Origin of the sequence: Paraburkholderia sp. BL6665CI2N2 (genome assembly GCF_004366535.1) — a bacterium.
Lineage (GTDB): Bacteria > Pseudomonadota > Gammaproteobacteria > Burkholderiales > Burkholderiaceae > Paraburkholderia.
Map to the genome: position 1 here is coordinate 1,606,910 of NZ_SORC01000001.1, position 230,686 is coordinate 1,837,595.

The 230,686-nt window shown below is 62.0% G+C and carries 201 protein-coding genes and 12 pseudogenes (2 of these 213 cut by a window edge); 128 read left to right on the forward strand and 85 right to left on the reverse strand.

Annotated elements, in window-relative coordinates; translation table 11 throughout:
- Positions 1-276, reverse strand: the 5' portion of a protein-coding gene (locus tag B0G81_RS07205) for a DUF488 domain-containing protein (RefSeq protein ID WP_134134028.1). The gene continues 267 nt to the left of window position 1, outside the view; 276 of the gene's 543 nt are visible here — the first part of the coding sequence; its start codon is at positions 274-276; its stop codon lies off the left edge, out of view.
- A 145-nt stretch (positions 277-421) separates the two neighbouring features.
- On the opposite strand from B0G81_RS07205, the gene B0G81_RS07210 reads away from it, so the two are divergent.
- Positions 422-1,225 carry a hypothetical protein gene (locus B0G81_RS07210; RefSeq protein WP_134134029.1) on the forward strand — a complete coding sequence of 268 codons (804 nt, stop codon included), beginning with the start codon at positions 422-424 and terminating at the stop codon, positions 1,223-1,225.
- Between the two features lie 38 nt (positions 1,226-1,263).
- On the opposite strand, the gene B0G81_RS07215 is transcribed toward B0G81_RS07210, so the two are convergent.
- Positions 1,264-1,842 (reverse strand): TetR/AcrR family transcriptional regulator, encoded by a 579-nt coding sequence (locus B0G81_RS07215; RefSeq protein WP_106277460.1) that lies wholly within the window; start codon positions 1,840-1,842, stop codon positions 1,264-1,266.
- A gap of 121 nt (positions 1,843-1,963) precedes the next feature.
- Between B0G81_RS07215 and B0G81_RS07220 the strand changes: the two genes are divergently transcribed.
- Entirely contained in the window at positions 1,964-2,941 is a 978-nt protein-coding gene (locus B0G81_RS07220; protein WP_134134030.1) for an SDR family NAD(P)-dependent oxidoreductase, read from the forward strand.
- A 266-nt stretch (positions 2,942-3,207) separates the two neighbouring features.
- A complete protein-coding gene (locus tag B0G81_RS07225) occupies positions 3,208-3,609 on the forward strand; it encodes a hypothetical protein (protein ID WP_134143015.1) in 402 nt (133 codons plus the stop codon).
- A gap of 184 nt (positions 3,610-3,793) precedes the next feature.
- On the opposite strand, the gene B0G81_RS07230 is transcribed toward B0G81_RS07225, so the two are convergent.
- Positions 3,794-4,249, reverse strand: a complete 456-nt coding sequence (locus B0G81_RS07230; protein ID WP_116123619.1) for a ribonuclease — start codon at positions 4,247-4,249, stop codon at positions 3,794-3,796.
- Positions 4,250-4,676: 427 nt separating this feature from the next.
- Between B0G81_RS07230 and B0G81_RS07235 the strand changes: the two genes are divergently transcribed.
- From B0G81_RS07235 to B0G81_RS07275, 9 genes are all read left to right on the forward strand, one after another.
- On the forward strand, positions 4,677-6,923 hold the full coding sequence (locus tag B0G81_RS07235; RefSeq protein ID WP_134134031.1) for a polysaccharide biosynthesis tyrosine autokinase: 2,247 nt from the start codon (positions 4,677-4,679) through the stop codon (positions 6,921-6,923).
- A gap of 92 nt (positions 6,924-7,015) precedes the next feature.
- Positions 7,016-8,293, forward strand: coding sequence for a Vi polysaccharide biosynthesis UDP-N-acetylglucosamine C-6 dehydrogenase TviB (gene tviB, locus B0G81_RS07240; protein WP_134134032.1), 1,278 nt, complete (start codon positions 7,016-7,018; stop codon positions 8,291-8,293).
- A 77-nt stretch (positions 8,294-8,370) separates the two neighbouring features.
- Positions 8,371-9,402: an SDR family oxidoreductase gene (locus B0G81_RS07245; RefSeq protein ID WP_134134033.1), complete on the forward strand. Its 1,032-nt coding sequence runs from the start codon at positions 8,371-8,373 to the stop codon at positions 9,400-9,402.
- Positions 9,403-9,487: 85 nt separating this feature from the next.
- Positions 9,488-10,855 (forward strand): lipid II flippase MurJ, encoded by a 1,368-nt coding sequence (locus B0G81_RS07250; RefSeq protein ID WP_134134034.1) that lies wholly within the window; start codon positions 9,488-9,490, stop codon positions 10,853-10,855.
- Entirely contained in the window at positions 10,852-12,012 is a 1,161-nt protein-coding gene (locus B0G81_RS07255) for a glycosyltransferase family 4 protein (protein WP_134134035.1), read from the forward strand. The genes B0G81_RS07250 and B0G81_RS07255 overlap by 4 nt, the downstream gene beginning before the upstream one ends.
- 52 nt (positions 12,013-12,064) lie before the next feature.
- Positions 12,065-13,189 (forward strand): glycosyltransferase family 4 protein, encoded by a 1,125-nt coding sequence (locus B0G81_RS07260; protein ID WP_134134036.1) that lies wholly within the window; start codon positions 12,065-12,067, stop codon positions 13,187-13,189.
- 70 nt (positions 13,190-13,259) lie between these two features.
- Positions 13,260-14,450 carry a glycosyltransferase family 4 protein gene (locus B0G81_RS07265; protein WP_134134037.1) on the forward strand — a complete coding sequence of 397 codons (1,191 nt, stop codon included), beginning with the start codon at positions 13,260-13,262 and terminating at the stop codon, positions 14,448-14,450.
- 38 nt (positions 14,451-14,488) lie between these two features.
- Positions 14,489-15,226, forward strand: coding sequence for a DUF2334 domain-containing protein (locus tag B0G81_RS07270; RefSeq protein WP_243856747.1), 738 nt, complete (start codon positions 14,489-14,491; stop codon positions 15,224-15,226).
- 19 nt (positions 15,227-15,245) lie between these two features.
- Positions 15,246-16,268 carry a hypothetical protein gene (locus B0G81_RS07275; RefSeq protein ID WP_243856375.1) on the forward strand — a complete coding sequence of 341 codons (1,023 nt, stop codon included), beginning with the start codon at positions 15,246-15,248 and terminating at the stop codon, positions 16,266-16,268.
- A 22-nt stretch (positions 16,269-16,290) separates the two neighbouring features.
- Here the strand turns inward: B0G81_RS07275 and B0G81_RS07280 are convergent, their stop codons facing one another.
- Positions 16,291-17,466 carry a glycosyltransferase gene (locus tag B0G81_RS07280; RefSeq protein WP_134134039.1) on the reverse strand — a complete coding sequence of 392 codons (1,176 nt, stop codon included), beginning with the start codon at positions 17,464-17,466 and terminating at the stop codon, positions 16,291-16,293.
- Positions 17,467-17,932: 466 nt separating this feature from the next.
- Here B0G81_RS07280 and B0G81_RS07285 point away from each other — a divergent pair, with 466 nt between their 5' ends.
- The 6 genes from B0G81_RS07285 (at position 17,933) to B0G81_RS43500 (ending at position 26,023) form a co-directional block, all read left to right on the forward strand.
- The gene (locus B0G81_RS07285) at positions 17,933-18,994 is read left to right on the forward strand and encodes an EpsG family protein (RefSeq protein ID WP_166678931.1); all 1,062 of its coding nucleotides are present in this window, start codon (positions 17,933-17,935) and stop codon (positions 18,992-18,994) included.
- Positions 18,995-19,306: 312 nt separating this feature from the next.
- Positions 19,307-20,443: a glycosyltransferase gene (locus B0G81_RS07290; RefSeq protein WP_134134041.1), complete on the forward strand. Its 1,137-nt coding sequence runs from the start codon at positions 19,307-19,309 to the stop codon at positions 20,441-20,443.
- A 181-nt stretch (positions 20,444-20,624) separates the two neighbouring features.
- Complete coding sequence (locus B0G81_RS07295) at positions 20,625-21,323, forward strand: FCD domain-containing protein (RefSeq protein WP_134134042.1); 699 nt, start codon at positions 20,625-20,627, stop codon at positions 21,321-21,323.
- A gap of 177 nt (positions 21,324-21,500) precedes the next feature.
- On the forward strand, positions 21,501-23,318 hold the full coding sequence (glmS, locus tag B0G81_RS07300) for a glutamine--fructose-6-phosphate transaminase (isomerizing) (RefSeq protein ID WP_134134043.1): 1,818 nt from the start codon (positions 21,501-21,503) through the stop codon (positions 23,316-23,318).
- 43 nt (positions 23,319-23,361) lie between these two features.
- Complete coding sequence (locus B0G81_RS07305; protein ID WP_134134044.1) at positions 23,362-25,011, forward strand: hypothetical protein; 1,650 nt, start codon at positions 23,362-23,364, stop codon at positions 25,009-25,011.
- Between the two features lie 844 nt (positions 25,012-25,855).
- On the forward strand, positions 25,856-26,023 hold the full coding sequence (locus B0G81_RS43500; protein WP_158608185.1) for a hypothetical protein: 168 nt from the start codon (positions 25,856-25,858) through the stop codon (positions 26,021-26,023).
- A 40-nt stretch (positions 26,024-26,063) separates the two neighbouring features.
- On the opposite strand, the gene B0G81_RS07310 is transcribed toward B0G81_RS43500, so the two are convergent.
- Positions 26,064-27,287 (reverse strand): GDSL-type esterase/lipase family protein, encoded by a 1,224-nt coding sequence (locus B0G81_RS07310; RefSeq protein ID WP_134134045.1) that lies wholly within the window; start codon positions 27,285-27,287, stop codon positions 26,064-26,066.
- Positions 27,288-27,703: 416 nt separating this feature from the next.
- On the opposite strand from B0G81_RS07310, the gene B0G81_RS07315 reads away from it, so the two are divergent.
- Positions 27,704-30,769: an acetoacetate--CoA ligase gene (locus B0G81_RS07315; protein ID WP_134134046.1), complete on the forward strand. Its 3,066-nt coding sequence runs from the start codon at positions 27,704-27,706 to the stop codon at positions 30,767-30,769.
- Positions 30,770-31,085: 316 nt separating this feature from the next.
- Here B0G81_RS07315 and B0G81_RS07320 read toward each other — a convergent pair whose 3' ends face one another.
- Positions 31,086-31,598, reverse strand: coding sequence for a universal stress protein (locus B0G81_RS07320; protein ID WP_166678932.1), 513 nt, complete (start codon positions 31,596-31,598; stop codon positions 31,086-31,088).
- Between the two features lie 136 nt (positions 31,599-31,734).
- Positions 31,735-31,995: pseudogene (locus tag B0G81_RS07325) on the reverse strand (fatty acid desaturase); the annotation flags it as partial.
- Positions 31,996-32,179: 184 nt separating this feature from the next.
- Here B0G81_RS07325 and B0G81_RS07330 point away from each other — a divergent pair.
- Entirely contained in the window at positions 32,180-32,878 is a 699-nt protein-coding gene (locus B0G81_RS07330; RefSeq protein WP_116123659.1) for an IS6 family transposase, read from the forward strand.
- A 228-nt stretch (positions 32,879-33,106) separates the two neighbouring features.
- Here the strand turns inward: B0G81_RS07330 and B0G81_RS44440 are convergent.
- Positions 33,107-33,325, reverse strand: a pseudogene (locus B0G81_RS44440) (IS701 family transposase); the annotation flags it as partial.
- 684 nt (positions 33,326-34,009) lie between these two features.
- On the opposite strand from B0G81_RS44440, the gene B0G81_RS07340 reads away from it, so the two are divergent.
- The 9 genes from B0G81_RS07340 (at position 34,010) to B0G81_RS07380 (ending at position 47,239) form a co-directional block, all read left to right on the forward strand.
- Positions 34,010-34,360, forward strand: coding sequence for a hypothetical protein (locus tag B0G81_RS07340; RefSeq protein WP_134134048.1), 351 nt, complete (start codon positions 34,010-34,012; stop codon positions 34,358-34,360).
- A gap of 478 nt (positions 34,361-34,838) precedes the next feature.
- Positions 34,839-36,140 carry an ATP-binding protein gene (locus B0G81_RS07345; RefSeq protein ID WP_243856376.1) on the forward strand — a complete coding sequence of 434 codons (1,302 nt, stop codon included), beginning with the start codon at positions 34,839-34,841 and terminating at the stop codon, positions 36,138-36,140.
- 192 nt (positions 36,141-36,332) lie between these two features.
- Entirely contained in the window at positions 36,333-37,400 is a 1,068-nt protein-coding gene (locus tag B0G81_RS07350; protein WP_243856377.1) for an efflux RND transporter periplasmic adaptor subunit, read from the forward strand.
- A gap of 12 nt (positions 37,401-37,412) precedes the next feature.
- Positions 37,413-40,487 carry an efflux RND transporter permease subunit gene (locus tag B0G81_RS07355; protein ID WP_134134049.1) on the forward strand — a complete coding sequence of 1,025 codons (3,075 nt, stop codon included), beginning with the start codon at positions 37,413-37,415 and terminating at the stop codon, positions 40,485-40,487.
- A complete protein-coding gene (locus B0G81_RS07360) occupies positions 40,484-43,636 on the forward strand; it encodes an efflux RND transporter permease subunit (protein ID WP_134134050.1) in 3,153 nt (1,050 codons plus the stop codon). The genes B0G81_RS07355 and B0G81_RS07360 overlap by 4 nt, the downstream gene beginning before the upstream one ends.
- A complete protein-coding gene (locus B0G81_RS07365) occupies positions 43,633-45,066 on the forward strand; it encodes an efflux transporter outer membrane subunit (protein WP_134134051.1) in 1,434 nt (477 codons plus the stop codon). The genes B0G81_RS07360 and B0G81_RS07365 overlap by 4 nt, the downstream gene beginning before the upstream one ends.
- 408 nt (positions 45,067-45,474) lie before the next feature.
- Positions 45,475-46,275 (forward strand): MipA/OmpV family protein, encoded by an 801-nt coding sequence (locus B0G81_RS07370; RefSeq protein WP_166678933.1) that lies wholly within the window; start codon positions 45,475-45,477, stop codon positions 46,273-46,275.
- Between the two features lie 39 nt (positions 46,276-46,314).
- A complete protein-coding gene (locus B0G81_RS07375) occupies positions 46,315-46,869 on the forward strand; it encodes a glycine zipper domain-containing protein (protein WP_243856378.1) in 555 nt (184 codons plus the stop codon).
- Between the two features lie 118 nt (positions 46,870-46,987).
- Complete coding sequence (locus tag B0G81_RS07380) at positions 46,988-47,239, forward strand: EF-hand domain-containing protein (protein ID WP_134134053.1); 252 nt, start codon at positions 46,988-46,990, stop codon at positions 47,237-47,239.
- Between the two features lie 764 nt (positions 47,240-48,003).
- Here the strand turns inward: B0G81_RS07380 and B0G81_RS07385 are convergent.
- The gene (locus B0G81_RS07385) at positions 48,004-48,750 is read right to left on the reverse strand and encodes a response regulator (RefSeq protein WP_134134054.1); all 747 of its coding nucleotides are present in this window, start codon (positions 48,748-48,750) and stop codon (positions 48,004-48,006) included.
- 535 nt (positions 48,751-49,285) lie between these two features.
- Between B0G81_RS07385 and B0G81_RS07390 the strand changes: the two genes are divergently transcribed.
- The 4 genes and pseudogenes from B0G81_RS07390 (at position 49,286) to B0G81_RS07405 (ending at position 52,133) form a co-directional block, all read left to right on the forward strand.
- Complete coding sequence (locus B0G81_RS07390; protein WP_134134055.1) at positions 49,286-50,032, forward strand: response regulator; 747 nt, start codon at positions 49,286-49,288, stop codon at positions 50,030-50,032.
- A gap of 446 nt (positions 50,033-50,478) precedes the next feature.
- Complete coding sequence (locus B0G81_RS07395) at positions 50,479-51,429, forward strand: oxidoreductase (protein ID WP_134134056.1); 951 nt, start codon at positions 50,479-50,481, stop codon at positions 51,427-51,429.
- Between the two features lie 96 nt (positions 51,430-51,525).
- A pseudogene (locus tag B0G81_RS07400) lies at positions 51,526-51,750 on the forward strand (acetamidase); the annotation flags it as partial.
- 81 nt (positions 51,751-51,831) lie between these two features.
- A pseudogene (locus B0G81_RS07405) lies at positions 51,832-52,133 on the forward strand (RidA family protein).
- 47 nt (positions 52,134-52,180) lie between these two features.
- Here the strand turns inward: B0G81_RS07405 and B0G81_RS07410 are convergent.
- Complete coding sequence (locus B0G81_RS07410; protein WP_116120492.1) at positions 52,181-52,945, reverse strand: DeoR/GlpR family DNA-binding transcription regulator; 765 nt, start codon at positions 52,943-52,945, stop codon at positions 52,181-52,183.
- Between the two features lie 201 nt (positions 52,946-53,146).
- Here B0G81_RS07410 and B0G81_RS07415 point away from each other — a divergent pair, with 201 nt between their 5' ends.
- The 7 genes from B0G81_RS07415 (at position 53,147) to B0G81_RS07440 (ending at position 59,051) form a co-directional block, all read left to right on the forward strand.
- Complete coding sequence (locus B0G81_RS07415; RefSeq protein ID WP_134134057.1) at positions 53,147-54,487, forward strand: four-carbon acid sugar kinase family protein; 1,341 nt, start codon at positions 53,147-53,149, stop codon at positions 54,485-54,487.
- Positions 54,484-55,485: a 4-hydroxythreonine-4-phosphate dehydrogenase PdxA gene (gene pdxA / locus B0G81_RS07420; protein WP_134134058.1), complete on the forward strand. Its 1,002-nt coding sequence runs from the start codon at positions 54,484-54,486 to the stop codon at positions 55,483-55,485. Before B0G81_RS07415 ends, pdxA begins: the two co-directional genes overlap by 4 nt.
- A gap of 9 nt (positions 55,486-55,494) precedes the next feature.
- A complete protein-coding gene (locus tag B0G81_RS44450; protein WP_243856379.1) occupies positions 55,495-55,830 on the forward strand; it encodes a helix-turn-helix domain-containing protein in 336 nt (111 codons plus the stop codon).
- On the forward strand, positions 55,782-56,102 hold the full coding sequence (locus B0G81_RS44455; protein WP_243856748.1) for a TetR family transcriptional regulator C-terminal domain-containing protein: 321 nt from the start codon (positions 55,782-55,784) through the stop codon (positions 56,100-56,102). Before B0G81_RS44450 ends, B0G81_RS44455 begins: the two co-directional genes overlap by 49 nt.
- Positions 56,103-56,211: 109 nt before the next feature.
- Entirely contained in the window at positions 56,212-57,366 is a 1,155-nt protein-coding gene (gene yqhD, locus B0G81_RS07430) for an alcohol dehydrogenase (protein WP_134134059.1), read from the forward strand.
- A 41-nt stretch (positions 57,367-57,407) separates the two neighbouring features.
- Positions 57,408-58,313, forward strand: coding sequence for an NAD(P)-dependent oxidoreductase (locus B0G81_RS07435; protein WP_134134060.1), 906 nt, complete (start codon positions 57,408-57,410; stop codon positions 58,311-58,313).
- 258 nt (positions 58,314-58,571) lie between these two features.
- The gene (locus B0G81_RS07440) at positions 58,572-59,051 is read left to right on the forward strand and encodes an NAD(P)H-dependent oxidoreductase (RefSeq protein ID WP_134134061.1); all 480 of its coding nucleotides are present in this window, start codon (positions 58,572-58,574) and stop codon (positions 59,049-59,051) included.
- Between the two features lie 469 nt (positions 59,052-59,520).
- Here the strand turns inward: B0G81_RS07440 and B0G81_RS07445 are convergent.
- The 5 genes and pseudogenes from B0G81_RS07445 to B0G81_RS07465 all read right to left on the reverse strand — a co-directional run.
- Positions 59,521-59,964: pseudogene (locus B0G81_RS07445) on the reverse strand (DUF3772 domain-containing protein); the annotation flags it as partial.
- A gap of 75 nt (positions 59,965-60,039) precedes the next feature.
- Entirely contained in the window at positions 60,040-60,426 is a 387-nt protein-coding gene (locus B0G81_RS07450) for a nuclear transport factor 2 family protein (protein WP_134134062.1), read from the reverse strand.
- A gap of 76 nt (positions 60,427-60,502) precedes the next feature.
- Entirely contained in the window at positions 60,503-61,849 is a 1,347-nt protein-coding gene (locus B0G81_RS07455; protein WP_116120506.1) for an MFS transporter, read from the reverse strand.
- 89 nt (positions 61,850-61,938) lie between these two features.
- Positions 61,939-63,471 (reverse strand): bifunctional 3-(3-hydroxy-phenyl)propionate/3-hydroxycinnamic acid hydroxylase, encoded by a 1,533-nt coding sequence (locus B0G81_RS07460; protein ID WP_134143018.1) that lies wholly within the window; start codon positions 63,469-63,471, stop codon positions 61,939-61,941.
- 56 nt (positions 63,472-63,527) lie between these two features.
- On the reverse strand, positions 63,528-64,379 hold the full coding sequence (locus B0G81_RS07465) for a fumarylacetoacetate hydrolase family protein (protein WP_116120510.1): 852 nt from the start codon (positions 64,377-64,379) through the stop codon (positions 63,528-63,530).
- A 147-nt stretch (positions 64,380-64,526) separates the two neighbouring features.
- Between B0G81_RS07465 and B0G81_RS07470 the strand changes: the two genes are divergently transcribed.
- Both B0G81_RS07470 and B0G81_RS07475 read left to right on the forward strand, forming a co-directional pair.
- The gene (locus tag B0G81_RS07470; protein ID WP_134134063.1) at positions 64,527-65,093 is read left to right on the forward strand and encodes a VOC family protein; all 567 of its coding nucleotides are present in this window, start codon (positions 64,527-64,529) and stop codon (positions 65,091-65,093) included.
- Positions 65,094-65,209: 116 nt separating this feature from the next.
- Positions 65,210-66,022 (forward strand): IclR family transcriptional regulator, encoded by an 813-nt coding sequence (locus tag B0G81_RS07475; RefSeq protein ID WP_116120514.1) that lies wholly within the window; start codon positions 65,210-65,212, stop codon positions 66,020-66,022.
- Between the two features lie 347 nt (positions 66,023-66,369).
- Here the strand turns inward: B0G81_RS07475 and B0G81_RS07480 are convergent, their stop codons facing one another.
- On the reverse strand, positions 66,370-67,392 hold the full coding sequence (locus B0G81_RS07480; RefSeq protein WP_134134064.1) for an IS30 family transposase: 1,023 nt from the start codon (positions 67,390-67,392) through the stop codon (positions 66,370-66,372).
- 182 nt (positions 67,393-67,574) lie between these two features.
- Positions 67,575-68,116: pseudogene (locus tag B0G81_RS07485) on the reverse strand (efflux RND transporter permease subunit); the annotation flags it as partial.
- Between the two features lie 191 nt (positions 68,117-68,307).
- On the opposite strand from B0G81_RS07485, the gene B0G81_RS07490 reads away from it, so the two are divergent.
- Positions 68,308-68,511, forward strand: a complete 204-nt coding sequence (locus tag B0G81_RS07490) for a hypothetical protein (RefSeq protein WP_134134065.1) — start codon at positions 68,308-68,310, stop codon at positions 68,509-68,511.
- On the opposite strand, the gene B0G81_RS07495 is transcribed toward B0G81_RS07490, so the two are convergent.
- On the reverse strand, positions 68,491-68,946 hold the full coding sequence (locus B0G81_RS07495) for a helix-turn-helix domain-containing protein (RefSeq protein WP_134134066.1): 456 nt from the start codon (positions 68,944-68,946) through the stop codon (positions 68,491-68,493). The genes B0G81_RS07490 and B0G81_RS07495 overlap by 21 nt on opposite strands.
- Before the next feature lie 145 nt (positions 68,947-69,091).
- Between B0G81_RS07495 and B0G81_RS07500 the strand changes: the two genes are divergently transcribed.
- The 4 genes from B0G81_RS07500 (at position 69,092) to B0G81_RS07515 (ending at position 73,207) form a co-directional block, all read left to right on the forward strand.
- Complete coding sequence (locus B0G81_RS07500) at positions 69,092-70,090, forward strand: aldo/keto reductase (protein ID WP_116120520.1); 999 nt, start codon at positions 69,092-69,094, stop codon at positions 70,088-70,090.
- Positions 70,091-70,106: 16 nt separating this feature from the next.
- Entirely contained in the window at positions 70,107-70,418 is a 312-nt protein-coding gene (locus B0G81_RS07505; protein WP_116120522.1) for a high-potential iron-sulfur protein, read from the forward strand.
- A gap of 72 nt (positions 70,419-70,490) precedes the next feature.
- Positions 70,491-70,943, forward strand: coding sequence for a (2Fe-2S)-binding protein (locus B0G81_RS07510; protein ID WP_134134067.1), 453 nt, complete (start codon positions 70,491-70,493; stop codon positions 70,941-70,943).
- Positions 70,943-73,207, forward strand: a complete 2,265-nt coding sequence (locus B0G81_RS07515) for a molybdopterin cofactor-binding domain-containing protein (protein WP_134134068.1) — start codon at positions 70,943-70,945, stop codon at positions 73,205-73,207. Before B0G81_RS07510 ends, B0G81_RS07515 begins: the two co-directional genes overlap by 1 nt.
- 165 nt (positions 73,208-73,372) lie before the next feature.
- On the opposite strand, the gene B0G81_RS07520 is transcribed toward B0G81_RS07515, so the two are convergent.
- From B0G81_RS07520 to B0G81_RS07545, 5 genes are all read right to left on the reverse strand, one after another.
- Complete coding sequence (locus tag B0G81_RS07520) at positions 73,373-73,921, reverse strand: EAL domain-containing protein (protein ID WP_134134069.1); 549 nt, start codon at positions 73,919-73,921, stop codon at positions 73,373-73,375.
- A gap of 716 nt (positions 73,922-74,637) precedes the next feature.
- Positions 74,638-75,207: an ankyrin repeat domain-containing protein gene (locus B0G81_RS07530; protein ID WP_134134071.1), complete on the reverse strand. Its 570-nt coding sequence runs from the start codon at positions 75,205-75,207 to the stop codon at positions 74,638-74,640.
- Positions 75,208-75,329: 122 nt separating this feature from the next.
- Positions 75,330-76,784 carry a catalase gene (locus B0G81_RS07535; protein ID WP_208328599.1) on the reverse strand — a complete coding sequence of 485 codons (1,455 nt, stop codon included), beginning with the start codon at positions 76,782-76,784 and terminating at the stop codon, positions 75,330-75,332.
- Between the two features lie 777 nt (positions 76,785-77,561).
- Complete coding sequence (locus B0G81_RS07540) at positions 77,562-79,199, reverse strand: MFS transporter (RefSeq protein WP_243856380.1); 1,638 nt, start codon at positions 79,197-79,199, stop codon at positions 77,562-77,564.
- A gap of 59 nt (positions 79,200-79,258) precedes the next feature.
- Complete coding sequence (locus B0G81_RS07545) at positions 79,259-80,671, reverse strand: DHA2 family efflux MFS transporter permease subunit (protein WP_134134073.1); 1,413 nt, start codon at positions 80,669-80,671, stop codon at positions 79,259-79,261.
- Positions 80,672-81,262: 591 nt separating this feature from the next.
- Between B0G81_RS07545 and B0G81_RS07550 the strand changes: the two genes are divergently transcribed.
- The 14 genes from B0G81_RS07550 to B0G81_RS07615 all read left to right on the forward strand — a co-directional run bounded on the left by B0G81_RS07550 (position 81,263) and on the right by B0G81_RS07615 (position 94,839).
- Positions 81,263-82,135 (forward strand): FAD binding domain-containing protein, encoded by an 873-nt coding sequence (locus tag B0G81_RS07550; RefSeq protein WP_134134074.1) that lies wholly within the window; start codon positions 81,263-81,265, stop codon positions 82,133-82,135.
- Positions 82,136-82,142: 7 nt separating this feature from the next.
- The gene (locus B0G81_RS07555) at positions 82,143-82,631 is read left to right on the forward strand and encodes a (2Fe-2S)-binding protein (RefSeq protein WP_116120535.1); all 489 of its coding nucleotides are present in this window, start codon (positions 82,143-82,145) and stop codon (positions 82,629-82,631) included.
- Positions 82,624-84,978 carry a xanthine dehydrogenase family protein molybdopterin-binding subunit gene (locus tag B0G81_RS07560; protein WP_134134075.1) on the forward strand — a complete coding sequence of 785 codons (2,355 nt, stop codon included), beginning with the start codon at positions 82,624-82,626 and terminating at the stop codon, positions 84,976-84,978. The genes B0G81_RS07555 and B0G81_RS07560 overlap by 8 nt, the downstream gene beginning before the upstream one ends.
- 14 nt (positions 84,979-84,992) lie before the next feature.
- Entirely contained in the window at positions 84,993-85,874 is an 882-nt protein-coding gene (locus tag B0G81_RS07565) for an NAD(P)-dependent oxidoreductase (protein WP_134134076.1), read from the forward strand.
- A gap of 9 nt (positions 85,875-85,883) precedes the next feature.
- Positions 85,884-86,333, forward strand: coding sequence for a carbon monoxide dehydrogenase subunit G (locus B0G81_RS07570; protein ID WP_134134077.1), 450 nt, complete (start codon positions 85,884-85,886; stop codon positions 86,331-86,333).
- 56 nt (positions 86,334-86,389) lie between these two features.
- Positions 86,390-86,743: an NIPSNAP family protein gene (locus B0G81_RS07575; RefSeq protein WP_243856750.1), complete on the forward strand. Its 354-nt coding sequence runs from the start codon at positions 86,390-86,392 to the stop codon at positions 86,741-86,743.
- Positions 86,744-86,840: 97 nt separating this feature from the next.
- On the forward strand, positions 86,841-87,695 hold the full coding sequence (locus tag B0G81_RS07580) for an SDR family NAD(P)-dependent oxidoreductase (protein ID WP_134134078.1): 855 nt from the start codon (positions 86,841-86,843) through the stop codon (positions 87,693-87,695).
- A gap of 37 nt (positions 87,696-87,732) precedes the next feature.
- Complete coding sequence (locus B0G81_RS07585; protein WP_134134079.1) at positions 87,733-88,683, forward strand: SMP-30/gluconolactonase/LRE family protein; 951 nt, start codon at positions 87,733-87,735, stop codon at positions 88,681-88,683.
- Positions 88,684-89,164: 481 nt separating this feature from the next.
- A complete protein-coding gene (locus B0G81_RS07590) occupies positions 89,165-90,256 on the forward strand; it encodes an alpha-D-ribose 1-methylphosphonate 5-triphosphate diphosphatase (RefSeq protein WP_134134080.1) in 1,092 nt (363 codons plus the stop codon).
- A 65-nt stretch (positions 90,257-90,321) separates the two neighbouring features.
- Positions 90,322-91,221 (forward strand): phosphate/phosphite/phosphonate ABC transporter substrate-binding protein, encoded by a 900-nt coding sequence (locus B0G81_RS07595; RefSeq protein WP_134134081.1) that lies wholly within the window; start codon positions 90,322-90,324, stop codon positions 91,219-91,221.
- A 41-nt stretch (positions 91,222-91,262) separates the two neighbouring features.
- Complete coding sequence (locus B0G81_RS07600) at positions 91,263-92,078, forward strand: phosphonate ABC transporter ATP-binding protein (protein ID WP_243856381.1); 816 nt, start codon at positions 91,263-91,265, stop codon at positions 92,076-92,078.
- Positions 92,075-92,875 carry a phosphonate ABC transporter, permease protein PhnE gene (phnE, locus tag B0G81_RS07605; protein ID WP_116120551.1) on the forward strand — a complete coding sequence of 267 codons (801 nt, stop codon included), beginning with the start codon at positions 92,075-92,077 and terminating at the stop codon, positions 92,873-92,875. Before B0G81_RS07600 ends, phnE begins: the two co-directional genes overlap by 4 nt.
- 114 nt (positions 92,876-92,989) lie before the next feature.
- Positions 92,990-93,655, forward strand: a complete 666-nt coding sequence (locus B0G81_RS07610) for an acetyltransferase (RefSeq protein ID WP_134134082.1) — start codon at positions 92,990-92,992, stop codon at positions 93,653-93,655.
- A gap of 167 nt (positions 93,656-93,822) precedes the next feature.
- Positions 93,823-94,839, forward strand: a complete 1,017-nt coding sequence (locus tag B0G81_RS07615; protein ID WP_134134083.1) for an aldo/keto reductase — start codon at positions 93,823-93,825, stop codon at positions 94,837-94,839.
- A gap of 383 nt (positions 94,840-95,222) precedes the next feature.
- Here the strand turns inward: B0G81_RS07615 and B0G81_RS07620 are convergent, their stop codons facing one another.
- The 4 genes from B0G81_RS07620 to B0G81_RS07635 form a co-directional block, all read right to left on the reverse strand.
- On the reverse strand, positions 95,223-96,692 hold the full coding sequence (locus tag B0G81_RS07620; protein ID WP_134134084.1) for an efflux transporter outer membrane subunit: 1,470 nt from the start codon (positions 96,690-96,692) through the stop codon (positions 95,223-95,225).
- Positions 96,685-97,872, reverse strand: coding sequence for an efflux RND transporter periplasmic adaptor subunit (locus tag B0G81_RS07625; protein ID WP_134134085.1), 1,188 nt, complete (start codon positions 97,870-97,872; stop codon positions 96,685-96,687). Before B0G81_RS07625 ends, B0G81_RS07620 begins: the two co-directional genes overlap by 8 nt.
- Positions 97,862-101,053: an efflux RND transporter permease subunit gene (locus B0G81_RS07630; RefSeq protein ID WP_134134086.1), complete on the reverse strand. Its 3,192-nt coding sequence runs from the start codon at positions 101,051-101,053 to the stop codon at positions 97,862-97,864. The genes B0G81_RS07625 and B0G81_RS07630 overlap by 11 nt, the downstream gene beginning before the upstream one ends.
- 707 nt (positions 101,054-101,760) lie before the next feature.
- Positions 101,761-102,081: a DUF4148 domain-containing protein gene (locus B0G81_RS07635; protein ID WP_134134087.1), complete on the reverse strand. Its 321-nt coding sequence runs from the start codon at positions 102,079-102,081 to the stop codon at positions 101,761-101,763.
- A gap of 372 nt (positions 102,082-102,453) precedes the next feature.
- On the opposite strand from B0G81_RS07635, the gene B0G81_RS07640 reads away from it, so the two are divergent.
- From B0G81_RS07640 to B0G81_RS07690, 11 genes are all read left to right on the forward strand, one after another.
- Positions 102,454-102,762: a putative quinol monooxygenase gene (locus B0G81_RS07640; protein ID WP_134134088.1), complete on the forward strand. Its 309-nt coding sequence runs from the start codon at positions 102,454-102,456 to the stop codon at positions 102,760-102,762.
- 278 nt (positions 102,763-103,040) lie between these two features.
- Positions 103,041-103,733 (forward strand): TetR/AcrR family transcriptional regulator, encoded by a 693-nt coding sequence (locus B0G81_RS07645; RefSeq protein ID WP_134134089.1) that lies wholly within the window; start codon positions 103,041-103,043, stop codon positions 103,731-103,733.
- Between the two features lie 425 nt (positions 103,734-104,158).
- Positions 104,159-105,820, forward strand: a complete 1,662-nt coding sequence (locus B0G81_RS07650) for a methyl-accepting chemotaxis protein (protein WP_134134090.1) — start codon at positions 104,159-104,161, stop codon at positions 105,818-105,820.
- An 87-nt stretch (positions 105,821-105,907) separates the two neighbouring features.
- Positions 105,908-106,915, forward strand: coding sequence for a low-specificity L-threonine aldolase (gene ltaE, locus B0G81_RS07655; protein WP_134134091.1), 1,008 nt, complete (start codon positions 105,908-105,910; stop codon positions 106,913-106,915).
- Positions 106,916-107,013: 98 nt separating this feature from the next.
- Positions 107,014-107,760, forward strand: a complete 747-nt coding sequence (locus B0G81_RS07660) for a GntR family transcriptional regulator (RefSeq protein ID WP_243856382.1) — start codon at positions 107,014-107,016, stop codon at positions 107,758-107,760.
- A 123-nt stretch (positions 107,761-107,883) separates the two neighbouring features.
- Positions 107,884-109,494, forward strand: coding sequence for a gamma-glutamyltransferase family protein (locus B0G81_RS07665; RefSeq protein WP_134134092.1), 1,611 nt, complete (start codon positions 107,884-107,886; stop codon positions 109,492-109,494).
- A gap of 110 nt (positions 109,495-109,604) precedes the next feature.
- The gene (gene oxlT, locus B0G81_RS07670; RefSeq protein ID WP_134134093.1) at positions 109,605-110,894 is read left to right on the forward strand and encodes an oxalate/formate MFS antiporter; all 1,290 of its coding nucleotides are present in this window, start codon (positions 109,605-109,607) and stop codon (positions 110,892-110,894) included.
- Positions 110,895-110,948: 54 nt separating this feature from the next.
- Positions 110,949-111,725 carry an ABC transporter ATP-binding protein gene (locus tag B0G81_RS07675; protein WP_116120576.1) on the forward strand — a complete coding sequence of 259 codons (777 nt, stop codon included), beginning with the start codon at positions 110,949-110,951 and terminating at the stop codon, positions 111,723-111,725.
- Positions 111,722-112,576 (forward strand): ABC transporter permease, encoded by an 855-nt coding sequence (locus tag B0G81_RS07680; RefSeq protein ID WP_116120578.1) that lies wholly within the window; start codon positions 111,722-111,724, stop codon positions 112,574-112,576. The genes B0G81_RS07675 and B0G81_RS07680 overlap by 4 nt, the downstream gene beginning before the upstream one ends.
- Positions 112,577-112,655: 79 nt before the next feature.
- Entirely contained in the window at positions 112,656-113,630 is a 975-nt protein-coding gene (locus B0G81_RS07685; protein ID WP_116120580.1) for an ABC transporter substrate-binding protein, read from the forward strand.
- A 20-nt stretch (positions 113,631-113,650) separates the two neighbouring features.
- A complete protein-coding gene (locus B0G81_RS07690; protein WP_134134094.1) occupies positions 113,651-114,982 on the forward strand; it encodes an amidase in 1,332 nt (443 codons plus the stop codon).
- Between the two features lie 171 nt (positions 114,983-115,153).
- Here B0G81_RS07690 and B0G81_RS07695 read toward each other — a convergent pair whose 3' ends face one another.
- Positions 115,154-115,888 carry an IS6 family transposase gene (locus B0G81_RS07695; protein ID WP_134134095.1) on the reverse strand — a complete coding sequence of 245 codons (735 nt, stop codon included), beginning with the start codon at positions 115,886-115,888 and terminating at the stop codon, positions 115,154-115,156.
- Between the two features lie 452 nt (positions 115,889-116,340).
- Between B0G81_RS07695 and B0G81_RS07700 the strand changes: the two are divergent.
- Positions 116,341-116,589, forward strand: a pseudogene (locus B0G81_RS07700) (helix-turn-helix domain-containing protein); the annotation flags it as partial.
- Positions 116,590-116,700: 111 nt separating this feature from the next.
- Here the strand turns inward: B0G81_RS07700 and phaC are convergent.
- The 8 genes and pseudogenes from phaC to B0G81_RS07740 form a co-directional block, all read right to left on the reverse strand.
- Positions 116,701-118,443, reverse strand: coding sequence for a class I poly(R)-hydroxyalkanoic acid synthase (gene phaC / locus B0G81_RS07705; RefSeq protein ID WP_208328514.1), 1,743 nt, complete (start codon positions 118,441-118,443; stop codon positions 116,701-116,703).
- Positions 118,444-118,456: 13 nt separating this feature from the next.
- Entirely contained in the window at positions 118,457-118,927 is a 471-nt protein-coding gene (locus tag B0G81_RS07710; RefSeq protein WP_134134096.1) for a MaoC family dehydratase, read from the reverse strand.
- 84 nt (positions 118,928-119,011) lie between these two features.
- Positions 119,012-119,959, reverse strand: coding sequence for an FAD-binding protein (locus B0G81_RS07715; protein ID WP_134134097.1), 948 nt, complete (start codon positions 119,957-119,959; stop codon positions 119,012-119,014).
- Positions 119,960-119,981: 22 nt separating this feature from the next.
- A complete protein-coding gene (locus tag B0G81_RS07720) occupies positions 119,982-120,731 on the reverse strand; it encodes an electron transfer flavoprotein subunit beta/FixA family protein (protein WP_134134098.1) in 750 nt (249 codons plus the stop codon).
- A gap of 70 nt (positions 120,732-120,801) precedes the next feature.
- The gene (locus B0G81_RS07725; protein ID WP_134134099.1) at positions 120,802-122,604 is read right to left on the reverse strand and encodes an acyl-CoA dehydrogenase; all 1,803 of its coding nucleotides are present in this window, start codon (positions 122,602-122,604) and stop codon (positions 120,802-120,804) included.
- 213 nt (positions 122,605-122,817) lie between these two features.
- Positions 122,818-123,822 (reverse strand): AraC family transcriptional regulator, encoded by a 1,005-nt coding sequence (locus B0G81_RS07730; protein WP_134134100.1) that lies wholly within the window; start codon positions 123,820-123,822, stop codon positions 122,818-122,820.
- Between the two features lie 122 nt (positions 123,823-123,944).
- Positions 123,945-124,295 (reverse strand): annotated as a pseudogene (locus B0G81_RS45560) (hypothetical protein); the annotation flags it as partial.
- A 1,306-nt stretch (positions 124,296-125,601) separates the two neighbouring features.
- Complete coding sequence (locus tag B0G81_RS07740) at positions 125,602-126,825, reverse strand: FAD-dependent monooxygenase (protein WP_134134101.1); 1,224 nt, start codon at positions 126,823-126,825, stop codon at positions 125,602-125,604.
- 171 nt (positions 126,826-126,996) lie between these two features.
- Here B0G81_RS07740 and B0G81_RS07745 point away from each other — a divergent pair, with 171 nt between their 5' ends.
- Entirely contained in the window at positions 126,997-127,944 is a 948-nt protein-coding gene (locus B0G81_RS07745; RefSeq protein ID WP_134134102.1) for a LysR family transcriptional regulator, read from the forward strand.
- A 427-nt stretch (positions 127,945-128,371) separates the two neighbouring features.
- Here the strand turns inward: B0G81_RS07745 and B0G81_RS07750 are convergent, their stop codons facing one another.
- Together B0G81_RS07750 and B0G81_RS07755 are read right to left on the reverse strand one after the other, a co-directional pair.
- Complete coding sequence (locus tag B0G81_RS07750) at positions 128,372-129,049, reverse strand: carbonic anhydrase (RefSeq protein ID WP_134134103.1); 678 nt, start codon at positions 129,047-129,049, stop codon at positions 128,372-128,374.
- Between the two features lie 18 nt (positions 129,050-129,067).
- A complete protein-coding gene (locus tag B0G81_RS07755) occupies positions 129,068-130,381 on the reverse strand; it encodes a DUF2254 domain-containing protein (RefSeq protein WP_134134104.1) in 1,314 nt (437 codons plus the stop codon).
- A gap of 1,532 nt (positions 130,382-131,913) precedes the next feature.
- Here B0G81_RS07755 and B0G81_RS44465 point away from each other — a divergent pair.
- Together B0G81_RS44465 and B0G81_RS07765 are read left to right on the forward strand one after the other, a co-directional pair.
- The gene (locus tag B0G81_RS44465) at positions 131,914-132,090 is read left to right on the forward strand and encodes a hypothetical protein (protein ID WP_243856384.1); all 177 of its coding nucleotides are present in this window, start codon (positions 131,914-131,916) and stop codon (positions 132,088-132,090) included.
- Positions 132,091-132,594: 504 nt separating this feature from the next.
- A pseudogene (locus B0G81_RS07765) lies at positions 132,595-132,732 on the forward strand (IS6 family transposase); the annotation flags it as partial.
- A 106-nt stretch (positions 132,733-132,838) separates the two neighbouring features.
- Here B0G81_RS07765 and B0G81_RS07770 read toward each other — a convergent pair.
- A complete protein-coding gene (locus tag B0G81_RS07770; protein WP_134134106.1) occupies positions 132,839-133,849 on the reverse strand; it encodes an AraC family transcriptional regulator in 1,011 nt (336 codons plus the stop codon).
- A 227-nt stretch (positions 133,850-134,076) separates the two neighbouring features.
- On the opposite strand from B0G81_RS07770, the gene B0G81_RS07775 reads away from it, so the two are divergent.
- From B0G81_RS07775 to B0G81_RS07830, 12 genes and pseudogenes are all read left to right on the forward strand, one after another.
- On the forward strand, positions 134,077-135,132 hold the full coding sequence (locus B0G81_RS07775; RefSeq protein WP_134134107.1) for a 3-keto-5-aminohexanoate cleavage protein: 1,056 nt from the start codon (positions 134,077-134,079) through the stop codon (positions 135,130-135,132).
- A gap of 157 nt (positions 135,133-135,289) precedes the next feature.
- On the forward strand, positions 135,290-136,615 hold the full coding sequence (locus tag B0G81_RS07780; RefSeq protein ID WP_134134108.1) for an MFS transporter: 1,326 nt from the start codon (positions 135,290-135,292) through the stop codon (positions 136,613-136,615).
- Between the two features lie 158 nt (positions 136,616-136,773).
- Positions 136,774-138,771, forward strand: a complete 1,998-nt coding sequence (locus tag B0G81_RS07785; RefSeq protein WP_243856385.1) for an acetoacetate--CoA ligase — start codon at positions 136,774-136,776, stop codon at positions 138,769-138,771.
- 51 nt (positions 138,772-138,822) lie between these two features.
- The gene (locus B0G81_RS07790; protein ID WP_134134114.1) at positions 138,823-139,809 is read left to right on the forward strand and encodes a quinone oxidoreductase; all 987 of its coding nucleotides are present in this window, start codon (positions 138,823-138,825) and stop codon (positions 139,807-139,809) included.
- An 18-nt stretch (positions 139,810-139,827) separates the two neighbouring features.
- Complete coding sequence (locus B0G81_RS07795; protein ID WP_134134119.1) at positions 139,828-140,676, forward strand: TauD/TfdA family dioxygenase; 849 nt, start codon at positions 139,828-139,830, stop codon at positions 140,674-140,676.
- A gap of 19 nt (positions 140,677-140,695) precedes the next feature.
- Positions 140,696-141,256 carry an alpha/beta hydrolase gene (locus tag B0G81_RS07800; RefSeq protein WP_134134125.1) on the forward strand — a complete coding sequence of 187 codons (561 nt, stop codon included), beginning with the start codon at positions 140,696-140,698 and terminating at the stop codon, positions 141,254-141,256.
- On the forward strand, positions 141,243-141,953 hold the full coding sequence (locus B0G81_RS07805) for a DsbA family oxidoreductase (protein WP_243856386.1): 711 nt from the start codon (positions 141,243-141,245) through the stop codon (positions 141,951-141,953). The genes B0G81_RS07800 and B0G81_RS07805 overlap by 14 nt, the downstream gene beginning before the upstream one ends.
- A gap of 11 nt (positions 141,954-141,964) precedes the next feature.
- Positions 141,965-142,273 (forward strand): Rieske 2Fe-2S domain-containing protein, encoded by a 309-nt coding sequence (locus B0G81_RS07810; protein ID WP_134134128.1) that lies wholly within the window; start codon positions 141,965-141,967, stop codon positions 142,271-142,273.
- 91 nt (positions 142,274-142,364) lie between these two features.
- The gene (locus B0G81_RS07815; protein WP_134134130.1) at positions 142,365-144,032 is read left to right on the forward strand and encodes a 3-(methylthio)propionyl-CoA ligase; all 1,668 of its coding nucleotides are present in this window, start codon (positions 142,365-142,367) and stop codon (positions 144,030-144,032) included.
- 45 nt (positions 144,033-144,077) lie between these two features.
- Positions 144,078-145,223, forward strand: a complete 1,146-nt coding sequence (locus tag B0G81_RS07820; RefSeq protein ID WP_134134133.1) for a porin — start codon at positions 144,078-144,080, stop codon at positions 145,221-145,223.
- Between the two features lie 30 nt (positions 145,224-145,253).
- Positions 145,254-145,643, forward strand: coding sequence for a BON domain-containing protein (locus tag B0G81_RS07825; protein WP_134134138.1), 390 nt, complete (start codon positions 145,254-145,256; stop codon positions 145,641-145,643).
- 321 nt (positions 145,644-145,964) lie between these two features.
- Positions 145,965-146,824: pseudogene (locus B0G81_RS07830) on the forward strand (acetyl-CoA C-acyltransferase); the annotation flags it as partial.
- 33 nt (positions 146,825-146,857) lie between these two features.
- Here the strand turns inward: B0G81_RS07830 and B0G81_RS07835 are convergent.
- Positions 146,858-148,246, reverse strand: a complete 1,389-nt coding sequence (locus tag B0G81_RS07835; RefSeq protein WP_347877443.1) for an IS4 family transposase — start codon at positions 148,244-148,246, stop codon at positions 146,858-146,860.
- A 140-nt stretch (positions 148,247-148,386) separates the two neighbouring features.
- Between B0G81_RS07835 and B0G81_RS07840 the strand changes: the two are divergent.
- From B0G81_RS07840 to B0G81_RS07855, 4 genes and pseudogenes are all read left to right on the forward strand, one after another.
- A pseudogene (locus B0G81_RS07840) lies at positions 148,387-149,236 on the forward strand (3-hydroxybutyryl-CoA dehydrogenase).
- Between the two features lie 77 nt (positions 149,237-149,313).
- Positions 149,314-150,063 (forward strand): electron transfer flavoprotein subunit beta/FixA family protein, encoded by a 750-nt coding sequence (locus tag B0G81_RS07845; RefSeq protein WP_134134142.1) that lies wholly within the window; start codon positions 149,314-149,316, stop codon positions 150,061-150,063.
- 14 nt (positions 150,064-150,077) lie between these two features.
- The gene (locus B0G81_RS07850) at positions 150,078-151,013 is read left to right on the forward strand and encodes an FAD-binding protein (protein ID WP_134134146.1); all 936 of its coding nucleotides are present in this window, start codon (positions 150,078-150,080) and stop codon (positions 151,011-151,013) included.
- 70 nt (positions 151,014-151,083) lie between these two features.
- Positions 151,084-151,365: a hypothetical protein gene (locus tag B0G81_RS07855; RefSeq protein ID WP_243856387.1), complete on the forward strand. Its 282-nt coding sequence runs from the start codon at positions 151,084-151,086 to the stop codon at positions 151,363-151,365.
- A 216-nt stretch (positions 151,366-151,581) separates the two neighbouring features.
- On the opposite strand, the gene B0G81_RS07860 is transcribed toward B0G81_RS07855, so the two are convergent.
- From B0G81_RS07860 to B0G81_RS07890, 7 genes are all read right to left on the reverse strand, one after another.
- Positions 151,582-152,811 (reverse strand): tyrosine-type recombinase/integrase, encoded by a 1,230-nt coding sequence (locus B0G81_RS07860; protein WP_134134155.1) that lies wholly within the window; start codon positions 152,809-152,811, stop codon positions 151,582-151,584.
- On the reverse strand, positions 152,756-153,844 hold the full coding sequence (locus B0G81_RS07865) for a fatty acid desaturase (RefSeq protein ID WP_134134158.1): 1,089 nt from the start codon (positions 153,842-153,844) through the stop codon (positions 152,756-152,758). The genes B0G81_RS07860 and B0G81_RS07865 overlap by 56 nt, the downstream gene beginning before the upstream one ends.
- 150 nt (positions 153,845-153,994) lie before the next feature.
- On the reverse strand, positions 153,995-154,771 hold the full coding sequence (locus B0G81_RS07870; protein ID WP_243856388.1) for a CDP-diacylglycerol diphosphatase: 777 nt from the start codon (positions 154,769-154,771) through the stop codon (positions 153,995-153,997).
- Between the two features lie 61 nt (positions 154,772-154,832).
- A complete protein-coding gene (gene iaaH, locus B0G81_RS07875; RefSeq protein ID WP_134134165.1) occupies positions 154,833-156,287 on the reverse strand; it encodes an indoleacetamide hydrolase in 1,455 nt (484 codons plus the stop codon).
- On the reverse strand, positions 156,268-157,260 hold the full coding sequence (locus B0G81_RS07880; RefSeq protein ID WP_134134170.1) for a ferritin-like domain-containing protein: 993 nt from the start codon (positions 157,258-157,260) through the stop codon (positions 156,268-156,270). The genes iaaH and B0G81_RS07880 overlap by 20 nt, the downstream gene beginning before the upstream one ends.
- Positions 157,261-157,353: 93 nt before the next feature.
- A complete protein-coding gene (locus B0G81_RS07885) occupies positions 157,354-157,569 on the reverse strand; it encodes a transcriptional regulator (RefSeq protein WP_106277508.1) in 216 nt (71 codons plus the stop codon).
- A 322-nt stretch (positions 157,570-157,891) separates the two neighbouring features.
- Positions 157,892-158,554, reverse strand: a complete 663-nt coding sequence (locus tag B0G81_RS07890; protein ID WP_116120609.1) for an NAD(P)H-dependent oxidoreductase — start codon at positions 158,552-158,554, stop codon at positions 157,892-157,894.
- Between the two features lie 461 nt (positions 158,555-159,015).
- Here B0G81_RS07890 and B0G81_RS07895 point away from each other — a divergent pair, with 461 nt between their 5' ends.
- The 3 genes from B0G81_RS07895 (at position 159,016) to B0G81_RS07905 (ending at position 160,970) form a co-directional block, all read left to right on the forward strand.
- Entirely contained in the window at positions 159,016-159,693 is a 678-nt protein-coding gene (locus B0G81_RS07895) for a J domain-containing protein (protein ID WP_134134175.1), read from the forward strand.
- A 330-nt stretch (positions 159,694-160,023) separates the two neighbouring features.
- Entirely contained in the window at positions 160,024-160,224 is a 201-nt protein-coding gene (locus B0G81_RS07900) for a hypothetical protein (RefSeq protein WP_134134179.1), read from the forward strand.
- Positions 160,225-160,448: 224 nt separating this feature from the next.
- Positions 160,449-160,970 carry a low molecular weight phosphatase family protein gene (locus B0G81_RS07905; protein WP_106277516.1) on the forward strand — a complete coding sequence of 174 codons (522 nt, stop codon included), beginning with the start codon at positions 160,449-160,451 and terminating at the stop codon, positions 160,968-160,970.
- A gap of 212 nt (positions 160,971-161,182) precedes the next feature.
- Here B0G81_RS07905 and B0G81_RS07910 read toward each other — a convergent pair whose 3' ends face one another.
- Both B0G81_RS07910 and B0G81_RS07915 read right to left on the reverse strand, forming a co-directional pair.
- Entirely contained in the window at positions 161,183-161,509 is a 327-nt protein-coding gene (locus B0G81_RS07910; protein ID WP_106277518.1) for an H-NS family nucleoid-associated regulatory protein, read from the reverse strand.
- Positions 161,510-161,660: 151 nt separating this feature from the next.
- Positions 161,661-161,846, reverse strand: coding sequence for a hypothetical protein (locus B0G81_RS07915; RefSeq protein ID WP_134134183.1), 186 nt, complete (start codon positions 161,844-161,846; stop codon positions 161,661-161,663).
- Positions 161,847-162,283: 437 nt separating this feature from the next.
- On the opposite strand from B0G81_RS07915, the gene B0G81_RS07920 reads away from it, so the two are divergent.
- Complete coding sequence (locus B0G81_RS07920) at positions 162,284-162,601, forward strand: hypothetical protein (protein ID WP_106277520.1); 318 nt, start codon at positions 162,284-162,286, stop codon at positions 162,599-162,601.
- 60 nt (positions 162,602-162,661) lie between these two features.
- On the opposite strand, the gene B0G81_RS07925 is transcribed toward B0G81_RS07920, so the two are convergent.
- Complete coding sequence (locus B0G81_RS07925; protein WP_134134188.1) at positions 162,662-162,934, reverse strand: hypothetical protein; 273 nt, start codon at positions 162,932-162,934, stop codon at positions 162,662-162,664.
- A 380-nt stretch (positions 162,935-163,314) separates the two neighbouring features.
- Here B0G81_RS07925 and B0G81_RS07930 point away from each other — a divergent pair, with 380 nt between their 5' ends.
- From B0G81_RS07930 to lhpH, 5 genes are all read left to right on the forward strand, one after another.
- Complete coding sequence (locus B0G81_RS07930) at positions 163,315-164,562, forward strand: MFS transporter (protein ID WP_134134191.1); 1,248 nt, start codon at positions 163,315-163,317, stop codon at positions 164,560-164,562.
- A gap of 66 nt (positions 164,563-164,628) precedes the next feature.
- A complete protein-coding gene (locus B0G81_RS07935) occupies positions 164,629-165,000 on the forward strand; it encodes a lysozyme inhibitor LprI family protein (protein ID WP_134134195.1) in 372 nt (123 codons plus the stop codon).
- Between the two features lie 191 nt (positions 165,001-165,191).
- The gene (locus B0G81_RS07940; RefSeq protein WP_116120622.1) at positions 165,192-165,902 is read left to right on the forward strand and encodes a lysophospholipid acyltransferase family protein; all 711 of its coding nucleotides are present in this window, start codon (positions 165,192-165,194) and stop codon (positions 165,900-165,902) included.
- A gap of 125 nt (positions 165,903-166,027) precedes the next feature.
- A complete protein-coding gene (locus tag B0G81_RS07945) occupies positions 166,028-167,149 on the forward strand; it encodes a branched-chain amino acid ABC transporter substrate-binding protein (protein WP_116120623.1) in 1,122 nt (373 codons plus the stop codon).
- Positions 167,150-167,187: 38 nt separating this feature from the next.
- Positions 167,188-168,195 carry a trans-3-hydroxy-L-proline dehydratase gene (lhpH, locus tag B0G81_RS07950; RefSeq protein ID WP_134134199.1) on the forward strand — a complete coding sequence of 336 codons (1,008 nt, stop codon included), beginning with the start codon at positions 167,188-167,190 and terminating at the stop codon, positions 168,193-168,195.
- Positions 168,196-168,214: 19 nt separating this feature from the next.
- On the opposite strand, the gene B0G81_RS07955 is transcribed toward lhpH, so the two are convergent.
- Positions 168,215-168,913, reverse strand: a complete 699-nt coding sequence (locus B0G81_RS07955; protein WP_134134204.1) for an SDR family NAD(P)-dependent oxidoreductase — start codon at positions 168,911-168,913, stop codon at positions 168,215-168,217.
- A 116-nt stretch (positions 168,914-169,029) separates the two neighbouring features.
- The gene (locus B0G81_RS07960; protein ID WP_106277534.1) at positions 169,030-169,239 is read right to left on the reverse strand and encodes a hypothetical protein; all 210 of its coding nucleotides are present in this window, start codon (positions 169,237-169,239) and stop codon (positions 169,030-169,032) included.
- Between the two features lie 405 nt (positions 169,240-169,644).
- Between B0G81_RS07960 and B0G81_RS07965 the strand changes: the two genes are divergently transcribed.
- The 4 genes from B0G81_RS07965 to B0G81_RS07980 all read left to right on the forward strand — a co-directional run bounded on the left by B0G81_RS07965 (position 169,645) and on the right by B0G81_RS07980 (position 173,864).
- Positions 169,645-170,397: an SDR family NAD(P)-dependent oxidoreductase gene (locus B0G81_RS07965; RefSeq protein WP_134134208.1), complete on the forward strand. Its 753-nt coding sequence runs from the start codon at positions 169,645-169,647 to the stop codon at positions 170,395-170,397.
- Positions 170,398-170,492: 95 nt separating this feature from the next.
- Entirely contained in the window at positions 170,493-171,821 is a 1,329-nt protein-coding gene (locus tag B0G81_RS07970) for an MFS transporter (RefSeq protein ID WP_134134213.1), read from the forward strand.
- Positions 171,822-171,857: 36 nt separating this feature from the next.
- Positions 171,858-173,036 (forward strand): L-rhamnonate dehydratase, encoded by a 1,179-nt coding sequence (gene rhmD, locus B0G81_RS07975; protein ID WP_134134217.1) that lies wholly within the window; start codon positions 171,858-171,860, stop codon positions 173,034-173,036.
- A 45-nt stretch (positions 173,037-173,081) separates the two neighbouring features.
- Positions 173,082-173,864 (forward strand): SDR family NAD(P)-dependent oxidoreductase, encoded by a 783-nt coding sequence (locus B0G81_RS07980; RefSeq protein ID WP_116145340.1) that lies wholly within the window; start codon positions 173,082-173,084, stop codon positions 173,862-173,864.
- A gap of 16 nt (positions 173,865-173,880) precedes the next feature.
- Here B0G81_RS07980 and B0G81_RS07985 read toward each other — a convergent pair whose 3' ends face one another.
- Positions 173,881-174,882 (reverse strand): LysR family transcriptional regulator, encoded by a 1,002-nt coding sequence (locus B0G81_RS07985; RefSeq protein ID WP_134134220.1) that lies wholly within the window; start codon positions 174,880-174,882, stop codon positions 173,881-173,883.
- A 138-nt stretch (positions 174,883-175,020) separates the two neighbouring features.
- Here B0G81_RS07985 and rhaM point away from each other — a divergent pair, with 138 nt between their 5' ends.
- The 6 genes from rhaM to rhaS all read left to right on the forward strand — a co-directional run bounded on the left by rhaM (position 175,021) and on the right by rhaS (position 181,002).
- Positions 175,021-175,344: an L-rhamnose mutarotase gene (gene rhaM / locus B0G81_RS07990; RefSeq protein ID WP_134134222.1), complete on the forward strand. Its 324-nt coding sequence runs from the start codon at positions 175,021-175,023 to the stop codon at positions 175,342-175,344.
- A gap of 58 nt (positions 175,345-175,402) precedes the next feature.
- A complete protein-coding gene (locus B0G81_RS07995; protein ID WP_134134225.1) occupies positions 175,403-176,296 on the forward strand; it encodes an amidohydrolase family protein in 894 nt (297 codons plus the stop codon).
- Between the two features lie 15 nt (positions 176,297-176,311).
- A complete protein-coding gene (locus tag B0G81_RS08000) occupies positions 176,312-177,841 on the forward strand; it encodes a sugar ABC transporter ATP-binding protein (protein ID WP_134134227.1) in 1,530 nt (509 codons plus the stop codon).
- A complete protein-coding gene (locus B0G81_RS08005) occupies positions 177,838-178,896 on the forward strand; it encodes an ABC transporter permease (protein ID WP_134134229.1) in 1,059 nt (352 codons plus the stop codon). Before B0G81_RS08000 ends, B0G81_RS08005 begins: the two co-directional genes overlap by 4 nt.
- Complete coding sequence (locus tag B0G81_RS08010) at positions 178,889-179,905, forward strand: ABC transporter permease (RefSeq protein ID WP_134134232.1); 1,017 nt, start codon at positions 178,889-178,891, stop codon at positions 179,903-179,905. The genes B0G81_RS08005 and B0G81_RS08010 overlap by 8 nt, the downstream gene beginning before the upstream one ends.
- A gap of 89 nt (positions 179,906-179,994) precedes the next feature.
- Positions 179,995-181,002, forward strand: coding sequence for a rhamnose ABC transporter substrate-binding protein (rhaS, locus tag B0G81_RS08015; RefSeq protein WP_134134234.1), 1,008 nt, complete (start codon positions 179,995-179,997; stop codon positions 181,000-181,002).
- Between the two features lie 102 nt (positions 181,003-181,104).
- Here rhaS and B0G81_RS08020 read toward each other — a convergent pair whose 3' ends face one another.
- From B0G81_RS08020 to B0G81_RS08045, 6 genes are all read right to left on the reverse strand, one after another.
- On the reverse strand, positions 181,105-181,431 hold the full coding sequence (locus tag B0G81_RS08020; protein ID WP_134134236.1) for an STY0301 family protein: 327 nt from the start codon (positions 181,429-181,431) through the stop codon (positions 181,105-181,107).
- On the reverse strand, positions 181,418-181,798 hold the full coding sequence (locus B0G81_RS08025) for a BPSL0067 family protein (RefSeq protein ID WP_134134239.1): 381 nt from the start codon (positions 181,796-181,798) through the stop codon (positions 181,418-181,420). Before B0G81_RS08025 ends, B0G81_RS08020 begins: the two co-directional genes overlap by 14 nt.
- 262 nt (positions 181,799-182,060) lie before the next feature.
- The gene (locus B0G81_RS08030) at positions 182,061-183,140 is read right to left on the reverse strand and encodes a porin (protein ID WP_134134241.1); all 1,080 of its coding nucleotides are present in this window, start codon (positions 183,138-183,140) and stop codon (positions 182,061-182,063) included.
- A 52-nt stretch (positions 183,141-183,192) separates the two neighbouring features.
- Positions 183,193-184,260, reverse strand: coding sequence for an ABC transporter ATP-binding protein (locus B0G81_RS08035; RefSeq protein WP_134134244.1), 1,068 nt, complete (start codon positions 184,258-184,260; stop codon positions 183,193-183,195).
- Positions 184,253-186,022, reverse strand: a complete 1,770-nt coding sequence (locus B0G81_RS08040; RefSeq protein ID WP_134134248.1) for an iron ABC transporter permease — start codon at positions 186,020-186,022, stop codon at positions 184,253-184,255. The genes B0G81_RS08035 and B0G81_RS08040 overlap by 8 nt, the downstream gene beginning before the upstream one ends.
- 99 nt (positions 186,023-186,121) lie before the next feature.
- Positions 186,122-187,210: an ABC transporter substrate-binding protein gene (locus tag B0G81_RS08045; RefSeq protein ID WP_134134254.1), complete on the reverse strand. Its 1,089-nt coding sequence runs from the start codon at positions 187,208-187,210 to the stop codon at positions 186,122-186,124.
- 403 nt (positions 187,211-187,613) lie between these two features.
- Between B0G81_RS08045 and B0G81_RS43505 the strand changes: the two genes are divergently transcribed.
- A complete protein-coding gene (locus tag B0G81_RS43505; protein ID WP_166678934.1) occupies positions 187,614-187,763 on the forward strand; it encodes a hypothetical protein in 150 nt (49 codons plus the stop codon).
- 67 nt (positions 187,764-187,830) lie between these two features.
- Here B0G81_RS43505 and B0G81_RS08050 read toward each other — a convergent pair whose 3' ends face one another.
- The 3 genes from B0G81_RS08050 to B0G81_RS08060 all read right to left on the reverse strand — a co-directional run bounded on the left by B0G81_RS08050 (position 187,831) and on the right by B0G81_RS08060 (position 190,991).
- Positions 187,831-188,982, reverse strand: coding sequence for a CmpA/NrtA family ABC transporter substrate-binding protein (locus B0G81_RS08050; RefSeq protein ID WP_134134259.1), 1,152 nt, complete (start codon positions 188,980-188,982; stop codon positions 187,831-187,833).
- Between the two features lie 10 nt (positions 188,983-188,992).
- Entirely contained in the window at positions 188,993-189,568 is a 576-nt protein-coding gene (locus B0G81_RS08055; protein WP_134134263.1) for an ANTAR domain-containing protein, read from the reverse strand.
- 178 nt (positions 189,569-189,746) lie between these two features.
- A complete protein-coding gene (locus B0G81_RS08060; protein WP_243856389.1) occupies positions 189,747-190,991 on the reverse strand; it encodes a cyanate transporter in 1,245 nt (414 codons plus the stop codon).
- A gap of 390 nt (positions 190,992-191,381) precedes the next feature.
- On the opposite strand from B0G81_RS08060, the gene B0G81_RS08070 reads away from it, so the two are divergent.
- Together B0G81_RS08070 and B0G81_RS08075 are read left to right on the forward strand one after the other, a co-directional pair.
- Complete coding sequence (locus tag B0G81_RS08070; protein ID WP_116120657.1) at positions 191,382-191,744, forward strand: translation initiation factor Sui1; 363 nt, start codon at positions 191,382-191,384, stop codon at positions 191,742-191,744.
- A gap of 118 nt (positions 191,745-191,862) precedes the next feature.
- Positions 191,863-192,606 (forward strand): GntR family transcriptional regulator, encoded by a 744-nt coding sequence (locus tag B0G81_RS08075; protein WP_134134267.1) that lies wholly within the window; start codon positions 191,863-191,865, stop codon positions 192,604-192,606.
- A 240-nt stretch (positions 192,607-192,846) separates the two neighbouring features.
- Here B0G81_RS08075 and infA read toward each other — a convergent pair whose 3' ends face one another.
- The 3 genes from infA to B0G81_RS08090 all read right to left on the reverse strand — a co-directional run bounded on the left by infA (position 192,847) and on the right by B0G81_RS08090 (position 194,319).
- Entirely contained in the window at positions 192,847-193,119 is a 273-nt protein-coding gene (infA, locus tag B0G81_RS08080) for a translation initiation factor IF-1 (RefSeq protein ID WP_012427521.1), read from the reverse strand.
- A 131-nt stretch (positions 193,120-193,250) separates the two neighbouring features.
- A complete protein-coding gene (locus B0G81_RS08085; RefSeq protein WP_106277569.1) occupies positions 193,251-193,532 on the reverse strand; it encodes a hypothetical protein in 282 nt (93 codons plus the stop codon).
- A gap of 568 nt (positions 193,533-194,100) precedes the next feature.
- A complete protein-coding gene (locus B0G81_RS08090) occupies positions 194,101-194,319 on the reverse strand; it encodes a hypothetical protein (protein ID WP_106277571.1) in 219 nt (72 codons plus the stop codon).
- Positions 194,320-194,511: 192 nt separating this feature from the next.
- On the opposite strand from B0G81_RS08090, the gene B0G81_RS08095 reads away from it, so the two are divergent.
- The 4 genes from B0G81_RS08095 to B0G81_RS08110 are packed head-to-tail and all read left to right on the forward strand — an operon-like array spanning position 194,512 to position 196,828.
- The gene (locus B0G81_RS08095; RefSeq protein WP_106304227.1) at positions 194,512-195,156 is read left to right on the forward strand and encodes a PAS domain-containing protein; all 645 of its coding nucleotides are present in this window, start codon (positions 194,512-194,514) and stop codon (positions 195,154-195,156) included.
- Between the two features lie 56 nt (positions 195,157-195,212).
- A complete protein-coding gene (locus tag B0G81_RS08100) occupies positions 195,213-195,407 on the forward strand; it encodes a DUF1653 domain-containing protein (protein ID WP_106277575.1) in 195 nt (64 codons plus the stop codon).
- A gap of 25 nt (positions 195,408-195,432) precedes the next feature.
- The gene (locus tag B0G81_RS08105; RefSeq protein ID WP_106277577.1) at positions 195,433-195,627 is read left to right on the forward strand and encodes a YqaE/Pmp3 family membrane protein; all 195 of its coding nucleotides are present in this window, start codon (positions 195,433-195,435) and stop codon (positions 195,625-195,627) included.
- A 43-nt stretch (positions 195,628-195,670) separates the two neighbouring features.
- The gene (locus B0G81_RS08110; RefSeq protein ID WP_134134272.1) at positions 195,671-196,828 is read left to right on the forward strand and encodes an acyltransferase; all 1,158 of its coding nucleotides are present in this window, start codon (positions 195,671-195,673) and stop codon (positions 196,826-196,828) included.
- Positions 196,829-196,908: 80 nt separating this feature from the next.
- On the opposite strand, the gene B0G81_RS08115 is transcribed toward B0G81_RS08110, so the two are convergent.
- Together B0G81_RS08115 and B0G81_RS08120 are read right to left on the reverse strand one after the other, a co-directional pair.
- A complete protein-coding gene (locus B0G81_RS08115; protein ID WP_134134274.1) occupies positions 196,909-197,208 on the reverse strand; it encodes a 2Fe-2S iron-sulfur cluster-binding protein in 300 nt (99 codons plus the stop codon).
- Positions 197,209-197,278: 70 nt separating this feature from the next.
- Positions 197,279-199,270 (reverse strand): sigma-54-dependent Fis family transcriptional regulator, encoded by a 1,992-nt coding sequence (locus B0G81_RS08120; protein ID WP_134134276.1) that lies wholly within the window; start codon positions 199,268-199,270, stop codon positions 197,279-197,281.
- A gap of 400 nt (positions 199,271-199,670) precedes the next feature.
- Between B0G81_RS08120 and B0G81_RS08125 the strand changes: the two genes are divergently transcribed.
- On the forward strand, positions 199,671-199,961 hold the full coding sequence (locus tag B0G81_RS08125; RefSeq protein ID WP_012427513.1) for a DUF1488 domain-containing protein: 291 nt from the start codon (positions 199,671-199,673) through the stop codon (positions 199,959-199,961).
- Positions 199,962-200,126: 165 nt separating this feature from the next.
- Here the strand turns inward: B0G81_RS08125 and B0G81_RS08130 are convergent, their stop codons facing one another.
- The 7 genes from B0G81_RS08130 to B0G81_RS08160 form a co-directional block, all read right to left on the reverse strand.
- The gene (locus B0G81_RS08130) at positions 200,127-200,657 is read right to left on the reverse strand and encodes a cytochrome b (protein WP_116120668.1); all 531 of its coding nucleotides are present in this window, start codon (positions 200,655-200,657) and stop codon (positions 200,127-200,129) included.
- Between the two features lie 137 nt (positions 200,658-200,794).
- Entirely contained in the window at positions 200,795-202,096 is a 1,302-nt protein-coding gene (locus B0G81_RS08135) for an NCS2 family permease (RefSeq protein ID WP_134134280.1), read from the reverse strand.
- A 209-nt stretch (positions 202,097-202,305) separates the two neighbouring features.
- Positions 202,306-202,749, reverse strand: coding sequence for a YaiI/YqxD family protein (locus tag B0G81_RS08140; RefSeq protein WP_134134284.1), 444 nt, complete (start codon positions 202,747-202,749; stop codon positions 202,306-202,308).
- Between the two features lie 194 nt (positions 202,750-202,943).
- Entirely contained in the window at positions 202,944-203,201 is a 258-nt protein-coding gene (locus B0G81_RS08145; protein WP_106277590.1) for a DUF4148 domain-containing protein, read from the reverse strand.
- 129 nt (positions 203,202-203,330) lie between these two features.
- Complete coding sequence (locus B0G81_RS08150) at positions 203,331-204,104, reverse strand: slipin family protein (RefSeq protein WP_106277592.1); 774 nt, start codon at positions 204,102-204,104, stop codon at positions 203,331-203,333.
- A complete protein-coding gene (locus tag B0G81_RS08155) occupies positions 204,101-205,687 on the reverse strand; it encodes a nodulation protein NfeD (protein WP_134134287.1) in 1,587 nt (528 codons plus the stop codon). Before B0G81_RS08155 ends, B0G81_RS08150 begins: the two co-directional genes overlap by 4 nt.
- A gap of 84 nt (positions 205,688-205,771) precedes the next feature.
- Positions 205,772-206,809 carry an AraC family transcriptional regulator gene (locus B0G81_RS08160; protein ID WP_134134291.1) on the reverse strand — a complete coding sequence of 346 codons (1,038 nt, stop codon included), beginning with the start codon at positions 206,807-206,809 and terminating at the stop codon, positions 205,772-205,774.
- A gap of 270 nt (positions 206,810-207,079) precedes the next feature.
- Between B0G81_RS08160 and B0G81_RS08165 the strand changes: the two genes are divergently transcribed.
- The 8 genes from B0G81_RS08165 (at position 207,080) to B0G81_RS08200 (ending at position 216,376) form a co-directional block, all read left to right on the forward strand.
- Complete coding sequence (locus tag B0G81_RS08165) at positions 207,080-208,213, forward strand: acyl-CoA dehydrogenase (protein ID WP_134134293.1); 1,134 nt, start codon at positions 207,080-207,082, stop codon at positions 208,211-208,213.
- Positions 208,214-208,324: 111 nt separating this feature from the next.
- The gene (locus B0G81_RS08170; protein ID WP_134134295.1) at positions 208,325-210,016 is read left to right on the forward strand and encodes an AMP-binding protein; all 1,692 of its coding nucleotides are present in this window, start codon (positions 208,325-208,327) and stop codon (positions 210,014-210,016) included.
- A 54-nt stretch (positions 210,017-210,070) separates the two neighbouring features.
- Complete coding sequence (locus B0G81_RS08175; protein ID WP_134134298.1) at positions 210,071-211,582, forward strand: CoA-acylating methylmalonate-semialdehyde dehydrogenase; 1,512 nt, start codon at positions 210,071-210,073, stop codon at positions 211,580-211,582.
- Between the two features lie 24 nt (positions 211,583-211,606).
- Positions 211,607-212,521, forward strand: coding sequence for a 3-hydroxyisobutyrate dehydrogenase (gene mmsB / locus B0G81_RS08180; RefSeq protein WP_106277603.1), 915 nt, complete (start codon positions 211,607-211,609; stop codon positions 212,519-212,521).
- The gene (locus tag B0G81_RS08185; protein WP_134134302.1) at positions 212,518-213,336 is read left to right on the forward strand and encodes an enoyl-CoA hydratase; all 819 of its coding nucleotides are present in this window, start codon (positions 212,518-212,520) and stop codon (positions 213,334-213,336) included. The genes mmsB and B0G81_RS08185 overlap by 4 nt, the downstream gene beginning before the upstream one ends.
- Positions 213,333-214,481, forward strand: coding sequence for an enoyl-CoA hydratase/isomerase family protein (locus B0G81_RS08190; RefSeq protein WP_134134306.1), 1,149 nt, complete (start codon positions 213,333-213,335; stop codon positions 214,479-214,481). The genes B0G81_RS08185 and B0G81_RS08190 overlap by 4 nt, the downstream gene beginning before the upstream one ends.
- A 367-nt stretch (positions 214,482-214,848) precedes the next feature.
- On the forward strand, positions 214,849-215,091 hold the full coding sequence (locus B0G81_RS08195) for a CsbD family protein (RefSeq protein WP_116120687.1): 243 nt from the start codon (positions 214,849-214,851) through the stop codon (positions 215,089-215,091).
- A 199-nt stretch (positions 215,092-215,290) separates the two neighbouring features.
- Complete coding sequence (locus tag B0G81_RS08200; protein WP_134134308.1) at positions 215,291-216,376, forward strand: AI-2E family transporter; 1,086 nt, start codon at positions 215,291-215,293, stop codon at positions 216,374-216,376.
- A gap of 51 nt (positions 216,377-216,427) precedes the next feature.
- Here B0G81_RS08200 and B0G81_RS08205 read toward each other — a convergent pair whose 3' ends face one another.
- The 3 genes from B0G81_RS08205 to B0G81_RS08215 all read right to left on the reverse strand — a co-directional run bounded on the left by B0G81_RS08205 (position 216,428) and on the right by B0G81_RS08215 (position 219,574).
- The gene (locus tag B0G81_RS08205) at positions 216,428-217,684 is read right to left on the reverse strand and encodes an MFS transporter (RefSeq protein WP_134134312.1); all 1,257 of its coding nucleotides are present in this window, start codon (positions 217,682-217,684) and stop codon (positions 216,428-216,430) included.
- A 114-nt stretch (positions 217,685-217,798) separates the two neighbouring features.
- The gene (locus B0G81_RS08210; RefSeq protein WP_134134316.1) at positions 217,799-218,650 is read right to left on the reverse strand and encodes a siderophore-interacting protein; all 852 of its coding nucleotides are present in this window, start codon (positions 218,648-218,650) and stop codon (positions 217,799-217,801) included.
- A gap of 96 nt (positions 218,651-218,746) precedes the next feature.
- Complete coding sequence (locus B0G81_RS08215; RefSeq protein WP_134134320.1) at positions 218,747-219,574, reverse strand: PadR family transcriptional regulator; 828 nt, start codon at positions 219,572-219,574, stop codon at positions 218,747-218,749.
- A gap of 299 nt (positions 219,575-219,873) precedes the next feature.
- On the opposite strand from B0G81_RS08215, the pseudogene B0G81_RS08220 reads away from it, so the two are divergent.
- Positions 219,874-220,062, forward strand: a pseudogene (locus tag B0G81_RS08220) (MbcA/ParS/Xre antitoxin family protein); the annotation flags it as partial.
- Positions 220,063-220,492: 430 nt separating this feature from the next.
- Here the strand turns inward: B0G81_RS08220 and B0G81_RS08225 are convergent.
- From B0G81_RS08225 to B0G81_RS08260, 8 genes are all read right to left on the reverse strand, one after another.
- Entirely contained in the window at positions 220,493-220,714 is a 222-nt protein-coding gene (locus B0G81_RS08225; RefSeq protein WP_134134325.1) for a hypothetical protein, read from the reverse strand.
- 481 nt (positions 220,715-221,195) lie between these two features.
- Positions 221,196-221,540: a BON domain-containing protein gene (locus tag B0G81_RS08230; protein WP_134134327.1), complete on the reverse strand. Its 345-nt coding sequence runs from the start codon at positions 221,538-221,540 to the stop codon at positions 221,196-221,198.
- A 517-nt stretch (positions 221,541-222,057) separates the two neighbouring features.
- The gene (locus tag B0G81_RS08235) at positions 222,058-224,757 is read right to left on the reverse strand and encodes a CoA-binding protein (protein WP_134134329.1); all 2,700 of its coding nucleotides are present in this window, start codon (positions 224,755-224,757) and stop codon (positions 222,058-222,060) included.
- 10 nt (positions 224,758-224,767) lie between these two features.
- Positions 224,768-226,066 (reverse strand): ATP-grasp domain-containing protein, encoded by a 1,299-nt coding sequence (locus B0G81_RS08240; protein ID WP_134134330.1) that lies wholly within the window; start codon positions 226,064-226,066, stop codon positions 224,768-224,770.
- 432 nt (positions 226,067-226,498) lie between these two features.
- Positions 226,499-227,815, reverse strand: coding sequence for an MFS transporter (locus B0G81_RS08245; RefSeq protein ID WP_134134332.1), 1,317 nt, complete (start codon positions 227,813-227,815; stop codon positions 226,499-226,501).
- 66 nt (positions 227,816-227,881) lie between these two features.
- Positions 227,882-229,096, reverse strand: a complete 1,215-nt coding sequence (tcuB, locus tag B0G81_RS08250; RefSeq protein ID WP_134134336.1) for a tricarballylate utilization 4Fe-4S protein TcuB — start codon at positions 229,094-229,096, stop codon at positions 227,882-227,884.
- A complete protein-coding gene (gene tcuA / locus B0G81_RS08255; RefSeq protein ID WP_134134341.1) occupies positions 229,083-230,492 on the reverse strand; it encodes an FAD-dependent tricarballylate dehydrogenase TcuA in 1,410 nt (469 codons plus the stop codon). The genes tcuB and tcuA overlap by 14 nt, the downstream gene beginning before the upstream one ends.
- Before the next feature lie 51 nt (positions 230,493-230,543).
- Positions 230,544-230,686: the 3' end of a LysR family transcriptional regulator gene (locus B0G81_RS08260; protein WP_134134343.1), read on the reverse strand. It continues 820 nt past the right edge of the window; the window shows 143 of its 963 coding nt (coding positions 821-963); its start codon lies beyond the right edge, outside the window; the stop codon is at positions 230,544-230,546.

Sequence of the window (230,686 nt, forward strand, 5' to 3'; positions counted from 1 at the left end):
ATTGCGAAACGCCGGATGGGTCCAGTACAGATTCGGCGACGGTGCATCGTCTTTGCGCCGGCTGCGGCGCCCACCCAGTTCGGCAAGATGCGCGTAGTCGACGTGTTCCGGCGCGAGCGCGTCCGGCAGCGTGTCCCGATTGAACTGCGGATTGGTGCGTGAGCGCGGAATACTGCGCACATCGATCAGCGTCGCGACTTCCGCTTCTTTCAGCAGACTCGTGAATTCGGGCAACGGACGGTTGGAGTGACCAATCGTGAAAAAGGGGCGGCTCATCGTGCCTTCCTGAAACGCTTGCGTCCATTCCATGTTGTGTACAGCGTGGGTTGCGAAAGGTCAACGTGCCGACGCTAACGATCGCCCTGTCGCTCCACGGAGTGATCCGCGACTTGGAACTATACTGGGGCACCTGGAGGTTTCGATGGCTGAACAAGACAGACTGCATCCACTACGTCCGCTCCTGAAAAACTGGATTTGGGAGCATGGTCGAGTCGGCACTCGCTATCTGGATTGCGCCGATGGCGCGATCAAATTCGACGAAGGCAAGAAATCGCATTTCGCCGCCGAGAAATATACCTACGTGCCCCTTGGCAAGGACGCTCAAGACAATGCATCCGAGGAGGGGCCCGCGATCCAGGAAGCAGGACTTGCGCGCTTTTTACGGGCCGCGCAGCTGGGCAAGCCAGAGGAAGCCGGTTCCCTGGCGGAGGTTCAGCGCGCGGTGCAGGACTGCGTTGCACTCGGCCTGTTTAGCGCGTATCAACGGGAGGCTCGTGAGGCATTTGCCCGCTACGCGCAGGAACCCATGTTCGACGATGAAATCCGCGCGGCTGTGGTCGACGACATCCGCCGTATTTACGCCGGCATGCCGGAACAACTGGCGCTTTACGATTTCAGTGTGCTTTACGGCTTGCCCACACCGCTGCTGATCAGCGAGACGCCTTTTATCGACTGGCGCGTGAGCGCGAGTCCGGCGCTTCCGTTTGTATCGCTTCCGCTCGGACCTTATTGCCTGCTGGTCGGCGCGCCGTCGGGCAGGCAAAGCCGGGTCGCCCCGGTGGTCTGGAAGGCCGCTGCCGCGCTGGGTCCTTTGAAAGACCACAACCGCCGGATCGCGGAGCGAGCACGTCTGTGGCTGGTGGCGACGACGGATGACCAGCTCGTTGCCGCACAGAGCCGGATTGTTGCGGCGATGGGGGCGAGGCCGGAGGATGGGAAGCGCTGATATCGTTCGAATGGGCGCTCCGCGTCCAGTCGCCAAACCTACTCCGTCGGCTTCGACCCAAGTAACAGTATATCGACCAGCCTCTTCGCACTTTGCTGCCAGTCCGGCGCCGACGCGACATTCGAAACGCCGACGAGCGCACGAAGCAGATCCAGTGGCTCGATATCCGCGCGGATGTCGCCACTCGCCACGGCGTTCGTGACGAGCAAGTGAATCGCGTCCATGATCTGCGCACCGGACGATTCGAATAGCTTGGTCGGCCCTCCGACGATCGAATTCAATGCCGGCGCAATGATCTTCTTCGTTGCGATGTAATCCACGAAGAGCAGCATCCACGATCGCAACGCATCGGGAGGGGGCAGCGAGTCGGACAGTCTGCGCTGCTCCTCGGCAAGCTTCGCCACCTCGGCACGGTAGACACTCTCCAGCAGCGCATCGCGCGTGGGGAAGTGCCGGTACAGCGTGCCTGCGCCGACCCCTGCCTGGCGCGCGACATCCTCGAGGCTGATTTCGCCGCCGGCGCGCGTGAACGCCGTTTTTGCCTCTTCAAGGATGCGCTCGCGGTTACGCAGCGCGTCCGCTCTGGGTTTTCGTTCTTTGGGCGTCGAGTCGGTCATTTACAGTTGGGCTCTTGCAAGCGGAGGGTGTCTCCGTTTAATATCAAAAAAACGGAGGTAAGCTCCGTTTTTATCCCGGGCGGGGAATGACGTCAATCTTCATTGTGCTGGAGCGGCGGAAATGACTGAGAAATTTGGGGCAACTTCGACGACTGACGACGTGCTCGCAGGCGTCGATCTTCATGGCAAGCGAATTCTGGTGACCGGCGTGTCGGCGGGATTGGGCGTAGAGACGGCGCGGGCACTGGCGGCGCGCGGGGCCAACGTGATCGGCGCGGCCAGAGATCTGGGAAAAGCCACGCAGGCGATTGCCGATGCGCGGCGGGAGGCCGACGCGGCGGGCGGCAGCATCGAGCTGATCGCGCTCGATCTGGCGAGCCTCGCGAGCGTCAGGGATTGTGCCGACAAGTTGCGGGCGCAAGGCAAACCGATCGACGTCATCATCGCGAACGCGGGCGTGATGGCGACGCCCTTTGGCAAGACCGCGGATGGCTTCGAGACGCAGTTCGGCACGAACCATCTGGGGCATTTCGTGCTGGTGAACCGGCTGGCGCCGCTGATCCCATCGGGTGGCCGAGTCGTGATGCTCGCGTCGTCGGGACACCGTTTCGCTGACGTGAATCTCGACGACCCGGGCTTCGAGCGAACGCCTTACGACCCGTTCGTTGCCTATGGGCGCGCCAAGACGGCGAATATTCTCTTTGCGGTGGCCTTCGATCAGCGGCATCGAGCGCGCGGCGTTCGCGCCGCCGCGGTTCATCCAGGCGGAATCCACACGGAACTCGCGCGTCACATGGACGAAGGCCAGATGACTGCGTTGCTCGAAGGTATCAACAAGCAGCTCGAGTCGGACGGAAAGGCGCCGTTTCAGTTCAAGACCGTGCCGCAAGGGGCCGCGACTTCCGTGTGGGCGGCGGTGGTGGCGGCAGCTGACGACGTAGGCGGCAGATACTGCGAGAACTGCCATGTCAGCCAAACCGTTGCCGACGATGTTGTCATCACACCCGCCAGCGAAGGCGTTCGACACTATGCGCTTGACGCCGCGAACGCTGACGCGCTCTGGCGCAAGAGTGAAGAAATGGTGGGCGAGTCATTCTGACGCGACGCTGCGGATGCTACCGAGGTGGTCGTCCGCTGCGCTGTATCGATCCTGCTACGCACCTTCCCATCGCTAGCGGGCGTTACCCAACGCGAAACGGCGGCGCTCCAATCGCGGTGTAGTATCCCACCATGTCCACGCTATTGCGCGGCCTCGACGGCACTGATGCGGCGCATCTTGACGAGCCAGTCAAAAGGCCCGCAAAGCGGTCCGACGGCACCTATGCCGGCGTTGGCCGTAACAGTGGCATTGGTGGGATAAACATCATGTCAATCGAGTGGAAGCGCCGCTTCAAGCTGTTTGTCCAGCGTTTCTGGCAGCCCACCAGCGCATGCATGACCTGCATGCCTGGGAGCTGGGGCAACATCATGAGTCTTGCCCATTGGACGATCGCATTCCATACCGGTCTGCTCACCGGACTCCTTGCCGTGCTTTTGACGTTCACGCCCGTTGCCAAACTGTACGGGAATCGATACGGCAATGCGCTGATCGTCGGCTTGCTGACAGCCGTAGGCGACGCCTACGCGCACGCAAGTCACTACCGCATTCCCTATGTCGAGCACATCGTGACGGGTGTTGTTTCAGGTCTCTTGACGCTGGCTGCTTCATATCTGTTTGAAGATCGCGCGCGACGTCTTCGGGTGGCATGGACCAAGGTTTTCGGATGACGCTAACGACATCTCATGGATGTCTGTAGAGAGCGACATTTCGGCTCTGATAATCGGCTTGAGTCATAGTCGCGGTACACCGTACGTTGTACTCAGAATGCTCGACGTGAAAGTGTCCAGCGCGTCGAGCGCTACGAAGTCGGCCTTTACCGCTCGTGCGACACATATCCCGATCAATCCGCCTTTACTCTGCAATGCGCTTGAAACTGACGTAGTAATCGTCGGTGTAATAGCAGTCGCCTGTCTGCTTGCGCGGTCCACCGCATATGATCCGGCGCTGCCCGCGATCCGTCGTCCCAGGCGTGCGAACGGTGTATGTGTGGTAATAGCCGCGTGGATGCTGCGGCAGCAATGCCGCGCTGTTACGGAACACGACGCCGTCCTCCGAAAAGGGGAAAGGGCCGCCCGCTTTGATCAGCCGCAATGTTTCGGCTGCTTCGCCCGGCAACTGTGTTTTGGTGACGGTGCCGAGTGCGCCTGACGCGACGGTTGTACCGCTCGCGCCTTGCGCTGGCTGAGCCGGCGCCGCGCTCGCGGATGCGCCCGACGCCTCGGTGGCGTTTTGCGATCCCCCCTTGCCGCATCCGCCGAGGATCGCGCTCAAGGCGACGATGCAGGAGAAAGCCCACGCTCTTTTCACGAAACGGGTCTCCTCTCGTTGACCGCAATTCGACGACCGGAATAGACGTAAAGGTATCGCTAATGGCGGAGCAAATCAACGCGGATCATGATCCTCAACGAGGCCGGCGATCCGCGCCCGCTGTCGATCGCGCAATCCGGCGTGGCGATCCTCCTTCGCCTTGCGTGAAAACACGAACCCGTCTGGTCGGACATTTTGTGGTTTTCCCTTATTTTAAAAAATGCGTTTCCCGCTTCCCGCCGCCCTCTGCAAGTCGCTTATAGCGAATAAAGTCCGGGATTTTTTGTGTGCACTACCGCGCATACTTGGTTCGGCCTTATGCGTACTGTTGCGTCAGGGAAAGGACCAATACCGTTAATCGCACATTTCCCTCGTTCGAATCCGCTTGCCTGAGCGGTCAAATAAAACCACGTGACGAGACGTGCCCATGAAACTCAAATATCAAGCGTCAGAGGGATTATCCGAACGTAACGACGAATTCGATCCTGGATCGATCATCGATACGTTGATTAATCACCGAAAAATGATCGCCGCTATAACAATGGCATTCATTCTGGTGGGCGCGCTGTACGCGTTTTGTGCTACGCCTATCTATCGAGCCAGTATTTCGATCAGGGTGGAGGACAATTCGCCAACCGCACTGCCGGATTCGAAGGATCTGGTGCGCAATGCGTCGTCGCTGTTCCAGGAGAAGTCTTCGGCCGAAAGCGAAATGCAGATCCTGAGGTCGAAAGCCATCGCCATGCAGACGGTGGATTACCTCAAGCTCTACATCGAAGCCGAGCCGAAGCGCCTGCCGGTGCTCGGCGGCCTGATCGCGCGCCACACCGACTCGCGCATGACGCCCGGCATCTTCGGCTGGGGTGGCTTCGTCTGGGGTGACGAATCGATCAGCGTGTCGACCTTCGAAGTGCCGAGGAAGCAGGAAGGCAACGCGTACACCGTCACCGCACTGACCGGCGGCCAGTACCAGTTGCGCGGGCCGGGACTGGAACAGCCGGTCACCGGACGCGTGGGCGTCGACGAGCAATTCGAAACCAGCCACGGGCCGGTCAATCTGCTCGTGAGCAAGATCGACGGCGAGAGCGGGGCGGAGTTCAAGCTCACGCGCCACTCGCGTCAGCAGGCTCTCGAACAGCTGCAAAAGGGCCTTCAGGTCGACGAACAAGGCAACAAGTCGAATGTGCTGGGCGTCATGCTCGAAGGCCGTGATCCGGTTCTCGTGACCAACATCCTCAACGATATCGGCGCGGTGTATGTGCGCCAGAACGTGAACGAGAAGGGTGCCAACGCCGAGAAATCGCTGAACTACCTCGAGCAGCAGCTGCCGGGCGCGAAGCGCCAGATGGAGCAGGCGGAAGAAGCCTACAACACCTATCGCAACAGTCACGGCCTGCTGGATGCGGACGAGGAAAGCCGGCTCATCCTGCGCCAGGCTACGGAAGCGGACTCGCGCCTCTATGACCTGAAGCGTCAGCGTCAGGACCTCATGGCTCACCTGACCGCCGAGCACCCGAGCGTGGTGGCGATCGATCAGCAGATCGCCAGCACCAACAAGTACGTCGAGAGTCTCGCGGCACGCGTCAAGTCCATGCCGTCGGCGGAGCAAGGTGCGATACGTCTGATGCGCGACATGCGCATGAGCTCCGACATGTACTCGGCGCTGCGCAGCAACATCGACACGCTGCGGCTGGTCAAGGCCGGTCAGTCCGCTTCGGTGCAGTTGCTGGATACCGCGGACGTCCCCGAGCGCCCGGTCAAGCCGGCAAAAACGCTCGTGCTGCTGATTTCGGCAGTGCTGGGGCTGTTCGTCGCTATCGGGCTGGCCTTCCTGCGTGACTATCTGTTCAAGGGCGAGGCCGATCCGGAAGAGCTGGAATCGCGCACCGGCCTGACTGTGTACGCGACGATTCCGGTCAGTGCCCAGCAGGAGCAACTGACGCAGAAAATGGCGATCCGCGGCCCCGAGAAACTGGCTCTCGCTTTCCGCTACCCGATGGACCCGGCTGTCGAAGCACTGCGCACGATGCGGGCAGCACTGCAATTCGCCTTGAACGGCGAGCGCAACAACGTGGTGATGCTCGCGGGGCCGCTGCCGGGTATCGGCAAGTCGTTCCTGTCTGCCAATCTCGGCACCTTGCTCGCCTCGGGCGGCAAGCGTGTGCTGCTGGTGGACGGCGACTTGCGTCGCGGCCATCTGAACCAGTACTTCGGCTTGCAACGCGGCGCGGGCCTGGCCGATCTGATCACGGGCGAACGTTCGCTCGAAGAGACGGTGCACAAGGACGTTCTGCCGAATCTCGACGTCCTGCAGTGCGGCGAGTATCCGCACGACCCGGCCGAACTGCTGTTGAGCGCCAATTTCAGGGCAACCATTCGCGCCGCTTCGGAACAGTACGACATTGTGCTGCTCGACGCGCCCGCCATTCTCGCCGTGTCCGACACGGTGACCATGGCGCCGGTCGCCGATTCGATCTTCATGGTCGCGCGTTTCGCCGATACGCGCGCTGGAGAGATCTCGGAATCGGTCAAGCGTCTGGCGCAAACGGGTTCGAAAGTCGAAGGCATTCTGCTGAACGGATTCAAGGTGAGCCGCGGCAATTACTCTCAGTCGCGCCGGTACGGCGGCTACGCATACGACGCTTACTACTCCGATTCGGCCACGACGAAATAACGCGCGTGGCTCCGGGCACAGATTCAGTGCTGCTGAATCGCGCCCGGGGTTCGGACAAAGACGCGAATCCATAATAAAGGGGAGCAAGAATCATGCATTCGTTAAACGAGCTGAAACTCGCCGTGATCGGTCTGGGCTATGTCGGCTTGCCGCTTGCGGTGGAGTTCAGCAAGCATCGCCCGGTAGTGGGTTTCGACATCAACGGCGCCCGCATTTCGGCGCTGCGTGAAGGACGGGACGTCACACTCGAAGTCTGCAATGAAGAACTGGCCGCTGCCACCGGCATGACGTTCACGTCGGATGCGCAGGAACTGAATGCCTGCAACGTGTACATCGCAACCGTTCCGACGCCGATCGACGATTACAAGCGGCCCGATCTCAGGCCCTTGATCGGCGCCAGCGAAACCATCGGCGGCGTGCTGAAAAAGAACGACGTGGTCATCTACGAATCGACCGTCTATCCGGGTGCGACGGAAGAGGAGTGCGTGCCGGTTCTCGAGCGGGTCTCGGGGCTGAAATTCAACGTGGATTTCTTTGTCGGCTACAGTCCGGAGCGCATCAATCCGGGCGACAAGGCACACCGCGTGACGGATATCCGCAAGGTCACTTCGGGATCGACGCCGGAAACCGCCGAACTCGTCGATCAGCTGTATCGCGAGATCATCGTCGCGGGCACGCACAAGGCGAGCAGCATTCGCGTGGCCGAGGCGGCCAAGGTCATCGAGAACACGCAGCGCGACGTCAACATCGCGCTGATCAACGAACTGTCGATCATCTTCAACAAGATGGGAATCGACACGGAGTCGGTCTTGCTGGCAGCCGGAACCAAATGGAACTTTCTGCCATTCAGGCCGGGTCTGGTGGGCGGCCATTGCATCGGCGTCGATCCGTATTATCTGACGCACAAGGCGCAGGCGATCGGCTATCACCCGGAGATCATCCTCGCCGGCCGGCGTCTGAACGACAGCATGGGCGGGTACGTCGCGTCGCAGCTCGTGAAGGCGTTGACCAAGCGGCAGATCGGCGTCTCCGGGGCTCGCGTGCTGATCATGGGGCTGACCTTCAAGGAAAATTGTCCGGACCTGCGCAACACCAAGGTCGTCGACATTGTTGCCGAGCTGCGCGAGTACGGCGTTGAAGTCGATGTCTACGATCCATGGGTCTCGAAAGAAGACGCCCGTCGCGAACACAACCTCGACCCGATCGAGCATCCCGCCAAAGGTGTCTACGACGCGACGATCCTGGCCGTCGCGCACAGCCGGTTCCTGGAATTGGGCGTGGAAGCCATTCGCGTTTTCGGCAAGCCCGAGCATGTGTTGTACGACCTGAAATACCTGCTGCCTCCCGAGGCCAGCGATCTGCGTCTCTAACCCATGCCAGATGCCGCGCACATCGCACGCAACGCCATCGCGACGTGATGGCTTCCTCATCTGATCCGGAGGCACTGATGCCAGATCGCTACGACACAATACGGCAACAACTTGCCGGACGCCCGCAGCAGTGGCTGATTACCGGCGTGGCCGGTTTCATCGGTTCGAATCTGCTGGAGGCGCTGCTCAAGCTCGATCAGACCGTGGTCGGACTCGACAACTTTTCCACCGGCTACCAGCGCAATCTCGACGAAGTGCGCTCCGTCGTTTCGCCGGAGCAATGGAAGCGCTTCAGGTTCATTGAAGGCGATATCCGCCGGCTGGAAGACTGCGTGAGCGCCGTTCATGGCGTCGATCACGTGCTGCACGAGGCGGCGCTGGGTTCGGTTCCGCGTTCGGTGGCCGACCCGATCGCGACCCACGAGGTGAACATCAGCGGCTTCCTCAATATGCTGGTGGCCGCGCGCGATGCGCAGGTGTCGAGCTTCACGTATGCCGCGTCGAGCTCGACGTATGGCGACCATCCAGGCTTGCCGAAAGTCGAAGACCAGATCGGCCAGCCGCTTTCGCCGTACGCCGTCACCAAGTACGCCAATGAACTGTACGCGTCGGTGTTTGCTCGTGCGTACGGCTTCAAGACGATCGGCCTGCGCTACTTCAATGCATTCGGAAAGCGCCAGGATCCGGACGGCGCGTATGCCGCGGTCATTCCCAAATGGACGGCGGCGCTGATTGCCGGCGACGACGTCCTGATCAATGGCGACGGCGAAACCAGCCGGGACTTCTGCTTCGTCGACAACGTGGTGCAGGCGAACATCCTCGCGGCGATGTCGGACGAGCCGGCCAGGAACGAGGTGTACAACGTTGCCGTCGGCGATCGCACGACCTTGATCCAGCTCTACGACGGCTTGCGGGCCGTGCTCTCCGACAACGGCGTGCGCTGCGACAGGCGTCCGGTGTTCGGCCCGTTTCGCGCCGGCGATGTCAGGCATTCACAGGCCAATGTCGATAAGGCCGAACGGCTTCTGGGCTATGAAAACAAAATCCCCTTCGTCGAAGGCTTGTCCAGAGCGATGCCCTGGTACATCGAATTCGTATCGAAACGGTAATGCCTTCAGTCGCCCAAGCTCACCGGCCCACTCGGCATGACAGGCTCATGCGCGGCGCGCCGATTCTTTTAAGGCGGTAACGTCAATGTCTCAGATCGCAGGTTGGCGAAACCGTCTTGCGCAGATTCATCCTGACCATAGCCGGATCGCACGCAGTGCGGTCTGGGTTTCCATGTTCGCGCTCATCGGCAAATCGGCGGGCGCGCTCAAGGAAATGGCGATCGCGTATCGCTATGGCATCAGCAATGTCGTCGATGCCTATCAGCTCACGCTCACGCTGATCACCTGGCTGCCGGCCACGTTCGTTGCTGTGCTGAGCGTCGTGCTCGTGCCGGCGCTGGTCGAGCTGCGTTCGAGGCCCAAAAAGGAGCAGGCGAAGTTTCTTGGCGAACTCGACGTGATGGCGATAGTCGTCGGCGTGGCGTTCGCGGTCCTTCTCTATTTCTCCTGGCCGTATGCGCTCGACCTGATGGCGCGCAACCTGTCGGAAGAAACCCGCGTGATGTCGCGCAGGATGATGCTCGGCATGGCGCCGGTCGGCATCGTCATGCTGACGATCTGCGTCTATGCGGCCCGCCTGCAGGCGCGCGAAAAGCACGTCAACACGCTGCTGGAGTGCGTACCGGCACTCGTGCTGCTGGGCTTCGTGCTCGTCTGGCACGATGCAAGCTCGCCGGCGCCGTTGATCTGGGGCAGCACGCTCGGCTTCATCCTCCAGGCAGTGCTATTGGGTGTGCTCTCCGGGCGCGCCGATCAGATCCGCGCGCGACTCAGCTTTTCTCTCAGCTCACCGCAGTGGCCGCACATGTATCGCGCGGTCGGCGTGTTCATGATCGGCCAGCTCGTGATGAGTCTGGCCACACCGCTGGATCAGTATTTCGTGGCCGGTCTCGGCGACGGCAACATCGCGACGCTCGGCTATGCGAGCCGCGTGCTCGGCTTGCTGGTCAGCATGGGCGCGGTAGCGATCAGCCGGGCGACCTTGCCGGTTTTATCCGAGCTGTTGAGTGCAGGAGATAACGTTCGTGCCCGAAGCATCGCGCTAAAGTGGTCGCTGTTCATGCTGGCCATCAGCGGCGTGGTGGTGTTGGTGGCGTGGCTTCTCGCCCCGTTCGTCGTGAAGCTGCTATTTCAGCGCGGCGCCTTTAGCGCGGCCGATACGCTGGCGGTGTCCAGTCTGTTTCGCTGGGGATTGATTCAGATTCCTTTCTATTTCTCGGTACTGGTGCTGGTGCAGCTCTTCGCGAGCCAAGGTCGCTTCAAGGCAATGGCGTTGATCGCGGTCGTGAACTTTGCAGTAAAGGCAGTCGCGAATTTTTTCCTGATTCGTTGGCTCGGCATTACGGGGGTGGTCCTTGCAACCGGTGTCATGGGCGCCAGTTCGTTCGTTTGCTATCTGTCTCTCACGCTGTCACACGGATCATTAGAGAATAAAAAGGCAGGTCCGCTATGAAGATTCTGCTGTTCATCCATTCACTGCATTACGGCGGCGCGGAACGCGTGGCCATGAACCTGTCGAGCGAATGGGCGGCACAAGGTCAGGAAGTCTGTGTCGTGACGCTGACCTCTACCGCGAGCGACTTTTATTCGCTGCACGACTCGGGCAAGCGAATAACGCTCGATCTCGCGGGCGCCACTAACGGCCCGGCGAGCGCCGTCGTCGCGAATGCGCGGCGGATGCTGGCATTGCGGCGCGTGCTCAAAGAGGTGCGCCCGGACGTGGTGCTCGGCATCGAGACGAGGCCGTCGATTCTGGCGATCCTGGCCGGCTTGGGCTTGCCGTGCAAGGTCATCGCAACCGAGCACATTCATCCGCCGATGCTGTTCGAAGGCAGATTCTGGGAATGCCTGCGCCGCTGGACTTACCCGTTCGCGGACAAGGTGGTCGCGTTGACGGAGAAAAGCAGGCTATGGCTGCAGGAGCACTGCCATTGCAAAAGGGTCACCGTCATTCCAAATTCGATCTCGCTGCCGATTCCCGTTGTGGAACCGCTCGTCTCGCCGCAGGCGGTCGTGGGCGCACAGCGTCGCGTATTGCTCGCGGCGGGACGGATGGCCGAACAGAAGGGCTTCGATATCCTGATCGATTCCTTCGGCCGGATCGCGAGCGATTTTCCCGCGTGGGATCTCGTCATTCTCGGCGATGGCGATGACCGGCGCGCACTCACTGCACAAGTCGCGGCGGCGGGCTTGGGCGATCGCGTGCTGCTGCCGGGTCAGGTCGGCAATATGCCTGACTGGTACGAGCGTGCGGACCTTTACGTTCTGAGCTCGCGCTTCGAAGGCTTCTCGATGACGATCGTCGAGGCGATGGCAAGCGGCTGCGCGGTGGTGAGCTTCGACTGCGATGCCGGCCCTGGCGACATCATCACGCACGGCCATGACGGCCTGCTGGTTCGTCAGGTCGGCGATCCGCAGGCACTCGCCGATGCCTTGTCGATCCTGATGAAAGACGACGAGACCCGCGCGCTGATGGCGTCGCGCGCGCGTGCTGTCGTCGATCGCTTCTCGGTAGCGAGGGTGTTCTCCATGTGGCGCGACGTGTTCACGCAAACCGGCGCGAAACCTTCGGGACTCGTTGAGCGTCCTTCCGTACGGGCGACGGAATGAGTACTGGGCGCTTTGCCTTCCATCAATCACATGGGCCGAATCCGGACCGTTCATGAATATCGTCTTGTTCATTAGCGCGATGCAGGATGGCGGTGCCGAAAGCGTCGCCGCGACGCTTGTCAACGCATGGGTCGAGCGCGGCGACTCGGTCACGCTCGTCGCCACGTATTCCGGCCGCGGCGCCTGCAACTACCCCGTTTCACCGGCCGTGAAGTTCGTCTACCTGGCTGACCTGGTGAAGCGGCGCGGCCGCGGACCGCTCAACTTTATCCAGCGCATGGCGGCCTTGCGTGCCCTCATGCGCGAAAGCAGGGCGGACGTGATCGTCTCGTTCCTGACGAATGTGAATGTCGCGACGATTCTCGCGTCGCGCGGGCTCGGCATTCCCATCATCGTGAGCGAGCACACGAATCCTCTTGCCGATAACCGTTCGTTGTTATGGCGACTGCTGTGCCGGTTTGTCTATCCGAAGGCCGATCTGCTGACGCTGCTGACGGACGACGTAGTCGCGCCGTTCAGGAAAGTCGTGCCGGGCATGAAGGACATCGCGGTGATGCCCAATCCGCTGCCCGATGGACTGTTCCTCCAGCAACGCCAACCGGCTACGCCACGCAAACGCGTCATTTCGCTCGGACGGCTCAACAGGACGAAGCAGTTCGATTTGCTGATCCGCGCCTTTGCACTGCTCGCCCACGAGTGGCCTGATTGGGACTTGTGGATCTGGGGCGAAGGACCGGAGCGCGAGGCGCTGGAGGCTCAGATCGAGCAACTGTGCATGGGCGAGCGGATTTTCCTGCCGGGCCGCACGCTGACCCCGTGGAGCGAACTGGCCAAGGGACAGGTCTTTGCAATGTCGTCGAGCCATGAAGGTTTGCCCATGGCGCTGATGGAAGGCATGGCGCTTGGACTGCCCGTCGTGTCGTTCGACTGCCCTAGCGGACCGCGGCAATTGACGCGCAACGGCGAGGACGGCCTGCTCATTCCGCCAGGCGACGCGAACTCCATGGCTGCCGCGTTACGCCGGCTGATTTCGGACGACCCGTTGCGCGCCGAACTGGGCAGGAAGGCCGCCGTCTCGGTACGGGAACGCTATTCGTTGAAGGCGGTGTTGCAAATCTGGGACCAGTTGTTCGAACGGGTTGGGGCGCGTGCGAAGGCTGCTGAGTCGGCGCACTGAATAACCCAACGGCATGGTTGCGGTCGTGATCTGCCGTATTTACACACAGCTCAGAGATTCAGGAGCGGACATGAACGGACGTAAAGTAGTTCTCTTTGCCAACACCGACTGGTATCTGTACAACTTCCGGCTCTCGCTGGCGCAGCGACTGCGACAAGACGGATACGAAGTGGTCCTGCTGTCGCCGCCGGGAGAATTCGGACCGAAGCTGCAGGCACTCGGCTTCAGCTGGCACGCCGTGCCGATGAATCGCCGCAGTCTCAATCCGTTGCGCGAAGTCGGTGTGCTCGCATGGATTGTCCGGTTTCTCCGCCGCGAAAAGCCCGACCTCGTCCACGGATTCACGATCAAGAGCGCGGTGTACGGCTCGCTCGCGAGCAAGCTTGCCGGCGTGCCCGCGCGGATCAACGCCGTGGCGGGCATGGGCTACGTCTTCACGAGCCGGGATTTGAAAGCCCGCGTGCTGCGGCCTATCGTGCGCCAACTGATGCGCTCCGCGCTTAACGGCCGGCGCAATGCGCTGATTCTGCAGAATCCCGACGACGTCGCGATTTTCAAACGGGCGAGAATTGTCGACGACCGCTCCATACAGCTGATCAAGGGCTCGGGCGTGAACTGTTCGCGTTTCTCAGCCCGGCCGGAAACTGATGAAGACACGCAGGCTCCGTTGCGGGTCGTGCTCGCTGCTCGCCTGTTGTGGGACAAAGGGATTGCCGAATACGTCGAGGCGGCCCGGGCACTGAGAGATGAAAACCGCTCGGTGCGGTTTCTGCTCGCCGGCTCCCCCGACGATGGCAATCCCGCCTCTGTTCCCCGCGAGCTCGTCGAAGGCTGGGCTAACGACGGACTTCTCACGTGGTTGGGCCATGTCAGCGATATGCCGAAGCTGCTGTCCGAAGTGGACGTCGTGGTGCTGCCGAGTTATCGGGAGGGTTTGCCCAAGACGCTGATCGAAGCGGCCGCGTGCGCGTTGCCGCTGATCACCACCGATGTCCCCGGCTGCCGTGAAGTCGTCAGCGCGACGGGCGAAGACGGCTTGCTCATTCCGGTGCGCGATGCCGTGGCACTGGCCAACGCGATTCGCCTGCTCGACGACGATCGCAAGCTTTGCCGGAAACTCGGCCTCGCGGCTCAAGCCAAGGCGCTGAGTGAATTCGACGAGTCGATCGTGATCAGCAAGACGTTGCGGGTGTATAGCGAATTGCTCGACCCGGCGCCTCGCGAAGTCGTAGTGGCGAGTCAGCGCGAGCGGCAGATTTGACGGTTTCAGCGAAACATCCTGAAGGAGATCGAGTGGCCATGGTCGTTCCGAAATTCATACTGCGCTTCGATGACATTACGCCGGAAATGGCGTGGTCGCGATTCGATCCCTTCGATGAGCTTTCCATGGACCAGGACCTGCCGCTGCTCGTCGGCATCGTGCCGAACTGTCTCGATCAGACGCTCGTCGTCGAGCCGGCGCGAGACGCGTTCTGGGATACGGTCCGCGGTTGGGTCGATCGCGGCTGGAGCATCGCGCAGCACGGCTACACCCACCAGTACGTCACCGAGCACCCTGGGCTGTTGCGTCTCGGCAGTAAATCGGAGCTGGCCGGTCTCTCCTACGAGGAGCAATTCGCCAAGTTGCAGGCGGGAAAGACGATCCTTCAGCAACAGGGCGTCTGGCAACCGGTATTCATGGCGCCTTCCCATTCGTTCGATGAAGCGACGCTCCGCGCACTGGCCGATCTGGACTTCAAATATCTGACGGACGGCTGCGGCGTCTATCCGTACAAATTCGGCGCCCTGACTGCGGTGCCGCAGTTGTTCGCAACGCCGCTGCACTTTGGTTTCGGCGTGTATTCCATCTGCTTGCATGTCAATACGCTCAGCGAAGCCGAGATCGACAGGATTGTCGGATTCGTGAAGAAGAACCGCTCGCGGTTCATTTCCTTTGAAGAGGCCGCGAGCGTCAGAACACCTGTCCCGGGCGTCGCGATGGCGATGCGCTTTTTAACCTCTACCCCGTTGCGCGCCATGCGCCGCTTGAGGGGCTGAACTCTTGATGAGGTGCACGGTGCGCAACAGCCGGAGAGCCGTCAATGCCTTTCTCCTCAGCAGCATGGTGGGTGCGATCACGCGACCTCTCGCTGCGGTGGCCGACGTCGTGACCAACAAGCATGTCGCGCCCGACGAGGTCATCGACCGATCGTTCGGCGTCAAGGCGGACGGCACGACAAACGACCGCGCCGCGCTTCAGAAGGCAGTCGATAATTCCGTCGGCAAGACGCTGGTCATTACGGGCCCATGCAGGATCGACGCCGAAGGACTGCATATGCGCACTAACAGCCGCGTGCGTTTCGCGCCCGGCGCCTCGATCAAACTGCTTCCTCACGACACGCAAAACTACGAGGTCATCCGTGTCTGGGACGTGCGGCACGTGGTGCTGGAAAATCCTCGCCTCGACGGCAGTAAAGAGTTGAACACCGTGAAGGGCGGAGAGTGGGGTATGGGCATTTCCATTGCCGGAAGCACGGATGTGACGATACTGTCGCCCAGTACGATCAACTGCTGGGGAGATGGCATCTATATTGCCAACAGCTTCGGCAACGGGTTGCCCTATTCGAGCGACGTCCGGGTCATGAATCACTACGCGTCCGGTTGCCGTCGGCAAGGTGTGTCGATTATCAGCGGCAAGAATATTCTGTTCGACAGTCCGGTGTGGGAAAACATAGCCGGCACGCTTCCTTCCGCCGGACTGGATATCGAGCCGAACGCAAACACGGACATCGTGGAAAACATCCGGATTGTGAATCCGACCACGCGGCACTGCCAGTTCGGCATTCTGGTCTATCTGGAGGCACTGCCGGGCAGCCGGGAAAAGAACGTCAGCGTCGTGATCAGCGGACACAAGGACGAAGACAGCAGGGAAGCGGCCTTCAGCGTATCCGGATTGAAGATGAAAGGCAGCGTGGTTACCGGCTATATCACGAGCAATTCGCCGACGTGGATTCGCCCGAGGCGAGACGCCTTTGTCAGCGCCGACTACGACCGTGCCGGGCCGAAGATCGATATCACGAATCCCACCATCGTCCGCTAGCCGCTTGCGAGCGGTGCGACGCTCAACGCGTCACACCTTTGGCGCGTAGCAATGTCGTGTACATGTCCCGGTACTGTTGCCAGCACACCGTAATCGAAAAGGACTCGACGATCCGCTCGCGCGCCAGCCGTCCCAGTGTCTTGCGTTGCTCCAGGCTCAACGTCGCCATCTGTTCGAGCGCGTCCGACAAACTGACGGGATCGCGTGGCGGAACAACCAGACCGGTGTCGCCGACCAGTTGGCCGGTATCGCCCACGTCCGTGACCACGCATGGAACGCTGCAGGCCATCGCTTCGCCCACGACCGTGGGCAAGCCTTCCGTTCGGGATGAGAGGCATAGCATGTCGAACGCCGGCATGATTCGATGCAGGTCATTCCGGGCGCCCAGCAAGTGACAGACGCCGCCCAGGCCAAGCTCGTTCATCGTGCGTGCGAGCGCCTTGTTGTTGGTGTCGACGTCCTTGCCGACCATGATGAAATGGCATTCCGGCACACGCTGATGAAGCATCGCGGCCGCGCGCAGAAAGTTATCGTAATCCTTGGCGGGATTGGAGCGTCCTACGATTCCAATCAATATGGAATTCGGCGGCAGGCCGAGCTCATTGAGCAGCGCAGTCCTTGCGGTGGCGTCCGGCACGAACTTGCGGACATCGAAGCCGTTATGTATCACCCGCATCTTCGTGCGCTCGTAGCCGTATTCGACGTGAGTTCTGAACGACGCGTTGGCGCAGCAAATGACCGAATCCGGCAAACGGTTCGAGGTCGCCGCGCCCATTCGTGCAAGCGTATTCAGAACGCGCCCGACTTTGGGCGTGGGCACTTCGGTCCGGTGAATGCCCCACACGAGCACGAAGCGATGGCGCTGCCTGCTGAGGCGGAACATCAGCCGCGCCAGCAACACCGCCACGCCGCCGAAAATATCCGCGTGATACATCCAGGTCTGGACGACATCGGGGCGCGCTTCGACGATCCACCTTGCCAGTCGAATCAGGAGCAGCGGATTCGGAACGCCAGACCGCATTCCCAGAAACCTGACTTCAGCACCCGCCGCACGCAGACGGTCGGCCATCTTGTCGATGGCGGACAGGGAGATGACGACGTGCGTCTCTCCGGCGATGCGGGACTCCGAAACCAGGTTCAGAAGCAACGTTTCGGCACCGCCTACCCCGAGTCCCGAAATAATATGGACAATTTTCATTTTGTTTGCACGGTACGGCATTCGGTGACGTAGAACCGCTGCTATTTCAATCCGGTCCGCCTGTGTCGTGTGTCTTTCACGGATCGATATCCGTCATCACGAAAGGATAATGGAAGGCTAAGTGATCGAGCCGTCGCCATACCGTTCGCCATCCAACACAGCCCGGGACAATTGTCGCTCGCCATTCCCGAATGCGATTTATTGTGCATACGAGTCTATGGACCCGTCCTCCGAGTCGATGCGAGTCTTATGTGCCGTTCCGCTCGTAAGGTCCAACCGAAAGCTGATAGCGTGCAGGGGCACAAGGCAAAGTTAGTTTCAAGAGCATTCAATGGCCAGATAGCAATACCGGTCACTGAGCGCGCTCCGCTGAACGGCGCTTGCCGAAAGCATGAGTGAGCGGCATAAAAATCAACGCACCTCCTCCGGTTTGCGCAGCATTGGCAAGCTGACGGGCAAGAGAGGGATGAAAGTGGCAGAACAACTCAACTCCAAGTTCCAGATCCATCCAATCGGCTACCGGTGGCTGCGGCCTTCCATGCTTGGATTCCTGGCGTTGTCGGCGTTCATTCTCCTGAAGATCGCCCTCGGCGATCGGAGCACGCTGCTCGATCAGGACAATTACGTTGCGTACTTCAGGGACGCCGACCCGCTCTGGATCGTTCATCTGTGGTCCAGCAGCCAGTCGGTGGTATTTTTCATCGTGAAGACGATCACGGATGAACTCGGTTGGCGGCTGTGGGTGTTAGGCCTCGATTCACTGGGCCTCTCACCGGACACCGCGGTGCGCGTGACGGTCGTCGTGCTGAATGTGCTGATGGCGCTTGCTCTTAGCCGGACGCGCCGGCCGCTTCTCGGCCTGCTTTTGTGGGCGCTGATCCCCACCGGCCTGGCGACGGTCGGTCTATTCCAGATCCGTCAGGGTTTCGCCCTGTCGATCGCCATGTACTTCGCGATGTGCCGGCAGCAACCCGTTCGAGGCGCGCTGCTCGCCAGTATCGTTCACACCACCTTTGCGTATCCGGCCTTGTTCCTGATTCTCGCGCACTTTCTCATGAAGCGAAGCAAGGCGCTGGCGATCGTGGGCGTGGTCGGCGCGGCGCTCGCGATGTCGCTGGCGTCGGCGTGGCTGTTCGCCAGGTTCGGCGGCCGCCGGCTCGAGGAATACACGCAGCAGGAAGAATTCACCGTGAACTTCCTGATCTCGCTCGCTCTGTATCTGATCGTACCGATGCTTGTGATCGTGCTGCGTCGAAAGCATATCGAGCATATCGCGCGCGAAATGATCGTTCATGAGATCGCGATCATGCATATCGGGCTGATCATGTTCCTGATCATTTCCTTCTTCGTCTATCCATTCGGGACCCAGCGCATTGTCTACTATGGACCGCTGCTGTTGGCCTTCATGCTGCCGGAGATCCGTATCAAGAATTCGCTGGTCCTGTGGATGGTCGCATTTATCCTGGCTATTTTGACTTACGACATTCACAAGAATTATCTGCTGGACACTTATAAGTACTTTCTCTGAGCGCTTGTCCGCTGGCCGCAAGGTAATGCTTGCCGGTACGAAGCGCGCCTCCTCCCGGAGCGCGTGCAAAAGCGGGCAATGATCATTTCATAGACATATTCCGCTGCGTCGATCAGTTGATTCGGCGTATGCCGTGGCACGTCGTATTTACGCTTATTTGTCGGCTCATAAAATGATCGTGTCCGGGTTGTGTTGGGAATGCCACAGAGGAAAGACTCAAAGTGAGAGACGGTGTGCATCACTAACCTTGTCCTAAATGTGCTTTAAAGCGACAAGAAAATAAAAATTCGTACGTTTATGTTGGAGACCGAGATGTTAAATCTTGCGTTTGGCTTTGTTGTCTCATTCCTGGTTATCTTTTTTATCGTACGAAGTTCGGGCTTGCACGGATCGCTTACGATGGACCACGACTTGCGGGGCATCCAGAAGAACCACGCCTATGCGGTGCCGCGAATCGGCGGAGTCGGCATTGCCTGCGCCGCCACGGTCGTTGCGCTTATCCAGCCGCTGTGGGCGACCGCCCCGGGGACCGGTCAACTGCTGCTCCTGTTGTGCGCTGTGCCCGCCTTCGCAGGCGGCGTGATCGAGGACATGACCAAGCGCGTGAGCCCGCGCGTGCGGCTGCTGTGCGCGCTCGCTTCGGCGCTCGCGGCCTGCCTGCTGATGCACGCCACGCTCACGCGGGTGGACTTGCCGCTTATCGATCAGTGGCTGCGCATTCTGCCGATCGGGATCGGCTTCACCATGCTCGGCGTCGCCGGGCTGACGAATGCGGTCAATATCATCGATGGCTTCAACGGACTCGCCTCGGTCGTCACCATGCTGATCTTCGCCTCGATCGGTTATGTGGCCCACAGCGTCAACGACTGGCTTGTCATGAGCATGGCGCTGACCATGATCGGCGCGATCGGCGGCTTCGTGCTCTGGAACTTTCCGGTGCCTTCCGTTTTCCTCGGTGATGGCGGAGCTTATTTCATCGGTTTCGTCGTGGCGGAGCTGCTGGTCCTGCTGATCGTGCGCAACCCGGGCGTGTCGGCGTGGTACGCGATGGCCGTCGCCATCTATCCGACCTTCGAGACGCTCTTTTCCATCTATCGCCGCAGGATCGTGCGCGGCAGGCCGGCGGGCGCTCCGGACGGACTTCATCTGCATACGCTCGTGTATCGGCGTGTGGTGCGAAAGGGTATCGACGGCGGCAATCTGCGCCGGCGTGCGATGCGCAATTCCTGCACCTCGGTTTATCTGTGGGTGCTGAGCCTCGTCAGCATCGTGCCGGCCACGTTCTTCTGGGACACGCCTATCGCGCTCGCCGGGGCGACTATCGCCTTCGTCACGATCTACGTTCACGTCTATGTATCGATCGTGCGCATCAGGACGCCGCGCTGGCTGGTGATCACGGGACACGCGCCGGTCGTCGCGCCGCGTGGGGCCGAGGAGCCGCGCCACTGACCCGGCGCTGCAATTTCCGTTCATTTACACGGGCAGTGTGTGAGGACGTACGTTGCGGGAGCGGAACCCGATGCACCATATGAACATACAAAGGCATGGGGACAAGCCTTGAAAACCGCGGCCGGGGTCCGGGAAAAGACGGACCTTGCAGGTAACGCCCATAGGACCACGAGAAGACAAAATGAACCACGGATACGAAACATCGCTAGTCAAGCGAGTGGTCAACCAGGTGGTGACCGGTATCATCAACGGGGATTACGACGGCGACATGCTGCCTCCGCAGGTCATCCTGTCGAAGAAGCTCGGCGTGAGCCGCTCGATCATGCGCGAAGCGATCAGCATCCTGATTTCACGCCAGATTCTCGACGTCCGGCCGAAAACGGGTACACGCGTCAAGCCGACGAAAGACTGGCTCATCATCGATCATGAAGTTGCCGAGTGGCGGCTTCGCGCCACGCCCGATCCGGAGTATCTGCACGGGCTGATCGAATTCCGCAAACTCGTCGATCCGCGTGCGGCTGCGTTCGCGGCGACCCGGGCGAGCCGGCATCAGCGCATCGCTATCGCCGCCATGTATCAGAATCTCCAGCAGGCAAGCGGGGATCCCGTCGCGCGCAAGGCCGCCGAAGACGCGTTGCAGGTGGCGATCATCGACGCCAGCGGCGACAGCTTGCTCAGCCAGATGGGCAACATCGTCCGGACGGGGCTGAAGTCCGTGCAACCGGTCTCCCGCATGCAAGCGCTGGCGTACGAGGCGCGGATAGCCGATTACGGCAAAGTCGTGCGCGCGATCGAACTCGGCGACGCGGACGGCGCGAAGGCGGCGATGATGCAACTCATCAGCCATAGCGCGGACCAGCTGCTCGCGGAAACGGTTTGAGCTGGATGGCGGCCGATGTCGGGGTCTGGAGGCGGCCGATTTAATTCGGATGCCTATTTAGAATAAGGATGCGCGAAGCAAAGGGCCGCTGTAGCGCAAGAGAAGACGCTTTATGAAGTCCACGCGATATTCCAACACGGTTGAGTCGCGCAACGGACTAAACCATCGGAGGGGAATATGTGTGGAATCGTGGCTGGGATCGCGGAACGCAACGTCGTTCCGGTATTGCTCGAAGGCTTGCGGCGGCTGGAATACCGCGGCTACGACTCCTGCGGCGTGGCGGTGCTGCGAGACGGCGCGCCACACCGCGTGCGCAGTCTGACGCGCGTTCGTTCTCTGGATCGCGAGGTCCGCGAGATGGGGCTCGAAGGCTGGACGGGCATCGCTCATACCCGCTGGGCGACGCACGGCGCGCCGGCGACCCAGAACGCGCATCCCATCTTCTCGCAGAACGAGATCGCGATCGTTCACAACGGCATCATCGAGAACTTCGAGGCGCTGAAAATCACGCTGAGCGGCGCGGGCTATGAATTCGCGAGCCAGACGGACACGGAAGTGATCGCCCATCTGATCCACAGTCACTACCAGGGCGATCTGGCGGAAGCGGTGCGTCGCGCCGTGAGCGAGCTGCGCGGCGCGTATGCGATCGCAGTCTTCTGCAAGGCCGAGCCGGAGCGCGTGGTGGGGGCGCGCTATGGCTCGCCGCTCGTGATCGGGATAAACGGCAAGGAATCGTTTCTTGCGTCGGATCCGCTGGCGCTTTCCGACGTAACCGACCGGTTCATCTTCCTGCAGGACGGCGACATCGCCGATCTGTCCCACAACGGCACCCGGATCATGAACCGCGACGGCCAGCCGGTCGAGCGCGAGGCGCGCACGTTGCTCCATCCGCCCACCGAGGCGGCGCTCGGGCCGTATCGCCATTTCATGCAGAAGGAAATTTTCGAACAGCCGCTGGCTGTGTCCAAAACATTCCCCCGCAACAGCGCGTTCGACGCCACGCTTTTCGGGGCCACCGACCCGCAGGCGTTCGCGCAGATCGACCGCATCCTGCTGCTCGGCTGCGGCACGAGTCACTATTCCGCGTTGACCGCCAAGGCGTGGTTCGAGTCGATCGCGAAGATTCCGACGCAGGTCGAGATTTCCAGCGAATACCGCTACCGCGAAACGATCCCGGGCAAGAACACGCTCGTGGTGCCGATTTCGCAATCGGGCGAGACCGCGGACACGCTCGGCGCCCTGATGCATGCGCAATCGCTCGGTCAGGACCACACGCTTGCAATCTGCAATGTGGCGACGAGCGCGATCGTGCGGCAGTCGCGCTGGTCGTTCATCACGCAAGCCGGTCCCGAGATCGGTGTCGCATCGACCAAGGCGTTTACCACGCAACTCGTGGCGCTGTTCGTTCTCGCGGTGACGCTCGGCCGCTCACGCGGGTATGTCGATGCGCAGCAGGAAGCGAACTACCGCTCGCAGCTCTCGGGCCTCTCCACGGCGCTGCAGGGCGTGCTGGCGCGCGAACCGCAAATCATCGCGTGGGCGCACGAGATCGCGCGCACGGACAGCGCGATCTTTCTCGGCCGTGGCGCGCACTTTCCGATCGCACTGGAAGGCGCGTTGAAGCTCAAGGAGATTTCGTACATTCACGCCGAAGGCTATCCCGCCGGCGAACTGAAGCACGGACCGCTAGCGCTCGTGACCGATGCGATGCCGGTCGTCGTGACCGCGCCAAATGACGGCTTGCTGGAGAAGCTGAAGTCGAACATTCAGGAGGTTCGCGCCCGCAGGGGCCAGGTGTACGTGTTCGCCGATGCCGATGCGAATCTGTCGAACGAGGAAGGTCTGCGCGTCATTCAGATGCCCGAGTACTACGGGGCGCTGTCGCCGATCCTGCACGTGCTGCCTTTGCAACTGCTCGCGTATCACACGGCGTGCACGCGAGGAACCGACGTCGACAAGCCGCGCAACCTCGCGAAATCGGTGACGGTGGAATGAGGCGCGGGGCACGTTGCATATCGACCCATCAAGACAATCAGCGATGAACACGATCAAGGTTGGGGTTCTCGTCGACGACGTGGCGTTGCCGGCCTGGGTGAATCACATGCTAGGGCTAATTGCCGCCGAGCAGGGAATGGAGATCGTCCTTGTCGTCAAATATGCGTACCAACGGCGGCCGGGGAGGAAAACTGCTTCGCAGGCCGGTCCCTGGCCCTTGTCGCTGTGGATGGCGCTCGACAAACGCCTCGTCAAGGTTGGACACGACGCGTTCAAGACAGAGTCGCTGGCCTCGGCGCTGGCGGAAGTGCCCACCTTGAATGTCGAGGTGGAGAGCAAGGAATGCGGGGATCATTTCGATCCTCGCGACCTCGCGAAAATCGCCACGCATGGCATCACCGTATTTCTGCGGCTCGGCCCGTTGCGGCCGTGCGGCGAAATCTTCGATACAGCTTCGTGCGGAATATGGTCATACCGGCATGGCGATGAAATAGTCGAACGTGACGGACCCGTCGGCGTGTGGGACATTCTTCTGGACCGGACAACGACGGCGTCGGCCTTGCAGTTTCAGACCCGGGCAGGCGAACGCCCGCACACGTTGCAAAAATCATGGTCGATGACCTATCCGGTGTCGATTCACCGGAATCGCAGCCACTGCTACTGGAAGACGCTTTCGTTCGCGCCGCGAAAGTTGCGCGAGCTCAGGGACATCGGCGAAGACAACTTCAGGCGGAAATACACGCAGGCTGATGCGCCACCCGCGTTTTATTCCGGCGAGAAGATCGCCGAGCCGACCAGCGGCGCTTACGGCAAGTTCATTGGTCAGTTGATGGCGAGAACCGTCGCCAAGAAGGCAAGCGGGCTGCGCAAGTTCGAACAGTGGATGTTGCTGTATCACTTCGGCGAGAACGCTCAAATCCCTGAGCGTCTTTTCGAGTTCAAGCAACTGCTGCCGCCCAAGGACCGCTTCTGGGCAGACCCGTTCGTGGTGGAAAGAAATGGCGAGTATGCGGTCTTTATCGAAGAACTCGAATACTCGAAGAACAGGGGGCATCTCTCGGTTATCCGTTTCGATGCAAACGACCAGCCGATCCTGCCTCCCGTAAAGATTCTGGAGCGGCCTTATCACCTGTCCTATCCATTCATGCTGGAGGAGGGCGGCGATCTCTACATGATCCCGGAGACTAACGAGAGCAAGGCCATCGAGCTTTATCGGTGCACGAGGTTCCCGGATCAGTGGGAACACGTCATGAACCTGATGGATGACGTCATGGCCGTGGACACGACGATCTGGCGTCACGACGGCAAATACTGGCTCTTCGCCTGCATGCGCGAAAACGAGCACGCACCGCTGTCCGACGAGTTGTTTCTGTTCTGGTCGGAGACGCTGTTGAGCAAGGACTGGCATCCTCATCCCTGCAACCCGATCGTGTCGGATATCAGAACTGCTCGTCCCGCGGGGAGCATTTTCGAACATCACGGGCAGTGGTATCGGCCCGCGCAGGACTGCAGTGGCAAATACGGGCGCGCGTTGTCGTTTCAACGTATCGACGCTATCGACGAAACCACCTATAAGGAAACGTCGGCAAGCCGGATCGAAGCCAACTGGGACGCAAGCATAGATCGCGTGCACACGTTCAACCGGGCGGGGCGATTGACGCTCATCGACGGGATGAAGAAGCGCGCTAAATAGTCAGCAACTCACCGCGGTATCCGACGCGTGGCGCCGGATCTTCCGTTGATCGTATGGCGCACAGCCCCGCATTACGCCGGGGCTGTTTCAATTGGCGTCCATCCAGATCACGGTGTTCTTTTTCTTCCGGACGGCCCACGAAACTCGGGTGAGTCTGCGTGGCCGTTAGCGGCGTCTCCATAGCGCCGTTCGGACGCGGCTCGCGCCTTCTGCCCATTTGCGGGCGGACTTTCGTATTCTGCGCGCTCTCGTAGAGCACCGTGGCGAACCAGCAGCCAAAGCAGGACTACGACGGTAACCCATACGCAAACGATAAGAATAATTGTGGTTGATGTGAACATGGCGAGCCTGCTTATTGGAATTGATTTATGGGCGTGAACGGCGGTAAAGCGTTCAATCCAGGCGACTCAACCTGGTGCCTCAAATTTACTGATTGCCACCTTGTCCCCCCGCGTTTTGAGTATTTGCTGCCGATGTTGAGGCGAAAGACGAGCCCTTTCTGCGGCGCGGCGCACACAGAAATCAAACTACTCGGGAATGCGCGGACGATAAACAACCCGGCTTATGGGCGTCGATCCGAGAGTTTTGAATGCCGTTATGGGTATACTCTGATGAATGGAATTCACGCGACGGCCCGGCGGATGCCGGCATCCGGTAGGCAGGACAGGAACGCCAGGCCGGCCCCGCGTGTCTTGCTAACAAATTAATGGAGCGTTATACGAGAGTGCAGGGTCGAGCCGGCTGATCGGTTGTGGCGGAGCGTGCAGCGTTGCAATTCGCGGCCACGCCCGTCCGAATGATAAAGTGCGCGTCGATCGGCTTTCCCTCAACTCACGGAGGACATATGGCACTTTTGAGCATCATCGGGACGGCTGTTTTCGTCGCGATTGTCGTGCTCTCGCTATTGGCGGTGATGGATGTCCTGTTCTTTACGCCCGGTAGAAAGAAAATGATGAAGAGCGGCGCCGGAGCGCGAAAACTGGGCGGACATCGAAGATGTTTGCGTAAATAAGTCGTTTCGCCTGCGCAGCAGTGGATCGTCCCACGCGCCATCAGGGCGCCTGGACGGGCGCCCCGGCCGTGAGCGCACCCAGATCCATCGCGTCGGCAATGGCTTGCAAGCCCGCCTCGTTCGGATGGAGGTTGTCGCCGCTGTTATAGGCCGGCAGCAAAACAGCGGGATTGGCGGGGTCGCTGACGGCCTTCGCCTGGTCGAGTACCGCATCGCAACCGCTCGTCGGACTCAGGATGAAGGCGTTAATGTCCTGCCGCGCGGCTTCGAGGGATCCCGTTGCGGCAAACGGCGTGAGCGTAGAGCATATCGCCTTGACGTTGGCACGATGCGCGCGCTCGATGAGTTGTCGCAATGCACCGATCAACCGGCGAGCCGTGGGCGGTGTGTCGGTGTTCAGGTCGTTGATTGCGTCGTCCGAGATGACGACCCATTCCACGCCCGGCTGCTCGAGCACGTCGCGATCAAAGCGCTTGAGACCAGCCTGTCCGGCGTTATTGGTGAAGAAGGTATTGCCGCTGATGCCCTGGTTGAGCACGCCCACGGCCATGCCGGCCTGCTGCAGCCGGATCGCGAGGCGATTGGGCCAGCGCCGGTTGGCGTTGACACTCGACTTGATACCGTCGGTTATGGAAGCGCCGAATGTGACCACCGCCCCGGTCGCCGCGGGGTTCAACACGTCGAGACTCGTCAGGAAATAGTAGGACTGGCCGCCGGGGGAGAACGTGTTTCCGCCGGTAAAGACCGGGTCGGCGGCCACGTCTCCGGCGGCGATATAGATGTCTTGCAGGCCGTCGACGTGGCCGGTCGAACGCGGCGCCGTCTGCACGGGCAGATAGAGGCTGATAGCGACATCGGCGAGCGGCGGAACCTCGAACGCGACCGGGTCGCTCAAGACCGAAGCGCCCACGGGAATCGTCACGTTCGGTTGACCGCCGAACGTGACCGCGCGGTCGCTGCCGACCACCGTTTCCTGACCTCCAGCGCCCCGCGCGATTCGCGCTTCGCCAATCACCAGCGGCTCTGAACCGAACAGGTTCGACAATTGGATTCGCGCCGATCCTCCACCGATGCTGGTGTGCACTATCTGCCGCAACGTCTGGTTATTGAAGCCAGCATCGTCGGTGATGGAGGGCGAAGCGGACCACGTGCCTATCCAGGGCGCGGACGTCTCGACGCCTTGCACGCCCTTGCTGACTATATCGGGCAGCACGATGCAAAGAACCAGGGCCGCTTTAAGAAGCGCCGGAATCCATCGGTTCACGTCCTTTTCCTTGTGGAAGACCGAGCTTCCGCGAGTGCAACGACTGTGGCAGACGCATCGCACAGCGCGAGCCCGATCCTCTTTTTGCGGTTTGATCGCTGTCTGCCGATTTAATCGTTCTTTTGTGTATGCGTTCGGTGCGGTAGATAACACAGCGCCGGGCGGCAAGCGAATTCAATTGCTTGCGCGCAACGAGAGGCCGGTCAAAAGTTCATGCCGCGAGACGTTGCTCGGCGAGGCGTGTAATTTTGTGTGAGGTCGCACATAGCGTCGTTGTCTCGCGCAGTAATCTGTTTGCGAGGGCAGAGTGCTCAAGGCCAGATAAGAGGCACTGTCGGAATGCGACTGCTTACCGGCGCCCGCCGGCAACAGGCAGATAACTACATATAACGCTTTATTCCACTACTGGTGGCGGGATGAATCACGAGAATTTCGTCGGGGCCAGCATGCGCATGTATGCGCGCGAACCCGTATTTCAGAACTTGCCGGAACGCGTCGCCGAATCACGAATATCACGCTTTACCGCGGCGCTGGAAACTTTCACAGGCGAGCGTTTCGCGCACTATCCGGAACTGCACGCTTATTCGACGCGCGAGTTCCGCCGGTTCTGGCAGTGCTTTCTGCAATGGACCGACGGAATGGCATGGGGCGGCGCGGCCGAGCCGGTCTGCGTCGGCGACGATTGCGAGACCGCGCGTTTCTTTCCGAACGTCGAGCTGAATTACGCCCAAAGCGTTCTCGGGCGAAAGATCGCGCCGGACGAGTCGCCGGCACTCACCGCGCGTTATGCCGACGGCCGCCGCGAAACGATGACGCGCGGCGAGTTGCGCGAGCGTGTAGCGCGCCTTGCCTGTTCGCTCAACGAGCTCGGTCTGCGTCCGGGCGACCGTGTGGTCGCGATGATGCGCAACGACGCGCACGCAATCGTCACCGCGCTCGCGGTGACGGCGCTGGGCGCGACGCTCTCCACCGCGGCGGCTGAAACCGGCGTGCAGGCGATCCTCGACCGCTTCGAGCCGCTCGAACCGCGCATGCTGTTCGCACACACGACGCAGCGCTCATTCGATACGGCCGGCTCGCTCGCTTCGCACGTCGCGGCAGTGGCCGCGGCATTGCCGACGCTCACGAACGTTGTCTGCCTGGACGAAACGCCGCTGCCGAGCACGGTGAGCCAGCCTCAGCATTCACTGCGCGATCTCATCGTTCAGGGCGACGCCGCGCGGTTCGAATGGCGGCGCTTTCCGTTCAATCATCCGCTTTTCATCATGTTCTCGTCGGGCACGACAGGAAAGCCCAAGTGCATCGTGCACGGCGCCGGCGGCACCTTGCTCGAACATCTGAAAGAGCATCAGTTGCACAGCGACCTGGGTCCCGGCGACAAGCTCTACTTCCACACGAGTTGCTCGTGGATGATGTGGAACTGGCAGTTGTCGGTGTTGGCGTCGGGCGTCGAGATCGTCACGTACGACGGACCGGTTGCGGAAGTGGACACGCTTTGGCGGCTGGTCGCCGATGAGCGCGTGACCGTGTTCGGCACGAGTCCCGCCTATCTGAAGATGTGCGAGGACGCGGGCCTGAAACCCGGCGAGCAGTTCGGGCTGGACGCGCTGCGCGCGATGATGTCGACTGGTGCCGTGCTCTACGACTCGCAGTTCGAATGGGTGCGCGCCTATGTCAAGCCGCTGCAGCTCCAGTCGATTTCCGGCGGCACGGATATCATCGGTTGCTTCGTGCTCGGCAATCCGAATCTGCCGGTCTACGCGGGCGAAGCGCAGTGCAAGAGTCTCGGCCTCGATGTTCAGGCGTGGAACGAAGGCAAGCCCACCTCCATGACCGGTGAGCTGGTTTGCGTCAATCCGTTTCCGTCACGCCCGCTCGGCTTCTTCGGCGACGCGGACGGCTCGCGCTTTCACGCCGCCTATTTCAAGGCGAATCCTGGCGTGTGGACGCACGGCGACATCATCGAATTTTCGGCGCAGGGGTCGGCGCGCCTGCACGGACGCAGCGACGGCGTGCTGAATGTGCGCGGCATCAACGTCAGCCCCGGCGAGATCTACCGCATTGTCAGCAGTATTGGCGAGATCAATCAGTCGATGGTGGTCGCGCAGACTGCCCATGACGCGAGCGGATCGGGCCAGCGCGTCGTGCTGCTGCTCGTGTTGCGCCGGGGCGCGAAGATGAGCGCCGCACTCGCTTCGCGCGTGCGGCGTGAACTGATGCTGCAGGGTTCGGCGGCGCTCGTGCCGGACGTGATCGCCGAAGTCGAAGCGCTGCCCGTCACGCACAATGGCAAGCCATCGGAGGCGGCCGCGCGCGATGCAGTGAATGGTTTGCCGGTGCGCAACCTGTCGTCGCTGGCGAACCCCGGATGCGTCGAGAAGATCAGCGCGCATCCCGCGCTCGCCCGCACACGTCGCGAGTTGCCGGAGCCCGGTGAATCGGCCGAGCAGGTCGAAGTCTATCTATGCGCGCTCTGGGAGCAGCTTTTCAGTTTCGCGCCGGTCAGTCTGGACGACAACTTCTTTGAACTCGGTGGCCATTCGCTGCTCGCCGCGCAGATGCTCGCCGAAATACGGCTGGCAACGGGCCGAACGCTGCCGCTTGCAACGCTCATCATCGCGCCGACCATTGCGCGGCTCGCCGCCGTTATCACAGGCGAGCGCGCGCAGGACACGCATCCCAACATCGTGCCGATGCGTGCGGGCCGCGGAAGGCCTGTGTTCATGCTTCATAGCATCACGGGTTCAGTGATGGAATGCCTGACGCTGGCCGGCGCACTGGAGAACGAGCGGCCCGTCTACGGTCTGCAGGCGCGCGGACTCGATGGCGACGAGGAGCCGCAGCGAAGCGTCGAGGAGATGGCGATGGTGTATGTCCAGCAGATGCGCGCTGTGCAGCCGAGCGGCCCGTATGCGCTGGTCGGTTATTCGTTTGGCGGCCTGGTCGCGTTCGAGATAGCGCAGCAACTTGTCGCGGCGGGCGAGAAGATCGAGTTGCTGTGTCTGCTGGATACTTACGTGGACGAACGCTATTTGCCGTGGCACGAGTGGTTGTCCTTCCAGTGCGAAGTCATGGCGGAGCGCGTGCGAGCGTTCCGCACGCTTTCCACACGAAGTCGCGTCGCCTATATGAAGGAGCGGGTGTTCGGAGCCGCCGACCGGATTCGCATGCGGCTCGGCAAGATGGCCGCGAGGCCGGCCGCCGATACGCAGGGGCTGCCGCCGGCACTGCGGCAGGTACGCGAGTCGATGCGCGTCGCGATGGCGACGTACCGCCCGCGCCGCTATCTTGGCAGCCCGATCGTCTACGTGCGCGCTTCCGCCAGGGAAGGCGGCCAGGGCGATCCGTTGCCGGCCTGGCAGCGCGTGGCAAGCAGTGGGCTGCTGGTGAAGACTATCGACGGCGCCCATACCGATCTCGTTGTCGAACCGCACCTGGCCACCGTGGCCGATACGCTCGCGCGCAGGCTGGCCGGCACATAGCGAGTCGGAGGGCCCGGCGGCGTCGCTCACGGCAGCAGGTTGCGCAAACTCGGCAGCCGGTTGCCAAGCGACGCGTTGAGCGCGGCGATATCGTCCAGACGCATGGCGGCATTGAACACGCCGACGAAACGCAGCACCACGGCGACCGTGACTTATTCAGGCTCGCCGGTGAGCGGCGCTGCGTTTGCAGAACAGGTCGAGAAGCCGAAGTTCACGTGATCGATCCCGAATGAGCAAACGCGGACAGCTCGTACGCGGCCGTATGTGGATATCGATCAGGCTCTCGTCGATTCACTCGCGAGGGCCCGACGCCGGATCACTTGTTGACGGAAGCCAGGAACGGTATCGACCTGAGCGACTTGTCGAGCGAGGCGGTATAGCGTTCGACGCGCGGCCGTGCCGCGATCTGGACTGGCCTGCCGGAACAGCGCGCGACCTCCGCCGCCACGTCTTCGTTCAACCAGTTCCACCAGGACGTATTCCGTTCACCGAGAAGAATCAGGTCCGCCGCCGTCTCTTCGGCAACAGAAGCGATCGCGCGCCCGATCGTCATTCTCGTTAGCGGCAACGTCATCATGCGGACTTCGACTGAACGCGCCTGACCGTCCAGCACGTCCCTGGCACGTGTGATCACCTGGCGGCCATGCTCCTCCATTGACTCGACGATCAGGTCGACGAAACAGTCGGCGGCGCCAATCAAACAGGGCGTCAGGTCGACTACGTGGAGCGCGACGATTTGCGCGTCGTACTTTCGTGCGGCTTCAATGGCGGATGCGAGGATAGTATCCGCGGGACTTGCACTGATTGCGACGAGTATCTTCGTGAACATTCTGGGTACCTCTTGACTGGTCAGATGAGCTATCTTGACCATGCAGAATGAGCGCTGAATGAGCAGAGGTAGATTCAAAAAAGACAGCGACCCGCTTCGGCCCGGAGGCGGCCACGCGTGGGAGAACGGGACGAATTCAGAATGTGAGGGGACTTCTCCGTTCCGATGCGACGCCGAAGGCGTCGACATCGAAATCGGGCAGCTTGCCATGCGCCGGATGCGCAACCGCAGCGAAAGCGTAAAGTCTCAACCACTCGCTGTAGCCTTGTACGAGAAAGCCTCCTGAGCGTTCTATATATTGCTGGCGGGACGTCTCATAGACCTCCCGAAGCGCAAACCACGGCACATGTGGCAAATCGTGATGCACCAGATGATAGTTATTGTTCACAGCCATTACAAAAGAGCGGGATGCTTTGCTGAGCAAGACGTTTGCCGTCGTTGGTGAATGCGCACCTGACTTTTACCCGCAAATTACCCGCAACGTCCGTCTTCGGGTTTTGTCGCAATAGCGATGCTGCGGTAAAGTGCAAGTTGCCAAAACTTTGCTTGTGCCCACGATGAAGAAGACCGCAACACGACGAATGGCCCTTGCTGCCGGCGTTGCCAAGGTGCTGCAGCGGTTGCACTATCCGCTGGACGTGATGTTGTTGTGCGTGCGGTGGTATGTGGCCTATTCGCTAAGTCTTCGGAATCTTGAGGAGATGATCGCTGAGCGCGCCATTGGCGTGGATCATTCAACAGTGCATCGTTGGGTCATCAAGTTGGTGCCGTTGTTCGAAAAGACCTTTCGCAAGCACAAGCGCCGGGTGGGCAGGAGTTGCCGCATGGATGAAAGTTATGTCAAGGTCAAAGGCTCGTGGAAATATCTTTATCGCGCCGTGGACAATGCGGGCAACACCATCGACTTTCCGTTTAGAGCCAAGCGGGACAAGGCTGCTGCCCAGCGGTTTTTTGAAAAGGCAATCGGTCAGAACGGCTCGCCCGAGACGGTGACCATCGACAAGAGCGGTTCCAATCTGGCAGCACTTCATTTGGTGAATGCCGAGCGCGAGACGCCCGTCAAGATTCGTCAAGTCAAGTATTTGAACAACGTGGTCGAACAGGACCATCTGGCCATCAAACGCATCACTCGGTCGATGCAGGGGTTCAAGGACTTTGACTGCGCTCGCGTTATTCTCAGTGGCATTGAGACCATGCACATGATCAAGAAAGAGCAGATGAAATGCCGGGGTAAAATCCCGCTGTCCGCTGTGCAGCAGTTCTACTCGCTCGTTTCATAAGGCATCCTTTGGATATCGCATTTTCTCGTCCCTCCCGTCTTACTGCGACACAACCCGTATTGAGGTTGGGCCTTACCACCACAGCGGTTCGCTCTTTTTGACCGCCAGCAGAAATGGTTGCGTGCGCGACTCGAGCCATAGCCGCAGGGGACGGTCACCGCCGTACACCTCGTCGCCGGTGATCCAGCCACAGGGCACCCCCGTAAGGACATTGCGAGCCGCGTCGGGATCCCACTGCGCCCGCTCAAGGAGGTGCTGCACGCCATCGGGTGCGGCCTCGCCGATCCGTTCTGCGAGCTGCCAGCCGTTCTTGCGTTCGACTATACCCAGCAGACCCTTTAGACAAACCAGCGAACGCTGCCGCGGCTCGGCGCGCCTGAACAGGCCAGCCAGTCTTTCATGCAACAGATCGATTTCATGTTCCCACGCTTTCGCGATCTCTTTCACGGCCCTATACAAAGTAGTAGTACTATTTTGGTTTAGAAAAAATAACTACGGCTGTAGTGCTAAGTGAGCGGGCTGAATCCTTGCCGGCGAGGATATGAGAAGTCGCGGCAAGTATAAACCCCTAATGCCGGGTAAGGTGGGCCGACACCGACTCTTGTACCGTTTCCGCCCGTAGTCGGTCCGGCATCGACCCGGTCTTCCGCTAAAACCTGTGAACGCTGGGGGCAGCTAGAGGTGCGGGTGGCCCCGTAATCGGCATGTCCGATGTTTGAGCAAGCCGAAACGGGTCGTCCAGCGTCTTCCCTGGACGCTGCCCGACGTGAACGCGGCGGCGCAGTTCGACATTTCGAACAAGCCGCGCCCGATACGACCGATCTCGCGCAGTGGCCCGGCGCAGCCGTTCTGCCGCCGAAAGCTGCAAGGCTTGCGCAGCATCAACCAGGCAGTGACGGTGGCCTGCCGGCCAGTAGCGGCTGTGAAGTTCGAACAAAACCCATATCCTCGTCCCAACAGAAGCGCATCGGTCTCGTAGTGCCAGGCGCGCAATCGTGGATCGTCACTCCCGCGCCGGTGCCAAAGTGACACTTTTTGACATACCTTTTCAACAGATTTTAGGATCCGATCCCTGTACATTTCCCTCTCATCACGTGATACACCTCGTGCTCTCTGTAAGGGAAGATGCTCATGAAGACTCGAACGTTTGCCATGCTGCTGGGTGGGGCTCTGCTCACATTCCTGACTGGTTCCGCATCCGCCGCCGTGGTCGTCGGCTTCGCGGTGCCGCGTCCCGTCGTCGTGGTTCCGGCGGCACCTGTCTATGCGCCGCCGACCGTGGTCGTGCAAGGCGGTTACCCAGTTGCCGCAGCGCCGACGACAGTCACGCCGGTTGTGACGGTTGCGCCAGCGCCCCCACCTTCCACGGCGCTGGTCGTCCTGCCACGTCGTCCTGTGGCGTTTGTAGTTCCGGCGCCGCACCCCTTCTGGGTGCCTGGACACTGGATAGGTGGGGTCTGGGTGGCCGGTCACTGGTTGTGAAATGTCTGCGCCGTACCTGTCTCGCGCGATACATCACCCCCGTCCGTCAAAGCAGCAAAGCAATGTTGCACATCACTTCGGCGCCAGGGCTGCTCGTCGGGGTCTGCGGGTTGCCGACTTTGTGCTACTGGTCGTCCTGGGTGCACTTGCGCTCGGAGGGTACATCAGCCTGAATGAACGTACACCGAAACGATTATCCCCCGCCGTGATACCTTCACGATCGTTCAATAGCCTGGCATCACAGTGCACAGTGCCGTATGCGGCACTGATGGACCTGGCGCAGCTCGCGCGACGCTATGGCAATTCGTCCGCCAACTTTTTGGACGCGCTGTACGGCATGACCGCGCAAGTGGATAAGTGCCTTTCCCAGGCAACGATGCAGAGGACCGGCCGCGGTCCCGGGACCGGTCAATCGAATGCCAAAGGCACCTGACTGTTTTATGTATAACCTGCGTAGCAGGTCAATCGAGAAAGCGAGATGAAAGGAAGCGGCATGTCGGTATGGCGGGGTTCCCTTTTCGCCCGCAACGTATTGCTGTTGATTGTACTGATGCTGACAAGTCAGATCCTGGTCTTTGGCGTCTATCTGAACTTTATCCAGAAGCCGAGAGTTGACGATGGGGCAGCGCTCGTGGCATCGCAGATCCGGATCCTGAACCGGCTGTTGTCGGTCCTGCCGGACGACGAGCGAAACCGGCAACTGCTTGAAATGAATCGAGCGCCCCAGAGTGAACTGCCGCCGCCGCAGGCTCACGACGGGTTGCCTCCCGACTACATGGCGCACCGCTTTTTCGGTCGGCTCGCATCGGAGCTTGCCCCGGACGAACAGTTTCGCTGGGAACGCGACGGGCACCGGATCTGGGTGCGTCTACATGTGCAGGATGTGTGGTACTGGGTGGCGCTGCGTGGAACCTCGGCCATGAGCAGTACGCTGCCCTGGGCGCTGATCGGCCTGTTGTTAGGTGCGGCTACCCTTCCTGCTCTTGGGGCCTATCTGATCCACCGGCCGGTCGAACAGGCGCTGCGCCGGCTGGCGCGCGCTGCCGGCACCATCGAGCGTGGCGTCTGGCCCGAAGCGGTTCCCGTGAGCGGCCCGCGCGAGCTGGCAGCAGTAGAGGAGGCGTTCAACCGGATGGCGTCGACACTCGAAGATCTCGAAGCGACGCGCGCCGAAATGCTTGCGGGCATATCGCATGATATCCGCACGCCGCTGACCAAGCTGCGCATGGCCATCTTCGCACCCGAGTCATTCGAGGCACCGGCCGCCAGCGCGGAACGCTTTGTCGAGGAGATCGACGCGATCGTCCAGCAGTTTATCGATTTCGCCCGTGGGTGGGATAGCGAACCGGCGACGCACGGCGATCTGAACGCGCTGATCGAACAGCTCGCTGCCGACTATGCAGGTCTCGGTCGCACCTTCGAACTGTCGCTCGCGGAATTGCCACCTGTTGCGTTCCGACCGGTTGGCATGCAGCGCCTTCTGATGAACCTGATGCAGAACGCGGTCGTGCACGGTCAGGTCGGACTCGCAGTCAGGACTGCCATCGACGCGCGAACTCTCTCGATTGCGGTTGAGGATCGGGGACCGGGTGTGCCTCAAGCGCTTCTGTCGTTGATAAAGCAACCATTCAGGCGCGGCTCTGAGGCGGATCGAAAGGGCGGAAGCGGCCTCGGTCTCGCGATAGCGGAGCACATCGCACAGCAGCATGGCGGCACGCTCGATCTCTTCCAGAATGCACCGTCCGGACTCAAGGTCGTGGTGCAAATTCCCATTCCTTAACGGGCGCTTGTCAGCGCGATGACTGCACCGTCGTCGTGTCGTAAAGACTACGATTCAATGTGATCCTCGAGCCCCGCCCAAAGGTCCGGCAGGGCAGCGTGAGCATTTGATGAGATGGCCATTTTTTCAGGTCGTATGATGAAGAACCTTACAAGATACTTTGCAATACTAAGTATATTCATGGCCGGCGTCGTGGCTACTAGGTGGTTCCACCAGGCTCACGGTCACCGTCAGACGGCTGTCGCGCCAGATCCGATCCCTGTGAGCGCGGTTGCGGCTTCGGTTACCGATGTTCCTGTCTACATCGATTCGCTCGGCACCGTGACACCGACGCGTACCGTCACGGTCATCACGCAGGTCAACGGGATACTGCGTTCCGTCGATTTCAGCGAGGGGCAGACGGTCAGGAAAAGACAGGTGATTGCACGCATCGATTCGCGGGCGCTCGACGCGCAGTTGCTGCAGGCACAGGGTACGCTGCGCCATGACCAGGCTGTACTCGCAAACGCGAAACTGGACCTGCAACGTTATCAGCAGCTGATCAAAGCGGGTTCGATTACACAGCAGACGCTCGATACGCAAGTTGCTAGCGTCCAGGAGGACGAAGGTACCGTGCTGGCAGACACGGGCAACGTGAACAATCTGCAGGTTCAGGTCGGCTATTGCACCATCACGTCTCCGGTGGACGGCGTGGTGGGTCTGCGCCTGGTCGACCCCGGCAACTACGTGAGCAGCACCAGCACGACCGGTATCGCGGTCATCACGCAGATGCAGCCGGCGACCGTGATCTACTCGGTGCCGGAAGACGACGTGGGACAGATCCGACGGGCGATGTCGCACGGGGAGATTCAGGTGCTGGCCTACGACCGTGACGGCAAATCGTTGCTGGCGAAGGGCTCGCTGCTTGCGGTCGACAACCTCGTCAATACGAGCGCCGGCACGATCAACGTCAAGGCCGTCTTCCCCGATTCCGGCAGCGCGCTGTTCCCAAACGAATTCGTGAATGTCCGGATGCAGGTCGACACGCTGCGCCGGATTCCGGTCGTGCCGACTACGGCAATCCAGCATGGCGCGAACGGCAATTTCGTTTTCGTGATCGGCGGCGCAGGCGCAGTGGTATTGCGCAACGTGAAGACCGGGCCGGTAAAAGGCGACGACACGGCGATTCTCGATGGCGGTGTGAAGGCAGGAGAGCGGGTCGCGACCGACGGTGCAGACAGGCTTGATACCGGCTCGCTCGTGAAAGTCGTGGCGCACTGAGCGGAGCTGACGATGAACGCTTCACGAATCTTTATCGAGCGGCCCATTGCGACCGCGCTGTTGACGATCGCGTTGTTTCTGGCCGGGGTGCTGGGATACATCCTGCTGCCTGTTTCGGCGCTACCGGAAATCGACTATCCGACGATCCAGGTCTACACGCAGTATCCCGGCGCAAGCCCGGATGTGGTCAGTTCGTCGATCACCTCGCCGCTCGAAAGACAGCTCGGCCAGATGTCGGGGCTGAAGGCGATGAACTCGACGAGCTCGAACGGCACGTCGGTGATCACGTTGCAGTTCGATCTGTCGTTTTCGCTCGACGTCGCCGAGCAGGAAGTGCAGGCCGCGATCAATGCGTCATCGAGCTTTCTGCCGGCTAATCTGCCGTATCCGCCTGTTTACAGCAAGGTCAACCCTGCCGACGCCCCGGTGCTCACGCTGTCGCTGACATCCGACGTGCTGCCGCTGACAAAGATCGAGGACCTGGCCGATACCCGGCTTGCGCAGAAGATCTCGCAAATTTCAGGCGTGGGCCTGGTCACGATCAGCGGCGGTCAGCGGCCGGCCGTGCGGGTGCAGACCGATACCGGCGCGCTCAACGCACTCGGCATGTCGATCGACGACGTGCGTACCGCGCTCGGCAGTGCCAACGTCGACCTGGCGAAGGGCAGTCTCGACGGAAAGTACCAGTCGTACTCGATCGGCGCGAACGACCAGCTGCAATCGGCGGCAGACTATCGCGACCTGATCATCGCGTACCGGCAAGGCGCACCGGTTCGGCTGGCGCAGATCGCCAAATCCATCGACAGCGCCGAGAATTTGCAACAGGCGGCGTGGACCAACAGCACGCCGTCTATCGTGCTGAACATCCAGCGGCAGCCGGGCGCCAACGTGATCGATGTGGTCGATAGCGTGCAGAAGCTGTTGCCGCAACTGCGGGCGAGCTTGCCCGCATCGGTGAAGGTCGCCGTGCTGACGGATCGCACAAAGACGATCCGCGCGTCGGTTGCCGACGTCGAAACGGAGTTGGCAATCGCCGTGGCGCTCGTCGTGATGGTGATATTCGTATTCCTGCGCAATGTGCCCGCTACCGTGATTCCCGCAGTCACCGTGCCGCTTTCGCTGGCCGGCACACTCGCGCTCGCGTACGGGCTCGGGTTTTCGCTGAATAACCTCACGTTGATGTCGCTGACCGTCGCGACAGGCTTTGTCGTCGACGACGCGATCGTAATGATCGAGAACATTACGCGCTACATCGAGGCCGGGGAAACGCCCCTGAGGGCCGCGATCAAGGGTGCGAAGGAGATCGGCTTTACGATCATCTCGTTGTCCGTGTCGCTGATTGCGGTCATGATCCCGTTGCTGTTCATGGGCGACGTGGTCGGGCGCCTGTTCCGTGAGTTCGCGCTGACGCTGTCGGCGGCGATCGTCCTGTCGGCGTTGGTGTCGCTGACGCTTACGCCGATGATGTGCTCGCGCATGTTAAAAGCACGGCCACACTCGCATCGGGTCGATTTCTTCGATCGGCTCAACAGCAGGTACATACGCGGTCTCGACTGGGTGTTGTCGCATCGGCGCCTGACGATCGCATCGGTGGTGTTGACGGCCACGCTGACGTTCGTGGCACTGATGCTGATGCCGAAGGGCTTCTTTCCCGAGCAGGACACAGGTCTGATCGAAGGTGTCGTGCAGGCCGCACCGACCATTTCGTTCCAGCGCATGATCGGCCAACAGCAGCAGGTCGTCGACCGGATCGCACGCGATCCGGCAGTCGCAAGTCTCTCGTCGTTTGTCGGCATCGACCAGACGAGACCGACGATCAATCAGGGCACGCTCTTGATCAATCTGAAGGACAAGGGCGAGCGAGCGCGCATCGACGAGGTGATCCGCCGCCTGACCGGTGACACCGCGGACCTCGCGGGCGTGCGCCTGTTTCTGCATCCGGTGCAGGATCTGACGCTCGACGACACCGTCTCGACGACGAGCTACCGTCTCGGCGTACAGTCGACTGATCCGGCGCTGCTTACTCGCTGGACTGGCGAGTTGGTTGGCGCGTTGCGCCGCGATCCGGCGTTTGCCGACGTGCAGAGCGAGGCGATGCAGTCAGGCAATCAGGTGCAACTCACGTTCGACCGCGATACCGCGTCGCGCCTTGGCATCACGCCGCAGGCGATCGACGACGTGCTGTACGACGCGTTTGGTCAGCGCCAGGTGTCGACGATCTACACGCAGCTGAACCAGTATCACGTGGTACTGGTCGCGAGAAACAACGCCGACGACCTTGCGCATCTGCTTTCAGGACTCTATGTCGATACGTCGTCGGGCAGCCTCGCGCCGCTCGCGTCGATGGCGACGATGAAGGTCATGCCCGCGCCGCTGAGGATTGATCGCAAGGGCCAGTTCCCGTATGCGGACGTGTCATTCAATCTCGCTCCCGGATACAGCCTCGGCACTGCGATTGCCCGTCTTGAGAGGGTCAAGGAGCAGATAGGGTTGCCGCAGTCCGTCCAGGTGTCGCTGGAAGGATCGGCCGCGACCTTTCAGTCGTCGCTGGCGAGCGAAGGGTATCTGGTCGCCGCTGCCGTGATCGTGGTCTATTTGATGCTCGGCATCCTGTACGAGAGCTTCATTCATCCCGTCACGATCCTGTCCACGCTCCCCTCGGCGGCGCTTGGCGCGCTGCTGGCGCTGCTGATGGCAGGGACGCAGTTCGACATCATGGGCCTGATCGGTATCGTGCTGCTGATCGGCATCGTGATGAAGAACGCGATCATGATGATCGACTTCGCGCTGGAAGGGCAGCGCCACTACGGCCTGTCCGCACACGATGCGATCCGGCGTGCGGCTGAACAGCGCTTCCGTCCCATTCTGATGACGACGATGGCGTCGCTGTTCGGCGCACTGCCGCTCGCGTTCGGCTCCGGCATGGGCTCCGAGTTGAGGCATCCACTCGGCATCGCGATTATCGGCGGCCTGTGCGTCAGCCAGTTGCTGACCTTGTTCTCGACGCCGGTGATCTATCTGGCAATGCATCGTCTGGAAAGACGCTTTGTTGCGGACGAGCCGATCGCAACGGAGTATGTGCAATGAACCTGTCTGGCCCATTCGTCAGGCGGCCCATCGCGACGACGTTGCTGGCGGTCGCCCTTGCGCTGTTCGGTATCCTGGCATTCAGGCTGCTGCCGGTCGCGCCACTGCCTGAAATCGACTTTCCTACGATCCTGGTGCAGGGGCAACTGCCCGGCGCCGATCCGACGACCGTGGCCACCTCGGTCACGACGCCGCTCGAGCGGCAGTTCGGCCATATTGCGGGCCTGGCCCAGATGACGTCGGTCAGCTCGCGCGGACAAACGCAGATCACGTTGCAGTTCGACCTGAGCCGGAATATCGACGGCGCGGCTCGCGACGTGCAGGCCGCGATCAACGCGGCGAAAACCAACCTGTCGCCGAACATGGACGGCAGCCCGACGTATCGCAAGGTCAATCCCGCGGATTCGCCCATCCTCGTGATCAGTCTGACCTCCGACACGGCCACGCCAGCGCAGCTTTACGACGCGGCGTCGACGGTGCTGCAACAGAAGCTGATGCAGACAACCGGCGTGGGCAACGTGGTGGTGGGCGGCGCTTCGCTGCCGGCGGTGCGGGTTGAACTGAATCCAGAGCGGGTGAGCCACTACGGCATCAGTCTGGAGCAGATCCGCAGCACGATCGGGAACGCGAATGTCGATTTGCCCAAGGGATCGATGTCCGCGAGCGGACAGAACTATTCGATCGGCGCGAACGACATGCTGTATTCGCCGGCCGACTACGGACGGCTGATCGTCAGGCAGAACAACGGCAACATCGTGCGTGTGACGGACCTCGGCTATGTACGTCAGGATGTCGAGCAGTTGGAGAACTACGGCCTGTCGAACGGCAAGCCGGCCGTGTTGCTGGTCCTCTATAAGGAACCGGGCGCGAACGTGATCGACGCCGTCGACAACGTGAAGGCCGAACTGCCGGCGCTCGAAGCGGCGATCCCGTCGACCATCAAGCTGGCGATTTCGGTTGACCGTACGAAGACGATCCGTGGCTCGCTGCTCGACGTCGAAATCACCCTGCTTGTATCCATCGTGCTCGTAACGGCCGTGACGTTCGCGTTCTTCCGCAGCTGGCGCGCGACGCTCATTCCGGCGATCGTCGTACCGCTGTCGCTGCTGGGTACGTTCGGGGTCATGTATTTCCTTGGCTACAGCTTGAACAACCTCTCGCTGATGGCCTTGACCATTTCGACCGGTTTCGTGGTCGACGACGCAATCGTTGTCGTCGAAAACATCATGCGGCATCTGGCGCGCGGCAAGAAGCCCATCGAGGCGGCACTCGCAGGGGCGCAGGAAGTGGGCTTCACGGTGTTTTCGATCAGCGTTTCGCTGATCGCGGTATTCGTCCCGCTGCTGTTCATGGGTGGCCTGATGGGCCGGCTGCTGCGTGAATTCTCGGTATCGCTTTCCGTCGCGATCGTGATGTCGATGCTGATTTCGCTCACCGTCACGCCGATGCTGGCGAGCATTTTCCTGCGCGGAGGACAGCAAGCCGGGAACGGCGACGACCATCACGAGAGCGGATTTTCTCTCCTGTACGGCACGTCGTTGCGCTGGGTCATGCGGCATCCGCTATTGATGGGTGGCGTGACGGTGCTGGTGTTCGTGCTGAACCTCTGGCTGTTCGCCGTGGTTCCGAAAGGCTTCTTCCCGGAGGAAGACACGGGGCTGCTGCTTGGCACGCTGCAGGCGTCGCAAAGCATCTCCTGGCACGAGATGCAGCATCAGTTCCAGATGGTCAACAAGGCGGTGCAGGAGAATCCGAACGTCGCGTTCGTGGGTGGCTTCGTGGGGGGGGCGAACGCGCTCAACAACGCACTGCTGTTCGTCACGCTCAAGCCCCTGGGTGAGCGTCGCACGACGGCTGATCAGGTGATCGCTCAGGTGCGCCGACGGCTTGCCGATATGCCGGGGACACAGCTCTATCTGCAGTCGTTGCAGGACCTCGCGGCCGGTGGCCGACAGAGTGCCGCGCAGTACCAGTACACTCTTACCGCGGACGACCAGGCGACACTCGATCAATGGGTGCCGAAGTTAGTCGCGCAGATGCACAAGATGCCGGCGCTGGCCGACATCAACACCGACCAGCAGGACAAGAGCATGCAGGTCGGCATCGACGTCGACCGCGACTCCGCCGCGCGAATGGGCGTGAAATTCAAAGATATCGACGAGGCGCTTTATGACGCGTTCGGCGAACGGCAGGTCTCGGCCATCTACGAGAGCGCGAATCAATATCACGTCGTGATGGAGGTGGCACCCGAGTACTGGACAAGTCCATCGGTACTGAAGGACATCCATGTTCCGGCGAGCCCGACGCTCGCCACGAGCGGCGCGTCAACGACCGCCGCCGCGGGGGCAACCGGGGCAAGCGCCGCTACGCCGTCGGCCGCGGCCCAGGCGAACGGTTCTGCGCTGGTGCCGCTCGCCGCGATGGCCCGGTTCTCGACCGGCCCCAGCGCCATTTCGATCAATCACCAAGCTACGTTCCTCGCCATTACCGTATCGTTCAACCTGCGCCCCGGCGCATCGATCGGACCCGTGACGCAGCAGATCAGTCAGGCCGTCGCTGCGCTCAGAATGCCGGCCAGTATCTCCGGCGCGTTCGCCGGCACGGCAGCGGCGTTTCGTGAGTCGATGGCGAGCGAGCCGCTGCTGATCCTCGCCGCGCTGTTGTCGGTGTACGTCGTGCTCGGCATGCTGTACGAGAACCTGGTTCATCCTTTGACGATTCTCTCGACGCTGCCTTCCGCGGGCGTCGGCGCTTTGATCGCGCTGCTGCTCACTCACACGGAGCTGTCGATCATCGCGTTGATCGGCGTGCTGATGCTGATCGGCATCGTGAAGAAGAATGCGATCATGATGATCGACTTCGCGATTGCCGAAGGGCGTCAGCATGCACTGCCGCCGGAGGAGGCGATCGTGCGCGCGGGCCTGATCCGTTTCCGTCCGATCATGATGACGACGGTCGCCGCAATTTTCGGCGCGCTGCCGCTCGTGCTGGGCTCGGGCTATGGGTCCGAATTCCGCAAGCCGCTTGGCATCTCGATTATCGGCGGTCTGGTGTTCAGCCAGGTCATCACGCTCTATACCACCCCTGTCATCTATCTCTGGCTCGATCGGGCGTCGCAGCGGTTGCGGCGCCGAAGGAAACATGCATGAAATCGCCCATCGGATACCTGTCGGCCGTGTCGGTCGGCATGCGCTGCTGCGCCTGTGCGCTCGGCGCGACGCTTTGGCTTTCGGGCTGCGCGGTCGGCCCGGACTATCACCAGCCGGCCGTAGCAATTCCAACGCAGTTCAAGGAAGCGGGCACACAGTGGCGACTTGCGGCGCCCAGCCCGCAGGCATCGCTCTCAAGCCGGTGGTGGGACGCCTACGACGATCCCGAGCTGTCCCGGCTCGTCGACGCAGCGCTGCAGTCGAATCAGTCGATTGCAGGCGCGGCGGCCGCCTATCGGCTCGCGCAGGCCACCGTCGCTGCAGACCGGGCGAGCCTGTTTCCGACGCTCGGTGTCGACGCGTCGGCCTCGCACAGTTCAAGCACAACGAACCAATACGCGAAGGCCGAGGCGAGTTGGGAAGTCGATCTGTGGGGCGGTGTGCGCCGGCAGATCGAGTCGGGCAAGGCAAACGCGCAGGGCGCGGATGCGACGCTTGCCGGCGAGCGATTGTCGATTGCCGCGACGCTGGCGACCGACTATTTCGACATTCGCCAGCTTGATATCGACATCGACCTGTTGCGGCAGCAGGAGGCGGTCAACGGGCGCATTCTCGCGATCACGCGCGCAGCGCTGGCACAGGGGACTGCGTCGCAAGTCGATCTGCTGTATGCGCAGGACACGCAGGAGGCGGTTGTCGCGAACCTGCAAATTTCACAGACCTCGCGCGAGCAGGACGAGCACGCAATCGCGGCGCTCACGGGTGTGCCGCCGGCTTCGTTGTCGATTGCACCGCGGCTCGACTATGTGTTTCGCGAGCCCGAGGTGCCATCCGTGCTGCCGTCTGCGTTGCTGGAAAGACGGCCTGACGTGGTCAGCGCGGAACGCACCGCTGCTGCTGCGAACGCGCTCATCGGGGTAGAGAAGGCCGCATTCTTTCCGGACCTCGATCTATCGGCACAGGGTCTCGTGCAACACAACACCTTCGCGACGCTGTTCTCATTGCCGACCCGGATGTGGTCGCTCGGTCCCTCACTTGCCGCCACGCTGTTTGACGGTGGTGCCCGCGTGGCGGCCGTGCACAAGGCGCGGGCGACCTATGACGAAGACGTCGCATCTTATCGCGAAGCCGTGCTCACGGCGTTCCAGAACGTGGAAGACAGCCTATCGTCATTGAACCATCTGCGCCAGCAGGAGCACGCGTTTGCCGACATTTACCAGCGCAACCGGCAGTTGCTGGAGAGTGTCGCCGCGCAACTGACGGCCGGAACCGCGAGCGAGCAGTCCGATTTGAATCAGCAAGTGACGCTACTGACGGCCAGACAGAACCTGAACGACACGCAGGGGGCACTGGCGAAAAGCGACGTTGGGCTGGTGAAGAACCTCGGCGGCGGCTGGACGTCGTCGAAGAGCCAGGCCCCGATCCCATGATGACGGGCGCGCCGTTGTAACGTCGTCTGCTGATCTGCGCGCTCCAGAGTCCGGTCGCGCCCACGACCGTTTTTCAAAGTCCACGTCTCGACCTGCGTGCAAAGGCCCTGTCACGTCCACTTGTGCGGTATCGCTTCCCCGCGACGTGACTTGACATGACATGCAACACATTTCTAACAACATGTAGCGCACAGGTTCTCTACATTGGCGGCTGTGTCATGCGGGGTTCGCCGGTGGAGCGGATCCATCACATGGAGAGTGTGCAGTGAAATTTCAAATCGTTCCCGTGTCTGCTGCCGGTGCGGCAATTTCTATGGCTGTCGGCACGGCGCCTGCGGGGTCCCTGGCGATTGATACAAGCGTGGGCGTTGCGGTTCGCCCGACAACCATCGATGGATGGGCTTGAACATGCATGACCATCGCTCTGTCGCCGCCGTTTTTAAGCGAGGCCGCGCACGACGGTGGCTGGGCGCGCTCGCTGTCACCGCCAGCGCGTACCTGCCAAACTCACCGGCGTTGGCGCAGTCGTCGCCGGGCAACAGCGTGGGCATCAACGTGACCGCATTGCCCGACTATGAAGGCAGTAAGTCCTATCGTGTGCTGCCGTTGCCCACGCTGTCGCTGTCGAAGGGGGCAATCTTCGTGCAGGGGTTTATCGGCGGCATTGCCTACCCGTTGTGGCCCAGTGTTGCGGTGGGCCTGCTGATCGGTGTTCAGCCGGGCCGCAACCAGGACGATGCGGCGGTGCTCAACGGTACCGGAGATATCCCAACGTCCTTCGACTTCGGTGCGTTCGCTCGCTGGCACTATGGTCCAGCGAGCGCCGGTCTCCGCTTCCTTCAGTCCGCGCATGCCGGCTATGGCAATCGTGTCACGCTGAGCGCGTCCTATGCGCTGGTCCAGAAGCCCGTTGACCGGGTGTCCGTGTCCGCCGACGCCGTGTGGTCGAACGGACCTTCGCAGCAGACGTGGTTCGGTATCGACAGCGAGCAGGCTGCGTCCAGCACGGCCGGCCTCTCGGCGTATCACCCCTCAGCTGGCTTTTCGCGAGCCGACCTCAGGATCGATTGGGATCATCGGCTGAACCAGCAGTGGTCACTGCAAAGCGCCTTCGGCGTCGGTTCCTTGCTCGGCGATGCGGCGAACAGTCCGATCGTTGAACGACGCGCGGCTGTATTTGGATCGGTGGGCGCTGCTTACCACTTCTGAGCGCTTACTTCGCGCTGCATCATCGTGAGAGGATTATCAATGAACCAGAATCTGACATCGACTCGTACCGCGCCGCTGCTTGTCTGCCTCGCTGTTGGGTTGGGCATGGCGGGGTGTGCGGTTACGCCGCCGAGTGCTCCTACCGTCATGGCGGTCCCAGCGAACGGCAAGACCCTCAATCAGTTCCAGCAGGACGACTATGGTTGCCGCACGTACGCGACGCAGGTCGTGAATCCGGCGGCGGCCTCGCATCAGGCGGCAACGTCCGGACTTGCTGCTACCGCCGTGGGCACGGCTGGAGGCGCTGCGGCCGGAGCTCTGATCGGCGCCGGGGCGGGCAACGCCGGTGCCGGCGCCGCAATCGGTGCGGGTGCCGGACTGCTGCTCGGCAGCATGACGGGCTCCGCGCAGCACAATCAGACCGAAGCGTCGTTGCAGCAGCAGTACGACAACGCGTACGCCCAATGCATCACGGCAAAGGGAGACACGATCGAAACACCTCGTCCGGCAGCGGTTGTCGTGCCCGTACGCCCCATGCCGCCCCGCGCCCTAATCTATGGCGCCCCGCCACCTTACTACTACGCACCGTACTGATTTCGCTCATGTGGTCGTGGCATGGCTTGGTCTGGAATTCTGCCGGCTGAAAATCCGGGTCGAGCTTCGTCCCCTAGCTATTCCGTGCACGTCATTCATTTTCTTAAAGGAATCTTTGATGAAACGTTTATTCATTCTTCTGGCTGCGATGTTCGTTGTGTCGTCTGCGTTCGCGCAGAACAGCATGCAGCAGATGCTGGAAGCGCGCTTTACTGCCGCGAACGCAACTCATGACGGCAAGCTCACGAAAGAACAGGCGCAGGCAGGTATGCCGCGCGTCGCAGCCCATTTCGATGAAATCGATACTACGCATCAAGGGTATGTGACGCTTGAGCAGATCGAGCAGTTTGTTGCACAGCATCAGCGGTAAGCGCTTGTAAGGCAAGCTTCAATGCCCGCGGCTGGTCTAACTGTGTATATGTCGCAGCGCGTCGCCTCGTCAGGTCGAAAGATGGGCTGCTGCGCGCTCCGGCAACCCCGACGCTAGCAACCCGCCATGCGCAAGCCGATAGCTGGAACTTCTGCGCGCCTGGCGCACTGAAATCAATCCCCGCCTGGTCGTCGCACCCAGCTGTAACGCCTGAACGCATCCCTACTGCCAGTCGCTGAGTCTCAATTGAAAGGAGTTTAAATAATGCTTAATGCGCGTATTCTTCGTCGTTTTGTGCTTCCTGCAGGTTTTTGCATGAGTGCCGCGGTGCTTAGCGGCTGTGTAGTCGTTCCGGTGGGTCATCCAGTAATGGCCCGGCCACTGGTTGTAGTCCCTCGACCGCCACTGGTCGTCGCTCCCGGGTACTATTGACCGGAGTCTATTCGTGTCCGCCCCATGGGTGGGCGGGATACATAGCGGCCGTTTTGCATCCTGTCCGAAGCTCGACGCAGGGACGATGCGCGACTGCGTCCAGTTCGCGGATAGCGACCAGGATATAACGGCCGCTCAAAAATCGCGTATATCTGCACGGGTCAGTTAGCCGGCGCTCGACGTATTTCAATTACCCTTGCCGTGGCGTTCGCGCCCAGCTCGCCACGTGCCCACTGTTACCGCATAGCACTTTTGCGACTGGTCGCGCTCGAAAAGCAATCGGCGCATATTCCGCGAAAGGCGCATCAGCAGCAGGAGGGCAACCAGAGACCTCAGTTATGCGAATGGTGCGCCGCTGTGCCGGCAGCATGCTCTTCGAGGTCCGGCACGAAGACGTATCCGCAGCCGCGAACGGTCTGGATGAATCGTGGTGTCGACGGGTCAGTTTCCACGAGGCGGCGCAGACGCCAGACCTGAACGTCGATGTTGCGATCGGGGGTCTCGGACTCCGGGCCATGAAGTGACTTGAGAAGACGCTCGCGGCTGAGTGTACACATGGGAGAATTAACGAAAATCTGCAGCAGCGCGAACTCACTGGAAGATAGCGTAAGAGACGTCTCTCCCCTGTTCAGCGTGCGCGACTGAAAGTCCAGCGTGAGCGCGCCGAATGCGTAAGGCTGCCTTCGTGGGGGAACGGCCGCATCGGGAACGGCGGCCAGGCGCCGCAGCACCGACTGAATCCGTGCTACCAGCTCACGCGGGTTAAACGGTTTGCCGAGATAGTCATCGGCGCCCAATTCAAGGCCAGCAATGCGGTCATCTTCGTTGGCGCGGGCGGTGAGCATCAGGACGGGAATGTCGTCGCCTGATGCGCGCAACCTGCGCAGTGCCGTCAAGCCATCGACGCCCGGCATCATAAGATCGAGCACTATCAGGTCTGGGCGTTCGTGTTTGAGACGGTATTCGAGCGAACGCGCGTCATATAGCACTGACACGTCGAAACCCCACCTTACCAGGTAGCGGCGAGTCGCATCACACAGTTCGGCGTCGTCGTCGATTAGAAGAATCTGAGCTGACATAGGAAGAGGATAACGTTCACAAACGAGTGATGATCGGGCCGGGACTAACCGCAATGCGAGCGCACCGCAGAAGCTGCAGCAGACGATCGATCGAAGAAATGTAGGCGAATTTCATAACGCCAGGTGTTAGCAAATCGTGTCAAGAAATGTCATCGACGGGGCCTGTTTTTCTGTCCGCAAATGCACGGGTGCACGCGCTTTCTCGCTGACCACGAATGACAGCAGTAATATGAGCAGTCAGGATGGCATGCCTGGTACTTACGGTGACGCCGGGCGGTCGTGGGCTTTCGCCAGTCAGTGTTGTGGCTAGCGCAATCGATGACATCTTTTGACATACCTTTCCAACACATCCAGTGCGGAGATTCTTGTATATTTCGTTACAACCGCAGGCGGGCAGGCCGGCGCAGCCCACTTCGGCGAGATTGTCGCCGCCCACCGTGGTACGCGACGCTGTAGCAGGGCTAAGCGGTTCGCCGCGTAGCATCGGAACCAGGAACTAAAAGACAGGCTTTATTAGAGGTGTCTGCTTAATCATATGTCAGATGATTTGCCACCCGGTCGCATCATCGTGCTTGACGATGATGTTGAAATCCGCAATATGCTGCAACGCTTTCTGACGGCACAAGGTTTCTCGGTGCGCGCGGTGAAGACAGGCATTGAGTTGGACGTATTGATCGAGCGCTACCCGTTCGACCTGTTGATTCTCGATATCATGATGCCAGACGAAGACGGACTGTCCATCTGCCGTCGCTTGCGCGCTCGGAGAGAGACAATCCCCATCCTCATGCTAACAGCGCGTGGCGATCCCGCGGACAAGGTCGTAGGTTTGGAGATCGGCGCCGACGACTATCTCGCCAAACCGTTTCTGCCGAGCGAGCTGATAGCGCGGGTTCGGGCGATGTTACGTCGGCAGCAGTTTCAGGTGCGCCTGCAAAACGTGCGGGGCGAGATGCTGCTTGCAGGCGAGTCGCAATGCTTGCGGTTCGGCGCCTTCAGGCTGGACGTTCGGCGTAGAGAATTGATGTCGGACGAAGCGGGCATTGTCGAGTTCGGCGCAGCTGAAATGCGTCTCCTGTGTGCGCTTGCGGAGACGCCCAACCGTCCCGTAAGCCGCGCAAATCTGATCGAACGCGCGCGCGGGTCGCAATATGAGGCGAGCGCCCGCAGCGTTGACGTGCAAATTCTTCGCTTACGACAGGTGATTGAGACAGAGGCAACCTCGCCACGACATATCCGCACTGTGTGGGGCCTCGGCTACATGCTCGTTGCAACTCCAACCTAAAGCGTCACCTGTTGGACGCTTGAAAGTGACATTCGAAGCCGCTTCCTCGGACTGAACCCGTCAACCTCTCATAAGCGTTTTTACCCTCCATGCCTTCGACTTTTGAAAACAGCTACTCTGCCGTCGAAATGGGAGGCAAATCCGCGCGTTACGGCACAGGTTGGGACGCGACTTCAAGTGATGCTCCGAAATGACTGAAATGTCATCCAGGAGCCATGTCGTGTTCACGATCGAATTCCGATAACGACAACAGGCATCATCCATATTGCCGAGACTTACTGGGTGAGCAAACAGCAATCGATGCAATACTCGAAAGAGCAATTTATGTCGGTGCGAGTCTCATGTTGGGCCGGCTCGCGGCATGATTGTCACCGGATATGTTTTCGGATCACCACCGTGGTAGTCTCGACCTCGCGTATTCAATCTTCACGCCGCCCCGGACCAACATGCACACACGGTGGACCACCGACGACATTGCACCGCAGACCGGCAAGCGAGTGCTCATCACGGGAGCGAATAGCGGAATCGGCTATCACGCCGCATTGGCGCTGGTGCGCAAAGGGGCACAGGTCATCCTGGCGTGCCGCGATGAGCGCCGCGCAGAAAAAGCTCTCGCCCATCTGAAAGCCGATGTTCCCGGAGCACGCGCAGAACTGGCGATTCTCGATCTCGCTTCCGTCGCATCCATCCGCTCGTTCGCGCACAAGGAAATCGCGGAACAACGTCGCATTGATATTCTGGTGAGCAATGCCGGCGTCATGGCGCCGCCGAAACGTCTCGAGACCGCCGATGGCTTCGAGCTGCAGTTCGGCACCAATATGCTTGGCCACTACACACTCACGGCGCTGCTCATGCCCGCTCTCGAACTTGCCGCGGCTGAATCGCCTGAGCGGCCACGCATTGTGACGATAGCTTCCATCGCGCACAAGCAAGGGAGAATAGATTTCGACGATCTGCAGTCCGAGAAGCATTATTCGCCGATGCGGTCGTATCGCCAGTCGAAGCTTGCGAATTTGATGTTTGCTTTCGAGCTCGACCGTCGACTGCGCGCGACGAATTCCCGTGTCATGTCTGTGGCCGCCCATCCGGGGGTCGCGAATACCAATCTGTTTCGTTCCGGCGAGCGATCCGCGCTGTCACGTGCTGCTCGCAGCCTCGCTGGCCGCGTTATCGGCATCGCGCTGAACAGTGACTCCGCCGGCGCGCTGCCGACGCTTTACGCGACGACGTCGCCCCACGTCGATGGCGGCGGCTATTACGGGCCACAAGGTTTCCTCGAGGCACGCGGGCGCAGGATCGGCGAAGCGAGTGTCGCGAGGCAGGCCACGGATGAATTGACCGCCCAGCGTTTGTGGCAGGTATGCGAATCTCTCACGCAGATTCGCTTTCGTCTGTAGTCCGGGCGGACCGCGTGAGTTGGAACCACTATGCCGCCGGATTTTTTGCGAATCGGGCTAATTGAACGACAGGTTGCAACACGATGCGAATACTCATTCGGCACGCACGCGCAGAGCAAAGTCTATGAGAAGTCGACGCTGGATCTCGTGATGCGTGACGCGTTCATCAAGACAAGCCGCTTTCTGACCACGACCAAGGGTCTTACCGAAGACGAAGCAATCTCGTTGATTTCGGTTGCAGTCGACTTTGATGTGACACAGGTCGTCGACGGCAACCGAGGTGTGCACGCGATTATCCGCAAGCCCTTGTTCGCGGAATGATCATCTTGTCGTGCGTGTGCGATCGGTCTGCCGAAGCGGTGCGCGCACGATGTTTTCCTTACTTCCACGGAGTTGTCGCAGATGGATGTATCTACAAAATTCTGGATGGTCCAGGGCGGCCCGACTCCGGTAGGCCCCTTCTCCCATGCAACCAAGCACGACGGCTGGGCGTTTCTCACAGGCCAGATGCCAACGTTGCCGGAGGATGACAACGCACCGCTTCTCGAAGGCGTGGCCGCGCAGACGACGCGAGTGATGGACAATCTATCTATGCAGCTTATTTTCCGACTGGCAGATTGCCGGCGCGGACTTGCATCGGCGTAACCGGATTGGCGCGTGACGCGCTCGTCGAAATTGACTTCATTGCTCGCAGGCCGAGTTGATCAGCGACCCGGTGCAGCCGTTATGCCAGGCAGTCAACGTACTCGTGCTACCGCGCCGTCTCGACGATCACCTCGCCGTGCAACAGGAATGACGCCATCTCGGGTGCGTCGCGACGGGCATCGGTCACGAGCGTCCACTCGCGTTCGAGCGGTGTCCAGTGTTGCTGGCTTGCGCGGTCCAGCTTGTGCGAGGTGACAAGTACAAAGAGTTGAGCAGCCTGCCTGATGACGCATTCCTTCAGGTAGGCCTGCTCCGCCGACGCCTCGCAGAGGCCTCGGTCAGCCACCACGCCGTCCGCGCCGAGAAATGCCTTGTCGACGGACAGGCGGCTCAAGGCAAGCTGCGCAAGCGGCCCGAGTGTGCTCATGCTGGAGGGACGCAGATCGCCGCCGATCAGGATGACGGGCACTTCGCTCGCAGCGAGCGTGTTGACGGCCAACAAATTGTTGGTCACAACGCGAACCTCGCGGCGGCCGGCGAGCAAACGTGCCATTGCCGCGGCGGTGGTGCCGCCGTCGAGAAAGATGGTGTCGCCATCCTGCACATGGCTCACGGCCACGCGCGCGATTGCCTCCTTTTGCTCGCGAAAACTCTCGCGGCGACTATCGAGCGATTCCTCGGGTTCGTGAATACCGAGCGAAGCGGCCGCGCCCCCGTAGGTGCGCACAATGCGCCGTTCGTCGGCGAGCGCGCGCAGGTCGCGACGGACCGTCGCCTCGGACATGCCGAAGTGCTCGCACAACGCGCTGACATCGGTCATGCCGGAGAGGACGGCCTGCAGCATTGCCTCGCGGCGGTTCGTAACTTTCATGGTGATGGTTTGCCTGGATGGTGCGCCGTGCAAAGGCGTCGAATCGCGTAAGTGTAATCAAACCGGCCGGCGGGGCAATGGGGCGGGGCAGGCAGGCGCGCGCCGCGCAGATGTGCCCGTCCGCGCCGGCGGCCTGCTGCGTCAAATTGACTAAATTGATTGAATCGATCAAGCGAGCGGCTCGACCATCGGAGCGACACGTTGAGCGTGACTAAACTTCTGATCGTCGCCGACGACCTGTCGGGCGCCGCGGATTGCGCGATTGCCTTCGCCGCTGCGGGTCTGCGCACGGCGGTGAGCCTCACGGCGGCGCAGGCGATGCCTCACGCCGAAGTGATCGCGGTGGATACCGACACGCGCCGCATGTCGCCCGCTGACGCGGCACGTCGCACGAGTGCGGCGTGGCAGGTGTACGGCGCGTCGGCTTGCCGGTTGTACAAAAAAATCGATTCCACCTTGCGCGGCAACTGGGCCGCCGAAGTCGCCGGCTTGCAGCCGCTCGCGGGGCTCGCCATTGTCGCGCCGGCGTACCCGGCAACCGGGCGTACCGTGTGTGACGGGCGGGTCTTCGTGCGCGGCGTTCCGCTCGAAGAGACTGAAACCTGGCAGCTCGAACACGCTGGGCGTTCTGCCGATCTCACGACGATGCTGGAGTGCGCGGGCCTCGCCACGGCACTGCTGACGGTCGCGGCGCTGCGCGGCGATCGGCAGGCATTGCGCGAGACGCTTGGCGCGGTGATGCGCCGCGGCACGCAGGCGCTAGTCGTCGATGCGCAAGCCGATGCGGACCTCAGGGCGCTCGCCGAGGCCACGGCGTCGCTGGACGGCGCGTTCTTCTGGGTCGGCTCTGGCGGACTGGCTCGCGAGTTGGCTTTGGTGAGCGACCAGTCCACGCCCGCGCCGGACGAAAACGCGGCGCCGTTGCAGATAGACAGGCAGGACGGCGCGGTGCTGATTCTGGTCGGCAGCCTCTCGGCGGTCTCGGAGCGGCAATGCGCGATGCTACGCGAGCGCGCGGGCATCGCCGAGTTCGTGGTGCCGCCCGCCGTGCTGCGAGACGCCGAGCGGCATCCGCAATGGCCGGCCTGGCAGGCCCGGGTGGCCGCGCACCTTGGCGAACGTACCGATCTGCTGCTGCGAATCGGGCGCGACGAGGCGTTCGATCCCGCCGAGGGTGCGCATCTGTCGAAGGTGCTGGCGGCGCTCGTTGCGCCATTGTTTGCGCATCTCAGCGGACTGATCGCCACCGGTGGCGAAACCGCGCGAGCGATGCTGAGCACGGTCGACATCGCCAGTTTGCAATTGCTGTCGGAGATCGAGCCGGGCGTCGCGGTAGCGCGTGCGCATGGCCGCGAGCACCTCGCGATTGTCACCAAGGCCGGCGCATTCGGCAGCGAGCATGCGCTGTACGGCGCATACCTTCATCTGAGGAGCGTGACCTACTCCGCGCGCAGCGGGCCGGAACTCAGTAACCCGGCCGGCACCTCCACACCCTCAACGGCTTGCAAAACGAGCCCACGAAATTCAGCCAAAACATTATGAGCAACTACCTTCCTGTCATCGGCATCACGATGGGGGACGCAGCCGGCGTGGGTCCCGAGATCGTGGTCAAGAGCCTGACGCACGAGTCGGTCTATCAGCAGTGCCGCCCGCTCGTCATCGGCGACGCGGCACGCCTCGAGCGCGCGAATGAGATTCTCGGCGGCAGCGCCACGGTGCGTCGTATCGAGAAGGCGTCGGATGCCCGCTATGAGCGGGGGAGCATCGAGTGTATCGACCTCGCACTGATTCCCGCCGACCTGCCGTTTGGCAAGCTGTCGGCACTCGCGGGCGACGCCGCGTACCGCTACATTGCGCGCGCGGTCGAGCTGGCAAAAGCCGGCGAGATCGACGCGATCTGTACGGCGCCCTTGAACAAGGAAGCGCTGCACGCGGGCGGTCACAAGTATCCCGGACACACTGAGATGCTCGCGCATCTCACCGGCATCGACGAAGTTTCGATGATGCTCGTCGCGCCTAAATTGCGCGTGATTCACGTGACCACGCACATTGGCATCATCGACGCGATTCGCAAGATCGAGCCGGGCCTCGTGCAGCGCACGATCGAACGCGGTCATGCGACGCTCATGAAAGCCGGCATCGCCAATCCGCGTATCGCCGTGTGCGGCATCAATCCGCATGCGGGCGAAAACGGCCTGTTCGGTTATGGCGAGGAAGAAGAAAAGATTGTTCCCGCGGTGCAGCGTCTTCGCGAGCGAGGCTGGGACATTGAAGGTCCGTTGCCTGCCGATACGCTTTTCTTCCGCGCCGGACGCGGCGATTTCGACCTGGTGGTCGCGATGTACCACGATCAGGGCCACGGTCCGGTCAAGGTTCTCGGGCTGGAGGCGGGCGTCAATGTGACGGTCGGTCTGGACGTGATCCGCACCTCGGTCGATCACGGCACGGCGTTCGACATCGCCGGCAAGGGCATTGCCGATGAGCGCAGTCTCCTCGAAGCCTTGCGTCAGGGCGCCGAGCTCGCCACGCGACGAGCCTGAGGCGCGACGATGGGAGCGCCTGTGCGCAGAACCGCGGACTTTCACCAGAAGCTGCTGGAGGCCGGCGTCGCGCTGTTTGCCGAAACCGGTTATCACGGCACCGGCGTGAAGGACATCGTTGCGCGCGCGGGCGTGCCGAAGGGTTCTTTCTACACAACTACTTCGACAGCAAGGAAGCGTTTGGCGCGGCGATCCTGCGTCACTACGCGGACGAGCAGGCGGCAGAGTGGCAGCAGTATTCGATCGAAGCGGATGCGCCTGATCCGCTGCTCGCGCTACGCGGCATCTACGAGCGCATCGCGGCCGACTACGAGGCTTGCGACGATCGTTGCGGATGCCTGTTAGGCAATTTTGCCGGCGAGATCGCGCAGTCGAGCGATCTGTACCGTCGTGCGGCGCGCCAGACGGTTGACGAATGGCGCATGCGTTGTGCCGGGTACCTGCGCCGAGGACAGGAGTTCGGTTCGGTGCGCCGCGATCTTCCGGCTGAAGCAATGGCAGACCTCTTCTGGAACATGTGGGAAGGCAGCCTGTTGCGGATGAAGCTGGAGGACTCGATCGAACCATTGAACGCCTGTATACATTCGATGTTCGATCTGTTTTTCAAGTCCCGGTAGCAACAGTAAGGGACGTCGGCACGCCGGGCGGCGCGCAGTCGCTCTGCGGTGCGGGGTTTGTCCGCAGTTGAGACGACCGGTCATATCAATGCAGGAAAGCAAGGTCCCCATGCAAAACTTCATCTTTCACAACCCCACTCGCATTCTGTTCGGCGAAGGCCAGATCGCCGCACTCGACACCGAGGTCCCGGCCAACGCGCGCGTGCTGATTACCTGTGGCGGCGGCAGCATCAAGAGTAATGGCGTGCTCACGCAGGTGCAGGCAGCGCTGGGCGAGCGTGCCTATTTCGTGTTCGGCGGCATCGAGCCGAATCCCACCTACGAAACCTTGATGCAGGCGGTCGAGTTCGCACGTGAGCGCGACCTCGACTTTCTGCTCGCAGTCGGCGGCGGCTCGGTGATCGACGGCACCAAGTTCATCGCGGCCGCACTGAAGTTCGACGGCGAGCCGTGGGACATCCTCGCGAAACAGGTCGAAGTGCGCGACGCGATGCCGTTCGGCACTGTGTTGGCGTTGCCGGCCACGGGTTCCGAAATGAACAACGGCGGCGTGATCAGCCATCGCGCGAAAGGGGACAAGCTGCCGTTTCGCAGCGAAGCCACCTATCCGCGGTTTTCCGTGCTCGATCCCGTCACGACCTACTCGCTGCCGCCGCGGCAGATCGCCAACGGCGTCGTCGACGCATTCGTTCATGTCGTCGAGCAGTACCTGACCTATCCGGTCGATGCGAAAGTGCAGGACCGCTTCGCCGAAGGGCTGTTGATCGCGCTGACCGAAGTGGGCCCGCAGGCGCTTGCCGAGCCGCACAACTATGCGGTGCGCGCCAACCTCATGTGGACCGCGACGCTCGCGCTCAACGGCCTGATCGGCGCAGGCGTGCCGCAGGACTGGGCGACTCACATGCTCGGCCACGAAATCACCGCGCTGCACGGGCTCGATCATGCGCAGACGCTCGCGATCGTGCTGCCGGCCATGCTGAGCGTGCGGCGGCAACAGAAGCACGCCAAGCTGCTGCAATACGCGGAGCGCGTCTGGAATATTACCGAGGGCAGCGAGGACGAGCGCATCAGCGCGGCGATCACGGCAACCCGAGTGTTCTTCGAGCGCATGTCGCTCGGGACCCGGTTGCGTGACTATCAGATTGGCGGCAGTTCCATCGGCGCGCTGATCAACAAGCTCGAAGAGCACGGGATGACGGCGTTGGGCGAGCACGGCGACGTGACGCTCGAAGTCAGCCGCCAGGTCTATCAACTTGCAGTCTGAGCGATCCCGTGTCCGCTTGACTGTTCTCCTGGATTATCACTATGAAGATTGGATTCGTAGGTCTTGGCTCGATGGGCGCCGCAATTGCGATGAACCTGGTCGAGTCGGGGCATGAGGTGCATGTTTTTAACCGCACGGCCGCGCGGGCGGAGCCCTTGCGCGCCGCCGGCGCACGTGTCGCCACAAGCCCGGCGCACGCCGCGGACTCGGCCGACGTCGTGTTCACGATGGTCGCCGACGATGCCGCGCATGCAGCCGTCACGTTCGGCGAGGCCGGCATTGCTGGCGCGCTGCGGCCGGGTGCAATGCATATCTCGATGAGCACGATTAGCGTCGCGGCCGCGCAGGATCACGCGACGCGCTACCGCGAAGCGGGGCTCGCGTTCGTGTCCGCGCCGGTGTTTGGCCGGCCCGACGCCGCGGCGGCGCGCAAGCTCTTCATCATGGCGGCGGGCGAGGACGCGCATCTCGCCGTCGCGGTCCCGCTTCTCGAGCAACTCGGACAGTCGGTCGGCATCGTCGGCACGGATCCTTCGCAGGCGAACCTCGTGAAGCTGATCGGCAATTTCATGCTGTCCGCGATCATCGAGACGTTGGGCGAGGCCTGTGCGGTGGCCGGTAAGGCGGGCATCGACCCGATGCGCCTCGTCGAATTGCTGACGAGCGCGAACTTCAACGCGCCGCCGTACAAGATTTACGGCCCGTTGATCGCGTCTCAGCAATTCCAGCCACCGGGCTTTTCGTTGCCGCTCGGCCAGAAGGACAACCGTCTGATGCTGGCGGCCGCCGAGGCGCTGGGTGTGCCGATGCCGCTGGCGAGCCTCGTGCGCGACCGCTTCCTGACCTTGCGTTCGCAAGGGATTGGCGCCGCGCACGACTGGTCGGCCGTAGCGTTGTGTGCGTTGTCCGATGCGGGCATGAGCAAGCCGGTTCACTTCCCAATCTAGCCGCCCCGCGGCTGGGTCGACGGTCTTCACGCTGAGCCACGCTATGGCGAGCGCTGCCGTGGCCAGCCGCGGCAGCAGTAAGCCGTTCAACGGCTGCCATCCGAATTCGACTCTCCATCCTCAAGCAAGACAGCCCCTGATTTCCCCTTTCCCCAGATTATCTCCGGGACTACTCAACGGACATTCGTAAAGCGATAGGCAACCGCATCCGATACAGGAATCCAGATTAGTTTTGAGGCGCAATAACGTGTCAATCCGTTGTTGTATGGCTTCATTCATCTGCCGGAAACCTGCGCCTATTCCGCGGCAGTAGGTTCTCGCCCGCAAGAAATTACCCGGCTGTGGGATGCGGTAAGAAGCTGTGACGGGATGATCATAGGTACTCCAGAGTATAACCATGGCATGTCGGATGTTATGAAGAACGCGCTGGACTGGCTTTCGCGGCCTTATCGGAATAGTCCGATCAAGGGCAGGGCAGTCCTGACATTCACGGCTTCTTCCGCATTCACGGGCGGGGTCCGCGCGCAAGCTCAGCTAAATGAAACCATTAGCGCGGTCGAGGCTATTCGTGTTGCCTTTCCTCAAATCGCTGTGGCTTTATCGCACACCAAAATGAGCAACGGAGTCTTCAATGACAAAAAAACGATTGAATTCATGCTTGAAGGAGTCGGCAGCCTCATGGATCTGATTGAAAAAAATTTAGTCACGGCTCGAAAACGTTATTTTTTACCGGCGTAACTTGGCTCATTTGTTACGTCGGTATTCCGATAAAGCAAAAATCCACGGAAGCTTAGCTGTGAAGGTTGATCATCAGGAAGCCCTTGGTTCGAGTATTTGCAGTTACTGCCGCTCTTTTTCTTCCCGTTGCTTCGTTTGCGCAGACGAGTTCTGCGATCGCCCCCGCCGAAATCCGTGCGGAACTGGTCCAAATCGAGAACCCTGGTGATGGGCAGTCGCGCTGTGAGAAATCGCACTGCCCGGAAGATAGTCAGGCTGCTGAAGTGAAGGCGGCGGTGATGAGCTGGTTGTCGCAGTCGGGGCAACCGCGCGACATTCGAATATCGTCATTACTCGCCGCCGATCTACATTCGCCAATAGGCGGGCGAAAACGCGCAGTCCGCCGGGCAAGCGTGAAGAGACATTCGCCGAACGTACCCTGGTCGCGCCTGGTTTCTTAACTTCCGGCTCAATCCTGCTCCGATGAACGCTAGACCAATGAGGTGGTTGTGGTAGAGACGGTGCGAATCTGATCACGCAGATTCCCTACCATAACGGTTTGCGGTCTCGATAGCGGGATATTCGCCGCACATAATCGCTTGAGGATTTCGAACAGCAGATCGCTCTTGATATCCCCCATGATCCGGGGGCTGCGGACATAGCCGGTGACGCTCAGCGTAATGCCGTCGGGCGTCAGTTGACTGAACATGACGGATGGCGCCGGATGGTCGAGAATCGACGGGTGCGCCTGATAGGCACCCAGCAGAAGATCGCGAACCTGTTCGGGGCCGGTGTCCAGTGGACAACTGAGCGTGAGCGTCGTCACACCTTGGGTACGGTCTCCCATCGTCACGTTACGCAGGTTCTGCGAGATCAGATGAGAGTTGGAGACGATGACCGTCGAGCGGTCAGCCAGTTGTATTTCGGTCGCGCGCCACCGAATATGTCGAGGATGGTGGTCAAGAGATCGGTCGGGGTCGTGCCAAAGCCGCCGGTTAGCAACGCAATGTCAATCGGGCAAGCGCCCAGAATGGAGATGCAGCAGTTTCCAGCCGACCTCGCGTTTGACCCATATTTCCGTTACGACCGCGCGAATGTTGAGCTCCGATCCATCGGTCCTGCGCGCCAGGGTTTGCTCGAGATGACCTGTCGTGATCACCATGTCTGGCAGGAACCTGTACGCGAGCGGTTGCGGACGCACGATTTGACGCACCTTGATCTTCTCGGTAAGGAAGGACAGATACTCCGACTTGCCATGAACGTAGCCAGTTGAATGGACGAACGTCAGGTCGTCGTCGAGTAGTGACGCCAGTTTGGGCAGGTCCTCCGCCACCGTGGCGTCGCAGCGCTGTTGTTCCAACGCCTCGACGGCGGCCTGAATGGGCGCATCTTTCATCGTCAATCTCCCGGGCAAACGGCATGGATACTTCTTGTCAGGGACGGTGCCGGGCCGCGTCGTGAGTCGATTCGGCTCAACGCAATAGTTCACCGCTCAGTCCATCTGTCTTCGACGGCGACCCGGCCCCAGACCTTCCCGTCGGCAACCCATAACTGGCAAGCAGCGCAACCGTGCACGCGCCGATGACATACCAGGCTGGCGCTGCGAGGGAGCCGGTTACGCGAATCAGCATGGTCGCCAGCAACGGCGCAAAGCCGCTGAATGCGACGACCGATATGTTATAAGCCAGCGCGATTCCGCTGAATCTGACCTGGACAGGGAATTGGTCGGCGAGCACCGACGCCCATGTCCCGCTTGCCAGTGAAAAAACCAGGCCGGCAAGCACAAACAGCAACACCGGATTGACGGTATGACTCGCCAGCGCTTCATAGAACGGGTAACTCAACGCGATCAACAGTGCCGCCGACGCTCGAAGCAGGTACCGGCGCGGGATCTTGTCGCCAAGCCAGCCCGCGGCCAGGAGACCGAAGGAACTGACAATCAGATAAGCGTTTTGGGCAATTGCCGCGGTCCGCGGCGCATAGTGGAGTTGCTGGACGAGGTAAGCGGGCATATGGCCATAAAGTACGCCATTGATGCCAGCCATCACGGCGATCGACAATGCGCCCGTCGCGACCGCCTTGCCATGACGTCGCAAGGTCTCGCGAAACGGCTGTTTGACGACAGCGCCATGCATTTCCTTGAACTCGGGCGATTCGTCAAGATTGCGACGCATCAGGTAGGAAGCGATCCCGCAAACGCCGCCGAAAAGAAACGCGATCCGCCAGCCATACGCAGCCGCGTCCGTGGCGGACAGGTAGGTCTGGATGCCCAGGTTGACGAACGTGGCGAGCAACACGCCCACGTTCACCGCGCAGATGATAATGCCGGCAGCGAGCCCCGCCCGATGCGGCGCGGCTTCCACTGCATAGGTAATCGCACCGGGCATTTCTCCGCCGACGCAAAATCCCTGAAGCATGCGCAGCAGGATCAGGAGGAGCGATGCGGTCATGCCCCAGCTCTGATAATTGGGCAGCAGACCGAGACAGATCGTAGCGGTCGTGACCACAATGATCGAGCCGAGGAACACCGGACGCCGTCCATACCGGTCGCCCCAGCTACTGAGCACAATTCCGCCGAGCGGTCGGATCACGTACCCGATTGCGAGCACGGAGAAAGTAGCCAGCATGCTGATCAACGACGACGCGCTCGGGAAAAACTGGGCCGCGATGTTATGGGCAAAAAAACCGTAGACGATGAAATCGTAAAACTCCAGCGAGCCGCCAAGGCTTGCGATGAGAATCATTTTCCACTGCGACCGGGACAAGCCGGATGATTGCCGACGGTCGGCGCCGCCGACCGGATTGCGGGATATTCCCATGACTCCTCCAACTGATTGTCGGCTTCTTTGTCCGATGATTTACTGGCGTTGAGCGCGAGACGTCTCGCGTGGCAACGGATTTTGCAGGCTCACACGGCCACAGCACCTTCGGTTTGCAAGCCGGGTACGGCGTGCTGCAGAAGGTGTTGCAACGATTCACCGTCCTGCGCGACGCCGTACACATACCGGTCGGGGCGGACAAGCACCGCTGCCGCGTTGATCGACTCCAGCCACTCGCCAACGGCCGCCCCGTCGCTGGCCACAATTTCGACGCCCGCTTGCGCAGCGCTATTAACGACGTCGCGGCGTTCACGGAGCAGCTCCGGTCGCGCAACCAGCGCAAACCGATAGCCGACCACGTCGTCCACCAGTCGTCCGTCCGGCAGGCGGGGTTGCGGTGCAATATGCCCGGCCACGCCCGATGGCTCATCGATCCACGCGCCCGGACCGAGCCGGGGTTGTGGGGTCACAAAATTGCGAATCGCTGCACTCATCTCTTCATCACGGACATCGGCCAGTTCTGGCCTCGTCGTTTGAATGACGGAGCCGAGTTGTACCGCCGTTTCGATAAATAAGCGCACATGCGGCGAGCGTTCGGATTCGTAGCTGTCGAGCAGGGTATCGAGCGCCTCTCCATGAATGACGGCACCAAGCTTCCATGCAAGATTCGAGGCGTCGCGAATGCCGGCTCCCATGCCTTGGCCCATAAAGGGTGGCGTTTGATGTGCGGCATCGCCTGCAAGAAACAGTCGGCCACGGCGCCAACCGTTCGCCACCACCGAGTGAAATGTATAGATGGCAGAACGTTCGAGGTGCGCGTCGGCGGGCGAAATCCAGCGAGCGAGTTTGTCCCACAGCCATTCGGGGGACGTGAGTTGCGTCACATCATCACCGGGCATCACCATGATTTCCCAGCGGCGACGATTTCCGGGACCACGCGTGTAAGTGGTCGGACGCGCCGGGTCGCAATATTGGACCGAGTGGTCGCCAAGATCGGGCCGCGGCGTGTCGAGCAATACGTCGACCACAACCCAGCGTTCATGCGATTTCAGGTCGGTCAGTTCGGTGCCCATGAAGCGTCGCGCAATCGAGCGCGCGCCGTCGCAGCCGACTACATATCGCGCGGTGGTATGTCCAAGTTTGCCGCAGCTCGTATCCTCGAAGCGCAACTGGATGCCATCGTCCGCCTCGTCAAGCGCGAACACCTCGTGGCGCACCCGAACGTCAACGCTCGATTGCCGCGCGAGGCGCTCGCGTAACGCGTTCTCGAGATCTGGCTGATGGAACTTGTAACTCGCGCTCCATCCCTGCGGTCCGATACAGGTCGGTCGTTGCCAGTCGATCAGCAACTTGCCTTCCCCGTTCACGAATTTCATGCCGGGACCCACGAACAGCCTGGGTAGCAGCTTCTCGGTTAAACCGAGGGTCTGGAACACACGCATGCATTCACCGTCGAAATGCACCGCGCGAGGAAGCGCGAAAATGTCCTTGTCTCTCTCCAGCACCAGCACCCGCAAGCCTTCGATTGCCAGTAGGTTCGCTAACGTCGCTCCGGTGGGCCCGAGGCCGATAACGGCCACGTCGTAGTCGCACGCGTGCGTCGAAATAGTTTTCTCTAACATGTCTTGTTCCGCCTGATAAGACGCCGGGCGCACACGAACGCGCCCGGCTACGACTCTTACGCTTCGTCCGCGATCGGATTGGACAGAACGCCGATCCGGTCAACCTCCACTTCCGCCACGTCGCCGGCCCTCATGAACAGCGGCGGACTGCGCTTCGCGCCGACGCCGCCAGGCGTGCCGGTCACGATCACATCTCCCGGAGAGAGCGGGGTGAACGTCGACAGGTAGGCAATCTGTTTGGCAATGCCGTGGATCAGCATCTGCGTCGTCGCGCGTTGCACTTCCTGCCCATTCAGGCGGGTGATGAGCGTCATCACCGCATTGGGTTCGATCTCGTCGCTCGTCACCATCCACGGTCCGAACGCGCCGGTGCGATAGAAATTTTTGCCCGGGCCCCACTGGCCCGTATGAAGCTGCCAGTCGCGCACGGAACCGTCGTTGTAGCAGGCGTAGCCAGCGATGTGATTCCACGCGTCGGCCTCGGCGATGCGTCGTCCACCGCGCCCGATGATGACGGCAATCTCACCCTCATAGTCGAACTTCTGCGACTCAGGCGGACGCAGCATCGGCTGACCGTGGCCAACCTGCGAAGCCGGCACCCGCATGAAGATGACCGGATGTTCGGTGGTTTCGCGGTTGGTTTCCTTGACATGGTCCGCGTAGTTGAGTCCCACGCAAAAGATTTGTTCGGGGTTCGGAATCACAGGCAGTAGCGTGACTTCCGACAGCGGGTAGTCGCCCTGCGTGCTATCGGCGGCTTGGGCAGCCTCGCCGAAGGCGTCCGCGGCAATCAGTGCCTTCAGATCGGGATAGCGGCCGCCAAGACGCTTGCCAAGGTCGAACACGGTTTCATCGAGAACGATGCCGAACGATGGGCCGAGGTGGGTGGAGAAGCTGGCGAGTTTCATTGATACTCCAGATAGATAAAAAGTCGATAGGATCAACGCCTCGATTCGTAAAAAAACCGTGCATTTATCTTATAGTGAGAATAGACTAAATTTAACAAAGGCCACAACGTGTTTTTTGTTAGGGTTTATCACTACTTGGAGACAAGCATGATCGGTATGAAGAAAGAGAGGGCGGGGCTGTCCCTCAGTCACATGGGCTTCTATGTGAGCGACATGGCGCGGGTGGAGGACTTTTATACGCGGGTGATGGAATTCACCGTGACGGATCGGGGTTCACTGAAGACGCCGCACGGCGCTGTGCAGTTGGTATTCTTGAGCCGCGATCCCGCGGTGCATCACCAGATCGTGCTCGCGAGCGGCCGCCCCGAGCACCTGGCGTTCAACCCGATCAACCAGATTTCGTTCACAGCCGACAGCCTTGCCACCCTGAGGCGGTTTCATCAGCAGTTCGTTGCGGAAGGCCTGCAGGAAATCAACCCCGTCACCCACGGCAATTCGGTTTCGATCTATGCGCGCGATCCCGAGGGCAACCGCCTCGAGCTCTACATCGACACGCCCTGGTACGTCGACCAGCCGATGCGTGTGCCGGTGGATTTCGGCTTGCCCGATGCTGAACTGATGACTGCTGTCGAACACCACGCAAGAACGCTATCGGGATTCAGGCCGCGAAGTGTCTGGCAAGCCGAAATGGCCGAGCGCATGGGGCTTGCGTAAGCGTGGCGCTGCCTGGCTCGCGTGCGACTGTTTGCGCGCGGCGGTCGTCGAACGCGTCAATGGCGATCTTGCCAGTGGATATAATCGGTTCACACATGAGGAGGCGCAGCGCAGAGATGTCGAGCATTACGAGACTCTTATCCATACTCGAGCTGTTTTCGGAGGCGAAGCCGTTCCTGTCCGTCGAAGACGTTGCCGCCGAACTCGATTGCTCGATTCCAACGGCTTACCGCTATGTGCGCGAGCTCCTGGACGCTGGCTTGCTCATCCGGTTTGCAGGAGGAGACTATGGTCTCGGCCCTCGCATCATCAAGCTTGACTACCACCTGCGCATGTCGGATCCGCTGCTTGCGGTCGGGCAGCCGATCATGCGTGAGTTGAGCGAACGCTCCGGCTTCGATGTGGTGATGTCGCGCTGGTACGGTAACGAACTCGTGGACACGCATCGGGAGACTCACGGCGCGGCGCTTGACCTCCGTTACGGCCGGGGTCGTCCTCGTCCCCTGTTTCTCGGTGCCGCTCCAAAAGCGATCTTGTCCACCTTTCCGAAGGCCAAGCTCGCAGTCCTGTTCGATGAGTATGCCGACGAGATCGCGCAAAGCGGCCTTGGGGCGACACTCGACGAGTTTCGCGCGTCGCTGCTCAAAATCCGGCGTGCCGGTTTTTATCTGTCGAGGGGCGAACTGGAAAGCAGCGTTTCCGCACTGGCGTCGCCGCTATTTACGGACGACTCCGGTGAAGCAGTCGGTTCGCTTGCGGTGATCGTGCCGACCCAGCGACTCGAATTTGCCAATCTGGACCGTCTTGTCGAATCGATCCAGGAGGCAGCGGCGCGAATCTCGCAGCGTACGCGTGCGTTGATTGAAAGTCGGGGGGCCGGAGCCATCACGCCGTCGCATACCGTTGCGAGAGCCAAGCGGTCCGCATGATGGCCGTCACGTGAACATCATTCGATCGCGCTCGCGCATTTGAACCTCGGTGGGTTCGGGGGAAGCTTGTCACGCTTGGCTGCGTTGATTGTGTTGTCCTCGAGGGCGTCGGAACGGAAGCGAACGTCGGACGGAGCGTTGATAGCAGCGGGCACTGCGCGCATGGGTACTGTCAGATTTCTTTTGCTTTGTCATCCTATCTAATGATGGTCGGGAGCCATTCTCACGCCCCACGCGAAACTAACCTTTGAGGACCTAAGCGTGTGAGGGCGTACTCTTACGAGCGCCGCCGGCGCACCCTATCGGACCGCTCTGGGCGGTTTCAAGGGTGAAGCGCAACAGCGGGATTAATGTTTAGAGCCTTGAGGTTGAGTTGCTGAAGCAAGGGTCGCGGCGAAGACCTCGAATGGCGAATTGAAGGCGTGAGTCGCGCGGGGCCGGCTATTCAGGCTGTCGGCAATGGCGTCGAGTTCGTCCTGACTGTAGACCGAAAGGTCGGTGCCTTTGGGAAGATACTGTCGCAGCAGCCCGTTGGTGTTTTCGCAAGTGCCCCTTTGCCATGGACTGTGCGGGTCGCAGAAGTACACCTTCACGCCGGTCGCGGTGGTGAGCTCTTTATGGCGCGACATTTCTTTGCCCTGGTCGTAGGTGAAGCTCTGCCGCAATGGCTCGGCAATCCAATTGAGTTTGGCGGAGAAGCCCGCCAGCGCCGAAGCTGCGGTGGCGTCTTCCATCTTTGCGAGCAGCACCAGGCGGCTGGTCCGTTTAACCAGAACGCCTACCGAGGACTGGTTGCCGGCGCCCTTGATGAAGTCACCTTCCCAGTGTCCAGGCAGCAGCCGGTCCTCGATTTCGGGCGGCCGCACATGAATACTGACCATGTCTGGAATCTGTCCGCGCCGGTCTGTGCCCCGTGTACGCGGCATGCGCGTGCTGTGGCCATGGCGCAGGCAGGCAATGAGCTGGCGGCGCAGTTCGCCGCGCGGCTGGGCGTAAATGGCCGTGTAGATGGTTTCGTGCGAAACCTGCTGGGTCGGGTCAGTCGGATACATACGCTTGAGTGTGCCCGATATCTGCTGGGGTGACCATTTCCACTCGAGCAAAGTGAGAACGATACGCCAGCAGACGCTTTGCAGGCAAAGCTTCGTAGGGCGACGACCCGCGCTGCGGCGTGCGGCGCTGAGCGCTTCAGCCGGCACCGATGCGTAACCTGCGGGAGAGGTGTTTCGCGTCAGTTCACGGCTAACGGTGGCCGGCGAGCGCCCGAGTATCCGGGCCATGGCCCGGATACTCGAACCCTGCATATGCAGGCTTGCAATGATGAGGCGCTCTTCCGGTTGAAGTTGCTGGTACTGAGTTCTTTCGTGCATCGCAACACCTTATACGAAACGGTGTTGCACTTCAGATTTGAGACAGCCCTCTGATATCTCGCGCTGATAGGCACGGCCACCAATCGCTCGACCCCGCCATGCCGGTGGACCATCCCATTTCTGCGCAATGTCCGACTCGGCAAGCCTTTGCAAGACATCGAACTGTGCAGTGCATGACGGCAACGGCCGCCGAACGGCAGCGGCACCGACGCGCCTTGCACCGTCGCCAGCTGCATGCGGATCGCGCTGTTGCGGAGGTCGTAGAGTTGCTGTTCGGAGAGCGTGTCGCTGGAGGGGCCGAGTTGCAGGATCGGCACCGTCGAGGCGTTATAGGTAATGATGTGGGCGGCAGCGTGCCGGGCGGCAGCACGTGCAAGATCGATGCGGAGTTCGACGCTGCCTCGGCGATCGCACGATTGATGTCCACGCCCGGATGGGAAAAGATCTTTACCACCGAGACGCCGTTCAGCGATTGCGACTCGATACGCTCGATGTCGTCGACGTCCGAGCTCAGCGCGCGTTCGTAATTCGACGTGATGCGATTGGCCATGTTCTGGGCGGAAAAGCCGTTGTAGGTCCAGACGATGTTGACCACCGGGATATTGATGTTCTGGAAGATACCGGTCGGCGTGCGCAGTATCGCAAGCGGGCCGACGATAAGGATCAGCACGGCGAGGACCAAGAAGGTATAAGGGCGGCGCAGCGCGAGCCGGACGATCCACATGACGGGTTCCTGAAATGAGGCCATGAAGGCATGGCGTTCCTGCGCTGTCAGAGCGCGTGACGCGAGCTTCTCGACTCAGGAGTGTGGTGGTGGAGCCCTTACGGGCCGCGGTCGGCTAGTTTACCGTTCCGTTATCTGGGCGTCGATTCGAGCTTGCGGTGACGTGAGGACTCACGCGCGATCTATCGATCGTGCCCGGCCTCGCGTCCATCGGGGCGGTGCAGGAAGACACCGGCGACCCGACCACCCATGGCAAGCGCGCTGCCAACGCGCCGCGCTTCCAGGCGAATGCGTTCGTCGTTTGCCGCGTTCCGGGCGTTCCTGATGTGGCACGTCTTACCAAGCTCGCGGCCAACCTGACAGTGCGCGTTCGGCTATTCCAGGCGCGTTTCTGAGCCGGACTCCGCGTCCCGGTCCGAAGGCGCGCGATCGGTACGCTTTTCGCCGAGATCGAACTGCCGTCGCGCCGATTCCATTTCCGTCATATGCGCTTCCACCCAGTCCCAGATCCCACAGATCTTGTCGAGCAGACTGCGTCCTAGCGGTGTCAATTGATAGTCGACACGAGGCGGTATCACGGGATGCACATAGCGCGTGACGAGGCCGTCGCGCTCGAGTTGCCGCAAGGTCTTCGTGAGCATCTTCTGACTGACGCTTCCCACCTCATCGCGTAGCCGCGAGAAACGCATCTCGCCATGTGTGCCCAATGCGTCGATCACAAGGATCGTCCACTTGTCGGCGATCTGCTCGATGACGTTGCGCGCGAGGTCATCGGTTTTCTTCTGTGCGTTCTCGGCGGCCTGAGGGCCGTCGTAGCAATTTGTTTCCATGGGGAAAGTATGGAACCTTCAGGTGCCTTCTTGTGATCGCCGGATGCGGCTGAAATAATCGATTCGCCTGCCCGTCCTTTGGGCGCGTCGCATTTTCTCGGACCGCATTCGACATGGATGCGGCGCTTTAACCAGAGAGCATCGCATGACTATTGAAACAATTGAAGTTGAGGGTTTATCGACGCCTGTATCGCGTATCGGCCTGGGCACGTGGGCGATCGGCGGATGGATGTGGGGCGGCACTGATGAGAAGGACTCGATTGCGGTGATCCGCCGGGCGCTCGACAGCGGCGTGAATCTTATCGACACGGCGCCGGCGTATGGCTTCGGCGCATCGGAGGAAATCCTCGGCAAAGCGCTGGCCGATGGATATCGCCACAAGGCAGTCATCGCGACTAAAGTCGCTCTCGAATGGCAGGACGGCAAGGTATTTCGCAATGCTTCGCCGGAGCGCATTCGTCACGAAGTAGAGGATACACTTCGCCGCTTGCGGACAGATTACATCGATCTATACCAGGTTCACTGGCCCGATCCGCTCGTGCCGATCGAAGAGACGGCCGCGGTGCTGAACGACCTACGCAAGGAAGGCAAGGTTCGCGCGCTCGGCGTCAGCAATTTCTCCGGGGTGCAAATGGACGCGTTCCGCCGCGTGGCGCCGCTGTCCACCACGCAGCCGCCTTACAACCTGTTTGAACGCGACATCGACCGCGATGTGCTGCCTTATGTGAAACAGCATGGGCTGGTTGCACTTGCCTATGGCGCACTGTGCCGGGGATTGCTGGCAGGCCGCATCGGCGCCGAGACGCGTTTCGAGGGCGACGATCTGCGTCAACATGACCCGAAGTTCCGTGCGCCGCGTCGTCAGCAATATGTCGACGCTGTGAAAGCACTGGACGTCTTCGCGCGCGATAACTTCGACAAGTCGGTGCTTGCGCTTGCCGTGCGCTGGGTGCTGGACCGCGGCCCGACGATCGCGCTGTGGGGCGCACGCCGTCCGTCGCAACTGGATGGACTCGAAGCCGCCTTCGGCTGGCACCTCGACGACAAGGCCTTCGCGCAAATCGACGCCATCGTCTCGCAATTCGTCAAGGACCCGGTGGGCCCGGAGTTTATGGCGCCGCCGCAACGTGTTCTGGTGTCGTGAAAGGAGTGTATTGAACATGCGAACCAATCGACGAACTTTCATTGTGCATATCGTTGGCGCCGCGGCGCTGGCAATAACCGGCGGCACGGCGTGGGCCGCGCCCACGCAGCTTCAGGAAAGCGATCCGGCCGCGCAGGCGCTCGGCTACCGGACCGACGCATCGCGCGTCGATCACGCGAAATATCCGCGCTTCAGCGCCACCCAGCGCTGCTCGAATTGCCAGTTCTATCAGGGCAAGCCAGCCGACACGAGCGCGCTTTGCGCGCTGTTCGGTGCGAAGCAGGTGAGCGGCGCGGGATGGTGCAACGCCTATCAGGCGAGAGCCTGATAGGCGTTGGGCGGGTAAAGCGATACGGCGCATGACGACTTCGTGCCGTTCGCGTCGACTACGAGGAATCAGTTGATGGAACTCATTGTGAACGGCGTTCATCACAACGTCGATGCGGATGCGAATATGCCGTTACTGTGGGCAGTCCGTGATCTGCTCGGGCTGCACGGTACCAAGTTCGGTTGCGGGGTCGGTGCGTGCGGCGCATGCACGGTTCATCTGGGCGGTGTCGCTGTGCGTTCGTGTGTGACCGCACTGGCGGATGTTCAGGGCAAGCCCGTAACGACCATCGAGGGACTCGGCCAAGGCGGCGATCACCCGGTGCAGCGCGCGTGGAAAGCCGCCAATGTGCCGCAGTGCGGTTACTGCCAGCCGGGGCAGATCATGCAGGCCGCGTCGCTGCTCAAACAGACGCCGAAGCCGAGTGACGAGCAGATCGTCGAAGCGATGTCCGGCAATGTTTGCCGCTGTGGCACCTATCAACGCATCAAGGCCGCTATTAAGGCCGCAGCGTCGGAGGCGTGATGGGAGAAATCGTCAATCTAAGCCGGCGCGGGGTATTGAAAGGAACCTTGGCGGGCGGGGTTGTGCTGGGCTTGCAGATCGGCGGCGCGGGTACCGCGTTCGCGGCGAGCGTGCTGTCATCCGCGAACGGCGCTAAAGGGGCTTTCGCACCGAACGTGTATGTCTCGGTCGCACCGTCCGGCGAGATCATTCTGGTCGTGCATCGTTCGGAGATGGGGACCGGTATCCGTACCAGTCTCGCGATGATTCTTGCCGATGAGCTCGACGCCGACTGGAACGCCGTCAAGATCGTGCAGGCGCAAGGCGATGCGAAGTATGGCGACCAGAATACCGATGGCTCGCGCAGCATCCGCCAGTTCTTCCAGCCGTTGCGTGAAGCAGGTGGCACGGCGCGGCAGATGCTCGTGGCGGCGGCCGCCGTGCAATGGCGCGTGGCGCCGGCGACCTGCCGCACCGAGCCGGGTCATGTCGTGCATGCGGCGAGCGGGCGGCGCGTGGCCTACGGCGCGCTAGCAGCGGCGGCGGCGCGTCAGCCGGTGCCGGGCCGTGACACGCTGCATCTGAAAGACGAGGGTACGTGGCGCTATATCGGCAAGTCGCTGCCGATCGTCGACCTCGACGACATCGTCCACGGCCGGGCGACGTACGGCATCGATGTCGTGTTGCCCCGAATGACCTATGCGTCGATCGAACGTTCGGCGGTCTATGGCGCGACGCTCAAGAGCGTCGATTCGACCGAAACGATGAAAGTGCCCGGCGTGCTGCATGTGGTGCGTATTCCCGCCGCCCCGCTGCCTGCCGGTTTCCAGCCGCTGGGCGGCATCGCGGTGGTGGCGACGAGCACCTGGGCAGCAATGCAAGGGCGGCGGAAATTGAGGCTCGACTGGGACCTTGGGCCGAATGCATCCTATGACAGTCAGGCTTATCGCAAGGCGCTCGAGGACACAGCGCGCCAGCCCGGCAAAATCGTTCGCAACAACGGCGACACAGCGGCTGCGCTTCAGAGCGCCGCACACCATGTCTCGGCGGACTACTACGTGCCGCACCTGGCGCACGCGGCGATGGAGCCGCTCGCCGCCACCGCGTCCTACGCGAACGGTGTGGTTGAAGTATGGACCGCGACGCAGAATCCACAGCAGGCTCGCACGACCGTGGCACAGGTGCTCGGCGTGCAGGAGCCGGCCGTGACGATCAATGTCACGTTACTGGGCGGCGGCTTCGGCCGCAAGTCCAAGCCCGACTATGTGGCCGAGGCGGCGTTCCTGTCACGCGAGGTTGGCGCGCCCGTGAAGCTCACGTGGACTCGCGAGGACGATGTGCGCAACGACTATTTCCATGCGGTGTGCGCGCAGCACATGGAAGGCGGGCTCGATGCGCAAGGCAAGACGGTCGCGTGGTTGCACCGCACGGTGTTCCCGTCGATCAGTTCGACATTCAAGGCTGATGTCCACTACGGGGCGGCGGGTGAACTGGGGCAGGGCGTGACCGACATGCCCTACGACATCGCCAACGTGCGGTGCGAGAACGGCGCCACCTCTGCACACACGCGCATCGGCTGGTATCGATCGGTGTACAACATTCCCCACGGCTTCGCATTAGGGTCGTTCGTCGATGAACTTGCCGCGGCGGCGCGGCAGGACCCGGTGCAGCACCTGCTCACGCTGCTCGGCACTCCGCGGCATGTCGATCTGCATGCACTAGGGGTCGATTATCCGAACTATGGCGCTTCGATCGACGAGTATCCGATCGACACCGCCCGCTATGCGGCAGTGGTTCGCGCGGTCGCCGTGCGCTCCGGGTGGTCGACCGCATTGCCGGCGCGGCATGGCCGCGGGATTGCGGTACATCGCAGCTTCCTGAGTTACGTGGCGGCGGTCGCGCATGTGCACGTGGCCGACGACGGTTCAGTGCGTGTGACACGCGTCGACCTGGCCGTCGACTGCGGGCGCATCGTCAATCCCGATCGGGTTATTGCGCAGTTCGAGGGTGCGGTGGTGATGGCGCTCGGCAACACGTTATACAGCGAACTCTCTTTCCGCAACGGTGCGTCGGAGCAATCGAACTTCACGGACTACCAGGTTGCCCGTATCGACTCCGTTCCCGAGACACACGTGTATATCGTACCGAGCGATGCGCCGCCGGGCGGTGTCGGCGAGCCGGGCGTGCCACCGACTTCAGCGGCTATCTGCAACGCGATCTTCAATGCGACCGGCCAGCGGATTCGTGCGCTGCCGGTGGATACGTCGCTGCTGAAACGGCCGTAGCGGCGAAACCCAACGGAGTTCGAGCGGCTGCCTACCGTGAGAATGAAATCAGCGCTAAGCGACAGAGCTGTCGCGTCAACTGAACGCTGTGCGCGGGCGGCGGTGCTCAGTGCACTTCGGTGCGCGCAAGCCCTTTCGAAATCGTTCTGCGAACCCGCCGTTAGGTCACCTGCCGCCGGGCACTGACCCAACGGCCACCGGCTTGCCGTAAAGCCACCCTTGCGCAAGTTCGATGCCGCAGTTCTGCAATGCGTCGTGCTGGGCTGCCGTTTCGACACCTTCAGCAAGCACCTTGCAGCCGAGCTTACCGAGCTGTTCAGCCGACGCGCGAATAGCGGCTGCAAAGGGCGCACCCTTATCGGCATTGCGGATCACTGTAATGCACAGTTTGACGATTTCTGGCTTCAACAGGCGGACGGTATCGAGGTCTGCGAACCCGCAGCCCGTGTCGTCCAGGGCCAAGCCAATGCCGATGGTACGCAGGCGTTCGACCGCGTCTCGCAAACCCTCGGCTTCGTTGAGCGGCAAGTGCTCGGTGAGTTCGAACATGACTTCCTGCCGGCCTGCTAACAGCAGCTTTTCCGCAGCAAGGGTCAAGGCATCCGGGCCCAGATTGATGGTCAAAAACTTCCCGGGCGGCAGCTTGCCTTTGGTGCTGCTCAAGAGCCAATTCGGCACACAATAGTTCCATCTGCACGGCACAGCCGGCGGCATGGGCTGCGTCGAAGAGCGAGTCCGGGCGCTCAAATGGCGTGCGTTGCGGACCTCTGGAAAGGGCTTCAAAACCCGTCACTGCACCGTCTTTAATGCGCACTATCGGCTGCAACACGGTCTGTATGGAGCGTTCGCGCAGAATTGCTTTCACTCCGGTCGATGAGTTGTCCCGGTCCTTATGTTGATGTTTTGCTTGGGACCTCGATCGATCGTTCGTCCATTGAACCCAACCTGTTTTTTCATTTCCTGAGACTGCTTCGGAAGGCACAACGAACACCGACAGATCGTAGTTGATCCGGCCGCCTGTCCCGCCGCCAAAAATAGCAAGTAGCCGCTCGCGAATCAGATGACGCCCGGCCTTTTCTATGGCCTGCGCCGCTTCGCTGGCATCGCGCGGCAAGTCTCCCGACAGCACACGGAAACACGCAGAGCAATGTCCGTCGACATCAGAACGATATCGGTCAATTATCTCATGCTGAGCCAGCAACCGCTTAGCAAAGCCGTTGCTTCCTCGCCGAACTGAGTGAGGGCCTGTTGGGTCGATTCCGCGCCGAATATGTGGGTCAGACGCGTGATATCCGCGATCCTGACGCTGACTACGGCGGTGATTTCCGTCATTGAAGGCAACCCCGTTGTATTCCTTCTTACGCTGTTCGAAAAATGGTTCTGCCAAACTCGCTCGTGACCTTCCGGAAACCTGATCGCATCCCTCCACGTTACTGTGTAGCGCCGACCTGGCGCAGCGCATCGGCTGCGGCGGTATTGTGTTGCGAGATGGCCATTTGCAGCGCGGTACCTCCGCGTGCGTCGACATGATTGACGTTCGCTCCGTGCGCCACCAGCACCGCAAGCATATCGAGCCGGCCGAACAGCGCAGCAAACGATAGCGCCGTTTCCCCTGCGTTGTTGGTTTGATCGATAGGGCAGCGCGTCCCGAGCAATATCTGCGCAATGTTCGTTTCGCCCTTGAACAGTGCGCCCATCAACGCGGTATTGCCGTGCTTGTCGGCGGCGCATGCGTTGGCGTGTGCGGCAAGAAGCGCCTTTAGCGTGTCCGGGTGATTGTCGTAGGCGCTAAGAATGAGCGCCGTATATCCTTCAGGCGTTGCGGTTTCGACCGGATAGTGCGCGTCGATCAGCAATTGAACGATATCGGTGCGCCCTTCGCGCGCTGCGGCGAACCAGTCATCGGTGTATCCGCGCGTGTCAACCGTGCTGGAATACGTTCCTGGCCGATAAACGTGCTCCGCACAACTCGCAGTCACCAGTGCGGCTATCGCTGCCACGGCTGCGTTTCGAACTACTCGCCGCGCAGTAGAAAAACCTCGCATGACGTTCTCCGTCGGAAATCGTATTCAGGCAACGCGAGGGCCTGCTTGCGCAGGCCCGTGCGCCTTGCTTACTGGCTTCAGTTATCGCTAAGGTGCGACGCCATATCCTGCACGCGTGAGAGATCCGCGTGTGTGGCGCGCGCGAGGCGGGTACCGTAATCGGAGTCAGCCTTGTAGAAGTACGACAGCATCGTGTACTTGTTCGCGTCGTTTGTTACACGGCCCAGATCGCCCGACAATGCCGTGACCAGATCCGTCTTGTTGGCTTCAGACAGCGCCCGGTAATACTCGCCAGCCTGACGGAAGTCGAGCGTCTTGTGGATCGCCATTTGCTGCGTCGTTCCGCTGAGCGGCGTCTGCACGGACTTGTACCTGGCCTGCTGCGAGATCTCCGCGATGCTGGAGGGCTCGTAGTTCACCTCAGCCTTGCGGTCGCCGGAATTCATCAAGCCATCCTGATTATTGTTATACACAGGCACGGCAGGACGGTTGATCGGCAGGTCGTTGTAGTTGGGTCCCAGGCGATACATCTGCGTGTCGGCGTACGCGAACAGACGACCCTGCAGCATCCGGTCCTCGGAAGGCTCGATTCCCGGCACGAGGCGGGACGGCGCGAATGCCGATTCTTCGGTGGACTGGAAGTAGTTATCCGGAACCCGGTTGAGCGTCATCGTCCCGACCTTCTGCTCAGGGATCGACGACGGCCACACCTTCGTGTCGTCAAGCGGATCGAAGTCGAACTTGTTCAGATCCTTCGGCGATAGGATCTGGATGTACAGATCCCATTGCGGATACGAATGCGCCTTGATCGAGTTGTACAGGTCGTCGGTCATCAGATTCCAGTCGGCGCCGATCGAATGAGCAATATCCTGCGGGCGGATTCCCTCAATGCCCTGACGGCTCTTCCAGTGGAACTTCACGTAGTGAACTTCGCCTTTGGCATTGACGAACTTGAACGCGTGCACGCCGAAGCCATCCATGTGACGGTATGAGTCAGGCATTCCCTCGTCGGTGTAGAGGTGCGTCAGCATGTTGGTCGCTTCCGGCGTATGGGCGAAGAAGTCGAAGGCCAGATTCGGATCTTGCACGCCCGTCACGGCGGACGGCTTGTTCGCATGCACGAAGTCTGGGAACTTGATCGCGTCCCGGATGAAGAAGAGCGGCCAGTTGATGCCGACGACGTCCCAGTTGCCTTGCTGCGTATAGAACTTCACCGCGAAGCCGCGCGGGTCGCGCGCCTGCTCAGGCGATCCGCGATAGCCCATGACGGTCGAGAAGCGCACGAAGACGGGAGTCTTCGTACCGGGCGTGAACACTTTGGCGGTGGTCAACGCGCTGATATCAGCGGTAGGCACGAACTCGCCAAAGATACCCGTGCCGCGTGCATGGACGACGCGCTCCGGGATGCGCTCCCGGTCGAAGCGCTGCAGTTTCTCGATCAGATGCGAGTCTTGCAGCAGTACCGGACCTTCAGGACCGGCGGTCTGGGAGTTCTGATTGTCGCCGATCGGCGAGCCACTGTCCTGCGTCATGTCTTCTGCGTACACCGGTTGCGCAGCGGCGATTGCCGAGGCGATGGAGAGAATGCTTGTAGCGATTTGTGTCTTGAGTAATTTCACGTTGCGATCCCAATTCAGGAGGAAACCGAGCACATCCTATGATCGAACTTTTGATATAACCAATCTATTTTCCCTATGCCGGCAATAGGAGGTGCATTTCTTTCAGGGGCTAAATGAAGTTGATAAAAATGAAAGAAATCGCGAAATAAAATTCTGTGGTAGAGCTCAATGTGTTTCGCAAGGACTACTGTAAGCGGCATGACAAAGAGCGCGTTGCGGGCTCTCCAGGAAGGAGGGCTGAGTAAATTCTGAACGCTGCTGCTGCTTCGAAAACAGTCCATAAATAGCTTGCTAGAGTGCGGCGCAAGGTTGCGCAAGGCGAGACCGGCTCATCGCGCTCGCCCGCAAAGCATGCGTCGTAACGAAAAAAATTGAAAAACTGTCTTTTTGAAATTCATGGTCGAGTCGAATGCTATAATTAGTAAGGCCTCTTAAGTTATTTATAGCTGATTAGTCGAAATTCTCCTTGCCGGTTTTTACCAATTGTTATTGAGATTGGAAAATCTATTGACTGAATTGATATGAATGTCAATTCATCGTTGTCGTATTCAAAGTGAATGCGCTGTCAAAGAGTCTGGATATCGGTTCGGTAATGCGCCGGTCCGTATTCGGTCACCTCTCTCATCCCTATCATCAAAGTGCGACGCCGATGTGGTTCCGGAACGTCGGCTCGATGCCGCCGCGCGCGTCTCACCGGTCGGTGACTCCTTCGCCTCCTGAAAGCGCCGGGTTGGCACGGTCCGGGTTCGCGGCAGATGGTGTGCGGCCAAGGAATCCAAGCACCATGATCGCGGAGGCGAGCGTGATGGCCGCCAGCATATGGAGCAGTACCCGGAACGCGCCGTCGTACGCATGCACGAGTAGAGGCTGCCCGAGTGCGGGCAGAAGCGCCGCGGCATGTGTCAGATCACCGGTGGCCACGCGCTGGGCGGCTTCGGTGACGGCATGAGCTGGTGTGCCAGGAGATCCCGCGAGTGCGTCGGATAGTCGCAAGCGTGTGAGCACTGCCAATATCGCGCTAGCCACCGCGAGGGTCATGCCTTCGCCCGCCACGCGCGTCGTACTGAATATGCCCGTCGCCATACCGGCGCGTTCCTTTGGAACAACGCTGACCGACAAGCCGTCCATCAGTCCCCAGGGCAGCCCCGCGCCCACACCGATCACAAACAGCGGAATCGCAATGACAGCGGCTGACGCATCAGGTCCGATACCACTGAACCAGAGCATGCCGATGGCCGCGATGACGAGACCGATCGCTGAAATGACACCGGCCGACATCCAGCGTGTGAGATGCGCAGCGCTGAGCGGTACGATCAGCATCGGCGCCGAAAGCGAAACCATCATCAAGCCCGCGCCGGTCGCAGTATGTCCTTCGATGCCGATGAATCGCGTCGGCAAGACTAGCAGCAACGTGACATAGCAGAATGCGGTCGCAAGCGGGAGTACCTGCACACCGACGAAGCGCGGATAGCGAAACAACGACAGATCGAGCATAGGCCGGGTAACACGACCTTCGATCCAGACGAAGGCGATCGCCATGACCGCGGCACCCACGAACAGTGCAACGATGAGAGGACTACTCCAGCCGCTCTCCGGCCCCTGCAGCAGGCCGAAGGTGAACAATGTAAGCGCCGCAGTAAAGCTGATGGCGCCAGGCCAATCAAGACCATTGGCGTGCGGATCATAGGATTCCCTCAGCTTTGGGACGCCGAGCGCGAAGCCCGTCAAGCCGATTGCCGCATCTGCCAGGAAGAACGATCGCCAGCCGAATGTTTGCGTAAGGAACCCGGCGAGAAGCGGACCCAACGCCAGGCCCACGCCAAAGGTCGTGCCGAGCAAGCTGAACGCGCGAGCGCGTCCATGCCCGTCGAACTCTTGTGCGAGCGCTGCTGATGATCCGGCCAGCACCAACGCGGCCGAAATGCCCTGCAGCGCGCGCAGGAAGTCGACCCACGCAAGGCTCGGCGCGGCGGAAATTCCGAGTGATGTGGCTGCAAAGAGCACTACCCCGACGGCGAACACACGCTTTCGTCCGAGCAGATCCGCGAGCGCACCCGCGACCATCAGACTGCTGCCGAAGCTCAGCATGAATGCGTTCAGGATCCAGTTGATTGCCACCGGACTACCGCCCAGCGCGGTGCCGATAGTCGGCGCGGACACCGCTGCACCGCCGAAATTCAGTGGCAGCACAAGCACCGCGATACAAACGCCCGAGAGGATCAGCGCCTGTTGCGAAGCGCTGCGAGGGTCTTCGCTGCCCCCTCCTGGCGCCGCATGGGGCGACGCGGCTTGTGAAGTCGTCAACGGCGTACCCGGATTATTCTGCACGTACTCTCTCTGTTTAATTTGGACCGGTAGCCACCAATGCGCTCGATACAATTTCCGCACTACTGCGATGCGGCCCGCGTATGGCCGCTAACCTCGCAACCGGCATCGGGTTCGATACCGATAAAGTAGAGCACGGAGATCAGCACCAACACGGCGACTAGCAGAAACGCGACCCGGAAGTCAGCGAGCGAAAGCTGCGCGTGGCCGCCATGTATCAGGACTGCAGCATGCAGCGCGATCGCACCGAATGCGATGCCGAGACCGATGGTCATCTGCTGGACCATGCTGAAAAACGTGCTCGCCGAACTCATCCGCGCCGGCGGCACGTCCGCGAATGCGAGCGTGTTGATGCTGGTGAACTGCATCGATCGGCATAGCCCGCCGATCAGCAGCACCAGCATGATCAGCGTGCGTGGCGTGTCCGGTGAGAGTAGGGCGCACAGGGCGATGCTGGCGGCAGTGAGCAGCCCATTCACGATCATTACCTTGCGAAAACCGAAGCACTTGAGAACGGGCGTGGTGACGGTCTTCATGGCCAGATTGCCGGCCGCGTAAGCGAGCACGAGCAAACCGACGGCGAACGCGTTCAGCCCGAAACCGAGTTGGAAGAACAGCGGCAACAGGAAGGGCGAAACGCTGACCGAGACGACATACAACGAACCTCCTTCGAGGGTCACGCGAAAGGTCGGGATTCGCCACGGCGCAAGATCGATCAGCGGATGTTCGGCACGCCGGAAATGCCGTACCGCGAAGGCCGCGGCGACCACGCCACCCGTCAGGGCGGCGACTGTGATGTGCCAGTCGCCATACGGTTGCCCAACGAGCTCCATGCCATACATGAGGCAGGTTAGCGCGACTCCGCTGAGCACGAATCCGGGCACATCGAACGGCCGGCGACTGGATTCACGGTAGTTCGGAATGAAGGTCGCGGTCAGCACCAGACCCAGCAGACCGATCGGTACGTTCAGCAAAAAGATCCACCGCCAACTGAAATAGGTCGATATAAAGCCGCCCAACGCTGGACCCAGCACCGGTGCGGCCAACCCGGGCCAGGTAATGTAGGCGATCGAGCGCATCAGGTGACGCTTCTCAGTGCCGCGCAGCACCGCGAGCCGGCCTACCGGCACCATCATTGCACCGCCGAGTCCCTGCAGGATCCGCGCGACTGTGAATTCGACGAGACCGTTGCTGAGTCCGCAAAGTATCGAGGCGCCCGTGAACACGACGATGGCGCTACCGAACACAGAGCGTTGCCCAAAGCGATCCGCCACCCAGCCGCTGATGGGGATGAAAACCGCGAGCGCGAGCAGATAGGCGGTCATGCCGATACTCAACCTCACGGGCGTGACGCCGAACGTAGCGGCCATGTGGGGCAGCGCTGTCGCAATCACCGTAGCGTCCAGGTTCTCCATGAAATAGGCACTGGCGACGATCAACGCGATGATGACCGATTGACGGCTTGACAAAGACATGAGCGGAGAACCGATACGGGTTGAGTGGCAGACTCGCAAACGCTCTGGCGCGGGTATTTGCCGACGCCGGCAGTCACAGATGAAGCTCGCTTCGCGATGGCACTGAGATAGTGCATGGCTAGACCGGGAGCATGGCGACACCGGTTCATGCTTGCGGACGATGTACTCTATCAAATCATAAGTCGTCATGTGAAGATGTAATTTAAAAGCACGTTAAACGAGGGAGGGGCATGAAGGCAGGCATGGCGCCGATCAAACGGCCGAGAAAAAACGCCATATCGTGATTTACCTTACAAACAGACAGATACGCCAGCTTGTATGCTGGATCGACGTCGAGCCTGTTCACGGAAAATTAGTCGTCAATTGACGATTTAATTTATCGGCGATATCCTCGTTGCAATGCGATGGCTGAAGCAGTAGCTGTCCCACGGGGTGAACAGCGCCGCGCATGCGGCTGGAGCGAATCATGAGCAGCGTCTACCGAATTGGGAATGGCCGACATCGATTGCCTCGGTTATCGGCGGGCGGGGGCTGTCGCGAGTTGCCGGTCTTCGCCCGGAATTGCGGCCTGAGTCCGCGGGCGCGAGGCATATGAAACCCACCGCGTTTTCGTATTTCCGGCCGCGCACGCTCGACGACGCGCTGTCGCTTCTTGCTCTTCACGGTTTTGACGCCAAGCTGATCGCCGGAGGACAAAGCCTCGCGCCGATGATGAATATGCGCTTCGCCCAACCGGCGCACCTGGTCGATCTGAACGCGCTGCCTCAACTCAAGGGCGTCACGCTTGAACCCGATACGCTAGCGGTCGGCGCAATGACGCGCCATCACGAGCTGGCCACCAGCAACACAGTACGCGCTGCTTGCCCGCTACTGGCTGAAGCGGCGGCGACGATCGGACATTACGCCATCCGACAGCGCGGGACACTCGGCGGCAGTCTCGCGCATGCGGACCCCGCGGCGCAATTACCGCTCATTGCGAGCACGCTAGGCGCACGCATAGAGATTGTCGGGCCGGCCGGCAGCCGGCAGGTGTCGGCGGCACAGTTTCTGATCGCGGTGATGACCACCGATCTGGCGGTTGACGAAATCATTCGCACGGTGCGCTTTCCGACGACGTTGTCCGGCGAGCGGCATGCCTTCGAAGCATTTAGCCGACGGCACGGCGATTTCGCGATCGCGGCTTGCGCTGTCACCGCTGTGCTTGCGGGCGGCAGGTTCGCCTCGTTGCGGATCGGCGTAGGCGGTGTCGCAGATGTGCCACTGGTGTTTGACGACCTCGCTGCGGGATTCGTCGGCGAAACGGCCGATGCGCCGAGCGTCGGCAGGATTGCCGAAACAGTCGCAAACGCCGTCGAGGTGCACGATCAGCCAGGCATTAACGCCGCGTATCGACGCGATCTCGTCAAGGTGCTCATCGCTCGAGCATTGCAGCGGATAACCGCTGGCGTTACGCAACCCGATTAGGCCGTTCATGGAAAAGACAGCAATTTATCTGAGTGTGAACGGTGCGCGCCATGATGTGCATTGCGAGCCTCGCAAGCTATTGTCCGATGTGCTGCGCGAAGATTGCCGGCTGACGGGCACGCATGTCGGATGCGAGCACGGTGTGTGCGGCGCATGCACCGTGTTGATCGATGGCCGTCCGGCACGCTCATGTCTGGCTTACGCCGTGCAGATGGATGAAGCGCAGATCACGACCATCGAGGCGGTAGCGCAAGACGGTCGTCTGTCGCCGCTCCAGCGCGCGCTGCATGAGTGCCATGGTCTGCAGTGCGGTTTCTGCACGCCCGGCATCGTCATGACATTTGAGGCATACCTGCGCGAGAACCCGTGGCCATCCGAGGCGGAGGTGCGCGAGGTGCTGTCGGGCAATCTGTGCCGCTGTACCGGATATCAGAACATCGTGCGGGCGATCCTGCTCGCGGCCGAGCGGATGCGCGCGGAGACGGTCGATGTCTGAGCAGACGTTTCGTTACCTCAACAGAGCGACGCCTCGCACCGAAGACTATCGGCTGCTGACCGGCTGTGGCCGGTATCTCGATGACATCGAGATACCCGGTGCCCTTCACGTGTGCTTCGTTCGCTCGCCGCACGCGCATGCGCGGATCGTCTCCATCGATATTCATGGCGCCGCCGCAATGCCCGGCGTTGTAACCGTCATCACGGGCCTGGAGCTCGCGCAGTGGACTACGCCGTTCCGTGTCGCACCACCCGTCGAAGGACTGAAGCCCGTCGAATTTGCGACGATGCCCGTGGACACAGTGCGTTTTCAGGGCGATCTGGTGGCTTGCGTCGTCGCGACGGACCGGTACCTCGCTGAAGACGCTGCCGAGCAGGTGCTCGTCGAGTTCGAACCGCTGCCCGCGGTGACAGACATGTGGCAGGCGCTAGAGACCAACGCGGCGCAAGTCGACCCGGCCGTGCCAGGCAACCTGGTCTCGCACCAGACCTACGTGCATGGCGACCCTGAACGCGCCAACCGCCGGGCTTTCCGGATAGTCGAAGCGACCTTCCAGCAGCAGCGCCAGACCCATGTGCCGATCGAAACCCGCGGCTGTGCAGCGGTCTGGGACGTTGGACGGCACCACCTGACGTTCCATATTGGAACGCAGGTGCCACATCCTTTGCGCACTCAACTGGCGCAGCGCCTCAAGCTCGACGAGTCTCAGGTGACCGTGATTTCGCCCGATGTCGGTGGAGCGTTCGGACAGAAAATCGCCTTGTACCGCGAAGAGTTGACGGTTGCTGCGCTGGCTCGCCATTTGAAACGGCCCGTGCGCTGGCGTGAGGATCGCCTCGAGAACCTGACGGCCGCCGCCAATTCACGTGAGGACTTCTGCCGCACCCGCTCGGCGGTCGATGAGCGCGGCACGCTGCTCGCTCTCGAACTCGAACTCCGCGAAGACTTTGGCGCCTACTGCTTCTTTCCTGCCAACTATCTGGCGCGCGTCGTTGCCATGATCCTGAGCGGACCGTACCGGCTGCAGGACTACGCGTTCGATGTGAAGGTCGTGCTCAGTCACAAGTGCGGCAATGCACCGATGCGCGCGCCGATGTCCATCACCAGCTGGGTGATGGACGGAACGCTGGATGCAATCGCGCGGGAACTGGCACTTGACCCGGTCGAGGTACGCCGGCGCAACCTGTTGAGTCCGGCAGAGCTGCCGTACCTCACTGCTACCGGCGAACGTCTGGACGACATCACGCCGACCCAGACGTTCGAGGCCTTGCTGTCGGTGCTCGACTACGCGGGGTTTCGCGAGCGCCAGCACGCAGCGCGCGCAGTTGGCCGTTACCTGGGGCTTGGCCTATGCAACGTGGTGGAACCGACCACGTACGGCTCGCGCTTCTATAAGGCCGCGGGGATTCCCGGTTCGGGGCACGAGGCAAGCTGGATCCGTATCGAACCAGGCGGGGTGGTGAACGCGTCGGTCGGTCTCGGGCCCAGCGGCCAGGGCTACGAAAGCGCGATGGCCAACGCGGTGGCGGAGGGCCTGGGCGTGCCGCCGTCGAGCGTGCGCATTCATATGGGCCACACTGATATCGCACCATACGGTATGGGCAGTCGTGGCGCCCGCAGCGGCACGGCAGGCGGCGGCGCGCTTTACCTGTGCGCACTCGACGCACGCCGCAAGGTGCTCGCGATCGCCGCCGGTTGCCTTGGTTTGCCGGACGAGCAGTCGCTACGCCTGATCGACGCGAGAATCGAGCGTCGTCGCGCGCACGAGTGGATCGACACAGGTTTGACGCTCGCCGACGTGGCGCGGCGTGCATATCTGGATCCAACTGCGTTGCCGCAAAGTTTGACGCCGGGCCTTGAATTTCACCTGACTTACGACCCTCCGGCCATGACCTATTCGAATGCGGCTCATGGATGCGAGATCGAGGTGGACGTCTTGACCGGCGCAATCCGTATCGCGCGTTACGTCGTCGCCGAAGACTGCGGCACGCTGCTCAATCCGACCGTGGTGGAAGGGCAGCAGCATGGCGCCGTGGCGATGGGACTGTCGGGGGCGCTGTTCGAGCAGATGCGTTACGACGACTCAGGACAGAACGTGACCGGCTCACTCGCCGACTACCTGATTGCTACTTCAACTGAATTGCCCAACTTCGAGATCATCCCGCTGCATACGCCTGGCAAGTTGACGGCGGCCGGCATTAAGGGGATGGCCGAAGGCGGGGTGATGGGAGCGATCGGCGCATTGACCAACGCGGTCAATGATGCGCTTGCGCCATTTGGCGTCGTTGCCGACCGTCATCCACTCACTCCCATGCTATTGCGCGACTTGCTGCGCGACAAACTCTGAACGGACCAACAATCATGAATCAATCTACAGGCAAACCCGCGATTGGCTTTATCGGCCTTGGCATCATGGGTTTCTCGATGGCCTCGCGGCTCGCCGCCGCCGGCTATCCGCTGCATGTCTATAACCGTACGCGTGCGAAGGCTGAGCCGCTCATCGAGGCCGGCGCGACCTGGCAAGCGACCCCGCGGGCGCTCGCCGAAGTATCGGACGTCGTGTTCACGATTGTCGGCACACCCGCGGACGTCCGCACGCTATATCTGGGCGACGACGGTCTGATCGCGCATGCGCGGCGCGATGCGGTGCTGGTCGACATGACGACGTCGAGTCCAAAACTGGCCGAAGAGTTGGCCGTGCACGCCGCTGAGCGCGGGGTGCACATGCTGGATGCGCCGGTATCGGGTGGCGACATAGGTGCCCGCGAAGGGCGCCTGTCGATCATGGTCGGCGGCGCAAGCGCTGTGCTCGCACGCGTGGAACCGATGTTGCGGTGCCTCGGTACCAACATCGTCCTGCAAGGCGGCCCCGGTGCGGGTCAGCACACGAAGCTGTGCAATCAGATCGTCATTGCATCGACAATGGTGGGCGTGTGCGAAGGGCTCGCCTATGCGCACAGCGCCGGGCTGGACGCCGACACCGTATTGAGCGCGATTGGCGGAGGCGCGGCGGGTGGATTCCAGCTGAACAACCTGGGGCCGCGCATTGCCAAGGGCGATTTTGCACCCGGTTTCTTCATCGAGCATTTCATCAAGGACATGCGGATTGCGCACGAGGAAGCGCGGAGCATGGGACGTGAATTGCCGGGTCTGGAACTGGTGCGCGTCATGTACCAGGAGTTGGCCGAGCGGGGCTGCGCGCGCAACGGCACGCAGGCGCTGTTCAAACTCTACGAGCGCTGAGCGGCGGCGATGAAGCTGACAGATCAAACCATCCTGCCCGTGCCCCCTGAAGCCGCATGGCGTGCATTGAACGATCCCGTCGTACTCGAAGCATGCCTGCCTGGCTGCAAAGCGCTGAACAGGCTCGACGACCTGCATTTCGAATCGACCGTGCAGATTCGCGTCGGCCCGATCGCGGCGACCTTCAAAAGCAACGTCGAATTGTCGGATCTCGATCCGCCCACGGCCTATACGATTGCCGGTATGGGCAGTGCAGGTGCGCTGGGCTTTGCCAAAGTCACTGCGCGCCTGAAACTTGAAGCGCAAGGCAATACGACCGTGCTGGTGTACGACGCTGACGTCGAGATAGGCGGGAAGCTGATGAGCGTGGGGTCGCGCCTGATTCAGTCCGCCGCGAGCAAGAATCTCGACGAGTTCTTCAGCGCGCTAAAGGCGCACGTCGAAAGCCACGCGGTCTGACGGCGGTGTGCTGCGAGAGAGTACCGATCGAAACAGAGGGCATCATGTTGGTAGAAATGCGTACATATCAGATTGCGGCGGGAAAGACAGGCGAGTTCCTGGGCATCTACGAGCGCGAAGGGCTCGGCATCATCAGTCAGTACGCCCGGCTCGAGGGTTGCTGGACGAAGGACTCAGGCACGTTGAACTCGATCGTATTCTGCTGGGGCTACGAGGACTATGCGCATCGGGCAGCGCAGCGCGTGAAACTCGCAGCAGATCCACGCTGGCAAGCTTCACGCCGCGCATTCTGCCGTATCTCGTCCATCAGGAATCGGTGTTCCTGTCGCCGGTGCCGTTTTGCCCGATGGACTGAAGTGAGTGATGAATTTTCCGGCCGCGTTTGGCCACGGGTGCCGCGTACTGGATGAATTTCGTGAAGGCCTTCGGCGTTGCGCGGCGTGGGTGGTGCGCGTGCAGACGTAAGGCAGTCGGGCTGACTTCATAACGTATCAGAAAGGACTATTGATGACACACTTTACTTTCACTCCCGGAGCCGTCGCCGTCGTGACAGGCGGCGCTGCCGGCATTGGACTCGCTGCGGCGAAGCGGTTCGCGCAGCTCGGGCTTCGCGTGTGCATTGCGGATCTGGGTGAGGACCGCCTTGCGCATGCGACGCAGGCGATTGCCAGCGTGGCTGCTGAAGGCGCGAAGGATGTACTGGCCGTCGAGACGGACGTCAGCCGCCTCGAAGACTTGGTCCGCCTCGAAGCAGCGGTTCGGGATCGCTTCGGCGGCACGGATATCCTCATGAACAATGCGGGGATTCAACCGGGTAGCGTCATGTTCGGAGCGGCCGCTAACTGGGAGCGGGTGCTCGACGTCAACCTATGGGGTGTCATTCGTGGCACTCAGACCTTCGTGCCCGCGATGATCGCGCGCGGACGCCCGGGCCTCGTCATTAACACCGGTTCGAAGCAGGGCATCACGACGCCGCCCGGCGACCCGGCTTATAACGTCTCCAAGGCCGGCCTGAAGGCGTTTACCGAAGCACTGCAGCACGAGTTGCGCAATACGCCAGGCTGCCGGATCAGCGCGCATTTGCTGATCCCTGGCTTTGTGTTTACGGAGCTTGCCGCTCGAGGTCGTACCGAGAAACCGGCCGCTGCCTGGACGCCCGAGCAGGCTGTCGATTTCATGATCGAGCGACTGGATGCCGGCGATTTCTACATTCTGTGCCCCGACAACGATGTGCCTCGCTCCCTCGACGAGCGACGCATCCTTTGGGCTGCGGGAGACATTGTAGAGAATCGCCCGGCGCTATCGCGTTGGCATCCGGACTACGAGCAGGCGTTCACAGCGTATATCCAGAAGAACGACTGACTTGCCCGCCCCGCAAATCGTAAGTGGAAGATAGGAGATGGCAGAGATTCCAAGGTGGCGACCGAGCGAAACCTATCCCGATCCGTCGGTGGAGGTCCTCGATCCGCGCTTTCTGAAATACCGCATTACCAATGCCGCCGTGGAGCGCCTTGCGACTGGAATGCGCTTTGGTGAAGGGCCGGTGTGGTTCGGCGACGGCCGCTACCTTCTATGGAGCGATATTCCGAACAACCGCATCATGCGATGGGATGAAGAAACCGGTGCGGTTGCGGTGTTTCGCAGGCCGTCCGGTTTCGCCAACGGCAACACGCGTGACCGCCAGGGGCGGTTGATCACCTGCGAGCATGGCAACCGCCGGGTGACGCGCACCGAGTACAACGGCACCCTGACCATTCTCATGGACCGTTTCGACGGCAAGCGGCTCAACTCTCCCAATGACGTCGTCGTCAAGAGCGACGACAGCATCTGGTTCACTGACCCGACCTTTGGAATTCTGAGTGACTACGGGGGTGTCAGGGGGGAGGCCGAACTGCCAACCCAGGTCTACCGCCTGGAGCCGCGCTCCGGCGAAGCAGAGATCGTCGCTGGCGACATCGCCAATCCGAACGGCCTTTGTTTTTCGCCGGATGAAAGCCGCCTCTACATTGTCGAGTCCGGATCCACGCCAAGACGCATCCGGGCGTACGACGTCGAGGATGGCCGACGCCTCGTCAACGGCCGCATCTTTGTCGACGGCGGCGAGCACGGCGCGCCGGATGGCTTCCGCTGCGACACCGACGGCAACCTGTGGGCCGGCTGGGGTACAGGACCGACGTTGAACGGCGTGATGGTGTTCGCACCGGACGGCGAGGCCATCGGCCGCATCGCGCTGCCTGAACGCTGTGCGAACCTGTGCTTTGGCGGCGCTGCGCACAACCGCCTGTTCATGGCCGCCGGCCAGTCGCTCTACGCGCTTTACGTGGATGCCAAGGCGGCCGTCCCAACATGAGTCAGTGTTGAGGCAGCCAGCTTCAGCGCGGCGACCGCCTTCGATGCTAATCGACGACGAATGGCATCCGCTTGCGATGCCCGTGACCACCTCGTCAATCAAGAATCTGTTCGATCTTCCGCCCTATTACAACGTCTACTCCGCGCTCGATTGAAACGCGCGGTGCTTGTTGTCGGTCGCTGTCATGGTCTTGTCATTCCGGTCAGGTGAAATGAATTCGCAGTCGTGCATGGTAGAGCGCGGGCCGTGATGAACCCATTACGGTCGTGCTCGCGGAATCGGCCGATTGGATCTTTCCCTAAACATCTAGACGTTTAGACGAAAACACCGCTGGCAAGCGCTTTCTGGGCCGGCAGGAAACGCCCATGAAGCACGAGCGCCGAGTTCGCGAACGCAACAGCACGACTCATCGCTTCGAATCACGACCAAAGCTGCGTGGTACAGCAGCACGCTAAAGCCGACACACATACGGAGCATGTCGATGCTGATCAGGAACGCTCGCGTCGTCACGCGAGACGAGGAATTTACGGGAACCTTGCGGATTGAAAATGGCGTCATTGTTGACCTTGAACGGGGCACGACGTCGGCGGCCGAAGCCGAAGACTGGGACGGTGACTATCTGTTGCCAGGCTTGGTCGAACTACACACAGACAATCTCGAGAAGCATCTGGCGCCGCGGCCGGGCGTGAGATGGAATATCGACGCGGCGTTTGTGATTCATGACGCACAGGTGGCCGCGGCGGGCATCACAACCGTATTCGATTCGCTCAGGATCGGCGCGCGCTCGGACGTCGACATGCACAGCCGGGATCTTCAGACGCAGTGCGTGCAGGCACTCGCGCGTCTGTCCGCGTGCAAGTTGCTGCGTGCCGAGCATTTCCTCCACCTGCGCTGCGAAATCGCCGCGCCCGACGTCGTGAATGTATTCGATTCAATGTGCACGCATCCATTGCTGCGGCTCGCTTCGGTGATGGATCACACGCCGGGCCAGCGCCAATGGCACGATAGGGATCAATGGCGTCGCTGGCAGGAACGTCACGGCAAATTGACCGACGAACACTTCGCCGCAGTGATTGCCAAGCTTTCGGACGGACAGGAACGTTTCGCCGACCGGCACCGTCGCGAGATCGTTGCGCGCTGCATGGAGCTCGGCGTGCCGGTGGCGAGCCACGACGACGCCGTAATCGAGCACGTTGAACAGGCAGCGGCCGAAGGCATCGTCCTGGCGGAATTCCCAACCACCCGCATCGCCGCGCCCAACGTCGTAAGAGGCGGATCGCACTCGGGCAACGTCTCGGCAATCGAACTTGCGGAAGCCGGACTGCTCGACATCCTGTCCTCGGACTACGTGCCCTCGAGCCTGTTGACCGCCGCCTTCGAACTGGTCGGCAAGGCCGGCTGGACGGTGCCGCGCGCGATGGCAACGGTATCCGCGGAACCCGCGCGCGCAGTGGGGTTGGACGACCGCGGCGCCATCGCCCCCGGTTTGCGTGCCGATTTTGTGCGCGTGCGAATGCACGATGCGCTGCCTGTCCCCCGCGCGACGTATCGGGCAGGCGAGCGCGTCGTCTGATGGACGGAACAAACCAATCCGTTGTTGAATCGCCTGGCATGTACAAAACATAAATTGAGGAATATATGAAGGTATCCAAAATTTTATCTGCCGCGGCTCTGGCCGTGAGTTTTGTCTCTGTTACGGCACACGCAGCTGGTACGTGTCCGAACGATGGCGTGGTTCGCTTTGGTGTCGAACCATACGAATCGGCCCAGCGCATGCTGCCGGTTTATACGGATATCGCCAAGATGATCGGCGACAAGCTCGGCTGCACGGTGCAACTTTACGTCGCAACCAGCTATAACGCCGAGATCGAGGCAATGCGCAATAACAAGCTCGAATTCGGCGAATTCGGTCCCCTCGGCTACGTGCTCGCGCACCAGGTCGCGCACGCTGAAGCCGTCGCCACGTTCGCCGGCGAGCAGGGCAAGCCGGCCACTTACTACGCCTCCATCGTCACGTGGCCCGGCTCGGGCATCAAGACGCTGGGCGATACCAAGGGTCGCTCGTTCGCTTACGCTGATCCGGCTTCGACGTCCGGCCATCTGTTTCCCGCCTTCGGTCTGAGCAAGAACGGCATCGATCCGGACAAGGGCGTAAAAGCGGTCTACGCGGGCAGCCATACGGCGTCGTTCGAGGCGCTGCGCAACCACAAGGTCGAAGCGGGGGAGCTGAACAGCGAAGAAATCGCCAGCGCCAAGCTACACAAGGAATTCGATCCTGCGGCTTACGTGACGCTGTGGAAATCGGAACCGATTCCGCTCGACCCGCTGGCCGTGCGCGGAGACTTGCCGGCGGATTTCAAGGCCCGTCTGGCAAGTGTGCTGAGTTCGCTCGATCTAAGCCAATTACCGGAAGCCGATCAGAAGTTCCTGGCGTCGAACCAAAACCCGGAACTGAAGACGGTGCCGCAAACGGATGCTGCTTATAACCAGATCCGCGATCTGGTTTCGACTCTTCACATCGACTTGGCAAAACTGTGAGCACTCTGTCCAGCACCTCGGGTGGCGTCCCGATAGATTCGGTGAGCCGGCTTTCAGCCGGCGTGTCGAGCCTACCCGGAACAGCACTCCATACGACGCGTGAGCCCGGCGTAAAGCTGGCTGTCCGTGATCTGACGATGCGTTACGCCGATGGCCATACTGCGCTGCGCGACATGAATGTGTCGGTCCACGCCGGCGAATTGGTCGTGGTGCTGGGCAGCAATGGCAGTGGCAAGTCGACCTTCATGAAGTGCGTGGTCGGACTGAATCGGCCGACCGGCGGGTCGGTCGAGGTGGTTGGGCGCGATCTCGCCGCACTGTCCGGCAGAGCGTTGCGTGAGGCGCGTCTGCCGCTTGCGTTGATCTCGCAGAACGCCAATCTCGTGAAGCGGCGCAGCGTGCTGGCGAACGTCTGCTGCGGCGCGCTCGGCCGACACCGGACGCTGGCAACCGCGCTTGGTCGGGTGCCTCGCGAGGAGGTTGAACCGGCACTGTCCTATCTGGACGAGGTCGGCCTGCTGCATCTGGCGCGCCAGCGCGCCGGCACGCTTTCGGGCGGACAGGCGCAGCGCGTGGCGGTGGCCCGTGCGCTGGCCCAACGTCCTCACGTCTTGCTCGCCGACGAGCCGGTCGCCAGTCTGGACCCCGAAGCGGCTGACGAAGTCATGCGGCTGCTGCGCCGCCTCGCCGACAACGACGGTCTCGCGGTGGTGTGCGTACTGCACCAGCCCGAGTTGGCGACGCGATATGCCGACAGACTGGTCGGACTGCGCGGCGGCCTGCTTGAATTCGATCGGACGGCGTCGGCCGTCTCCCGTCAACAGATCGCGAGCCTTTATTTGGCCGAGGTGTCATGAGCAAGGTACTTGAAATGCGCGCATCGACGGGCTCGTCGGGCGGCCGGACCATCTGGTCGGTGTGTGCCGTCGTCGTGCTACTTGCGCTGTTTGTGCAGGCGTGGATCGTCGTCCAGGCCCGTCCGCAGGATCTGGTGACCGGTGCCCACGGTATGGCCGACATTATTTCGCGCGCCGTGCCGCCGGCGTTCGATCAGTTCGTTCCGAATTTGTGGCCGGTTCTCGAAACGATTGACCTGGCGATTTTCGGCACGGTGTTCGGGGTGCTGCTCGCCTTTCCGCTGTCGATTCTGGCGGCCGCGAATGTCACACCGGCGCTGCCCCTGTACTACGCCGCGCGCGCGCTGATCGGCGTCACCCGGGCAGTGCCCGATCTCGTTTGGGCACTGTTGTTCGTCACGGCGGTCGGGCTGGGGCCGTTTCCGGGCGCACTTGCGCTTGCGGTCCATTCGGTCGGCATGCTTGGGCGGCTGTTCGCGGAAGTAATCGAAGACATGGATATGGGCCCCGTCGAAGCGTTGACGCTGACCGGTGCAGGGCGCCTGCAGGTGTTAAGCCATGCTGTCGTGCCGGGCGTGTTGCCCTCGCTGCTCGGCATTGGGCTTTTCCGCTTCGACGAAAACCTGCGCTCGTCGCTCGTGCTCGGCTTCGTCGGAGCAGGCGGAATCGGCTTCCAGTTGCTGACTGCAATGAACCTGTTCCAGTACCAGACGGTGTCGTTCCTGTTGATCGCCACCTTCGTCCTGGTCGCCTGTGCCGAACGCGCTTCCGCTTATCTGCGCAGCCGTGTCACCTGAACCCGGGCCGATCACCTGCGTCGCCGTCGCTCTTCATGCCCTGGCGCGATCGTCACGGGAAGTGCGCAGCCGGCGGCCCAGGGCTCTCCTTATCATTGAAGCACGAGAATTGATATGTTGATCAATCATGGCGTCGGGGTCGATCCGTGGGCGCTCGGTTGCGTTCTGTCGGAGCATCCGGAAATCCATCCAACGGCGGTAGTTCGCGCTAGCGACTTTGGCCGTTACACCTATCTCGGTCCGCGCAGCCAGGTCGCCGAATCCTTCATCGGCGACTACGGCTATGCGATGGGTGACAATCAGATCGCCCACGCACTCATTGGCAAGTTCGCCAATATCGCCACCGGCGTACGCATCAAACCGCCCAATCATCCTTCCTGGCGTGCGACCCACCATCACTTTACCTATCGATCGCGATCCTACGGATTGTCTCTCGACGACGACGCTGAAATCTTGCAGTGGCGGGCGCAGGAGTCGGTCGAGGTGGGTCACGACGTGTGGCTCGGCCACGATGCCATCATCATGCCCGGCGTGACGATCGGCACTGGCGCCGCGGTCGGCTCGGGAGCCGTTGTGACCAAGGACGTTCCGCCGTTCGCCATCGTCGTCGGGGTGCCGGCGCGGGTGCTGCGTTTTCGCTTCGACGCGCGCACCTCGGAGCGCATGCAGCAGATCGCCTGGTGGGACTGGAGCGCCGAGCGCATTGATGCGGCATTGGCCGATTTTCGTGGGCTCACGGCGGCCGAGTTCGTGGAGAAGTACGACGGTAAAGGTGAATGAATGGCCAAGCGGCCGTTTCTCCGCGACGGCGGAGCGTTGCACGCGTTGCCCAGACGAAGGTGCCAACTATCCTCGCTTCAATCACCTGGTCTCGACGTGCTCGTCTCTATGGACGTGTCACGTGGAATTCCCAGGTTAGATCCTTCAAATTAACGGAACAGTCTCATATGGAATTTCGCCAACTTGGCCGCTGCGGCCTCAAGGTTTCGACGCTGACGCTTGGGACGATGCTGTTCGGCGATCCGACCGACGAAGCAACCGCGGCACGCATCGTAGACCAGGCGCATGAACAAGGCGTCAACTCGATCGATACCGCCGACATCTACGCAGGCGGTGAATCAGAGCGTGTCGTCGGGCGTTGCATCGCCGCCCGGCGCGATCGTTGGGTGCTGGCGACCAAATTTGCCAGTCCATTCGGCGACGGCGACGTCAATGCGCGCGGCGCGTCGCGCAAACACATGGTGCGAGCCGTTGAGGCTAGCCTCAAACGCCTGAACACGGACTATATCGATCTGCTTTACCTCCACGCTGAAGATCACAATACGCCGGTCGATGAAACGGTGCGCGCGCTAAATGATCTGATTCAGGCCGGCAAATTGCGTTACTACGGCCTATCGAATCATCGAGCGTGGAAGATCGCCGAATTCAGTCATACCGCCTTGGGACTGGGTCTCGCTGCCCCGGTAGCCAGTCAGCCGCTCTACAACCTCGCGAATCGGCAGGCCGAGGCCGAACAGCTGACAGCCGCGCACCGTTACGGCCTCGGCGTGATTTCGTACAGCCCACTCGCGCGCGGCGTGCTGACCGGCAAATACGAATTGGGTGTGACGCCCGCGGCCGATACGCGTGCAGGGCGCGGCGACCGCCGCTTGCAGCAGGCCGAATGGCGGCCCGAATCGTTGGAGCTGGCACGGCGCGTTCGCGAGCATGCAGAGGCGCGCGGACTGAGTGCGGGACAATTCGCACTCGCGTGGGTGCTCAACAGCAGCTATATCAGTTCAACCATCGCCGGACCGCGCACCATGGCGCAATGGGACGATTATCTGCCAGCCTTGAGCTATCGCCTGAGCGCCGAAGACGAAAACTTCGTCGACTCGCTCGTCACTACAGGCCACCCTTCGACGCCCGGGTTCAATGATCCCAAGCATCTTTTCTTTGGACGGATTCCCCGGCACGGTTCGTAAGCGGAACCTCTACGGATGCGCCTGCGTTGCTCGTTGCGTTCGATCGCCGGACCGGCGCAACGCGGTTCGACACGTAAGGTGCTTGCCCATTGCCGGTTGATCGCTATGATGTGGGCCCACGCGGTTGCAGATTGTTTCTGCATGCAATTGCGGGGTAGCGCATCGCGGCAACACATTAGCGTGGTGTTTGAACCGTTGGGGCGGCGGGGAAAAGACCCCGCCCGAAGCGGACGGGGTTAAGCGATGCGTGGAGTGCACTATCAAGCGATAGATGCAGAGCTATATTAAGGACGCCGGCGCAATAGATAAAGGACCGGGCACGCAAAAGAGAATTTCTAGAAGAAGCGGACTGGCAACCTCCCCGTTGCGCCGTGTACAGGCCTTCAATTTGCGCGGTGTGCCATCGTTGTCGCAACGAGTGCCGGCGTGGCAGCCACTTGGGCGAGTTCATCGCTCGACCATCCGCCGCCCAGCGCATGCAGCAGTTGCACGTTGGCACTTAGCTGGCATGTCTGGATATCGAGCACGCTGCGTTGTGCTTCGAGTGCGACGGTCTGCGCCTGCACGACATCGAGGTAACTTACAGTGCCTTGGCGATATTGGCGCAACGCCAGATCGACCGAGTACTGCGCGGCATTCGCGGCATCCTTTTGCTCGCCAAGCGCAGTGCCAAGATACGACAGCAGCGCAAGGTTGTCTTCGACCTGCTGGAATGCCGACAGAACCACGCTGCGGTAGCGGTCCCCAGCTTCCTCGGTTGCCGCCTTCGCGGCGTCGAGTTGTGCGCGACGATAACCGCCGTCGAAGACGTATTGCACAAGCTGCGGGCCAATCGCCCAGAAAAGATTGGGCGCGCTAACCAGTCCAGCATAGGCGGCGCTTTGCACACCACCTTGCAAGCTCAGCGTGATGTCCGGGAAATAGGCCGCGCGCGCGACGCCAATCTTTGCGTTAGCCTCGGCCACCCTGCGTTCCGCTGCGGCGACGTCGGGGCGACGTTGCAGCAGCGTCGAGGGCAGGCCGGTTGGAATCGCCGGCAACGCGATGGCGGCAGTCTGCTGCGGCAGGCTAAATTCGGACGCGGAAGTGCCGACCAACACGGCAATCGCGTGTTCGATGAGCGCTCGTTGCGCGAGATTCTGCGACAACTGGGACTTCGCTGACGACAATTGCGTTTGAGCGCGCGAAACGTCGAGGCCCGCAACGATGCCGCTGCCGTGCAGCGTCTGCGTGAGTTGCAGCGCTTTCGCATAGGCCATGACCGTCTCGTTCAGCAGCTCGGTCTGCTGGTCGAGGCCGCGCAAACTGATGTAATTGTCTGCGAGTGCCACTTGCAGGGCTAGCTTCACCGAAGCCAGATCGGCCTTGGTCGCCTGAGCCTCGTCCTTGCCCGCCACCACGGAGTCGCGCACGCGGCCCCACAGGTCGAGGTCGTAATTGACTTCGGCACCGAGCGTGACGGAGTTGTAGTCGTTCGGGCCGCCCACGCGCAACGGCCGGTTGTCGGGCTGGCGAACGCGCTGCGGCGCGGCGCTTGCGCTGATGGTCGGATACAGTCCCGACGCGACCTGCGCGACGAAAGCCTGCGCTTGCGCATAGTGCGCGTACGCGGCGCGCAGATCGGTGTTGTTTGCCAGCAGATGCGCTTCGAGATCGTCGAGTTGCGCGTCGCCATATATTTTCCACCAGCCGTTACGGTCTATCCGGTCGGCAGGCTGAGCGGCGGTCCAGGGACCAACGGCTTTGTATTGCGCCGCTATTGGCGCGGAAGGCACCTGATATTGCGGCGCGAGCGAGCAGGCGGAGAGCGCCAGAGCGCCCGTTAAAAGCGCGACACGTCCAGACTTAACCATGTGCGGCCGCCTTCCTGTCAGTGGCCGGCGCAATCTGCACGCCGTCGCCGTCGGCGAGTCCATCGGGCGGCGTATCGATCACGCGATCGCTGGCGGCGAGTCCCGAGCCGATCTCCACCGAGTCGCCCAGATCGCGGTCGATCTTCACCTGCTTGAACAGTACGTGACCGTTCGCACCGAGCGTGGCGACCACGACGCCGCGGCTATCGAACACGAGCGCGCTAGCTGGGACCCGAAGTGAATCGGCGGATGCGGGCAACGTGAATTTCAGGCTGGCGAAACCGCCCGGCAGCAGCTTGCCATTGGCATTGTCGACCAGCAACTGTACCAGCGTCGTACCCGAACTCGAATTGACGGAGTCTGCCGCTGCTGTCACGCGCGCGGTGAACTGCTGGTCGGCGTACTCGGGAACGGTCAGGGTCGCGGTCGTGCCATCGTGGATTGCCGGAGCGTAGTTCTGCGGTACCTGAACATACACACGCAACTGCTTGACCTCGGAGACCGCGAACAGCTCCTGGCCGACGCCACCGCTACCGGCGTTCACCAGCGCACCGACGTCGGTGTCGCGCGCGGTCACCACGCCGTCAAACGGCGCGACGATCCGCGCGAAGGCCTTCGTAGCGACGAGGCGATCGACGTTGGCCTTCGCAGCCGCCACGATCGCCTCCTTCGCTGTGTAATCAGCAGCGCGTTGGTCGACGTCCTGCTGGGCGACGGAATCGGTGCCTCGAAGCGCCTCCCAGCGCTTCGCCGTCGTACCCGCTACGACGGCATTCGCCTGCGCGCTCTGCAGATCGGCGCGTGCCTGAAGGAGCTGCTGGTCAAGCTCGGGTGTTTCGATTTCGGCGAGCACCTGACCCGCCTTGACCGGCGCGCCGATATCGACGTTCCATGATTTCAGGTAGCCGCTGACCTGCGCGAAAATCGGCGCCCGCGCAAACGCTTCGAGCCGGCCGGGCAGTTGCAGTGAAGGTCCGATGGGATCGCGCATCGGCTGGATCAGATTGACTGTCGGTACGGCCTGAGCCTCCGTCCAGGTTTTCAGCTTGCGGGCGTCGACGGCTCGTAGCGCGACACCGCCAACGACGATGCCTAAGGCGACCAGCAGGCCGATCACGCCCGCAACCCGATGCGGACGGCGCGATGGCGTATTAGTGGGAAAAGTGGATTCAGACGACATGGGCAGGACCTCCCGGGACGGATGCTGGGGTCGCCGCGCGCTCGGGGCGCGCGTGAACAATACAGAAGATGACGGGAACCAGGAACAGCGAAGCCGTGGTGGCAAATATCAGACCGCCGATCACGGCGCGGCCGAGCGGCGCATTTTGCTCACCGCCTTCGCCGAGGGCGAGCGCCATCGGCGCCATGCCGATGATCATGGATAGCGCGGTCATGAGCACCGGGCGAAAGCGCGTAAAGCCGGCTTCGAGCGCCGCCTTGAACGGATCGCCATGGACGGCAAGACGTTCGCGGCAGAAGCTGACGACCAGAATCGAATTGGCAGTCGCCACCCCCATGCACATGATCGCGCCAGTGAGTGCGGGTACGGAGAGCGTCGTGTGAGTCGCGAACAGCATCCAGACGATACCTGCCAACGCTGCCGGCAATGCGGTCACGATCACGAAGGGATCGGCCCATGACTGGAAATTGACGACGATCAGCAGATAGATCAGCACGACTGCGCCAAGCAGGCCGAACAACATGCCGGCAAAGGCGCTGTTCATCGTCTGCACTTGCCCCAGCAGCGCGATGCTCGAGCCCTTGGGCAAGGTGCCGGCGTTCTGGTGCACGACGCGCTGGATATCGGCCGACACCGCACCGAGGTCGCGGTCCTGGGTGGTTGCGAAGATCTCGACCATGGGCTGGATGTTGTATTGGCTGACGACTTCGTTGCTGGTGGTGCGATCGACCGTTGCCAGACCGCCGAGGATCTGGGCGGTTCCTCCGCCACTGGCGGTGATCGGCAGATTTTGCAATGCTGCCAGCGAATCGAGACTGTATTGCGGCGTTTGCATCACGATCGGATACGACACGCCGTTCGCGTTGTTCAGCCAGTACGTGGGCGCAACCTGGCTCGAACCCGCGAGGTTCACCACCATGCTGTTCGTCACGTCGCGCTCGGTGATGCCGAGCAACTGTGCGCGTGTGCGGTCGACATCGACGTTGAAGGTGGGGTTGCCGTGCGACTGCGCGATCCGTGCATCGACCACGCCGGGCACGTCACGGACCGCGCGCAGTAGACGATCTGCGTACGCATAGTCGGCGTTCAGGTTGTTGCCGCGGATCTGCAGGTCGATCGGCGCCGGCGAGCCGAAGTTAAGGATTTGACCGATGATGTCCGCCGGTGGAAAAGAGAACGTGACTTCTGGGAATTCCCGCGGCAATCTTTCACGCATGACGCGGACATACTCGTCGGTCGGACGATGTCCTTCGTTCAGCGCAATCTGGATGTCGCCGTCCTGCGAACCGACCGTCCCGGTGTTGTTGTACGCGGTATTGATGCCGCTGACCGGCAGACCCATATTGTCGACCACCGTGCCGAGATCGGACGGCGGGATGATCTGCCGGATGGCGCCTTCGACATTCGCGAATATCTGCGCGGTCTTTTCGACGCGAACCCCGACTGGTGCGCGCACATGCATCAGGATCTGCCCGGCATCGACCGCCGGAAAGAAGTCGCGGCCGAGCAAGGGCGCGAGGGCGAACGAGAGCGCGACGAAGCCGAGGAAGCAACTGACGAATGGACGCCGATGGTTCAGGGCGAGTTCGAGTAACCCGCGATACACGCCACGCACCTTTTCGAAGCGTGCTTCGAAGCCGCGCTGGAAGCGTCCGAGCGGACCCGGACGCTGCGCCTCATCGGCATGCTCACCCTGCGCATGCGGTTTCAGCAGGTATTTGGCCATTGTCGGCACGAGGGTTCTTGAGAGGATGAACGACGAGATCATCGCGAAGATGACGGCCTCCGCCATCGGCACGAACAGGAAGCGCGCCACGCCGTTCAGGAAGAACATCGGCACGAACACGATGCAGATGCACAGAAGAGAAACAAACGCGGGTGTGACGATCTGCGCGGCGCCATCGAGGATGGCGGTCTCCACTTCCTTGCCGTGCTCGAGGTGCCAGTTGATGTTCTCGATCGTCACAGTCGCATCGTCGACAAGAATCCCCACCGCTAATGCGAGACCACCGAGCGTCATGATGTTCAAGGTTTCGCCGAGTGCGGAGAGCGTGGCTATCGAGCCAAGGATGGCCAGTGGGATCGAGGTTGCGATGATGATCGTCGAACGCCAGCTGCCGAGGAACAGCAGGATCATCAGGCTGGTGAGCACGGCCGCGATCACGCCTTCACGTGCCACACCGGTGATGGCTGCGCGCACGAAGATCGACTGGTCGCCGATCGGTTCGACATTCAGGTTATCGGGCCACGAGGCTTTCCCGTTGGCGATTTGCTGCTTGATGCCGGAGATGATCCCGAGCGTCGAAACCGAGCCGTTCTTGAGTACCGACATCAGCACCGAGCGCCGGCCGTTCACATGGACGATATTGGTTTGCGGTGGGCTGCCATCGCGAACATTCGCAATGTCACGAATAGCGACCGTCGTGCCATTGGCCGCCTTGACCGGTAGATCGCCCAAGGCCTTGATTTCCGAGGGCGCATTGTTGAGTTGCAGCGTGTATTCGTAGTCGCCGATCTTTTCCGTGCCGACCGGCGTGATCAGGTTCTGACCGGCCAGGGCATTGGCGACGTCCTGCGCGGATAAGCCGCGCGCCTGCAGTGCCGCAGGATCAATGTCAATCTGCACCTGGCGCGTCTTGCCGCCGAAAGGGTAGGGAACCGACGCACCGGCGACAGTCGTGAGAACGGGACGCACCGCATTCAGACCGAGGTCGCCCAGCTTCTGTTCGGACAGCCCCTTGCCGGATAGCGCCAACTGGATGATCGGTACGGTCGACGCGTTGTAATTGAGGATCAGCGGCGGCGTAGTGCCCGCGGGCAACTGCCGCAACTGGGTTTGCGCGACCGCGGTCACTTGCGCGTTCGCCGTGCTGATATTCACGCCCGGCTGAAAGAAGATCTTGATGATCCCAAAGCCGGCGACCGATTCCGCCTCGATGTGTTCGACATCGTTCACAGTGGTCGTCAGCGTGCGTTCGAACGGCGACGTGATTCGGCCGACCATCTGGTCCGGTGGCAGCCCCGTGTATTGCCACACCACGCTGATCACCGGGATTCGGATATCGGGGAAAATGTCGGTGGGCGTCTTCATCGCTGACAGTGGCCCGATGATAAGGATGAAGATCGCAAGGACGACGAAAGTGTAGGGTCGTCGGAGCGCGATACGAACAAGACCGAGCATGAGAATTCCAGGGCTTTGGGCAAACGTAAGAGCATCGTGGAGACATCTGGCGCAGGAAGATATTCGCAACGCGGATGATTGCTTTGTGACCTATGTCAGGTGTTCCCAAACGAAACCAAAGTGCGAATGTACACAACGGTCTGGATTCCTGCAGACGGAGAAACAACATTCCGGAGACGTTTGAACGCCAGGCGAGTCAATTTCTTCCTGTCTGCGCATATCGGGAAAACCTTGTCCATGCTGGATGGAACGATGCTCGGCAAAATTCAGACGGAGGCGAACCAGCGTAATTTCAAGCGAAGACTAAAGCGTTAGAGATTTTTATTACCAATTGTTTGAGAGGCCATCGAGGGTTCTCGTGCCTCCTTTCAGACGGCATTCAAACGATTGACTCCATTCTAAAGACGACGTCTTCGCGTTATTACCGTATCGTTCAGGATGATTGTCACTTACCGCCCGTGAAGATCGCCTTAAGGGGCGAGTCAAGCGACAATGCGCGAATGACATGCGCATGAAGGTGTGAAGAGGAATGCTGACAGCGTGCCTTCAAAGCGTTAAGCCGCGGCAACGCGGGGTTCAAATCGGGCTTCGCTAAGCCCGTGGCAAAACTGACGAGCGCGGTGCGTGTAACGACCGCTGGCAGCTGTTGCACAAGCCACGCGATGCGGCCCGGGATCCGGGTCAGGGTTCAGTGTCAATCGACACCATCAGTGACCAAAGTAGATTGAGTGAGTACCTGCGGTCGTCGACGGCCCGCCCGATTGCGAGGAGCCGTTCATTGACACTCCGCCGACTGCTGCGCTGCTCGGCCTCGTGGCAACCTGCGCGTGAATACGTGCCTCCGCAGCCTGAACATCGGTGGGATAGTGCAAATCCTTGAGGCCCGGGCGATACCCGGCCTGTTCCACTTGCACCAGGTCCGCGCGCACTTCGGCGCGCGTCAGCGCGGCTGTGGAGTCCTGTGCAAAAGAGACTGCGGGGACGACGAGTGCGTTGGCAACCAACGCTGCATAGATCAGAGTCTTCACGATGAGTTACCTTTCAAGTTAATTGTGGTCAGCTTCAGGCGCGATGAATGAAGTCTCGGGCCTCACGGCGCCATCGCCGCGAGGGTGAGTAACCTGTATTGTCCGCAGATGGGGTGACGCGAGGCTGACCTCTGCATTACGCCGCAGTCATGTTCAAATAGGCAAAAGCATGGTGCGCTTCGCGATGTATCGAACTTCAACGAAAACAGTCAGCGTCGATGGTGCGGGAACCCCGTGCGACGGATTGAATCGCTGACGAGCCACGTCGGAAATGCGGTCTGAACCTGGTGAGCCTTATCGGCAGACGTACGCAAACGCGGCTATGATTTCACGCGGCGATCGGCGCCGAACCAGGAAAGGAGAAGTACCCATATGATCCATGTCGTTGCCACAATCACTGCCCAGCCCGGTCAACGGGATGCCGTGCTTGCACTTTTCAACAAGAACCGTCCGGCGGTGTTGGCCGAAGAAGGGTGCATCAGCTACGAGGCAGTCATCGACGTCCCTGAGTTCGGGACGATTCAGACACCGCTCGGCAAGGACACGTTCGCTGTCATCGAGCGCTGGGAAAGCGCGGAAGCGCTGAGGGCGCATGGGACCTCCGCGCATATGGCCGAATATGGACACAGTACGCGTCCGTTGCTCGTGAGCCGCGTCATCAACGTGCTTCAGGCTTGCTAAAGAGAGCGTTCCTGGCGGCCCGCCATTGGCTGGGCAGGCCAATGCGGGCGCCGCCACGCCGACTTCCATCACGATGCGTGGCGACGCGGACATGGACGAACGAACGGTTCCAGCTTAATTGGCAGCAGCAAGGACGAGGCTGACTTCGCCATGGCTGAGATAATGCGGGCGTCACGCCGGACAGCGCGGGACTGCCGCCCACGCCCGGGGTGTATACTTTTTCAAAACGTAAATCGTCATGTGACGATAACAGCTATAATCCGAGAGCGTAGGGAGCTATGAAGACCAAAGGGACTATCGAGAAGCCGAGCCGTGGACCCGGCGCCGACCCCGTGGGGGTCAAGCGGCCGATGAAAAAAGCGCCGCAGCGTTTGCCGCGCGCCGAGCGTCAGGCGCGTGTGCTGGAGAAGGCCGCGGAGTATTTCGCGGAGCATGGTCTCGGCGCGCAGACTCGCGCCATCGCGGAAGCCTGCGGCGTATCGCAACGCTTGCTTTATAGCCTGTTCCCGAGCAAGGCTGCTTTGATTGATGAAGTCTACAAGCGGGAAGTCGTCGGAATCTTCGACGCAATCTGGTTTGTTCAATTGCAAGACCGAAGTGTGCCGATTGAAAGCCGACTCAACCGCTTTTATTGCGAGTACTATGACACGCTCCTGACGCGCCGCTGGCTGAGGCTCTTTCTTTACTCGTCGCTCGAGGGCCTGCACACGGCGCCGGCCTATACGAACGCGATCGTCAGTCATGCGCTCGAGATCATCGTTACCGAGACCGCGCATGAACTGGGTCTAGGCATGCCCGTCGACCCGGCTCAACTGGGGGAAGTGGGCTGGCTGTTACATGGCGCCGTGTCTCATCTGGCGATTCGCCGCCGCATCTATTCAAACGAAAACAGCACGCCCGCCGAAGCGGTGATTGCGATGCACGTGCGCGCCTTCCTGACGAGCCTGCCGAGCCTGCTGCCTGCGCTATAAACGCATTGCGAGTCGGCGCCGGGTGGCTCGCCGGTGTTATCGCTGCGATCGTCCAAGTCGTCTTCAGCACAACTCGTCAGCTGACGATATAATCCTGATAAATTGGGCTGCGTTGTCACGCAGGCGCCTTGGCGGCTGCTCATTGTGCCCGCGCTGTCTCCCGTTCGGGCTGCGCCGCCGTCCGCACATAAGCAGTGCCTGGCTTACGCATGGTGGCTGCGCCATAACTGTTCGCAATCGTCGCCATGAGGCAAAACAATTTCACGAGCGGCCTGCGCCTCGGCACAATACCGCGGCGCATCGTGGTGGCGTTTCAGGCGATATGTCTGGCCGCGAGTCATTGCACGCTGTCTGCGGGGGCCGTCTTCGAAACAGCCGAAGACACGCGCAGCAAATAATGCATCTCTCACGAAACAGGTGAACTCATGAGGACTACGGCGGGTTTGCGTGTCCACACCCAGTTGGTCGCCGGCTTCGGCATCGTCGTCTTCGCCCTCGTTGCGCTGACGGTCACCGCCATCACACGCGTCGAGTCCGTGCGGCAACGACTCGATCAGATCATCGACGTGAACGGCGTCAAAGAACGGTACGCCATCAACTTTCGCGGTAGCGTCCATGACCGGTCAATCGCCGTGCGCGATGTCACTCTCGTATCGCATGATGAGCTGCCGGCCGTCGTCGCGCATATCCAGCAACTCGCGGCGGATTATGACGAGGCGGCAAAGCCGCTTGCCGCCGTCTACGCGCAGCGCACCGACATCACCGCAGCCGAGCGCGCCATCTATTCGCGCGTGATCGAGGCGGGCAATAAGGCCACGCCGTTTATCGACGAGGTGATTGCACGGCAAACCGCCGGCGACACTGAAGGGGCACGCACCGTGCTGCTCCAGCAAACGCGTCCCGCGCTGGTCGAGTGGCTCGCGGCAATCAACCAGTTGATCGACTTTCAGGAAGCGCTGAACCGGCAGGGTGGCGCCGAGGCACGCAAGATAAGCGTCGATTTCCGCTTGATGATGCTCGCGCTGACCGGGCTTGCGTGCGTGATCGGACTTGGCGTTGCGGTGCTTGTCGTGCGCAACGTAGGCCGGTCGCTCGGCGCCGAGCCGCGTGAGCTGATCGCGTTCGCCGACGCGATCCGGCGCGGCGATCTTTCCCAGCGCGCCGAGTTGCGCACCGGCGATACGGGTAGCGTAATGGCGACTGTCGTGCGGATGAGAGAAGCGCTCGCGGACATCGTGGGACAGGTGCGCGATGGCGCCGATGCGGTCGCCGAGATGAGTCACGCGATTGCCGCCGGCAATGCCGATCTTGGCGCGCGCACCGAGCTCCAGGCCAGCGCGCTCGAGCAGGCCACCGGCGCGCTCAAGGAATTCGATGCGAGCGTGGCCACCAACGCTGCGAATGCGGGACACGCGGACGAGCTTGCCAGGCACGCCTCGGATACGGCTGGGGAAGGCGGCATGGCGGTCGGCCGGGTGGTCGAGACGATGCATGGGATACGGGCGTCGTCGGCGCGCATCGCGGAGATCATCTCGGTCATCGACGGGATCGCGTTCCAGACCAACATCCTCGCGCTGAATGCGGCGGTCGAGGCCGCGCGTGCCGGTAGCCAGGGACGCGGTTTTGCAGTGGTGGCCGGCGAGGTCAGAGTCCTCGCGCAACGTAGCGCAGAAGCGGCGAAGGAGGTCAGACAACTGATCGTGGCGAGCGACGCTCGCGTGAAAGACGGCGTTACCCAGGTCGATGACGCGGGCTCGACCATCACCGCGGTCGTGGGTTCGTCGGCGCGCGTCACGGGCATCATGAGCGAAATCCATGACGCGTGTCAGCAGCAAACGCTTCAGATCGGCGAGGTCCGCGAGATGATCGAAAGCCTGGAGCACGGCACGCAACAGAACGTCACGCTCGTCCAGCAATCGGGCGCCGCCGTGGACGCCTTGAACCGGCAAGCACGAAACCTCCTGAGAGCGGTCAATCTTTTCTCCGTTCGATCCGAACGCGGTTCGGAACTGAAATCGCCGAACCCGCAGCAGCGCGATGCAACTGCGCGCAACCCGGCGCTTTCGCTCACCAGCAGCTCCTTGTGAGTGCATGGTGGCATAGCCCGATTTTCCATTCAATCCAGGTCGTCCGCGCTGCAGGCGCGACGCGGCCGGCACTCTGAGGAGCAGCACATGATCGATTTGCGCAGCGATACCGTGACCCGTCCGGACAAGCCGATGCTCGCCGCGATGACAACCGCCGAACTGGGCGACGATGTCTGGGGCGACGATCCGACTGTCCTGCGTCTGCAGGCCGTGGTCGCCGAACGCGCCGGCAAGGAAGCCGGCCTGTTCTTTCCGACTGGAACGCAATGCAATCTTGCGGCCTTGATGGCGCATTGCGCGCGTGGCGACGAATACATTGTCGGCCAACTGGCGCACACCTATAAATTCGAAGGCGGCGGCGCGGCGGTGCTCGGCAGCATTCAGCCGCAGCCGCTGGAAAATGCCGCTGACGGCACGTTGCCGCTCGATAAGGTTGCGGCCGCCATCAAGCCGATCGACGATCATTTCGCGCGCACGCGTCTGTTCGCGCTAGAGAACACGATTGGAGGCAAAGTGCTGCCCGCAGACTATGTTGCGCGTGCGGTCGAATTCGTTCGTCAGCGCGGGCTGGCGACGCACTTGGACGGGGCACGCGTCTTTAACGCCGCGGTGGCTTCGGGCCAATCGCTGGCGTCGCTGTGCGCGCCCTTCGATTCGGTGTCGATCTGCTTCTCCAAAGGACTGGGGGCGCCGGTCGGCTCGGTGCTGGTCGGCAGTCAGGCGCTGATCGACACCGCGCATCGCTGGCGCAAAGTGCTGGGCGGCGGCATGCGGCAATCGGGCGTGCTGGCGGCGGCATGTCTGTACGCGCTGAAGCACAACGTCGAGCGGCTTGCGGACGACCACGCCAACGCCCAACTTCTTGCCGACGGCCTCGCGCAGATCGATCAGGTGACGGTGCAGTCACACGCGACGAACATGGTGTTCGCGCAGTTTCCGCAAGAACAGTGCGCCCCGCTCGAAGCGTGGCTCAAGGAACGCGGCATTCTCACTCAGATGCTGTATGCGTCGCGCTTTGCGACACATAAGGACGTCTCGCGCGCGGACGTCGATACGTTTCTGTCGGCTGTAAAGGCGTATTTCGCTCGCGGCTGATGTCCGCGCGATGTCGGTTTTTTCATTGCCTGTTGACATGGTGCGTTCGGGTCGGACAATAATCTCAGCCCCGACCCTCGCCAACTCAGGTTCCAAGCGTGAACGACATCACCGGCATTCCCCCCTCGCGGGCTGATCATGTGTATATCAGCGTTCGCGAAGATATCTTCGATATGCGCCTGCTGCCCGGCGACCGAGTGACGGAAGGCAGCATCGCCGAGCGCTTCGGCGTGTCCCGCACACCTGCGCGCGAGGCCTTGCAGCGCCTGCAAAGTGACGGCCTGATGCGCGGCTATGTGCGCGGCGGCTGGGAAGTCGTGCCGGTCGATTTCAAGCGCTTCGAAGACCTGTACGAAATGCGCAAGCTGATTGAAACCTTCGCGGTCTCGAAGCTTGCGAGTGCCGAAGGAGAACTCTCCGAAGGCGTCGCACAGATGCTCGGTCAGCTCGAACAAATCTGGAAGATCCGGCGTGCTCATCGTCGGCGTGACGGCCGCGAGATGGTCGCGCTCGACGAGGCATTTCATCACGCCCTCGTGCAGGCCGCCGATAACGCCGAGCTGACCAATGCGATGCAGCGCGTGACCGATCGCATCCGGGTCGTGCGGCGGCTCGATCTCGTGTACGGCGACTGCATCGACGAAACCTACGACGAACATGTGGCGATCCTCGATGCAATCCGTTGTCGCGAAACGGATCGTAGTGTTGCGTTGATCGCGCGCCATATCGAGGGTAGCCGCGTTGCGGTGCGCACCTTGACGGGCGAGCGCCTGCAACGTGCACGCACTGCAATGGGGCCGAACGCGGTCCCCTATGCACCACCCAGGCTGCGGGGCACCAAGTAGCGACATCGCCGCGCGTACCGAGCCGTGCGAAACCTTATCTGGCGCGCATGGGCGGGCGACTCGCGTGCTGGCATGCTTCTCGCATTAATGGCGGGTATGTATACAAGCAAAATCCCCGTCCATATGTCATCTAGTTTTCTGAATCCGACGCGCGGCGCGCGTGGCATGGCCGTCGCGCCGAATGCGCTCGCGGCGCAGAGCGCGTTGGCCATCATGCGGGACGGCGGCAACGCCGTCGAAGCCATGATTGCCGCTGCCGCGACTATCGCAGCCGTCTATCCGCACATGAACAGCATTGGCGGCGACGGCTTCTGGCTAATCTCTCGCCCCGGCGCGGAGCCGGTGGGCATCGAGGCGTGCGGCGCGGCCGCATTGGCCGCCACAATCGACGCGTACCGCTCGCGCGGACACGCGACGATTCCGACGCGCGGCCCGCTGGCCGCGAACACCGTCGCGGGCACCGTGTCCGGCTGGCAACTCGCGCACCGCTGGTCGAGGGACGTGCTCGGCGGCAAGCTGCCCGTCAAGCGTCTTCTCGAAGACGCCATTCACTACGCGAAGTCCGGCGTGCCCGTCACGCGCAGCCAGGCGCAATGTGTCGACAGCCGGCGCGCCGAACTGAGCCCGATCGCCGGTTTCGCGGCTACGTTTCTGCATGACGGCCGTGCGCCTGCAGCGGGCGAGCGCTTTGTCGCACCGCGTCTCGGCGCGACTCTGGAGCGCCTCGCCGAAGCAGGTCTCGACGACTTCTATCGCGGGGATCTCGCGCGCAGCATCGCGAGCGATCTTCAGTCCGTCGGCTCGCTACTTGCGCTTGCCGATCTCGAACGGCACGAGGCGCGCTTGCGCAAGCCGCTCGCACTGCGACATTCGCTCGGCACGATCTACAACATGCCGCCGCCGACACAGGGTCTCGTGTCGCTGCTGATTCTCGGCATTCTCGACCGCGTGCTGACGAAAGACATGGATCCGCTCGGGCCTGAGTTCGTCCACGCCTGCGTCGAGGCAACCAAGCTTGCTTTCGCGATTCGCGACGCGCACGTCACCGATCCCGATCACATGAAGGTTGATCCCGCCACGCTGCTCGAACCGGCCGCACTCGACGCGATGGCCGCGCGCGTCTCGCCGACGCGAGCCGCGCCTTGGCCGGCCGGTCGCGGACCGGGCGACACCGTATGGCTAGGCGTGACGGATAGCGAGGGCGTGGCGGTCAGCTTCATCCAGAGCATTTATCACGAGTTCGGCAGCGGCATCGTCCTGCCGGGCTCCGGCATCAACTGGCAGAACCGCGGCTGCAGTTTCTCGCTCGACGAGCACGCGCTCAATCCGCTGATGCCGCGGCGCAGGCCATTTCACACACTCAATCCGGCGCTGGCGCGCTTTACCGATGGCCGCACGATGGTGTACGGCAACATGGGCGGAGACGGACAGCCCCAATCGCAAAGCGCCGTGTTTTCCCGCATCGCGAATTTCGGCTGGAACCCGCAGGCGGCGATCGATGCGCCTCGCTGGCTGCTCGGCCGCACATGGGGCCAATCGACCGACACGCTCAAGCTCGAACCACGCTTCGCCGCGCACACGGCAGCAACGCTCAGTGCGTTCGGGCACGAGGTCGAGATGATGGCACCTTACGACGAAGCGATGGGGCACGCTGGCGCAATCGTCCGGCATCCTGATGGATTAATCGAAGCGGGCTACGATCCGCGCAGTGACGGGGCCGCTGCGGGCTGGTAGACACCGCGCGCTTTTTCTCAAACGACTTGCAGTTCCGGGCGCTCAGGCCCGGAGGACGGCGCACGTCCCGCGCATGCCGGCTGGCATGCGCTCAGGAAACGGAGAACACCATGAACACACGCTTGCAACCGACGGCGCCGCGTATCGAGAATGCCTCGACGTCCGCCACGCATAACCGCTGGATTCAACTTGGGCTGGGTCTCGTCTGCATGATGGCGATCTCGAGTCCGCAATACGTCTGGACGTTGATGACCAAACCGCTCGCCGCGAAACTGGGCATCGCGTTGCCTGAACTGCAGGTGACGTTCTCGTTGCTGATCATTCTGCAGACGTTCTTCTCGCCGTTTCAGGGCAAGCTGATCGATCGCTTCGGTCCGCGCACGCTGATTTCGTTCGGCACGGTGATGTCCGGCCTGAGCTGGGTGTTCGCATCGCAGGTCCAGAGTGCGCCGATGCTCTATCTGACCTATGGCGCGATCGGCGGCCTTGGCACGGGCATCGTATATGTCGGTGTTGTCGGGCTAATGGTGCGCTGGTTCCCGGCGCAGCGAGGCTTCGCGGCGGGTGCTGTCGCCGCCGGCTATGGCATGGGCGCGATCGTCACGACGTTTCCGATCGCAGCGTCGTTGCAGGCGCGCGGTGTAGAGGCCACGCTGTGGATGTTCGGCATCGCGTTCGCGGTGGTGGGGCTGTTGGCATCGCAGGGCCTGCGTGTGCCGCCCGCGCATGATGCCGCCGGCGGCAATGTGAATGACGTCGGTTCGGCGGTGGCCAATCTGCGCCCGTCACAAACGCTCAGGACGCCGATTTTCTGGCTGATGTTCGCCATGATGACGATGATGTCGACATCCGGTCTGATGGTCACGTCGCAAATGGCCACCTTCGCCGCCGATTTCGGCGTGACCAAAGTGCTCGTGTTCGGCATGGCCGCGCTTCCGCTTGCGCTGACGATCGACCGCTTCACAAACGGGCTCACGCGTCCGCTGTTCGGCTGGGTGTCCGACAAACTCGGCCGCGAAAACACGATGTTCTTCGCGTTCGCCCTGGAAGGCATCGCGATGGCGCTGTGGCTGTTCACGCGCGATAACGCGGTGCTGTTCGTGTTGCTCTCGGGCGTGGTGTTCTTTGGCTGGGGCGAAATCTTCTCGCTGTTCCCGGCGACGCTGACCGACACGTTCGGCACGCGGCATGCCACGGAAAACTATGGCTGGCTCTACATTTCGCAAGGCATCGGCTCGATTTTGGGCGGCCCGCTCGCGGCGCTGATGCATCAGCGCGCGGGTAGCTGGTTGCCGGTGTTCGGCGCAGCGATCACGCTCGACATTGTCACCGCGGTGCTCGCGATTGCGGTACTCAAGCCGATGCGCCGCCGTTTCCTTGCGGTTGCGCAACGTTTTTGAGGGAGCCATTCGCTGGCCCCTCCTTGCTTGACTGTTTGCCATTGAGGAACACCTATGTCCGTTCAACTGGCTTTACGCAATATCCGCAAATCGTTTTCGAACAAGATGCGCTCGGTCGATGTGCTAGGTGGACTCACCTTCGATATTCACGAGCGAGATTTCGTCAGCATCATCGGGCCTTCGGGCTGCGGCAAGACAACTGTCTTCAATATCGTTGCGGGGCTGCTCGAGTCCGATAGCGGCGAGATCGTGTATCGCGGGCAGCCCATTGAAAGCCTGCGCGGCAGGGTTGGCTACATGATGCAGCGGGACCTGCTGCTGCCGTGGCGCACCGTCCTGCAGAATGTGCTGATCGGGCCGGAACTGAAGAAGATGCCGGCGGCGCAAGCACGCGAGATGGCGATGGAGTACCTCAACACATACGGTCTCGCGGGTTTCGAAAATGCGTACCCGCGCATGCTGTCGGGCGGCATGCGTCAGCGCGTGGCGTTGATTCGCACGCTCATCAACGACCCCGACATCATCCTGCTCGACGAGCCGTTCTCGGCACTCGACTATCAGACACGGCTCTATCTTGAAGGTGTGCTGATGGAAGCCGTGGAAACGTTCAACAAGACAGTGGTGCTCGTGACGCACGACATCGACGAAGCCGTAGCGTTGTCGAAACGCGTGGTCGTGCTCGGCGGCCGGCCTTCGCAGGTGAAGAAGATCTACGACATCGACATCGCCGCCCGCACGCCGATCGGCGCGCGCAGCGATCCGAACTTCGCGGGTTACTTCCACGCGTTGTGCGGCGAACTCGATATCCAGACCGAGGTGAGGGCAGCATGACGCAATCCGTTTCGATCGATAAATCGGTGCCGCAACAGCGTGCAGCGAAAGCGCGATCACGGCTCGCGCTGGATAGCGGCTGGGGCCGGGCGCTTTTGCAACTCGTGGCCGTCATTGCGTTCTTTGCGGTATGGGAGGGTGCGGCGCGCGCAGGCTGGGTGTCGAATTTTCTGGTCGGCTCGCCGTCGAAAATCTTCGCAGCGCTGGTGCGCGACATGCAGTCCGGTCAACTCTTCATCGATACCGGCTACACGCTTTTCGAAGCAATTCTCGGCTTCGTGTTCGGCACTGCGGTGGGCTCGGTATGCGGACTCGCGCTCTGGTACTCGCCGTTCGTCGCGCGGCTGACCGAACCGTTCATCGTCGCGATCAACAGCGTGCCGAAGATCGCGTTCGCACCGATCGTGATCCTGTGGTTCGGCACCGGCCTCGTATCGAAGGTCGCGCTCGCGATTTCGCTGACGGCCATCGTCGCGCTGATTGCGGCCTATGAAGCGGCGAAAGACGCCGATCCGGATCTGCAGGCGCTGCTCGTCACGCTCGGCGCCCAGAAGAACGACGTGTTCATGAAGGTGGTGGTGCCGTTCACGCTTCCGTATGTGATCTCGACGTTCCGCATCAACGTCGGATTCGGTCTCGTCGGCGCGGTCGTGGGCGAGTTTATCTCGTCGGAGAAGGGGCTCGGGCACATGATTTTCACCGCGTCGAGCCTGTACGACCTCAACACGGTGTGGGCGGGACTTTTCGTGCTGATGGCGATCGGCTTCGTTCTCTACTTCCTGATCGACACGATCGAACGCAAGCTGCTGCCGTGGCGGCAGGCGTCGAATGCCAGCTCGCTGAAGGTCTGAAGGTCTGAAGGTCTGAAGGTCTGAAGGTCTGAAGGTATTTCGTATTGTCAAATCTCTTCATTTAATACAGGACGATGGCATGAACGCAAGAAAAGCACTCGCGGCACTGACGACTGCCTTCGCACTCGCTGCCGCATCGGTTTCGATGCCGGCGCTCGCCGCCGACAAGAAAGTCACCATCTCGCAGGCCTTCCAGTCGATGCTCTATCTGCCGCTCTATGTTGCGATCGACGGTGGCTTCTTCGCCAGAGAAGGACTCGACGTCAACAAGCAGACGGCGGGCAGTCCGAGCGCGGCGCTATCGGCGGTGCTCTCGGGAAGCGCCGAATTCTCGCTGCATGGCCCAGAGTGGACGGCTGTCGCAGCCGAGAAGGGCGCGGACGTCGACGTGATTGCGAACGTGGTCAATGGTGCGGCCGTGTGGATTGCCGTTGCGCCCGGTGTGAAATTTAACAGCATCAAGGACGTCAAGGATCAGGTTGTGGTGTCGGGGCAGATGCCGACCACCAGCACGTCACTGTTCTTCAAGCTGTTGAAGGAGAACGGCATGTCGCAAAGCGACGTCAAGTTGATGCAGGTCCCGCTTGGCTCTGAAATCGGGCCGCTGGTGGCCGCACAGGCGAAGATCGCGGTAATGTATGAGCCGGGCCTCGACCAGGCGGTCGCGAAGGGTATGAAAGTCGTGCTCGGCTTTCCGCAGCACTATGGCGAGTACGCATTTTCGTCGATCACGGCCAAACGGAGCGTCGACCCCGATGCCGCCGCGCGTTTCGTAAAGGGCCTGCAGGGGGCGCTGTCGTATATGCAAAGCAATCCTGCTGAAACGGCTGCTATCGCGCGCAAGGAGTTTCCGACGCTCGACCCCGTCGTGGTCGATGCGGCCGTCAAGCGCATGCTAACCGAGGGCGTGTATCCGAAGAGTGTCGACATTACGCCCCAGGCGCTTAAGGTTGCGATGGATACACAGATTGCCCTCGGTAACCTGAAAGCGCAGCCGAAGTACGATGCCTTCATCGTCCACACCTACATTCAACCGGCGCTCGCCGCCAAATGAACCGGGAATCCAACACTTCCATGACCACGTTCTACGAATCTTCGACCGTGCAGGAAATCCGCGCTGCCGTCGCGTCAGGCGAGGTCGGCGTCGAGCATTACGTTTCCCGCGCGTTCGACGTGGCGAGAGATTCGCAATCCGGATTGCGTGCCTTCTGTTATTTGCCGGATACACCGTCCTTCAACCGTGCGGATCGAGTTGCGCCGCTCGCGGGTGTGCCTGTCGCGGTGAAGGACGTCATCGACACCGCCGACATGCCCACCGAGTTCAACTCGGCCGCGTACAAGGGGCGACGCCCCGAGCACGATGCGTGGGTCGTGGCGCGTCTGCGCGCGGCCGGCGCGTCGATTCTCGGCAAGACTGTGACTACGGAATTCGCATGGCGCAATCCTGGGCCGACCGTCAATCCGTGGAATAGCGCGTACACGCCGGGCGGATCGTCGAGCGGATCGGCGGCGGCCGTTGCCGCCGGCATCGTACCGCTTGCGTTCGGCACGCAGACCCAGGGCTCCGTCATCCGGCCCGCGGCGTATTGCGGGATCGTCGGCTTCATGCCCACGTACGGTGCGATTGCGCGCACAGGCGTATTGCCGCTCGCGTGGTCGCTCGACCACGTTGGGCTGTTTGCGAGGCGGGTGGCGGACATCGCGTACACGCTGAAGTTCGTGTCCGGTACGGACGCGCGCGACCCGCATGTTTCGCATATCGCGTTAAAAGCGGATCGGCCTGGGGGGCGGCGCATCGGTGTGTTGAGACGGCAGGTGGGCGGCGCTGTTGAGCCCGCGCAGCAGGCGGCGCTCGACCGGCTTGCGGCCCGCCTGGCGCGTGACGGGGCTGAGATCGTCACGGTCGATCTTCCGGCTGAGTTGTTCGAGACGCCGGCCTACGCGCTGCAACTGATGTCGGTGGAAGCGGCGGTCACGCACGGCGATCTGGTCGATCGCACGCCGGAACTCGTCAGTCCTTCGATGCGCGGTCTTATCGAAGAAGGGCGCGCGCTGCACGCCACGATTTATGCGGGGATCAAGGCATTGCAGGTTCCGATGGCGCTGCGCTTTAACGCATGGCTGGCGCAGACGATGGGGCTCGATGCGCTGCTCGTTGCGCCCGCAACGGGCGAGCCGCCGCGTGGACTTGAATTCACCGGCGATGCCTCGTTCTGCGCGCCGTGGACGTATCTAGGTGTACCAGCCGTGACTGTTCCGGTGGGGTTCGGGCCCGCTGGCCTGCCGCTTGGTGCGCAACTTGTGGGCGCCGCGCACGGCGATGCGCAGTTGCTAGCGCTCGCGGAGTGGGTCGAGGCGCGCGCGGGGTGGACGGCGGCGGTGGCGGAGCGAGCCGTCGAGATTTAGCGCGGGGAAACGTTGACCTTGTTGTGACGCAACACGGGTTAACTGAACCGCTCCTAGCCTTGCCGATTTGTTTACATACAAATCAGAAACATAGCGGACAGGTAGATGTCTGAAGACCGCTTTGTCAACTTGCCGGTAGCGAGACGAAATGGTGACAGAGGTCATCATTGCTCAGCAAGCATTCGACGGATTCTGGGTGAGGTCGGTGAATTCGTGCCACGCAGCGAATCGAGCCGCGAGGTGTTTTCGATAGAGCGAAGCCCGCAGCAGATGCCGCTTGAGCGCGAAATGCTGCCGTATCGGACCGAAACACGAGAGGAATGCCTGCGTGCGTTTGCAATCGCGAAATCCCCGCATGCGACGCTCGCGTTCGCGGGTAGGTTGGTGGCTGTTCTCCGCTCGGTTGTTCACGCGCGCAGCGGCTTTAACGAACACGTGTTTGACGTTCGCCAATTCGGGAATGTCGGCCTTTGCGGCCGGGTAGCTGCGCAACTGGTCGGTCACGATCTTGCGCGGCGCAGGGCATGAGCGAAGTACGCGGTTGAAGAAACGTTTGGCTGCAGCCTTGTCACGCCGCTTCTGCAACAGGATCTCGAGTTCGGCACCATGCTCATCGACGGCCCGCCACAGCAGGTATGGCTCACCGCGCAGCGTCACGAACATCTCATCGAGATGCCAGGTGCTGCCTGGTTTGCGGCGCGCAACCTTGACGCGATGCGCGAAGCCCACGCCGAACTTGTCGCACCATCGGCGGATCGTCTCGTAGCTCACCACCACGCCGCGTTCGAACAGCAATTCCTCAATATCGCGCAGGCTCAGTTGGAAGCGGAAATACCAACGCACCGCGCAACTGATGACTGCGGCGGGAAAGCGGTGACCTTGATAGAGCGAGTTCGTCTTTTTCATCGCGTCATCTTACGCGACCGCCACGGTAACGTGACAACGCTCACGCAGCTTCTAGTGTGTTGCATCCACCGGTTGAATCCGCCGGGTGGAGCAGACGCCTCAATGTCTGAACGGCATTGCGAGCGAATGACTCGTCATGGCCGATAGCGCCAGTTCGATCAACGTTCTATAGAGCGGCCGCTGAAAACTTCAACGACCGCATACCGGCGGTTGCCGTGAATGCGTATTCTCGGCCACAAACCGCCGTTCACATGCGACGACGGCTGGACATTCAGGCGTCGGCTCCGCCCCCGTAACCGGCCATCCGAGTCGGTGTCCCCTCTGGTTACGCATTTGCTGACGGGCAGCACAATATTTTCCGGTCGGCAGACTGGCACCACCAAGCGCGGGGGTTCGACTTCGCGGGGGATGGCACCGGGAAGACCGTACCGCGTTCTCGCCACGTGTGCCCAGAGCAGACGAACGCCGAGCTGGTTGCCCGTCATTTGTGTCTGAGCGTGCGCACCATGCAGCGCCAGTTGAATTCGGCCGGCACCAGCTTCTCGGATCAGGTGGAGGAAGTCCGTGGAGAACTTGCCGTGCGCTACATGAGCAATCCCAGCTATCCGATCGGACGGGTCTCGGCGCTTCTCGGGTATGCGCAACAGGGATCGTTCACGAACTGGTTCGTGTCTCGCTTCCACATGACGCCGCGCCACTGACGCGCGAGCCATTCGAAATGATGAGGCGCGCCGCAAGTGAAGACAAAAAAACGGAGGGTGATGCACTGAACATCACCCTCCGTTCACGCGGTACGCGCCATGGCCATCCGGTCATGCGGCACGAAGCTTCACATACCGGCCCGGCGCGCTCTCGATGGTCTTGTACTTTCGATTGCCGAGCTTCGCACGCGCCTCGACCTGTTCGCCGGAATGCTGTTTGACCCAGTTTATCCAGTGATTCCACCAGCTGCCGCGCCGCTGAACCGCCGTTGCGCGCCAGTCGTCGGCATTCTCGTCGCAGGTATCGTTGGTCCAGTAGCTGCGTTTGTTCTTCGACGCCGGATTGATCACGCCGGCGATATGGCCGCTTGCCCCCAGCACGAACTCAGTTTGACCGCCCAGTAACTGCGTCGATCGATACGCGGATCGCCACGGCACGATGTGATCTTCGTCGGCCGCCATCAGATAGCTCGGCATATCGATGTTGCCGAGATCGACGGGCGTATCGCAACAGGTCAGTTTGTTCGGCACGCACAGACTGTTTTCGAGGTACATGTTGCGCAGATAGTAGCTGTACATCGGGCCGGGCAAATTGGTCGTGTCCGCGTTCCAGTAAAGCAGATCGAACGCAGCCGGGGTTTTGCCTTTCAGGTAGTTGTTCACGACATACGGCCAGATTAGATCGTTGGCACGCAGCGACTGGAATACGAAGCCGAGTTCGCGCCCGGAATAAAGCCCGCCACCACCGATCGTCCGCTCGCGCAGCGACACACCCTGCTCGTCGATGAAGACGCCGAGATCACCCGGGTCATTGAAGTCGAGCAGCGCCGTCAACAGCGTCAGGCTCGCCACGGGGTCTTCGCCGTTCGCCCGCATGATCGCCAGCGCCGACGACAGCATCGTGCCTCCCACGCACCAGCCCAATGCGTTGACCTTGTCGGCCCGGCTGATGGCACGCGCGACGCTGATCGCCTGCATCACGCCATCCTCGAGGTAGGCGTCCCATGTGGTCTGCGCCATGTCCTGCTGCGGATTGCGCCAGGACACGACGAACACGGTCAGCCCCTGCTCGCAGGCGAAGCGCACGAAGGAATTCTCCGGCTGAAGATCCAGAATGTAGAACTTGTTGATAGACGGAGGAACGATCACGAGCGGTCTTGCGGCGACCTTCGGCGTCAGCGGTGCGTACTGGATTAGCTGCAACAGATCGTTTTCATAGACCACCGCGCCGCTCGATGTGGCGACGCTGCGGCCCACTTCGAACGCGCTTTGATCGGTGATCGAAATCGAGCCGTTGCCCAGGTCGTCGAGCAGTTGCGTCAAGCCCGCGAGCAGACTCGATCCGCCCGATTCCACCGCCACCCGGATGACCTCGGGATTCGTCACGGCGAAATTCGCGGGGCTCGCGAAGTCGATGAATTGACGCGTGAAAAAGCGCAGCTTGTGCTTGTCCTTTTCATCGAGGATGCTCGCCTCGACGAGTTCCGCGAGCGCCCGGGCATTGATCAGATAGCTCTGTTTCAGAAGGCTGTACCAGCCGTTGCTGGACCAGTCGTCGTCGTGAAACCGCCGGTCTCCATGCTCGGGCTCGGCGACCGACTTCACTGCGGGCCGCGCGCCGATCAATCCGGCGACGGCGTCGCCCCACAGTTCAGCATGCTGTTGCAGGTATTGGGTGCTCGCGTGCGTCATGGTGCCTCGCGCGACGAGCCCGTGGGTATCGATGTCAGCGCGCTCGGCGTCGAGCACCTTCGTCGCGGGCCAACCCATGACGGGCGAAATGCGCCAGAAATCGAAGCCGGCGTTGACCCAGCCCGTGGAGAACTCGTGTGGCATGCTAAATGGCATTCTCATGGCGAACTCGCTGTCATCCGTTGGCGACGGCGCAAGCCGCGCTCGCCTCGACACGGTCGGCGCACGACGTCGGCATCACCACGGCGTCGCCTTCGATCACCACCTTGCCGCCGACCGTGCAAACGGTGGACAGCACCACGCGGCGTTTGTCGTGAATCAGTTCCTTGACGGTCACTTCCGCCTGAACGGTGTCGCCAGGTCGAACTGGCGCCTTGAAACGCAGGTTCTGACCGAGGTAGATCGTGCCCGGGCCAGGCAGCCGCCCCGCGATTGCCGCGGAGATGATGCTCGCGGTCAGCATCCCGTGAGCGATGCGCCCCTTGAAGGGTGTCGTTTGCGCAAACTCCTCGTTGATGTGGACCGCGTTGATGTCGCCCGACGCGCCTGCGAACAGCAGAATGTCCGCCTCCGTGATGGTCTTGGCGAAATGGGCGCTCATGCCCGGTCGCAGGTCTTCGAAATCGTATCCGTTAAGCTCATTCATGATTGTTCCACTTGTCGGGCAGGTGTTTGCCCTGTGCTGGATGCGTACTACGCATGGGGACGGGGATCTCACCGCTGGATGCGGTTAGCCCAGAGCGTGCTCGAGTTCCGGCACGACGGCGAACAGATCGCCAACGAGACCGTAATCGGCGACGCTGAAAATCGGCGCTTCTTCGTCCTTGTTGATCGCGACGATGACCTTCGAGTCCTTCATGCCCGCGAGGTGCTGGATCGCACCCGAGATGCCGACCGCGACGTACAGTTGCGGCGCGACGATCTTGCCCGTCTGGCCGACCTGATAGTCGTTCGGCACGAAGCCCGCGTCGACGGCCGCGCGCGAGGCGCCCAGCGCCGCGCCGAGCCTGTCGGCCAGCGGTTTCAGCACCTTCGTGTAGTTCTCGCCGCTGCCCAGACCGCGGCCACCCGACACGATGATCTTCGCGCTGGTCAGCTCCGGACGATCGAGCTTCGTCACTTCGCGGCTCACGAACTGCGAGATGCCTGCGTCGGCTGCCGCTTCGATCTTCTCGACCGCTGCGCTGCCGCCAACGGCGGCGACTGCGTCGAAGCCCGTAGAGCGCACGGTGATGACCTTGAACGGATCCTGAGACTGAACCGTGGCGATCGCGTTGCCTGCATAGATCGGGCGTTCGAACGTGTCGGCGCTATCCACTGCCGTGATGTCGCTGATCTGCGCGGCGTCGAGCTTCGCGGCGATACGCGGCGCGATGTTTTTGCCGTAGGCGGTGGCCGGCGCGAGGATGTGCGTGTAGTGCTTCGCCGCATCTTGCACCAGCGTCAGCACCGTTGCTTCGACGTTTTCCGCGAGGCCCGCGGCGAGTTGCGGCGCGTCGGCAAGCAGCACTTTCGAAACGCCGGCGATCTGCGCTGCCGCGTCGGCCGCGGCCTGCGCGTTGTGACCTGCGACCAGTACGTGAATGTCGCCGCCAATCTTCTGCGCCGCTGCAATCGTATTCAGCGTCGCGGCCTTGATCGACGCGTTGTCGTGTTCTGCTATTACCAGGTTCGTCATCTGCTCTGTCTCCGCGTTCTACTTAAAGCACCTTGGCTTCGGTCTTCAGCTTCTCGACCAGCGTCTTCACATCCGGCACCATCACGCCGGCGGAGCGCTTCGGCGGCTCGGCGACTTTCAGCGTCTTCAGACGCGGCGTGACATCGACGCCGAGCTCCTCGGGCTTGATCGTTTCCAGCGGCTTTTTCTTCGCCTTCATGATGTTCGGCAGCGTCACGTAGCGCGGCTCGTTCAGGCGCAGATCAGTGGTGACCACAGCGGGCAGCGTCAACGACAGCGTTTCCGCGCCGCCGTCCACTTCACGCGACACCGTTGCCTTGCCGTCCGCCACGACCACCTTCGACGCGAACGTCGCCTGCGGCAGATTCGCGAGCGCGGCGAGCATCTGGCCGGTCTGATTGGAGTCGTCGTCGATGGCCTGCTTGCCGAGGATCACCAGCTGCGGCCGCTCCTTGTCGACCAGCGCCTTGAGCAGCTTCGCGACCGCGAGCGGCTGCAGGTCTTCGTTCGATTCGATCAGGATCGCGCGGTCCGCGCCGATCGCAAGCGCCGTGCGCAGCGTTTCCTGCGCCTGCGTCACACCGGCCGACACGGCGATCACCTCCGTCGCGACGCCCGCTTCCTTCAGACGCACGGCTTCTTCCACCGCGATTTCGTCGAACGGATTCATCGACATTTTCACGTTCGCGATATCGACGCCCGTACTGTCCGATTTCACGCGGACCTTCACGTTGTAATCGACCACTCGCTTGACTGCTACAAGAACTATCACAACACTCTCCTTCCATATCGACAGGGCCGAGCCCTACCGCTTTAAATGGCACATCACGTCTCTTGATCGATCAAAACTGGTCTTCGCGCAGCGCCAATGCGCCTTCGCCGTCGCGAGCGCCGCGAATCGCCGCTTCGAGCGCGACTGCACCAGGCAGCACCTGGATCGCGAAGCTGTGCGCGGTCGCGATCTTCGCGTCATAGAAAGCCGGATCTTCATCGCGTTTGTCGGCCGCGAGCACGAGCGAGCGTGCGACTTGCCAACCCGCGAGCACGATGCCCGCGAGCATCAGATAGGAGACACTGCCCGCGAACACCGCGTTCGGGTCGCTTTTGACGTTCTCGACCACGTAGCGCACCGCGCTGTACAACGCCTCGCGGCCGGCGGACAGATGACGATGCATCGCCTGAAAAGCCGCGCTCGAAGCATACGAGGGGTGCGCTTGCACCGCGGCCAGGGCCGCGTCGATCTGCGCGAGCAGCATCCCGGCCACCTCGCCGTTGTCGCGCATGGTCTTGCGGCCGACGAGGTCGTTGGCCTGGATCGCCGTCGTTCCTTCGTAGATCGGCAGAATGCGCGCATCACGGTAGTACTGCGCGGCGCCGGTTTCCTCGATGAAGCCCATGCCGCCGTGCACCTGCACGCCGAGACTCGTCACCTCCAGCGACATCTCCGTGCTCCAGCCCTTGACGATCGGCACCAGGTATTCGTAGATCGCCTGATGATTCGCACGCGTCGCGCCGTCCGGATGACGATGCGCGAGATCGCAGTGCGACGCCGACACATAGGCCAGAGCGCGTGCGCCTTCGGTCAGCGCGCGCATCGTCGAGAGCATACGCCGCACGTCGGGATGCTGGATGATCGCGACCGACTGCTTCGCGGAGCCATCCACGGGACGGCTCTGCACGCGCTCCTTCGCATACGCGACGGCCTGCTGGTACGCGCGATCCGAGATCGCCACGCCCTGTACTCCCACGGCGAAGCGCGCCGCGTTCATCATGATGAACATGTACTCCAGACCGCGGTTCTCCTCGCCGACGAGCTGCCCGATAGCGCCGCCGTGATCGCCGAACTGCAGCACGGCGGTCGGGCTCGCCTTGATGCCGAGCTTGTGTTCGATCGATACGCAGTGCGCGTCGTTGCGCTCGCCTAGCGAACCGTCTTCGTTGACGAGGAACTTCGGCACGACGAACAGCGAAATGCCTTTCACGCCTTCAGGCGCGCCCGGCGTGCGTGCGAGCACCAGATGCACGATGTTTTCCGTCATGTCGTGCTCGCCCCAGGTGATGAAAATCTTCGTGCCGAAGATCCGGTACGAGCCGTCGCCCTGCGGCTCGGCGCGGGTGCGCACGAGCGAGAGGTCGGAGCCGGCTTGCGGCTCGGTCAGATTCATCGTGCCGGTCCATTCACCGGAGATCATCTTCGGCACGTAGCGCTGCTTCAGCTCCTCGCTACCCGCCGTCAGCAGCGCTTCGATCGCGCCGTCGGTCAGGAGCGGGCACAGCCCCAGCGACAGGTTGGCGGCGTTGAGCATTTCGATGCAGGGCGTCGACAGCAGCTTGGGCAGATCCTGACCGCCGTATTCACACGGATGTTGCAAACCCTGCCAGCCGCCTTCGCCGAACTGGCGAAACGCGTCCTTGAAACCGGCCGTGGCGGTCACCACGCCGTCCTTCCAGGTGCTCGGGCTGCGGTCGCCGTCGACGTTCAGCGGCGCCAGCACGCCTTCGTGCAGCCGCGCGGCCTCTTCGAGCACCGCACGAGCGGTGTCGGCGGTTGCCTCCTCGCAGCCGGGCAAGCCCACCAGTTGGTCGATTCCGGCCAGTTCCGTGAGTGCAAACAACATTTCTTTGAGAGGCGCGACGTAGCTCATTACCATTCTTCCGATCAGATAGTCCGTAGGGGGAAAGTCACCCGTCTGGCACCGATGCGGCCGGGGTAACGTATGGCTGAATCGTAGCGTCGGACAGGCCCTGCCCGGTTGTCCAAACCGGACGATCTATTGACATCTCTGGCCATGTCGGGGAGAGTAGGCGCCCGTGGGAACTGCGTCAGCGGGTGTTGCCGACGCATCGATATGACGCGATCAGCCACCCCGGCGATAGGCCGCCGGGGTGCTGCCGGTCCAGTGACGGAACGCTCTGTGGAATGCGGTGGGGTCGCCGAAGCCGACGTCGCCCGCGATGATGGCGATGGGCTCGTGCGTGCCCGTCAGGCGCTGAATCGCTATGTCGCGGCGCAATTCGTCCTTGAGCACCTGGAACGCCGTGCCCTCGGCGGCAAGATGACGGCACAGCGTTCTGACCGAGCAGTGCAGACCTTCCGCCGCCTCTTCGATGGAGGGGACGTCGGGCAGCCGGGACGCAAGATGTTCCCGCACGCGATAACTGAACAGCTGCTCGTTGAACGAAACGAAGATCCAGTCTTCCGGCGCGCGAGCGAGAAACCTGCGCAGGTTCGCCTTGCGCTGACGCACGGGCAGGTCGAAATAGCTACTGCTGAACTGCATCGAGGTCTGAGCGCAGTCGAACTTCGCCGGTCCGGGAAACAGATAAAGATACTCGAGCGCGTGAGCGGGACGCGGAAAGGCGAACTGCACCTGCAACAATGCAATCCGCTGACCGATCAGCCAGGACGCGATCCCATGCGCGAGCTTCAGCACCAGTTCCTGGCCCAGCATGCCGAGTTGCGCTCCCGTGCTTCCCGGACGCAGCGCCAGGCTCGCGACGAGGTTGCCGCGGCGCGACTCGAAGCGGAAGTCGTCCAGCACGAGATGGAAGAACTGGCCGAACCGGTGCATCGCGGTTTCGAGATTCGGCGCATCGAGCAGGCTCAGGCAGAGAAACTTGAGCGCGCCGCTGCGCAGCGGGCGCGAGAAAACGCCGGGCATCTCATCGTCGAGTTCGATCGCGAGCGAGCGGTAGAGCGCGGAGAACTGTTCCTCGGTGACGCGCGCTCCAGACTGGTCCAGAAGCGCGCGCGGGATGTGCGCGGCCGACAGATGCCGGTCGACGATATCTGGCCGCGTCCCGACGCTACCGAGGAACCCATTGACGAGCGAGATCGGTACGGTTGCGCCAGGAGCTTGCATGAAAGGGTTCCGCGAGGCGAAGACGCATCAGCATAGCGCCTCCCGCCGCATCGTGGCGAGGGTTCAGCGAATCGCTACGCGAGTGCCGCGTTCGGGGCCCCGTGGTTCCGGTAGCTTGCCGCCTATTGCGCCGATGCGTGCGAGCGCAGATATGGCACGTAGCCGTTCTGAATCTTCAGGATCTTCTCGGCGCACTCGTCATAGTCGTCGCCCTTCGCGCTGTCGGGCCCCTACATGCCGCGGCACTGCGCGAACAGCGACAGCGGCGCGCCGCCCGTGCTCTTGTTCGCGCGGGTCGCTGAGAAAGCTGCTTTGCCCGAATCGTAGGGCACGTCAGTATCGACCGCGACCGCGTCCGCGCGGATCACGTGCGTGTCGGAATGCTGCACGATATAGCGTTTCGTCGCCGCCCACGCGGCATCGCAATTCGCCGGTGTGCAGTCGATCACCGCGTCGCGTTGCGCGGCGCGGAGGCAGAACGCCGCAGAAAGCAGGCACCGTTTGAAACGCCCCCCGCTCTTCCCGCTAGCGACGGACAACTTAACAACGGGTTTGGGTCAAATAGCCAACTATCGGGAAAGTGAGACCAACAAGCCCTTGGGGATGCCGTTGTATGCGGCAGTCGAGGCAGGCTTGATAATGCTAATTATTGCGCACAAGATCCCAAGTCTCCCGCCTGACACGACTACATCGCTGGTTGAAAAGTATGCGACGACCTTCACTGCGTGGGCGAAATTGCTTGAAACGGATTTTCAGTCGCGGCTAGACGTTGCCAACAAGCAGACGGCATTTCTGCGCGATTTTCCGTACCGCGGAGCCTTGGAGGGGGCAGGACCCGAAGGCTCGGGATTTGCGAATTTACAGGCAAAGGGCCAATCTATATGCTACGCGGTGATCGATGGCGGGCTGGATACGCCATTTGCGTTCGTGCGGGCAGAGTCGGAGAACTACAATCTCCCGAAAATGAGACACCTACATCAGCGTTCCCTCCGCCCTATCTCTTTCGTTCGATTCGCACCTGCGGGGGCGGCATGATTTCGACCCAGGTTTTTTGTGCGGGGGCGAATGGCGCTGCTGTGCGAGCACTAGCAATGGTCGGGGATCTTAATGCACGGCGTAACAGGCTTCCCGAAGAATTGGAGCAGATGAGGAAGCTTCAGCTTGTCATTGAGAGCATCACAATGGCGCCTGGCCGGATAAAGGAGCTTGCGCGACCAACGCCCTAGAATTCACTATTGACCCCAGCCAAGCGCGGCGGAAGCTTCATGCGACTAACAGCGACAAACATCTCGAGCGACCGGCCAAGATGAATGTCGGCAAATCGGACGTTCTGCTTGACGCTGTCCAGATTCGTCGATGCCCGTGAGAGATCAATGGCTCATGTGTTTCGGAAGCGGCCGTTGACCATGCTCTGCCTTGAATGACGGCCGTGGGTCGATTTAGTGCGTTCTCCGTCGGCCCGCGTTCGGCCATGAGGGGTCATTCGTCCGTCGGGTCACCCGGACATTCGGATGGCGGCTCCGCCCCATCAAACGGCCATTCGACTGCCGGAGGTGAAGGTTGCTTCATAGAGCGCCACTTCGGTCAGCCGAGCCTGCCGATAATTGGCCGATCTTGAACCGGTCCATGAAAAATCGAACAGGCGCTGACCTTGAGGGTTGTTCGACGCCTGCCGGCACGCGGCGCAGCATGTTCACAGTCATGGCGACCACGGCGGGCAATCCAACAACCCTCAACGAGCCAGGACAGTCGTGCCGGCGTCAACGAGAGGAGCGTAGTTCAAAGCCAAGTGCCGCCTTGGCGTTCGGTCGGTTCTTGTGCAAGGGCGTCGAAATCGTGAATCCAGTCCAGATGATGCAGCAGGCTGTCGCGTGCGCGAAGGCGGGCGTTGCGCGCCTGCGCCTCGGGTCCGTCCGGCAGATGCAACACGTCAGCCGTCGATATCGAGGCGTATTGCACTTTGCGCGTGCGACCCCGCCGCAACCGCTCGTAGGCCTCCTGCGCCTCGCGCCAGCGACCCGAGCCCGCCTTGGCCAGCTGCGCAGCCAGCACCACGGCATCTTCGATCGACTGATTGGCGCCCTGGCCGTGGTGCGGCACGAGCGCATGCGCCGCATCGCCGATGAGCGTCACGCGGCCCTTGCTCCAGCGCCCGAGCGGAGGACGATGGAACAGGCCCCAGCGCTGGCTGATCGGCACCGCCTTGACCATCTGCACCACCGCCGGATGCCAGTCCTTGAACAGGCGCAGCTGCTCACCCTCACTCGCCGGCGTGACCCAGTCGCGCGACGCCCACGGCGAGGGATGGCGCTCGACGAGCAGAAAGTTCTGGTCGCCTTTGTCGCCGATCGGATAGTGAAGCAGATGGCCTTGTGGTCCGACCCAGAACTGAATGGCTTCGGGATCGGGCAGCAGATCCATGCGTCCAGCCGGCACTACGCCACGAAAACCTGAGCAGCCCGAATATAGGGCGTCGTCGTAGCCGAGCATCCAGCGCCGCGTGATCGAGCGCGCCCCGTCCGCGCCGATCACCAGATCGGCGTCGATGTGCCGACCGTTGGCGAAACTCAGACTCACACGATCCGGATGCTGCACGAGATCGGTCAGCCGATAGCTGAGATTGATGCGATCGAGGCCGACCGCGTTTGACAGCACGGCCTGCAGGTCCGCGCGGTGTACGCCCCAATAGGACCCCCCGAACTGCTGGCGATAGTTCGGTTCGCCACGATGCTGTCCAATCACTTCGCCGCTGCGCCCGTCCCGATAGATCAGCGCGGGTATTTCAGCGCACACCGCGTCGAAGGCCGCACGCAGTCCCATGCGCTCGTAAGACCGCGTCGCATTCGCCGACAGCGCGACTGCCGCTCCGACCTCGCGAAGCTCGTCGGTCTGCTCGTAGAGCTGCGCGTCGATGCCATGTTCTCGCAGTGCGAGAGCGAGCGTGAGGCCGCCGATGCCAGCACCGATTATTGCGATCTTCAGATTCAGATCCAGCTGGTCCATGGGGTGTCTCCAGTATTCAGACTGTATGTTTGAGTCGGCACGGCACGCATACTGTGCTGAAGTCGGATGCGTGCGCCGTGTCTGAATTCTCGGCACTGGTCGTCCATTTCACAATAAAATGGGGTGAATCTGCATCATCACTGAAATCAATGAGCCTGGGATCCCCGCGTCATGAAGCTGAGTGAAGTTGATCTCAATCTGCTGCTGCTTTTCCAACGGTTGATGCAGGAGCGGCGAGTATCGACCGTGGCCGAGCAGATGAACATGAGTCAGCCCGGCGTCAGAAACGCCCTCGCCAAACTGCGTCGACGGCTCGGTGACCCGCTGTTCGTGCGCGGGCCAGGCGGAGTAGTGCCCACGCCGTTCGCGTTGCGCCTGGCAGAGCCGGTTTCTCAGGCGCTCGCGATCCTGCACGCCGCACTCAATCCTGAGACCGGTTTCGATCCGCTGCGTGTCACGCGCACGATAACGATCGGCATGACCGATATCGGCGAGGTCGTCTTTCTGCCCGCGCTCGTCGAACGACTGTCGCGCGAGGCGCCGGGCATCGCGCTCAATACCGTTCGCGACACAAGCGTCAATCTGAGCAACGAGATGGCCGAGGGCCGGGTCGATCTCGCCATCGGCCTGCTGCCGCAGCTCAAGGGCGGCTTCTATCAGCGCCGCCTGTTCGATCAGCGGTATGTCTGCCTGTTCAGGCGCGGCCATGCGCTCGAAGATGCGCCGCTCACGCTCGCTGCCTGGCGTGAAGCCGAGCATCTGGTGGTGGTGTCCGCCGGCACCGGACACGGTCAGGTGGACGATTGGCTGAAGCGGCGAGGCGTGCAGCGCCGGGTGCGATTGACGGTGCCGCACTTCATGAGCGTCGGCTACATCCTGCAACGCACCGATCTGATTGCAACGGTGCCGGAGCGACTGGCCTTGCAGCTGGCAGCGCCGTTCTCACTGAGCCTGCGCGCATTGCCCTCGACGTTGCCCGCCGCGCCGATCCATTTGCTCTGGCACGCGCGAGTCCAGCAGGACGAAGGCAATCGCTGGCTGCGCGGGGTGGTGATCGACCTGTTCGCGGACTCGGCGCTGCAAACGCGCAGAACGAAGTCCGTGAAAAAAAGCTCGTAGTTCGAAACAAGACATCGGGTCGAGCGGCCTGATCGAGGCGCTCGAGCGAGCATGTGACTGGATCTGGCGCCATAAACTGCCGCTCATAGGCGTCGTCGGTTGGTCATTCCGGCGTCGGCTCCAACCCGCAAGCGGCCGCTGACAGTGCGCCGATTCCACCGTCAGTTGCGGGTAGCTTGCTGCTGATCGCGGTCTCGCAAGGTGCGGTCTGAGCATGCTGTTTGCGTCAGACAGCGATCGGCCAACTGCGGACGTTGGTTCGCGCCTTCATGAGGGCATTCAAATGTCGGCTCCGCATCAGACAGCGGTCCTTCGTGTGCAGAATATGTCAGTCACGTCTCCGATCAACCCTCACGGCACGATCATCCTCACCACGGCTAGCCCATGGACCCGAGAAAGCATTCCTGCAGAGGAGCTTCACGCACCTTCACCGCGCCCGTGCTGCAAGGCGCGCAATCATCCGATCGGCCATCGCGCGGTCGATGACTTCGAATGAGCGGCTCGCGCGCTCATAGGCATACATGTCGCCAGTCGCGATGTCGAACCACCAGCCGCTCAATACCAGCGCCCCGGCAGTGACCTGCTGGTGGACTATCGGGTATGTCATCAGATGCTCAAGCTGCACAAGTACGTTGAGCTGCGACAATTGATCGTGCGGTTTCAACCTGTCATCGAGCGGACCTTCGTGTTCGAGGCGAAATGCTGCGTTGTTGGCGTGGTACAGCCATTTATCGAGGTTCGGCGCTTTCAGCTTGGCGTTGCGTGTATACACGGCTTTCATCGCACCGCACTCGGAATGCCCGCACACAACAATATTCGCGACTTTCAACACTAGCACTGCGTACTCGATTGCGCTTGCCTCGGAAAGGTCACCGGTAGAGGTCCCCTCCGCAGTTGCTGGTGGTATCAGGTTGCCGACGTTGCGCATCGTGAACAGATCGCCCGGATGGGTCGAGGCAAGCAGGTCCGGTACAACCCGGCTGTCCGAGCACGTGATGAAGAGCGCATCAGGTGTCTGCGCAAGCGCCAGTTTGCTGAACTGCTTCGCGTATTGCGGCAGCATTTTCTCGCGGAATTCAACGATGCCCATGATGAGTTTGCGCATGGCTTGCCTCCAAAAGGGCTAGTTGTTTGCTGTCGAGGCTGCCGAACCTCCAAGCCCTTGCGAGTCGGGGATGCGGGCCAACGCCAGGTCCTCCGGAAATGGATGCGTCGTGGTGATCGCGCGGTCGATCAATGTTAACTCAACCCGCAATGCGTCATGACGATGCGCCGGCAAGCTCTGGATGAGGTTCTCTATCGCCGCGCGCAGACGACGCGCGATTTGAATGCTGCCCGCGCCATACTGTCGTATCTCGCGGAAACTGATATGCACGAAATCTTCCCAATTGGGCGTCCGCAAGATCACGCGCACCCGCCCTGACCTGTCCTCAATCTCTTCGACGCGCAGAGACCGTTTGCCCACCATGCGCAATAGTCGGTGTAACTGATCGATTGCGAGCACGGCCGTGGTCGGATCGTTGATTGCCGCCGACAGCGCTTTTAGCGCAATATCGACCAGGATGCGAAACGCGAACATAGGGTCCTGCTCCATCGTGCGCTCCGAGCCGAACGCGACAAATGTGAGGAGCCGCTTTTCGTTGATTTCGCTAGCGTTTCCGTACAAATAAAAGAGGGGTTCGCCCACTGCGACGAAATCGCCGACTTGTGGCACGAATTCGATGACTATGTCAGCACGCCGGGCCTTGGCCACCAGCATTTCCAGATTCACGGCCAGAACGATGCCGGATTTGCCGCGCTGATGAACAATGCGATCAGGTGCGCCTCGCTCCTTGTCAAGTTCCGACGGGGTAGTTACACCCGTAGCCGGGGCGGGATAAACGCTCTCGATGACCGCGATCCCTTGCTCGCCAACGCGAGCCACGAGGCTCACGGGACGCAGAAATTTCGCCGCGTAATCAATCAGGAAAAGGAAAGCAACGAGGGAAACGAATCCGAATAGCGCTGTAATGAACACTTGAAGCTGGTGTACCTCATTCTCACCCATCCAGCTCTCCGTTCTATTGGCGAACAGCAGTGTGAAAACGAATAATCCCGAGATGCCACGGATGATGTTATCGCGCAGCAGTGTCGTCGCGATGATCCGAGGCGTGTACTGCCCACCCGCGACCTGGATTGCGACGAGCAGCGAACCGAACGTAAATACCAGAAACGCCAGGTCTGCGGAAACGATGTCACCGAGCAACGATCGCGCCCCGGTCATGGACAACCCAAGAAAGCCGGTTTTCGGATCAAGGGTTCCTTGTCTGATCATCCACCTTCCCACCATTTCAGAAACAGGCTTCACCACGGCATCGATCGCGACTGCGATGAACGGCACAGTCCATAGCGAAGATCTTAGGTAGCTCTTTAAGCTGTACCAGCGATTCCAGTCCATGCTTGCTCTCTCCCTACGATTCATATTGCAGCGGAGACCAGGGTATTCGCGGTGCGTCAGGTGGCATGAAAGGAGACCTGAAAGGAGATTTCCCGACCGGGTACGCGCATGACCGCCTTCGCACCACGGCCGCTTCCTCCAGTGGTGGCGAGTTCCCGGCTGGCGAGGATCAGGCTTCGGATGCGTGAACGTTCCTTATACGATCAGACACCTGAACTTCAGGCCGGTCAATGAGACCTTCGTCCAACAGGTCAGGGACATCGCGTCGCTGACCGGCGACGCCGCGGCGACACGGCGGGACGCATCCGCCGCCAGCTCGACCACTTCACGACCGTACCGCGCGCTGTTGATCGTTGCGTACGCCCCGGGACCTCGCGTGTAACTGCCGCGCGCTGTGCTGTTCGGGACGCTACCCGAATCCCGTATGGTGCGAGGTTCATTACGAGTAGCGCGAAGCCGTCTTTCGTCATGTGCACGGTGCGCCGCGACTGGCCTTGCGTGTCTACATATGCGCCGATTGAAAATTCAACTCACGGAATTCATCGGGGCACTCAAGACAAAGATTGTCGTATGCCTGTCGAGTTTCCACTATGACGCTTCGATGGGTTCCTGGATGTGGAAGGCTGACGGCGACGGGACGCTGAGCAGGGAAACCACGCGTATCGCAGCGCCTCGCGTCTCGCGCCACGGCCTCGATCGCACCGAAGATTCGGATTGGCGGGATCCAATCGACTTTCGCGAAACCGCGATCAACAGTTGTGGGCAACGATTTTCAGCCGACCGTTCAACACCTCAAAGCAGCCGCAGAGGTGACTCCGGGTGGAAGGTCCGGAGTGGGTCGGGAATACGCACTTCCGGCTGGCCGCTTCCAGGCAGCGGAATTCCACTGGCCGCTTTCGAGCGATGAGGTTGAAGAGCGGACTGACGCAGCCCGATCCGTTTCAGCCCCTCAGTTCGTTTCTGTGAATGTCACTGCCGCGCTCGAAAGCGGCCGTTCTACCCACGCCGGGCGTCGGACGTGACGGCAGGGCGCCGGTTCGTATTCGCTCCCGTCCATGCTCGCCCAGGACTATCTGTAGGCATTGGACCAGCCGGTTGTCGATGCGTCCGCGACTCCTGGCGGCTTGTTGGCGCACACAAGGTGTCAGGAAAGCCGATCGCCAGACTTACGTCTCACCGCGAACGCGTTTCACAAGCAAGGGCGCTATTTCGTTTAGCCGCGTTACGTAGTCCGGGTGGCCACCTTTGATTGCATTGACTGGCATCTCAGGATTCCGGGCGTCGCGGGGGTCCTGTACGATGCCTAGTCCTCCAGCAGCTTTGATCGCGCGGAGTCCTGCCGTACCGTCCTGAAGGCCGCCCGAAAGGACGATCCCGATCGCACGCGGTCCGAAGTTCCGTGCGACAGACTCAAAGAGCTTGTCCACCGCGGGCCGAACGAAGAGCACCTCAGGACCGCAATCCAGTCCTATGTGGCCAGACAGGCGCACTGTCATGTGGCGGTCGGGCGGAGCAATAAGGAGGCGTCCACTTTGCAGGACATCACCATCGCCGCCGTACGCCACCACAAGGGCTGTAGACCGGCCGACGAGCTCTGCCAGCAGCCGGGGGCTAGAAGGCGCGGTATGCAAAACTGCCAGCAGGACCGCGGGAAAATCCCGCGGCAGTGGATGAACCAGCGTGCACAACGCTTCCAGACCGCCGAGTGAACCTCCTATGGCTATGATGGCACGCACAGTCATGCTCCGCTTGTGTAGGCGGCTACGGCGCCGCAACTTATAGGCCTGATGCACGCCGTCGGTCAGAGCGGCAATCGAATCTGATCCCCTGCAGACAGTGCTTGAAAGCGAAGCTGGCTCGTCCGACGCACCGTGGGTCGCTGTTTCCTTCCACAAATGGCGACTCGTCGCTCGTCAACAGTCGTTCGCAATCCAAATATGAAGGGCCGTAGATGGCCGATTGGGTAAGGTCGCCAACGGCCGCTTAGTGGCACTCCCGTTTGCAAAACCTGAATTTGGCTGACTGACCGGTTTGGAGAAAGTTTTCTGACCGGAGTGGGTCGCGTGCTGCCGAACGCAGCCGTGCAAGGCCGAAGCATGTATGCCAATTGCATGAGTCGGCACCCGGGCCATGAAGCGACGGTCGACGTGTCGTTCCGTATGGCTGACACGCTCCCATAAGCGGCCCGTCGTGATCCGAAGATCAGGCCGGTCAGCTTCGGGCCGATTCACCAACATTTCGCATTAAAGCGCCATCTACTGCGTGCGTCGCTCTACCGGAAACAGCTTGGCGAACGGTTCGCCGCGTGGCATCGTTTCACGGAACTTAACCAAAATCCGTTCGGTTTTTGAGCAACGATCAGTTTGCGGAAGTACTGCAAGTCCGACGCTTTGATGTGACAACGACCTTTCGCTCAAGATTGCCTTGGCTATCGGCTTGGTTTCGGCTTCCCCGCCATTACTGCAGTCGGTTCGTTTTGGCCGTCCGCCATGCGCGCGGCGTCATGCCGAACTGCGCCGTAAACCAGCGTGTGAATGACGCCTGCCGCGTATATCCCAGGAGTAGTGCCACGCGCCCGATCGGATAGCGGGCGTTCATCATGTATCGCAACGCAAGATTGTGGCGCACCTGCTCGACAAGCTCAGAAAAACTGGTGCCCGCCGAATCGAGTTGCCGTTGCATGGTCCGCGTTCCGACATGCAGCCGCTGCGCCACCTGTTCGATCGTGGCCAGTTCAAGAGGCAGCAGCAGGTAAATAGCCTTGCGAACTTCCTGCACAATGGAATCCTCGTCGGCGTGGCTCAACGGCTCAAGCAGGCTCTCGGTGTATCGCACCAGTTCCAGGTCCGCGGTCGGATTAGGGCAATCCAGATCTGCCGCCGTGCACACGATCCCGTTGAAATCGCTCTCGAATACCAGCGGGCATCCAAACAGTTGCCGATAGAACCGCGTGTCCGCGAGCTTGGAATGCGTGAAATGCACGCTGCTCGGGTGCCAGCTTGTGCCGAGCAGCGCACCACAGGTCCGGGCCAGCACACCAACCGCGAGTTCAGTCGCTTGCCGCATTGGAACTTCGGCATCCACGACAATCTCCTCGCGAATGACGACTTTGTCGTCAGCAGTTTCCACATGCAGTGCCAATGCCTCATTCAACAGGTTGCGATATTGGATGGCGGCCTGCAACACCTCCCGCAGGGTTCGCTTGTGCGCGAACATCAAGCCGATCACGCCGAAATCCAGTTCCTGGCGCGCTTCCGCCAACTGCAATCCGAATGTAGGGCACGACGCCGCATGCGCCGTCGCCTCCAGCAACTCACAAAGGGCCGCTATCGGGATCCGATGTTCGGGATTCGCCAGCATGGTGGCGTCGAGTTCCGCCTGCTGCAGGAGCGCCTGCGGGTTAATGCCAAGCCGCCTCGTCAATTGAAAGTAGCCGTTCAGTGTCACGGCCCGGACCATCGTAACCATCGCACCTTCCCTTCACTGGCCCGCATTGCGACCGTGACGCCCGCACTAGAGGAGCATCGGTGTTTACGCGTAGTGTCGCCAGATGTGAAATCTCTGTCGTGCAAAGAGAAATCGTACTCCATGGTGTCTTTATATTGAAGGCTAATCCCGCATCGCGTTTCGTTCAGCCAGGCCTCAAGCGCAGAACGTGACCCTACCGGTAATCCCAGAACCATCAGGAGTAAGCCATGCAATTCCTCGACGACTCGCTGCACCCAGAAAACCAGGACAAAGTAGTCATCACCGTCGCGCCTTACGGTCCGGAGTGGATGCCCGCGGACTTTCCGGAGGACATCCCCCTCACCATGGAAGAACAGGTCCAGAAGGCGGTTGACTGTTACAACGCAGGCGCGACCGTCCTGCACTTACACGTGCGCGAGCTCGACGGAAAAGGCTCCAAGCGCCTGTCGAAGTTCAATGAGTTGATCGCTGGTGTGCGCGCTGCCGTACCCGACATGATCATCCAGGTCGGCGGCTCGATTTCGTTTGCACCGGAGGACGACGGCCAAGCCGCGAAGTGGCTCTCCGATGATACCCGGCACATGCTGGCCGAGCTGGAACCGAGGCCGGACCAGGTGACCGTCGCCATCAACACGACGCAAATGAACCTGATGGAACTGCTCACGCCGGCCTTCGTTAAAGGCACGTCACTCGCGGAACCCGCGCTTCGCGAAGCCTACCGCGAGATGACTGTTCCGGCCGGTCCTGGATGGCTCGAGGAACACCTGCGCAGGCTGCGCGCCAGCAATATCCAACCGCACTTCCAACTGGCCGGCATCCACTCCTACGAGACGGTGGAGCGCATGATCCGCCGAGGCGCCTACATGGGTCCGGTCAACCTCACCTGGATCGGAATCGGCGGCGGTGTCGACGGCCCCAGCCCGTACAACTTTATGGAACTTGTGCGCCGCGCTGCCGATGGCGTCTGCATCACCTCCGAGGCGCTGATGAAGGACGTGCTGCCGCTGAATGCGATGTCGCTTGCGATGGGATTCCACGTTCGCTGTGGCATCGAAGACACCATCATCGATCAGCACGGCAACCGCATGGGTTCCGTCAAACAGATCGAGCAACTCGTACGGATCTCCCGTGAGCTGGGCCGCGAAATCGCCAGCGGGAATGAAGCGCGCGAAATCTACAAGATCGGCGTCCAGTACAACTCCGTCGACGAAACGCTGGCGAAGCTCGGCATGGCACCCAACCGCAAGCCCGGCGTGAAGAACGTGCCTCTGCGCGCGGCCTGATTCCCCGGCGGCGACTGCTCACGCCAACAGCCGCATTGACCCCATCGCTTCGCGAGCAGGAGCTGGAAACCACCAGGTACCCGGTCCGACCGAAGTCGGTCCGTCCGCCGGCAAAGAAAAACAACGAATTGCCACGCGGGACAAAGAGGAGACTATCTTGCATCTACATTATGCTGAGCCAACCCAAGGCAACTTGGCCGCCAGGCAGACGGCCATCCCCACGTATGCATGGGTGGTATTTGCCCTGACCGTGGCCCTGCTGCTTTCGGACTACATGTCCCGGCAGGTCCTGAACGCCGTATTTCCGTTGCTGAAATCGGCATGGGGGCTGTCTGACACCCAGCTGGGCTCGCTCAGCAGCGTTGTCGCGCTGATGGTTGGCCTGCTGACGCTCCCCCTCTCGGTCCTTGCCGACCGCTGGGGTCGCGTCAGGAGCATTGTCCTGATGGCAGCCGTCTGGAGTCTTGCGACATTGGGATGCGCGATTTCGACAAACTTTGGCGAAATGCTGTTGGCCCGCGCGATTGTTGGCGTTGGCGAGGCGGCCTACGGGAGTGTGGGTGTTGCCGTCGTGCTGAGCATCTTCCCCGCGCACATGCGCGCCGGGTTGACAGGCATGTTCATGGCCGGTGGCCCCTTTGGCTCCGTGTTGGGCATGGCACTCGGTGGCATGGTTGCCGGGCGTTTCGGCTGGAACTGGTCATTCGGTGTCATGGCGTGCTTTGGCATGGTGCTGGTCGTCATCTATGCCGCCGTTGTGACGGAAAAGCGTGTGGCCTCGGTGATGCCCACTGCCAACCAGGGCAAGGACGTTGCAAAGCCCGGCGTGCACACGAGTTTGCGCGGGTTGCTGAAAGGTCTCTTTTCTTCGACATCAGTGCTGTGCGCGTACATCGGCAGCGGCTTGCATCTGCTGGTTCCGGCCGCGCTGTGGGCCTGGATGCCAAGCTTCCTGAACCGCTACTACGCGCTGCCACCGGGCAAGGCCGCAGTGGGGGCCGCTGGCTTTGTGCTGATCACCGGCCTCGGCATGATCGCATGCGGGCTGATGACTGACCGCATCAGCCGGGGGAATCCCGCCCACAAATGGTCGACCGCGATCGGATACTGCCTGATCACGTTCACGCTGCTCACCATCGCGTTCCGCCTTCCTACTGGCCCGCTGCAGCTCGGACTGATCGGCGCCGGCATGTTCTTCGCCGCAGGCGCCTCCGGACCCGCCGGAGCGATGGTGGCCAACCTGATCGCCCCCGCGATTCATGGATCAGGCTTTGCCACGTTGACGCTTGCAAACAACCTGCTTGGTCTGGCGCCCGCCGCCATCGCCACAGGTCTTCTGGCGGACAGGATCGGCCTGTTCGGCGCGTTGCAGATCATTCTCTTTGCACCGCTGGTCGCGGCCATGGCTTTTGCGCTGGGCAAGTTTCACTATACGAAGGACCTCGCCCGGCTCACCGCCCTGCGTGAGAAAGCACTTCATTGAGACATTCGATGTGAAGGCCCGGCACTGATCGGTCTTTCGATTCTCCCGGCTTGCGCTGCCAGAGCGTCAGCCACTCTCAGCAGAACCTCGGCCATGGGCCGTGGCGCGGTACTCGATCCGACGTGACGGCGCCAGATACATCGATGCAGGAAAACACAGTGAACTCGACCAACGATAGCAACGCACCGGCCTGGGTGCCATCACCACGAAACATCGACGCTGCCCGCGTGACCGAATTCATGCGCTGGCTCGAAAGCGAGCGCGGCCTGGCGTTCGCCGACTACGACGCACTTTGGCAGTGGTCCGTGGACGCCATTGGCGACTTCTGGTCGGCCCTCTGGGACTGGGCGGCCATCCGCTCAACGCCGGCGCGCGGGCAGGCGCTCACGGATGTCGCGATGCCCGGCGCCGTCTGGTTCCCCGGCGTCGGGATGAACTATGTCGACCAGGTCTTCCGCCATGCCACCGACGCGCACCCGGCAATCGTCTTCCGCAACGAAGCCGGCGAACAGGGGGAACTTGCGTGGGACGAACTGCAGCGCCAGGTTGCGGCGCTTGCCGGGTCACTGCGCGGCATGGGCATTGGCCGGGGCGATCGTGTCGCGACGTTCCTGCCCAACATACCGCAGACCATCGTCGCCTTCCTCGCGGTGGCGAGCCTTGGCGCCATCTGGTCGGCTTGCGCGCCGGATATGGGCAAGCTCGCAGTCCTCGATCGCTTCCGCCAGATCGAACCGAAGGTGATGATCGCCGTCGACGGCTATCGTTACGGCGGCAAGTCGCACGACCGCCGCGCGCTGCTGCACGAACTGCTGGAGGAGCTTCCCACCGTGGAGCGGCTCGTCCTCGTGCCAAACCTGAACGCGCAGGCCAGCGCCGGGGAATTTCGTAACGGTCTGGTCTGGAGCGATGCCATCGCGGGCGATGCACCGCTGGCGGTCGAGTCGGTGCCGTTCGACCATCCCCTGTGGATCGTTTACTCCTCCGGCACGACCGGCCTGCCAAAACCGATCGTTCATTCGCAGGGCGGCATCGTGCTTGAACACGTCAAGCTGACGACGCTGCATCTGGACCTGCATCCCGGCGACCGGTTCCACTGGAATGCGAGCACCGGCTGGATCATGTGGAATCTTCAGGTCGGCGGTCTGCTCGCAGGCGCCACGGTGTGCCTGTACGACGGCAACCCCGGTTATCCGGACCTGCACGCGGTATGGCGCTTCGTCGGGGAAGCACGCGTAAATTTCTTCGGCGCTGGTGCCGCGTACTACCAATCCTGCCTCAAGGCCGGGGTCGAGCCGCGCGAGGTCGCAGATCTGTCCGCACTGCGAGCCGTCGGCTCCACCGGCTCGCCGCTCCCGCCAGAAGGCTACCGATGGATCCTCGACCACGTCGGCCCGGTCTGGATCAACGCCTTGTCCGGCGGCACCGATTTCGCGGGCTGCTTCGTCGCCGGCGTGCCGACGCTTCCCGTCTACCTTGGCGAAATGCAATGCCGCTGCCTCGGTGCACGGGTCGAAGCCTTCGACGAAGCCGGCAACGCCGTGATCGATGAGGTGGGCGAACTGGTCTGTACCGCGCCGATGCCCTCGATGCCGCTCTGCTTCTGGCGCGATCAGGGCAATCGACGCTACCGGGAAAGCTATTTCGACACCTATCCCGGCATCTGGCGCCATGGCGACTGGGTGCGCATCACCCCGCGCGGCGGCGCCATTATCTATGGCCGGTCCGACGCCACCATCAACCGCCACGGCATTCGCATGGGCACCAGCGAACTCTACCGGGCAGTGGAGGACTTGCCCGAAGTGCTCGACAGCCTGGTCGTCGACCTGGAGTACCTCGGTCGCGAATCGTACATGCCGCTCTTTGTCGTCCTGCGCACCGGCATCTCGCTGACACCGGAACTCACGGCCACCATTCGGGAACGCATCAGGATCGCGCTGTCGGCACGCCATGTGCCGAACGAGGTGATCCGCGTCGACGCGATACCTCGGACCTTGTCCGGCAAGAAGATGGAGTTGCCGATCAAGAAGCTGCTGATGGGCCAGCCGGTGGAGAACGTGGCCAATCCGGACACGATGGCCAACCCGGAAAGCCTGGCCTGGTACACCGCGTTTGCACGCGACAGGGCGACTGCAAGCCATTCGGCCCAAGTCTGAGCGCGAAGCTCAATTTTCAAATTCTTATTGAATCATTACAGGAGACGAACCATGGCAAAGGCTACACGCTTCCATGAAACCGGGGGCCCCGAGGTCCTGCGCTACGAGGATGTCGAAGTCGGCGAACCGGGTCTCGGGCAGGTCAGGATCCGCCACGAGGCAGTCGGCCTGAACTTCGCCGACATCTACTTCCGTACCGGGTTGTATCCGGCGCCTCTGCCTTCCGGCATCGGCACGGAAGCGGCCGGCACCGTGGTCGGCGTGGGTCCCGATGTCACCAACGTCGCGGTTGGCGACCGCGTGACCTATACAGGTGCCTACAACACGCTCGGTGCTTACTGCACGGAGCGCCTGGTCTTCGCTGCGCCGCTGATCAAACTTCCGGACGACATCTCATGTGAGACGGCCAGCGCGATGACCATGCGGGGTCTCACCGCGTCCTACCTGATGCGGCGCATCTACGCCTTCAAGGCGGGAGACACCATCCTGCTGCATGCAGCAGCCGGCGGCGTCGGACTCATTGTGTCGCAGTGGGCAAAGCTGCTCGGGTTGACGGTGATTGGCACTGTCTCGAACGAAGCCAAGGCCGACATCGCTCGGGCGCATGGTTGCGACTCCGTCGTCAACTATAGCCATGAGGATGTGGCAAAGCGCGTACGTGAACTCACCGACGGCGTGGGCGTGAACGTCGTGTTCGACAGCGTTGGCAAGGACACCTTCGGGTCATCGCTGGATTCCCTGAAACGCAGAGGCCTGATGGTTTGCGTCGGTACCGCCTCGGGCCCGATCCCGCCGTTCAATCCGCAGCTTCTCGCCCACAAGGGATCGCTCTTCCTCACGCGTCCGGCGCTGGCCGATTACATCGCGCATCCGGTCGAGAAAGCCGAACTCGCGTCGGAGCTTTTCGGACATGTGGCTGCCGGGCGCATCAAGATTGAGATCAACCAGCGTTACGCGCTGGAAGACGCGGTTCAGGCCCACCGGGACCTCGAATCGCGCAAGACGACCGGCTCATCGGTCTTTGTAATCGGAAAGTAGAGCAGGAGCAACGACGCCGTGCGTATCGAACAACTGACTTATGCCATCGGTGCCGAGCTGACTGGCATCGAACTGGCCGACGCCATCCATGACGATGGCCTCCTGGCTGAAATCCGGGCTGCCCTGCTCAAGTATCGCGTGCTGTTCCTACGCGATCAGGGTATGTCGCGTTCTGAACACGTGGGCTTCGCCCAGCGGTTCGGGGACCTCGAAGATCATCCTGTCGCGGGCAATGATCCGGAATATCCCGGTCTGGTCCGGGTCTACCGGACGCCGGAGCAGCCGAACGACCGCTATGAGAATTCGTGGCATTCCGACACAACGTGGCGCGAAGCGCCGCAATTCGGCGCGGTACTTCGTTGCGTGGAATGCCCGCCGGTCGGTGGCGACACGATGTGGGCCAACATGGTGCTGGCATACGAGAAGCTGCCCGATCACGTCAAGGCGGAGATCGCCGACCTGCGCGCGCGTCACAGCATCGAAGCCACCTTTGGTGCCGTCATGCCCATCGAAAAACGCCTTGCCCTCAAGGCGCAGTACCCGGATGCGGAACACCCGGTGGTGCGCACCCATGCGGAAACGGGCGAGAAGATTTTGTATGTGAATGCCTTTACCACGCACTTCACCAACTTCCACACGCCGTCGCGCGTGCGTTATGGGCAGGACGCCAATCCCGGCGCGGCTGACCTGCTGCGTTACCTGGTGAGCCAGGCGGCGATTCCCGAATACCAGGTCCGCTGGCGCTGGAAGCCGAACAGCGTGGCGATCTGGGACAACAGCGCCACCCAGCATTACGCCGTCATGGACTATCCGCCCAGCCATCGAAAGATGGAACGCGCCGGGATTATCGGCAGCAAGCCGTACTGAATGTGCAGGAAACCGCTTTATGACTCCCGATACAACACCGACCATTCTGATGGTGCCTGGTTTGCGCGACCACGTCGCGGAGCACTGGCAAACCTTGCTGCAGCAAAAGTTGCCCAAGGCGGCCTCGGTGCCGCCGCTCGAACACGACAAGCTCAGTTGCGCGGCACGTGTTGCGGCGCTCGATACGGCCCTCGCGAACATCGACGGCCCGGTGATTCTGGTCGCGCACAGCGCGGGCGTGATGATCACGGTGCATTGGGCCCAGCGGCACAAGCGCAAGATTCACGGTGCGCTGCTCGCCGCGCCGGTCGACCTCGAAACGCCGCTGCCGGCAGGCTACCCGACCATTGATGCGCTCGTGCAGAACGGGTGGCATCCGATCCCGCGCAAACCACTGCCGTTTCCGAGCATTGTCGGCGCGAGCCGCAACGACCCGCTCGCGCAGGTCGAACGCGTGTCGGCGATGGCGAAAGACTGGGGCAGCCGCCTCGTCGACCTCGGCGAAGTCGGTCACCTGAACCCTGCTGCGGGCTTTGGTGAATGGCCAATGGCGGAGACCTTGATCCATGAACTTATCTGATCAGATGTGGGCCGCACAGGCAGCGCGGGAGCCGGGCGAGCGGCCCTTCGTGATGATCGAGGTCGTCTTCGATTTCATCTGCCCCTGGTGCCTGATCGGCAAACGCAATCTGGGTACGGCCGTGTCCCGCTTTACCGGACTGCGCCCCGATGTGCAGGTGAAGGTGCTGTGGCGCTCCCGTCAACTCTTGCCCTATACGCCGCTCGATGGCCTGCCGTATCAGGCCTTCTATCGTGACCGTCTGGGCAGTCCCGACGCTGTCGCGGCAAGGCGCGCGCAAGTGCAGCGGGCAGGACATGACGCCGGCATCGAGTTCGCTTTTGACCGGATTGAAGTGTTGCCCAACACCGCCGCCGCTCACAACGTCAGTTACTTTGCAGCGAGCCGCGGCAATGAGTTCCAACGTGCGGCGCTGATCGATCGCCTGTTCACCGCCTACTTCATGGAAGGCGCGAACATCGGCGACCGCCAGGTCCTTGAGCGTATCGGCCTCGAATGCGGTCTTGAGCAACAGGGGCTGAAGGATCACCTGACGGAACCCGGACGCCTGGCCGACCCGACCGGTCGTCGAGTGCTCCACACCGACCCGCAAGTGAGCGGCGTTCCACACTTCCTATTCAACGCCGGGTACTCGCTTTCTGGAGCCCATTCGCCAGATGCGTTTATCAGAGCCATGGAATTGGCTATCCAAAGCTAAAGGAACACGGGATGTCACGTGAGATACAGGTTGGGACAGCCGATGAACTGGCACCCGGCCAGCGCAAGCTGGCCTTCATTGATGGTCGCAGCATTGTGCTGTTCAACATCGCTGGCACGATCCACGCAATTGAGAACTCGTGTCCCCACAACGGGGCCTCGCTCGCAAACGGTCAGCTGGAGGGATGCGTGCTGCGATGCCCGGCGCACGGTCTGCGCTTCGACCTGCGCACGGGCTGCATGCCCGGAGCAGGCGGGTTAAGTCTGACAACTTTGCCGGTCCGGGCAGCCGACGGACAGCTGGTCGTGAGTATCGAATAGCCGGCCGCGCGTCTTTGGCACGCACCGGCGTGTAACGCGGCGCCCTGATTCCGGGGGGCACGCGAACATACAACCATTCAGGAGAACAAGGATGCAAGGTTTGATGATGCAGCAGCCACTACTGGTCGCTTCGCTGCTTATGCACGCCGAACGCCATCATGGCGGACAGGAAATCGTGTCGCGACGGGTCGAAGGGGACATTCACTGTTATTCATATCGGGACCTCGCGCAACGCGCGCGCCGCATGGCAAACGCCCTCGCAGGCCTTGGGATAGAGCCGGGCGAGCGGGTCGGGACGCTGGCATGGAACGGTTATCGCCATATGGAGTTGTACTTCGCCGTGTCGGGATCCGGGTCCGTATTGCATACCCTCAATCCCCGGCTACACGTCGATCAACTGGCGTACATCATCGAGCACGCGGAAGATCGCGTCGTGTTTTTTGACCTGACGTTTTTGCCCCTGATCGAAAGTGTCGCGCCGCGCGTTAAAAGCCCGAAGGTCTTCGTGGCGATGACTGATCGCGCGCACATGCCGCAGGACCACGGCCTGTCCAACATGCTGCTGTGCTACGAAGATCTCATCGACCTCCACGGCGACGCGTACGAGTGGCCACTGCTGGACGAAAACAGCGCCTCGTCACTGTGCTACACGTCCGGTACGACGGGCAATCCGAAGGGTGTGCTGTATAGCCACCGCTCGACCCTGCTGCATACCTACGCGGCGGCGCTGCCCGATTCGCTGAACTGTTCGGCGCGCGATGTGATCCTCCCGGTCGTGCCGATGTTCCATGTGAACGCGTGGGGGCTGCCATACATTGCCTGCATGGTCGGCGCGAAACTGGTGTTTCCGGGACCAGCGCTCGACGGCAAGTCGCTCTACGAACTGATCGAAACAGAACAGGTCACGTTGTCGGCCGGTGTGCCGACTGTCTGGCAGGGACTGCTTGCTCATGTCGACGCGATCCAGGGTGCGTTCTCGTCGATGAAGCGCACCGTGATCGGCGGCGCTCCCTGCTCGACAGCGATGACGGCGGCATTCCAGACGCGCCATCGGGTCGACGTGCTGCACGCATGGGGCATGACGGAATTGAGCCCGCTCGGCACGGTCTGCAGCTTCAAGGCGCATCAGCTATCTCTGCCCATGGCGGAGCGCGGCGCGGTTCAGGCGAAGCAGGGACGCTCGCTGTTCGGCATCGACATGAAGATCGTCGGCCCGGACGGAGAGGAGTTGCCATGGGACGGCCACGCGGCCGGCGACCTGCTGGTGCGCGGTCAGTGGGTCACACGTGAGTACTTCGGCAGTGACGGCGCGTCGCCGTTGCGCGACGGCTGGTTCCCGACCGGAGACGTTGCAAGGATCGATCCCGACGGTTTCATGCAGATCACAGATCGCAGCAAGGACGTCATCAAGTCCGGCGGCGAATGGATCAGTTCGACTGACATCGAAAACGTCGCGTACCTGCATCCCGAAGTCACGACCGCGGTCTGCATCGCCGCGCGACATCCGAAGTGGGACGAACGGCCGCTGCTCCTGATCGTCAAAAAGCCGGGCAGCGCTCTCGCCGGGGATGAACTGCTTGCCTTCTTTGACGGCCGGGTTGCGAAGTGGTGGACGCCGGACGCGGTGGTTTTCGTTGAATCGGTCCCACTCGGCGCGACCGGCAAGGTGCTCAAGCGCCAGTTGCGGGAGCAGTTCGAGGATTACTTTAGCCGGCCTGACAAGCCGGTTTGCAGCGCCACAGCTCCATTCGAGCTATAACCAGAAAAACGCCAGCTTCGCCTGGCATCACATCGGAGACACAGAATGAAATTGAAGTTGAGCGGCGCTGGGGCGCTGCTGATGTTCGCGACTGCCGCCCATGCCCAATCGTCGATCACGCTCTACGGCGTACTCGACACCGGACTGCTGTATCAGAGCACCTCGGCGGCAACTTTCAGGCCGAATGCGCCCAACACGGGGCATATCTATCAACTCAAGGACGGCGGCATCTATGCTAGCTACTGGGGGCTTAAGGGAAGCGAAGACATCGGCGGTGGCTACAAGATCAACTTCAAGCTGCAGGGCGTGTTCAACACCACGAACGGCAAGTTTGGTCTGGCCGACACACCGGGCACGACTGCGATCTTCAACCAGTTCGCGACGATCGGGGCATCCGGGCCGTTTGGCACATTCGACGCCGGCCGGCAGATCATCCCGATGATCTACGCGATGTCGGAAACCGACGTCCGCGGCGCCCAGTATTTCGGCAGTATCCTGACCGCGTGGCTGGGTGTGAATCAGGCGGCCGGTTGGCCCGGCACCAGCACGAACGCCCCGATCGGCGCTCTCTATGACAGCAACGCGCTGGTCTACAATTCGCCGAAATTCTATGGCGCCTCGCTTGCGCTCGAGTACGCGCCGGGCGGCGTCGCCGGCCAGTTCCAGGGCGGCACGCGCGAGTCGGCCGTCCTCAAGTATTCGAATTACGGCCTGAATCTGGCCGCCGTGTACTACAACGGGCACGACACCAATCCGTTCCCGCTGACCTACCCGGCGGCGCCGGCGGTGCCCGCGACAGGTCTGGCCAACAATCGCTTCTACTACTTCGGTGCGATGTACACGATCGCCGGATTTTCGATATCCGGCTCGTACGGCGTCGGCAAGAACCCGGCACATAGCAACACCGCGGATTTCGAAATGGCATCGGGTGGCCTGGGCTACCAGTTCAATCCGCGTTTCAAGGTCACTTCCGGCTACTACTACCTGAGGGACCGGAACCATTCAGCCAATCACTCGAGCGAAGTCGCAGTGGGTGCCGAATACAACCTGTCCAAGAGGACCAAGGCATACGCGCAAGTGGGGTATGTCGACAACAAGGGCACCATGAACCAGACAATCATCTATGGGGCGCCCGTTGCGCCAGGCGTGTCCACCACTGCGGCAATGGTCGGCATCCGCCATACCTTCTGATTCCGTCATCCTTATCAAGCGGAGCAACCCATGAAGAACATAAAAATACTCGAGCTGGCCGTCGCCACATTGATCGTTGCAACTTCCATGACCGCATGGTCCCAGACCGGCGGAATGGCCAGCGCACCTGTTAGTGCGCCGGGCGCCTCCGCGATGGCGGCCTCGGGCACAGTGGCACCGGCCACGGGAAGGAAAGCAAATCGTGCCCTGCGCCGGAAGGTCTATGCAGCCATCGGGAAGCACAAGGAGATCAGCGCGGGAGATATCAGTGTCATCGCAAAAGACGGCGCGGTAACGCTCAATGGCACGGTCACGGACGCTTCCCAGATCGACCAGGTCGCGGAGATCGCCAGGAGCGTTCCAGGGGTCACTTCGGTGACCAACAAGCTGACCGTGAATAAACCGTTTGGTGGGATGTAAGCAGCGCTCGTTGGTACGGGAATGCGACCGGGTCGTTAGTCGGGTTCCGATCAGGCGGCCTTGCGCTGCTTCTGAGGTTGCGACTTGCGCCCGGCGCGTCAACGCTGAAACCCGCGTCGCAGTGCAAACCGATCGAGTATCCAAAGCCCGATGGCAAGCTGAGGTCTTTCAGCGTCAGGTAAGCCGGCGGATCCTCTTCGTGGTTCGTGTTCGAGAAACACCGACGACAGACGGTCGACGGATTCCTCAGTTCCGGTGAACGCGAACTGGCAGGCCCCACGCGGGCCTGAGGTCGCGCAATTGTCCGGCTGCGGCGGATGAGACGTTGCGATTGGCGGCGGCGCAGAGAACATGGGCCGGGCTCCATACATAACGTCGGAAGTTCGCTTCGGCGCGCGGATGGGCGACGCGCGTCTGGTTGACATGATGCTTGGGGCATTGAACGACCCGTTCCATGCAGTTCCGATGGGCGTCACAGCAGAAAACGTCGCGCAGAAATATGGCATCTCGCGCCAAAAGCAAGACGCGCTAGCGCTGGAATCGCATCGTCGGGCAACACGTGCGATCGCCGAGGGACGCTTCAAGGAACAGATTATCCCACTAACGCGACACGTGAAAGGCCGGGAAGTCGTGTTTGACACCGACGAGCATGTGCGTCAGGACCTCAGTCCGGCAGAGCTGAGTGAAATGCGCCCGGTGTTCCAGAAAGACAACGGGACGGTGACGGCTGGCAATGCTTCGGGAATCAACGATGCGGCGGCAGCAGTGCTGCTGATGGAACGCAAGACAGCCGAAGCGCGGGGACTCCAGCCGATGGCGCGCCTGGTTTCATACGCGCATGCCGGTGTCGATCCCCGCTACATGGGCATCGGTCCAGTACCTGCCACTCGTATCGCGCTAGAGCGAGCCGGCCTCAACATTAACGATCTTGACGTTATCGAAGCGAACGAGGCGTTTGCTGCGCAGGCGTGTGCGGTACAGCAGGAATTGCAACTCGATGCGGGCAAAGTCAATCCGAACCGATCGGGTATCTCGCTTGGCCACCCTATTGGTGCGACCGGCGCGCTCATCACGGTCAAGGCGCTGCATGAACTGCAGCGCATCAACGGCCGCTATGCACTCTGACCATGTGCATTGGTGGTGGGCAAGGTATCGCGGCCATTTTTGAAAGCCTCCAATGATCTCAGGTTTACCCACAAAGTTGAGAGGCCGCGCTATCCGCTTTGCTTGAAGAGCTGATACATCTTCGTAATTTCGTGCAGGACGAGAAATCCGCGCCATATGACGGTCGGTCCTGGTGGTCGGTCATGCTTACGATTCAGATAGCCGCCGAGCATGCCTATCCACACGATGGTTTGCTGCAGCGTTGGAACCCGCTCTGGCAGTTGCGTCGTTCGGTGGGTGTGGCAATAGAGCGCCTGCCATTCAACGGGTTGCAGCAGTACTTCGCAGCATAGCTGCGTATCAGTTCGCGCGAGCAGTGTTGCATACAGGATGTGCCACGCGATGACGGCAAACAGAGCTGTCGCTCTCACGAACCGGTCGAGCGTGCCGAACTGGCGCGCCTCGATACGGCAGCCGCTTTTGAGCACGCGATGCCACGTCTCGATGGTCCAGCGCCGCGCGTACCAGGCCAGCCGTTCGAGAACTTCATCAAGCGAGGTCGTGGGCACCGAACTCAGCAGCATCCATTCAAGCGGTTCAACGCCATCCGGGGGGTTATCTTCAATGGCGTGAATCGCAAAGACGTCAATCTCAGGCAGGCTTCGGCGGCTGGCGCGCGCTCTTGGAGAGTGTAGTCGCACGCTCGCACAACGCAAAGTCAGCCGTGCTGTGCGCTGAGGAAGTGTGCCCCTGGCTGGCACCCGCAGTTCAGTGTCGCCAAGAGGCAGGGTGGCTAGAACAGCCTCCCAAAGGTAGCCTTGCGGGTGACGCGCCACGCGGTTGTGTACTGCGCGGATCAACCAGTCCACCCCGTCGGGGCGTTCGGCGACAAATAGCTCGTACAGGTCGCTCTCGCGGTCTCCAACACAGACAAACCGCGTCTGCGTACAACGTACCTTGAGTGCCGCGAGATGGTCGATTCCTTCAAGCCATTTGTTACTTTCCTTCTGTTCGATCGGGCGCGTAACCGCAGGGGCCCTCTTGCCGAACACCTCTTGGGGGCGCACCCAGGTCTTCATGCCCAGCACCCCTAGCGGCAAGCCCTCGGGCGTGACCGCCAGCAGGCTGTGCATCATGAAGCCTTGCTCATTGTTGCCGGTGCCGCGACCCAGGCCTTCAGTCGCGGGCAGATGCGACAGGTTGAACTCCGTTGTGTCCTGAATTGCCAGCACGACCGGCACCTGCCTCATGCGATCGAGCGTTTGTGCAATATGAGGCGCAAGGATCCCGTTTGTGTCCACCTGCTCATTATCGAAGAAGCGGTAGGCGGCCTTCAGTTCGGCTGGCTTGAGTGACTGGGGAAACGAACCCTGCGGACTGTGCGCGAGGCGGCGAGCCAACGCAACAAGACGTTGTGCAAGGCGCGCGTCCCCCAGATTCGCCTCGCTGAATTCGGCACTCGCCCAGTCGTCAGTATCGTTTCCGTCGACCAATTCCAACTGCCGTCGCGAACAGAATGGGCCAAAGTTAACATCGACGCCGACCGTTTACAAGCGATCATTCACTCCTGCCACACAAAAAGTTGTGGGGAATCCTGAGTCCAATGATGGGTATGCGAGAGCTCGCGCAAGGGAAGAATATGGCCATTGAAACGGTAGGGATCGTTGGAGCGGGCACTATGGGCAGTGGCATTGCTCAGGTCGCCGCTGTTTCCGGTCTGAAGGTCGAATTGATCGACATCGACGATGTAGCGTTGGGGAAAGGAATGGCGACCCTGGCGTCCGGCCTCGAGCGACTGGTCGCGAAAGAAAAACTCGCCCCGGCGACGCGCTCCGACGCGCTTGCACGTATTGAGACCTCGACCAGCTACCACCGCCTTGCGAACGTCGACCTTGTGATAGAAGCCGCTTCGGAAAGCGCCAAACTGAAGGTGCAAATTCTCAGGCAGATAGAGGCCTCAATCCCGCCCAAAACGATTATCGCCTCAAATACATCGTCGATTTCGATCACAACGCTTGCGGCGACGCTTTCCGATGCATCGCGCTTTGTTGGCATGCATTTCTTCAACCCTGTGCCGCTGATGCCACTCGTAGAGATCATCCGCGGCTTGCAGACGAGTGATGCCACGATGCAGGCGATTCGCGAACTGACAATCGGGCTTGGCAAGTCGCCGATCTGCGTCAAGAACGCTCCGGGTTTTGTGGTCAACCGTATTCTTGTGCCGATGATAAGAGGCGTTTTTCGTGCTTGCTGAGGGAGTCCCAACGGCGGAGGAGATCGACACTGGCATGTGTCTCGGCGCGAACCATCCAACCGGTCCGCTGGCGCTCGCGGACCTGGTGGGTCTCGACGTATGCCTGTCTGTGCTTGATGTCTTTGCAACAGACTTCGGCGATTCAAAATATCGTGCGTGCCCGTTACTTCGGGAATTCGTGGCCGCCGGCCGGCTAGGTCGCAAGTCCGGGCGCGGTGTCTATTGCTACGCTTGACCGGCGTGCTGATGAACAGACTTAATTCGCTACCAGTTGCCTGGTCACTCGCGTGCGTGGCAACGAAGGAGGAAATTGTGAAGATTATAGTGTCAGTGAAAAGAGTGGTCGATTACAACGTGAAGGTCCGGGTCAAGTCGGACGGCACGGGCGTCGACATCGCGAACGTGAAGATGTCGATGAATCCGTTCGATGAAATCGCGGTCGAAGAAGCCGTGCGTCTGAAGGAAGCGGGCGTGGCGACGGAAGTGATCGCCGTGTCGGCGGGCGTGACGCAATCGCAGGAAACGCTGCGCACGGCGCTCGCCATCGGCGCGGATCGCGCGATCCTGATCGAGTCTTCGCAGGAACTGCAGCCGCTGGCCGTGGCCAAGCTGCTGAAGGCGCTGGTTGACAAGGAGCAGCCTTCGCTGGTCATTCTCGGCAAGCAGGCTATCGACGACGATTCGAACCAGACCGGCCAGATGCTCGCTGCGCTGGCTGGTTTGCCGCAAGCGACGTTTGCATCGAAAGTGGTTGTTGCTGACGGCAAGGCGACCGTTTCGCGCGAAGTCGATGGCGGCGCGGAAACGCTGTCGCTGACGCTGCCTGCTGTCGTCACGACCGACCTGCGCCTGAACGAGCCGCGCTACGTCACGCTGCCGAACATCATGAAGGCGAAGAAGAAGCCGCTGGAAGTTCTCAAACCGGAAGACCTCGGCGTTGATGTCACGCCGCGCCTGAAGACGCTGAAGGTCGTCGAGCCGCCGAAGCGCTCCGCCGGTGTGAAAGTGCCGGATGTGAAGACGCTGGTCGAGAAGCTGAAGACCGAAGCCAAGGTGCTGTGAGGGAGACAGAGCAAATGACGAATCTGGTAATTGCGGAACACGACAACGCGTCGATCAAGGCCGCGACGCTGAACACGATTGCAGCCGCGCAGAAGATTGGTGGCGACATTCACGTGCTGGTGGCAGGGCACAACGCGCAAGCCGCCGCGGATGCGGCAGCGAAGATCGCAGGCGTGAGCAAAGTATTGCTGGCTGACGCGCCGCAACTCGAAGCAGGCCTCGCGGAAAATGTCGAAGCGACGGTGATGAACATCGCGAAGGACTATTCGCACATCCTGGCGCCTGCCACCGCCTACGGCAAGAACATCACGCCGCGTATCGCCGCGAAGCTCGACGTTGCGCAGATCAGCGACATCACGGCAGTGGATAGCGCCGACACGTTCGAGCGTCCGATCTACGCGGGCAATGCAATTGCTATCGTGCAATCGGCTGACCCGATCAAGGTCATCACGGTCCGGTCGACCGGCTTCGACGCAGTCGCAGCCGAAGGCGGCAGCGCGGCGGTCGAGAAGATCGAAGCCGCCGCAGACTCCGGCATGTCGCAGTTCGTGAGCCGTGAAGTGACGAAGCTGGACCGTCCGGAATTGACGTCGACGAAGATCATCGTCTCGGGTGGCCGCGGTCTGGGCAACGGCGAGAACTACACCAAGATGCTCGAACCGCTGGCCGACAAGCTGAACGCGGCGCTGGGCGCATCGCGTGCAGCAGTCGATGCGGGCTTCGTGCCGAACGACTATCAGGTCGGCCAGACCGGCAAGATCGTCGCGCCGCAACTGTACGTGGCCGTCGGCATCTCGGGTGCGATCCAGCATCTGGCCGGGATGAAGGACTCGAAGGTGATCGTCGCGATCAACAAGGACCCGGAGGCGCCGATTTTCAGCGTCGCAGACTACGGGCTGGTGGGCGATCTGTTTATTGCCGTGCCTGACCTTGTCAAGGCCATTGGGTAACCAGCACGATCTGTTGATCCCTTTTGTTGCAGGAGACACCATTCGGACTTCTGTCAACAGACCCGGTCAAATGCCGCTAACCACTGCTAATCCCGAGGACGCGGACATCAGGCGATGGTTTGATGGCCTCGTCGAGGAGCGTCGCATTCGTGGTGCTGCGCTCAAGGTAGTTGGCTGGTACGCGGTGATCCCCGCCACGTTGCCACTGAGCGAAGCTTCGACCGTGCCATTCGAGCAGTCAGACGGGGCGATTTCGAACGGCTGTTGCACCTCGGAAACCGCCGTTGACTTCGCGCTGGCTCGAACGGCGGTTCAGGGTCGACAAGACTCATTCGCCAATAACGAATGCTGACATTCACCGGTACCGGGTCGCGAATGTCGGCTATCGTCACTCCCGACCAGACGGAGAAGCCGTATACGCAAGGGTCCCCGCGAGCGATTGACGATCGAGTGGGTATTGTGGATGGGTCTGCCACACCGCATGTTGGCTCTTCGTTTGCAATCACGGGCGTTTCCTGGTTCCTCAAGATTTTGGATCTGAGTGGGGAAGCGCCGTCGTGCCAAAAGATCAGTCCCTCAGACTTTCCAGATAGTCCCCCCAATCTTGCATCATTTTTTGTCGCTCTGACAGGAACTCGGCCTTGTTATACGCACGACTAACACGATTTTTCTCGACGTGCGCCAACTGACGTTCAATCGCGAGAGGAACAAATCCCCGTTCGTGTGCCCATGTGCTGAATGTACCTCGTGCGCCGTGTGCTCTGAAAAGACGTTCGTTATTGAATCCAGCGCGAACCAACGCTGCATTGATCGTAGTAGCTGCCATGGGTCGTGATTTGTCTCTGGCGTTTGGGAAAAGGTAATCGCCCGAGGTCTTGGGCCGGGTAATTTCTTTTACTTTTACTAAAACTTCAATTGCCTGTGTGCTGAGTGGCACGACATGCGGACGCGCCATCTTCATGCGTTCGCCGGGGAGGGCCCATATAGCTGTTTCGAGGTCGAACTCCCGCCACGTCGCACCTCGCAACTCGACGGTGCGCACGGAGGTGAGCAATAGCAGGCGCATTGCTAAACGCGTAAGAGAAGTTCCCGTGACCCAAAACGCCGCCAGCACGTGCTTGAGCTCATCAGCCTCCAGCGCTCGATTGTGTCGGGTAGGCGGGAGCGTTACAACATCCGATGGCTTGAGTGCTGCGACAGGATTCGAGTCTACGCGTCCGCTGATAATCGCTCGTCTGAATACAGCGTCAAGGTGCTGGCGCAAACGTATTGCGATGTGAGGAGCGCCCTCGGCCTTGCGTTCATCGCCTGAAATAGTTTTGCGCTTTGCAATCGATTGGATCAGGTCATACAGGTGCGCCACCGTGACGTCGCGAATTGGCATCGCACCGAGCTGCGAGTCCTTCACGTAGCGTGCAAGGAAGCGCGTGGCTTGACCGTGATAGTAGGCGGTCCAGTTTGCTCGGTTGTCGTTCAGCCATTCCTCACACACCGGCCAGAGCGTGTTTTTGTAATGAGCAACGTTCTGCTGTTGAAGATGCTTTTCGTGTGCCTTCGGATGGACGCCGGACGCGACGAGGTTGGCTGCAGCGTTGCGAAGTTGACGAGCGTCCGCTATAGAGAGATCGGGAAACCGGCCGAGGGTGTAACTGCAATCCTTGCCATCCAGCCGGTAGTCAAATTTCCACACCTTCGAACCTGAGACCGACACCCGTAGATACATGGAATCGCGGTCGCGAATTTTATAGGGCTTGTCTTGCGGTTTGGCGTTCAACAACAGCGGGTAGGTCAGCCTCATGGAATTCTCCTCGAAGGACAACTACCATGAATTTTACCCGCAATTTACCCGCAAAACTGTCGGAAGTGGACGGATTATCTAAGACCATGCCGGATATGACCCCGTAAACTGGTTGGGCGACCCGAGTGAACGAATAACGCTTCAACCATTCGCTGTAACCCTTTACCAGAAAGCCTCCCGAGCGTTCTATATATTGCTGGCGGGATGTCTCATAGACCTCCCGAAGCACAAACCACGGCACATGCGGCAAGTCGTGATGCACCAGATGATAGTTATCGTTCAGAAACAGCAGGCGCCAGAACCACGCCGCTTCGTTAATAACGCTGCGATGCTCATGCGCTTGCGCCTCGCGATGTTCCTGAAATGAACGGATGGAGCTCAACGACAGCGCTCCATAGCCCGCGCCCACAAAAAAGACCCACGCCGGGATCCCGCACGCATGTTGCAGCCACGCTGCGAGCGCAGCAACGGCGGCGAAGTGCGCGAGCCACAGTGGAATATCGCGCCAATCGCCGCTTTTGATTTTACGCAGCGCGTCCACGCCGGTCGCCGCAATGGAGAACGCCGGCCCGACCAGCAGACGGCCGACAAACGTATTGCGGAAAGTCAGCAACGCGCGAATGGACCAACCGGTGTGTCGCCAAACGAGCGCGCTGACGAAATAGCTTTCAGGGTCGCGCTCGGAATGCGTCAGATGCGGATCGTCGTGATGCCGAAGATGCGAATCGCGATAGATGCCATACGGAAACCACACGGCAAGCGGCGCGAAACCGAGCAGGGCATTGACGAACAGCGAACGCGTAGGGTGCCCATGCAGCAGTTCGTGTTGCAACGACATGTACCACGTGCCGAGCACGGTGAGCAGAAGCGTCGTGAGCGGCAGTCCGAGCACGCGCGCATGTGTCGCCACGCCGAACCATCCCCCATAGATCGTGATGATCAGTGCCCAGGTCGGCCATTGCGTGCGCCATGTCCAACTTGTCGCCAGACGGGCGACGGTGTTGCGTTGCGTGTCGTCGAGATAAATCGCCATGAACAGGATCGGCCGGAATGCAGGTTCAGACCGATCCTACGGACCCTCGCGCATTGCTAGAACCAATTTGTTCAGCAATGCATCTGTGAAAACGTGAAAAGGCGGCCGGCCCTAAGTGCGGCGCGCCTTCCGGGCTTGCTGGTCAGACGCTCAGCGCGCGTCCGCCACGCGGCAGGCGTGATCCTGGAGGCCTTCGGCGGAGCCGCTGCCGTTGTCCACGTCGATCCCGCTGTTGAGGATCAGCCAGCCGTCCTTGTCAGCGGACGGCCCCGCGCCGGTCACGAGAATGGTTTGCCCGGCCATCGCCGCCTCGCCCTGGTTGTCTCTCGCGACGATGCGAAACGGGTTGTCGGCTCCTTCAAGCGAGGTTACGCGCATGATGCGGTAGCGATCGCCGTCGAGCGTTTCCCAGCGCCATTGATCCGGTGAATCTTTGGCGTGACGGGCGAGCGCTTCGCTGATATCGGCGCGCATGCAATCGATATGAATATGCAACTGGTTCTGCGTGCGGCGATATTGCGAATTGATTTCGAGGCCGAGCTGATTATCGGGCAGCGAGCGCTTGACCGATTTCTCGACGTAGGTCCGCGCGTCCCACGCGTCGGCCCAGTAATCCTGCGCATGTGGCGCAAGCACGAGCGGGCTTTCGATACCGGTAATGCGGTCGGTCGGAATCAACAGGTGCTGCGAGCGTCCGACGATATCCTTCAGGATAGCGTAGCGTTTGTTCAGATCGACAAACGTGCATTGACCCGGCGTGCCGGTGGCCTGCTGGGACGGCACGCAGCGCAGATCGACGATTTTCCACAGCGCATTCGAGTCGACCGCGGCGAGGCGCGCGCATGCGCTGGCGGCCAACGCGAGGGTCAACGCCGCGGCGATTCGCGCGCCGTGGCGCAAGAGGGCCCGCCGCGGGAGAGCGGGCATTTGAGTTTTCATCGGCGTACTAGTTGAGTTTTTTGGAGGTGTTGTGAAGGTGATTGCGGTATCAGAGCACAGGCGCCGGCAATGCGCCAAGCAACCGTTCGAACGCAATGCCAATCGCAAGAAGACGCCGGTCCTCGCCGAGCGGGCCGTCCAGTTCCAGTCCGACCGGCAGGCCGCTCGCGGTCATGCCCGCGGGCAGTGAAAGTCCCGGTATGCCCGAGGTGCTGGCCGGATCGGTGTTGCGCAGGAAAGCGTCCATGGTGTCGATGGCCGCCGAGCCGTCGATCGATACGACCGACGAACCGTTCACTTCGTCGATCGGCACGGCGGCGAGGCGCGTGGTCGGGAACAGCAGCGCGTCGAGGCGCTCGTCGGCGAAGGTCGCGGCCATGTACTGCTGCAAGCGCGGCCGCCAATGATTCAGCGCGTCCTCGTAGCGGTCGCCGAGCACATCGCCGAGCACGGCGTCGTAGATCGCGCGCACGTCCGGGCTGGCAATACGGGCCGCCAGTTCGACGACGGTTTTGACGGGCGCGTCGTTGGCGACGAGCCAGGCGAGCACGTCGTCACGCGGCTCATGGATCGCAATCGGGCCGCCCACCATGGCGTTCAGATCATCCAGTTCGCTCATCGCCACCGGCACGAACACTACGCCCGCCGCTTCGAGCTGCTGCAACGCGGCCCGCGCGACGTCCTCCACCTGCCGTTCGAGTCCTTGCCAGAGCGGCGCGGGCAAGCCGATGCGCAAGCCGTTCAACGCGACATCCGGCAACGCGCCGGCGCCGGTGATCACGCCGTCGAGCAGCGCAATATCGGCGACGCTGCGAGCCATCGGTCCGACGGTGTCGCGCGTATGGCTGATCGGTACCACGGCGTGCGGATCGTGATAGCGCCGTTCGGCGCCGCCGTTGCCGACCGATGGACGAAACCCCGCCGTGCCCGTCAATGCGGCGGGAATGCGCGTCGAGCCGCCGGTGTCGGTGCCGAGACCCGCGGGTACGATGCGCGCGGCGATCGCCGCCGCGGTGCCGCCCGACGACCCGCCCGGAATCAGCGAGGGATCGTAGGGATTGCGCACCGGGCCCGCATGCGTGGCGAGGTTCGTGCTCGTGATGCCGAACGCCAGTTCATGCATATTCGCCTTGCCGAGCACGATCGCGCCGGCGTCGACGAGGCGCTGCACCGAGGGCGCGTTGGTCTTCGGTATGAAGCCTTCGAGCGCCGGCGTGCCCGCCGAGGTCTGCATGCCCGCCGTGTTGATGTTGTCCTTCACGACCACGGGCAAACCCGCGAGCGGCAAGCGGGCCTTCCCGGCGGCGGGCAAGGCGTCGATGCGCCGCGCGGCGGTGAGCGCGCCGTCGAGGTCGAGCGTGGTGAGCGCATTGAGGCTCGAAAGCGCCGCCGCGCGCGCGAGCAAGGTGGCCACGTAGTCGGCGGCCTTCAGACGGCCGGACTGGATCGCGGCGACCGCTTCGGTGGCGGTCAACGCGAGTTGTTCATCGACGGTCCATGTCATGGCCGGCGTCTCCTTGTTTTGATGAGGTGTCCCGGCGCGCGGGTTTCATGAAGCGCAGAGCGAAGCGGGCCAGCGTGGGCACCAGCCTGGGCCGCAGCAGTCTCGCATCGTAACCGCTCATGCGCCGGTCGTTTTCCGCGAGGCAGAGCGCGAACAGGTCGGGCGCATTCATGGCCTCGCCGATCACACCGCTGCTCGCGGGCAGAAAATTCGAATCGTGCGCCATGCCTTTCGCGTCGATGCCTCGCGCGATCGCGAGGCGCTGCCAGATGAGCACCACCCAGATCGCGGCCACGCGCAGCGAATGCCACGGTCTGCGCCACAGCGGCATGATGCGCCGATACCACGCGACCCAGTTGATGAAAAACAGAATGTGGCGCGCTTCCTCCTGAATGACCGGTTCGAAAGTCTCGACCAGCGCGGCGGGAAAAAAGCCCGACTCCTGCGCCGAGCGGAATAGCCCGAACGCAAAGAAACTGTCGATGCACTCGCTATAGCCCGTGCGCATCCATTCCCATTCGGCGTCGCGTGGCGGCGGATAGTCGGGCTCGGGTGCGATCTCGATGCCATAGGCGGCGATCAGTCTGGACAGCACGTGCTTGTGACGCGCTTCTTCGTCGCCGTCCATGGTGATGGCTTCGCGCAGCAGGAGATCGCGCAATTGCGCGGCGTAGGTATGGACGGCGATCGACGCGCGGCCTTCGGTCTGCACCGCGATGTCCCAGATAGGCAGCGAACAGAGCCGCTCGAGCGCATCGGGTGGCAAGGGCGGCCAATCGAGCACGGCCGGTTTATAAGGGTTGTGGGTTTCAAGCAGCATGCGGCAAAACATCTGCTTGTGCGCCTCGGAACCGATCTTCACGCGGGCGGGGTCGCGGAATGTCCAGTGGCGCAGGGTACGGTCTTCGGCAACATCTGTCAGTGTGTCGGGACATGGCAGGCGTACAGAGGGCGAACTCGATGTGTCGCCCATTCTGGCACAACCGTTCAAAATCCGATGCCTCGCGGCGCAGGCTGACTGGCGCCGCCCCCAACGTACATGAAACCGGAGACGCGATCGGAGACGTTACTGATGGTTATCGATCCACATGCGTCCCCAGCGAAATGCGTAGGCCAGTGCGTGCTCTTCGTCGAAGAAATAATCGAGCGCGTCGAATGAATAATGCTGCTCGTGATTGGCGGAAGTTTTCTCGATGGTCAGATTGGCGGCGAACAGGCCGTTCGGTAATTGTTGTGCGGCCGGTGCAACTTCATAACCCTTGTAGCGAATATGTGCGTTCATGATTTTTTGCAGTCGTTATGCCCCGCTTGCGTCGAAAAGGCCGGCACTTCGGACGCAACCCCTAGGGTCACGCGGCCGGTAAATCAGCGGGCAGGATCAAGCCTAGGCCGCGCTGCGCAGCGGGTGAACCAATCTTTTGTCGTAAGCAAATCTGAAGGGAAGTGTGCAGAAGCCCCGATCGGATCATATTCGCTGTGTTCGAACACACTATCCGGCGTAGCGGGATACGGGTCTGTTATGTGCCGCACGTTCGCGCGAACGACCGCGCCGTGGGCCGCCCAGGCGGGTCCACGGCGTTGCGAGTCCGGTAGTGGAAGGGGATTTAAACCGCGTGCAGCAGGCGCGCGGGTTGTGCTTCCTTGAGCGCGTTGCCGGCCGGCGGCGCGGCGGCCGCCGTGCGGTGCGCATTGAACGCCAGCGCGAATTGCGCGGCCTGCTGGCCGACGGTGGCGAGCTGATCGACGACCTTCGCGTCGGAGCAGGTGTCGACGGTATCGAAGCGCGTTTCCAGCGTATTGATGCCGGCGCCGAACGGCGTGGGCCAGCCGCGCAACGCGTGGACGATCGAGCGCAACGACGTCAGCACCGAGCCCGCGGCTTGCCAGCCATAAGCCGTGACGATACAGCCCACCGCGCGGCCGTCCAGATACGGGCGCTCGTCGGCGCGCAGCTCCTCCAGCGTGTCGAGCGCGTTCTTGACCAGGCCGGACACGCCGCCGTGATAGCCGGGCGTGGCGATGACGAGCGCGTCCGCATGGCGCACGGCCTCGATCAGTTCGAGTTGTTCGTCCGTGCGGTGAGCCTGTTCCGGCGCGTAGTGGGGCAGGCTATGCAGGAAGGTGCCGCCGAACAGGCGGGTGTTCGCGCCGGCTTCCTGCGCGCCGCGCAACGCGAAGCCGAGCGCGCGCTCGGTCGACGAAGCGGCGCGTGTCGTGCCGCCAATGCCGATAACGAGCGGCCGGCGATGATGATCGAAACTGGTCAACGAAATGCTCCTTCGGTAGCGGCTCACGGTGCGCCGGCACGGGGCTGCGCGCGGCGGACCGGGGCGAACCGGACTTTGAAGCGTTATCTTAATCAGCGCCGGGCCCCGCACGAAGTGACTTTATGTTCTAACGATATAACCGCGCGGCGTTTGGCGGAGCGGCGGCGCGCCCGCCTTCGGCGTAGCGGAGCCTATGCCGCATGCGCCGCAATGCACTTGAAGCCGCGCCGGATAAGCATATGCCGAAGCATTGTTTGGGGGCGCGATGACACGCGGCTATGATCGAATCGTCTCCTCCATGACACCTCCTTGACATGGGACTCGGCCCCGCCATGCAAATGGCGGGGCCTTTTTTTATCCGCACTCCGAGCGTTTTGCGGCTTGGCCACTTCACGATAAAGCCGTTTTCTGCATGTTACGATCGTCCGCAAAGCCAAAAACACGGCGAGGTCGAGCAAGCAATGGCAACTCTTTATGACACCCTCGGCGTGCCCACGCACGCCACCGACGAAGAAATCAAGCGGGCTTACCGCAAGGCCGCGATGAAGTGGCATCCCGACCGCAACAGCGGCGCCGAAGACGTTGCGCGCGCCACCTTCCAGGAAATCAAGGACGCGTACGCGATCCTCTCCGACGCCGCGCAGCGCAAGGTGTACGACGCGGTCTACGCCGAGCAGATGCGTGGCTGGGAAGCGCAGCACGCGCGCCAGCGGAAGGCGCAAGCCGAGCGCGAAGCGGCGACGCGCGCCGCCGATGAAGCCGCGTACACGGAGATGGTCTCGCTCGCCATGCGTTTCGCCGACGAAGGCCACAACCGCGATGTGCTGTTCGGCGTGCTGCTCGGACGTCGATGCGAGGCGCGGCGAGCCGCGCAGATCGCGGACAGCGTGTCGGCGTTGCAGGCCGCGCGGCGCGAACCGGCGAAGGCCGAAGCCGAGCCGGTCGCGGCGGATGCGTCCGAGAGTGCCGAAAGTTCGGTCGCGACCGAGGCCACTGCGGCGAAAGATGACGCCGCCGCACGGGCTTCGCCAGGTCACCGCGCGCATCAGGACAAGCGCGAGGAACCCGTGGGCGATACGCATCCAGCCGGTGCACTGAGCGGGCTCTGGTTCCAGTTTCTCAACGGCTTGCGGCTCTGACGCATCACGGCGGTTGTCCGGCGATCCGTGCGAGTTCGGCGGCGAGTTCGTCGATAGGCATCATTCAGCCGGCAGTCCGCGGATACTTCGGCGCACAACCGCAGCCGTGTGACGAATGGCGCCCTGGCCGGAAGACCATAGAGGTAGACCGAATTGATATAGAGAGCAGGCTTTAGCGTTCGAATCCGCACTTCTAAAATCAAAGACAACGTCCGCAGCCTGGGTCGCCGGCGTCGCCCGAACGCCGCCTCGAGAGCGACGCCTGCTCATTGCCACGCGGTCCTGCTTCGTTTGACTTCCACGCAGTCAATTCCGGGAGGCACGACAGCCATGTTCACTTTCATCGTAGTCGTTGCGGTGGCGGCGTTTATTCCCTACGTCGCGGCACCCAGCATCGCCAATGGCGTCAAGGCGATCAGCACACCGCCCGCGGCCATGAGGTTCGATACTTCGCCCGCCGCGGCAACTGACGGAAGCGACGCGGCCAACCGCATCGTGTCCGGCCGACACGAGAGCGACGCTTCGGTGTGACTGCCCGATCCCGGTTTGCTCCTGTCGAAGGCTGAATGAAAGCTTGACGCTTGCGCTGGTACACTTCGGCGCACGCGCGATGCGCGGTGCCCGTAAGTCGGCAAATCCTGGTACAAATTCTCGTGGCGCAACAAATTTGAACATCGTAGTGTCACGAGGGCGCAAGACTGAGCCGGCAGAATTGCACGCAGAATCAAACAAAAAGACACGGGTACGGGGTAAGCGTGATCAGAAAATATAGGGTGCTGTTTCTCTGTCGCGAGAATTCAGCACGCAGCATCATTGCCGAAGCTTTGTTGCGGGAACTGGCGGGACACCGGTTCGACGCGTTCAGCGCGGGTCCGGAACCGGCCGCGCGGGTACATCCGTGCGCGGTCGCGCAATTGCGGCCGGGCATCTCGGACCTCGGTATTCTCAGTCCGAAAAGCTGGCTGGAATTCACCGGTGAATGGGCGCCGCGCATGGATCTCGTCGTCGCGCTGGACGAATCCGTCGACGCACACCACGCGCCCGCGTTTCCTGGCGAGCCTGCCACGTGCACCTGGACCTTGGCCGATCCGCTCGCCGACGGCATTGCCGAATCCGAGCGTGCGCGCCTGTTCGAGAAGGTGTTCTGGCAAATCGTGCGGCAGATGAGCGCGTTTATCGAACTGCCGCAATACGCGGCGCCGGCCGGCGCTGTTGCAACGGCCACCATTCCCGCGTTGAGCGCGTCGACGCAGCGCGTCACGACATGCGACGCGTGAACCGAGGCGCAGGCGCTGCCTCAGTCTGACTCAGCACGCGGCAAAAAGCCGGCAAAAGTCATTGCGCGGTTTTCGTGGGACTTACGCGACAACGCGTCACATGTGTGCATGGCACAGGTACATGCGTGCTTGCGAACGCGCCGAACCGGCGGTCTCCCACGGAGGAATTGCGGGGTGATTTCTTTACGCTAGCGGCTGAATGATACGGTGGTCTATCGATTGTTCGAACGCGCGAGCGGGCTTCCGGCGAACGGGTCGTTCTGCCAGTCCACGCGTTTTTTCGGCTGCGGAGCAGGCGCCGGCGCGGCCGACAATTCAAAGTGGTCGATGGATTGACCTGCGCTGATTGCCTGTTTGAGCCATTGAGGCATTTCGCCCTGGCCGTCCCAGCTATCTCCAGTTGCGCTACGGTAGCGTCCCGGCTTTTGCGCGGCCGGCTCGGATGCCAGCACTGCAGCCAGGTCTTCTGGTTTGATGCCAAACTCTTCCATGCGATGGCGGAGATACGCAATCATGCTATCTCGCTTCCTTTCGTCCATAAGATATTCGTCCTTCTAAAACGTCCGGCGTTCTGTCAATTACAGATTGCAAGGCAAATCCGCGAATGCATCGATCCATATAAATGGGGACGGCCCGCCGTGTGGTTAACGATTGAAGGAAATCCTAAAGGCAGCGTTTAGAAAACGCCGCTCAAAAATAGCGCGGTGCAGCATCTGGCTGACCTGGCCGCCAATCAAATTCAAGGGTATCGATCAGTGAATGTTCAAGCGCTTCGCCGTGCGGCAAGGAAGGCAGCGTATGACTCACGCCAGGCCTCATGCTCACAAGGGAAAAAACGGTATTGACGATGCACTGATTGCGGCAGGCCGGTTTCATCTCCACGCTCCGTCTCTCGCCGGTACTTCACGCGGGGCCGATTATTGTCGTTATGTCAGCATCATAACGCACTGCGCGACCAAAGCACGTACCGGTTTGGGTGATTTTGTGCAAATCTCTTCTTTCCAACTACTTCGGCTGCGGCAAACGGGCCGGGTGTTCCGCGATTGAATTCCTGAGTGGCCGAGCTATAAAGAAATGAGCGGAGCCAAAATCCGTGCTTCCAGCCTGCGGCGACCGATTCCGGCTAGCCGCGAGAACGCGTCCGACATCGGTTGCAGGTCTGGCAACTCATTACTCGTTTAGTTCGATGACTCGCCGCAGCAGTAGGCATCGGCATCGACTCGTCCGTCAGCCCATTGGGCAGCCTGGCTTTTTTTCACGGATCAATTCTTTGGAGGACGAGAACTGCTGCGCCGGATTCAAGGAGTCTGGACATGAAACTACGACTATGGATGGCGCTCGCCAGCGCCGTATTCCTGCTGGTGCCGAAAACAGCGGGCGCGCTGGGCATCGAAGGCCAGCAGGGCGCCGGCGTGTCGGGCCGCGCGCTGATGCAACAGAACGCGAACGAATCGGCGCAAGCGACGACCGACATGTCGTTCAGCGACTCGGGGCAGGGCATGCCCGGCGCCCAGCCGGTGCAGAACGTCTCGTACGGCGGCGTAGCCGGGGGGCAATCGCAGGCGGGAGGTCCGCAAAATCAGCCCTGCATGTCTTCCGCGCCGCAATGCAGAATCTATTTTGGTCAATGACCGGTCGGTCTTTGGGAATGCGGTGCGTATTGACGAGCACCGTATTCCCGTCAACTGCGGTTATGCGAGCGCCATTGTGTTTAGCGGATGACCGGCGCGCTCGCTGAAGCGGCCCATCATCGTGTTGAAACTGTGTCCTTGCACCGCGGCGTCCTCGGTGAATCCGCGCAATTCGTCCAGCAGTGCGCGCCACGACGCATGCCAGCGCGTTTCCTTGATGCACGCCCCCAGCGAGTCCGCGATACGCAGCACGCCGTTGTCCGGATAGAAGGTGACGGTGAGCGGCATGCCGTCGATCACGCAAGTGGCGGTGCAAGGGCGGGTGGTAAGCATGGGCGTCGTCCTCTTTATGTGAGATGAGCGAGTGTTAAAACGCTGACGTGCGCTTCAGCAAACGCTGTGCCCAGGTGACGCTCGCGCTTCGCAGCGCCTGCCGCGCGACGGTCGCGCAGGGAGTCGAGCGCGAAATCCGCGCGAATAACCCCACGCCCAACCGCGATTTTTCGGAGCGGTCAGCGAGCGAGTTAATACGATGTTATGGTGTGGTCTATTCGGGTTTTCACCCGCTGATTCTCCAGATTGCAATCGCGTCACTTCCGGCAAGCAGGCCCATATGGCCTGCTTTTTTAATCGTGCCGGGCGCTTTGCGAATGGATTAGCGCGGTGCGGCCGCTCCAATCTCACCCGTTGTTAATACACTCGCGAACAATACTATGTTGATCGAAGACAATCTGCCGGCGAGCACGGCCTCGCTGGACGATGGCGCATCGTCGTCCCTGCGTTCATGGCTGGCTGTCATGGCTGTCGCCATCGGCGCTTTCGCTTTCGTGACGACGGAGTTTCTGCCGGTCGGACTGCTGCCGCGCGTCGCCGCGGATCTGGGCGTGTTGCCCGGCACCGCCGGCCTGATGGTCACCGTCCCCGGCGTCATCGCCGCCATTTCAGCGCCGGGTCTGATGCTGGTGGCGGGGCGCATGGATCGCCGGCGCGTGTTTCTTTTGCTGACGGCTCTGCTGCTGGCGTCGAATCTGATCTCCGCTTTTGCGCCGAATTTTCTCTGCATGCTGCTCGGGCGCGCGCTGCTCGGCGCCGCGCTGGGCGGATTCTGGACGCTCGCCACGGCAGCCTCTGGGCGGCTCGTGAAGCCCAAGGATTCTGCGCGCGCCATGGCCACGATTCTCACCGGCGTGACGTGCGCAACGGTGATCGGCGTGCCGCTCGGCACGTTCATCGCGAGCTTCGCATCATGGCGCGTGTCGTTCATGGCGACCGGCGTGCTGGTCGCGGTGGCGCTGGTCGCGCAGTTCTTCTTCGTGCCGTCCCTGCCGTCGACCGCCGCGCTGCGTCTGCGCGATCTGGTGGCGCTGCTGCGCCGGCCGCATCCACGCCGCAGCATGCTGATGGTCGCGCTCGCTTTCGGCGCGCATTTTTCCTCGTACACGTACATCACGCCTTTCCTGCTGCATAACGCAAATCTGGACATGTCGACGATCACATGGCTGCTGCTTGGCTTCGGCATTATCGGGTTCTTCTCGAACTTCGCGGTTTCGTCGACGGTGACGCGCAACCTGAAGGTGTCGGTCGGCGCGATGGTTTCGCTGTTGATGTTCGCCTTGGTGTTGCTGCCGCTACTCCAGCATTCGACGATCGGCGTCGTCGCACTGGTGCTTGCGTGGGGCGTTTCCTTCGGCGCCTTGCCGCTGTGTTTCAGCATCTGGATTCAACGCGCCACGCCGGATTCGCCCGAAGCCGGCTCGGCATTGTTCGTGAGCATCATTCAGGTTGCGATTGCATTGGGGTCGCTGGTGGGCGGCGTGGTGGTCGACCATGTGGGGATTTCCGCCGACTTTCTGCTCGGTAGCGGCCTCGCGTTGCTGGGGCTTGCCGCGCTGGCGAGCTTCGGCCGCGGCGAACAGAAGGTCGCCGATAAAGCGGTGGCTTGCCCGGCGTGTACGGAATAACTGTCGGGTATCGGTTTAGCTGTTCAGACCGTACTCACGGTAATTCAACCAGAACGCAGAAGCGTGATGAATCGACAACGCAATCAAGCTATCAAACGCCACTTGCGGTGGGCGCTGTTCGCAACGGTCACGCTCGGTTCCGCTTCCGCATTCGCGGCCAGCTTCGACTGCGGCCGGGCGCGATTGCCGGATGAAAAGGCCATCTGCGCGTCACGGCAACTGAGTGAGATGGACGTCGAAATGGCCGTGCGTTACCAGATGCTGACGGGCCTGGTTGCGATGGGCGCGCGGGGCAACATGCAGGACGAGCAGCAGGCTTGGCTGAAGTCCAGAAAAGCCTGCGGCGCTAATCAGTCGTGCTTGCTCAACGCGTACCGCCGGCGCATCGGAACGCTCAAGGACGAGTACGCGAACCTCGCGAGGCGCGGACCGTTCTAAGTGCGCTGCGTGTGTCCCAGAAACGGGTGCGGAATAAAGAGCCGCGAAGGCAAGCCGAATTCGATCCGTCAGTGAGCAGCGGAAAAGCCAGGCGCGCCTCTTCCGCGCGCGACCGAACGTATCGCTCACGTCGCCGTCTCAACGCGTTACCATGAAAATCTTCCGCTGCTTATCCCCCGATTCAGGTCCCGATGCGCTCAACTTTCACCAAATGGCTTTTTATCGTCTACCTCCTCGGTAGCGGTACGCTGTATTCGATCATCATCCTGCTGCTGTTTCCCTTCGTCGGACGGGCCGGCCGGTACTGGCTGGCGAGGCAATGGTGTCGCGCACTGGTCTTCGTCATGCGTTGGCTACCCGGCGTTTCATGTTCGATAGACGGGCTCGACAACCTGCCCGACGGTCCGGCGATCATCCTCTCGCGTCATGAATCGACGTGGGAAACGCTCGCGTTTCTCGCGATTTTTCCGCGCCGCGTCAGTTTCGTGTTCAAGGAAGAGCTTCTGCGCATCCCCTTCTTCGGCTGGGTGTTGCGTGGCCTCGATATGGTCAGCCTGAACCGCGGCTCCGCTCGGCAGGCTCACCAGGCTGTGACGAAGGAAAGCGCGGAGCGGCTGGCCAAGGGCGATGTCGTCGTCATTTTCCCGGAAGGCACCCGGGTCGCGCACGATGCGCCGTTGCGGATGACGTCCGGCGGCGTTCGGCTGGCGTGCGCGACCGGCGTGCCGGCCGTTCCCGTGGTCCTGAACGCGGGCAAGGTCTGGCCGACAAAAGGCTGGCCGGAGGGCCGCGGGCATATCCGCGTGGTGGTCGGGCCGCCGCTGTCTCCGCAGGACATGACACAGCAGGAACTGAGTCACGCGGTCCACGAGTGGATGAAAAACGAACTGCTGCGGCTTTGACGATGGTCGAGCCCGCATGCGGCACGGCGGATCGTTTGCGGTGCCCTAGCCTGGCGTACCGCTCGATTGAACTGGAACCCATTTGAGCATATGGTGATTGCTCCCTAGTCCAATCGGAGTCCTGTATGCGATGTCTTGCAATGACTGCGGCCGCATTGATGGCCGCTGGTTTCACCCTGTCCGCGAGTGCCCAGGTGGTCGTCACCATCGGTCATTCGGCGCCGCTCACCGGTCCGCAGGCGCCGAACGGCAAGGACAACGAGAACGGCGCACGGCTCGCCATCGACGAACTGAACAAGTCGGGCGTCACCGTCGCGGGTCAGAAGGTCACCTTTAAACTGGACTCGCAAGACGACCAGGCGGACCCGAAAATCGGCGTGCAAGTCGCGCAGAAACTGGTCGACAGCGGCGTGCTCGCCGTGGTCGGACCGTATAACTCGGGCGTGGCGATCCCGGCATCGCGCGTCTACAACACCGGCAATGTACCGATGCTGCCGGTCGCGTCGAACCCGGCGCTGACGAAGCAGGGCTTCAAGAACATTTTCCGGATCGGCGCGAGCGATGAGCAACTGGGCGGCACGATGGGGCAGTTCGCCGCCAAGACGTTGAAGGCCAAAACGGCCGCTGTCATCGACGACCGCACGGCGTATGGTCAGGGCGTCGCCGAGCAGTTCGTGAAGGTTGCCAAAGCGAACGGCATCCAGATTATCCAGCAGGAGTTCACCAACTCGTCGGCAACGGATTTCCTCGGCATTCTGACGACCATCAAGGCCAAAAATCCCGACGTGATTTTCTTCGGTGGCTACGCAGCGCAGGGCGCGCCGATGGCTAAACAGATGCGCCAGCGCGGACTCCGGGCGAAGCTGCTCGGCGGCGACGGCATCTGCTCGGCCGACATGGGCAAGGTGGCGGGCGACGCGGCCTCGATCGTCTATTGCGCACAGGGCGGCATTGCGCTGGAGAAAACCGCGGCCGGACGCGAGTTCCTGCAGAAGTACAAGGCGGCCTACAACATCGATACGCAGGTCTACGCCGTGAGCTATTACGACGGCGTCAAGTTGCTGGCCGACGCGATGGTGAAGGCGGGCACGACCACGGACAAGGCCAAGCTGACCGCCCAACTCGCGAAGGAAAACTATAAAGGCGTCGCGGGCACCTATTCGTTCGACGAGTACGGCGACCTGAAGGGCGCGCCGACTACCGTGTACGTCATCAAGAACGGCTTGCCGACGCCTTACGGTCAGTAACGGCAGACGGCTTGGTCCATCCACTTCACGACGCAGACATGAAAATTTCACGCACCATCCAGACCGTTGAAGTTCACACGGGCGGCGAGGCATTTCGCATTGTCACCAGCGGTTTGCCGCGTTTGCCCGGCGACACGATCGTGAAGCGGCGCGCATGGCTGAAGGAAAACGCCGACGATATCCGCCGGGCCTTGATGTTCGAACCGCGCGGGCATGCCGATATGTACGGCGGGTATCTGACGGAACCGGTCAGCCCCAATGCCGACTTCGGCATCATCTTCCTTCACAACGAAGGGTATAGCGACCATTGCGGCCACGGTGTCATCGCGCTCTCGACGGCGGCGGTCGAACTGGGTTGGGTTCAGCGTGAAGTACCCGAAACGCGCGTCGGCATCGACGCGCCGTGCGGGTTCATCGAAGCATTCGTGAAGTGGGATGGCGAGCACGCCGGCAACGTTCGCTTCGTCAACGTGCCGTCGTTTATCTGGAAGCAGGACGTGACCGTCGAGACGCCGTCGTTCGGCTCGGTGACGGGCGATATCGCGTTCGGCGGCGCGTTCTACTTCTACACCGACGGCGAGCCGCATGGTCTCGCGGTGCGGGAGTCGTCGGTGGAAGAACTCATCCGCTTCGGCGCTGAAGTCAAGCAGGCGGCCAATAAGGCGTTTCCTGTCGAGCATCCCTACATTCCCGAGATCAACCACATCTACGGCACCATCATCGCGAATGCGCCGCGGCATGAGGGGTCGACGCAAGCCAACTGCTGCGTGTTCGCCGATCGTGAGGTGGACCGTTCGCCGACCGGCTCCGGAACGGGAGGCCGCGTCGCGCAGCTTTATTTGCGTGGGAAACTGGGCAAGGACGACACCCTGGTGAACGAGTCCATTATCGGCACCGTGTTCAAAGGGCGCGTCTTGAGCGAAACAACGGTGGGTGATTTCAAGGCCGTCATTCCGGAAGTCGAAGGCAATGCTTTTGTCTGCGGCTTCGCGACCTGGATAATCGACGAGCGGGATCCGCTCACCTACGGGTTTCTCGTTCGGTAGGCCGGACGAGCCACGGCGCCTAGAACCGCTCGACCCACGGGCGGAGTTCGACTTCCCACGTCCACGCGCTGCGGTGCTGACGATGAATGTGAAGATATTCCCTGGCAATCGCGTCGGGGTCCAGCCATTTGTCGTCGGCGTCGCCGTCTTCCCAACTTCTTGCAGCGCTGGCAATGCCGCCGTCGATCACGAAATGCGCGACGTGAATATTCTTCGGCGCGAGCTCGCGCGCCATGCATTGGGCCATGCCTCGTAGCGCGAATTTGCCCATGGCGAACGGTGTCGAGCCGGGCAGTCCTTTCACGCTGGCCGTTGCGCCGGTTAGCAGGACGGTGCCGTGGCCGCGCGCCAACATGCGCACCGCCGCGGCCTGGGCGACGAGAAAGCCGCCGAGGGCGGTGATCTTGAAGGCGTCTTCGAGCTTCTGTGGCTCGATGGTTTCGAGTGGCGCGCGATAGCGGCCGCTCGCGTTGTAGACCACGAGATCGGGAGCGCCGAATGCTTTCTCCACGCGCTCGAAGAGGGCAGTGACCTGGTCCGGTTGACTGGCGTCGCAAGCCACGGGCAGGGCGCCCGTCTCGTCGACCAGCTCCGTCAGCTTGCCGGTGTCGCGGGCGGCGAGCGCGACCTGCATGCCCTCCGCCGCGAACAGGCGCGCGAGCGAGGCGCTCAAGCCCTTGCCCGCGCCGACAATCAATGCAGTCTCAGTTCGACTCATGGTTCCTCCGGAATCAACAGGGACGCGTCGCGGCGTGGGTGCGCCGCGTCATGCCTTGCTGATTGTAGGCGCTCGCCGTGAATTGCACTGACGTTGAGGATGGCCGAGCCGATGGCTCAATGAGCCGTTTCGATGACGCTCCAGATCCGTTCGTGGGAGTCGCCCGTGAATTGTCTGGCGATCACGGCCCGGCATTTGTCGCAGCGATAGTGCTCAAGCACGAGCGTGCCATTGCACTCCGCGACACCGATTAGCGTGAGGTTTTCCTGTCGTTGCACATCGACTGGCAGGCCGTCGATATCGGAGCATCCATCGCAGACTTCCATGGCGCCTCCTGACGTTCGCATCCATCGTTCAGATGAGGAGCCCGCATGGGGCAGGCGATGACTGATGCACCCGCAGCAGAGAAGCCGGGTTAAACCAGTATCGAACGCGACGGAGCGGTTGTGCAAGCGCAAAAAAAATAAAGTAAAAGGGGTTGAACGGGGCGTCTTTGAAGCGTTTGAGCGCAAATGCGCTGCACCAGCATGGCATTGCAGACAACACATTCACAGTCTCTTTCGATCCACTTTTGTTATCACCTCCTCCAATACTCGAATTGTTAGCGCATCGCACGGCTCGTATATTGGCTGAACCGTCAGTGCAAGCGCACCAGCGGCACTGACACCACAACCAGCCGGCACACAACAACACAATGGCGAGCCGCTCAGGCCAGCCACAGGAGCACAGCGATGAATCGAATCGATCTGGAGGGGCGCGTAGTCGCCATTACCGGCGGCGCGCGCGGCATCGGCTACGCGGTGGCGCAACGGGCGCTGAACTCGGGCGCGTCGGTCGCGCTATGGGACGTGGACGCCGAACGCCTCGCACGCAGCCAGCGTGAGCTTAGCGAACTGGGCAAAGTCACGGCGGTCTCAGTCGATCTCACGCAGGAAGCCGCCGTCGCGCAGGCCGTGGCGCAAACCGTCGCCGATCATGGCGCGATCGACGTGCTGATCAATTGCGCCGGCATCACCGGCGGCAACGGCACCACGTGGGAGCTGGAACCCGACCTCTGGCGCCGCGTGATCGACGTCAACCTGATCGGCCCGTACCTCACCTGCCGTGCGGTCGTGCCGCAAATGCTCAAGCAGGGCTATGGCCGGATCGTCAATATCGCGTCGGTGGCCGGCAAGGAAGGCAACCCGAACGCCTCGCATTACAGCGCCTCCAAGGCAGGCCTTATCGGCCTGACCAAATCCCTCGGCAAAGAGCTCGCGACGAAAAACATTCTCGTCAATGCCGTCACGCCGGCCGCGGCCAAAACCGAAATCTTCGACTCGATGTCGCAGCAGCACATCGACTACATGCTCTCGAAGATTCCGATGAACCGCTTTCTGATGCCCGAAGAAGCGGCGTCGCTGATCCTGTGGCTCTCGTCCGAGGACTGTGCGTTCAGCACCGGTTCGGTATTCGATCTGTCCGGCGGGCGCGCAACGTACTGAGGCGCCGGAGGCGTGACGCACGCCTGAACTCGGCAACGGTACACACGATAAGAAAACGCAGCGCCGCGGATCGCGCGCTCTGCGAAGGAGACGACATGAAAACGCATGCGCCCGTTTCACTCGAAGCGATCAACAGCAAGGTCATGCGACGGCTGCTGCCTTTTCTGCTGCTGATGTACGTGCTGGCGTTTCTCGATCGCGCCAATATCGGTTTCGCGCAAAAGGCCTTGCAGCACGATACGGGTTTGTCGAATGCGGCGTTTGCGTTCGGTGCGGGCGTGTTTTTCGTCGGCTATGCATTGTTCGAAGTCCCGAGCAATCTGCTGCTGCATCGGGTCGGCGCGCGTGCGTGGATGTGCCGCATTATGGTGACATGGGGGCTCGTATCGGCGGCCATGTGCCTCGCGCATACGCCCACCGCGTTCTATACGCTGCGGTTTCTGCTCGGCGTCGCCGAGGCCGGTTTCTTTCCCGGCGTGATCTATTACCTCACGCACTGGTTTCCGCAATCGGCCCGGGGGCGCGCGGTGGGCGTGTTTTATTTCGGTGCGCCGCTGGCGTTTATTTTCGGCAGCCCATTGTCGGGTTCGCTGCTCGAATTGCACGGCGCACTTGGCCTGACCGGCTGGCAATGGCTCTTTCTGGTGGAAGGCGGGCTGGCTTCGGTGGTGGGCGTGTGGGCCTTCTGGTATCTCGACAATCGTCCCGAAGACGCGCGCTGGCTCGATCCCCAAGAGCGCGCGAGCTTGCGCGCGGCGCTCGACGACGATGCGCTGCTCGCGTCCGCGCACGGTCCGCATCGCATTCTCGCCGCGCTGGTGGATCGTCGCGTGTTGCTGCTGTCGGCGATCTATCTGCTGATCCAGATGAGCGTGTACGGCGTGATTTTCTATCTGCCGCAACAGGTGGCGGCCTTCCTCGGCGCGACGGTCGGTTTGCGGGTGGGGCTCGTCGCCGCGTTGCCGTGGCTGTGCGCGCTGGCCGTGACCTGGTATGTGCCGCGGCGCGCGGATCGCACGGGTGAGCATCGGCGTTGGGCGGTGCTGTTGCTGATCGTCGCCGGGCTCGGCATCGGTGTGTCGGGACTGGTGCATAGCCCGCTGTTCGGCCTGCTCGCGCTGTGTTGCGCGGCGAGCGGTTTCATCGCGGCGCAGCCGCTCTTCTGGACCTTTCCCACGCGTTACCTCACAGGCGCCGCCGCAGCGGGCGGCATCGCCTTGATCAATTCGCTCGGTGGACTCGGCGGCTTCATCGCACCGAGCTTGCGCACCGCGGCGGAACGCGCGTTTTCGTCGACGTCGGCGGGACTGGTCGTGCTGGGCGTGTCGAGTCTGCTCGCCGCGCTGCTGATCGGCACGCTGTTGCGCCGCGATCCGGCGCAGCCGCACACCACTTTCGAAACCTTACTGCATCGCGCCCGCTAGGCGCGCGCTCGACGCACTCATAACGGAGCCCCATTCATGGCCATGCCTACCATCCGGCACGTGCGTGCCTTCATTGTCCGCGGCGGCGGCGCGGATTATCACGACCAACCCGGCGGACACTGGATCGACGATCACATTTCCACGCCGATGGCGCGTTATCCGGAGTATCGCCAGAGCCGCCAGTCGTTTGGTATCAATGTGCTGGGCACGCTCGTGGTGGAGATCGAAGCAAGCGACGGCACCGTCGGTTTCGCGGTGACGACGGGCGGCGAGATCGGCGCGTTTATCGTCGAGAAACATCTCGCGCGTTTTCTCGAAGGCCAACTCGTGACCGACATCGAGAAGATGTGGGATCAAATGTACTTCTCCACGTTGTACTACGGCCGCAAAGGCGTGGTGCTGAATACGATCTCGTGCGTCGATCTCGCGTTGTGGGATCTGCTCGCGAAGGTGCGCAAGGAGCCGGTGTATCAGCTATTGGGAGGGCCGGTGCGCGACGAGCTCGTGTTCTATGCAACCGGCGCGCGGCCCGATCTCGCGAAGGAGATGGGCTTCATCGGCGGCAAGCTGCCGTTGCAGCATGGTCCGGCTGAAGGCGAAGCGGGCCTCAAGCAGAATCTGGAGAAACTCGCGGACATGCGCAGCCGCGTCGGCGACGACTTCTGGCTGATGTACGACTGCTGGATGAGCCTCGACGTGCCGTATGCCACACGGCTCGCGCAGGCGGCGCACGAATACGGCCTGAAATGGATCGAAGAATGCCTGCCGCCCGACGACTACTGGGGTTACGCCGAACTGCGCCGCAACGTGCCACGCGGCATGATGGTGTCGACCGGCGAACACGAAGCGACACGCTGGGGCTTTCGCATGCTGCTGGAGATGCAATGCTGCGATCTGATTCAGCCGGATGTCGGCTGGTGCGGCGGCATTACCGAATTGATCAAGATCTCCGCGCTCGCCGACGCGCACAATGTGATGGTGGTGCCGCACGGTTCGTCGGTGTATAGCTATCACTTCGTGGTCACGCGGCATAACTCCCCATTCGCCGAATTTCTGATGATGGCGCCGAAGGCCGACGAGGTCGTGCCGATGTTCACACCGCTGCTGCTCGACGAACCGGTGCCGGTCAATGGGCGCATGAAGGTGCCGGACACACCGGGATTCGGCGTGCGGCTGAATCCGGAATGCGCGTTGGTGCGGCCTTATCCGCGGTGATTGCGCGTAACCCGTCGCAAGGTGGAAGCATAAAAGGAGAATGACGTGCTGCTCAAGGACAAGGCCGTGATCGTCACCGGCGGCTCGCGTGGCATTGGCCGCGCAATAGCGGTTGCATGCGCACGCGAAGGCGCGGACGTGGCGATCAACTACTGGGGCGATAACGACGCATCGTATGGACGCCGTTCCGCCGTCGCGGAAGTGGTTGGCGAAATCGAGGCGCTGGGGCGGCGAGTAATTGCGATCGAGGGCAACGTCGCCGCGCGCGAAACCGGTCAGCAACTGGTGCGTCATACGGTCGAAGCGTTTGGCAAGGTCGACGTACTGGCCAGCAACGCCGGCATCTGTCCGTTCCACGCGTTTCTCGACATGCCGCCGGAAGTGCTGGAGTCCACGGTGGCGGTCAATCTGAACGGCGCGTTCTATGTCACGCAAGCCGCCGCGCAACAGATGAAGCTGCAGGGCACCGGCGGCGCGATCGTGGCGACGAGTTCGATCAGCGCGCTGGTGGGTGGCGGCATGCAAACGCATTACACGCCGACCAAGGCCGGCGTGCATTCGCTGATGCAATCCTGCGCGGTGGCTTTGGGACCGTTCGGCATTCGCTGCAACTCGGTGATGCCGGGCACCATCGCAACCGACCTGAATGCGGAAGACCTCGCCGACGAAGCCAAAAAAGCCTACTTCGAAAAGCGCATTCCGCTTGGCAGACTGGGCCGCCCGGAAGATGTCGCCGATTGCGTGACGTTCCTCGCTTCCGACCGCGCACGCTATGTGACGGGCGCGGCGTTGCTGGTGGACGGCGGTCTCTTCGTCAACCTGCAGTAACGCGCCGATGCCGATCTCAGTTCACGGGAGCCGAGGAGACGATCACGGAGTCGGCAGCGGCCGCCGTGGTGTCATCGGGCTTGAGCTTGCGCGAGAAACCGCGCAACAGGTCGATGAAACGCAACGCCGGTTCAGCGAGCGGTTCTTCCTTGCGCGTGAGAATGCCGAAACCGGAGAGCGACTTGCCGATTTCGAGCGGCAATGCGACGAGCAATTTGCCGCGCAAATGATCGCGCACCACCGACTCGGGCAGCATCGCCACCGCATCGTAATTCTCGAGCAATTGCAGCGTGGCGAAGATCGACGCGCATTCGGTCAGATTCACCGGCGTGGCGAGTCCCGCACGCGCAAGTTCCTCTTCGAACAGCACGCGCGCCGGACTGGTGACGGGCTGCGCCACCCACGGCCAGTCGATCAGTTCACGCAAGCTGAGGCGCGCGCGCTGCGCGAGCGGATGCACCGCGCGCACGACCAGCAACAAGGTCTCGCGCGCGAGCGGCTCGAAACTGAAATCGTTGTGTTGCAGGGGACTTGTCAGTCGCCCAAGCGCCAGATCGACTTCGCGGCGATGCAGCAATTGCACGACCTGGTCGCTGGTTTCGCCGAGAATGCGCACGTTCAGCAGCGGACTTTCCGTTTTCAGCGCGGCGACCGCCATGGCGAGCAGATCGGGCGCGGCGCCCATGATCGCGCCGACCGTCAATTGCCCATGACCGCCGCGGCGCTTCACGTCGAGGTCTTCGGCGAAACGGGTCAGCTCGGCCAGCGCGCGCCGCGCGTAAGCGAGCGTGACGACGCCGAGCGGCGTGGGCGTCATGCCGCGCGCGTTGCGCTCGAACAGCAGAAAGCCGAACGCTTCTTCGATATCGCCGAGCATGCGGCTCGCGCTCGGCTGGGCCACGTTGACGGCCTCGGCGGCCTGATGGAGATTGCGCGCGTCGTCAAGCGCGACGAGCAGCGCGAGGTGCTTGAACTTGAGCCGATTGACGAGTGCGACGGTTGCTGAGGGTTGGCTCATGGGGCGGTGCGATTCGGTTTGTGGATCGCCCAATCCCAACTTCGGATTGAGATGCTATCGACGCAGGAATTATAGTCGTATCAGACGCTTCCACGTTTCGCTGGAAAAGCGCCCGGATACGACGGGAGACAGGCCGCAATGGAGACAATCGCTTTCCGGATGGTGCTCAACCCCGGCATGCGCGAGGAATACGAACGCCGTCATGCGCAAATCTGGCCTGAACTGGTTGACGCATTGCACGACGCCGGCGTGCGCGACTACCGGATTTTCTTCGATCCGGAGTCGAATCACCTGTTCGCCATTCTGACGCGAAACAGTCACCACACCATGGACGAACTGCCGCAACTCGACGTGATGCGCAAATGGTGGGATTACATGGCCGACATCATGCACACGGCCCCGGATCACACGCCGCTGCAGCAGCCGCTCGAACCGGTCTTCCATTTGAACTCGCTGAGCTGATCCGAGCCGACCGGATCTCAAACCTCGAAAACGATTTTGACCGGACGGAGGATGTCGCATGCAGGTGGTCGATTCGCATATTCATTTGTGGGATCTGAAAACGCATCGCTATCCGTGGCTGGAAAACCCGGGCGTGTCGTTCGTGGGCGACGCGCGTGAACTGAAGCACGACTACCTGCTCGACGATCTGTTGGGCGATGCGGGGGACATCGACGTGCTGAAGCTCGTGCACGTCGAAGCGAATCACGATCCCGCCGATCCGGTCGAAGAGACACGCTGGTTGCAGTCCATTGCCGATCGCAAGGCATCGCGCGGCATGCCGAACGCGATCGTCGCCGCGGTGGATCTGTCCGCGCCGAATGCGCCGGCCGTGCTCGAAGCGCATGCGTCGTTTGCCAACACGCGTGGCATCCGCCAGATTCTGAACGTGCATGAAAACAAGCTGTTCGATTACGTCGGCCGTCATTTCATGCGCGAGCCGCAATGGCGCGAGCACTTCGCGCTGCTGCGCCGCTACGGCCTGTCGTTCGATCTGCAACTGTATCCGTCGCAGATGGAAGAGGCGGCAGCGCTGGCGCGCGCGCATGGCGACACGCAGTTCGTCATCAATCACGCGGGTATGTTCGTCGACCGCAGCAGCGTGGCCGGTTATCGCGCCTGGCGCGAAGGCATGCGCTTGCTCGCGGACTGCCCGAATGTCGCCGTGAAGATCAGCGGACTCGCCATGTTCGATCACCAGTGGACGGTTGAAAGCCTGCGGCCGTATGTACTCGAAACGATCGACACGTTCGGTGTCGGGCGCGCGATGTTCGCCTCGAACTTTCCAGTCGACCGGCTGTTCGGCTCTTACGCGGATCTGTGGCATGCGTATGCATCGATCGTGGAGGGCGCGAGCGTCGCCGAAAAAGAAGCATTGTTTTGCCGCAACGCGGAACGTTGCTACCGCATTTAAAGAAGGAGACACGCAGTGCAGCAACCCACATCCGCTGTGCCGAGGCTCGAATTGCGGCATGCGAGTAAATCATTCGGGCGGGTTCGCGCGCTATCCGACGGCGATCTCGCGCTCTGGCCGGGCGAGGTGCATGCCTTGCTCGGCGAGAACGGCGCGGGCAAGTCCACGGTCGTGAAGATTCTGGCGGGCGTGCATCAGCCGGACACCGGCGAACTGCTGGTGGACGGCGAAGCACGCCGCTTCGCGACGCCCGCCGAGGCACGCGACGCCGGGCTCGCGGTCATCTATCAGGAACCCACGCTGTTCTTCGACCTGTCGATCGCGGAGAACATTTTCATGGGACGGCAGCCGGTCGATCGCATTGGCCGGATTCGTTACGACGCGATGCGCCGCGAGGTGGACGGCTTGCTGGCGTCGCTCGGTGTCGATCTGCGCGCCGATCAACTGGTGCGCGGTTTGTCGATCGCCGATCAGCAGGTGATCGAAATCGCCAAGGCGTTGTCGCTGAACGCCAACGTGCTGATCATGGACGAACCGACCGCCGCGCTGTCGCTGCCGGAAGTAGAGCGGCTTTTCACCATCGTGCGCAAGCTGCGCGAGCGTGACGTGGCGATCCTTTTCATTACTCACCGTCTCGACGAAGTATTCGCGCTGACACAACGCGTCACGATCATGCGCGACGGCGCCAAAGTTTTCGACGGTTTGACTGCCGATCTCGACACGGAAGCGATCGTGGCCAAAATGGTCGGGCGCGATCTGGAAACCTTCTATCCCAAGGCCGACCGGCCACCCGGCGAGGTAAGGCTGTCGGTGCGCGGCCTCACGCGCATCGGCGTATTCAAAGACATTTCCTTCGACGTCCGCGCAGGCGAAATCGTCGCGCTCGCCGGACTGGTCGGCGCGGGGCGCAGCGAAGTCGCGCGGGCGATCTTCGGCATCGATCCGCTCGACTCGGGCGAAATCCGGATCGCCGGCGAGCGTCTCACCGCGGGACGGCCCGCGGCCGCCGTGCGCGCCGGACTCGCACTCGTGCCGGAGGATCGCCGCCAGCAAGGGCTCGCGCTGGAATTGAGCATCGCGCGCAATGCGTCGATGACGGTGCTCGGCCGGCTCGTCAAACACGGGCTCATCTCCACGCGCAGCGAGACGCAGCTCGCCAATAAATGGGGCACGCGCCTGCGGCTGAAGGCGGGCGATCCCAACGCGCCGGTCGGCACGTTATCGGGCGGCAATCAGCAGAAGGTCGTGCTCGGCAAATGGCTGGCCACCGGACCCAAAGTGCTGATCATCGACGAACCCACGCGCGGCATCGACGTCGGCGCCAAGGCCGAGGTGTACAGCGCGCTCGCTGAACTGGTGCGCGACGGCATGGCGGTGCTGATGATCTCGAGTGAATTGCCGGAAGTGCTCGGCATGGCCGACCGCGTGCTGGTAATGCACGAGGGGCGTATCAGCGCGGATATAGCGCGCGCCGACGCCGACGAGGAGCGCATCATGGGCGCGGCACTCGGTCAACCCATTCCACCGCTGGGGCACGCCGCATGATGCGCCATTCTTCAACCCATCCCGCGCCGGTGCAGGCGCCGGTACCGAAGCGCGCCGCGAGTTCGCCGGGCGGTTTTGCGGCGAGCATCGCGAAGAGCCGCGAGACGACGCTCTTCGTCGTGCTGGTTCTGCTGATCGTCGGCACGGGGCTCGCGAAGCCGCAGTTCCTGAATCTGCAGAATCTGCGCGACGTGCTGCTGAATGTGTCGATTATCAGCTTGCTGACGGCCGGCATGACTGTCGTGATCCTGATGCGCCACATCGATCTGTCGGTCGGCTCGACAGTGGGCGTCAGCGCGTATGCGGTCGGCAGTCTGTATGTCGCGTTTCCGCATATGCCGGTGATTGTCGCGTTGGCGGCGGGGCTCGCAATCGGTCTCGTGGCGGGCACCATCAACGCGCTGCTCGTCGCGGTGGGGCGCGTGCCATCGCTCGTCGCGACGCTGTCCACGCTGTACATTTTTCGCGGCGCCGACTACGCGTGGGTGCACGGCGGACAGATCAACGCAACCAGTTTGCCCGACGCGTTTTCCCGTCTTGCCACCGGCACCGTGCTCGGCATCCCGACGCTTGCGCTGATCGCGGTCGTCGTGCTGATCGGCCTCGCCATCTATCTGAAGCAGTTTCGCGGCGGCCGCGAACACTACGCGATCGGCTCGAATCCGGAGGCCGCGCGTCTCGCCGGCGTGAACGTCGAACGGCGCGTGATGGCGGGCTTCCTGCTGTCCGGTGCGATTGCCGGTTTCGCCGGCGCGTTGTGGCTGGCCCGCTTCGGCACCGTGGATGCGAGCACGGCGAAGGGCATCGAGTTGCAGGTGGTGGCCGCCGCCGTGGTGGGCAGCGTGGCGATCACCGGCGGCGTCGGCACGATACTGGGCGCCACGCTCGGCGCGCTCGTGCTCGGCGTGATCAGCATCGCGCTGGTGGTGCTGCACGTGTCGCCGTTCTGGGAGCAGGCCATCGAAGGCGCGCTGATCGTCGCCGCGATTACCGCCGATACCTTGCTGGCCCGCTCCGTCGCCAAACGCATGATGAGGAAACGCGATCATGGCTAAACCCGATTCCGCGCTGCTCACGCGCAAACGCGAAACGCCGCTGCAATGGGACGTGCTGCTGGTGATCGTGCTGATTCTCTCGCTCGTGCTGGGGCGCATGCTGTCGCCCGTGTTCCTGACCGGGGCGAATCTGAGCAACGTGCTGGCCGATCTGACCGAGATCGCGTTGATGGCGCTGCCGATGACGCTGATCATCGTCGCCGCCGAAATCGATCTGTCGGTGGCGTCGGTGCTGGGCGCGTCGAGCGCGTTGATGGGCGTGCTGTGGCATATGGGCTTGCCGATGCCGCTCGTGATCGTGCTGGTGCTGGTTGCCGGCGCGTTGGCCGGCTTGCTGAACGGCCTCGTGATCGTCAAGCTCAATCTGCCTTCGCTCGCGGTCACGATCGGCACGCTGGCGCTGTTTCGCGGCCTCGCCTACGTGTTGCTCGGCGATCAGGCGGTGGCGGATTTTCCGCCCGCTTATACGGCGTTCGGCATGGACACGCTGGGCGGGAGTTTCATTCCATTGCCGTTTGTCATCGTGATCGTCGGCGCGATTGTGTTCACGGTGCTGCTGCAGTCCACCGCATTCGGCCGCAGTCTTTACGCGATCGGCGCGAATCCAACCGCGGCGGCGTTCTCCGGCATCGAAGTGGCCAGGATCCGCTTGCGTCTGTTCGTGCTGTCCGGCGCGATGAGCGCGCTGGCGGGCATCGTCTATACGCTGCGCTTTACCAGCGCGCGCGGCGACAACGGCGAAGGGTTCGAGTTGTCGGTGATCGCGGCGGTGCTGTTCGGCGGCGTGAGTATTTTCGGCGGACGCGGTTCGATGATCGGCGTGCTGTTGTCGCTGCTGATCATCGGCGTGCTGAAAAATGCGCTCACGCTCGACGACGTATCCAGCGAAACGCTCACCATCGTCACCGGCGTGCTGCTGCTGGCTTCGGTACTGATACCGAATCTGGTGGCCCGCTGGCGAGCGGCGCGCGACCGGCGTTTCATCGCCAGGTCCGCTTCTTCCCTGTAACGCCCTTAGCAATGCCTGTGTCTGAAAAGAGAAAGTCCAACAACCGATAACCCGGACAACACCACGTCCAACAAGGCAGGAGACACTTCATGTTCAAACCTCTACGTCACACCGGCAGCGCGGCGCTGTGCGCCGCGTTGCTCGCGATCAGTTGTGCCGCGTCCGCCGCGGACCTGAAAAGCGGGCTGAAAATCGCATTCGTGCCCAAGCAGATCAACAACCCCTACGAGGTGATTGCCGACGATGGCGGCATGGCCGCGATCAAGGAGTTCAAGGGCGTGGGCAAGGCGGTGGGGCCGTCGGACGCGGGCGCTTCGTCGCAGGTGCAATACATCAACACGCTGATTACGCAGCGGCAGGACGCGATCGTGATTGCCGCCAACGACGCCAACGCGGTGGTGCCGTATCTGAAGAAGGCGATGTCGCAAGGCATCAAGGTGGTCACCTTCGATTCGGACACGGCGCCCGAGGGCCGTCAACTGTTCGTCAATCAGGCGAACGCCGAAGGCATCGGCCGTGGCCAGGTTCAATTGGTCGCGAAGCTGATGGGCGGCGAAGGCGAGTTTGCGGTGTTGTCGGCCACGCCCAACGCAACCAATCAGAACACCTGGATCAAGTGGATGCAGGAGGAACTGAAAAAGCCCGAGTATTCGAAGATCAAACTGGTAAAGATCGCCTACGGTAACGACGACGATCAGAAGTCGTTCACGGAAACGCAGGGCCTGTTGCAGGCGTATCCGAATCTGAAGGCGATCGTCGCGCCGACCACGGTGGGGATTGCGGCTGCCGCGCGTTATATTTCGACTTCGTCGAGTAAAGGCAAGGTGGCGGTGACCGGTCTCGGCACGCCGAACCAGATGCGCGCGTTCGTGAAAAACGGCACCGTGAAGGCGTTCCAGTTGTGGGATCCGGGTCAACTCGGCTACCTGGCCGCGTATGCCGCGGCAGCGCTGGCGTCGGGCACGATCAGCGGCAAGGAAGGCGAGTCGTTCGAGGCCGGCAAGCTCGGCAAACGCACCATCGGGCCGCAAGGCGAAATCATTCTCGGACCGCCGACCACGTTCGATTCGAGCAATATCGATAACTTCAATTTCTGAGCGGCGATGCTTTGCCGCGCGGCGGTCGCACGGCTGACGTGATCGCCAAGGCACGACGCGCGAGGCGCGCGGCTGATGCATGGCTCACGCGTCTCGTGCTTCTTATTTGCAACGCGCCCTGAATGGCGTCATGCCTGCTGTACACACATTCACGTTTTTTGCGTGAAGTGTGATGGTCTTTGCGGTGCCTTTGTATTTGCAGACGAGATAGGGGTCGATCTGGTCGATGTCCCAGCGATCCACACGGCCAGCGCGTAGGGGTGCAAGACTCGCCATCTGGTCCGGCGGACCATCGTACAAAGCCGCGTTGTTCAGGGCATGCCGCACGCCGGAATCGAGCACGCTAACCGGACAAGCGACCGGCGCTGCCAACGCGGCGCCGCTTGCCCATGCATAGAGGAGCACACAAAGCGCTTTACTCGACCACATAGAATTGATCCCCGTCGTTTGCTTTAACTCCGTGTCCGTTCCTGAAGCGGATGGTTCGCTCGTGGACGGGCTGCGCCGTATGCCCATTCCATTGATCCAGAACCTGGATGCCGGCTGCGTTGCGGCCGAGATAAATGGCTGCATGGCTGCGCCCGTCAGTGTGGTTTCCGTACCTGCCGTTAGGGTCGAATGTCGCGATAACCGTTCCTGGACTAATCAGATTCGCGGTTCTTGCTTTCTCTCCCTGATGCCACGACGAGGAAGGTGGAACGGAAACGACAGCGTGCACGAATGCCACACATTGCCCGTTGCCGACAAGGTGTCCTTTTAGAGAATTTGCTTCAATCATGTTTGCTAGGTAAGACATCCCTTAACCTTTCTCAATCATGTGGTTTGGACATGAGTCCACACCTCCCTGTGTGGACCCACGTTCACGGCGGGTGCGGTGAACGGATCAAACGTAGCATTGCGTTAGCCATAACTGATTGGGGAAAATTCCGCTTTGCAGGTGGCAGAAGTCGGAAACCTAGCGTCAGGCGCGTTGCGTCATTAACGGAACTGACAGCTTGCCGACCATGCACGGAGCGCGCGGGACATTAACGCAGTTCAAATTTTGGCGCGCGAAAGCTTCAGAAGCGCTGCTGAATACCCGCGGTGACACCTGCCTGCGTATCCGCCGTGCCGGTCAGATCGCGCGACACACTCACCGAGTTGCCGTGCTTCGCCATCGCATAGCCACCCGCCAGATACAGCGACGTGCGTTTCGACAGGGCGTACTGTGCGCGCAACGAGAACAGCGTCGGATCGGCATCGCTCGCGTCCTTGATGTTCTGGTGATAGATCGCGGCGGTCAGCGTGAGCATCGGCGTTGCCTCGTACTGGCCGCCGATCCAGTACATGTCGCTCCGTAGCGCCGGCGCGGCGGTGTGGAACGCGCGCCGGTAGCTTCGATAGCCGGCCATCGCCTTGACCTGGCCGAAGTCATAGCTGACACCTGCGTGCATGCCTTGAATGTAGTCAGTGGTGTCCGCCGGCGTGACGCTGCCGCTTGCGCCGTTCTGCCGGTCGAAAGTCACCACCGCGGCGAACGGCCCGTTTTCGTAGCCGAGACCGAAATCATATTTGGCACTCGTCTTCATGCTGCCGGGCACGTTGCCGAATCCATACATTGCACCGAACTTGAAGCCGGAAAAGGTGCCGTCGTAACGCACCGCGTTGGACGAACGCACGAATATGAGGTCTCGCCGGCCGCCCGTCGCGGTCGACGAGATAACCCACGAATAGTTCGGCGCGTAGCCCATCGGGTCGAACGGCAGGACGTAGTCGAACGTGGTGGTGAAATTGCGGCCGAGCGTGACTTGCCCGAAACGGTTTTTCAGACCGATGAATGCGCGGCGGGCGAAGATCGCACCGGGGCCATCATCGAACTGGCCGTTCATGGTGTTGATGCCGCTCTCCAACTGAAACAGCGCCTTCAGTCCGCCGCCGAGTTCCTCGACGCCGCGCAAACCCCAGCGCGAGGTGTTCCGGGCGCCCGGCACGAGACGCACGGCGTTGCCGCCGGGGCTGGCATGGTTCACGTATTCGATGCCCGCGTCGACGATACCGTAAAGGGTCACGCTCGACTGCGCCTGCGCGCCCCCGGCGGCAAAACCGGCGAATCCGGCGCAGGTCACGCTGAAAGTCGCTTTCTTCATGTTCAAGTTCATCGCCCGTCTCCTTCGGTTGGTTTTTTTGCTTCGGTCCGGTTGCGGCGCGCGCTCAACTCGCCTGTGCGAACGCCCAGCAGTCGTTGGCGGGGAATTCGATCCAGTGCCGGCCCGCCGCGCGCGGCACGTGGCCGAAGGCGCGCAGCCGCAAGCCGCCGCAATGGAACAGGTATTCCCAGCGGTCGCCGAGATACATCGACGTGACGAGTTCGGCTTCGAGCCGGTTCGCACCGGGACCGTCGGCGACCTGCACGCGTTCGAGGCGAATCACGGCATGCGCCTGCTGTCCGGCGGTCAGCGCTTCGCGCGCTTGCGCCTGCAGTTCCCAGCCGTCGCCGGCAAGCGTCACGCGGTCGCCCTCAACCGCGGCCACGCATGCCTCGATGCGGTTGTTGCTGCCCATGAATTCGGCGGTGTAGAGCGAGCGGGGCGCGCCGTACAGTTCGGCGGGCGTGCCTTCCTGTTCGATGCGGCCGTTGCGCAGCAGAAGGATGCGATCGGACATGGCCATCGCTTCGGTCTGGTCGTGCGTCACGCACAACGCCGAAAGGCCCAATGACACGATCAGTTCGCGCAACCACGCGCGCGCTTCTTCGCGCAGCTTGGCGTCGAGATTGGAGAGCGGCTCGTCGAGCAGAATCACCGGCGGGTTGTAGACGAGCGCCCGCGCGACCGCCACGCGCTGTTGCTGACCGCCTGAGAGCTGATACGGATAACGCGCGGCAAGGTGGCCAAGGCCGAGCTGGTCGAGCGCCGCTTGCACGCGCCTTTTCTGTTCGGCGCCGACGACGCGCCGCAGTTTCAATCCATAGCCGACGTTCTCGGCCACCGTGCGATGCGGCCACAGCGCGTACGACTGGAACACGAGTCCGAGCGAGCGCTGCTCGACCGGCAGATCGACACGCGTGGCGTCGTCGAAAAACGCCTTGCCGTCCAGTTCGATGCGACCCGCCGACGGTTGTTCGAGTCCGGCCACCGCGCGCAGCAGCGTGGTCTTGCCGCTGCCCGACGCGCCGAGCAGGCAGACCACCTCGCCGGGGTTCAGCTCGAATGACACGCCGTTGAGAATCGGGTTGTCGCCGTAGCTGAGAAAGAGATTGTCGACCTTGAGCTTATCCATGCAATTTCACTCCGAAGCGCAGCGCGACGCCGAGTCCGGCGCCGACCATCGCGATGTTGATGACAGAAAGCGCCGCAACCTGATCGACCGCGCCGGTCGCCCACAGCGACACCAGCAGCGCGCCGATCACTTCGGTGCCGGGAGAAAGCAGATAGACCGCGGTCGAATACTCGCGCTCGAAGATCATGAAGATCAGCAGCCACGCCGCGAGCAAACCGAAGCGCACGAGCGGCAGCGTCACATCGAGACTCACGCGTGCACGCGTGCCGCCAGCGCTGCGTCCCGCTTCTTCGAGCTCGGGGCCGACCTGCAACAGCGCGCTCTGAATCAGACGCATGCCGTAGGCGAGCCACACGACCGTGTACGCGATCCAGATGCTCCACATGGAGTTCTTCAGTTCCTTCAGGCCGGGCACGAAGAGAAAGATCCACAGGAAGGCGAGACCGGCGAGCAGCCCCGGCACCGCGCGCGGCAACAGCACGAGGTAATCGAGCAGACGCGTGGCCCAGTCGTTGCGGCGATGGCCGGCAAATGCCACCAGCGAATAGAAGCCCACCGCCAGCGCACCGCCGATCACGCCGATGCCGAGCGTGTTCAGAATCGCGCGCACCAGGGTGTCCTGCTCGAACAGTTCGGCGAAGTTGGCGAGCGTGAGAACGTCGCCGAGATGCACGCCTTGTCCCCAGTTGGTGACGAACGCGCGCAACGTGATGCCGGAGATCGGCACGAACACCGTCAGCAGCAGCCACAGCGCGACGATCGCGAGTGCGATCCAGCGCCACGCGCCGAGCGGCAGTACAGCCTGACGTCCCGCCTTGCCCTTGACCGTGACGAATCGATTCGCACTCTTCAGCAGCCGGCGTTGCAGCAGCACGAGCGGGAACGTGATCGCGACGATGCACATCGCGACCGCGGCCATCAGGTGATACGAGGGAATGCCGAGTTTGTTGGTGAGCTTGTAGAGATACGTGGCCAGCACGAGGTGCCCTTCGGGATCGCCGAGCACGAGCGGCAGGCCGAACACTTCGAAGCCGAGGAAGAACACCAGCACGCCGGCGAACAGCAGCGCGGGCAGCGTCATCGGCAGGCTGACGTCGAGCGCGACGCGAAACGGCCGCGCGCCGGCGACACGCGCCGCTTCCTCGACGTCCGAGCCGAGATTACGCAGCGCCGCCGACGAATACAGGTACACGTGCGGCACATGCGTGAGGCCGACGATCACCGTGATGGCGAACACCGAGTAGACGGTCCACGGCGCTTCGGCGGTGGCGAACAGCTCCATCCACCAGACCGAATAAAAGCCGACCGGGCCGGCCGCGACCACATAGCCGAACGCGAGCACCATCGGCGAGACGAACACCGGCGTGAGCAGCAGCGGTTCGAGCCAGCGGCGGCCGGGCAGGTCGGTGCGCACCATCAGGAACGCGAGAATGCCGCCGAGCGGAATCGAGATGAACAGCATTCCGGCTGCGATGACAAATGAGTTTTTCAGTGCCGACCAGAAGTCCGGGTCGCTGAAAATGAATTCGAAACCGCTGAGGCCGAAGGCGCGCTTCGCGTCGAAGAACGGTGCGTTCAGCACGCTCTGCAGCAGGATGAAGCCGAGCGGCAGCGCCACCGCCACGGTTAGAACCGCGATGACGAGCCAGCGCAGCAGCCCCATGAACGGCTGAAGTGCGCCGGGCGGTATCGCGCCGTTGGAGCGGCCGTTTGCCGCGTGCGGTAGCGCGGCGCGATGTCCGGTTGCGCTGGTGGAAGGCATGAGGGTCCCCCTGCGGCACACTGGCCGCATATCGACAGGTCTGGAAAGAAGGGCCGCCGCGCGTGTCAGCGCGGCCGCTTGGGTGTCAAACGCGAACGGCTAGCGCCTGATGGACTGTTGCCACTGCTTGAGGAATTCGAGGCGCTTCGACTGATCGAGATAGACCAGCAGTTCCGCGCCGATAGGGACTGGTTTAAGCGAGTTGCCGAGTTGCTTCGTGAGGGCCGCCATCGACGTTTCGCCTTCCACATCGCCGCGAATCGAGAACAGACCCGCCTGATTCGCCAACAGCGTCTGGCCGCGTCGCGAGAGCAGATAGTCGACCCACAGCTTCGCGGCGTTCGGGCTTTGCGCTTTCTTCGAAATCGTCACGAGCCGGCTCGCCACCAGCGTGTAGTCTTTCGGGTAGACATAACCGATAGATGGATCTTTCTTCGCCTTGATGACCGCGTACGAGCCGAGAATGTTGTAGCCGATCAGGTTCTCGCCCGAGGAGATGCGCTCCATCATCGCGCCCGTGCTCGATTGCAGCTTCGGGCCGGTGGCGCCCATGGCCTTGACCAGATTCCACGTGACCTGCGGGTCGACGCGTACGTCCTGGGTCAGATAGTTGAAGCCGACGCCGGACTTTTCGATGTCGTAAGTGGTGACGCGGCCTTTGAACCTGTCGGGTTTGGCTTGCAGCAGTTTGATCAGATCGGCGCGCGTTTGCGGCACCTCGCCGGCCGGCATGAGGCGTTTGTTATAGACGATCGCGAGCGGCTCGTACGTGGTGCCGTAAGCCTGCTTCCGGTACTGCGCCCACTGCGGCAACTGCTTCGCTTCGGGGGATTCGTAAGTGGTCATCAGGCCGTCGTTGACGAGCTTGATCTGCAGGTCCATGGCCGAGCTCCACAGCACATCGGCGCTCACGCTGCTGGCCGCGTTTTCGCTGATGTAGCGGTTGTACAGCTCGGTGGTGTTCATGTCGTTGTATTCGACTTTGACGCCGTAGAGGCTTTCAAAATCCTTGATGAGTGGACGTACCAGCGCGGTGTCCGTGACCGAATAGACGATCAGCTTTCCTTCCTTTTTCGCGCCGTCGACCGTGGCCTGGTAGTCAGTGGGATAGCCGGGTGGAATGGCCGCCCACGCTGAATTCGTTGCGAATGCGACAGCGACAGCCAGGGCCTTGAAGTTGATTTGCACGTCGTCCTCCAGATATCTCGATGTTGGTTTTGTGTAGGCGAATGAATACAGTCCGATCCTGTCCCGCCTGGTCACCGACGCGCTGACCAGCGACACTGACAGTCGACTACCCGTGCTGATACTGAGCGCGCACGGCTCGGTGGGAGAGCGCATGGTCTCGATCTGAGCGCCGACGACTGTTTTCGCCACACCATTCTCTCTCACGGAAATGGATGCGCGCGCACGTGTGCTACTACGTCGCAGCCGTGGCGATATCGATGTCGAGAAGGATAGGGTGCCTAACGATTGCGGGCGAAGGGGCATTGAAGGCAGCTGAATCGCGCTGTGCAGCAGGCGGGGCGCATCGCGGCCATTGCTCTTGTAGTTGCGGCTCGATGCGGACAACGGCTATTGACTCAAGCTTGTGGCGCTGCTGCTGCATAAGGTCGCACGCGGCGTGACGCTCCACCGCTTGCGGGTGGTGCGCTCGCCTGGTATCAATCCCGGTTTCGAGCTGGACGTGCGGGGCGACGTGACAGGCCGGATCGATCTGCTGGCGGAACGGGGCGGCTAGCTGAGCGATTACGCCATGCGGCGTCATTCAGCCGCTTGACTACTCGATCACTCAACCGGTCAACCACTCAGCGGCGAATCGGAAAGCGCTGTGCATAAGCAGTGGGTGACGTATCTTCGCGCCACGTTTCGCCGTCGATCAAGACCTGAGAGGCGCCTTTTTCCGGCACGGCCACGTTCACAGCGACGGCCGCCTCGCGATACAACTGCGTCTGGTTGATCCGCGCGGCGACGTCCGCATAATCCGCACGCGCGTCGATCATGCCCCATCGTTCGAATTGCGTGAAAAACCACGCACCTTCGAATGCATGCGGGTAGTTGACCGCGCCATTGTCGAAGAAGCGTATGGGCAAACCGCCCGGCGCGGAAGCGGCAATCTGGTCGCCCAAACGTGCCGCGATCAACGCTTCATCAATGCCTACATACTCGGACCGCGCAAGCCAGCGTGCGATTTCCTCGCGGTGTCCCGCGCCGTCGAGCCAGCGGCATGCTTCGAGCATGGTCTGCACGAGCGCGCGCGCGGCATTCGGATTCGCGCTGACAAAATCGCGGCGGCACGCCAGCACTTTGTCGGGATGATCCGGCCACACGTCGCTCGTATAAGCCATCGTTCTGCCGACGCCTTGCGCTTCTGCCTGCGCGTTCCAGGGCTCGCCGACACAGAGGCCGTCGAGTTTGTCTTCGGCGAGCGCCGCGACCATTTGCGGCGGCGGAATCGCCACGCTCTCGATCTCGCGCAACGGATCCACGCCTTGCGACGCAAGCCAGTAGTACAGCCACATCGCATGCGTGCCGGTTGGGAAGGTTTGCGCGAAGACGGGTTTGCGGCCGAGCGTGGCGAGCGCCCTGGGTAGCGTGCCGCGTTCGGCGAGCGCATCGGCGAGACGGTTCGATAGTGTGATGGCCTGGCCATTGCGGTTAAGCACCATCAGCACCGCCATCTCGGTTTGCGGTCCGCCGAGGCCTAGCTGCACGCCGTAGACGAGTCCGTAGAGCGCATGGGCCGCATCCAGATCGCCCGACAACAGTTTGTCGCGCACGGCGGCCCATGAAGGCTGACGCGACAGCTCCAGCGTCAGGCCGTGCGCATGGCCGAATTCGAGCAGCTTGGCGGCGACGAGCGGCGCGGCGTCCGAAAGCGCCACGAAACCGAGCCGCAAATGAGTCTTCTCGAGCTGTCCCGATGCGGACGTGGTGGCGAGTGAAGTAGGAGAGTTCATGGACGGCGCTTCATTTGAGCGAGTCAGCCGCCGCGACAATGGCGCGCGCGATCTCGGCGAGTTTGACGCCCTGGTTCATCGCGCGTTTGCGCAGGCTGGCGTAGGCGGCGTGTTCGGTGATTTTCTGCTGATCCATCAGGATGCGTTTGGCGCGATCGATCAGCTTGCGCTCGGCGAGTTCGTTCTCCACTTGCGCGAGACGTTCGCGCAACTGCGATTCCTGCGCAAAACGCGCGAGCGCGACTTCGAGGATCGGCGCGAGACGCTCGGTCGCGAGACCTTCGACGAGATAGGCCGTGACGCCCGCGCCGACGGCGTCGCGAATCAATTGCTGGTTGGCGTCGTGGCTGAACATCAGCACCGGACGCGGCGCGGTGGCGTTCATCACGGCAAGCTGTTCGAGCGTGTCGCGCGACGGCGATTCGGTATCGATGATGATGACGTCCGGCCGGTCGCTCTGCACCACGCGATGCAGCGCTTGCGGCGTCGCGGTGCCCGCCAGCATCTCGTAGCCGAGGCGGGCAAGGGCGTCGCGAAGGTCGCCGATGGGCTTATCGGTGTCGGTTACGAGGAGAACGCGCAGCATGGAGTGGGGTTTTATCGACGGCTAGCCTTGTATAAAGCAACGGCTATGCCAACCAATACGCGCGAAGGTGAAACGAAAGCAGGCACGGACTTAGCGGCCGCTTAGACCGCCACGGCTGCACCTGCGTGGGGCGCGTCCGGTCGACGCACCGAAGCGGCGCATGGGGGCGCCGCTCATTTCATCGGCGCCACGTGCTGTAACTGCGGGGCGAGAACAGAAAACCGACGGCGATCATTGCGACGACGCAGCCGGCCAGCATGATCCATGCGCCGCCGAAGCTCCCGCTCCAACCTCGCACGAGGCCGGCCACGACCGGCGCGATAGCCGCCACGATGAAGCCGACGCCCTGCGTGAACGCGATCAGCTTGCCGGCCACACGATGGTCGGCCGAATGATCCATGGCGGTCACTAGCGTCAGCGAAAAAGTCCCGCCGAGTCCCGCGCCTGCCACGCCGACCCACAGCAAGGGTGCGGCGTCGGGCCAGACGATCAAGCCAAACAAACCGGCCAGTTGCGCGGTCAGGCCGAGCGTGAGCCACGGCCGGCGATCGCGGAACGACGCCGCGGCGAGCGGCAGCAACAGAGCCGCGGCGGCCTGGAACACCGTCATGCCTGCCAGCAGCGAACCGCTTGCCGCGACGCTCACGCCGCGTTGCTGGTAAAACGCCGGCAGCCACGCGACCAGACTCGTATAGCCGCCGTTGACGATGCCGAAGTAGAGGCCGAGCGTCCACGCGCGCCGCGTGCGCCATAGCGAAAGGGGGACGGCATGCGTGGACGCAGCGTGGGCGGCGGCGCCGTTCGACGGGGACTGCCGGTTCAATGCCCACCAGCACAGCAGCGCGACGCAAGCCGGAAGCGCCCACACCGCGAGCCCCGCATGCCATGACTGCGCCGCGCGACTCACCCACGGACTCAAACTCGCGCCCAGGCCGCCGCCGCCCATGATCGACGCGGAGAACACGCCCATCGCGAGCGGCACGCGCGCATGAAAGCGCTGCTTCATCAAGGCGGGCAGCAGCGCCTGAATCGCCGCGACGCCCACGCCGGCGAGCAACGCCGTGGCGAGCAGCGCCGCGCCGGTCGACGCGGTCCACCGCGCCGCGCAAGCCAGCGCGATGGCCAGCAAGCCGAGCGCGACACCGCGTGTTTCGCCGACCGTGCGGGTCAACGCGCCCGCACCGAATGCACCGATGCCCATCGCGACGACCGGCAGGCTGGTCAGCAACGACGCGCCGTAGAAGCTGAGGCCGGTTGCGGCGCGGATCGTCGTCATCAAAGGACTGATCGATGTGAGCAGCGGACGCAGATTGATGCCGATCACGACGATCGCCGCCAGCCAGACGACGTCCTGCCACCGTAGTGCCGCGGTGGCGTGGTGAGCGGGAGCATGGGTCGGATTGGCGCTGGAGGGCGGAGTCACTTTGGTCCTGGTGGAGAGGGATGGGCGGCGTGAAAAACCGTGCAAGGCGCTTTTTTGGTCAACCATAATATCAAGAAATGGTTAACCATTTTCGTGATGACCGGTATAACGCGAGACGCTTTTGCGGACGCTCGCCGCTCTCCTTCCATCCGGATAGCACTGCAGATACCGCGTGATCAGCCGGGTGGCCTCGCCGACGAGCGCTGCAAACGCTTCGTCCGGGAGACGTTCGGCATGGTGTACGACACGCTGTGTGCGTCAGCGCCTCGATCGACGTTACGCACACGTACGTCGTAAGCTCGAGGCCGACTAAAGCATTCGTGTTGCCTTGGCTGGCGACTTTCCATGGGCAGGATATGCTGTCGGTTGTCAGCAAAATCACGATGCACGATGAAAACCAGTTCGAAAGGCGGCCTTGTCTATTCCACCGAAAACGGCCGCATGTGTCCCGAATGCAGCCGGGCGCTCGCGCAATGTGTCTGCAAGACGATCGCCAGGACACGAGCGGCGGGTGACGGCATGGTGCGAGTGTCTCGCGAGACCAAGGGCCGAGGCGGGAAAAGCGTGACGCTCGTGAAGGGGCTCGCGCTCGATCCTCTCGCCTTGGCCTCGCTAGGCAAGCAGTTACGCACGGCCTGCGGTTCTGGCGGTACGGTTAAGGATGGCGTGATCGAAGTGCAGGGCGATCATTGCGAACGGGTGATCGAGGCGCTAAAGAAGGCCGGCCATCAGGCGAAGCGGGCTGGGGGTTAAGCTCGACCCTTGAACGTCTCCCTGCAAAGCGGCTTTCTCAATGGGAGCGCGACTGACGGCCGGAGCCGCTGCCGCTAGAATGCCTGCCGACATCGCTCCATTCCCGACTACTGAATTCATGGCTCCCCGTCCCCGCCCTTCGTCGCCTGCCGACACCGAAACGCCTATTCAAGCCGCAAGCGACGACGACGCGATCAGCGTCGAAGAGCGCATTTATGCGTCCATCACCGCGGCGTTGTTGCAAGGGCGCCTGCGGCCGGGCGCGCAACTCGTCGAACGCGATCTCGCCGCCGCGTTCGGCTGCACGCGCGGCGCGCTGCGCAAGGTGCTGGCGCGGCTAGGCTTCGAGGGCAAGCTCGTGCTGGAGGCGAATCGCGGGGCGTTCGTGCCGTCGCCGTCGGAAGAGGACATTCGCCAGGTGTATCGCGCGCGGCAGATCGTCGAGGCGGGCATCGTTGCCGCTTTGTGCGGGGCGTTGAGCGCGCCGCACAAGCGGAGCCTGCGCGCGCACGTGCGCAGCGAGGAGAAGGCAATGAGAGCGGGCGCGGTCGAAGAATCCGTGCGCCTTGCCGGCCAGTTTCATGTGCTGCTGACGGAGCTGGCCGGCGGCACGGAATTGCTCGGGCTGGTCGGGCAACTGGTCGCCAAGACCGAGCTGTACAAAGCGCTCTTCGACCCGTCCAAGGGCTCGACCTGCTCCGCGGATGAACACACGCAAATCATCGACGCACTCGACGCGGGCGACCTCGACGTCGCCCTGTCGGCGATGCGCGAACATCTTGCGGAACTGGAAGAGCGGGTAATCGAGCAGGTGCGCAAAAGCGCCGCTGGAGAAGATCTCGGGGCGGTGTACGGACTTTAAGCGTGCGTATGGAGGAGGCGAGACGGCTGCGAAGCGCCTGCTGGCAGTGGAAAGCGCCAGTGCTTGAGAAATCCGGGCAAAACCCGGCTGCGACAAAGCGATGCCGCAGCGCGCCGCTCAGGCTCGAGTGAATGGATCAGCGAGTCAAGCCGGAGAAGGCGCGCGAATGGCTTCGCGTACAACTCAATCGCAATGGATCACGCCAGGACCGTGCGGGGCGCGGTCAGCGTGCCGCCAGCCTTAACGGCGACGGAATTGCGTGTTGCGAGCACCGCCGCCACCGGTGGCGCGCTCGTCTTTGTGACGGAAATTGATCCGGCCTTTGGTCAGATCGTAGACCGACAGTTCCAGCGTCACGCGGTCGCCCGCGAGAATACGGATGTGGTTCTTGCGCATGCGTCCGGACGCGTAAGCGCCTACCACGACGCCGTTGTCGAGCGTCACGCGGTAACGGCTGTCCGGAAGTACTTCGTCGACGATACCGTCAAGTTCAAGCAGTTCTTCTTTCGCCATGCATAACTCCTGGTCGATGGGATAAGGGGTGTTGGTCGCCCACGCCGGGCAGCACAACATCAGATGGGGGCAAAAGCGGGCTTTTCGAGCCCGCCGTACTGCGGTATCGGCCTATGTGCCGATAGTACCGCTCAAAGATCGGCGACGGACTGGCCGTCTACGCGGCCGTCGATCAATTGTTCGGCGTGGGCCATGCACGCAATGCGCGCCTTGCCCGTGCCGTCGAACGGAAACAGGTACTGCAGACGGAACACACGCCCGTCGGCCGCCGCATTGGCGCCCACGCGGCAGATGCGCACCGACGCGTCGTAGCCGGCGTCCGGATTGCGGCTCGCCTGACCGTCCGCCGGGCGGCGCGGATAGACGAGCGGGTGAATTTCATAACCCTTGTACGTCTTGACAACTGAATTCATGAAGCACGTGTCCTGTAATACGTGGCCGACGTGTCACGCGTGTTACGCGCGGCACGACAGGCCGGGCAGCGCTGCACCTTGGGGCGCGCCGCCATGGAAAAAGGTTGGCACAGGCCCGATGGCAAGGGCTTGAGCGCGACCGCGCAAAAATCGCGGGTTCGATGGAGAAGAAACACGCTGATGTCGCGCAGACACCGGGCGCGTAAAACTGAACACTCAGCTGCACGACTCGCGACGGCGAATGCTTGCGACGCATTGCCGGAGTGACGGGATCGCCGGCGGGCGGCGGTCGAACAGTCGGGGGTGGTGCGCAGACGCCGGTTCGAGACTATCCGGAGTTGCCTGATGTTGCCTGCTAATGCGAATGCGGGGCACAGCTATTCCAATATGATGCACTAAATGGGGCTAATTGGATAGCAAAAAGTTCCAGGCAGGGGCAAACCGCCCGGCGGGCGGGGCTTCGAGGGCGGCCCAGTGGTCGCGGCCGGCATGCCGGGGCATGAGCGGCACGCCGGGTGAAGGTTGCGCCGTCATGGCGCGGGCACGGGACGATCAACAGACTCGTGCGTCAGCGGGAAGTTTCGGCGACACGCTTCTGCAGCTCGCGCGACGCCGCCAGCGGAATGCGGGCGTCGTCCCAGCCGGCCAGCCATTCGACTTCCTTCGATGTGAAAATCTGTCCATGATTGCGCAGCGTGTACTGCAGCGAATCGATGATGTGATTGCGGATGATTTCCGGCGTGCCTTCGTCATCCAGCACGGCGCGAAACGCTTCAAGCGTGGCCATCAGTTGCTCCGTGAAATAGATAGGTCTTTTATCGCACGAAAAAAAATCGCTCGCCAAGCGGACAAAATTCGCCGCGTAAAGAAGCGCATCGGCGTTCGTTTTTTTTCAGGCGCACCGGCGCCATGGTCGCCGGGCTCGGGCCGGGTGGCTACAATGGCGAGTTGCCGCATCCTTCGAACATTGCGACTGCCCATGCGCAACCCAAACGTGTCTCCCGTGAAAGACCTGCTGCTCGAGCGCTACGCTCCCATCGCCGACGGCATCGCGGCGCTTTTCTACCCGTGTGCCGAAGTGGTGATTCACGACCTGCGCGACCAGACTATCGCCTATCTCGTGAACAACCTGTCGAAGCTCGAAGTCGGCGGCCCGTCGGTGCTTGACGAAGTCCATTACGCAGCGCGCGGCCAGACCATCGGCCCGTACGAAAAGCTCAACTGGGACGGCCGGCGCATGCGTTGCGTGAGCAACATCCTGTTCGACGACGACGGCAAGCCGGCGGGCATGCTGTGCATCAACTTCAATATCGCGGTGTTCGAAGATGTGCGCTCCACGCTCGATCTGTTCATCAAAGGCGGCAATCTGACAGACGCGCCCGCGGAGGAACTGTTCCGCGACGACTGGCAGGACCGCATCAACACGTATCTGCACACGTGGCTGCGCGAGCGGCAGATCGGCATCAATGCGCTCACGCGCGAGCACAAGCGGGAAATCGTCGAGGCGCTGCACGCACAGGGCGCGTTTCGCGGCCGCAGTTCCGCGAACTACGTGGCCGCCGTGCTGACGATGGGGCGCGCCACGGTTTATAAGATCCTCAAGCAGATGAAAGAGAGCGGCTGACGGCTCGGCCGTTGCCGTGCTTAACGGTCGAGATGGATCGATTCAGGGAGAACGGAATGGTGCGATACCGGCATTACAAAGGCGGGATTTACGAACTGGTTTGCGAGGCCACGCTCGAGTCGGATCCGACGGTCACGATGATCGTCTATAAAGCGAGCAATGGTACGATCTGGACGCGTCCGGCTTCGGTGTTTTTCGAAATGATCGAAGTGGACGGCGCCAAGGCGCCGCGCTTCGCGCCGATCGACTAGTCAGTATCAACAACGGGAAATCCGCATGCGCCTACTGCTTGCCATCATTCTGCCGTGGTTCCAGTTCTTTACGATCGGCCGCCCGTTTGCGGGCATCATCTGCCTGATCCTGCAAATCACGTTGATCGGCTGGATTCCGGCCGCGATCTGGTCGGTGTATGCGCTCAGCCAGTACAACACCGACAGGAAAATTGAGCGGGCGATGGGGAATGGGCGGTAAAGGGTGACCTATTACGAACACCCGGCCGCAACGTGAAGTCCGTATGGATACCGTAGCCAGCAATCGCGCCAGGAAAAACGCCGACATCCAGTGTCTTCGTGCGATCGCGATTATCTTCGTGATGTTGCAGCACTATTGGAATCGTCTGCCGGCGCCGGCGCTGTATCACAAGTTGTTCGACTTCATGACGCCGTGGGCAGGCGTGGATCTGTTCTTCGCGATCTCCGGATTCCTCGTATGCAAGACGTTGATCGAGCATCTGGCGCGTGAACCGAGGGCGTTTGCCTTTGCAAACTTCTGGCGCAGACGCTGCGCCCGATTGCTCCCGGCACTGGTGTTCTGGGCCGCCGTTTCGATCGCCGTGGGCGCGCTCGTGGGGACATCGGCGGTCACGGGCGCATGGGACGCGTCGAAGGGCGCGCTGGCGGGCATTTTCGGCGTTGCCAACCTCTATTGGACCTATTGCGCGCAGCACGGCATGACCCGCTGCGTTCAGGCGGATTACAACAGTCACTTCTGGTCGCTCGCGCTCGAGTGGCAGTTGTACATACTGCTCGCCTTGCTCGTCGCCTTTTTCCGGCTGAGAACGGCAATGGCAATATTTGCGGTGATTGCCCTGATCGCCTCGAGCTTTCCGGCGCCGAACTTCAGCTATGCATGGTCTTTACGTCCTCAGGCATTCTTTCTCGGCGCCCTCATCTTCGTTGTTGTGCGGGCGCATCCAGGATTGTTGATTGGTCGCACGGTTCAAAGTACCTGGTTCAGACGCTCAGCGCTGTTTGTCGGGCTGCTCATGACGTTTTGCGCGCCCAACTATCTGCAGGAGCCGTACGTGATACCGACGGTGAGCGCCGGTGCGGCGATCGCTTTGTTCTCGACGCTGAGTGTGGGGTTGACCTATCCCACGCTCGTGTCGCGTGTGCTCGAATGGATTGGCGAGCGTTCCTATTCCATTTACCTGTGCCATTTCTCCGTCATCTTCTGCTTGCGAAAGCTGACAGCCGCCATGCCGGGATTCGCAAACCTGTCGTCCGCGTGGACCTTCTTGCCCTGTGCGTTTGCTTTGGTGTTCATCTCTTTTGTGGCCGCGGACTTCAGCTATCGAAAGATCGAACTGCCGATGATCAAGCGCTTCTCGTGGAAAAGGAAGGCGCAAGCGCTGGACGGCCAGCCTCGTTTGTCCGACAAGGCCACGCGCTGATTCGAAGGGGCGTGGCGCGGACCGAGACGGCGGGCACGCCGCCAGCGCGTGCTGCAGGAGGCAATGGCGCAGATGTCGTATTACGTCGGCGTAGCGTCCGGCACATCGATAACCAGATCGGTCTCGGCGACCGCGACACAAGGCAGGATAAAACCTTCCGCCTTTTCCTCCTTGCTCAGTCCGGGCCATTCGATCGTGTAAGAGACCGTGCCGCTCACCAGACGGCAGATGCACGTGCGGCACGTCCCATTCCGGCATGAGCGCGGCAAACGCAGATTCGCAAAGCCGGCGGCTTCGAGAATCGTCAGCGAATCGGGTGCCTCGAAGCTGCAGCCGAGCGGCTCGACGCGAACAAGGGGCGGGCGGGTGGAGTCGGACATCGTGTGAGTCTGTGACGGAGTGCGCCACACTTTACACGTTGCCGCTTCAGTTGCCTTTCCTGCCGCGTCTTCAATGAGTCGAACCGTTGCGCCGCAAATACCGGTACACCGTATTGCGCGCGAGGCCCAGTTCGCGCGCCGCCGCCGACACGTTGCCGTCGAGCCGTTCGAGCGTTTGCGCGATCAGCGTGGCCTGCCATGCCTCCATCTTGCTGGTCGCCGGCTGCCCTTGCGTTTGCGCCGCTGCGCGGACCTCATCGCGGAACTCGGAACCCGCACGCGCCGCCAGCGAGTCCGCGCCTGGCTCAGCCACGGTGGCGATGCAATCCTGCAAGAAGTCCTCGGGCAAATCATCGAGTTCGATCTGATCCGCGCCTTCGGCCATGATGCTCGCGGTGCGCAACACGTTGGCCAATTGGCGCAGATTGCCCGGCCAGCGGCATTGCGCGAATCGTTCGAGTACTTCGGCGGACACGCGCCGTGGCAAGCGTTCGCCGTCGGGCTGCAACTCCAGCATGCGCGCGACGAGCGCGCGAAGATCGGTGCGTTCGCGCAGCGCCGGCAAGGTCAGGACGAGCCCATTGATCCGGTAATACAGGTCTTCGCGGAACGTGCCCGCTTCGATCATCTCCCGCAGGTTGCGGTGCGTTGCGCAGACAATGCGCAAATCCACCGGAATCGCCCGCGTCCCGCCTAGCGGCACGACGTTGCGCTCCTGCAGCACGCGCATGAGGCGCACTTGCTGGGCGAGCGGCATGTCGCCGATCTCGTCGAGGAACAGCGTGCCGCCGTCGGCCTGCACGATCTTGCCGACGCTGCCGCGTTTCTTCGCGCCGGTGAACGCGCCGTCTTCGTAGCCGAACAACTCCGCCTCGATCAGCGTGTCCGGCAACGACGCGCAATTCAGTGCGACAAAGGGCGCGGCCCGGCGCGGTGAATCGTGATGGATGGCGCGCGCGAGCCATTCCTTGCCGGTGCCGGTCTTGCCGAGCACGAGAATCGGAATATCGCGGCCACGCAGTTTGGCAACGCGCCGCAGAATCGCGGCGACTTGCGCGTCGCCGGTGTCGAGCGTTTCGAGCGTGGCCAGCGGCGCGGGATCGATGCAGCGGGGCGCAAGACGCGCGTCGCTGGACAACGGCGCACGTGATGTGCCGGCGAGACTCTCCGACGGCGCGACATAGCGCGTCAGCGTATTTTCGCCCCGCGCCACCACGCGCACGCCGCTTGGCAGCGTCAACAGAATGTTCTCACCAGGCGCACGCGCGATCTGCTGCAACATCCTCGAGAAGGCCACGCCGAACAGCGCATCGAACGGTTGCCGTTGCAGTTCGGCGAGCGGCTGCCCAAACTGAAACAGCGCACTGCGATTGGCCGATAGAAACGTGCCGTCCGGCGCGAACGCCGCGAGCCCTTCGAACAGCGTGCCGATGAATTCCGCGCGCGCGTGAAAGTGCACGCGGATCGCGTCGACGAATTGATTGGAGAACAGATGATTTTCGATCATCTGCGCCGACATCCTCACGAGCGCGAGCGTGTGCTTGTGAAAACCGCGCGTGTCGCCGCTCACGTCGAGCGCGCCGATCGTGCGCCCGAACGGATCGGCGATCGGCGCGCACGAACAGGTGAGAATCCGGTTGGCGTGCAGAAAATGTTCGCCCGCATGCACGACGGTTGGCTGTCCGTCGACGAGCGCGGTGCCGATCGCATTGGTGCCGCGATCCGCTTCGGCCCACGACACGCCCGGACACAGCGCGACGCGATTGGCTTTCTCGACGAAGTCGCTGTCGCCGAGACTGTGCAGGATCACGCCGTGATTGTCGGTGAGCAGCACCATGCTTTGCGTATCGACGATCTGCGCGTGCAGCGTCTCCATGACGGGAAGCGCATGCGTAAACAGCGATTGATTGCGCTCGACGAGCTCACGCAGCGCCGGCCGCGGCAGCGGATGAAAGTCCGGTGTCTCCGACGCGCGCAGGCCGATTTCGAGCGAGCGGGCGTGAGCTTGCGCGAGGACATCGGGCCGGCCGATAGCGGGCGGCGTGGCGGAACGTTGGGTCAAGGCATGTCTCCGGTGAAACGGACACGGCGGGTACGTTGCCCTCCGCTCTATGCCGCAGCGCAACATGCGCGCTCGCGGCCGAACACCGATATTACAGGACGAAACGCGCCGCGCGCGGCAGCGAAAAAACGGAAACGCTAGGGGCGCCATGCCTCAAAAAAACGCGCACGGCACCAAAATCAGGCAAACGGAAAGGAAAACTTGCGCCGTGGCCGAACTCGTCTAAAGTGAATCAAATCACCTCCGCAGGCCGCGAACTATTCCGCGCCGCAATCAGGTGACGAGCCCGCGTCGTCAGCATTGGACAAGGAGGTTGGCGCTAGCGACGCGATCAGACGCAACCGGCGTGCGCACTACCAGGCTACACCACGCGCAGCACCTACCTTCCAGGTGAACACCCATGCAGATCCTATTCCCCAATGAAACTCCTGAATATTCAGGTCGCGAACTCACCTTGGCGTTCCCGGCGATGGTCGATGGGCAGAGGGTGGAATGCATGATCACGGCGGAGGCACTGGAAGACCACTACGGCGCCGCATCGCCGCGTCTGGAGGACATGGTCGGCGCATTCGACACGCATCGCGCCCGGATCGAAGCGGCCACGCGGCGTCTGATCTCGGAAACGAGAGCGCAATGTCTCGTTCTGAGAAGCGGCTACGTGCGCTTCTACGAGGCCAACTGGCGTAATTGACTGAGGGCGTTTCCCGCCTCCGGCCGGTCGACGCCGCGAGCAGGACAGCCGCGCAAGAAGCAGAAGTCCGGGAAACTCACGCGCGGCATCGAACTTTCAAAATTCAAACCGTCCGCGGCTAGCCATGCCGCTCGTGCGCGAATGCGAATGTGAGCGCGCTTGCGCTCAAATCATCCGCCGCAGCGTCCGATCCTTGAGCACCACGTGATGCGCGATCGCCGCCAGCGCGTGCAAGCCGATCACCCAATAAAACGCATTGCCGAGCCACTCGTGCGCCGTCTTGAGCAACGGACGCGCGACAGGATCCGCGCCGACCAGCGTGTAGTCGATGTTGACCCACGCCAGCGTGACCGGATGTCCGCCGGTGTTGATCATCAGAATACCGAGCAGCGGCTGCGCGAAGATGAAAATGTACAGAGCGAGATGCGCGGCCCGCGCCAGAAACGCCAGCAGCCGGTTGCTGTCCACTTCGGCGGGCGCGCCGGCCCACAGTCGCCATACGAGACGCAAACAGGCCAGCCCGAGCACTAGCGTGCCGCACCAGAAATGCACGCTGCTCCAGAGCGCGCGGCTGTCGCTACCCTTGGGCCCGCGAATCTCGATCGCGAGGTAAGCCAGCGCGATCAGCAGAAACATCGCCCAGTGGAAGAAAATAGCGGGCGCCGTATAGCGGTCCGAGGTGCGGCTGTAAGACATGTAGGGAACTCCCGTGTCCAGGTCGATCGTTTTTATGAATCACCGGATGATAAACGGTGCCCGACCGGAATGGGCACCGTCAATAAAACCGTCGTTGATCCAGACCCGGGTTTGGCCGACGAGCGTCCGCGCCGCGCCTACTCGCTGCCGAGATAGAAATACCGGAACAGGAAAATCGCCGCGATGATCCATACCACCAGCTTCACTTTGCGCGCCTGGCCGGTCAACAGTTTCAGGCCCGCATACGAAATGAAGCCGAATGCGACGCCATTGGCGATCGAATAGGTGAAGGGCATCAGCAGGGCGGTGAGCGCGGCCGGCACGACTTCGGTGGCGTCGTCCCACGGCAGGTCGAGCATTTCGCGCAGCATCAGGCACGACACGTACAGCAGCGCCGGCGCGGTCGCATAACCGGGCACCACGCCGGCCAGCGGCGCGAAAAACAGTGCCGCGAGGAACAGCACGGCTACGGTGATGGCCGTCACGCCCGTGCGCCCGCCGGCTTGCACACCCGACGCGCTTTCGATGTACGCCGTGGTCGACGAAGTACCCAGCATCGAGCCGGCCAGAATGGCGGTGCTGTCGGCGAGCAGCGCGCGGTTCAGCCGATGCATCTTGCCTTCCACCAGCAGCCCGGCGCGATTGGCCACGCCCATCAGCGTGCCGGTCGCATCGAACAGTTCGACGAGGAAGAACACGAGGATCACGTTGAGCACACCGCCCGACAGCGCGCCGCGAATGTCGAGCTGGAACAGCGTCGGCGAAATGGACGGCGGCGCGGAGACGATGCCGTGAAACTGATTGCCGCCGAAGAAGAAGCTCAGCACCGTCACGCCGACGATGCCGATCAGGATCGAGCCGCGTACTCGCAGATGGTCCAGCGTGACGATCGCGAAGAAGCCGATCACCGCGAGAATCACGTGCGGATTGTGCAGGTCGCCGAGCGTCACGAGCGTGGCGGGACTACCCACCACCACGCCGGCCGACTTCAGCGAAATGATCGCGAGAAAGAGGCCGATACCGCCGGTGATGGCAATGCGTATCGAATGCGGAATGCCGTTGACGATCACTTCACGCACGCGGAACAGCGTGACGATCAGGAACAGGCAGCCGGAAATGAACACCGCGCCGAGCGCGGCCTGCCAGGTGAACCCCATGCCTTTCACGACGGTGTACGCGAAGTACGCGTTCAGGCCCATGCCCGGCGCGAGCGCGATCGGATAGTTCGCGTAGAGACCCATGATCAGCGAGGCGAGCGCGGCCACGATGCAGGTCGCGACGAACACCGCGTCCTTCGGCATGCCGGCGTCGCCGAGAATCGCCGGGTTGACGAAGATGATGTAGGCCATCGTCAGGAAGGTGGTCAGTCCGGCGAGCACTTCGGTGCGCAGGTTGGTGCCGGCGGCTTCGAAGCCGAAGTAGCGTTGTATGGAGTCCATGAGGCGGGTCTCTCGTCGTTCAGAAAGCGTTTGTTGTGATTGGGGCGGCGAAGGCGCCGTGTCGCCGGAGTGGCGGGCGCTATGGCTACGGCCGGATTGTAGTCAGGATCGGCGGCGGCGTGCCGCATTGTGTGACCTGGCGGCCGTGTAAAAGCTCATTCGACGGGTGGTTCGTCGGGAGATTGTGGCGCCGATGCATCAGGCTGCGGTCATTGGCGCGCCAGCCAGCGGTCCAGTTCGCCCGCGAAGCTTTTGCTGTCGCGCTGACTGAAGGCCGAAGGCCCGCCGGTATCGACGCCGCTGCTGCGCAACTGGTCGAGCATCGAGCGCATGCGCAGCCGTTCTTCGATCGTGCCGGGCGTGTACCAGTTGCCGCGCGGATCGAGCGCCTGCGCGTTTTTGGCCAGCACGGCGGCGGCGAGCGGAATGTCGGCGGTAATCACGAGATCGCCCGCGGCGACGCGTTCGGCGATGAGGTCGTCGGCGGCGTCGAAGCCGGCCGGCACCTGGATCGCGCGGATCAGCGGCGAAGGCGGCACGCGCAAAAACGAATTGGCGACCAGCGTCAGCGACGTGTTGGTGCGGCGCGCGGCACGGTACAGCATGTCCTTGATCACGACGGGACACGCGTCGGCATCAACCCAGATTGACATGGTTCGGATTCCGGCAGCGGGTTGTCGAAGGGGCGAGATGATACCTTGCCAGCGCACGGGGTGGCGCGGCAAGCCAATTGACGATGTTGCGGCAAAAAGGGTAAGGCGGAGAAAGCCGGAAAGGCATGCGGGCCGAACCACGCCCGCGACCGTTGCAGTCGCAGGCAGCGCCGCACGCCGCGCGGTGGCTCGCGTTACTGCGTCATCGTCCCGCCCGATTCCTGCGCCCGGCGTGCCGCGACGATGCGGCCCGCGCGCTGCGCATTCTCCGGATAGTTGATCCAGTCGAGCGGATCGTAGCCGGCGGCACGCCATTCGGTCAGATCGGCCTTCACCTGGGCGCGCGTTTTCGGCGCCGACGGATCGTAAGGCCGCGCCGACTGCGCAAACGCGGTACTCATACTCACGGCGGCCAACAGCGCGCCGAATCCAGCTAGAGAAACAATTTTCATGACGAGCTCCTGTGGAGCGGTTAAAAACGACCCCGGCATTTTAGTTTTGGTATGCATTTCAAGTAAGGCGATTGAAGGCAATGCACCATTTCGCCCAGTGAATCAAACCGGGCTCAATGATTCTGTGGTTCACGGCGCCGACGGCTTGCTGAAACGGTCCAGGACAGCGCTCAGCAGGTCGATCGGCAGCGGGAAGACGATCGTCGAGTTCTTGTCGGCGGCGATCGTCGTGAGGGTTTGCAGGTAGCGCAACTGCATCGCCTGAGGCTGGCGCGACAACGTCTGCGCCGCTTCCAGCAGGTGTTGGGATGCCTGCAGTTCGCCTTCCGCGTGAATCACCTTGGCGCGCCGCTCGCGTTCGGCTTCGGCCTGGCGGGCAATCGCGCGGATCATCGTTTCGTTGATATCCACGTGCTTGATTTCCACGATCGACACCTTGATGCCCCACGCGTCGGTCTGGGCATCGAGCACTTTCTGGATATCGGCATTGAGCTGCTCGCGGTCCGCCAGCAATTCGTCGAGTTCGTGTTTGCCCAGCACCGCACGCAAAGTCGTCTGCGATAACTGGCTGGTCGCCTCGAAGTAACGTGCCACCTGGATCACCGCTTTCTCCGGATCCACCACGCGGAAATACACCACGGCGTTGACCTTCACCGAGACGTTGTCGCGCGTGATCACGTCTTGCGGCGGCACGTCGAACACGACGGTGCGCAGATCCATGCGCACGGCCTGCTGCACGATGGGGATGATCAGCACGAGGCCCGGCCCCTTGACCTTCCAGAAACGCCCGAGCATGAACACGACGCCGCGTTCGTACTCCCGAAAAATCCGTATCGATGAGGCAACCAGCGCGGCCGCCAGCAGAATCAGAATGCTGCTAAAGCCGAATGTGAAACCGATCATGAGCTTTCTCCTTGTTGTCGTGCTTCCGCGGGCACCACGGTCAGCGTCAGGCCGCGCCGCGCGGTGACGCGCACCGCATGGCCCGCCGCGACCGGGGCCGTGCTGGACACCCGCCAGCGTTCCCCATGCACTTGTGCCCAACCGGCGAGCGCGCCGTCCGCCGTGAGGTCCGCCGGCGACAGGCCGCCGTCGAGCACCACGCCGACGCTGCCGATCATGGCTTCCGAACCCGTCACCACCGGACGGCGGCGCGCGCTCAGCGCGAGCCGCGACACGCCCAGCACGAACACCACGCTGAACACGGTCACGGCGGCGATCATCGGCAGCGGGATGCCGTATCCGGGCACGTCGGTGTCGATCAGCATCAGCGCGCCGATCACGAACGCGACCACGCCGCCGAAGCCGAGCGAACCGAAAGTCGGCAGAAACGCCTCGCCGATCAGGAAAGCGATGCCGAGAAAGATCAGACCGAGGCCGACGTAGTTGATGGGCATCATCTGCATGGCGAAGAGGCCGAGCAGCAGGCTGATCGCGCCGACCACGCCGGGCAGGACGAAGCCCGGATTGGCGAATTCGAAGAACAGGCCGTACATGCCGATCATCAGCAGGATCAACGCGACGTTGGGATCGGTGATCACGGCGAGGAAGTGGCTGCGCCAGTCGACTTCGAGCGTCACGATCGGCGCGCTGGCCGTGTTGAGTTTGACGTTGCCGGCGCTGGTGACGAGCATGCGGCCGTCGAGCTGGCGCAGCAGGTCGGGCACGTCGCGCGCATTCAGATCGACGACGTGTTGCGCGAGCGCGTCCGCCGCCGACAGGCTGACGGCTTCGCGAACGGCGCGCTCGGCCCAGTCGGCGTTGCGTCCGCGCATCTGCGCGAGGCCGCGGATATAGGCGGCGGCGTCGTGGACCTGCTTGCGCATTTCGGTCGATTGGGTGTCGAGCGGCAGGGCGCTGGCGGAGCCGGTGGGCGCGGATGCCGCGGGTTTCGTTGGGTTGCCGACGCCGCTATCGCCAGCGTTACCCCTGCCCGGATTACCGCCGACACCCGGCAAGCCCGGCGTTCCGCCGCCTCCCGGCGGCTCCGCGCCGCCGATGCCCATCTGGATCGGCGTCGCCGCGCCGAGATTGGTGCCCGGCGCCATCGCCGCGATATGGCTTGCGTAGACGATATACGTGCCGGCGCTCGCGGCGCGCGCGCCACTCGGCGCGATGAAGGTGGCGACCGGCACCGGCGAGCCGAGAATCGCCTTGATGATCTGCCGCATCGACGTGTCGAGCCCGCCCGGCGTATCCAGTTGCAGCACGGCGAGTTGCGCGCGATCGTCAACCGCCCGCTGCAGGCTGCGCACGATGAAGTCGGCGCTGGCCGGACTGATCGCGCCGTTCACCGGAATCACGATGACGCTATTAGGGGCGACGGCGGCGCGCAGCGTCACATTCGATTCGCACGACGCGAACCCAAACGCCAAAAGCACGCCGAGCACGGTCATGCCGCGCATCAACCGGCCCACCATATCGCCACGGATAAGCGACGTGCGCGAGCCGGACTGCCGGAACGGGAGACGTGGATACGTGCTCATCGCTGACGGCTGCCGCGCCCTGCCGACATGTATCGGCCGGCGCGGGCCGATACCCCAAAAGAAGGCTGGCCTGCTCCTTACAGCTTAGTCCGATTCCGCCTTGCGCGTGAAATCCGCGCGTGCCGGCCGGTAGTCGGTCGGCCGCATGCCGGTCCACTTGCGAAACGCGCGATGAAACGCGCTCGGTTCGGCAAACCCGACAGAGGTCGCGATGTCGGCGATGGTGCGATCGGTGTCCTGCAGTTCACCGATCGCAATGTCGCGCCGCAGGTCGTCCTTGATCGACTGATACGTATAGCCTTCCTGTTTCAAACGCCTGCGCATGGTGGCCTCGGCGACGTGCAGGCGTTCGGCCATCTGATCGGCCGCGGGCCAGCCGGCCATCGGCGTGGCGCGCAGCATCTTGCGCACGCGCGCCGCGAGCGAGCCGGGATTTCGGTACTTGACGATGAAGCTGCCGGGCGCGTCGCGCAGGAAGGGTTTGACCGATTTGGTCGTCTGGATCACCGGCAACTCGAGAAAGGCCGGCGCGAGATCGACGTACGATTCGGCCTGCTCGAAGCTCATGTGATCGCAGAACATCAGCCGGTACTCGTGCGCGGCGGATGGTTCGGCGCAGCGAAAGCGCGCCTCGAGCAGCGGAATGCGCCGCCCGACCAGCCAGCACAACAGCCCGTACACGACGATGAAGTAGGTCGCATAAGCGAACATGGCCGGCGGCGGCGCGCCGGCGTTTTCCACGAAGCGCAGGCGCACGCGCTGCGCATCGGTTTCGATCTGCACGCCCAGGTCGTCCAGCACGAGGCGCATGAAGCCGACCGCGCGCGCCAGCGCCTGCCCGCCGTTACGCGCGGTGAGCGCCGTCTGCGTCATGGCGATGAAGCTGCCGCTTTTCATGCGATGCGAGTCCTGGCCGAAGAACTCGTCGTCCAGCGCGCGGGCAATCGCGGCCCACAGTGCGCCGTATTGCGCCGACGACACGCGGCTTTTCGGCGACGCCAGCATTGGCGCGGCGATGCCGGCGGCTTCGGCAAGCGGCAGCGCGTTGAGGCCGCGCGAGCGCGCCAGCGCGAGCGCTTCCTCGACCATGCTGACGGAAATCGTCCCTTTATCGTTTTTCATGCATATCCGGTCTGACGGCGAAGCTGGCAAAAGCGCTCAGCGTTTTCCTTGTGGCGATTCGGCAAGTGCCTGAAATCATGGGCGTATGTGGATTGATATCGTACCAGCATGGCAAATGCGCTCAGTCAGATTGATCGGGCTGAGCATCGAACCTGCCCGTCGGCTTGCCTACACTGGGCCTCAATCGATCGCGCTCCGCTTGGCCTCACAGACACGAACGTGAGGCGGCGAACCCGCCGCGATCAAACGCACAGCACAGGACCGAGCGCCATGGACAGCTTCTACACCGACGAACAACGGATGATCCGCGACGCGGCTCGCGACTTCGCCACCGAACAGCTCGCGCCGCACGCGGGCCAATGGGACCGCGACGCGCAACTGCCCGCCGAGGTCGTCAGGCAGATGGGCGAACTCGGCTTTCTCGGCATGATCGTGCCGGCCGAATGGGGCGGCTCCTACACGGACTACGTGGCCTATGCGCTTGCGCTCGAAGAGATCGCCGCGGGCTGCGCCGCCTGCGCCACGCTGATGAGCGTGCATAACTCGGTCGGCTGCGGGCCGATCCTCAACTTCGGCACCGACGCGCAAAAAGACCGTTACTTGCAGGACCTCGCGACCGGTCGCCGGATCGGCGCGTTCTGCCTGACCGAACCGCAGGCCGGTTCCGAGGCGAACAACCTGCGCAGCCGCGCCGTGCTGCGCGACGGCAAGTGGATTCTCAACGGCAGCAAGCAGTTCGTGACCAACGGCTCGCGCGCCGACCTCGCGATCGTCTTCGCTGTGACCGATCCCGACCATGGCAAGCGCGGTCTGTCGGCCTTCATCGTGCCGACCGATACGCCGGGCTTCAACGTCGGCAAGCCGGAGCATAAGCTCGGCATTCGCGCTTCGGACACCTGTCCGATTTCGCTCGACGACTGCGCCGTGCCGCAAGCCAATCTGCTCGGCGAACCGGGCGAGGGCCTGCGCATCGCGCTGTCGAATCTCGAAGGCGGGCGCATCGGCATTGCCGCGCAGGCGATCGGGATCGCGCGCGCCGCGTTCGATGCCGCGCGTCTCTATGCGAACGAACGCATTCAGTTCGGCAAGGCGTTGAAGGAGCATCAGACCATCGCCAACATGCTCGCCGACATGGCCACGCGTTTGAATGCAGCGCGCCTGCTGGTGCATCACGCGGCGCGGCTGCGCACGGCGGGCAAGCCATGTTTGTCGGAGGCTTCGCAGGCCAAGCTGTTCGCGTCGGAACTGGCCGAGGAAATCTGCTCGAACGCGATCCAGATTCACGGCGGCTATGGTTATCTGGAGGACTACGCCGTGGAGCGCCATTATCGCGATGCGCGCATCACGCAGATTTACGAAGGGACCAGCGAGGTGCAACGCATGCTGATCGCGCGGCATGTGTAAATGCAAACGAAGCGGCATTTGAGCGCAAAATAGCCTGGCCGCCGGATAGAAAGCAGTGCAGCAGCGGGACAAAAAAGCAAAGCGGATAGACCGCGCCAACTGGAGACGACGATGACTGCAGCGAAGGCCTTTTTCGACGCGCGTGACCTGTTATTGCGCCATCGAACCGACTACGACCGTGCATACCGCGAATTCGCGTGGCCGGCACTAGGCGAGTTCAACTGGGCGCTCGACTACTTCGACGTGATCGCGCGCGATAACGACAACCCAGCGCTATGGATCGTCGACGATCCCGCCACCGACGGCTTGCGCCTGTCCTACGCGCAGATGTCGGAGCGCTCGGCGCGCATGGCGAATTTCCTGCGCGGCGTGGGCGTGGGCCGCGGCGACCGCCTGTTGCTGATGCTGCCGAACCGCGTCGAACTGTGGGACGTGATGCTCGCGGCCATGAAGCTCGGCGCGATCGTACTGCCGGCCACCACCCAGCTTTCCGCCGACGACGTGCGCGATCGCGTGCAGATCGGCGGCGCGAATTTCGCGGTGGTGGATAGCGCGGAACTGGCCAAATTCGATGCGCTCGAAGCGCCGCTCACGCGCCTCTCGGTGGGCACGCCGCGCGACGGCTGGATCGACCTGGCCGCGGCCTATGACGCATCGCCGCAATTCACACCCGAAGGCGTCACGCTGGCCACCGACCCGATGCTGCTGTACTTCACCTCGGGCACCACCTCCAAGCCCAAGCTGGTCGAACATACGCATCAGAGCTATCCGGTCGGCCATCTGTCGACGATGTACTGGATCGGCCTGCAACCGAACGACATCCATTGGAATATCAGCTCGCCGGGCTGGGCCAAGCACGCGTGGAGCTGCTTCTTCGCGCCGTGGAATGCGCAGGCCTGCGTGTTCGTTTTCAACTTCCCACGCTTCGTGCCGAAAGACACGTTGAACGCGCTGGTGCGTTTCAACATCACCACGCTGTGCGCGCCGCCCACTGTCTGGCGCATGCTGGTGCAGGAGCATCTGAGCGACTATCCGGTCAAGCTGCGCGAGATTGTCGGCGCCGGCGAGCCGTTGAATCCCGAGGTCATCGAGCGCGTGAAGCACGCGTGGGACATTACGATCCGCGACGGCTACGGCCAGACCGAGACGACCTGCCAGATTGGCAATTCGCCGGGCCAGCCGGTCGTCGCGGGTTCGATGGGACGTCCGCTGCCGGGCTACACCATCGAGCTCATCGATGCCGACGACCAGCCCGTCACCGAAGGCGAAATTGCGCTGCCGCTTGCGCAACGGCCGCTCGGTCTGATGACCGGCTACGCGAACAACGCCAACGCCACCGCGCAAGCCATGCGCAACGGCTTCTATCGCACGTCCGACGTCGCGCTGCGCCGTGACGACGGCTACTACGTCTACGTCGGCCGCGCCGACGACGTTTTCAAATCGTCCGATTACCGCCTCAGTCCGTTCGAACTCGAAAGCGTGCTGATCGAGCACGAGGCGATCGGCGAGGCCGCCGTGGTGCCGAGCGCCGACGCGCTGCGTCTGTCGGTGCCCAAAGCATTCGTCACCGTGCGTCAGGGCTATGAAGCCGGCCCCGAACTCGCGCGCGCCGTGTTCGCGTTCTCGCGCGAAAAGCTCGCACCGTACAAGCGGATTCGCCGCCTGCAGTTCAGCGAACTGCCCAAGACCATCTCCGGCAAGATTCGCCGCGTCGAATTGCGACGCCGCGAAATGGAGCGCGAGGCCGAACCCGCGCGTTTGCCCGATGAGTATTGGGAGGAAGATTTCCCCGATCTGCGTTGATATTTATCCAATCACTGTCCGGCCGCCTCGCGGCCATTGCAGAGGAGTTCCAGCATGAGCGCAAATGCAGCCGTTGCCACCGTCAAGTTGCTGATCAACGGCGAGTTCGTCGAATCGAAGACCGCCGAATGGCGCGACATCGTCAATCCCGCCACGCAAGAAGTGCTGGCGCGCGTACCGTTCGCCACCGCCGATGAAGTGAACGAAGGCATCCGTTGCGCCCACGCCGCGTTCAGGACCTGGAAGGACACGCCGATCGGCGCGCGCATGCGCATCATGCTGAAGTACCAGGCGCTGATTCGCGAGCATTCGCCGCGTATCGCGAAGACCTTGAGCGCGGAACAGGGCAAGACGATTCCCGATGCCGAAGGCGATATCTTCCGCGGCCTCGAAGTGGTCGAGCATGCATGCTCGATCGGCACCTTGCAGCAGGGCGAGTTCGCGGAGAACGTCGCCGGCGGCGTCGATACGTACACGCTGCGCCAGCCGATCGGCGTATGCGCCGGCATCACACCGTTCAACTTCCCGGCGATGATCCCGCTGTGGATGTTCCCGATGGCGATCGTGTGCGGCAATACGTTCGTGCTGAAGCCTTCCGAGCAAGACCCGCTTTCGACCATGCAACTGGTCGAACTCGCGCTCGAGGCCGGCGTGCCGAAGGGGGTGTTGAATGTCGTGCACGGCGGCAAGGAGGTGGTCGACGCGCTCTGCACGCACGAACTCGTGAAGGCCATTTCGTTCGTCGGCTCGACGGCGGTCGGTACGCATGTGTACCGCCTCGGCAGCGAGCACGGCAAGCGCGTGCAATCGATGATGGGCGCGAAAAACCACGCCGTCGTGCTGCCCGATGCGAACCGCGAGCAGACGTTGAACGCGCTGGCTGGTGCGGGTTTCGGCGCAGCGGGGCAGCGCTGCATGGCGACCTCGGTGGTCGTGCTGGTGGGTGCCGCGCAGCAATGGCTGCCGGACCTGGTCGCCAAGGCCAGGACGCTGAAGGTCAATGCGGGCAACGAACCGAACACGGACATTGGCCCGGTGGTTTCGCGCGCGGCGAAGCAGCGCATTCTCGGACTGATCGAGACCGGCGTGAAAGAAGGCGCGACCCTCGCGCTCGACGGCCGCGACATTAAAGTGCCCGGCTACGAGCAAGGCAACTTCATCGGGCCAACGGTCTTTACCGACGTCACCACCGAGATGGAAATCTATCGCCAGGAGATTTTCGGTCCGGTGCTGGTGGTGCTGAACGCAGCGACGCTCGATGACGCAATCGCGCTGGTCAACCGCAATCCGTTCGGCAACGGCGTCGGGCTCTTCACGCAGAGCGGCGCGGCGGCGCGCAAATTCCAGAGCGAGATCGATATCGGCCAGGTCGGCATCAACATTCCGATTCCCGTGCCGGTGCCGTCCTTCAGCTTCACCGGCTCGCGCGGCTCGAAGCTCGGCGACCTCGGCCCCTATGGCAAACAGGTCGTGCAGTTCTACACGCAGACCAAGACCGTCACCGCTCGCTGGTTCGACGACGACACCGTCAACGACGGCGTCAACACGACCATCAGCCTGCGCTGAGTTCAAGGGTCCACGGGAGACATGATGAAAATAGGCTTTATCGGACTCGGCAACATGGGTGCGCCGATGGCGCACAATCTGCTCAAGGCGGGTCACGCGGTCAACGTATTCGACCTCAACGCGCAAGCCGTGCAGGCGCTCGTCGATGCGGGCGCGAAAGCGGCCGGCTCGCCGAAGGCCGCGGTAACCGACGTGGAATGCGTGATCACCATGCTGCCCGCCGCCGCGCATGTGCGCAGCGTGCTGAGCGCGGACGACGGCATCTTCGCCGGTATCGCGAAGGGCGTGACGATCATCGATTCGAGCACGATCGATCCCGCGAGCGTCAAGGCGTTCGCCGAACTCGCGCAGCAGAACGGCAACACCTTCGTCGATGCGCCGGTTTCAGGCGGCACCGGCGGCGCGGCGGCGGGCACGCTGACTTTCATGGTCGGCGGCAGCGCGAGCGCGTATGAGCAGGTCAAGCCGGTGCTTTCGGCGATGGGCAAGAACATCGTGCATTGCGGCGACACCGGCACGGGCCAGGTCGCGAAGATCTGCAACAACCTCGTGCTCGGCATCACGATGGCGGGCGTCGCCGAAGCCATGTCGCTCGGTGAAGCGCTCGGTATCGACGCGAAAGTGCTGGGCGGCATCATCAATACGTCGACGGGACGGTGCTGGAGTTCGGACACCTACAACCCGATGCCCGGCGTGATCGAGACAGCGCCGTCCACGCGCGGTTACACGGGCGGCTTCGGCACGGATCTCATGCTCAAAGACCTCGGCCTCGCCACCGACGCCGCGAAAACCGCACGTCAACCGGTCTATCTCGGGGCGCTGGCGCAACAGCTTTATCAGACGATGAGCACGAAAGGCGCGGGACGTCTCGACTTTTCCGCGGTCATCAAGTTGTATCGTCAGGACGGCCAGGGCGGCAAGGACGGAGGCGCGGCATGATCGAACTCGACTACGCGCATGACGGCGCCGTCGCGCAACTGACGCTCAAGCGGCCGCCGGCCAACGCGTTTACGCCCGAAGGCTTGCTGCAATTGCAGCAGACCGTCGAGCGCCTGAACGGCGAGGCGCGCGTGCGCGCCATCGTGATCACCGGCGACGGCCCGAAGTTCTTCAGCGCGGGCGCCGACCTGAACACCTTCGCCGACGGCAACCGCGAAGTCGCGCGCACGGCGGCGGCGCGCTTCGGCGCGGCGTTCGAAACCTTGCAGAATGCGCGGCCCGTGGTAATCGCGGCGATCAACGGCTATGCAATGGGCGGCGGGCTCGAATGCGCGCTGGCCTGCGATATCCGCATTGCGGAACAGCATGCGTTGCTGGCGTTGCCCGAGACCGCGGTCGGTTTGCTGCCCTGCGGTTGCGGCACTCAGACGCTGCCGTGGCTGGTCGGCGAAGGCTGGGCCAAGCGGATGATTCTGACCGGCGAGCGCGTCGATGCGGCGACGGCGTTGCGCATCGGTCTGGTCGAAGAAGTAGTGGAGAAGGGCGCGGCGCGCGAGGCGGCGCTGGCCATGGCGGCGCGTGTCGCCAATTTGAGCCCGCAAGCGGTCGGCTTCAGCAAGACGCTGATTCATCAGGGCCGCAACGGCGTGCCGCGCGCGGCCGCGCTGGCGCTTGAGCGCGAGCGTTTCGTCGATCTGTTCGACGGCGCCGATCAGCGCGAAGGTGTCAATGCATTCCTCGAAAAGCGCACGCCGCGCTGGCAGGTAACGCAGGCTGAGCAGGGTGATGCCTCGCAACCGGAGACGCGTCAATGAGCGCCTTGCAAAGCGTCGCGCACGATGCGAGCTACGAAGCGGAGCGCGAGATTCTGTTTCGCGTGGTGAACCGCGTGGCGATCATCACGTTGAACCGGCCGGCCGCGCTCAATGCGCTTTCGCACGCGATGGTGCGCGAACTCGCCGTGCTGGTCGAACATTGCCGCACCGATGAGGGCATCGTTGCGCTCGTGCTGAAAGGCGCTGGCGCCAAGGGCTTCTGCGCCGGCGGCGATGTCCGCGAAGTGCAGCGGCTCGCGAAGAACGGTGACAGCCGCTGGCTCGCATTCTTCGTCGACGAATACCGGCTCGACTATGCGCTGCACACGTTTCCAAAGCCGGTGGTCGCGTTGCTCGACGGCATTGCGATGGGCGGCGGCATGGGGCTCGGCCAGGGGGCGCGGTTGCGCATCGTGACCGAGCGCAGCAAGATCGCCATGCCGGAGACGCGCATCGGCTTTCTGCCGGACGTCGGCTCGACGCGTTTTCTGAGCGTGATGCCGGCGGAGCTCGAGTTGTATGTCGGGCTGACCGGCGCGACCTTGTCCGGCGCTGACGCGTTGCGTCTGCAACTGGCCGATCTGTGCGTGCCGGCTGAATGGCTCGCCAGTTTCGAGGAGCGTCTACAGCGCATGCCGCTCGACGGCGATCTGATGGCCGCCTTGCGCGGCGTGTTCGAGCCGCCGTGCAATATCGTTCCGCACGCGCCGCTGGCGGCGTTCACCCAACTGATCTTGCGGCATTTCGATCGGCGTTCGAGCATCGACCGGATGGTCGCGACGGTGCGGCACGATTTGCTGCGTGAGCCGCCGCGCGAGGTGAAGCAGTGGTTGCAGTCCACCTACGACGCGTTGACCGGTCATTCGCCCACCATGCTCTACGTCACGCGTGAGGCGCTTTTGCGCGGCCGGCAAATGACCCTGACGGAGTGCTTCCGCATGGAGTTGGGCATTGTCAAACGCGTGATCGAGGAGGGCGACTTCTGCGAAGGCGTGCGAGCCCAGTTGATCGACAAGGATCGCAAAGCCCGTTGGGCGCCCGCCACGCTCGCCGAGGTGCGGCCGGAGCGGGTCAGGCATTTTCTTGCTTCGCCGTGGAAGAGCGACGCGCATCCGCTGGCCGCTTTGGGCGCGGAGCAGGGCTGAAGTGGCATTGCGCTAAACGGGACGGGCGCTGCGCCCGCTCCCCGTACACAACCCGACCAACTGGGCGCCATGCCGCCCGCCGACGACAACGTCCTGCGCTCGCAGACGGAACGGCATGCATTGCCGTAGATCATTTCTATCCCATACCCGGCGGCGCGCCGCGCCGTAAAAACCTTGCAGCCTCGAAGCCTCGAGTCGGCCTGTTTGCTGTATTCGCGCGGCTTTTATAGCGAGCGAACGGCGGCCGGGAACGAACCATGCTGGTGTACGGGATCGCGTGAAGTGGTAACAGCATTGACGGTACGCAGGATCGAGCACCGGCTCCCGTCGGCAATGGCTCGTTGACCCGTTCAAAAGGAGAATATCGATGAATTCAAATCAGTTCGAAGGTACGGTGAAGGATGCTGCGGGCAAGGTGCAGGACGCTGTCGGCGGCCTGACCGGAGACGCGGAACTGCAGGCCGAAGGCAAGGTCCGGCAGTTCGCCGGCAAGGCACAGGCGAAATACGGCGAGAGTGTCGACCAGGTTGCCGAAACAACGCGCAACAATCCGATTGGTGCGCTGCTGATCGCGGTCGGCGTCGGCTTCCTGCTCGGCAAGCTGATCTGATTATGTCGCGCGTCGGCGCCCGGTGCGTTTGTTGAGCGCGCCGGGCGCCGGCGCGATATTTCTGCCCTGCGTTTTACGCTGCTTTCATTTCATTGCACGGGCGCCTTGGCTCACCAAGGCGCCCCGTGTCTGCGATGCCTGTCCGATGTTCCCGGCGCGTGCGATGCGCCGGATCACATCGTCTATTCGAGGAAGGTTCATGCTGGGATTCGATGTTCGCACGGCTAGACAGGTCTGGACCGCGCTGCTGATCGCGTTGCTGTTTTTCTGCATTTATATGGCGTCCTCCACCGTGCTGGTGGTGGTGTTCGCGGTCTTCTTCAGCTATCTGATCTATCCGATGGTGGATCTCGTCGAGCGCATCCGGCCGCGTCGTATGCCGCGGGTAGCGTCGATCGCGCTGGTGTTCGTGGTGGTGGTCGCGTTGATCGCGGTGGTCGGGTCGATCTTCGGCGTGCAGTTGCAGGACGAAGCGACGCACCTGCTCGCGCAACTGCCTCAGTTGATGAAGTCCGATGTGCCCAACCGCATTCCGTTGCCGCATTTTCTGGAGCCGCTGCGCGAGCGGATCGTCGATTTCGTGCGCGGCCAGATCGAGACGGGTTCCGACAAAGCCGTGCCGATGGCGCGCAGCGTCGGCCTCGGCGTGATGCACGCGGCCAGCAATCTGATCTATCTCGTGCTGATACCGATTCTGAGCTTCCTGTTGATCAAGGAAGGTCCGCAGATGCGCGAGGACTTTCTCGATCTGCTGAACGACCGGCATCGCACGTTGTGGGCCGAGATCGTGACGGATCTGAACGTGCTGTTGTCGAAGTACGTGCGCGCGTTGCTGTTTCTGTCGCTGGCCACGCTGATCTGCTATGGCGTGGCGTTCTCGCTGCTCGGCGTGCCTTATGCGTTTCTGCTGGCGGTGAGCGCCGGTTTGCTGGAGTTCGTGCCGTTTGCCGGGCCGCTCGCCGCGGTGGCCATCACGTTGATCGTGGCCGTGTTCAGCGGCTATCCGCATCTGCTCTGGCTGCTGATTTTTATCGCGCTGTACCGGCTGTTTCAGGACTACGTGCTCAATCCGTATCTGATGAGCGAAGGCGTGGAGGTCAGTCCGTTTCTCGTCATCGTCGGCTTGCTTGCCGGCGATCAGTTGGGCGGCGTGGCGGGGATTTTCCTGGCCGTGCCGGTGATTGCCATGCTGAAAATCATCATCGGACGGGCGCGCGTGTTCTATGCAGCTTCACACGATGAAGGCGAAGCCGCGCGCCGCGCGTTGACCGGCAAAACCGACTGACGCATGGGTCCGCGCGGCGCCTTGCACGACAACGCCGCGCGAGACATGCGGTCAACTTTCGCCGATCGCTTCACCGTGCATCACGCCCGGCGCGGGCGCATCGGCTTGCGCGCCACGCACGCGGGAAACCCACAACACGCCGGCCAGCGCGACCGCAACCGAGGCCCAGCCGACAGTGCCGTACCCCACGATCTGACCGCTCGGCGAGCTGCTGAGCATCAGGCCGCCGATCCACGCGCCGCATCCCGTACCCAATGCCTGAAGCGCGCTGTTCGCGCTGAGAAAAGCGCCGCGCCGAGCCGGCTCGGGCACCGTGGTCAACAGCGCTTGCATCGGCACCATGCGGCCGGACATCAGCACCATGAAAACCGGGAAAAACATCACCAGCGCATAGAACGGCAGATTCGGCAGATGCGTGACGAACAGCACCGGCACAAACGCGAGCACCGCCGCGATCCGGAACACGCGCCGCGTGCCGTACTTGTCGGCGAGCTTGCCCACGCGACGCGAAGTGAAGAACGTCGCCGCGCCGCCTGCCATATAGAGCCATGACAATTGCTCGGGCGCCACGCCGTGGTTGGCGACCAGCACCGGTGAGATGAACGGAATCACCAGCATGTGTGCGACCATCATCATGAAGGTCAGCGCAAACGCATTCAGATGCCTCGGGTTGCTCAGGAGCCGCCACAAATCCGGCAGCACCTCCGCGAGCGGCGGCTGACGGCGGCTCAAGTGCTCCGCCAGCGACGGCACCAGTTGCTGCCCCGCCGTCCACACGAGCAGCGACAGCGCCACCAGCAGAAAGAACGGCGTGGCCCAGCCGAAGTGTGCGCCCAGCAGCACACCGGCCGGCACGCCCGCGATCGCCGCGAGCGAAAACGCCGTCATGATCGTGCCGGTGGCGGCGCCGCGGCGCTGAACCGGAATCACGTCGCCGACGATCGCCATGATCACCGAGCCCAACACGCCGCCCGTGATGCCGGCGAATGCGCGTGCGGCGAGCAGCAGCGGAAAACTGCTGGCCAGAGCGCACGCCAGATTCGACAGCGCGAACAGCGCATACATGGTCAGCAGCAAACGGCGCCGGTCGAAGCGGTCGATATAGGTCGCCGCGAACAGTCCCGACAGTCCCGAGCACCATGAATACGCCGACACGGCCGTCGCGAATGCGGCCGGCGTGATGGCGAATGCGTGCATGATCTGCGGGCCGAGCGGCATCATCACCATGAAGTCCATGATGATGGTGAACTGCGTCAGCGCGAGCAGCCACAGCAGGCGGCGTTCGTGCTTTGCGCTTATTGAGTACATCGATCGATTCCTTGTTGTTGTTGTTTTCTGAAAAGCAAAGTGCTCGCGCGGTTCGCGCCGCCGCCGGATCGCACACGCCTCGAGGCGCATGCGATCACGCAAAACGGCCGACGCTCAATCGTCGAGCGTTTCGTGTACAGCTTCGGCGCCCTGTTTCCAGTAGCTCGCCGCGCGAATGCGTGATTTGTCGACGCCGCGTTCCGTGCACAGGTGATAGCGCACCGCACGCATGGTCGCGGATTCGCCGGCTGCCCACACGTAGCCTTCGCCGTCCTCGGGCAAGTAGGTGTCGCGCACCGCCTGCAGCAGGGCCTCGCCGCGCATGCCCGTTTCGCTGCGGTAGCGCCAGACGAGATGCAACTCGGCTTGCGTCGTGAATTCGATCCGCGCCGACGGATCGACCACTTCGATCACCGCCGCGACGCGCGTGCCGGGCGGCAGCTCTTCGAGACGCCGGGCGATGGCGGGCAACGCGGTATCGTCGCCGATCAGCAGATGCCAGTCGAAACCCTTAGGTATCACGAGCGAACCGCGCGGGCCGCCGATACCGAGATACTGGCCCACCTTGGCTTGGGCGGCCCACGTCGCCGCGGGGCCCGCCTCGTGCATCGCGAACTCGATATCAAGTTCGCCCGCCTCGCGATCGAAGCGGCGCGGCGTGAAATCGCGCGCAACCGGACGCGGCTGGCCGGCGGGAAACACCGGACCGTCGGGGCCCGCTTCCGGCAGCACCGGTTTGTCCGCGCCGGGTTCGGGGAAGAACACCTTGATGTGGTCATCGAACGACGCGGAGACGAAGTCGTGCAGATCGCCGCCCGTGAATGTGACGCGGATCAGATGCGGGGTCAGCGCGCGCACCTTCTTGACTTGCAGCAGACGGAATTTCAGCGGATGGCGCACGCGATGCACGGCGAGGTCGGCCCGGCTGTTGGTCAGGTTCGCGGCCTGATGGCGTTTAGTCAGCATAAGAGTGCTTCTCCTGTTCGTTCGATGGGCGAGCGTTCACGCGCGCAAGCGGGGTTGCCGGCGTGCATGAGCGCGGCCAGCAACGGGCAGTAGGGGTCAGGCGGCCGGCTCGGCGTTGTCGCCGTTTTCGCCGCGGTCCGGCTTGATTTCGCTTTCGATTTCTTTGGCCGCCCGCAGCAGAATTTCAGCGATGCGGCGCTGTTCCGCCGCCGGCGCGTTGTCACGGCGAAGCAACGCATGCTTTAGCGCGCGGCGCGCTTCGTTCAACTCGGGCAGCCAACCGCCTTCGCTGATGTCGGCCGGCTCTTCGCCGGCAAACGCGCGGCGCACCGAATCCATCTTGCGGGCAATGTGGTTCAGCTTGGCCAGCATCAGTTCGACGCGGTCGCGGTTGGCGGCCAGATATTCGCGACCGGTTTCCGACAGCTCGTAGCGTTTGCGGTTGCCTTCGAGCTGCACGGTCACGTAGCCAAGTTCTTCCAGATACGTGAGCGCCGGGTAGACCATGCCGGGGCTCGGGCTGTAAAAACCGTTCGAGCGCGTTTCGAGCGCCTTGATCAGCTCGTAGCCGTGGCTCGGCTGCGAGCCGATCATCGACAGGAGCAGCAGTTGCAGGTCGTCGGAACTGAATTTGCGGCCGCGCGGAAAGCCGTCGCCGTCGCCGCCGAAACCGCCCGGGCCGCCGCCGAAGCGTCCGCCGCGCCCGCCGCCGCGATGCTCGTGATGTCGGCCGATGGCGTGCCACAGGGCGTGCAGCGATAGGCGGTCGAAGCCGTCTCCGCGTGCTTCGCCGCGGCGTTCACCGCGGTAGTCGTGGCGGTGCCCGAAGACATGCCAGAACGCATGGAGCGCGCCGCGTTCGTGGCCGGAGGGGGAACGGTCGTCCGCCATGGGCGGACGGGAAAAACGGTGGTGATGACGCATGGTGGTGCTCCCGTTTGTATCTTAAGATGTGTCGTAAGATATATATCTTAAGATAGTTTGTCAAACTTCTTTTTGCGTCTTATCGGGAGACAACAAAGTCTGCGGGAAGCGGAAAACGGCCGTTCAGAGACAACAAAGTCTGCGGCATTTCGAAATTTCGTTGTGCAGTGCGCAATGACGTGAGCGGTGACTGACCTCAGCGGCTCGGCGAAAACGAAATTAGTTGGCCGATAACTGTGGACCAGATGAATCCTCTGCTGTTCGGCGAGCAAGACGAGTCCCGTGGCACGTTACTCCTTGCGACACGTCTCGCGAAAATCGTCGCGCAGGCGATAGCCGTCTTCCGGGAGCAGGATAAGGCGATCCGGTGGCTGGTCATGTCGCACAAACAGTTTGCCGGCCGAGATGCGCTCGAAATGGCGAAGACCGAGCATGACGCACGGCGGGTTGAGGAAGCGCTGGTGCGGATTGACGAAAGGTACGGATAGCAAAAGGCCGGACTTGGGGGCGCGACTGAAGAACTTGTCGCCCGATTGCCCATGCGCACATCGCCTGAATCCGACGATCATCCGATGCGATAACTTGTATGTTGTCGCTGGGCATCTCTCTGATCAAGCCTTTTCGCCGCGCAGTTTCGGACGCAACCGGAAAAAACGGTCTTTAGCCACGACATCCGGCTGACCGGTGCGCCCCGGTTGCGCTCACTGAGCTATCAAGCTACGAAGCGGCCGGTGGCATCGTGCGAGTCTGGGAATGGCTGATCAAGGTTCCGTTGCTGAACGCGTACAGACGGCCACGAGCCGTCATTCGAGACTTGGGTTAGCATCGTCGACAATCCGCCGTCTGAATGTCGCAGCGATCCTCAGTGGCGAGAACGCGAGACTAAGTCGCCTGGTTGTGTGCGTCGTGCAGGGCAGACTACTGCCCGCTCCAATCGCCGGAGTAAAGGTCATAGACCATCATGTGCTTTAGTGCTTCTCTAATCTTGTATTCGCCGAAGGTGTCAAACAAGCGGGTCGGGATTGCAATCCCGACGTGCACAGGGTCGATCGGAAACACTTCGGCTCTGCCGTTGAGTAAGCCAAGGCTATGCTCAACGTCGCTCAGAGACACACCGCGAACGATAAGTTGAAAGCTCATGAGCGTTTCACCCGAACCTCTGCAACGTCTCCAAGCGCCTGTTGCAGGCAGTCTTCGATATCGTCTGCCACTTTTTGTCCGCGGACGTCATAGAACACCACAAATCTTGCATCAGGCAGCGGCACGTGCTGTCGACCAAAAGTATACGCGCCCGAACGAACGCAACGCTGAGGTTCAGTGCTACTTGCGTCTCAACATAGTGATTGGCGATCAGTGTATGTTCCGTGGCGTCTGCTGTAGAAAACTCTGGCGTGAACATCATGTTTGATCCGAACGTTTCAGACTGTTGAACGGCTGCTCTGGGGAAAACTGAAGGGCGGCTCAGGGTCGATCACGATCGGCCCGAAACCGGCGAACGTGATAGAGCGCAGGGGAATGCCCGTCAAGGCGCAGATGCACCTGTTCCTTTGACGGAACCGCTGGTCGCGCGCAGCCCAGGCATCGCTGTCTCGTCCGTCATCTGTTTTCCGGCGAGCGCGCGTTATTGCGGCCTGAGGTGTAGATCGTTGCTCACGGATTGCACCCCCGCCACGCCGCGCGTCACGGCAAGCGCTTGCTCAATCTGTACCTCTGCATCCACGTATCCTGACAACTGCACGACGCCTCGATACGTGGCGACGCTGATCGGCAAGGATCTCAGCCCTGGGTCTGCGACGAGCGCCTGCTTCACCTTGGCGGCGAGCGCAGCGTCGTCAGTGGCGACCTTCGCCGGCGCGGTCACAGCCTGCGTCGCTGTCGACTTGCAGCCGTTGATGAGCACGAACGCGGGGATCGCGAATGCCGCGACCATCAGCAACCGGCTTTTGATGTGTGGCACGTCTCGCATGTCGGCTATGACATCCTGATTCGTGAGCAGCTGGCGTCGTTCGGGTTGGCTTCGAGAGGTACACATGTGCGCCCTCGTCGAGTCCACCATGATAGCGCAGGGTGGCGAACTTGCGACCGCGCCGACTCCACCAACTCTGTTCATGCTGCGAGGCGAGTCCTTGGCTCAGTTCGGCCAGAAGGCGACGCGCGCGTCTCTCACGTGAATGACGGCTGAATTCGCGAAACCGGCGCCGTCGCCCCTAACGTCTGCAGTGCCGCCGGACCGTTGAGTAACACGGGCGGATTTTGCGTGTGTTGGAAACGAGGCTCGGTGTGGCCGCTGCGCCGTCGATGGCCATGCCCGGACGCAATCACTGAGTGTGAATCGTGAGACGCCGTGGACGGTCGCTACACCGGCTAATCGTTCTGGCGACATCGTCGACGGAGCCGGTACTGGCGCGGTGTCAATCGACGCCCGTTAGGCGCCGCCGTGCGTGGCTGCGCCAGCGTGGCGGCGACGATCAGAGGCCAGCGGGTCAGGCAACAAAACGACACTGTGAAGCGGGTGTGCGCGTGTCCATGTTGCGGCCGCGGTTGAGGTGATCGTCGATTTCCGCGGCGCAGCCGAGCATGCGCGGATAGAGAAAGATCGTGAAAGCCGCGGTTTCGAGGTCCGCTTCGCTGAACTCCCCGCGTTTGAGCGGCTGCCACAGCATCTTCAGCAGCAACGCGGCGATCACGGCATCGACATTGACGCAGTAGACGGTACGCGACACGCCCGCGGCGAACAAGGCCTGCACCAGCGCGCGGTAGTACGCGTGAAACACGTTGTATTCGCCGCGCGCCTCATAAAGCCCGGCGATGAAGACCTCGCGCGGATCGTGATTTACCGGCTTGTCCTTGAAGACCGGGTGGTTCACGCCCGGCAGCTTGGCGATATCGAGGCTGCCAGCTTGCTTCTGACGCGCCTTGTACTGCGCGTAGCGCTCGACGGAGCGCCGCGCGAGCGCTTCGAGATCGACGCCGTGATGCGCGTCGGCGGGATCGTCGAGGCCGCTGTCGCGAAACGCGTCGTTGAGAAACGCGATACCTTCATATCCGTTGCCGCCGTGCGTGTATCCCGAGTGCGTGAGAAAACCCATCAGCGCCTTGTTCAACTGCACGCGTTCCGGGGACTCGGGACCGTCCGCCGATACCGCGCCCTTCGCGCCTTGCGCCGAGATCGCACCCGGTCCGTTAGTGAGCAGCAGTCCCGTCAACGTTCTGAATGCGAACAGATCGTCTGCGGATGGCTTCACGCCGAGCAGCGCTGCGAATGCCACTTCCGTCAGCGAGCGCTCGCCGAGCAGTGCCTCGGTGGAAAACTCGCAAAAGCTGTCGGGCTGGTGGCGCGACGCGTCCGCCGAGGCGCCGATCAGCGTGCCGAAGAGTTTCGTCCACCATGGCAGGTTCTCCGCCGTCAGACGCGAGATGCGCTTGCGCATGAGCGGGCCCCAGGCGAGTGTCGTCGTGATCGCCGCGAGCACGGCGTCCGAGCGCGGATGCCCCGGGCCGTTGGCAACCCACCGCACGAATACGGAACTCACGCCGCGTGCGGCGAGCCCGGCGAGCATGGCTTGCGCCTTCGGGTCGGGTGCATCGGAGAAGAGTACCGCGCTGCCTTCAGTGTCTATCGCGTGGACGTCGAAATCGCGATCGAACGGGTCCACGAGTTTTGCAGCGGCGAACCGGTCGATCATCAGCCTCGCTGCCTCGCGCGCCGCGCGCTGGCGGTTCGGCCCGACGATCGCCGCTGCGGCGGCAAGCACCGCGTTGGGTGCGTTACCCGCTTCTCGTGCCGCTTGCGCCGCCGCCAGTTCAGGCGTGCCGTACAGGTTCACTGCCGCGCCGACCGCGACGTCGATGAGCTTCTCGTCGTTTGCGCCGCCGAACTCGTGTAGCAGTGCGAGGCACACGTTCGCTTCGAAGGAATGCGTCGCCGCTTCGAGCATCGATACGCCGTGCAGGCTGCTGACCTGCGTCTTTGCATCCATCTGCGAGGCGCCCGAGGCATCTTTCAATGGCTGCCGAGGCGGGATCGCCCCGATCTGGTCATTCACCCGCGCGACCTGTTCGTCATACGGGGCTACCGCTCCCACGACTGCAAGCGCGAGATCGCCGGGCAGATCGAGCCCCTGATCCGAGCCGAACCACGGCTTGAGCGCGAGGCTGCCTTCGGGCTCGAAGTCGGGCATCGTTGCATTGGCGCGCATCACCGCCGTGAGCGCGGCAGGAATATGGGCGATGTTCGTCACCACCGCACCCTTCGCCGAGCAGCACGGATCGTCGGGCGTGAAGAGCCGTTCGACGCCGAACTTCTCCTTGAACCAGCGTTCCTTCGCGAGCGCGTCGTCGGCGCCGCCCGCCATCGCGCCCGCATGTCCGACCGCGCGCGTGAGACGGCTTTTCCAGCGGCCCACCACGCACGCGACCACGGGCTTGTTGAAGTGCGCGTCGGCCTCGTAGTATCCGCCGGGCTCGCAGTACAGCACGGCGGCCTTGCTGCGCGCGTCGTTGGCAAGGGCAAAGGCGAATTCTGGCGCGGCATAGTGAATGTAGACATCCTTTCCGCTGGAAATGACCGTCGACGTGCCCCAGCCGCTCATGCGCAGATACTGGGCGATCGTGGTGCTGAAGCCGCCGGAGTTCGAGAAGATCGCGATCGATCCCTGGCGCAGTGTGGCGCCCGGATCGTCACCGCCGAGCGCACCGCCGATCCGCACGCGCTGCCATGAGTCCGCGACGCCCAGCCCGTTCGCGCCGAAGATGTCGATGCCCGCCTGCTGTCCCATCGCGCGGATCTCACGGGCGTCGTGCACGGCAATCTTTTCCGTGATGATGAAGATCTTGCGCAGCTCCGGATTCACGCGGATCAACTCGGCCACGCCGTCGCGCGCGGCCGAAGGCGGCAGGTACACGACACCGCAGTTGAACCGGTGACCGGTTTCCAGGCCCTCGCGCACGTTGTTGAAGACGGGAATGTCGCCGGCGGGCGTCGGGAGCACCTGTCCGCCTTTGCCGGGCGCCGTGCCGAACACCACATTCGCGCCCGAGAAGGCGTGACTCACCGGCGTCACATCGGACGACTCGCCACCGAGGATATTGAGCACGCAAACGCGATCTTCGCGCGTGGCGATGTCTGCCAGCGACTGAATGCCGACGAAGTATTTGAAGTGGCTATTGCCTTGCTTGTGCATGTCGATCTCCTCAGGCCGATGCCATTTGCGATTGAGCGTCGCGCGCGCCGATGCGCGCCGCGACCTGCGAGCGTCCACCCGCCTGCATCCATGCATCGGCCTTGCGTGCGTACTGGATTACTTCGCTGATGTCGGAGTCGAAACCGAAGAGGCGGTAAGGCAGGCCGAGCGAATCGCAGGTGTCGCGCAGGGTGGACATGCCTCGCACCAGGTTGGGACCGCCGCGCCCGAGCACGACATAGAGCGGCGTCGGACCATGCTCACTGAAGTGCTCGCGCAGCGCATCGGCCATCGCGCGCAAGGTTTCGTAGATGTCGGTGTTGTTCGACTTGCCGCCGATAATGAAGAGTACGTTGGACTGCTTGAGCCAGTGCCGGAAGCAGATGCGCGCCACCTCTTTCATCTTTTCGTATGGTGGATTGCCGCCGAAGTCCGACGAGATGATGGCTGCGTCTCCGAGCATTTCCGTGACAAGGGAGTTCGCGCCGCCGCCGAAGGTGGGCGCGAGGATGGTGCCGCGCTCGTTGATCACGTAGACATCGCTTTGTCCCTGGTGCGTGCGAAGCTGGTTGATCTCCTGTTCGAAATCCGAGTAATCGGCGGCGAACAGATGCGCAGGCAGTCCAAGCCGCGAGAAACGCGGGTCGTCGCGATCGAATCCGCACTTGAAGTCGCAGGCGACGGGCGTGAGACGCCCCTTTTGATCTTCGCGCATGCGGATCGGGTTGAGTTCGAGCGTTGTCATGCCGAAATCATGGAAGAGTTCCCAGAGCTTCGGTAATTGCTGCACGAGCGGCGAGATGATTTCACGCGGCGCACCGATCTCGCTCAGCGCATTCGCTACGACGAACGCCTTCAGGCCGGTCAGCGCATCGAACGGCACCATCGCGACGTGCTTTGGATCGACCTCCTCGATGTCCATTCCGCCCATATGCGACAGCGTCATGGTGGGAGCGCGAAAGCGCGTGGAATCGGTGATCGAAAAATAGACTTCGTGTTTGGCGGGTACACCCGCTTCGAACGTCACGCCGTTCGCCTTGGCCCTCACATGACCGACAACGTGCTCGGCAAAGTACAGCCGTTCTTTTTCCGCGAGCGCTGTCTTGAGATCGGTCGCGCGGCCGAGCAGGCCGGCTTTGCCTTTCTTGCCCACGCCGCCCCTGAACACCGGTTTGATGAATATCTGACCGTATCGATCGATGAGCGACTTGATCTCTTCCTCGCTGGCGCCGGGGCCCAGCACCTCGCTGGACGGAAAGCCGACGAATTGCAACAGGCGCGCGCCGTGCAACATTCCGGTGATCTGCATGTGAAGTGTCTCCTGAATTTTCAAGGCAATAACGAATGAAGCGGATACTGCGTATTCGGTCAGCTCACTGCGGTAGGTGCGAGACGCACCGCTGCCGTGGATACGCTCGAAGGCAGCGGCAGGATTCTCATAGCGAGGTGGCGCAGGCGAGACGCGCGTAGGTGACGGTAGGAGGCAGCCATAATCGGGCTTGAACTGGGATGCGGCGAAACGCGGTTCTGCGCTTCGCGCCTGTCTCCGACGCGTTCTCTGTCGATGCGTTGACGAACGTCTTGAGTATCGATATTTGATCAAGCTGTCCGAAACGAGAAGTGCAATTTTCTGAAGCATTGATGTTCAGCAGTTATCAATGCTGAATGAAAGGACGGCGCCACGACGCGAAAGCATCGGCGCCGCGACCGCGCTTGCGGGCAGCAGACGCAGGAGCAACCTTCAGGTAAGCGATGCGGACCGCTTGGCTGTGCGGCGCCGGCGATACAGCGCGAGGGTCGCGCCAAGCCCGCATGCGGCGGCGAAACTCAGCCAGTAGCCGGGCGCGGCCTTATCGCCGGTGATCTCAATGAGATACGTCGAGACGGCGGGCGTGAAGCCTCCAAAAACCGCGGTGGCGAGACTGAACGCGAGCGAGAATCCAGCCACGCGGACCTCGGCGGGCATGACTTCAGTGAGCGCTGCGACCATCGCGCCGTTGTACATGCCGAAGAAAAACGAGAGCCACAGAAGCACGATCAGCATGCGGCCGAAACTCGGCGCCGATGACAGCCAGGAGAGCGCCGGATACGAGGTGCAGATGGCGAGCACGGTGATGGCGATGAGAATTGGCTTGCGCCCGATGCGGTCCGAGAGCGCGCCTCCGATCGGTAACCAGACGAAGTTCGAGAGGCCCACGCAGAGTGTGACGATCAGGCTATCCGCAGTGGTGAGCTTCAGCACAGATTTGCCGAAGGTCGGCGTGTAGACCGTGATGAGATAGAACGTGGTAGTGGTCATTGCGACGAGCAGCATGCCCGCGAGCACCGTGCGCCAGTTTTGCAGCATTGTGGCGAATACTTCACCTGCACGCGGATGGTGGGTGCGCGCCTTGAATTCATCAGTTTCCTGCAGGGTGCGTCGCAGCAGAAAAATAACTGGCACGATCGCACAACCGACGAAGAATGGAATCCGCCATCCCCATGCGCCGATTTCGCTGGCCGTCAACAGGTCATTGAGCAGATACCCGAGGGCGGCCGCGACCACGATTGCGACCTGCTGGCTCGCGGACTGCCAGCTCGTATAGAAGCCCTTGTGTCCCGGCGTCGCCATTTCCGCCAGATAGACAGAGACGCCGCCAAGCTCGGCACCTGCGGAAAAGCCTTGCAGCAGACGCCCTAGCAGCACGAGGGCAGGTGCCAGAAGTCCGATCGTCGTGTATCCGGGCACACACGCGATCAGGATCGTGCCGCTCGCCATGATCGAAAGTGTGACGATCAACCCTTTGCGGCGGCCCACTTCGTCGATGTATGCGCCGAGCACGATCGCCCCCAGCGGACGCATCAGGAAACCCGCACCGAACACCGCGAAGGTGAGCATCAGCGAGGCGAACTCGCTCGTAGATGGAAAGAAGATGCGCGAGATGTAGGTCGCATAGAAGCCGAAAAGAAAGAAGTCGAACTGCTCCAGGAAGTTGCCACTGGTTACGCGCAGGACGGCGCCAGCCTTCGAGGTTCGACCGTGCGCGCTATCCTCGGCGTTGACTGATGAGGGATGCATGAGTTGTCTCCATGGATGTGTTATGTGAGTGCCCGCCAATCGGAGGCGTTGTCGTTACGACCGACCTCAATCCGAGCCGAGTTGCAGACGGCTGGCTTGCCGCTTTTCGATCGATGACTTGAGGAGCGCCGCACAGCGATAGATCCCGTGGGCGAACTTGCCGTAGGGCAGCGTGGCGAAGAGCGCCATCACGACACCGAGGTGGAAAGCGAGGAGCCACGCCATCGCAGCAGTGTCGCGCCATGCGAGGAGCGCGAGGCCTGAAGCGCTAGTCAGGAGCAGCAACGCGATGAATCCGCGGTCCATCGGGCGCTGTTTCGGATCGTCCCGGCCAGGATCGCGACGCAGGTTGAGCCAGAGCAGGCCGGCCGGCCCCACGAGCAAACCGGCTCCACCGATCGTGCCGAGCAGCACGGGGAGGCTCAGAACCGGGTAAGGCGCGTGCAGGTTGAGCGCATAGTGATAGAAGGTGGCCACCACCGTTGCCGCGAAGCACAGCATGAAGCCATAGAAAGTCAAATGATGGAAACGCCGCCGAGCGAGCGTGAAGGCATCATTCGATTCGTTGCAGCCGTCGCCATGGCCCCCGTCGAGATACTTCAGGGTGAGCGCGTGCTTCGCGGCCTCTGCGATGGCCGGCGCGCTGGCTGTTCCCGCCGACACGGCACGCCAGAATCGCGACACGCCGACGCCGAGCGCGAGCATCGCGAAGCCGAAAACCGCGCCGAACATCGCCGCGAGCAGGTTATGCGGGAAAATCGCGTAGAAGTTGCCGCCCAATGCGCCCGCGGACAGCGACCCCTTCAAGCCGATACCAAGCGCCAGAAAGAGGGCAAGCCCGATCGCGAGCGCAAGCGCGACGGTCAATCCATTGCGCTTGTATAGCGCGCCCATCGGCGCGGGCCACGCATATTCGGCATAGGTTTCCAGGCGGACTTTGGCCATCGCCTTCGGCACGTTCACGGCGAACTCATGCGGCGGCGCATACTGGCAGGCGTGATAGCACGCGCCGCAGTTGTGGCACAGGTTGGCGAGGTAATTGACGTCCGCCTTGCCGAATTCGAGGCGCCGTGTCATCGCTGGAAAGACCGCGCAGAATCCTTCGCAGTAACGGCACGCATTGCAGATTTGCATCTGTCGCGAGACTTCCGCTTCGTTTTGCGTGAGAGGAAGTACCCGGATTATCGACGTCGCAGGCTCGCTGGTCGCGGCGTGGCGGCCGGTGACGGAAGGCGAAGCGAGCTCCCGCGCTTCGCGGACAAGTGCTTCAAGCTTCTGCACGTTGAACTCCAGTATGATGAGCGGCGGCCATCGCGGCTTGCGTGCCGGCAATGCGTCCGAACGCGGTGCCGATCGACATGCCGACGCCCGCCGTATAACCTTTGCCGAGCACGTTGCCGGCCATCATTTCTCCCGCTACGAAAAGGTTTTCGCTCGGGCGTCCGCCGAAATGCACCTGGGCGTGGTCATAAACCTTGAGCCCCAGGTATGTGAACGTGATGCCTGGCCGCAATGCATAACCAAAGAAGGGCGGGGTATCGATGGGCCGCGCCCAGTGGGTTTTCGCTGGCGTGAGGCCTTCCGTGCGGCAGTCGTCGAGCGCGGTATGATCGAAGGTGCCCGCGCGGCAGGCAGCGTTGTAGGCCCGGATCGTCTCGACGAACGTCGCTTCCGGCAGTTCCAGTTGACGCGCCAGGTCGGGTAACGAATCGGCCTTCGTGCCCGGAAAAACTGGTGGCATGAAACGGCCGATCGCCTTCGCGTCGATAATCGAGTAGCCGATCTGGTCAGGCTGCTGTGCGACGAGCCGCCCCCATATCGCATAGCGTTTCGGCCAAAAATCTTCACCTTCGTCGTAAAAGCGGCGTGCATCGCGATTGACGACGACGCCGAGCGACACGCAGTCGATACGCGTACAGATGCCGCCGTCATAAAGCGGCGCGCGGGCGTCGATGGCAACGCAATGCGACTGCGACGGATCGCCGATGGCATCGGCGCCCGACTCGATCATGTGCTTGAGCAGCACGCCCTGATTGAAGCGCGTACCGCGAATGAGGAAATTGTCGGCGGGCCATTCACCGCGCTCGTTTTGTCCCCACGCTTCACGCAGCCATTCCCGATTCGATTCAAATCCGCCGGCCGCGAGCACACAGGCGCGGGCTTCGAAGCGTTGTCCGCCGCTGTGCGCTGCGACGAAACGGTCTACATCGAGTTCAATTGCGTCGACAGTCGTGTCGTAGCGGATTTGCACTCCGAGCGCTTCGGCGCTGCGATAGTAGGCATTCACGAGCGCCTTGCCGCCACCCATAAAGAACGCGTTGGTTCGTGCGACATGTAGCGCACCGGAAAGCGGCGGCTGAAAGCGCACCCCGTGCTTGCGCATCCACGGACGGCAAGTCGATGATGCCCGGATCACGAGCCGCGCGAGCGCCTCATTCGTGATGCCGCCGGTTACCTTGAGCAGGTCTTGCCAGTATTCCTCTTCTGGATAAGCGTCGACCAGCACGTCTTGCGGCGCGTCGTGCATGCAGCGCAGGTTGCGAGTGTGCTGGGAATTTCCGCCACGCCATTCGCGCGGCGCCGATTCGAGAAGCAGGACGGTGGCGCCGGCTTCGCGCGCCATCAATGCAGCGCATAGTGCCGCGTTGCCTCCGCCAATAACAAGAACGTCGACCATCTGGGTTGTCTCCTTTGAGACAACTATAGGAAGCACGGGTCGGCGCCGCCATCAGGGAGGCGACAAGGGGTCTTCACGTTTCGTGAAGGGTGCCGCACGCAGTGAGGCGCCGGGCCAGAGGCCTGCGTTGATCACATCGCGCGCGACGTCGCCCAGCACGACGCGCGCGGCAAGCCCGGCGGGCGACAACTCGT

Excerpts from the sequence above, each read along its gene's own strand:
- B0G81_RS08005 (WP_134134229.1), top strand. The coding sequence starts at position 177,838 with ATGATGCGCCATTCTTCAACCCATCCCGCGCCGGTGCAGGCGCCGGTA.
- B0G81_RS07545 (WP_134134073.1), bottom strand. The coding sequence starts at position 80,671 with ATGTCTTTGTCAAGCCGTCAATCGGTCATCATCGCGTTGATCGTCGCC.
- B0G81_RS08115 (WP_134134274.1), bottom strand. The coding sequence starts at position 197,208 with ATGTCCGACTCCACCCGCCCGCCCCTTGTTCGCGTCGAGCCGCTCGGC.
- B0G81_RS08095 (WP_106304227.1), top strand. The coding sequence starts at position 194,512 with ATGCGCAACCCAAACGTGTCTCCCGTGAAAGACCTGCTGCTCGAGCGC.
- B0G81_RS07755 (WP_134134104.1), bottom strand. The coding sequence starts at position 130,381 with ATGGACTGGAATCGCTGGTACAGCTTAAAGAGCTACCTAAGATCTTCG.
- B0G81_RS07925 (WP_134134188.1), bottom strand. The coding sequence starts at position 162,934 with ATGCTTACCACCCGCCCTTGCACCGCCACTTGCGTGATCGACGGCATG.
- B0G81_RS07965 (WP_134134208.1), top strand. The coding sequence starts at position 169,645 with ATGAATCGAATCGATCTGGAGGGGCGCGTAGTCGCCATTACCGGCGGC.
- B0G81_RS08040 (WP_134134248.1), bottom strand. The coding sequence starts at position 186,022 with ATGCCTTCCACCAGCGCAACCGGACATCGCGCCGCGCTACCGCACGCG.
- B0G81_RS44450 (WP_243856379.1), top strand. The coding sequence starts at position 55,495 with ATGGGAGCGCCTGTGCGCAGAACCGCGGACTTTCACCAGAAGCTGCTG.
- B0G81_RS07725 (WP_134134099.1), bottom strand. The coding sequence starts at position 122,604 with ATGAGCTACGTCGCGCCTCTCAAAGAAATGTTGTTTGCACTCACGGAA.
- B0G81_RS08240 (WP_134134330.1), bottom strand. The coding sequence starts at position 226,066 with ATGCAGATCACCGGAATGTTGCACGGCGCGCGCCTGTTGCAATTCGTC.
- B0G81_RS07260 (WP_134134036.1), top strand. The coding sequence starts at position 12,065 with ATGAATATCGTCTTGTTCATTAGCGCGATGCAGGATGGCGGTGCCGAA.
- B0G81_RS07265 (WP_134134037.1), top strand. The coding sequence starts at position 13,260 with ATGAACGGACGTAAAGTAGTTCTCTTTGCCAACACCGACTGGTATCTG.
- ltaE (WP_134134091.1), top strand. The coding sequence starts at position 105,908 with ATGATCGATTTGCGCAGCGATACCGTGACCCGTCCGGACAAGCCGATG.
- B0G81_RS07375 (WP_243856378.1), top strand. The coding sequence starts at position 46,315 with ATGAACCAGAATCTGACATCGACTCGTACCGCGCCGCTGCTTGTCTGC.
- B0G81_RS07465 (WP_116120510.1), bottom strand. The coding sequence starts at position 64,379 with ATGAAACTCGCCAGCTTCTCCACCCACCTCGGCCCATCGTTCGGCATC.
- B0G81_RS08085 (WP_106277569.1), bottom strand. The coding sequence starts at position 193,532 with ATGAATTCAGTTGTCAAGACGTACAAGGGTTATGAAATTCACCCGCTC.
- lhpH (WP_134134199.1), top strand. The coding sequence starts at position 167,188 with ATGAAAATTTCACGCACCATCCAGACCGTTGAAGTTCACACGGGCGGC.
- B0G81_RS07945 (WP_116120623.1), top strand. The coding sequence starts at position 166,028 with ATGCGATGTCTTGCAATGACTGCGGCCGCATTGATGGCCGCTGGTTTC.
- B0G81_RS07390 (WP_134134055.1), top strand. The coding sequence starts at position 49,286 with ATGTCAGATGATTTGCCACCCGGTCGCATCATCGTGCTTGACGATGAT.
- B0G81_RS08010 (WP_134134232.1), top strand. The coding sequence starts at position 178,889 with ATGGCTAAACCCGATTCCGCGCTGCTCACGCGCAAACGCGAAACGCCG.
- B0G81_RS07410 (WP_116120492.1), bottom strand. The coding sequence starts at position 52,945 with ATGAAAGTTACGAACCGCCGCGAGGCAATGCTGCAGGCCGTCCTCTCC.
- B0G81_RS07570 (WP_134134077.1), top strand. The coding sequence starts at position 85,884 with ATGAAGCTGACAGATCAAACCATCCTGCCCGTGCCCCCTGAAGCCGCA.
- B0G81_RS07810 (WP_134134128.1), top strand. The coding sequence starts at position 141,965 with ATGTCACGTGAGATACAGGTTGGGACAGCCGATGAACTGGCACCCGGC.
- B0G81_RS07675 (WP_116120576.1), top strand. The coding sequence starts at position 110,949 with ATGTCCGTTCAACTGGCTTTACGCAATATCCGCAAATCGTTTTCGAAC.
- B0G81_RS07625 (WP_134134085.1), bottom strand. The coding sequence starts at position 97,872 with ATGTCGTCTGAATCCACTTTTCCCACTAATACGCCATCGCGCCGTCCG.
- B0G81_RS07535 (WP_208328599.1), bottom strand. The coding sequence starts at position 76,784 with ATGACGCAGGACAGTGGCTCGCCGATCGGCGACAATCAGAACTCCCAG.
- B0G81_RS07590 (WP_134134080.1), top strand. The coding sequence starts at position 89,165 with ATGCTGATCAGGAACGCTCGCGTCGTCACGCGAGACGAGGAATTTACG.
- B0G81_RS08215 (WP_134134320.1), bottom strand. The coding sequence starts at position 219,574 with ATGCGTCATCACCACCGTTTTTCCCGTCCGCCCATGGCGGACGACCGT.
- B0G81_RS07360 (WP_134134050.1), top strand. The coding sequence starts at position 40,484 with ATGAACCTGTCTGGCCCATTCGTCAGGCGGCCCATCGCGACGACGTTG.
- B0G81_RS07915 (WP_134134183.1), bottom strand. The coding sequence starts at position 161,846 with ATGAAACCGGCCTGCCGCAATCAGTGCATCGTCAATACCGTTTTTTCC.
- B0G81_RS07895 (WP_134134175.1), top strand. The coding sequence starts at position 159,016 with ATGGCAACTCTTTATGACACCCTCGGCGTGCCCACGCACGCCACCGAC.
- B0G81_RS07790 (WP_134134114.1), top strand. The coding sequence starts at position 138,823 with ATGGCAAAGGCTACACGCTTCCATGAAACCGGGGGCCCCGAGGTCCTG.
- B0G81_RS07575 (WP_243856750.1), top strand. The coding sequence starts at position 86,390 with ATGCGTACATATCAGATTGCGGCGGGAAAGACAGGCGAGTTCCTGGGC.
- B0G81_RS07580 (WP_134134078.1), top strand. The coding sequence starts at position 86,841 with ATGACACACTTTACTTTCACTCCCGGAGCCGTCGCCGTCGTGACAGGC.
- B0G81_RS07435 (WP_134134060.1), top strand. The coding sequence starts at position 57,408 with ATGAAGATTGGATTCGTAGGTCTTGGCTCGATGGGCGCCGCAATTGCG.
- B0G81_RS07290 (WP_134134041.1), top strand. The coding sequence starts at position 19,307 with ATGTTAAATCTTGCGTTTGGCTTTGTTGTCTCATTCCTGGTTATCTTT.
- B0G81_RS07650 (WP_134134090.1), top strand. The coding sequence starts at position 104,159 with ATGAGGACTACGGCGGGTTTGCGTGTCCACACCCAGTTGGTCGCCGGC.
- B0G81_RS07885 (WP_106277508.1), bottom strand. The coding sequence starts at position 157,569 with ATGAACGCACATATTCGCTACAAGGGTTATGAAGTTGCACCGGCCGCA.
- B0G81_RS08165 (WP_134134293.1), top strand. The coding sequence starts at position 207,080 with ATGGACAGCTTCTACACCGACGAACAACGGATGATCCGCGACGCGGCT.
- B0G81_RS07270 (WP_243856747.1), top strand. The coding sequence starts at position 14,489 with ATGGTCGTTCCGAAATTCATACTGCGCTTCGATGACATTACGCCGGAA.
- B0G81_RS08070 (WP_116120657.1), top strand. The coding sequence starts at position 191,382 with ATGAAAACCAGTTCGAAAGGCGGCCTTGTCTATTCCACCGAAAACGGC.
- B0G81_RS07385 (WP_134134054.1), bottom strand. The coding sequence starts at position 48,750 with ATGTCAGCTCAGATTCTTCTAATCGACGACGACGCCGAACTGTGTGAT.
- B0G81_RS07615 (WP_134134083.1), top strand. The coding sequence starts at position 93,823 with ATGGAATTTCGCCAACTTGGCCGCTGCGGCCTCAAGGTTTCGACGCTG.
- B0G81_RS07565 (WP_134134076.1), top strand. The coding sequence starts at position 84,993 with ATGAATCAATCTACAGGCAAACCCGCGATTGGCTTTATCGGCCTTGGC.
- B0G81_RS07770 (WP_134134106.1), bottom strand. The coding sequence starts at position 133,849 with ATGGTTACGATGGTCCGGGCCGTGACACTGAACGGCTACTTTCAATTG.
- B0G81_RS07340 (WP_134134048.1), top strand. The coding sequence starts at position 34,010 with ATGAAGACTCGAACGTTTGCCATGCTGCTGGGTGGGGCTCTGCTCACA.
- B0G81_RS07515 (WP_134134068.1), top strand. The coding sequence starts at position 70,943 with ATGGGAGAAATCGTCAATCTAAGCCGGCGCGGGGTATTGAAAGGAACC.
- B0G81_RS07850 (WP_134134146.1), top strand. The coding sequence starts at position 150,078 with ATGACGAATCTGGTAATTGCGGAACACGACAACGCGTCGATCAAGGCC.
- B0G81_RS08025 (WP_134134239.1), bottom strand. The coding sequence starts at position 181,798 with ATGTCTTACCTAGCAAACATGATTGAAGCAAATTCTCTAAAAGGACAC.
- B0G81_RS07315 (WP_134134046.1), top strand. The coding sequence starts at position 27,704 with ATGAATCACGAGAATTTCGTCGGGGCCAGCATGCGCATGTATGCGCGC.
- B0G81_RS07815 (WP_134134130.1), top strand. The coding sequence starts at position 142,365 with ATGCAAGGTTTGATGATGCAGCAGCCACTACTGGTCGCTTCGCTGCTT.
- B0G81_RS08245 (WP_134134332.1), bottom strand. The coding sequence starts at position 227,815 with ATGCATCCCTCATCAGTCAACGCCGAGGATAGCGCGCACGGTCGAACC.
- B0G81_RS07865 (WP_134134158.1), bottom strand. The coding sequence starts at position 153,844 with ATGGCGATTTATCTCGACGACACGCAACGCAACACCGTCGCCCGTCTG.
- B0G81_RS08130 (WP_116120668.1), bottom strand. The coding sequence starts at position 200,657 with ATGTCTTACAGCCGCACCTCGGACCGCTATACGGCGCCCGCTATTTTC.
- B0G81_RS08205 (WP_134134312.1), bottom strand. The coding sequence starts at position 217,684 with ATGTACTCAATAAGCGCAAAGCACGAACGCCGCCTGCTGTGGCTGCTC.
- B0G81_RS08230 (WP_134134327.1), bottom strand. The coding sequence starts at position 221,540 with ATGCGAGACGTGCCACACATCAAAAGCCGGTTGCTGATGGTCGCGGCA.
- glmS (WP_134134043.1), top strand. The coding sequence starts at position 21,501 with ATGTGTGGAATCGTGGCTGGGATCGCGGAACGCAACGTCGTTCCGGTA.
- B0G81_RS07930 (WP_134134191.1), top strand. The coding sequence starts at position 163,315 with ATGTTGATCGAAGACAATCTGCCGGCGAGCACGGCCTCGCTGGACGAT.
- B0G81_RS08145 (WP_106277590.1), bottom strand. The coding sequence starts at position 203,201 with ATGAAAATTGTTTCTCTAGCTGGATTCGGCGCGCTGTTGGCCGCCGTG.
- B0G81_RS07750 (WP_134134103.1), bottom strand. The coding sequence starts at position 129,049 with ATGCGCAAACTCATCATGGGCATCGTTGAATTCCGCGAGAAAATGCTG.
- B0G81_RS08190 (WP_134134306.1), top strand. The coding sequence starts at position 213,333 with ATGAGCGCCTTGCAAAGCGTCGCGCACGATGCGAGCTACGAAGCGGAG.
- phaC (WP_208328514.1), bottom strand. The coding sequence starts at position 118,443 with ATGAGAATGCCATTTAGCATGCCACACGAGTTCTCCACGGGCTGGGTC.
- B0G81_RS07220 (WP_134134030.1), top strand. The coding sequence starts at position 1,964 with ATGACTGAGAAATTTGGGGCAACTTCGACGACTGACGACGTGCTCGCA.
- B0G81_RS07685 (WP_116120580.1), top strand. The coding sequence starts at position 112,656 with ATGAACGCAAGAAAAGCACTCGCGGCACTGACGACTGCCTTCGCACTC.
- B0G81_RS07900 (WP_134134179.1), top strand. The coding sequence starts at position 160,024 with ATGTTCACTTTCATCGTAGTCGTTGCGGTGGCGGCGTTTATTCCCTAC.
- B0G81_RS08135 (WP_134134280.1), bottom strand. The coding sequence starts at position 202,096 with ATGGACTCCATACAACGCTACTTCGGCTTCGAAGCCGCCGGCACCAAC.
- B0G81_RS08200 (WP_134134308.1), top strand. The coding sequence starts at position 215,291 with ATGCTGGGATTCGATGTTCGCACGGCTAGACAGGTCTGGACCGCGCTG.
- B0G81_RS07860 (WP_134134155.1), bottom strand. The coding sequence starts at position 152,811 with ATGAGGCTGACCTACCCGCTGTTGTTGAACGCCAAACCGCAAGACAAG.
- B0G81_RS08050 (WP_134134259.1), bottom strand. The coding sequence starts at position 188,982 with ATGAACTCTCCTACTTCACTCGCCACCACGTCCGCATCGGGACAGCTC.
- B0G81_RS07800 (WP_134134125.1), top strand. The coding sequence starts at position 140,696 with ATGACTCCCGATACAACACCGACCATTCTGATGGTGCCTGGTTTGCGC.
- B0G81_RS07620 (WP_134134084.1), bottom strand. The coding sequence starts at position 96,692 with ATGGTTAAGTCTGGACGTGTCGCGCTTTTAACGGGCGCTCTGGCGCTC.
- mmsB (WP_106277603.1), top strand. The coding sequence starts at position 211,607 with ATGAAAATAGGCTTTATCGGACTCGGCAACATGGGTGCGCCGATGGCG.
- B0G81_RS07745 (WP_134134102.1), top strand. The coding sequence starts at position 126,997 with ATGAAGCTGAGTGAAGTTGATCTCAATCTGCTGCTGCTTTTCCAACGG.
- B0G81_RS07470 (WP_134134063.1), top strand. The coding sequence starts at position 64,527 with ATGATCGGTATGAAGAAAGAGAGGGCGGGGCTGTCCCTCAGTCACATG.
- B0G81_RS08175 (WP_134134298.1), top strand. The coding sequence starts at position 210,071 with ATGAGCGCAAATGCAGCCGTTGCCACCGTCAAGTTGCTGATCAACGGC.
- B0G81_RS07450 (WP_134134062.1), bottom strand. The coding sequence starts at position 60,426 with ATGAAAGATGCGCCCATTCAGGCCGCCGTCGAGGCGTTGGAACAACAG.
- B0G81_RS07995 (WP_134134225.1), top strand. The coding sequence starts at position 175,403 with ATGCAGGTGGTCGATTCGCATATTCATTTGTGGGATCTGAAAACGCAT.
- B0G81_RS07480 (WP_134134064.1), bottom strand. The coding sequence starts at position 67,392 with ATGCACGAAAGAACTCAGTACCAGCAACTTCAACCGGAAGAGCGCCTC.
- B0G81_RS07285 (WP_166678931.1), top strand. The coding sequence starts at position 17,933 with ATGAAAGTGGCAGAACAACTCAACTCCAAGTTCCAGATCCATCCAATC.
- yqhD (WP_134134059.1), top strand. The coding sequence starts at position 56,212 with ATGCAAAACTTCATCTTTCACAACCCCACTCGCATTCTGTTCGGCGAA.
- B0G81_RS07320 (WP_166678932.1), bottom strand. The coding sequence starts at position 31,598 with ATGTTCACGAAGATACTCGTCGCAATCAGTGCAAGTCCCGCGGATACT.
- B0G81_RS07475 (WP_116120514.1), top strand. The coding sequence starts at position 65,210 with ATGTCGAGCATTACGAGACTCTTATCCATACTCGAGCTGTTTTCGGAG.
- B0G81_RS07235 (WP_134134031.1), top strand. The coding sequence starts at position 4,677 with ATGAAACTCAAATATCAAGCGTCAGAGGGATTATCCGAACGTAACGAC.
- B0G81_RS07370 (WP_166678933.1), top strand. The coding sequence starts at position 45,475 with ATGCATGACCATCGCTCTGTCGCCGCCGTTTTTAAGCGAGGCCGCGCA.
- B0G81_RS07505 (WP_116120522.1), top strand. The coding sequence starts at position 70,107 with ATGCGAACCAATCGACGAACTTTCATTGTGCATATCGTTGGCGCCGCG.
- B0G81_RS07500 (WP_116120520.1), top strand. The coding sequence starts at position 69,092 with ATGACTATTGAAACAATTGAAGTTGAGGGTTTATCGACGCCTGTATCG.
- B0G81_RS07550 (WP_134134074.1), top strand. The coding sequence starts at position 81,263 with ATGAAACCCACCGCGTTTTCGTATTTCCGGCCGCGCACGCTCGACGAC.
- B0G81_RS07695 (WP_134134095.1), bottom strand. The coding sequence starts at position 115,888 with ATGAAAAAGACGAACTCGCTCTATCAAGGTCACCGCTTTCCCGCCGCA.
- tviB (WP_134134032.1), top strand. The coding sequence starts at position 7,016 with ATGCATTCGTTAAACGAGCTGAAACTCGCCGTGATCGGTCTGGGCTAT.
- phnE (WP_116120551.1), top strand. The coding sequence starts at position 92,075 with ATGAGCAAGGTACTTGAAATGCGCGCATCGACGGGCTCGTCGGGCGGC.
- B0G81_RS07395 (WP_134134056.1), top strand. The coding sequence starts at position 50,479 with ATGCACACACGGTGGACCACCGACGACATTGCACCGCAGACCGGCAAG.
- B0G81_RS08105 (WP_106277577.1), top strand. The coding sequence starts at position 195,433 with ATGCGCCTACTGCTTGCCATCATTCTGCCGTGGTTCCAGTTCTTTACG.
- B0G81_RS08155 (WP_134134287.1), bottom strand. The coding sequence starts at position 205,687 with ATGAGCACGTATCCACGTCTCCCGTTCCGGCAGTCCGGCTCGCGCACG.
- B0G81_RS08150 (WP_106277592.1), bottom strand. The coding sequence starts at position 204,104 with ATGATCGGTTTCACATTCGGCTTTAGCAGCATTCTGATTCTGCTGGCG.
- B0G81_RS07855 (WP_243856387.1), top strand. The coding sequence starts at position 151,084 with ATGCCGCTAACCACTGCTAATCCCGAGGACGCGGACATCAGGCGATGG.
- B0G81_RS07520 (WP_134134069.1), bottom strand. The coding sequence starts at position 73,921 with ATGCCGCCGGCTGTGCCGTGCAGATGGAACTATTGTGTGCCGAATTGG.
- B0G81_RS07665 (WP_134134092.1), top strand. The coding sequence starts at position 107,884 with ATGTCATCTAGTTTTCTGAATCCGACGCGCGGCGCGCGTGGCATGGCC.
- rhmD (WP_134134217.1), top strand. The coding sequence starts at position 171,858 with ATGGCCATGCCTACCATCCGGCACGTGCGTGCCTTCATTGTCCGCGGC.
- B0G81_RS08075 (WP_134134267.1), top strand. The coding sequence starts at position 191,863 with ATGGCTCCCCGTCCCCGCCCTTCGTCGCCTGCCGACACCGAAACGCCT.
- B0G81_RS08160 (WP_134134291.1), bottom strand. The coding sequence starts at position 206,809 with ATGAAAAACGATAAAGGGACGATTTCCGTCAGCATGGTCGAGGAAGCG.
- B0G81_RS07985 (WP_134134220.1), bottom strand. The coding sequence starts at position 174,882 with ATGAGCCAACCCTCAGCAACCGTCGCACTCGTCAATCGGCTCAAGTTC.
- B0G81_RS07495 (WP_134134066.1), bottom strand. The coding sequence starts at position 68,946 with ATGGAAACAAATTGCTACGACGGCCCTCAGGCCGCCGAGAACGCACAG.
- B0G81_RS07710 (WP_134134096.1), bottom strand. The coding sequence starts at position 118,927 with ATGAATGAGCTTAACGGATACGATTTCGAAGACCTGCGACCGGGCATG.
- B0G81_RS07585 (WP_134134079.1), top strand. The coding sequence starts at position 87,733 with ATGGCAGAGATTCCAAGGTGGCGACCGAGCGAAACCTATCCCGATCCG.
- B0G81_RS07640 (WP_134134088.1), top strand. The coding sequence starts at position 102,454 with ATGATCCATGTCGTTGCCACAATCACTGCCCAGCCCGGTCAACGGGAT.
- B0G81_RS08055 (WP_134134263.1), bottom strand. The coding sequence starts at position 189,568 with ATGCTGCGCGTTCTCCTCGTAACCGACACCGATAAGCCCATCGGCGAC.
- B0G81_RS07805 (WP_243856386.1), top strand. The coding sequence starts at position 141,243 with ATGAACTTATCTGATCAGATGTGGGCCGCACAGGCAGCGCGGGAGCCG.
- B0G81_RS07825 (WP_134134138.1), top strand. The coding sequence starts at position 145,254 with ATGAAGAACATAAAAATACTCGAGCTGGCCGTCGCCACATTGATCGTT.
- B0G81_RS07455 (WP_116120506.1), bottom strand. The coding sequence starts at position 61,849 with ATGGGAATATCCCGCAATCCGGTCGGCGGCGCCGACCGTCGGCAATCA.
- B0G81_RS07245 (WP_134134033.1), top strand. The coding sequence starts at position 8,371 with ATGCCAGATCGCTACGACACAATACGGCAACAACTTGCCGGACGCCCG.
- B0G81_RS08035 (WP_134134244.1), bottom strand. The coding sequence starts at position 184,260 with ATGGATAAGCTCAAGGTCGACAATCTCTTTCTCAGCTACGGCGACAAC.
- B0G81_RS07645 (WP_134134089.1), top strand. The coding sequence starts at position 103,041 with ATGAAGACCAAAGGGACTATCGAGAAGCCGAGCCGTGGACCCGGCGCC.
- B0G81_RS07345 (WP_243856376.1), top strand. The coding sequence starts at position 34,839 with ATGAAAGGAAGCGGCATGTCGGTATGGCGGGGTTCCCTTTTCGCCCGC.
- infA (WP_012427521.1), bottom strand. The coding sequence starts at position 193,119 with ATGGCGAAAGAAGAACTGCTTGAACTTGACGGTATCGTCGACGAAGTA.
- B0G81_RS08195 (WP_116120687.1), top strand. The coding sequence starts at position 214,849 with ATGAATTCAAATCAGTTCGAAGGTACGGTGAAGGATGCTGCGGGCAAG.
- B0G81_RS07775 (WP_134134107.1), top strand. The coding sequence starts at position 134,077 with ATGCAATTCCTCGACGACTCGCTGCACCCAGAAAACCAGGACAAAGTA.
- B0G81_RS07940 (WP_116120622.1), top strand. The coding sequence starts at position 165,192 with ATGCGCTCAACTTTCACCAAATGGCTTTTTATCGTCTACCTCCTCGGT.
- B0G81_RS43500 (WP_158608185.1), top strand. The coding sequence starts at position 25,856 with ATGGCACTTTTGAGCATCATCGGGACGGCTGTTTTCGTCGCGATTGTC.
- B0G81_RS08225 (WP_134134325.1), bottom strand. The coding sequence starts at position 220,714 with ATGAGCTTTCAACTTATCGTTCGCGGTGTGTCTCTGAGCGACGTTGAG.
- B0G81_RS08185 (WP_134134302.1), top strand. The coding sequence starts at position 212,518 with ATGATCGAACTCGACTACGCGCATGACGGCGCCGTCGCGCAACTGACG.
- B0G81_RS07330 (WP_116123659.1), top strand. The coding sequence starts at position 32,180 with ATGGCCCTTGCTGCCGGCGTTGCCAAGGTGCTGCAGCGGTTGCACTAT.
- B0G81_RS08140 (WP_134134284.1), bottom strand. The coding sequence starts at position 202,749 with ATGTCAATCTGGGTTGATGCCGACGCGTGTCCCGTCGTGATCAAGGAC.
- tcuA (WP_134134341.1), bottom strand. The coding sequence starts at position 230,492 with ATGGTCGACGTTCTTGTTATTGGCGGAGGCAACGCGGCACTATGCGCT.
- B0G81_RS07460 (WP_134143018.1), bottom strand. The coding sequence starts at position 63,471 with ATGTTAGAGAAAACTATTTCGACGCACGCGTGCGACTACGACGTGGCC.
- B0G81_RS07560 (WP_134134075.1), top strand. The coding sequence starts at position 82,624 with ATGTCTGAGCAGACGTTTCGTTACCTCAACAGAGCGACGCCTCGCACC.
- B0G81_RS07680 (WP_116120578.1), top strand. The coding sequence starts at position 111,722 with ATGACGCAATCCGTTTCGATCGATAAATCGGTGCCGCAACAGCGTGCA.
- B0G81_RS07960 (WP_106277534.1), bottom strand. The coding sequence starts at position 169,239 with ATGGAAGTCTGCGATGGATGCTCCGATATCGACGGCCTGCCAGTCGAT.
- B0G81_RS07355 (WP_134134049.1), top strand. The coding sequence starts at position 37,413 with ATGAACGCTTCACGAATCTTTATCGAGCGGCCCATTGCGACCGCGCTG.
- B0G81_RS07250 (WP_134134034.1), top strand. The coding sequence starts at position 9,488 with ATGTCTCAGATCGCAGGTTGGCGAAACCGTCTTGCGCAGATTCATCCT.
- B0G81_RS07380 (WP_134134053.1), top strand. The coding sequence starts at position 46,988 with ATGAAACGTTTATTCATTCTTCTGGCTGCGATGTTCGTTGTGTCGTCT.
- B0G81_RS07555 (WP_116120535.1), top strand. The coding sequence starts at position 82,143 with ATGGAAAAGACAGCAATTTATCTGAGTGTGAACGGTGCGCGCCATGAT.
- B0G81_RS07280 (WP_134134039.1), bottom strand. The coding sequence starts at position 17,466 with ATGAAAATTGTCCATATTATTTCGGGACTCGGGGTAGGCGGTGCCGAA.
- B0G81_RS07820 (WP_134134133.1), top strand. The coding sequence starts at position 144,078 with ATGAAATTGAAGTTGAGCGGCGCTGGGGCGCTGCTGATGTTCGCGACT.
- B0G81_RS08125 (WP_012427513.1), top strand. The coding sequence starts at position 199,671 with ATGCAGATCCTATTCCCCAATGAAACTCCTGAATATTCAGGTCGCGAA.
- B0G81_RS07920 (WP_106277520.1), top strand. The coding sequence starts at position 162,284 with ATGAAACTACGACTATGGATGGCGCTCGCCAGCGCCGTATTCCTGCTG.
- pdxA (WP_134134058.1), top strand. The coding sequence starts at position 54,484 with ATGAGCAACTACCTTCCTGTCATCGGCATCACGATGGGGGACGCAGCC.
- B0G81_RS07715 (WP_134134097.1), bottom strand. The coding sequence starts at position 119,959 with ATGACGAACCTGGTAATAGCAGAACACGACAACGCGTCGATCAAGGCC.
- B0G81_RS08235 (WP_134134329.1), bottom strand. The coding sequence starts at position 224,757 with ATGCACAAGCAAGGCAATAGCCACTTCAAATACTTCGTCGGCATTCAG.
- B0G81_RS07740 (WP_134134101.1), bottom strand. The coding sequence starts at position 126,825 with ATGGACCAGCTGGATCTGAATCTGAAGATCGCAATAATCGGTGCTGGC.
- B0G81_RS08020 (WP_134134236.1), bottom strand. The coding sequence starts at position 181,431 with ATGTGGTCGAGTAAAGCGCTTTGTGTGCTCCTCTATGCATGGGCAAGC.
- B0G81_RS07910 (WP_106277518.1), bottom strand. The coding sequence starts at position 161,509 with ATGGACGAAAGGAAGCGAGATAGCATGATTGCGTATCTCCGCCATCGC.
- B0G81_RS07305 (WP_134134044.1), top strand. The coding sequence starts at position 23,362 with ATGAACACGATCAAGGTTGGGGTTCTCGTCGACGACGTGGCGTTGCCG.
- B0G81_RS08030 (WP_134134241.1), bottom strand. The coding sequence starts at position 183,140 with ATGAACTTGAACATGAAGAAAGCGACTTTCAGCGTGACCTGCGCCGGA.
- B0G81_RS07295 (WP_134134042.1), top strand. The coding sequence starts at position 20,625 with ATGAACCACGGATACGAAACATCGCTAGTCAAGCGAGTGGTCAACCAG.
- B0G81_RS07630 (WP_134134086.1), bottom strand. The coding sequence starts at position 101,053 with ATGCTCGGTCTTGTTCGTATCGCGCTCCGACGACCCTACACTTTCGTC.
- B0G81_RS07610 (WP_134134082.1), top strand. The coding sequence starts at position 92,990 with ATGTTGATCAATCATGGCGTCGGGGTCGATCCGTGGGCGCTCGGTTGC.
- B0G81_RS07210 (WP_134134029.1), top strand. The coding sequence starts at position 422 with ATGGCTGAACAAGACAGACTGCATCCACTACGTCCGCTCCTGAAAAAC.
- B0G81_RS07955 (WP_134134204.1), bottom strand. The coding sequence starts at position 168,913 with ATGAGTCGAACTGAGACTGCATTGATTGTCGGCGCGGGCAAGGGCTTG.
- iaaH (WP_134134165.1), bottom strand. The coding sequence starts at position 156,287 with ATGACATGGACCGTCGATGAACAACTCGCGTTGACCGCCACCGAAGCG.
- B0G81_RS08100 (WP_106277575.1), top strand. The coding sequence starts at position 195,213 with ATGGTGCGATACCGGCATTACAAAGGCGGGATTTACGAACTGGTTTGC.
- B0G81_RS07730 (WP_134134100.1), bottom strand. The coding sequence starts at position 123,822 with ATGCAAGCTCCTGGCGCAACCGTACCGATCTCGCTCGTCAATGGGTTC.
- B0G81_RS07215 (WP_106277460.1), bottom strand. The coding sequence starts at position 1,842 with ATGACCGACTCGACGCCCAAAGAACGAAAACCCAGAGCGGACGCGCTG.
- B0G81_RS07870 (WP_243856388.1), bottom strand. The coding sequence starts at position 154,771 with ATGCCCGCTCTCCCGCGGCGGGCCCTCTTGCGCCACGGCGCGCGAATC.
- B0G81_RS08210 (WP_134134316.1), bottom strand. The coding sequence starts at position 218,650 with ATGCTGACTAAACGCCATCAGGCCGCGAACCTGACCAACAGCCGGGCC.
- B0G81_RS08170 (WP_134134295.1), top strand. The coding sequence starts at position 208,325 with ATGACTGCAGCGAAGGCCTTTTTCGACGCGCGTGACCTGTTATTGCGC.
- B0G81_RS07690 (WP_134134094.1), top strand. The coding sequence starts at position 113,651 with ATGACCACGTTCTACGAATCTTCGACCGTGCAGGAAATCCGCGCTGCC.
- B0G81_RS08110 (WP_134134272.1), top strand. The coding sequence starts at position 195,671 with ATGGATACCGTAGCCAGCAATCGCGCCAGGAAAAACGCCGACATCCAG.
- B0G81_RS07970 (WP_134134213.1), top strand. The coding sequence starts at position 170,493 with ATGAAAACGCATGCGCCCGTTTCACTCGAAGCGATCAACAGCAAGGTC.
- rhaS (WP_134134234.1), top strand. The coding sequence starts at position 179,995 with ATGTTCAAACCTCTACGTCACACCGGCAGCGCGGCGCTGTGCGCCGCG.
- B0G81_RS08090 (WP_106277571.1), bottom strand. The coding sequence starts at position 194,319 with ATGGCCACGCTTGAAGCGTTTCGCGCCGTGCTGGATGACGAAGGCACG.
- B0G81_RS07935 (WP_134134195.1), top strand. The coding sequence starts at position 164,629 with ATGAATCGACAACGCAATCAAGCTATCAAACGCCACTTGCGGTGGGCG.
- B0G81_RS07225 (WP_134143015.1), top strand. The coding sequence starts at position 3,208 with ATGTCAATCGAGTGGAAGCGCCGCTTCAAGCTGTTTGTCCAGCGTTTC.
- oxlT (WP_134134093.1), top strand. The coding sequence starts at position 109,605 with ATGAACACACGCTTGCAACCGACGGCGCCGCGTATCGAGAATGCCTCG.
- rhaM (WP_134134222.1), top strand. The coding sequence starts at position 175,021 with ATGGAGACAATCGCTTTCCGGATGGTGCTCAACCCCGGCATGCGCGAG.
- B0G81_RS07365 (WP_134134051.1), top strand. The coding sequence starts at position 43,633 with ATGAAATCGCCCATCGGATACCTGTCGGCCGTGTCGGTCGGCATGCGC.
- B0G81_RS07595 (WP_134134081.1), top strand. The coding sequence starts at position 90,322 with ATGAAGGTATCCAAAATTTTATCTGCCGCGGCTCTGGCCGTGAGTTTT.
- B0G81_RS07255 (WP_134134035.1), top strand. The coding sequence starts at position 10,852 with ATGAAGATTCTGCTGTTCATCCATTCACTGCATTACGGCGGCGCGGAA.
- B0G81_RS07880 (WP_134134170.1), bottom strand. The coding sequence starts at position 157,260 with ATGGGCGACACATCGAGTTCGCCCTCTGTACGCCTGCCATGTCCCGAC.